Source organism: Fructobacillus evanidus (assembly GCF_963580165.1).
GTDB classification, from domain to species: domain Bacteria; phylum Bacillota; class Bacilli; order Lactobacillales; family Lactobacillaceae; genus Fructobacillus; species Fructobacillus evanidus.
The window spans coordinates 1-225,446 of sequence record NZ_CAUZLM010000001.1; the positions used below are offsets into that span (position 1 = coordinate 1).

General features: G+C 43.8%; 245 protein-coding genes, 2 tRNA genes, 1 rRNA gene, 1 riboswitch and 2 other annotated features (1 of these 251 running past the window's edge). Of the genes, 205 read left to right on the plus strand and 43 right to left on the minus strand.

Features of this window, described 5'->3' with window-relative positions; translation table 11 throughout:
• The 3 genes from rrf to AABI08_RS00015 form a co-directional block, all read left to right on the plus strand.
• Positions 1–109: ribosomal RNA gene (gene rrf / locus AABI08_RS00005) — 5S ribosomal RNA — on the plus strand; the annotation flags it as partial.
• Positions 110–251: 142 nt separating this feature from the next.
• The gene (locus AABI08_RS00010; protein WP_338343327.1) at positions 252–947 is read left to right on the plus strand and encodes an adaptor protein MecA; all 696 of its coding nucleotides are present in this window, start codon (positions 252–254) and stop codon (positions 945–947) included.
• 148 nt (positions 948–1,095) lie between these two features.
• Complete coding sequence (locus AABI08_RS00015) at positions 1,096–1,497, plus strand: rhodanese-like domain-containing protein (RefSeq protein ID WP_338343326.1); 402 nt, start codon at positions 1,096–1,098, stop codon at positions 1,495–1,497.
• A gap of 37 nt (positions 1,498–1,534) precedes the next feature.
• On the opposite strand, the gene AABI08_RS00020 is transcribed toward AABI08_RS00015, so the two are convergent.
• The gene (locus AABI08_RS00020; RefSeq protein WP_338343325.1) at positions 1,535–1,720 is read right to left on the minus strand and encodes a DUF3042 family protein; all 186 of its coding nucleotides are present in this window, start codon (positions 1,718–1,720) and stop codon (positions 1,535–1,537) included.
• 85 nt (positions 1,721–1,805) lie between these two features.
• On the opposite strand from AABI08_RS00020, the gene miaA reads away from it, so the two are divergent.
• From miaA to trxB, 24 genes are all read left to right on the plus strand, one after another.
• Positions 1,806–2,705 carry a tRNA (adenosine(37)-N6)-dimethylallyltransferase MiaA gene (gene miaA / locus AABI08_RS00025; RefSeq protein WP_338343324.1) on the plus strand — a complete coding sequence of 300 codons (900 nt, stop codon included), beginning with the start codon at positions 1,806–1,808 and terminating at the stop codon, positions 2,703–2,705.
• Between the two features lie 13 nt (positions 2,706–2,718).
• Positions 2,719–2,892 (plus strand): hypothetical protein, encoded by a 174-nt coding sequence (locus AABI08_RS00030; protein ID WP_338343323.1) that lies wholly within the window; start codon positions 2,719–2,721, stop codon positions 2,890–2,892.
• Between the two features lie 106 nt (positions 2,893–2,998).
• Entirely contained in the window at positions 2,999–4,006 is a 1,008-nt protein-coding gene (locus AABI08_RS00035; RefSeq protein WP_338343322.1) for a rod shape-determining protein, read from the plus strand.
• Between the two features lie 87 nt (positions 4,007–4,093).
• Positions 4,094–4,948: a rod shape-determining protein MreC gene (gene mreC, locus AABI08_RS00040; protein ID WP_338343321.1), complete on the plus strand. Its 855-nt coding sequence runs from the start codon at positions 4,094–4,096 to the stop codon at positions 4,946–4,948.
• A gap of 1 nt (position 4,949) precedes the next feature.
• Positions 4,950–5,477, plus strand: a complete 528-nt coding sequence (mreD, locus tag AABI08_RS00045; RefSeq protein ID WP_338343320.1) for a rod shape-determining protein MreD — start codon at positions 4,950–4,952, stop codon at positions 5,475–5,477.
• A gap of 39 nt (positions 5,478–5,516) precedes the next feature.
• Positions 5,517–5,749, plus strand: a binding site (T-box leader).
• Between the two features lie 73 nt (positions 5,750–5,822).
• Positions 5,823–6,464 carry an amino acid ABC transporter permease gene (locus AABI08_RS00050; RefSeq protein WP_338343319.1) on the plus strand — a complete coding sequence of 214 codons (642 nt, stop codon included), beginning with the start codon at positions 5,823–5,825 and terminating at the stop codon, positions 6,462–6,464.
• 4 nt (positions 6,465–6,468) lie between these two features.
• Complete coding sequence (locus AABI08_RS00055; protein WP_338343318.1) at positions 6,469–7,107, plus strand: amino acid ABC transporter ATP-binding protein; 639 nt, start codon at positions 6,469–6,471, stop codon at positions 7,105–7,107.
• The gene (locus AABI08_RS00060; protein ID WP_338343317.1) at positions 7,107–7,949 is read left to right on the plus strand and encodes an amino acid ABC transporter substrate-binding protein; all 843 of its coding nucleotides are present in this window, start codon (positions 7,107–7,109) and stop codon (positions 7,947–7,949) included. Before AABI08_RS00055 ends, AABI08_RS00060 begins: the two co-directional genes overlap by 1 nt.
• A gap of 65 nt (positions 7,950–8,014) precedes the next feature.
• Positions 8,015–9,328, plus strand: a complete 1,314-nt coding sequence (gene yfmF / locus AABI08_RS00065; protein ID WP_338343316.1) for an EF-P 5-aminopentanol modification-associated protein YfmF — start codon at positions 8,015–8,017, stop codon at positions 9,326–9,328.
• Entirely contained in the window at positions 9,321–10,583 is a 1,263-nt protein-coding gene (yfmH, locus tag AABI08_RS00070) for an EF-P 5-aminopentanol modification-associated protein YfmH (protein WP_338344034.1), read from the plus strand. The genes yfmF and yfmH overlap by 8 nt, the downstream gene beginning before the upstream one ends.
• Positions 10,584–10,591: 8 nt before the next feature.
• Positions 10,592–11,464: a helix-turn-helix domain-containing protein gene (locus AABI08_RS00075; RefSeq protein ID WP_338343314.1), complete on the plus strand. Its 873-nt coding sequence runs from the start codon at positions 10,592–10,594 to the stop codon at positions 11,462–11,464.
• 7 nt (positions 11,465–11,471) lie between these two features.
• Complete coding sequence (gene pgsA, locus AABI08_RS00080; protein ID WP_338343313.1) at positions 11,472–12,050, plus strand: CDP-diacylglycerol--glycerol-3-phosphate 3-phosphatidyltransferase; 579 nt, start codon at positions 11,472–11,474, stop codon at positions 12,048–12,050.
• 128 nt (positions 12,051–12,178) lie between these two features.
• Positions 12,179–13,297 carry a recombinase RecA gene (gene recA / locus AABI08_RS00085; protein WP_338344037.1) on the plus strand — a complete coding sequence of 373 codons (1,119 nt, stop codon included), beginning with the start codon at positions 12,179–12,181 and terminating at the stop codon, positions 13,295–13,297.
• A 177-nt stretch (positions 13,298–13,474) separates the two neighbouring features.
• A complete protein-coding gene (locus tag AABI08_RS00090; RefSeq protein WP_338343311.1) occupies positions 13,475–14,365 on the plus strand; it encodes a phosphate ABC transporter substrate-binding protein PstS family protein in 891 nt (296 codons plus the stop codon).
• A gap of 8 nt (positions 14,366–14,373) precedes the next feature.
• Positions 14,374–15,297, plus strand: a complete 924-nt coding sequence (pstC, locus tag AABI08_RS00095; protein ID WP_338343310.1) for a phosphate ABC transporter permease subunit PstC — start codon at positions 14,374–14,376, stop codon at positions 15,295–15,297.
• The gene (gene pstA / locus AABI08_RS00100; RefSeq protein WP_338343309.1) at positions 15,297–16,181 is read left to right on the plus strand and encodes a phosphate ABC transporter permease PstA; all 885 of its coding nucleotides are present in this window, start codon (positions 15,297–15,299) and stop codon (positions 16,179–16,181) included. Before pstC ends, pstA begins: the two co-directional genes overlap by 1 nt.
• Before the next feature lie 85 nt (positions 16,182–16,266).
• Positions 16,267–17,031, plus strand: coding sequence for a phosphate ABC transporter ATP-binding protein PstB (gene pstB, locus AABI08_RS00105; RefSeq protein WP_421823427.1), 765 nt, complete (start codon positions 16,267–16,269; stop codon positions 17,029–17,031).
• Positions 17,028–17,795 (plus strand): phosphate ABC transporter ATP-binding protein PstB, encoded by a 768-nt coding sequence (gene pstB, locus AABI08_RS00110; protein WP_288846454.1) that lies wholly within the window; start codon positions 17,028–17,030, stop codon positions 17,793–17,795. The genes pstB (AABI08_RS00105) and pstB (AABI08_RS00110) overlap by 4 nt, the downstream gene beginning before the upstream one ends.
• 121 nt (positions 17,796–17,916) lie before the next feature.
• Positions 17,917–18,591: a phosphate signaling complex protein PhoU gene (phoU, locus tag AABI08_RS00115; RefSeq protein WP_047974873.1), complete on the plus strand. Its 675-nt coding sequence runs from the start codon at positions 17,917–17,919 to the stop codon at positions 18,589–18,591.
• A gap of 97 nt (positions 18,592–18,688) precedes the next feature.
• Positions 18,689–19,042 (plus strand): phage holin family protein, encoded by a 354-nt coding sequence (locus AABI08_RS00120; protein WP_338343308.1) that lies wholly within the window; start codon positions 18,689–18,691, stop codon positions 19,040–19,042.
• Between the two features lie 3 nt (positions 19,043–19,045).
• The gene (gene hprK / locus AABI08_RS00125) at positions 19,046–20,011 is read left to right on the plus strand and encodes an HPr(Ser) kinase/phosphatase (RefSeq protein ID WP_047974875.1); all 966 of its coding nucleotides are present in this window, start codon (positions 19,046–19,048) and stop codon (positions 20,009–20,011) included.
• Positions 20,004–21,014, plus strand: a complete 1,011-nt coding sequence (locus AABI08_RS00130; RefSeq protein WP_338343307.1) for an NAD(P)H-dependent glycerol-3-phosphate dehydrogenase — start codon at positions 20,004–20,006, stop codon at positions 21,012–21,014. Before hprK ends, AABI08_RS00130 begins: the two co-directional genes overlap by 8 nt.
• A 69-nt stretch (positions 21,015–21,083) precedes the next feature.
• A complete protein-coding gene (galU, locus tag AABI08_RS00135; RefSeq protein WP_338343306.1) occupies positions 21,084–21,959 on the plus strand; it encodes a UTP--glucose-1-phosphate uridylyltransferase GalU in 876 nt (291 codons plus the stop codon).
• Between the two features lie 114 nt (positions 21,960–22,073).
• On the plus strand, positions 22,074–23,015 hold the full coding sequence (gene trxB, locus AABI08_RS00140) for a thioredoxin-disulfide reductase (protein ID WP_338343305.1): 942 nt from the start codon (positions 22,074–22,076) through the stop codon (positions 23,013–23,015).
• A 274-nt stretch (positions 23,016–23,289) separates the two neighbouring features.
• Here the strand turns inward: trxB and AABI08_RS00145 are convergent, their stop codons facing one another.
• Genes AABI08_RS00145 through AABI08_RS00155 form a run of 3 tightly spaced genes read right to left on the minus strand, consistent with a single transcriptional unit; the run spans position 23,290 to position 25,447 of the window.
• A complete protein-coding gene (locus AABI08_RS00145) occupies positions 23,290–23,679 on the minus strand; it encodes a VOC family protein (protein ID WP_168778565.1) in 390 nt (129 codons plus the stop codon).
• Between the two features lie 35 nt (positions 23,680–23,714).
• Positions 23,715–24,425: a DUF6198 family protein gene (locus AABI08_RS00150; RefSeq protein WP_338343304.1), complete on the minus strand. Its 711-nt coding sequence runs from the start codon at positions 24,423–24,425 to the stop codon at positions 23,715–23,717.
• Between the two features lie 5 nt (positions 24,426–24,430).
• Positions 24,431–25,447 carry a zinc-dependent alcohol dehydrogenase family protein gene (locus AABI08_RS00155; protein ID WP_338343303.1) on the minus strand — a complete coding sequence of 339 codons (1,017 nt, stop codon included), beginning with the start codon at positions 25,445–25,447 and terminating at the stop codon, positions 24,431–24,433.
• A 578-nt stretch (positions 25,448–26,025) separates the two neighbouring features.
• Here AABI08_RS00155 and AABI08_RS00160 point away from each other — a divergent pair.
• Positions 26,026–26,706, plus strand: a complete 681-nt coding sequence (locus tag AABI08_RS00160) for a DedA family protein (protein WP_338344040.1) — start codon at positions 26,026–26,028, stop codon at positions 26,704–26,706.
• Positions 26,707–26,708: 2 nt separating this feature from the next.
• Positions 26,709–28,412 carry a phospho-sugar mutase gene (locus AABI08_RS00165; protein ID WP_338343301.1) on the plus strand — a complete coding sequence of 568 codons (1,704 nt, stop codon included), beginning with the start codon at positions 26,709–26,711 and terminating at the stop codon, positions 28,410–28,412.
• A 289-nt stretch (positions 28,413–28,701) separates the two neighbouring features.
• Here AABI08_RS00165 and AABI08_RS00170 read toward each other — a convergent pair whose 3' ends face one another.
• On the minus strand, positions 28,702–29,712 hold the full coding sequence (locus AABI08_RS00170; protein WP_338344042.1) for an MFS transporter: 1,011 nt from the start codon (positions 29,710–29,712) through the stop codon (positions 28,702–28,704).
• Positions 29,713–30,106: 394 nt separating this feature from the next.
• Between AABI08_RS00170 and rplS the strand changes: the two genes are divergently transcribed.
• From rplS to AABI08_RS00190, 4 genes are all read left to right on the plus strand, one after another.
• On the plus strand, positions 30,107–30,469 hold the full coding sequence (gene rplS / locus AABI08_RS00175; protein ID WP_047974884.1) for a 50S ribosomal protein L19: 363 nt from the start codon (positions 30,107–30,109) through the stop codon (positions 30,467–30,469).
• Positions 30,470–30,547: 78 nt separating this feature from the next.
• A complete protein-coding gene (gene dinB / locus AABI08_RS00180) occupies positions 30,548–31,642 on the plus strand; it encodes a DNA polymerase IV (RefSeq protein WP_338343299.1) in 1,095 nt (364 codons plus the stop codon).
• 100 nt (positions 31,643–31,742) lie between these two features.
• Complete coding sequence (locus tag AABI08_RS00185) at positions 31,743–32,711, plus strand: DHH family phosphoesterase (RefSeq protein WP_338343298.1); 969 nt, start codon at positions 31,743–31,745, stop codon at positions 32,709–32,711.
• A 16-nt stretch (positions 32,712–32,727) separates the two neighbouring features.
• Positions 32,728–34,086 carry a DEAD/DEAH box helicase gene (locus AABI08_RS00190; RefSeq protein ID WP_338343297.1) on the plus strand — a complete coding sequence of 453 codons (1,359 nt, stop codon included), beginning with the start codon at positions 32,728–32,730 and terminating at the stop codon, positions 34,084–34,086.
• Between the two features lie 86 nt (positions 34,087–34,172).
• Here the strand turns inward: AABI08_RS00190 and AABI08_RS00195 are convergent, their stop codons facing one another.
• Positions 34,173–35,303 carry a YslB family protein gene (locus AABI08_RS00195; RefSeq protein ID WP_338343296.1) on the minus strand — a complete coding sequence of 377 codons (1,131 nt, stop codon included), beginning with the start codon at positions 35,301–35,303 and terminating at the stop codon, positions 34,173–34,175.
• A gap of 97 nt (positions 35,304–35,400) precedes the next feature.
• Here AABI08_RS00195 and murI point away from each other — a divergent pair, with 97 nt between their 5' ends.
• The 4 genes from murI to queA all read left to right on the plus strand — a co-directional run bounded on the left by murI (position 35,401) and on the right by queA (position 39,244).
• Positions 35,401–36,234: a glutamate racemase gene (murI, locus tag AABI08_RS00200; RefSeq protein WP_338343295.1), complete on the plus strand. Its 834-nt coding sequence runs from the start codon at positions 35,401–35,403 to the stop codon at positions 36,232–36,234.
• Between the two features lie 79 nt (positions 36,235–36,313).
• Entirely contained in the window at positions 36,314–36,928 is a 615-nt protein-coding gene (locus AABI08_RS00205; RefSeq protein WP_338343294.1) for an XTP/dITP diphosphatase, read from the plus strand.
• A gap of 86 nt (positions 36,929–37,014) precedes the next feature.
• Positions 37,015–38,073, plus strand: a complete 1,059-nt coding sequence (gene ruvB, locus AABI08_RS00210; protein ID WP_338343333.1) for a Holliday junction branch migration DNA helicase RuvB — start codon at positions 37,015–37,017, stop codon at positions 38,071–38,073.
• A gap of 109 nt (positions 38,074–38,182) precedes the next feature.
• Positions 38,183–39,244 carry a tRNA preQ1(34) S-adenosylmethionine ribosyltransferase-isomerase QueA gene (queA, locus tag AABI08_RS00215; protein WP_338343293.1) on the plus strand — a complete coding sequence of 354 codons (1,062 nt, stop codon included), beginning with the start codon at positions 38,183–38,185 and terminating at the stop codon, positions 39,242–39,244.
• Between the two features lie 108 nt (positions 39,245–39,352).
• Here the strand turns inward: queA and budA are convergent, their stop codons facing one another.
• Positions 39,353–40,063 (minus strand): acetolactate decarboxylase, encoded by a 711-nt coding sequence (budA, locus tag AABI08_RS00220; protein WP_338343292.1) that lies wholly within the window; start codon positions 40,061–40,063, stop codon positions 39,353–39,355.
• A gap of 142 nt (positions 40,064–40,205) precedes the next feature.
• Between budA and tsaE the strand changes: the two genes are divergently transcribed.
• The 4 genes from tsaE (at position 40,206) to AABI08_RS08400 (ending at position 42,075) form a co-directional block, all read left to right on the plus strand.
• Positions 40,206–40,664, plus strand: coding sequence for a tRNA (adenosine(37)-N6)-threonylcarbamoyltransferase complex ATPase subunit type 1 TsaE (tsaE, locus tag AABI08_RS00225; protein WP_059393287.1), 459 nt, complete (start codon positions 40,206–40,208; stop codon positions 40,662–40,664).
• Positions 40,661–41,197, plus strand: a complete 537-nt coding sequence (locus tag AABI08_RS00230; protein WP_338343291.1) for a GNAT family N-acetyltransferase — start codon at positions 40,661–40,663, stop codon at positions 41,195–41,197. Before tsaE ends, AABI08_RS00230 begins: the two co-directional genes overlap by 4 nt.
• Entirely contained in the window at positions 41,197–41,730 is a 534-nt protein-coding gene (locus AABI08_RS00235; protein WP_047975703.1) for a 3'-5' exonuclease, read from the plus strand. The genes AABI08_RS00230 and AABI08_RS00235 overlap by 1 nt, the downstream gene beginning before the upstream one ends.
• 240 nt (positions 41,731–41,970) lie before the next feature.
• Positions 41,971–42,075, plus strand: a complete 105-nt coding sequence (locus AABI08_RS08400) for a putative holin-like toxin (RefSeq protein ID WP_083994338.1) — start codon at positions 41,971–41,973, stop codon at positions 42,073–42,075.
• Positions 42,076–43,076: 1,001 nt separating this feature from the next.
• Here AABI08_RS08400 and AABI08_RS00240 read toward each other — a convergent pair.
• A complete protein-coding gene (locus tag AABI08_RS00240; protein ID WP_338343290.1) occupies positions 43,077–43,274 on the minus strand; it encodes a hypothetical protein in 198 nt (65 codons plus the stop codon).
• A 397-nt stretch (positions 43,275–43,671) separates the two neighbouring features.
• Here AABI08_RS00240 and AABI08_RS00245 point away from each other — a divergent pair, with 397 nt between their 5' ends.
• Complete coding sequence (locus AABI08_RS00245) at positions 43,672–44,421, plus strand: helix-turn-helix transcriptional regulator (RefSeq protein ID WP_338344043.1); 750 nt, start codon at positions 43,672–43,674, stop codon at positions 44,419–44,421.
• A gap of 178 nt (positions 44,422–44,599) precedes the next feature.
• Here AABI08_RS00245 and AABI08_RS00250 read toward each other — a convergent pair whose 3' ends face one another.
• Complete coding sequence (locus tag AABI08_RS00250) at positions 44,600–45,418, minus strand: exodeoxyribonuclease III (protein WP_338343288.1); 819 nt, start codon at positions 45,416–45,418, stop codon at positions 44,600–44,602.
• Between the two features lie 60 nt (positions 45,419–45,478).
• Positions 45,479–46,312 (minus strand): NAD(P)H-hydrate dehydratase, encoded by an 834-nt coding sequence (locus AABI08_RS00255; protein WP_338343287.1) that lies wholly within the window; start codon positions 46,310–46,312, stop codon positions 45,479–45,481.
• A gap of 114 nt (positions 46,313–46,426) precedes the next feature.
• Here AABI08_RS00255 and pepV point away from each other — a divergent pair, with 114 nt between their 5' ends.
• From pepV to AABI08_RS00295, 8 genes are all read left to right on the plus strand, one after another.
• Positions 46,427–47,845, plus strand: a complete 1,419-nt coding sequence (gene pepV / locus AABI08_RS00260) for a dipeptidase PepV (protein WP_338343286.1) — start codon at positions 46,427–46,429, stop codon at positions 47,843–47,845.
• A gap of 211 nt (positions 47,846–48,056) precedes the next feature.
• Positions 48,057–48,755 (plus strand): hypothetical protein, encoded by a 699-nt coding sequence (locus AABI08_RS00265; RefSeq protein WP_338343285.1) that lies wholly within the window; start codon positions 48,057–48,059, stop codon positions 48,753–48,755.
• 359 nt (positions 48,756–49,114) lie between these two features.
• Positions 49,115–50,407 (plus strand): trigger factor, encoded by a 1,293-nt coding sequence (gene tig, locus AABI08_RS00270; protein WP_338343284.1) that lies wholly within the window; start codon positions 49,115–49,117, stop codon positions 50,405–50,407.
• Between the two features lie 125 nt (positions 50,408–50,532).
• Positions 50,533–51,786: an ATP-dependent Clp protease ATP-binding subunit ClpX gene (gene clpX, locus AABI08_RS00275; protein ID WP_338343283.1), complete on the plus strand. Its 1,254-nt coding sequence runs from the start codon at positions 50,533–50,535 to the stop codon at positions 51,784–51,786.
• Between the two features lie 2 nt (positions 51,787–51,788).
• Positions 51,789–52,373: a ribosome biogenesis GTP-binding protein YihA/YsxC gene (gene yihA / locus AABI08_RS00280; protein ID WP_168778546.1), complete on the plus strand. Its 585-nt coding sequence runs from the start codon at positions 51,789–51,791 to the stop codon at positions 52,371–52,373.
• A gap of 73 nt (positions 52,374–52,446) precedes the next feature.
• The gene (gene msrA, locus AABI08_RS00285; protein ID WP_059393265.1) at positions 52,447–52,968 is read left to right on the plus strand and encodes a peptide-methionine (S)-S-oxide reductase MsrA; all 522 of its coding nucleotides are present in this window, start codon (positions 52,447–52,449) and stop codon (positions 52,966–52,968) included.
• 2 nt (positions 52,969–52,970) lie between these two features.
• Complete coding sequence (msrB, locus tag AABI08_RS00290) at positions 52,971–53,408, plus strand: peptide-methionine (R)-S-oxide reductase MsrB (protein ID WP_338343282.1); 438 nt, start codon at positions 52,971–52,973, stop codon at positions 53,406–53,408.
• A 222-nt stretch (positions 53,409–53,630) separates the two neighbouring features.
• On the plus strand, positions 53,631–54,041 hold the full coding sequence (locus AABI08_RS00295) for a helix-turn-helix transcriptional regulator (protein ID WP_338343281.1): 411 nt from the start codon (positions 53,631–53,633) through the stop codon (positions 54,039–54,041).
• 88 nt (positions 54,042–54,129) lie between these two features.
• Here AABI08_RS00295 and AABI08_RS00300 read toward each other — a convergent pair whose 3' ends face one another.
• Both AABI08_RS00300 and AABI08_RS00305 read right to left on the minus strand, forming a co-directional pair.
• Positions 54,130–54,651, minus strand: a complete 522-nt coding sequence (locus AABI08_RS00300) for a PadR family transcriptional regulator (protein WP_338343280.1) — start codon at positions 54,649–54,651, stop codon at positions 54,130–54,132.
• 51 nt (positions 54,652–54,702) lie between these two features.
• Positions 54,703–56,277 carry an MFS transporter gene (locus AABI08_RS00305; RefSeq protein ID WP_338343279.1) on the minus strand — a complete coding sequence of 525 codons (1,575 nt, stop codon included), beginning with the start codon at positions 56,275–56,277 and terminating at the stop codon, positions 54,703–54,705.
• A 347-nt stretch (positions 56,278–56,624) separates the two neighbouring features.
• On the opposite strand from AABI08_RS00305, the gene AABI08_RS00310 reads away from it, so the two are divergent.
• Positions 56,625–57,416, plus strand: coding sequence for a PhzF family phenazine biosynthesis protein (locus AABI08_RS00310; RefSeq protein ID WP_338344048.1), 792 nt, complete (start codon positions 56,625–56,627; stop codon positions 57,414–57,416).
• Between the two features lie 156 nt (positions 57,417–57,572).
• On the opposite strand, the gene AABI08_RS00315 is transcribed toward AABI08_RS00310, so the two are convergent.
• From AABI08_RS00315 to AABI08_RS00335, 5 genes are all read right to left on the minus strand, one after another.
• On the minus strand, positions 57,573–58,178 hold the full coding sequence (locus tag AABI08_RS00315) for a hypothetical protein (protein WP_338343278.1): 606 nt from the start codon (positions 58,176–58,178) through the stop codon (positions 57,573–57,575).
• A gap of 15 nt (positions 58,179–58,193) precedes the next feature.
• On the minus strand, positions 58,194–60,035 hold the full coding sequence (locus AABI08_RS00320) for a glycoside hydrolase domain-containing protein (protein WP_338344051.1): 1,842 nt from the start codon (positions 60,033–60,035) through the stop codon (positions 58,194–58,196).
• Positions 60,013–60,420, minus strand: a complete 408-nt coding sequence (locus tag AABI08_RS00325; protein ID WP_338344053.1) for a peptidoglycan-binding domain-containing protein — start codon at positions 60,418–60,420, stop codon at positions 60,013–60,015. The genes AABI08_RS00320 and AABI08_RS00325 overlap by 23 nt, the downstream gene beginning before the upstream one ends.
• Positions 60,421–60,624: 204 nt before the next feature.
• A complete protein-coding gene (locus AABI08_RS00330) occupies positions 60,625–61,032 on the minus strand; it encodes a hypothetical protein (protein ID WP_338343276.1) in 408 nt (135 codons plus the stop codon).
• On the minus strand, positions 61,029–61,640 hold the full coding sequence (locus AABI08_RS00335; RefSeq protein ID WP_338343275.1) for a hypothetical protein: 612 nt from the start codon (positions 61,638–61,640) through the stop codon (positions 61,029–61,031). Before AABI08_RS00335 ends, AABI08_RS00330 begins: the two co-directional genes overlap by 4 nt.
• Positions 61,641–61,807: 167 nt before the next feature.
• Here AABI08_RS00335 and AABI08_RS00340 point away from each other — a divergent pair, with 167 nt between their 5' ends.
• Positions 61,808–62,254 carry an ASCH domain-containing protein gene (locus tag AABI08_RS00340; RefSeq protein WP_338343274.1) on the plus strand — a complete coding sequence of 149 codons (447 nt, stop codon included), beginning with the start codon at positions 61,808–61,810 and terminating at the stop codon, positions 62,252–62,254.
• Between the two features lie 75 nt (positions 62,255–62,329).
• Here the strand turns inward: AABI08_RS00340 and AABI08_RS00345 are convergent, their stop codons facing one another.
• Positions 62,330–62,575 (minus strand): hypothetical protein, encoded by a 246-nt coding sequence (locus AABI08_RS00345; protein WP_338343273.1) that lies wholly within the window; start codon positions 62,573–62,575, stop codon positions 62,330–62,332.
• Between the two features lie 593 nt (positions 62,576–63,168).
• Positions 63,169–64,032 (minus strand): LysR family transcriptional regulator, encoded by an 864-nt coding sequence (locus AABI08_RS00350; RefSeq protein WP_338343272.1) that lies wholly within the window; start codon positions 64,030–64,032, stop codon positions 63,169–63,171.
• An 82-nt stretch (positions 64,033–64,114) separates the two neighbouring features.
• Here AABI08_RS00350 and AABI08_RS00355 point away from each other — a divergent pair, with 82 nt between their 5' ends.
• The 4 genes from AABI08_RS00355 to AABI08_RS00370 all read left to right on the plus strand — a co-directional run bounded on the left by AABI08_RS00355 (position 64,115) and on the right by AABI08_RS00370 (position 65,886).
• A complete protein-coding gene (locus AABI08_RS00355; protein WP_338343271.1) occupies positions 64,115–65,026 on the plus strand; it encodes a DMT family transporter in 912 nt (303 codons plus the stop codon).
• A 190-nt stretch (positions 65,027–65,216) separates the two neighbouring features.
• Positions 65,217–65,411 (plus strand): hypothetical protein, encoded by a 195-nt coding sequence (locus AABI08_RS00360; RefSeq protein WP_338343270.1) that lies wholly within the window; start codon positions 65,217–65,219, stop codon positions 65,409–65,411.
• A gap of 21 nt (positions 65,412–65,432) precedes the next feature.
• The gene (locus AABI08_RS00365) at positions 65,433–65,570 is read left to right on the plus strand and encodes a hypothetical protein (protein WP_158531852.1); all 138 of its coding nucleotides are present in this window, start codon (positions 65,433–65,435) and stop codon (positions 65,568–65,570) included.
• Positions 65,571–65,664: 94 nt separating this feature from the next.
• On the plus strand, positions 65,665–65,886 hold the full coding sequence (locus AABI08_RS00370; protein ID WP_338343269.1) for a hypothetical protein: 222 nt from the start codon (positions 65,665–65,667) through the stop codon (positions 65,884–65,886).
• A 42-nt stretch (positions 65,887–65,928) separates the two neighbouring features.
• On the opposite strand, the gene AABI08_RS00375 is transcribed toward AABI08_RS00370, so the two are convergent.
• The gene (locus tag AABI08_RS00375; protein ID WP_338343268.1) at positions 65,929–66,369 is read right to left on the minus strand and encodes a DUF3021 domain-containing protein; all 441 of its coding nucleotides are present in this window, start codon (positions 66,367–66,369) and stop codon (positions 65,929–65,931) included.
• Entirely contained in the window at positions 66,366–66,809 is a 444-nt protein-coding gene (locus AABI08_RS00380; protein ID WP_338343267.1) for a LytTR family DNA-binding domain-containing protein, read from the minus strand. Before AABI08_RS00380 ends, AABI08_RS00375 begins: the two co-directional genes overlap by 4 nt.
• Before the next feature lie 390 nt (positions 66,810–67,199).
• Here AABI08_RS00380 and pdxS point away from each other — a divergent pair, with 390 nt between their 5' ends.
• The 17 genes from pdxS (at position 67,200) to AABI08_RS00465 (ending at position 84,394) form a co-directional block, all read left to right on the plus strand.
• Complete coding sequence (gene pdxS / locus AABI08_RS00385; protein ID WP_059393247.1) at positions 67,200–68,084, plus strand: pyridoxal 5'-phosphate synthase lyase subunit PdxS; 885 nt, start codon at positions 67,200–67,202, stop codon at positions 68,082–68,084.
• A gap of 24 nt (positions 68,085–68,108) precedes the next feature.
• Positions 68,109–68,660: a pyridoxal 5'-phosphate synthase glutaminase subunit PdxT gene (gene pdxT / locus AABI08_RS00390; protein WP_338343266.1), complete on the plus strand. Its 552-nt coding sequence runs from the start codon at positions 68,109–68,111 to the stop codon at positions 68,658–68,660.
• Between the two features lie 148 nt (positions 68,661–68,808).
• Complete coding sequence (locus AABI08_RS00395) at positions 68,809–69,177, plus strand: TetR/AcrR family transcriptional regulator (RefSeq protein ID WP_338343265.1); 369 nt, start codon at positions 68,809–68,811, stop codon at positions 69,175–69,177.
• The gene (locus AABI08_RS00400; protein WP_338344056.1) at positions 69,177–69,524 is read left to right on the plus strand and encodes a hypothetical protein; all 348 of its coding nucleotides are present in this window, start codon (positions 69,177–69,179) and stop codon (positions 69,522–69,524) included. Before AABI08_RS00395 ends, AABI08_RS00400 begins: the two co-directional genes overlap by 1 nt.
• 285 nt (positions 69,525–69,809) lie before the next feature.
• Positions 69,810–70,925 (plus strand): AAA family ATPase, encoded by a 1,116-nt coding sequence (locus tag AABI08_RS00405; RefSeq protein WP_083994327.1) that lies wholly within the window; start codon positions 69,810–69,812, stop codon positions 70,923–70,925.
• Between the two features lie 70 nt (positions 70,926–70,995).
• Positions 70,996–73,443: a primosomal protein N' gene (priA, locus tag AABI08_RS00410; RefSeq protein ID WP_338344057.1), complete on the plus strand. Its 2,448-nt coding sequence runs from the start codon at positions 70,996–70,998 to the stop codon at positions 73,441–73,443.
• A 149-nt stretch (positions 73,444–73,592) separates the two neighbouring features.
• Entirely contained in the window at positions 73,593–74,564 is a 972-nt protein-coding gene (fmt, locus tag AABI08_RS00415; protein ID WP_338343262.1) for a methionyl-tRNA formyltransferase, read from the plus strand.
• Positions 74,557–75,903 carry a 16S rRNA (cytosine(967)-C(5))-methyltransferase RsmB gene (rsmB, locus tag AABI08_RS00420; RefSeq protein WP_338343261.1) on the plus strand — a complete coding sequence of 449 codons (1,347 nt, stop codon included), beginning with the start codon at positions 74,557–74,559 and terminating at the stop codon, positions 75,901–75,903. Before fmt ends, rsmB begins: the two co-directional genes overlap by 8 nt.
• 5 nt (positions 75,904–75,908) lie before the next feature.
• Positions 75,909–76,772, plus strand: a complete 864-nt coding sequence (locus AABI08_RS00425; RefSeq protein WP_338343260.1) for a PP2C family protein-serine/threonine phosphatase — start codon at positions 75,909–75,911, stop codon at positions 76,770–76,772.
• Positions 76,772–78,646 (plus strand): Stk1 family PASTA domain-containing Ser/Thr kinase, encoded by a 1,875-nt coding sequence (gene pknB / locus AABI08_RS00430; protein WP_338343259.1) that lies wholly within the window; start codon positions 76,772–76,774, stop codon positions 78,644–78,646. The genes AABI08_RS00425 and pknB overlap by 1 nt, the downstream gene beginning before the upstream one ends.
• Before the next feature lie 157 nt (positions 78,647–78,803).
• Positions 78,804–79,709: a ribosome small subunit-dependent GTPase A gene (gene rsgA / locus AABI08_RS00435; protein ID WP_338343258.1), complete on the plus strand. Its 906-nt coding sequence runs from the start codon at positions 78,804–78,806 to the stop codon at positions 79,707–79,709.
• A 65-nt stretch (positions 79,710–79,774) separates the two neighbouring features.
• Positions 79,775–80,431 carry a ribulose-phosphate 3-epimerase gene (gene rpe, locus AABI08_RS00440; RefSeq protein WP_338343257.1) on the plus strand — a complete coding sequence of 219 codons (657 nt, stop codon included), beginning with the start codon at positions 79,775–79,777 and terminating at the stop codon, positions 80,429–80,431.
• Positions 80,432–80,513: 82 nt separating this feature from the next.
• Positions 80,514–81,188: a thiamine diphosphokinase gene (locus AABI08_RS00445; protein ID WP_338343256.1), complete on the plus strand. Its 675-nt coding sequence runs from the start codon at positions 80,514–80,516 to the stop codon at positions 81,186–81,188.
• On the plus strand, positions 81,189–81,506 hold the full coding sequence (gene trxA / locus AABI08_RS00450) for a thioredoxin (RefSeq protein ID WP_047974340.1): 318 nt from the start codon (positions 81,189–81,191) through the stop codon (positions 81,504–81,506). It abuts the gene before it with no gap.
• Between the two features lie 405 nt (positions 81,507–81,911).
• The gene (gene rpmB / locus AABI08_RS00455) at positions 81,912–82,112 is read left to right on the plus strand and encodes a 50S ribosomal protein L28 (RefSeq protein WP_047974341.1); all 201 of its coding nucleotides are present in this window, start codon (positions 81,912–81,914) and stop codon (positions 82,110–82,112) included.
• A 207-nt stretch (positions 82,113–82,319) separates the two neighbouring features.
• On the plus strand, positions 82,320–82,679 hold the full coding sequence (locus tag AABI08_RS00460; RefSeq protein ID WP_047974342.1) for an Asp23/Gls24 family envelope stress response protein: 360 nt from the start codon (positions 82,320–82,322) through the stop codon (positions 82,677–82,679).
• An 8-nt stretch (positions 82,680–82,687) separates the two neighbouring features.
• On the plus strand, positions 82,688–84,394 hold the full coding sequence (locus tag AABI08_RS00465) for a DAK2 domain-containing protein (protein ID WP_338343255.1): 1,707 nt from the start codon (positions 82,688–82,690) through the stop codon (positions 84,392–84,394).
• A 62-nt stretch (positions 84,395–84,456) separates the two neighbouring features.
• On the opposite strand, the gene AABI08_RS00470 is transcribed toward AABI08_RS00465, so the two are convergent.
• The gene (locus AABI08_RS00470; protein ID WP_338344058.1) at positions 84,457–84,708 is read right to left on the minus strand and encodes a DUF4044 domain-containing protein; all 252 of its coding nucleotides are present in this window, start codon (positions 84,706–84,708) and stop codon (positions 84,457–84,459) included.
• 94 nt (positions 84,709–84,802) lie between these two features.
• On the opposite strand from AABI08_RS00470, the gene AABI08_RS00475 reads away from it, so the two are divergent.
• The 23 genes from AABI08_RS00475 to cls all read left to right on the plus strand — a co-directional run bounded on the left by AABI08_RS00475 (position 84,803) and on the right by cls (position 108,786).
• Positions 84,803–85,144 carry a hypothetical protein gene (locus AABI08_RS00475; protein ID WP_338343253.1) on the plus strand — a complete coding sequence of 114 codons (342 nt, stop codon included), beginning with the start codon at positions 84,803–84,805 and terminating at the stop codon, positions 85,142–85,144.
• 152 nt (positions 85,145–85,296) lie between these two features.
• The gene (gene mraZ / locus AABI08_RS00480; protein ID WP_338343252.1) at positions 85,297–85,728 is read left to right on the plus strand and encodes a division/cell wall cluster transcriptional repressor MraZ; all 432 of its coding nucleotides are present in this window, start codon (positions 85,297–85,299) and stop codon (positions 85,726–85,728) included.
• A 63-nt stretch (positions 85,729–85,791) separates the two neighbouring features.
• Positions 85,792–86,745 carry a 16S rRNA (cytosine(1402)-N(4))-methyltransferase RsmH gene (gene rsmH / locus AABI08_RS00485; protein WP_338343251.1) on the plus strand — a complete coding sequence of 318 codons (954 nt, stop codon included), beginning with the start codon at positions 85,792–85,794 and terminating at the stop codon, positions 86,743–86,745.
• Positions 86,746–86,811: 66 nt separating this feature from the next.
• Positions 86,812–87,189, plus strand: a complete 378-nt coding sequence (locus AABI08_RS00490; protein WP_338343250.1) for a cell division protein FtsL — start codon at positions 86,812–86,814, stop codon at positions 87,187–87,189.
• Between the two features lie 4 nt (positions 87,190–87,193).
• Entirely contained in the window at positions 87,194–89,338 is a 2,145-nt protein-coding gene (locus AABI08_RS00495; RefSeq protein WP_338344061.1) for a penicillin-binding transpeptidase domain-containing protein, read from the plus strand.
• The gene (gene mraY / locus AABI08_RS00500; protein WP_338343248.1) at positions 89,338–90,297 is read left to right on the plus strand and encodes a phospho-N-acetylmuramoyl-pentapeptide-transferase; all 960 of its coding nucleotides are present in this window, start codon (positions 89,338–89,340) and stop codon (positions 90,295–90,297) included. Before AABI08_RS00495 ends, mraY begins: the two co-directional genes overlap by 1 nt.
• Positions 90,298–90,373: 76 nt before the next feature.
• The gene (gene murD / locus AABI08_RS00505; protein ID WP_338343247.1) at positions 90,374–91,729 is read left to right on the plus strand and encodes a UDP-N-acetylmuramoyl-L-alanine--D-glutamate ligase; all 1,356 of its coding nucleotides are present in this window, start codon (positions 90,374–90,376) and stop codon (positions 91,727–91,729) included.
• 11 nt (positions 91,730–91,740) lie between these two features.
• Positions 91,741–92,841 carry an undecaprenyldiphospho-muramoylpentapeptide beta-N-acetylglucosaminyltransferase gene (gene murG, locus AABI08_RS00510; RefSeq protein WP_338343246.1) on the plus strand — a complete coding sequence of 367 codons (1,101 nt, stop codon included), beginning with the start codon at positions 91,741–91,743 and terminating at the stop codon, positions 92,839–92,841.
• A gap of 11 nt (positions 92,842–92,852) precedes the next feature.
• Complete coding sequence (locus AABI08_RS00515) at positions 92,853–93,557, plus strand: cell division protein FtsQ/DivIB (RefSeq protein WP_338343245.1); 705 nt, start codon at positions 92,853–92,855, stop codon at positions 93,555–93,557.
• Between the two features lie 112 nt (positions 93,558–93,669).
• Positions 93,670–95,022 (plus strand): cell division protein FtsA, encoded by a 1,353-nt coding sequence (ftsA, locus tag AABI08_RS00520; RefSeq protein ID WP_338343244.1) that lies wholly within the window; start codon positions 93,670–93,672, stop codon positions 95,020–95,022.
• Positions 95,023–95,046: 24 nt separating this feature from the next.
• Positions 95,047–96,303, plus strand: a complete 1,257-nt coding sequence (gene ftsZ / locus AABI08_RS00525) for a cell division protein FtsZ (protein ID WP_338343243.1) — start codon at positions 95,047–95,049, stop codon at positions 96,301–96,303.
• Positions 96,304–96,316: 13 nt separating this feature from the next.
• Positions 96,317–96,754, plus strand: a complete 438-nt coding sequence (locus AABI08_RS00530) for a cell division protein SepF (RefSeq protein ID WP_338343242.1) — start codon at positions 96,317–96,319, stop codon at positions 96,752–96,754.
• A gap of 5 nt (positions 96,755–96,759) precedes the next feature.
• Positions 96,760–97,014 carry a YggT family protein gene (locus tag AABI08_RS00535; RefSeq protein ID WP_338343241.1) on the plus strand — a complete coding sequence of 85 codons (255 nt, stop codon included), beginning with the start codon at positions 96,760–96,762 and terminating at the stop codon, positions 97,012–97,014.
• The gene (locus AABI08_RS00540) at positions 97,015–97,809 is read left to right on the plus strand and encodes a YlmH family RNA-binding protein (RefSeq protein WP_338343240.1); all 795 of its coding nucleotides are present in this window, start codon (positions 97,015–97,017) and stop codon (positions 97,807–97,809) included.
• A 27-nt stretch (positions 97,810–97,836) separates the two neighbouring features.
• Entirely contained in the window at positions 97,837–98,619 is a 783-nt protein-coding gene (locus AABI08_RS00545) for a DivIVA domain-containing protein (RefSeq protein ID WP_338343239.1), read from the plus strand.
• Between the two features lie 270 nt (positions 98,620–98,889).
• On the plus strand, positions 98,890–101,688 hold the full coding sequence (gene ileS, locus AABI08_RS00550) for an isoleucine--tRNA ligase (RefSeq protein ID WP_338343238.1): 2,799 nt from the start codon (positions 98,890–98,892) through the stop codon (positions 101,686–101,688).
• Positions 101,689–101,795: 107 nt separating this feature from the next.
• Entirely contained in the window at positions 101,796–102,254 is a 459-nt protein-coding gene (gene rpsP / locus AABI08_RS00555; protein WP_338343237.1) for a 30S ribosomal protein S16, read from the plus strand.
• Positions 102,255–102,354: 100 nt separating this feature from the next.
• Positions 102,355–102,882, plus strand: coding sequence for a ribosome maturation factor RimM (rimM, locus tag AABI08_RS00560; protein WP_338343236.1), 528 nt, complete (start codon positions 102,355–102,357; stop codon positions 102,880–102,882).
• Positions 102,872–103,615 (plus strand): tRNA (guanosine(37)-N1)-methyltransferase TrmD, encoded by a 744-nt coding sequence (gene trmD, locus AABI08_RS00565; protein ID WP_338343332.1) that lies wholly within the window; start codon positions 102,872–102,874, stop codon positions 103,613–103,615. The genes rimM and trmD overlap by 11 nt, the downstream gene beginning before the upstream one ends.
• 51 nt (positions 103,616–103,666) lie before the next feature.
• Positions 103,667–104,623: a ribonuclease Z gene (rnz, locus tag AABI08_RS00570; RefSeq protein WP_338343235.1), complete on the plus strand. Its 957-nt coding sequence runs from the start codon at positions 103,667–103,669 to the stop codon at positions 104,621–104,623.
• The gene (recJ, locus tag AABI08_RS00575) at positions 104,610–106,700 is read left to right on the plus strand and encodes a single-stranded-DNA-specific exonuclease RecJ (RefSeq protein WP_338343234.1); all 2,091 of its coding nucleotides are present in this window, start codon (positions 104,610–104,612) and stop codon (positions 106,698–106,700) included. The genes rnz and recJ overlap by 14 nt, the downstream gene beginning before the upstream one ends.
• Positions 106,701–106,724: 24 nt before the next feature.
• Positions 106,725–107,258 carry an adenine phosphoribosyltransferase gene (locus AABI08_RS00580; RefSeq protein WP_338343233.1) on the plus strand — a complete coding sequence of 178 codons (534 nt, stop codon included), beginning with the start codon at positions 106,725–106,727 and terminating at the stop codon, positions 107,256–107,258.
• A 55-nt stretch (positions 107,259–107,313) separates the two neighbouring features.
• Positions 107,314–108,786: a cardiolipin synthase gene (gene cls / locus AABI08_RS00585; RefSeq protein ID WP_338343232.1), complete on the plus strand. Its 1,473-nt coding sequence runs from the start codon at positions 107,314–107,316 to the stop codon at positions 108,784–108,786.
• 88 nt (positions 108,787–108,874) lie between these two features.
• On the opposite strand, the gene AABI08_RS00590 is transcribed toward cls, so the two are convergent.
• Positions 108,875–109,603 carry an SAM-dependent methyltransferase gene (locus AABI08_RS00590; protein ID WP_338343231.1) on the minus strand — a complete coding sequence of 243 codons (729 nt, stop codon included), beginning with the start codon at positions 109,601–109,603 and terminating at the stop codon, positions 108,875–108,877.
• Between the two features lie 104 nt (positions 109,604–109,707).
• Between AABI08_RS00590 and AABI08_RS00595 the strand changes: the two genes are divergently transcribed.
• From AABI08_RS00595 to asp3, 7 genes are all read left to right on the plus strand, one after another.
• Positions 109,708–110,385, plus strand: coding sequence for a uracil-DNA glycosylase (locus tag AABI08_RS00595; RefSeq protein ID WP_338343230.1), 678 nt, complete (start codon positions 109,708–109,710; stop codon positions 110,383–110,385).
• Between the two features lie 88 nt (positions 110,386–110,473).
• A complete protein-coding gene (gene pta / locus AABI08_RS00600) occupies positions 110,474–111,463 on the plus strand; it encodes a phosphate acetyltransferase (protein WP_338343229.1) in 990 nt (329 codons plus the stop codon).
• Between the two features lie 99 nt (positions 111,464–111,562).
• Positions 111,563–113,014, plus strand: a complete 1,452-nt coding sequence (locus AABI08_RS00605; RefSeq protein WP_338343228.1) for a glycosyltransferase — start codon at positions 111,563–111,565, stop codon at positions 113,012–113,014.
• Positions 113,011–113,844: a glycosyltransferase gene (locus tag AABI08_RS00610; protein ID WP_338343227.1), complete on the plus strand. Its 834-nt coding sequence runs from the start codon at positions 113,011–113,013 to the stop codon at positions 113,842–113,844. Before AABI08_RS00605 ends, AABI08_RS00610 begins: the two co-directional genes overlap by 4 nt.
• Before the next feature lie 21 nt (positions 113,845–113,865).
• Positions 113,866–115,299, plus strand: a complete 1,434-nt coding sequence (gene asp1 / locus AABI08_RS00615; RefSeq protein WP_338343226.1) for an accessory Sec system glycosyltransferase Asp1 — start codon at positions 113,866–113,868, stop codon at positions 115,297–115,299.
• A gap of 108 nt (positions 115,300–115,407) precedes the next feature.
• Positions 115,408–116,946, plus strand: coding sequence for an accessory Sec system protein Asp2 (gene asp2 / locus AABI08_RS00620; RefSeq protein WP_338343225.1), 1,539 nt, complete (start codon positions 115,408–115,410; stop codon positions 116,944–116,946).
• On the plus strand, positions 116,946–118,751 hold the full coding sequence (gene asp3 / locus AABI08_RS00625; RefSeq protein WP_338343224.1) for an accessory Sec system protein Asp3: 1,806 nt from the start codon (positions 116,946–116,948) through the stop codon (positions 118,749–118,751). Before asp2 ends, asp3 begins: the two co-directional genes overlap by 1 nt.
• Positions 118,752–118,843: 92 nt before the next feature.
• On the opposite strand, the gene AABI08_RS00630 is transcribed toward asp3, so the two are convergent.
• Positions 118,844–119,494 carry an NAD(P)-dependent oxidoreductase gene (locus tag AABI08_RS00630; protein ID WP_338343223.1) on the minus strand — a complete coding sequence of 217 codons (651 nt, stop codon included), beginning with the start codon at positions 119,492–119,494 and terminating at the stop codon, positions 118,844–118,846.
• A gap of 221 nt (positions 119,495–119,715) precedes the next feature.
• Complete coding sequence (locus AABI08_RS00635; RefSeq protein WP_338343222.1) at positions 119,716–120,516, minus strand: sulfite exporter TauE/SafE family protein; 801 nt, start codon at positions 120,514–120,516, stop codon at positions 119,716–119,718.
• A gap of 72 nt (positions 120,517–120,588) precedes the next feature.
• Between AABI08_RS00635 and AABI08_RS00640 the strand changes: the two genes are divergently transcribed.
• Positions 120,589–120,831 (plus strand): hypothetical protein, encoded by a 243-nt coding sequence (locus AABI08_RS00640; protein ID WP_338343221.1) that lies wholly within the window; start codon positions 120,589–120,591, stop codon positions 120,829–120,831.
• Between the two features lie 264 nt (positions 120,832–121,095).
• On the opposite strand, the gene AABI08_RS00645 is transcribed toward AABI08_RS00640, so the two are convergent.
• A tRNA-Leu gene (locus AABI08_RS00645) sits at positions 121,096–121,179 on the minus strand.
• Positions 121,180–121,447: 268 nt separating this feature from the next.
• Here AABI08_RS00645 and serC point away from each other — a divergent pair.
• The 4 genes from serC to AABI08_RS00665 all read left to right on the plus strand — a co-directional run bounded on the left by serC (position 121,448) and on the right by AABI08_RS00665 (position 125,014).
• Positions 121,448–122,539 carry a 3-phosphoserine/phosphohydroxythreonine transaminase gene (gene serC / locus AABI08_RS00650; RefSeq protein ID WP_338343220.1) on the plus strand — a complete coding sequence of 364 codons (1,092 nt, stop codon included), beginning with the start codon at positions 121,448–121,450 and terminating at the stop codon, positions 122,537–122,539.
• The gene (locus AABI08_RS00655) at positions 122,533–123,708 is read left to right on the plus strand and encodes a 3-phosphoglycerate dehydrogenase family protein (protein WP_338343331.1); all 1,176 of its coding nucleotides are present in this window, start codon (positions 122,533–122,535) and stop codon (positions 123,706–123,708) included. The genes serC and AABI08_RS00655 overlap by 7 nt, the downstream gene beginning before the upstream one ends.
• A 16-nt stretch (positions 123,709–123,724) precedes the next feature.
• Positions 123,725–124,213, plus strand: a complete 489-nt coding sequence (locus tag AABI08_RS00660; protein ID WP_338343219.1) for a phosphatidylglycerophosphatase A family protein — start codon at positions 123,725–123,727, stop codon at positions 124,211–124,213.
• Positions 124,214–124,288: 75 nt separating this feature from the next.
• Positions 124,289–125,014 carry a YebC/PmpR family DNA-binding transcriptional regulator gene (locus AABI08_RS00665; RefSeq protein ID WP_338343218.1) on the plus strand — a complete coding sequence of 242 codons (726 nt, stop codon included), beginning with the start codon at positions 124,289–124,291 and terminating at the stop codon, positions 125,012–125,014.
• 141 nt (positions 125,015–125,155) lie between these two features.
• Here AABI08_RS00665 and AABI08_RS00670 read toward each other — a convergent pair whose 3' ends face one another.
• Positions 125,156–125,617 (minus strand): flavodoxin domain-containing protein, encoded by a 462-nt coding sequence (locus tag AABI08_RS00670; RefSeq protein WP_059393200.1) that lies wholly within the window; start codon positions 125,615–125,617, stop codon positions 125,156–125,158.
• Between the two features lie 304 nt (positions 125,618–125,921).
• Positions 125,922–126,136, plus strand: a binding site (T-box leader).
• A 75-nt stretch (positions 126,137–126,211) separates the two neighbouring features.
• Between AABI08_RS00670 and thrS the strand changes: the two genes are divergently transcribed.
• From thrS to AABI08_RS00705, 7 genes are all read left to right on the plus strand, one after another.
• Positions 126,212–128,170, plus strand: a complete 1,959-nt coding sequence (gene thrS, locus AABI08_RS00675) for a threonine--tRNA ligase (protein ID WP_338343217.1) — start codon at positions 126,212–126,214, stop codon at positions 128,168–128,170.
• A gap of 97 nt (positions 128,171–128,267) precedes the next feature.
• Positions 128,268–129,626: an amino acid permease gene (locus tag AABI08_RS00680; RefSeq protein ID WP_338343216.1), complete on the plus strand. Its 1,359-nt coding sequence runs from the start codon at positions 128,268–128,270 to the stop codon at positions 129,624–129,626.
• A 212-nt stretch (positions 129,627–129,838) separates the two neighbouring features.
• Positions 129,839–130,498: a VTT domain-containing protein gene (locus tag AABI08_RS00685; protein WP_338343215.1), complete on the plus strand. Its 660-nt coding sequence runs from the start codon at positions 129,839–129,841 to the stop codon at positions 130,496–130,498.
• 75 nt (positions 130,499–130,573) lie between these two features.
• Positions 130,574–131,134: an XRE family transcriptional regulator gene (locus AABI08_RS00690; protein WP_338343214.1), complete on the plus strand. Its 561-nt coding sequence runs from the start codon at positions 130,574–130,576 to the stop codon at positions 131,132–131,134.
• Positions 131,131–132,522 carry a nicotinate phosphoribosyltransferase gene (locus AABI08_RS00695; protein WP_338343213.1) on the plus strand — a complete coding sequence of 464 codons (1,392 nt, stop codon included), beginning with the start codon at positions 131,131–131,133 and terminating at the stop codon, positions 132,520–132,522. The genes AABI08_RS00690 and AABI08_RS00695 overlap by 4 nt, the downstream gene beginning before the upstream one ends.
• A 233-nt stretch (positions 132,523–132,755) precedes the next feature.
• On the plus strand, positions 132,756–133,613 hold the full coding sequence (locus AABI08_RS00700) for a fructosamine kinase family protein (protein ID WP_338343212.1): 858 nt from the start codon (positions 132,756–132,758) through the stop codon (positions 133,611–133,613).
• A gap of 90 nt (positions 133,614–133,703) precedes the next feature.
• On the plus strand, positions 133,704–134,309 hold the full coding sequence (locus tag AABI08_RS00705; protein ID WP_338343211.1) for an ECF transporter S component: 606 nt from the start codon (positions 133,704–133,706) through the stop codon (positions 134,307–134,309).
• A 280-nt stretch (positions 134,310–134,589) separates the two neighbouring features.
• Here the strand turns inward: AABI08_RS00705 and AABI08_RS00710 are convergent, their stop codons facing one another.
• From AABI08_RS00710 to AABI08_RS00735, 6 genes are all read right to left on the minus strand, one after another.
• Positions 134,590–135,657: a site-specific integrase gene (locus AABI08_RS00710; protein ID WP_338343210.1), complete on the minus strand. Its 1,068-nt coding sequence runs from the start codon at positions 135,655–135,657 to the stop codon at positions 134,590–134,592.
• A 56-nt stretch (positions 135,658–135,713) separates the two neighbouring features.
• Complete coding sequence (locus AABI08_RS00715; RefSeq protein WP_338343209.1) at positions 135,714–136,259, minus strand: hypothetical protein; 546 nt, start codon at positions 136,257–136,259, stop codon at positions 135,714–135,716.
• Positions 136,260–136,341: 82 nt separating this feature from the next.
• Positions 136,342–136,905, minus strand: a complete 564-nt coding sequence (locus AABI08_RS00720; RefSeq protein ID WP_338343208.1) for an MscL family protein — start codon at positions 136,903–136,905, stop codon at positions 136,342–136,344.
• Positions 136,906–136,946: 41 nt separating this feature from the next.
• A complete protein-coding gene (locus AABI08_RS00725) occupies positions 136,947–137,426 on the minus strand; it encodes a sunset domain-containing protein (RefSeq protein WP_338343207.1) in 480 nt (159 codons plus the stop codon).
• 72 nt (positions 137,427–137,498) lie between these two features.
• The gene (locus AABI08_RS00730) at positions 137,499–138,239 is read right to left on the minus strand and encodes a PH domain-containing protein (protein ID WP_338343206.1); all 741 of its coding nucleotides are present in this window, start codon (positions 138,237–138,239) and stop codon (positions 137,499–137,501) included.
• Positions 138,240–138,358: 119 nt separating this feature from the next.
• A complete protein-coding gene (locus tag AABI08_RS00735) occupies positions 138,359–139,039 on the minus strand; it encodes a helix-turn-helix domain-containing protein (RefSeq protein WP_338343205.1) in 681 nt (226 codons plus the stop codon).
• Positions 139,040–139,178: 139 nt separating this feature from the next.
• On the opposite strand from AABI08_RS00735, the gene AABI08_RS00740 reads away from it, so the two are divergent.
• Genes AABI08_RS00740 through AABI08_RS00750 form a run of 3 tightly spaced genes read left to right on the plus strand, consistent with a single transcriptional unit; the run spans position 139,179 to position 139,933 of the window.
• A complete protein-coding gene (locus AABI08_RS00740) occupies positions 139,179–139,391 on the plus strand; it encodes a helix-turn-helix transcriptional regulator (protein WP_338343204.1) in 213 nt (70 codons plus the stop codon).
• 52 nt (positions 139,392–139,443) lie between these two features.
• A complete protein-coding gene (locus AABI08_RS00745) occupies positions 139,444–139,605 on the plus strand; it encodes a hypothetical protein (RefSeq protein ID WP_338343203.1) in 162 nt (53 codons plus the stop codon).
• Position 139,606: 1 nt separating this feature from the next.
• A complete protein-coding gene (locus AABI08_RS00750; RefSeq protein WP_338343202.1) occupies positions 139,607–139,933 on the plus strand; it encodes a hypothetical protein in 327 nt (108 codons plus the stop codon).
• Here AABI08_RS00750 and AABI08_RS00755 read toward each other — a convergent pair.
• Together AABI08_RS00755 and AABI08_RS00760 are read right to left on the minus strand one after the other, a co-directional pair.
• A complete protein-coding gene (locus AABI08_RS00755; protein ID WP_338343201.1) occupies positions 139,911–140,093 on the minus strand; it encodes a YegP family protein in 183 nt (60 codons plus the stop codon). The genes AABI08_RS00750 and AABI08_RS00755 overlap by 23 nt on opposite strands.
• Before the next feature lie 247 nt (positions 140,094–140,340).
• Complete coding sequence (locus AABI08_RS00760; protein ID WP_338343200.1) at positions 140,341–140,601, minus strand: hypothetical protein; 261 nt, start codon at positions 140,599–140,601, stop codon at positions 140,341–140,343.
• 61 nt (positions 140,602–140,662) lie between these two features.
• On the opposite strand from AABI08_RS00760, the gene AABI08_RS00765 reads away from it, so the two are divergent.
• Positions 140,663–140,845, plus strand: a complete 183-nt coding sequence (locus tag AABI08_RS00765; protein WP_338343199.1) for a hypothetical protein — start codon at positions 140,663–140,665, stop codon at positions 140,843–140,845.
• Here AABI08_RS00765 and AABI08_RS00770 read toward each other — a convergent pair.
• The gene (locus AABI08_RS00770) at positions 140,842–141,120 is read right to left on the minus strand and encodes a hypothetical protein (RefSeq protein ID WP_338343198.1); all 279 of its coding nucleotides are present in this window, start codon (positions 141,118–141,120) and stop codon (positions 140,842–140,844) included. The genes AABI08_RS00765 and AABI08_RS00770 overlap by 4 nt on opposite strands.
• A 301-nt stretch (positions 141,121–141,421) precedes the next feature.
• On the opposite strand from AABI08_RS00770, the gene AABI08_RS00775 reads away from it, so the two are divergent.
• The 44 genes from AABI08_RS00775 to AABI08_RS00985 all read left to right on the plus strand — a co-directional run bounded on the left by AABI08_RS00775 (position 141,422) and on the right by AABI08_RS00985 (position 169,372).
• Positions 141,422–141,577, plus strand: coding sequence for a hypothetical protein (locus AABI08_RS00775; RefSeq protein WP_338343197.1), 156 nt, complete (start codon positions 141,422–141,424; stop codon positions 141,575–141,577).
• 58 nt (positions 141,578–141,635) lie between these two features.
• The gene (locus AABI08_RS00780) at positions 141,636–141,815 is read left to right on the plus strand and encodes a hypothetical protein (RefSeq protein WP_338343196.1); all 180 of its coding nucleotides are present in this window, start codon (positions 141,636–141,638) and stop codon (positions 141,813–141,815) included.
• On the plus strand, positions 141,812–142,201 hold the full coding sequence (locus AABI08_RS00785) for a hypothetical protein (RefSeq protein WP_338343195.1): 390 nt from the start codon (positions 141,812–141,814) through the stop codon (positions 142,199–142,201). Before AABI08_RS00780 ends, AABI08_RS00785 begins: the two co-directional genes overlap by 4 nt.
• A 15-nt stretch (positions 142,202–142,216) precedes the next feature.
• On the plus strand, positions 142,217–142,975 hold the full coding sequence (locus tag AABI08_RS00790) for an AAA family ATPase (protein WP_338343194.1): 759 nt from the start codon (positions 142,217–142,219) through the stop codon (positions 142,973–142,975).
• Between the two features lie 4 nt (positions 142,976–142,979).
• On the plus strand, positions 142,980–143,579 hold the full coding sequence (locus tag AABI08_RS00795; RefSeq protein ID WP_338343193.1) for a DUF669 domain-containing protein: 600 nt from the start codon (positions 142,980–142,982) through the stop codon (positions 143,577–143,579).
• A gap of 18 nt (positions 143,580–143,597) precedes the next feature.
• The gene (locus AABI08_RS00800) at positions 143,598–144,539 is read left to right on the plus strand and encodes a hypothetical protein (protein WP_338343192.1); all 942 of its coding nucleotides are present in this window, start codon (positions 143,598–143,600) and stop codon (positions 144,537–144,539) included.
• Positions 144,536–144,778, plus strand: coding sequence for a helix-turn-helix domain-containing protein (locus tag AABI08_RS08405; protein ID WP_421823500.1), 243 nt, complete (start codon positions 144,536–144,538; stop codon positions 144,776–144,778). Before AABI08_RS00800 ends, AABI08_RS08405 begins: the two co-directional genes overlap by 4 nt.
• Positions 144,753–144,956, plus strand: coding sequence for a hypothetical protein (locus AABI08_RS00805; RefSeq protein ID WP_338343191.1), 204 nt, complete (start codon positions 144,753–144,755; stop codon positions 144,954–144,956). The genes AABI08_RS08405 and AABI08_RS00805 overlap by 26 nt, the downstream gene beginning before the upstream one ends.
• The gene (locus tag AABI08_RS00810; protein ID WP_338343190.1) at positions 144,949–145,092 is read left to right on the plus strand and encodes a hypothetical protein; all 144 of its coding nucleotides are present in this window, start codon (positions 144,949–144,951) and stop codon (positions 145,090–145,092) included. The genes AABI08_RS00805 and AABI08_RS00810 overlap by 8 nt, the downstream gene beginning before the upstream one ends.
• 33 nt (positions 145,093–145,125) lie before the next feature.
• The gene (locus AABI08_RS00815) at positions 145,126–145,866 is read left to right on the plus strand and encodes a phage antirepressor KilAC domain-containing protein (protein ID WP_338343189.1); all 741 of its coding nucleotides are present in this window, start codon (positions 145,126–145,128) and stop codon (positions 145,864–145,866) included.
• 10 nt (positions 145,867–145,876) lie between these two features.
• Complete coding sequence (locus AABI08_RS00820; RefSeq protein WP_338344067.1) at positions 145,877–146,569, plus strand: putative HNHc nuclease; 693 nt, start codon at positions 145,877–145,879, stop codon at positions 146,567–146,569.
• The gene (locus AABI08_RS00825) at positions 146,570–146,911 is read left to right on the plus strand and encodes a hypothetical protein (protein WP_338343187.1); all 342 of its coding nucleotides are present in this window, start codon (positions 146,570–146,572) and stop codon (positions 146,909–146,911) included.
• Positions 146,911–147,135, plus strand: a complete 225-nt coding sequence (locus AABI08_RS00830) for a hypothetical protein (RefSeq protein WP_338343186.1) — start codon at positions 146,911–146,913, stop codon at positions 147,133–147,135. The genes AABI08_RS00825 and AABI08_RS00830 overlap by 1 nt, the downstream gene beginning before the upstream one ends.
• Positions 147,132–147,428: a hypothetical protein gene (locus tag AABI08_RS00835; RefSeq protein ID WP_338343185.1), complete on the plus strand. Its 297-nt coding sequence runs from the start codon at positions 147,132–147,134 to the stop codon at positions 147,426–147,428. The genes AABI08_RS00830 and AABI08_RS00835 overlap by 4 nt, the downstream gene beginning before the upstream one ends.
• On the plus strand, positions 147,428–147,655 hold the full coding sequence (locus AABI08_RS00840) for a hypothetical protein (RefSeq protein WP_338343183.1): 228 nt from the start codon (positions 147,428–147,430) through the stop codon (positions 147,653–147,655). The genes AABI08_RS00835 and AABI08_RS00840 overlap by 1 nt, the downstream gene beginning before the upstream one ends.
• On the plus strand, positions 147,652–148,035 hold the full coding sequence (locus AABI08_RS00845) for a RusA family crossover junction endodeoxyribonuclease (RefSeq protein ID WP_338343181.1): 384 nt from the start codon (positions 147,652–147,654) through the stop codon (positions 148,033–148,035). Before AABI08_RS00840 ends, AABI08_RS00845 begins: the two co-directional genes overlap by 4 nt.
• 21 nt (positions 148,036–148,056) lie before the next feature.
• The gene (locus AABI08_RS00850; RefSeq protein ID WP_338343179.1) at positions 148,057–148,467 is read left to right on the plus strand and encodes a transcriptional regulator; all 411 of its coding nucleotides are present in this window, start codon (positions 148,057–148,059) and stop codon (positions 148,465–148,467) included.
• Positions 148,468–148,848: 381 nt separating this feature from the next.
• On the plus strand, positions 148,849–149,382 hold the full coding sequence (locus AABI08_RS00855) for an HdeD family acid-resistance protein (protein ID WP_338343177.1): 534 nt from the start codon (positions 148,849–148,851) through the stop codon (positions 149,380–149,382).
• A gap of 89 nt (positions 149,383–149,471) precedes the next feature.
• Positions 149,472–149,621: a hypothetical protein gene (locus AABI08_RS00860; protein WP_338343175.1), complete on the plus strand. Its 150-nt coding sequence runs from the start codon at positions 149,472–149,474 to the stop codon at positions 149,619–149,621.
• Positions 149,621–149,896: a hypothetical protein gene (locus AABI08_RS00865; RefSeq protein WP_338343172.1), complete on the plus strand. Its 276-nt coding sequence runs from the start codon at positions 149,621–149,623 to the stop codon at positions 149,894–149,896. The genes AABI08_RS00860 and AABI08_RS00865 overlap by 1 nt, the downstream gene beginning before the upstream one ends.
• Before the next feature lie 60 nt (positions 149,897–149,956).
• A complete protein-coding gene (locus AABI08_RS00870; protein ID WP_338343171.1) occupies positions 149,957–150,736 on the plus strand; it encodes a terminase small subunit in 780 nt (259 codons plus the stop codon).
• On the plus strand, positions 150,723–152,003 hold the full coding sequence (locus tag AABI08_RS00875) for a PBSX family phage terminase large subunit (protein ID WP_338343169.1): 1,281 nt from the start codon (positions 150,723–150,725) through the stop codon (positions 152,001–152,003). The genes AABI08_RS00870 and AABI08_RS00875 overlap by 14 nt, the downstream gene beginning before the upstream one ends.
• A gap of 9 nt (positions 152,004–152,012) precedes the next feature.
• Positions 152,013–153,587 carry a phage portal protein gene (locus AABI08_RS00880; RefSeq protein WP_338343167.1) on the plus strand — a complete coding sequence of 525 codons (1,575 nt, stop codon included), beginning with the start codon at positions 152,013–152,015 and terminating at the stop codon, positions 153,585–153,587.
• Positions 153,562–154,419, plus strand: coding sequence for a minor capsid protein (locus AABI08_RS00885; RefSeq protein ID WP_338344071.1), 858 nt, complete (start codon positions 153,562–153,564; stop codon positions 154,417–154,419). Before AABI08_RS00880 ends, AABI08_RS00885 begins: the two co-directional genes overlap by 26 nt.
• A 152-nt stretch (positions 154,420–154,571) precedes the next feature.
• On the plus strand, positions 154,572–155,105 hold the full coding sequence (locus tag AABI08_RS00890; RefSeq protein ID WP_338343164.1) for a capsid assembly scaffolding protein Gp46 family protein: 534 nt from the start codon (positions 154,572–154,574) through the stop codon (positions 155,103–155,105).
• Between the two features lie 14 nt (positions 155,106–155,119).
• Positions 155,120–156,031 (plus strand): hypothetical protein, encoded by a 912-nt coding sequence (locus AABI08_RS00895; RefSeq protein WP_338343163.1) that lies wholly within the window; start codon positions 155,120–155,122, stop codon positions 156,029–156,031.
• 22 nt (positions 156,032–156,053) lie between these two features.
• Complete coding sequence (locus AABI08_RS00900) at positions 156,054–156,389, plus strand: phage head-tail connector protein (protein WP_168778742.1); 336 nt, start codon at positions 156,054–156,056, stop codon at positions 156,387–156,389.
• Entirely contained in the window at positions 156,386–156,673 is a 288-nt protein-coding gene (locus AABI08_RS00905) for a hypothetical protein (RefSeq protein ID WP_338343161.1), read from the plus strand. The genes AABI08_RS00900 and AABI08_RS00905 overlap by 4 nt, the downstream gene beginning before the upstream one ends.
• A gap of 1 nt (position 156,674) precedes the next feature.
• Positions 156,675–157,034: a hypothetical protein gene (locus AABI08_RS00910; RefSeq protein ID WP_338343160.1), complete on the plus strand. Its 360-nt coding sequence runs from the start codon at positions 156,675–156,677 to the stop codon at positions 157,032–157,034.
• Positions 157,027–157,440 carry a hypothetical protein gene (locus AABI08_RS00915; protein WP_338343158.1) on the plus strand — a complete coding sequence of 138 codons (414 nt, stop codon included), beginning with the start codon at positions 157,027–157,029 and terminating at the stop codon, positions 157,438–157,440. Before AABI08_RS00910 ends, AABI08_RS00915 begins: the two co-directional genes overlap by 8 nt.
• 10 nt (positions 157,441–157,450) lie before the next feature.
• Entirely contained in the window at positions 157,451–157,999 is a 549-nt protein-coding gene (locus AABI08_RS00920) for a phage major tail protein, TP901-1 family (protein WP_338343156.1), read from the plus strand.
• Positions 158,000–158,070: 71 nt separating this feature from the next.
• Positions 158,071–158,454, plus strand: a complete 384-nt coding sequence (locus AABI08_RS00925; RefSeq protein WP_338343155.1) for a tail assembly chaperone — start codon at positions 158,071–158,073, stop codon at positions 158,452–158,454.
• Positions 158,455–158,516: 62 nt separating this feature from the next.
• Positions 158,517–158,837, plus strand: a complete 321-nt coding sequence (locus AABI08_RS00930) for a hypothetical protein (RefSeq protein ID WP_338344074.1) — start codon at positions 158,517–158,519, stop codon at positions 158,835–158,837.
• Positions 158,830–161,706: a phage tail tape measure protein gene (locus AABI08_RS00935; protein ID WP_338344076.1), complete on the plus strand. Its 2,877-nt coding sequence runs from the start codon at positions 158,830–158,832 to the stop codon at positions 161,704–161,706. The genes AABI08_RS00930 and AABI08_RS00935 overlap by 8 nt, the downstream gene beginning before the upstream one ends.
• Positions 161,707–161,714: 8 nt before the next feature.
• Entirely contained in the window at positions 161,715–162,506 is a 792-nt protein-coding gene (locus tag AABI08_RS00940; protein WP_338343149.1) for a distal tail protein Dit, read from the plus strand.
• Positions 162,507–162,541: 35 nt separating this feature from the next.
• Positions 162,542–164,665 (plus strand): phage tail spike protein, encoded by a 2,124-nt coding sequence (locus AABI08_RS00945; RefSeq protein ID WP_338344078.1) that lies wholly within the window; start codon positions 162,542–162,544, stop codon positions 164,663–164,665.
• Positions 164,666–164,671: 6 nt separating this feature from the next.
• Entirely contained in the window at positions 164,672–165,085 is a 414-nt protein-coding gene (locus AABI08_RS00950) for a hypothetical protein (protein ID WP_338343146.1), read from the plus strand.
• Entirely contained in the window at positions 165,069–166,451 is a 1,383-nt protein-coding gene (locus AABI08_RS00955; protein WP_338343145.1) for a BppU family phage baseplate upper protein, read from the plus strand. Before AABI08_RS00950 ends, AABI08_RS00955 begins: the two co-directional genes overlap by 17 nt.
• 12 nt (positions 166,452–166,463) lie before the next feature.
• Complete coding sequence (locus AABI08_RS00960; protein ID WP_338343143.1) at positions 166,464–166,838, plus strand: hypothetical protein; 375 nt, start codon at positions 166,464–166,466, stop codon at positions 166,836–166,838.
• The gene (locus tag AABI08_RS00965) at positions 166,838–166,969 is read left to right on the plus strand and encodes an XkdX family protein (protein ID WP_338343142.1); all 132 of its coding nucleotides are present in this window, start codon (positions 166,838–166,840) and stop codon (positions 166,967–166,969) included. The genes AABI08_RS00960 and AABI08_RS00965 overlap by 1 nt, the downstream gene beginning before the upstream one ends.
• Positions 166,970–167,013: 44 nt before the next feature.
• Entirely contained in the window at positions 167,014–167,313 is a 300-nt protein-coding gene (locus tag AABI08_RS00970; RefSeq protein ID WP_338343140.1) for a hypothetical protein, read from the plus strand.
• 27 nt (positions 167,314–167,340) lie between these two features.
• Positions 167,341–167,652, plus strand: coding sequence for a phage holin (locus AABI08_RS00975; RefSeq protein ID WP_338343139.1), 312 nt, complete (start codon positions 167,341–167,343; stop codon positions 167,650–167,652).
• Between the two features lie 40 nt (positions 167,653–167,692).
• On the plus strand, positions 167,693–168,559 hold the full coding sequence (locus AABI08_RS00980; protein WP_338343138.1) for a peptidoglycan amidohydrolase family protein: 867 nt from the start codon (positions 167,693–167,695) through the stop codon (positions 168,557–168,559).
• Positions 168,560–168,814: 255 nt separating this feature from the next.
• Positions 168,815–169,372: a PBECR4 domain-containing protein gene (locus AABI08_RS00985; RefSeq protein WP_338343136.1), complete on the plus strand. Its 558-nt coding sequence runs from the start codon at positions 168,815–168,817 to the stop codon at positions 169,370–169,372.
• 347 nt (positions 169,373–169,719) lie between these two features.
• On the opposite strand, the gene AABI08_RS00990 is transcribed toward AABI08_RS00985, so the two are convergent.
• Positions 169,720–169,792: transfer RNA gene (locus tag AABI08_RS00990), tRNA-Arg, on the minus strand.
• 159 nt (positions 169,793–169,951) lie between these two features.
• Here AABI08_RS00990 and upp point away from each other — a divergent pair.
• Positions 169,952–170,581 carry a uracil phosphoribosyltransferase gene (upp, locus tag AABI08_RS00995; RefSeq protein ID WP_338343135.1) on the plus strand — a complete coding sequence of 210 codons (630 nt, stop codon included), beginning with the start codon at positions 169,952–169,954 and terminating at the stop codon, positions 170,579–170,581.
• A 12-nt stretch (positions 170,582–170,593) separates the two neighbouring features.
• Positions 170,594–172,006: a D-alanyl-D-alanine carboxypeptidase family protein gene (locus AABI08_RS01000; RefSeq protein ID WP_338343134.1), complete on the plus strand. Its 1,413-nt coding sequence runs from the start codon at positions 170,594–170,596 to the stop codon at positions 172,004–172,006.
• Between the two features lie 40 nt (positions 172,007–172,046).
• Here AABI08_RS01000 and AABI08_RS01005 read toward each other — a convergent pair whose 3' ends face one another.
• Positions 172,047–172,367: a hypothetical protein gene (locus AABI08_RS01005; RefSeq protein ID WP_338343133.1), complete on the minus strand. Its 321-nt coding sequence runs from the start codon at positions 172,365–172,367 to the stop codon at positions 172,047–172,049.
• Between the two features lie 160 nt (positions 172,368–172,527).
• On the opposite strand from AABI08_RS01005, the gene map reads away from it, so the two are divergent.
• From map to brnQ, 9 genes are all read left to right on the plus strand, one after another.
• Entirely contained in the window at positions 172,528–173,316 is a 789-nt protein-coding gene (map, locus tag AABI08_RS01010) for a type I methionyl aminopeptidase (protein ID WP_338343131.1), read from the plus strand.
• 49 nt (positions 173,317–173,365) lie between these two features.
• The gene (locus tag AABI08_RS01015) at positions 173,366–174,739 is read left to right on the plus strand and encodes an RsmF rRNA methyltransferase first C-terminal domain-containing protein (protein WP_338343130.1); all 1,374 of its coding nucleotides are present in this window, start codon (positions 173,366–173,368) and stop codon (positions 174,737–174,739) included.
• A gap of 131 nt (positions 174,740–174,870) precedes the next feature.
• Entirely contained in the window at positions 174,871–175,212 is a 342-nt protein-coding gene (locus AABI08_RS01020; RefSeq protein ID WP_338343129.1) for a cysteine desulfurase, read from the plus strand.
• Positions 175,209–175,862 carry a histidine phosphatase family protein gene (locus tag AABI08_RS01025; RefSeq protein ID WP_338343128.1) on the plus strand — a complete coding sequence of 218 codons (654 nt, stop codon included), beginning with the start codon at positions 175,209–175,211 and terminating at the stop codon, positions 175,860–175,862. The genes AABI08_RS01020 and AABI08_RS01025 overlap by 4 nt, the downstream gene beginning before the upstream one ends.
• A gap of 82 nt (positions 175,863–175,944) precedes the next feature.
• Positions 175,945–178,611, plus strand: coding sequence for an SF1B family DNA helicase RecD2 (recD2, locus tag AABI08_RS01030; RefSeq protein ID WP_338344080.1), 2,667 nt, complete (start codon positions 175,945–175,947; stop codon positions 178,609–178,611).
• Positions 178,612–178,709: 98 nt separating this feature from the next.
• Entirely contained in the window at positions 178,710–179,678 is a 969-nt protein-coding gene (locus AABI08_RS01035; protein ID WP_338343125.1) for a ribose-phosphate diphosphokinase, read from the plus strand.
• On the plus strand, positions 179,675–180,601 hold the full coding sequence (locus tag AABI08_RS01040; protein ID WP_338343123.1) for an SGNH/GDSL hydrolase family protein: 927 nt from the start codon (positions 179,675–179,677) through the stop codon (positions 180,599–180,601). The genes AABI08_RS01035 and AABI08_RS01040 overlap by 4 nt, the downstream gene beginning before the upstream one ends.
• A 2-nt stretch (positions 180,602–180,603) precedes the next feature.
• Positions 180,604–181,596: an aldo/keto reductase gene (locus AABI08_RS01045; RefSeq protein ID WP_168778484.1), complete on the plus strand. Its 993-nt coding sequence runs from the start codon at positions 180,604–180,606 to the stop codon at positions 181,594–181,596.
• A gap of 167 nt (positions 181,597–181,763) precedes the next feature.
• The gene (gene brnQ, locus AABI08_RS01050) at positions 181,764–183,131 is read left to right on the plus strand and encodes a branched-chain amino acid transport system II carrier protein (protein ID WP_338343121.1); all 1,368 of its coding nucleotides are present in this window, start codon (positions 181,764–181,766) and stop codon (positions 183,129–183,131) included.
• Positions 183,132–183,258: 127 nt separating this feature from the next.
• Here brnQ and AABI08_RS01055 read toward each other — a convergent pair whose 3' ends face one another.
• Complete coding sequence (locus AABI08_RS01055) at positions 183,259–184,206, minus strand: sugar-binding transcriptional regulator (RefSeq protein WP_338343120.1); 948 nt, start codon at positions 184,204–184,206, stop codon at positions 183,259–183,261.
• Positions 184,207–184,503: 297 nt separating this feature from the next.
• Between AABI08_RS01055 and AABI08_RS01060 the strand changes: the two genes are divergently transcribed.
• The 19 genes from AABI08_RS01060 to aroB all read left to right on the plus strand — a co-directional run bounded on the left by AABI08_RS01060 (position 184,504) and on the right by aroB (position 207,328).
• On the plus strand, positions 184,504–185,655 hold the full coding sequence (locus AABI08_RS01060; protein ID WP_338343119.1) for an NAD(P)-dependent malic enzyme: 1,152 nt from the start codon (positions 184,504–184,506) through the stop codon (positions 185,653–185,655).
• A gap of 40 nt (positions 185,656–185,695) precedes the next feature.
• A complete protein-coding gene (citC, locus tag AABI08_RS01065; RefSeq protein ID WP_338343118.1) occupies positions 185,696–186,757 on the plus strand; it encodes a [citrate (pro-3S)-lyase] ligase in 1,062 nt (353 codons plus the stop codon).
• The gene (gene citD / locus AABI08_RS01070; RefSeq protein WP_168778479.1) at positions 186,747–187,040 is read left to right on the plus strand and encodes a citrate lyase acyl carrier protein; all 294 of its coding nucleotides are present in this window, start codon (positions 186,747–186,749) and stop codon (positions 187,038–187,040) included. Before citC ends, citD begins: the two co-directional genes overlap by 11 nt.
• On the plus strand, positions 187,040–187,951 hold the full coding sequence (gene citE, locus AABI08_RS01075) for a citrate (pro-3S)-lyase subunit beta (RefSeq protein WP_338343117.1): 912 nt from the start codon (positions 187,040–187,042) through the stop codon (positions 187,949–187,951). The genes citD and citE overlap by 1 nt, the downstream gene beginning before the upstream one ends.
• Positions 187,941–189,479 carry a citrate lyase subunit alpha gene (gene citF / locus AABI08_RS01080; RefSeq protein WP_338343116.1) on the plus strand — a complete coding sequence of 513 codons (1,539 nt, stop codon included), beginning with the start codon at positions 187,941–187,943 and terminating at the stop codon, positions 189,477–189,479. The genes citE and citF overlap by 11 nt, the downstream gene beginning before the upstream one ends.
• Positions 189,480–189,583: 104 nt before the next feature.
• Positions 189,584–191,002: a triphosphoribosyl-dephospho-CoA synthase CitG gene (gene citG, locus AABI08_RS01085; protein ID WP_338343115.1), complete on the plus strand. Its 1,419-nt coding sequence runs from the start codon at positions 189,584–189,586 to the stop codon at positions 191,000–191,002.
• Between the two features lie 30 nt (positions 191,003–191,032).
• Entirely contained in the window at positions 191,033–191,821 is a 789-nt protein-coding gene (locus tag AABI08_RS01090; RefSeq protein ID WP_338343114.1) for an alpha/beta fold hydrolase, read from the plus strand.
• Between the two features lie 68 nt (positions 191,822–191,889).
• On the plus strand, positions 191,890–193,209 hold the full coding sequence (locus AABI08_RS01095) for a 2-hydroxycarboxylate transporter family protein (RefSeq protein WP_338343112.1): 1,320 nt from the start codon (positions 191,890–191,892) through the stop codon (positions 193,207–193,209).
• Positions 193,210–193,335: 126 nt separating this feature from the next.
• Entirely contained in the window at positions 193,336–194,658 is a 1,323-nt protein-coding gene (locus tag AABI08_RS01100; protein WP_168778473.1) for a 2-hydroxycarboxylate transporter family protein, read from the plus strand.
• Positions 194,659–195,092: 434 nt separating this feature from the next.
• On the plus strand, positions 195,093–198,068 hold the full coding sequence (locus AABI08_RS01105) for a BspA family leucine-rich repeat surface protein (protein WP_338344083.1): 2,976 nt from the start codon (positions 195,093–195,095) through the stop codon (positions 198,066–198,068).
• A 164-nt stretch (positions 198,069–198,232) separates the two neighbouring features.
• Positions 198,233–200,167 (plus strand): DNA primase, encoded by a 1,935-nt coding sequence (gene dnaG / locus AABI08_RS01110; protein ID WP_338343109.1) that lies wholly within the window; start codon positions 198,233–198,235, stop codon positions 200,165–200,167.
• Positions 200,168–200,175: 8 nt separating this feature from the next.
• Positions 200,176–201,465 carry an RNA polymerase sigma factor RpoD gene (gene rpoD / locus AABI08_RS01115; protein ID WP_338343108.1) on the plus strand — a complete coding sequence of 430 codons (1,290 nt, stop codon included), beginning with the start codon at positions 200,176–200,178 and terminating at the stop codon, positions 201,463–201,465.
• A 161-nt stretch (positions 201,466–201,626) separates the two neighbouring features.
• Positions 201,627–202,184, plus strand: coding sequence for a QueT transporter family protein (locus AABI08_RS01120; RefSeq protein ID WP_338343106.1), 558 nt, complete (start codon positions 201,627–201,629; stop codon positions 202,182–202,184).
• A complete protein-coding gene (locus AABI08_RS01125; protein ID WP_338343105.1) occupies positions 202,184–202,924 on the plus strand; it encodes a 3-oxoacyl-ACP reductase in 741 nt (246 codons plus the stop codon). The genes AABI08_RS01120 and AABI08_RS01125 overlap by 1 nt, the downstream gene beginning before the upstream one ends.
• A gap of 165 nt (positions 202,925–203,089) precedes the next feature.
• Complete coding sequence (locus tag AABI08_RS08410; protein ID WP_338343104.1) at positions 203,090–203,197, plus strand: putative holin-like toxin; 108 nt, start codon at positions 203,090–203,092, stop codon at positions 203,195–203,197.
• A 363-nt stretch (positions 203,198–203,560) separates the two neighbouring features.
• Positions 203,561–204,484, plus strand: coding sequence for an aldo/keto reductase (locus AABI08_RS01135; protein ID WP_338343103.1), 924 nt, complete (start codon positions 203,561–203,563; stop codon positions 204,482–204,484).
• A gap of 24 nt (positions 204,485–204,508) precedes the next feature.
• Positions 204,509–204,766: a hypothetical protein gene (locus tag AABI08_RS01140; protein ID WP_338343102.1), complete on the plus strand. Its 258-nt coding sequence runs from the start codon at positions 204,509–204,511 to the stop codon at positions 204,764–204,766.
• Positions 204,767–205,263: 497 nt separating this feature from the next.
• On the plus strand, positions 205,264–206,250 hold the full coding sequence (aroF, locus tag AABI08_RS01145; protein ID WP_338343101.1) for a 3-deoxy-7-phosphoheptulonate synthase: 987 nt from the start codon (positions 205,264–205,266) through the stop codon (positions 206,248–206,250).
• 4 nt (positions 206,251–206,254) lie between these two features.
• The gene (aroB, locus tag AABI08_RS01150; RefSeq protein WP_338343099.1) at positions 206,255–207,328 is read left to right on the plus strand and encodes a 3-dehydroquinate synthase; all 1,074 of its coding nucleotides are present in this window, start codon (positions 206,255–206,257) and stop codon (positions 207,326–207,328) included.
• Between the two features lie 91 nt (positions 207,329–207,419).
• Here the strand turns inward: aroB and fni are convergent, their stop codons facing one another.
• The 4 genes from fni to mvk form a co-directional block, all read right to left on the minus strand.
• Positions 207,420–208,460, minus strand: coding sequence for a type 2 isopentenyl-diphosphate Delta-isomerase (gene fni, locus AABI08_RS01155; protein ID WP_338343097.1), 1,041 nt, complete (start codon positions 208,458–208,460; stop codon positions 207,420–207,422).
• A gap of 12 nt (positions 208,461–208,472) precedes the next feature.
• Complete coding sequence (locus AABI08_RS01160) at positions 208,473–209,543, minus strand: phosphomevalonate kinase (RefSeq protein WP_338343095.1); 1,071 nt, start codon at positions 209,541–209,543, stop codon at positions 208,473–208,475.
• A 12-nt stretch (positions 209,544–209,555) separates the two neighbouring features.
• Positions 209,556–210,515 carry a diphosphomevalonate decarboxylase gene (gene mvaD / locus AABI08_RS01165; protein WP_338344087.1) on the minus strand — a complete coding sequence of 320 codons (960 nt, stop codon included), beginning with the start codon at positions 210,513–210,515 and terminating at the stop codon, positions 209,556–209,558.
• Between the two features lie 127 nt (positions 210,516–210,642).
• Entirely contained in the window at positions 210,643–211,584 is a 942-nt protein-coding gene (gene mvk / locus AABI08_RS01170) for a mevalonate kinase (RefSeq protein ID WP_338343092.1), read from the minus strand.
• 145 nt (positions 211,585–211,729) lie between these two features.
• On the opposite strand from mvk, the gene AABI08_RS01175 reads away from it, so the two are divergent.
• From AABI08_RS01175 to AABI08_RS01230, 12 genes are all read left to right on the plus strand, one after another.
• Positions 211,730–214,138, plus strand: a complete 2,409-nt coding sequence (locus AABI08_RS01175) for an exonuclease domain-containing protein (RefSeq protein WP_338343091.1) — start codon at positions 211,730–211,732, stop codon at positions 214,136–214,138.
• A 109-nt stretch (positions 214,139–214,247) separates the two neighbouring features.
• Positions 214,248–214,400: riboswitch (Lysine riboswitch) on the plus strand.
• A gap of 88 nt (positions 214,401–214,488) precedes the next feature.
• Positions 214,489–215,601, plus strand: coding sequence for an alanine racemase (gene alr, locus AABI08_RS01180; RefSeq protein WP_338343089.1), 1,113 nt, complete (start codon positions 214,489–214,491; stop codon positions 215,599–215,601).
• A 52-nt stretch (positions 215,602–215,653) separates the two neighbouring features.
• Complete coding sequence (lysA, locus tag AABI08_RS01185; RefSeq protein WP_338343087.1) at positions 215,654–216,955, plus strand: diaminopimelate decarboxylase; 1,302 nt, start codon at positions 215,654–215,656, stop codon at positions 216,953–216,955.
• A gap of 109 nt (positions 216,956–217,064) precedes the next feature.
• Positions 217,065–217,775: a 2,3,4,5-tetrahydropyridine-2,6-dicarboxylate N-acetyltransferase gene (gene dapD / locus AABI08_RS01190; protein WP_047974960.1), complete on the plus strand. Its 711-nt coding sequence runs from the start codon at positions 217,065–217,067 to the stop codon at positions 217,773–217,775.
• A 92-nt stretch (positions 217,776–217,867) separates the two neighbouring features.
• Entirely contained in the window at positions 217,868–219,019 is a 1,152-nt protein-coding gene (locus AABI08_RS01195) for an N-acetyldiaminopimelate deacetylase (protein WP_338343086.1), read from the plus strand.
• Between the two features lie 99 nt (positions 219,020–219,118).
• Positions 219,119–220,000: a 4-hydroxy-tetrahydrodipicolinate synthase gene (gene dapA, locus AABI08_RS01200; protein WP_338343085.1), complete on the plus strand. Its 882-nt coding sequence runs from the start codon at positions 219,119–219,121 to the stop codon at positions 219,998–220,000.
• Entirely contained in the window at positions 219,997–220,761 is a 765-nt protein-coding gene (dapB, locus tag AABI08_RS01205) for a 4-hydroxy-tetrahydrodipicolinate reductase (protein WP_338343084.1), read from the plus strand. Before dapA ends, dapB begins: the two co-directional genes overlap by 4 nt.
• Before the next feature lie 77 nt (positions 220,762–220,838).
• Positions 220,839–222,047 carry an aminotransferase class I/II-fold pyridoxal phosphate-dependent enzyme gene (locus AABI08_RS01210; RefSeq protein ID WP_338343083.1) on the plus strand — a complete coding sequence of 403 codons (1,209 nt, stop codon included), beginning with the start codon at positions 220,839–220,841 and terminating at the stop codon, positions 222,045–222,047.
• Positions 222,048–222,143: 96 nt separating this feature from the next.
• Entirely contained in the window at positions 222,144–222,671 is a 528-nt protein-coding gene (locus AABI08_RS01215; RefSeq protein WP_338343082.1) for a hypothetical protein, read from the plus strand.
• 10 nt (positions 222,672–222,681) lie between these two features.
• On the plus strand, positions 222,682–223,869 hold the full coding sequence (locus AABI08_RS01220; RefSeq protein ID WP_338343081.1) for a pyridoxal phosphate-dependent aminotransferase: 1,188 nt from the start codon (positions 222,682–222,684) through the stop codon (positions 223,867–223,869).
• Between the two features lie 91 nt (positions 223,870–223,960).
• Positions 223,961–225,271: an asparagine--tRNA ligase gene (asnS, locus tag AABI08_RS01225; RefSeq protein ID WP_338343080.1), complete on the plus strand. Its 1,311-nt coding sequence runs from the start codon at positions 223,961–223,963 to the stop codon at positions 225,269–225,271.
• Positions 225,272–225,335: 64 nt separating this feature from the next.
• Positions 225,336–225,446, plus strand: the 5' end (the start) of a protein-coding gene (locus tag AABI08_RS01230) for a DnaD domain-containing protein (RefSeq protein WP_338343079.1). Its footprint extends 591 nt past the window's final position; only the first 111 of its 702 coding nucleotides appear in the window; it begins with the start codon at positions 225,336–225,338; the stop codon falls past the right edge of the window.

Here is a 225,446-nt window from a genome sequence, read left to right on the forward strand (position 1 = left end):
TGATGGCATAGAGGAACCACCTGTACCCATCTCGAACACAGAAGTTAAGCTCTATAGCGCCGAAAGTAGTTGCCGGAACGCTGGCTGCGAGGATAGGACGACGCGATGCCGATACGTATAAAAACAATGGGGGAATTGATGAATATCAGTTCTTCCATTGTTTTTTATTTATATACAGTTTAAAATATAGTAAATAGTAACAGGATGCTTTGGTTTGGCATTGAAGTTAATCAAAGTTGAGGTGAATACTTATGGAAATGGAACGAATTAACGATAATACTATTCGGGTCATGATTGAAAATGAGGACCTGCAAGACCGGGGAACTTCGGTTCGCGATTTGCTTAGCGATCGTAATAAAATTGAATCTTTCTTTTATAATATTCTGTCTGAAATTGATACAGAAGAGGATTTTGTCGATAATGACAAAGTTTCTTTTCAAGTTTTACCTAACCAAAATGGGCTGGAATTGTTTATTTCCCGTCTTGATGATCAGGACGCTCTAAATGATTTGTTAGCAAACATTGTTGGTGAACGTAGCGATGATGACACGGAAGTTGTTAATCAAGAAGCAATTGACGATGTTTCATTCGAACAAAAGATGGCTTTAATGGCACATGACGATGAAAAAAGTGCTGTAAAAATGAGCGTTGATGGTCATATCGACGTTGTTGAATTGGCTGATTTTGATTTGCTTTTGTCACTTTCAGACCGGTTGGAAACGTTCACAGGGGATAATAGTGCCTACTTCTATAAGGGAAACTATTACCTAGTTTTGGATTCAACCAAAATGTCGTTAACTGCAGCTGAATATAATACTTTGTCTGCGACGATTGTTGAATTTGGTCGCTATGCAAAGCTGAATGAGGCAGTTTTGTCTGAACATGGTAAAGCACTTTTTGAAAATCAAGCGGTGCAATCATTGAACCAACTATTTTTAGCTGAATAAAATACTGATGGAAAATCTGGAAAGGTTTTCCATTTTTGTTTGTTGCTTTCAATTGAATCGAAAGTCCTTTTTCTAAAATAAGATTTTGTTCCCTTGCGATTATCAGGTATAATAGCAGTATCATTATTTAGCATTGGAGTGCATTTTCATGAATATCTTGCTTGTTATTACCTGGGTCTTAGTTATTTGGTTCGTTTTTTACGTGGTCAGTGCTTTTGGAACACGAATCATGGCCAAGCAACGGGGAACCGTTTTGAAGGCAGAAGACTTTATGGCACAGCAGGCAGAAAACCATGGCCAATTGGTTGATGTCCGTGACAAGGAGCCCTACAAGCGCAATCATTTGCGGGGCGCTCGTAATATGCCAGCATTAACTTTCTCACAAGGCAAGTCTGGTTTGCGTCAAGATATGCCAGTTTATCTGTATGGTGACACATTATCTGGGGCAAGCTCTGTTGCCCGTCATCTTCGTAAGGAAGGTATGGCTAAGAACCAAATCTTTTTGATGGCTGGTGGCTATCGTCAAGCAACTGAGCAAAAGAAGGGCTAAAAAAAAGAATCGCTTAGCGATTCTTTTTTAGTAACCATTAAAAGCGTGATTGATGAGCGGCAACTGATTTACGAATGGCAGCACGAGAAACCTCTTCATAGTTTTCCTGCTCTTGTTCCTTTGGTTCTTGAACTAATTTCTTGTAGCCAAAACCAGCTGAAAGAACGGCGAGGGCTGAACCGAGTATGCCTGTTGCCAAACCGAATTTAAAGTCTTTTTTCATCTTCAATCTCCTTTCCATCTTTTCTTAATATTATCGTTGAAATAAAAGACTTTGTAAATCCCTATTTGTAAAATGGAGGTAGAACATGGCGATTCCAGTTATTGTCATTGCGGGGCCAACGGCTTCTGGTAAATCAGATTTGGCTATCCAGCTAGCCAAAAAGTATAATGGTAACATCATTTCAGCTGATTCCTTGCAGGTTTATCAGGGACTTGATATTGGTACAGCCAAGACGCCCGTTCCAGAACGGGAAGGGATTCCACATTATCTGCTTGATGTGGTAGATGAGACTGCTGATTTTTCGGTGGCCGATTTTATTTCATTGGCAGATCAGGCAATTTTAGAGACGGTCAAATCAGGAAGAGTCCCAATTGTCGTTGGTGGGACTGGTTTTTACGTCAAAGCACTTTTGGGCTTTCAGTCGCTGGACTTTGCTCAATCAAATGATGAAGAGGTCCAAGAAGATCAGAAGAAGCCTTTAGAGGAGCTCCAAGTTAAATTGAAGCAATTAGCTGATGAGAAGTTATTGAATCGGGTTGACTTACAAAATAAGGATCGGGTCATTCGAGCAATTCAAATTGCCCGCCATGGCCAAGTTGATCGACCAAAGCGGCCTGAATATACCGGACTCATTTTGGCCTTAGATTGGCCACGAGAGGTCTTATATGATCGCATCAATGGTCGTGTTCAGCTTATGGTGGATCAAGGGCTTAAGGAAGAAGCCAAGGCCCTTTATGACCGGGGCGGTTTGGCTCTGCAGGCTGGTCGTGGCATTGGCTACGCTGAATTTTATCCTTTCTTTGAAGGACAACAGACACTTTCGGAAGTTTTAGCTGCTATCCAACAAAACTCAAGACGATATGCCAAACGCCAATTAACCTATTGGCGTCATCAAATTCCGGGGTTACAATGGATTGACGGTCAAGATGCGTGGAAAATCGCTGATCAGAAAGTTGCTGATTTTTTAAAAGAATATCAGCAGTAAAAAGGAGCGGCAAATGGACTTTGTACAGGCGTTAACGGATTTAAAAGACGGGAAGATTGATCATTTTGATGTTGATCCCGAAACCTTTCCTGCATTTCAAAAGGCATGGTCTGCTTTTCCCTATCAAAATACAGTGAAGGGAATCGCTCAAAGAGCAGGAAAAGTGACATATATTCAGGCAAAATAGACTGTTGTAGTGATTAAAATATGCTACAATACTATTTAAGTAAACTATATTAAAAATGGCCGGACTCGGGTTTTTCGAGTGTCGACTTTAATTGAGAGGCAAAATCGTGGCATTATCATTTGGACAACATAACGTTGGTATTGACTTAGGAACGACAAATACTTATGTATACGTCGAAGGGAAGGGAATCGTTTTACGTGAACCTTCAGTTGTTGCGCGCAACACCGAAACGCAAGAAGTGATTGCCGTTGGCTCTGAAGCCCGCGACATGCTTGGCCGGACACCTGCAAGTATTGCAGCTATTCGCCCAATGCGTGATGGTGTGATTGCTGATTATGACACGACTGTTGCCATGATTTCTTATTATTTGAATAAGGCCTTAGGTGGCCGCGTTGGTAAGCCATACGTGACCTTAGGGGTACCTGCCCGCATTACGGCTGTTGAGCGCCGTGCAGTAATTGATGCTGCTCGTGTTGCTGGCGCACGTGATGCTTACGTCATCGAAGAACCATTTGCGGCCGCAATTGGTGCCGGCTTGCCAGTTATGGAACCAACTGGTTCAATGGTGGTTGACTTTGGTGGCGGAACAACGGATGTTGCCACGATTTCACTTGGTGGAATTGTTGCTGCTCGTTCAACTCGTTTTGCGGGTGACAAGCTTAACGAAGCAATTTCATCATTTGTCCGTAACAATAACAACTTGGCAATTGGTGAATCAACTGCTGAGCGTTTGAAGATTGAAGTTGGAACGGTTTCTTTGGAAGATGCCAAGACGATGGAACCAACAACTGCACGTGGTCGTGACTTGTTGACAGGTTTGCCAAAAACCATCGAAGTTTCAGCATACGATGTAGCGACAGCAATCCAGGACCCAATTAACGAAGTAGTGAACTCAATTCGTGAAACGTTGGAGTCAACACAACCTGAAATTTCTGCCGATGTGATTGACCACGGAATGGTCTTAACTGGTGGTGGAGCGCAGTTGCGCGGTTTGTCAACTTTGATTGAAGGCATTACAAAGGTTCCTGTTATTGTAGCGGAAGATCCTTTGGATGCTGTTGTCAAGGGTGTTGGCGAATCATTGAAGTCTTTGGATGTTTTGCAACGAAACTAATAAGACAGGTTAGGAAAACTGCCAAAAAGCGTAGCGCTTGCGCTGCGCTTTTCTTTTCAAGGCGGTTGGTGTAAAAAGGATTATTCCATGCGTAAGTTATTTTCATCCAAAACGGCTGTGATTTTAATGGTCTCAGTCATGGTTATTGTTGGCTTGATTACCGGATCAAATTGGTGGGCCAATAAAACAAATACGCCACCCTTCTTTCAGCGAGCTATTAATGATATCACTGGTGGTGTTTCACGAGCGATCGCCGTGCCAACGAATGCCATTGGGACACGGGCTAATTCGATTTCGAATTTGATGTCAACATTTGACGAAAATCAGAAATTAAAGGCTAAGTTAGACGGCTATGCGCAAAATCAGGTTAAGATGCAGACTCTGGAAGAGGAAAACAAGTCGTTGAAGAAGCAGCTTGGCTTGAAAGCAACGTTGACTGATTATGAAACGATTTCTGCCGTGACGATTGCCCGGTCACCAACAACTTGGCAGTCACAGCTTGTGATCAATAAGGGTGCTAAATCAGGATTGAAGAAGGGCATGCCCGTCCTTGGTGATTCTGGCTTGATTGGTCGTATTTCGGAAGTGAATACGGTTAATTCGAAGGTAACACTGATTTCTGATACAAGTGAAGACACAAACCGCTTTGCAATTACCGTTAAGGGTAGCCAAGGCGATGTTAACGGGATTATTACTGACTATGATGCAGATCAGAAATTGTTGATTATGGGTCAAGTTACCGAAAGTCAGACGATTAACCCTGGTGATAAAGTTGTCACTTCAGGGTTGGGTGGATCAATGCCATCCGGTATCTTGATTGGGAAGGTGGCGAAGGTTACCACCGATGATTATGGTCTGTCACGTAAGATTTATATTCAATCAAGCTCTGATTTGAGCAGTTTGAGTACTGTCTTAGTGGCCAAGACGGAGGTAGGGTCATAACATGGCAGGTTGGCAATTTATTCGATTTCGGATTGTGTATCCGCTGATTTTAATTCTTTTGTTCTTTATCGATGGGAATATTATGTCTTCGTTTGGTGTCTTTTTACTCCATCCGCCTTTTCATATTATTCCAACGTTGACGTTGATTTGGTTTTTCTATGCCATTCAATTTGAAGCAACAAGCTATATACCGTATTACTTCTATGTGGTTGTTTTTGGCTTACTTTTTGATATCTATTACACGGGGATTATTGGTACCTATACAGTGGCCTTTTTGGCAGCAACCATCTTAATGGATAAGCTGCGTCCTTACTTTGATGAACGCTTAATGTCTGGGATGCTCCTGCTTTTAGTGGGGCTATTAACCTACCTTGTGGTGACTTATTTTGCCGGTTCAATGATTAACATTGCCAATTTGTCACCCTTTGCTTTTGTCATTCAAGATGTGTTTCCAACAGCAGCTTTGAATCTGATTTTGGCTGCTTTAGGTTATTATCCAACTTGGTCTTTGTATCAAAGATTAATTTAAACTTGCATTTTTTACCGGGCCAGGGTTATAATGGCCTCAATTAAAACGTTGACTAGACGAGTAACTAGCAAATTCTTTTCAGGAAGCTTACGGCCATTGAGAGTAAGCAGGAATTGTTGGTGAACCACACCTAGGAGTGTGCTATTGAACCTTGAGTAGGTAGCATCGGTTGTGCCCGTTATCGCACTGGTTGTTAGGAAACTAACACCACGAGGTTTCTTTAGTAATAAAGAAACAACGATGAGGTGGGACCGCGTCTATTCGCCCTCTAAGTGCTTGGCACTTAGGGGGCTTTTTTATTTCCCATCGTTTTAATAGTTTGATAGTGAAAGTGGGGAAATCCTGATGAAATATTTTTTTGAAGTACTACCAAGCATTGCCTCTGGCTTGCAAATGACCCTGGGGGTCTTCTTTATTACGATTATTGGCTCGATCCCGTTGGGGATTTTAGTGTCCTTGGCAATGCGGTCACCATACTTTAGTGTGCGATGGTTGGTGAACGGCTATATTTGGCTGATGCGAGGAACACCACTCTTGTTGCAATTGATTTTTATTTACTATGGCTTAGCGATGGTTGGTGTATCCTTCTCACGATTTGATGCTGCGGCCTTTGCTTTTATTATTAACTATGCGGCTTACCTGGCAGAAATTTTCCGTGGTGGTCTTCAAGCCATTCCACAGGGGCAATTTGATGCAGCCCAGGTTTTGGGCTTGAATAAGGTTCAAACTTTTTTCAAGATTATCTTGCCGCAAGTGATTAAAATTGTGGTGCCATCATTCGGAAATGAGGTCGTTAACCTGGTCAAGGATACATCTTTGATTTATGTGATTGGCTTGGGTGATATCTTGCGAGCAGGTTCGATTGCAGCCAGCCGGGACGTTTCATTGGTACCATACTTAATTGTTGGCTTGATGTACTTGGCCATGGTAGCAGTCGTTACGATTGCCCTACGCCGTAGCGAGAAGCGCTTGAGTGCTTGGAGGTAAGACCATGATTGCGATTAAAAATTTGACAAAAGCCTACGGCGATAATGTGATTTTTAAAGATTTATCACTGACGATGGATGATGCTGAAATCCTAGTAGTTGTGGGACCATCCGGTTCCGGTAAGACAACTTTTATTAAGACATTAACCGGTTTAGAGGATGCTAGTGCTGGTGAGATTGATTTGAATGGCCAGACTTACCAAGTTGGTGATCCTGCTTTGGCAGCGAAGATTGGCCTGATTTTTCAGGACTTTAATCTATTCCCACATTTGACGGTTAAGAAGAACTTGACCTTGGCACCAATGACGGTTAAGAAAATGTCTGCGGCAGATGCGAACAAAAAGGCTGATGAGTTGTTAGCAACGCTTGGGTTGACTGACCAAGCTGACTTATATCCTTACCAGTTGTCTGGTGGCCAAAAGCAACGGGTAGGGATTGCTCGGGCACTCGCAATGGATCCACAAATTATCGCTTACGATGAACCAACCTCTGGTCTGGATGAAAAGACCACTGATCAGGTGAGCCAAGTAATGCTGGCCTTGAAGAAGGCTGGGGTTACTCAATTGGTCGTGACCCACGATTTGCCATTTGCTGATAAGGTGGCGGATACAGTCTTTGACTTTGAAAAGGAGGTCCAGCGCTAATGATTACGATGAAAAAGAAAATCATTGTCAATACCGCTGTGATTGTGGTCTTTCTTGCCGTGGTGGTTGGTTGTGTTGCCTTTCTTTCTAAACCAAAATCAGATAATGATGCCAATACCAAAGACAATTGGGCCAAGATTCAGCAGGAAAAAGTGATTACGATTGGTTTGGATGATACCTTTGTCCCAATGGGCTTCCGGGATTCATCTGGAAAATTAGAAGGATTTGATATCGATTTGGCCGATAAGGTCTTTTCTGATTTGGGTATCAAGGTTAATTGGCAACCAATTGATTGGTCTATGAAGGAAACGGAATTAAATACTGGTAATATCGATGCCATTTGGAATGGTTATACCAAGACACCTGCCCGGGCAAAGCAGGTCGCCTTTTCACAGGTTTACCACAAGGTTGCTCTTTCTGTTGTCGTTAAGAAGGGCCAGGGCATTAATAAGTTTTCTGATATGTCCGGTAAAATCTTAGGTGTTCAAACCGGGTCTTCAGGTGAATCTTCATTGAACGATCAGCCAAAGGTCTTGAAGCAGTATATTAAGGGGCAAAAGCCTGTTGAGTACGATACCTTTGACAAAGCCTTTACTGATTTAAATGCTAATCGAATTGACGGTTTGTTAGTTGATGAGGACTATGCCCGTTATTACATTAACCACCAGGCCAACCCAGCCGATTATGAAATTCTAAAGGGTGGCTTCCCAGAGACGGAAGATGTTGTTGGATTCCGTAAGGGCGATGTTGAACTCAAGGAAGCGGTCAATAAGGAGTTGACAAAGTTGACCAAGAACGGCTTTGTTGCTGCTTTGGAAAACAAGTGGTTTGCACAAAATTAATTGAGAAAGTATTAAAAACGCCTACGGGCGTTTTTTCTTTTGATAAAACCGAGTAAGATAGTTATATGATAAAAAAGACGATGGTGGCGCCTGGCGTCCAATTGGCATACCAGCCAACAAAGCAATTTAAAACAATTCATATCAATGTGACCTTTGCGACGAAGGCTAAGAAAGCCATTGCAACCAAGCGAGCGCTCTTGTCCTACTTGATGGCAGTTTCTTCGAAGGAGTATCCAGACCAACGAGCGGTTTCTTTGGCAATGATTGATGCCTTTGGGGCCAACTTTCAAACGAAGGTCGCAACGCTGGGCGATTTGGATCTTCTAACGGTTTCGATTCAATTTATTAAGCCGGGGCTTTTGCCAAATTCAAATCAGCTTTTGGAGCAAATTTTAAACTTTTTGCAAGCAATGCTCTTTGATTTTGATTGGGAAAGTGACCAAGCCCAAATAATTTTTAATCAAGAGCGGCAGAACCTGAAGCAAGCGATTTTAAGTCGCCAAGATGATAAGGTAGCGTTTGCTTTGGATCAAGCACGCGAATTGATCTTTGCTGATGCTGCTGTGCGGGAATCGATCTTAGGCTCGATTGAAGAATTGGACCAATTGACCTTACAGGATGTTCGGCAAGCACAGCGAGAGCTGTTAGCTGCCAATCAAGTGGTGATTTCAGCTGTCGGCGACTTGGATTTTGATCAATTGGAAGAACAATTGTCTGCTTGGCCTTGGGCTGATGTTGGCCGCGATGAAAAGAGTGTTGCTGACCAGGACGACCCAGCACAAATTCCTCAATTGTTAGCTGTCGGTCAAGAAAAGCTTATGAAAAAGTCAGATTGGCAACAGGCCGTCTTGGTACAAAATTATCAAGTAGAGGGCTTGTCCTTACAGGAAAATGGTCCACGCTATTATGCAACTTTGGTGTTAAACACAATTTTTGGGGCTAGCCCAGCCAGTTTGCTTTTCACTGAAGTTCGAGAAAAAAATAGTTTAGCTTATAATATTTCGTCGCGCTTTCAACCAGACTTAGCTGCCTTGACCGTTGTGGCTGGTTTTGATTTTGACCAAGTCAATTTGGTGGAAGACTTGATTCAGGTTCAATTAAAGACATTGGTAGAAGGCCAGGTGGCGGCAGAAATGCTCGAAAATGCTAAGCAAAGCTTAAAAAATGAGTATTTAATCCGTCAAGATTCACAGGCTTACTTGGCTGTGCGTCAGGCCGGTCGCTTTTTGCGTCAGGCGAAAGCAGGTGCGACTGATTTTCTAACTGCGATTGACCAAGTTTCAGTGGCAGATGTGCAGGATGTTGCTAAGGATTTAACCTTTCAGAGCAGCTTTGTTTTAGCACCTGAGAAGAAGGGGGAAGCTTTTGAAAATGAATAATCATGAAAAGCAGCCCTTTGTTTTTCAAACGAAAGAGGGCTTGACAGTTAACCTCATTAAAAAGCCTGGCTATCACCAATTTTTGGCCTCATTGACAGCCCGTTTTGGGTCGTTAACGACGACGATGATGATTAATGAAAATCAGCAAATCATCATTCCAGCCGGTACCGCGCACTTTCTGGAACATAAAATCTTTGATAAAAAAGATGGTGACGCGTTAATTCGCTTTACGGAGTTGGGGGCGGACGCCAATGCCTTTACTGGGCCCAACCAAACGACTTATTATTTCACTGCCACTAGCCGGGTTTTAGAAAACTTGGCTTGGTTAATGGATTTTGTGCAAGAACCTTATTTTACCGAAGAAAAGGTTGTTCGTGAGCGAGGCATTATCGAGGAAGAAATTAAGCTTTATCAGGATGATCCTGCTTGGCAGTTGTATCAGGGAATTATTGGGCTCTTATATCCACAATCAGCATTGAGCCAATATATTGCAGGAACCAAAAACAGCCTGCAAGAAATTACTCCTGATTTACTCTATCAAATTCACGCGGCCTTCTATCAACCCGAAAATTTGGTGTTAACGGTTGTCGGTGATTTTGATACTAGTGAATTAATGGCCTTTATTAAAAATCAACAAGGTCAAATCAGTAGTCAGAAAGAAACTGTTTTTGTACCAAAAGAGGATTTGGCAAAGCAGGTGAGTTTTGCAGCACAAAAGAAGCAAGGATTATCGCTAGAAAAAGGGGCCTATGGTCTCCGCTTACCAAGTCGTCCTGAAACTATTTCAGGAATTGAACGTGTTAAAGAAATCCTATTAGGCGAATTGGCCTTGGATTTAGTCTTTGGTGATCAAACGGCGTGGTTCCAGGATGTTTATGACCAAGGAATTTTCGGTGATGACTTTGATTATGAGTATAGTAATTTTGGTCCGTACCAGTATCTGACGTTTTTTGCGGATGGTGAAAAACAGGATCAGGTGCAAGAATCTTTGACGAAGAGGCTGGCAGAAGCAGCGGCTGTTTTAGCCGAAAGCCAGACTGATTTTAACCGGTTACAAAAAGCTTTGGCTGGGCAAACTTTGGCTAGCCAAAACCGTCCGGATCGGCTTGGTTTAGACGAGGATTTAGCCTTGTATGGTGTATCACTATTTGATAAAATGAACTTAATAACACGTTTTTGCTTAGATGATGTTGTCGAGTGTGGTAAACGGCTCTTTGAAGGTGGTCGTTTGACCCGCTTAGTATTAGAAAAGTAAGAGAAAAAATGACTGAATATTTAGCAAGTGAAATTAGTCAACAGTTACGAGAAGCTCGGTTGGAGAAGGGTTACACAATCGACCAATTAGCCGAAATGACTAAGATCCAACCTCGGTTTTTACAAGCGATTGAAGATGGTGACCAGGATGCTTTGCCTGGTCAATTTTATGCCCGGGCTTTTGCCAAGCAATTTGCTGAGGCGGTTGGTTTAAATCCTGATGATCTTTTTGATGAAGTTGAATTTGATCCACAAGTGATTAGCGACTTATCGCATGCACACCGTGACGATGACGGCGTTGTTCGCGCGGGCGTTAACAATACGGAAACCTTTAAATCACGGTTCCGTGGTTTTATTCCAAAGATTTGGTTAGCGATTATCGTTGTGGCAGTTTTGTTGGTTGCTTGGTTTGTTGTGACACGAATGAGCTCTGGTTCTAATTCATCAAATAGTGGAAACCAAGTTGAAGTGACATCATCATCTGTACCACAGTCATCATCTTCATCGTCCGCAGCCTCATCATCAAGCGCTAATGGGGGCATTAACCTTGGGACTGCAACGACAAACACGGCCCAGTTAACGACGACTTATACTGTTGCCGGCCAATTGGCTAACACGCATACCATTGTTGCCAAGGGCCAAAATGGTGGCTCAATGTTTAAGGTAACCGACGGGACGGGTAAGGTCTTGTATAACGCTTGGTTGAACCAGACCGATGAGAAGAGTGTTGAGATTCCTGCCAATACGGCCATTGTTAATATTCAAGTTTCACAGGTTAGCCACGTCAACTTGACGATTAACAACCAACATATTGATTTACCAAACTTGCCAACGAACCCAGCTCCAACGACTTGGAACGTTGTCTTGAATTTGAATAAGTGAGAACAAAATGAATTTACCAAATAAACTAACGGTCTTTCGAATCATCTTGATTCCAGTTTTCATGCTCCTTTTGATTTTTTCAAAGGGTTCAACGGTTGTGAACACTGATTTAGACCTGACCCTTTCATGGGTCCTGGCGGCCATCGTTTTTGCCGTTGCTTGTATGACTGATTTCTTAGATGGGCAAATTGCTCGTCGAAAGCACTTAGTAACCAACTTCGGTAAATTCTTTGATCCATTAGCTGATAAGCTTTTGGTCATGACTGCCTTGATTTACCTGACTGCCTTTCACCAAGTTCCTGCCTGGGTCACAGCAGTGATTGTTATCCGGGAATTAGCCGTAACTGGATTGCGGACATTGGTTGTTGAAAATAACGGGACGGTCATGGCTGCTGCCTGGCCTGGTAAGATTAAAACTTTTTCGCAGATGTTTGCGATTTTCTTCCTGTACTTAAAAGATTGGCCGTTTGCCCTTGTTGATTTTCCAATTGGCCAGGTGCTCTTGTATATTGCCGTTTTCTTTACAATTTATTCAGGAATCGAATATTTCTGGAAAAGCCGCTCGGTTTTTGCAGACGGACTATAAGCGCTTTAAGCGCTTTTTTCGTCCAATCAAATAAGGAAGAAAGCGATGCGAACAAATGTTCGTAAAAGTCCTTGCATTTTGTTAAAAAAGTCCGTACACTGTTGATAGACATTGAAGGAGTATCAAGCATGGTTGCAAAAAAGACAAGCGATGATAACAAGAAGGATGGCCGTCAGGCTGCCTTAAATGAAGCTTTAAAGAAAATTGAAAAAAACTTTGGAAAGGGTTCTATTATGACGTTGGGCGATAACGCCTTAACGCAAGTAGAAACTTCACCATCTGGGTCTGTTAAATTGGATGTGGCATTAGGTGTTGGTGGTTATCCCAAGGGACGGATTATTGAAGTTTATGGGCCTGAATCATCAGGTAAGACGACGATTGCTCTGCATGCGGTAGCTGAAATCCAAAAGAATGGTGGCACAGCTGCTTATATCGATGCTGAAAATGCCTTGGACGTTAAATACGCTGAAGCTTTAGGTGTTAAGAAGGATGAATTGCTGTTGTCACAGCCTGATACTGGTGAACAGGGACTGGAAATTGCTGACGCCTTAGTTCAATCAGGTGCTGTTGACATGGTCGTGGTTGATTCTGTGGCCGCCTTAGTTCCCCGTGTGGAAATTGAAGGTGAAATGGGGGATGCTCACGTTGGTTTGCAGGCACGGTTGATGTCTCAAGCTTTGCGTAAGTTAGCTGGAACCTTGAACCGGACAGGAACGATTGCCATCTTTATCAATCAGATTCGTGAAAAGGTTGGCGTGATGTTTGGAAATCCCGAAACAACGCCAGGTGGTCGTGCCTTGAAGTTTTATTCGACAATTCGTTTGGAAGTCCGCCGGTCAACTCAAATTAAAGATGGATCAGACGTGACTGGTAACTTGACCAAGGTCAAGGTTGTGAAGAACAAGGTTGCGCCACCATTTAAGGTCGCCGAAGTCGATATCATGTATGGAAAGGGAATCTCACAAACTGGTGAAATTCTTGATTTGGCCGTTGATCAAGATATTATTGATAAGGCTGGTGCTTGGTATGCCTATAATGGGGAGCGAATTGGCCAAGGTCGCGAAAAGGCCAAGGAATATTTGGATGACCCTGAGCACGCTGCTTTGAAGGCAGATATCTATACACAAGTGCGGAATGCTTATGGCATTGGCGATGAGCCAGTTGCTGATGCAGGTCCCGATGAAAGTGATAGCAAAAGTGCAGAAAATCACGATAACGACGGGCTTACCGACGAACCGATTATTTAGAAATAGTAATAATAAATTAATATTAAAAAGCGTTGTAAAACGCTTTTTTTTGTTATAATGTGTTTGTTCTTAACTGAAGTGAATGATTCATTTTCACACAAATTGTTCGGATTAGTTTGGAATAGATACTTGTTGTTGTAGGATAATCTTTTGCACCCAGTTGGGAGAAGAGGAATCATGCAAAGATCGCATCGCGGGTCATGGATAGTGGCCTCTGTCGTCGTTGTACTTGCCGTCATCTTAGGAATTGCCTATCAAAACCGAGACAAGCAAGCCAACACCGCACCCATTACTGCAGTTGGTTCAACTGCACTGCAACCTTTGGTTGAAGCTGCCGGAGAGGACTATCAACGTTCTCATCCTGGTGTCTCCATTACCGTTCAAGGTGGTGGAAGTGGTACGGGTCTGTCGCAAATAGCGCAAGGGGCTGTTTCCCTCGGGAACTCAGATCTCTTCGCTGAAGAAAAGAAGGGGATTGATACAAAGAATTTAGTTGATCATCGAGTCGCAGTCGTTGGAATTGCGCCAATCATTAATAAGCAAGCCGGTGTCAAGAATTTGACACTGGCACAGTTAACCGATATCTTTACCGGTAAAATTAAAAATTGGAGTGAACTGGGCGGAAAGGACATGCCAATTGTGCTTGTCAACCGTGCCGCCGGTTCCGGAACTCGGGCCGCTTTTGAAAAGTGGGCCATGGGTGGCAAAAAGAGTGCCTCTGCACAAGAGCAAGATTCATCAGGAATGGTCTTGTCAATTGTTAAGAGTACTCCGGGAGCTATCTCTTACGTTGCCTTTGCTTATAAGTCAAACGATGTTGTTCGAGCAAACATCAATGGTGTCGCACCTACCGATGCCAATGTTGAGGATGGGGCTTATCCTATCTGGTCATACGAACACATTTACACGCACGGCAAGCCAACAGGTGAAGTTGCTAAGTTCTTGGATTTCTTTAATTCAGATCGTGTACAGAAGACGTACGTACCAAAGTTGGGTTACATCTCAAATACAAATATGAAGATTGAACGTGACCTGCATGGTAACATTACCGCTAAGCAGAAGGGGTAAGGCAGACAATGGATCTTATTACCGAAAAAATTAAAAAAACTTCGTTGTCAACCAAGCAAGACCGGTTTGGAAAGTTCATCTCGGCTCTTGCCTTAATTCTAATCACTGCGGTGGTTATCTTGATTTTTGGCTTTGTTATTACTCGGGGGTTGGCCACCTTTACGACCAATAAAGTTTCAGTTAGTAAGTTTCTCTTTGGAACGAATTGGAATCCGAGTGTTGTTGACCCTAAGACGGGTCAACCAGGTATTGGAGCATTACCGCTCATTACTGGTTCTTTGGCGGTAACAATTTTGGCCGCTATTATTGCAACGCCATTTGCGATTGGAACAGCGGTCTTTATGACTGAAATCGCAGAAAAGCGTGGTGCACGCATCATGCAACCAGTCATCGAATTGTTGGTTGGAATTCCTTCCGTTGTTTACGGTGTTATCGGTTTGGCTGTTGTAGTTCCAGCCGTCCGTTCAATTTTCGGCGGAACAGGTCTTGGAATCTTGTCTGGAACAATTGTTTTGTTCGTCATGATTTTACCAACCATTACATCAATGACAGTCGATGCCTTAAAGGGTGTTCCTCGCTATTACCGTGAATCAGCCTTGGCCATTGGTGCCACGCGTTGGCAAATGATTTACAAGGTGATTTTGCGGGCAGCTACGCCAGGAATCTTGACAGCAATTGTCTTCGGAATGGCGCGTGCCTTCGGTGAAGCTTTGGCTGTTCAAATGGTAATCGGAAATGCGGCCAAGATGCCAGGTTCTCTGGTTTCACCAGCAGCAACCTTGACCTCCGTTTTGACGATGGGAATTGGAAACACGGTCATGGGTACGTTGCAAAACAACGTCTTGTGGTCATTAGCAATGATCTTACTTCTGATGTCTCTCGTCTTTAACCTCTTGATTCGCTGGATTGGTCGAAAAGGAGAACTGAAGTAATGAAAGCAAAAACTGCTGATAAAATTGCTACGGCCGTGATTTACGCAATCGCTGGTTCAGTAGCGTTGGTGCTGGCAGCAATGCTAGCCTTTATCTTGGTTCGAGGATTGCCTCACTTGTCATGGCACTTCTTAACTGCACAAGCTCGGTCATTCGAGGCTGGTGGTGGAATTGGCATTCAATTGTTTAATTCTTTCTATCTCTTGATTTTGGCCATGCTGATTTCATTCCCAATCGCTCTTGGGGCGGCTATTTACTTGAATGAATATGCCAAGCCAACGATTTGGACATCAATGGTTCGTACCGCAATTGAAGTGATGTCATCATTGCCTTCTGTTGTTGTTGGATTGTTTGGTTTCTTGATTTTCGTTGTGAAGTTGAAGCTTGGTTTCTCCATTATTTCTGGGGCCATTGCATTGACATTCTTTAACTTGCCAATTTTGACTCGTTCAATCGAGACGTCATTGAGCCAAATCCCAAACTTACAACGTGAAGCTGGGGCGGCTTTGGGCCTTTCACGATTTGAAACAGTTATTCACATCATCTTACCGGCAGCGGTACCATCCGTTGTGACAGGGGTTGTGATTTCTGCGGGACGTGTCTTCGGTGAAGCCGCTGCATTGATCTTTACAGCTGGTCAGTCAGCACCTTCATTGGACTTTGGTGACTGGAACCCATTCAACTTGGCATCGCCATTGTCACCGTTCCGACCAGCCGAAACTTTGGCCGTGCACATTTGGAAGATTAATTCGGAAGGAATCATGCCGGATTTGTCACTCGTGTCAGCGGGAGCATCAGCGGTTTTGATTATCGTGGTATTGCTCTTTAACTTTAGTGCACGTCGCTTGGGAACACTTCTCTACAAGAAGTTGACAAAATCGTGAGGTTAGCATGACAGATAAGAGTCAAGAATTAAAGCCAGTATCAGATTTTATTCCTGAAAAGGCACCGGAACGCTATATCATTCCAATGGAGGATGATAAACATGAAATTGCCCTTTCAACTGAAAATTTGCAAGTGAGTTATGGCGATAACCTTTCCCTAAGTGAAGGGGACTTGCGTTTCGAACGCTATAAGATTACCTCTTTGATTGGAGCATCTGGTTCAGGTAAGTCAACGTTTTTGCGGTCATTGAACCGAATGAACGATGGCGTTGCCAATGTTACTGGTCATATTTGGTACCGTGGATTGGACATCAACTCAAAAGACATTGATGTCTATGAAATGCGTCGCCACATTGGAATGGTTTTCCAACGACCAAACCCATTTGCTAAGTCAATTTATGACAACATTACCTTCCCATTGACTCGCCGTGGTAAGTATACTAAGGCCCAGCTCGATGAGATTGTGGAAACAACGTTAAAGCAAGCTGCTTTGTGGGACCAAGTTAAAGATGAATTGAACAAATCAGCGCTTTCATTGTCAGGTGGACAAGCCCAACGATTGGTGATTGCCCGTGCCTTGGCCTTAAAGCCTGATATCTTGTTGCTCGATGAGCCATCATCAGCCTTGGATCCAATTTCTTCTGCTAAGTTCGAAGATACTTTGCTGGAGTTGAAGAAAAATTACACGATTATTATCGTGACGCACAATATGCAGCAAGCAGCCCGGATTTCTGACTACACGGCCTTTATGCACCAAGGTAAGGTAATTGAATACGATTTGACTCGTAAAATCTTTACCCGTCCTAAGGTGGAATTGACCAACGATTATATTTCAGGTAATTTTGGATGACAAAACAAAGCGAAACAATCTTACAAACTCGTAACGTCAAGCTCTGGTATGGAGACAAGGAAGCCTTACATGGGATTGATTTGGATTTTGCCAACAAGGGCATTACTGCCTTGATTGGACCTTCTGGATCAGGTAAGACAACTTACTTGCGAGCCTTAAACCGGATGCATGATTTGGAAGAAAATGTCACTGTGACAGGTTCTTTCAACCTTCTTGGGAAGGATATTTATGCGCCAACAACGGATACCGTTGATTTGCGTAAGCGCGTTGGAATGGTTTTCCAACAGCCAAATCCGTTTCCATTCTCCATCTATGATAACGTTGCCTTTGGCCTGCGTTTAGCTGGAGTAAAGGATAAGAAGACTTTGGACCAGGCTGTAGAGGAGTCATTAAAGGCTGCCTCTATCTGGGACGAAGTGAAGGATGAATTGAATAAATCAGCTCTTGGTCTGTCAGGTGGCCAACAACAGCGTGTTTCAATTGCCCGCGTTTTGGCCACAAAGCCAGATGTATTGTTGCTCGATGAGCCAACATCGGCTTTGGATCCAGTTTCTTCACACAACATTGAAGAAACCTTGTTGTCACTGCGTGACCAATATGCCATGATTATTGTGACTCATTCCTTATCACAAGCTTCACGAATTTCTGATAAGACGGCTTTCTTCCTTAGTGGAAACTTGGTCGAATTTGGGGACACTCGTAAGATTTTCTTGGAGCCCGAGAAAAAGGAAACTGCCGATTATATTTCTGGTCGCTTTGGATAAAAACGAGTGATTGGATGATTGGTTGGTGAAGCCCATCGTTCAGGCTGTTCAAAAAATATCTTTGCTTTTAAAATGCCCTACTGTTATTAGAGAGAAACAGGTTACATGAAAGGAATTTGTCATGCGTCGATTATTTGATGAAGAATTAGCTGATTTGGATACTTCTTTTACGGAAATGGGTGAACAGGTTGCCAAGACCATTCAGGAATCTGTTCAGTCCTTTATTAAGCACGATCGCGATGGTGCCCACAAGATTATTGATCATGATTACAAGATCAATGAACGGGAAGCCGCTTTGGAAAAGAAGTCATTTGAAATGATTGCTTTGTACCAACCGGTGACTACTGATTTGCGTGAAATCGTGACGATTTTGAAGGCCGTTTCCGTTTTGGAACGAATGGGGGACCAGGCACGGAACATTGCTACGTCAACCATCCGTGTTAAGGGAACGAAGCACATGAAGGCTGTTGAAAAGCAGTTGGGTGAAATGGGCGAATTGGTCGCTTCAATGGTTTCAGAAGTCATGGGCTACTATGTGAAGAACGATGCCTTGGGTGCTGAAAACATCGCTACCAAGAACCACCAGTTGTCGAATGCAGCGGCTCAGATTCGAACTGATTCCGTCAATGGAATGAAGGAAGACTCTGAATTGGTTGATTCAGCAGCTGACTATTTGGTGATTGCCGGTTACATCAAGCGTATTGGTGACTATACAACCGACATTGCTGAATGGATTGTTTATAAGCGTACGGGTAAGATTATTGAATTGAACCCAGGTTATAACTACTTTATCTGATTTGATAAAGAAAAAGGGACCCTTCGGGTTCCTTTTTTTGTGGTAAGAAACTTTGGTATAATAGGAGGTAGGAAATAAATTTACTAAAGGAGGGCCTATGCGTTTTATCATGCAAGCGGCGATCAACATGGCTGTCTTTTTGGCCTGTGCGTTGCTGTTTCCAAACGGTTTTGTTTTAGCGAACATGACGACCGCCTTGGTGGCAGCTGTGTTACTTGCCGTATTGAATCGCTTGATCAAGCCCATCTTGGTCTTTGTTTCATTACCATTAGTCGTCATCTCGTTAGGATTCTTTTTATTAATTATTAATACAGCGCTGCTAGAATTAACAGCGCATATCATTCATGGTTTTGCCTTTGCCTCTTTTGGCTGGGCAATGCTGGTCGCAATATTGCTGACCTTTGCTAATTTTTTATTCATGGGTCAAGCGAAAATTTCGGTGCGGAGGTAAAAAATGGCACAAGCAACCGTAACAGTTAAGGACTTAGTTGATAACACTCGCTTAACAATCGTAGCGGGTCATGATTATTTGAATCGGGTGATTACTACTGCAGATATTTCTAGACCCGGCTTGGAAATGACGGGGTACTTTACTTACTATGCTCCTGAACGAGTGCAGTTGTTAGGAATCACAGAGACTTCTTTTTCAGACCGAATGAGCCATGATGAGCTATTGATGGTTTATCGTAAGATGGCTTCTAAGCAAACACCAGCCTTTGTGGTTTCGACTAACCTGCCAATTGCTGATGAATTGAAGCAAGCGGCAGAAGAGGCTCAGATTCCAATTTTAAACACTCGCCTGACTTCATCGCAAATTTTGTCCAATATGACCTACTACCTTGGGGGTGAGTTAGCACCACGGCAGTCTGTTCATGGCGTTTTGATTGATGTGCACGGATTAGGCGTTTTGATTACTGGTGATGCCGGAATTGGAAAGACCGAATCTGCTTTGGAACTGATTCAACAGGGGAAGGCGCGCTTGGTTGCCGATGACCGTGTTGATATTCACCAAGAAGATGAGCAACGCTTGATTGGCCAACCATCGGAAGTTTTGCGTAACTTGATGGAAGTTCGTGGTGTTGGGATTATTGATGTTCAGCAGGTTTATGGTGCTGTTTCTGTCCGTTCCCATGCTTCAATTATGCTTAATATTCACCTATCAAACGGTAAAATTGGCGAAGAAAATTTTGATCGCTTGGGAAATGAGGATGACACCCTCGATATTCTAGGAGTCAAGATTAAGAAGATGGTTGTACCGGTTACACCAGGACGAAATACCGCCTCTGTTATTGATGCAGCGGCTGTTAAATTCCGGACACAAAATATGGGCTATGACGCTCTAGAAACGCTTGAAAAGCGGATGAGCGCCGCAATGCAAGTCAATGAAAAAGAAGATGAAGAGGCAAAGAAGCATGACTAAAGTCGCTGTTTTAGGAGCTGGTTCCTGGGGGACCGCTCTTGCCAACACAATGGCGAAAAACAACGTAGTTGTTAACATCTGGTCACACCGTGCTGACCAAGTTGACGAAATTAACCAGCACCACAAAAATGACCATTACTTACCTGGAGCAACCTTGTCAGAGAGGCTATTGGCGGTTGCTGATATGCAGGTCGCCGTGGCGGATGCTGATGTTGTTTTAATGGTGGTCCCAACGAAGGCGATTCGCTCCGTTGGTTCCCAATTAGCAGAGGTTTTGCAAAATTTGAATCAGCAAGTGATTTTGGCTCATGCGACAAAGGGTTTGGAACAAGGAACGCATTTACGGATTTCTCAAATGATTGAGGAAGTCGTTCCTAGCGATAATTATTCATCCTTAGCTGTTATTTCTGGCCCGTCACACGCTGAAGATGTGATTAAGGGTGATTTGACTGCCGTATCGATTGGTGGGACTGACGGAGCTGCTACGGCCGTTTTGCAGGAAGCTCTTGCCAGTGAGAACTTCCGCCCTTACACTAACCATGATTTATTGGGATCAGAGTTAGGTGGAGCACTAAAGAATATTATTGCTTTGGGTTCTGGCATGCTGGTTGGCTTAGGCTACGGTGTCAATGCCCAGGCAGCCTTGTTAACACGTGGTTTGGTTGAAATGCGTGCAGTGGGGCAAAAGATGGGCGCTCAACCTGAAACCTTCCTTGGCTTAGCTGGTATTGGTGATTTGATTGTGACTGGTATGTCACCCAACTCACGTAATTATCGTGCTGGCTTTGCCATGGGGCAGGGCCAGTCGTTAAATCAGGTTCAAGAAGAAATGGGCATGGTGATTGAGGGTGTTAATACCGTGAAGGCGGTTTATGAGTACCAGCAGACTCATCAACTTGACTTGCCCATTACGACTGCCCTGTATCAGGTTTTGTATGAGGGGACAAAAATCGAAAATGAAATTAAAACATTGATGACTCGCCCATTAAAAGCTGAAGATTGACCATATATTTGTTATAATAGCAGTAGAATACTTCGGCGCCTTTGGCGTCATTAATGAAAGTAGGAAAGTATGAAACCTGTACGTAAAGCCATTATCCCGGCCGCTGGTTTGGGAACTCGTTTCTTGCCAGCCACAAAGGCTTTGGCTAAGGAAATGCTACCAATTGTTGATACACCAACGATTGAATATATCGTTCGTGAAGCAATTGCTTCTGGGATCGAAGACATCGTTGTTGTCGATGGAAAGTCAAAACGTTCAATCGAAGATCACTTCGATTCAAACCCAGAACTGGAAAACAACTTGCGCGAAAAGAACAAGTTGGAATTGTTGAAAGTTGTCGAAGAAACAACTGATATCAATATGTACTTTATTCGTCAGTCACATCCAAAGGGCTTGGGTGATGCTATCTTAACAGCCAAGGATTTCATTGGTGACGAACCATTCGTTGTGCTCTTGGGTGACGACTTAATGCAAGATGAAGTACCATTGACCAAGCAATTGATTGAACGCTACCACGAAACTGGTGAATCAACTTTGGCAGTTTTGGAAGTCCCTCATGACCAGGTATCAGAATATGGTGTCATTGATCCTGCTGCGAAGGTTAAGGAAGATGGTTTGTACCGGGTTAAGTCGTTCGTTGAAAAGCCTCAGCCTGAAGATGCACCTTCTGATTTGGCAATCATTGGTCGTTACTTGTTGACGCCTGAGATTTTTGAAGAGTTAGAGAAAACAAAGCCCGGTAAGGGTGGCGAAATTCAATTGACGGATGCTATTGATTCATTAAATAATCGTCAACACGTTTATGCTCATGAATTCAAGGGTGATCGTTATGATATCGGTTCTAAGATTGGTTTCTTGGAAACAAACATTGAATTTGGTTTGAAGCATCCACAAACTAAGGATCAGCTCCGCGCTTATATTAAAGAGCTTGCAGCTAAGTTGTAAAATTCAACAAAAACAAAAGAGGTGGTATACCTCTTTTTTGTTGGTTAAAATTAGACAAAAGGACAAATTCAAGGTACAATAGACGTCATAATAAAAAAGGAGGTTCCGTTTATCATGACAGAAGTCAAGCAATATGATGTCATCATCATTGGTGCTGGCCCAGCCGGAATGACGGCTGCTACTTATGCCTCACGGGCGGACTTAAAGACTGTAATGCTTGACCAGGGAATTTATGGTGGGCAGATGAATAATACTGCCGAAGTTGAAAATTATCCTGGTTATAATAGCATTATGGGTCCTGATTTGGCCGAAAAAATGTATGCTTCGTCAACGCAGTTTGGCGCTGAATACTCATTTGGCATGATTACCGGTGTGGAAATTTTAGCAAAAAATGAAAAATTGGTCCATACTGATATGGGCGATTTTCAAGCACCAGCTTTGATTATTGCGACTGGATCCGAACACATCCACTTGGGTGTTGATGGTGAGGAAGAATACCAAGGCAAAGGTGTCTCATACTGTGCTGTCTGCGATGGTGCCTTCTTTAAGGGTGAAAGCGTTGCCGTTGTCGGTGGCGGTGATTCCGCTGTTGAGGAAGGATTGTACTTGGCCGATGTGGTTAAGGACGTCACGGTTTACGTTCGCGATAACAAGTTAAAGGCACAGCCAATCTTGCAGCAGCGCGCAAAGAAGCAGGAAAACATGCACTTTGTTTGGAATACTGAAGTGACCGCTATTGAAGGTGATGGTGAGGCTGTTTCACAGTTGAAGCTGCATAACAACCAAACTGGTGAAGATCAGGTTGTTGATAAAAGTGGAATCTTCATCTACGTTGGCCTCAAGCCAAATACTCAGGTATTTGAAAATTTGGGAATTACTGACGACCATGGTTGGATTAAGACGGATGACAAGATGGCAACCGCCGTTCCAGGTATCTTTGCTGCTGGAGACGTTCGTGCTAAGAACTTGCGTCAAATCACAACTGCTGTTGGCGATGGTGGTTTGGCTGGCCAAGAAGCCTACCAGTATGTTGCTGAATTAAAATCAGAAGCATAAAATAAATGAGGATCTGAAGTCTGTTACCGAATGGTAGCAGGCTTTTTTCTGTTCTCTGCGTCCTGATAGGCAAAGCTAAATAAGCCCCTTTGTGCGGTTTATGGGTCTAAAAATGATTGAATGGTACTTTTTACCCGTATGAAAGAAAACGGGATGGAGGGCGCTTAAAATGTTAGTAAAAGTAATTGGTACTTCCAGATAGCGATCAATCGTAAATGGAAGATATAAAAAAGCCCCAACTACCAAATAGTAGTTGAGGCTCTCGAATCATGAATTAACCCTTGACGATTTCACAGAATTCCAAGGTTACACCATCTGGGGTGCGAACATTGAAGAACTTGATACCGTTATCCCAGAAGGGAAGGTGTTGTACTTCTGAATCAATCAAATCCAATCCTTGTTCCTTTGCTGCTACAAAGGCTGCATCAGCATCAGAAGTGTTCATTGAGATATGGTTGATTGAACCGGGCTTGCCAGTTCCTTCATCAGACAACCACGTTTCAATAACAAGGTGACCGTACTTAAAGAACTTAACTGGGCCACCTTCCTTAAAGTCACCGGTCTTTTCAAAACCGATGCTTGTCCAGAACTTTTCAGCGCGGTCCAAGTCGGTTGTTGGAATTCCAACGTGTTGAATGTCATCAAAATAATCAGTAAAGGCCATAATATAACCCGTCCTTTCAATTGAGGGAGACTATCTTAGTCGATAGCGATTCCCTGGTGCTTTAACTTGCTAAAGATACGTGTGTCTGCCCATCCAGTGATACTTCCCTGGAAGAGGAAGGCGAAGATAGTTCCGATACCATAGTTGGTAAAATCAGGAACCATAATCAAGGCGATAACACCAATAATGGTAGGTGGGATATAAGAAACCCACATGGCAATACCAGCATTACCCTTGAAGTACTTGAAACGAAGAACTTGCATCAAATCATCAGCAGGATGCAAAACGATGTTGGTCCGCTGATAAATTGAAATGGCAATGGCAATTAAGGCAACACCAAAGAAGTTCAAGAAAATGTAGAAGGCAACCATTGGCCAACTATGAGCTTCTGGCAAGAGCTTTGAAAAGGCACTTGCAAAGACTGAAATCAAGGCTGAGAAAGGAACCATGAAAGCTAAGTTTCCAAGGAAGCGCTTGATATCAATGCGGTGCTCCAGAACCATGTTCAAAACAGCGATTAACATACCAACCACAAAGAATACGATGGATAGTGTTGCACTATTACCATGCAATGAGTGGTTTAATCCGTTTTGAGCAGCTGTCCAATAGGCAGAGCCCAAAATTGACGGATGAATTTTTTGACTGGTAACAATCGTTAGCACGTTACCCATTGAGTTAATTACCAATGAGAAGGCAAAGTAACTGAGGGCAGCGGTCCAAGAAATTGTCCGCTTTGCATTATTCATAAAATTTAGGCCTCTTCACCACCGATTTTAACAACGGCCTTAGAAACAACGCCTAAGCGACCGTTAACAAAATCGTCAACTTGATCTAGGTTCAATTCGTGTGACATTAATGGCTTAACGTTTAACTTACCAGATGAAAGCAATGCCAATGAGTCTTCGAATGCGTTAGGGTTAATAAATGAACCTTGGATAGTCAACTGCTTTTGGAAGACTTCATAAGTGTTCATTTCAAACTTAGCGTCAGGTCCACCAACACCGAACATCAAAACTTGACCACCACGGGCTGAAGCTTCGATAGCTGATTCTTGAGTTTCTGGACGACCAACAGCTTCGATAACAACATCATATTCACCGGCAGGAATCTTGTCACCCTTAGCAGTGTTATATGTGTTCTTAACGTTGAACAAGTCCTTGTTCATCTTCAACTTTTCGTCAACGATTCCGGCCAAGTCAACTTGGTGGATACCGTATGCCTGCAAGATTTGAACGAACAATTCACCCATGAATCCGTCACCGATAACCAAAGCCTTTTGGTATGGTGATGGCTTCAACAACTTCATACCGTGAATAGCACATGAAATTGGTTCAACAATTGCAGCTGACTTCAAGTCAACGTTGTCAGGGATAGGGTAAACAACTGATGCAGGAGCTGCGAAGTATTCTTCAAAGCCACCATCACGAGTAACACCAACGGCATCCAAGTGTTCGCACAATTCAGGACGACCAGTGTGGCAGAACTTGCATTGTCCACAGTAGATGTTAGGGTCAACTGAAACGCGGTCGCCAACCTTAACGTTGGTAACGGCTGAACCGATTTCCTTAACGACACCTGAGTTTTCGTGTCCCAAAACGATAGGTGGGACAGCATCAGCTGATCCTGGTTCACCAGCATACAATGCGTGATCAGTTCCACAAACACCAGCAAAGGCAGTGTGAATCAAAACTTCGTCAGGCTTCAATGTTGGCTTTTCGATGTTCTGCTTTTCAAGCTTCTTTAATCCAGTTAATACTAGAGCTTCCATGTTCTGTTATCCTCCAATGAATAATTCCTTGTAACAACTTACACATACATAATAATATTTGCACAAACTTTTGTCAAGTGAAAAACAAAACTTTTTCAAAACATTGATAACAGTACCTTTTAAAGACAATTACTTACTATAAGAAGTGAGCAAAGAAAACATTTTCCAGTCGGCCGCCTGGTTTTGCTTTCTGTCACTTCTCGCCACCATTGTAGTACATCTTGTCTGAAAATTTTATGCCGATTTGGCATAAGTTCTGTTAAAAAAAGTTGTTATGATAGAAAAGGTAGGTGATTTATTGAGTGAATGTTTAAAAAATCAGCCTGATTTCATACCAATTCCTTTGGTATTTTTGCGCTTTGAAAGCAGACTTAGCAGGGGAAATAGCGTATGATAGACATAGGCTGTTTTTTATTTAGCCTTAATTTTATTGAGATAATATCAGGATTAACTTCAACTGATGATTATTTGCTGATTCATGAGTATCTTGCTAGCTAGCAGGGCGGATTCATGTACCCAAAACGTTGACTAGTAGTGATACCCAGACAGACTTTTTTCTAAAGGAGTACCCTGACTATATGGTTTTAGCTTTTGCTGCTGTGTCGGATTGGCTGACACACATTAGTTCTGCGAATGCCAATTTTTCTGTAATTGAATTGTCAATTCTGTTCTTTTTGATTTTGATTGAAACAGGGGGGATTGTCACAGGGTTTATTCCGGCTGATGCGTTGGTGATGACGGCTGCGGGGTTTGCCGGTCGCCATCACTCTTTGGTTGAATTTGCCTTGTTGGTGGTGATTTTTGCGGTTGCCTCGATGATGGGGGATTTCATTAATTATTGGTTTGGTGCGTGGGTAATTAAGCAGGTTGATAAAATCCCCTGGGTCGCCCGCCACGTAAATGGTGATTTTGCCGAAAAAATTTCGTCTAATTTAAACCCGAAACGCTGGTTGCTCTTTATTATTTTGGGCCGATTTGTTCCCTTTGTCAGAACAATTGTCCCGCTGTCTGCTCATCGTTTGAAGTTACGGTTTGCGACTTACTTTCGGATGTCTGTTCTGGCATCCTGCCTCTGGGCGTTGACCATGGTGACGATTGGTTATTATTTTGGCCACTTACAGTTACCAAGAGAAGTGACGATTACCGTAATTATTCTGGTCGTCGTCTTTGTACTGGCAGTGATTCGGTCACCCAGGTTTCGACAAATTATTATTAATTTAATTACAAAACCTAGTCGAGAAAAGGAAGAGGAACTTTAAGAATGACTTATCAAGATACCTTAGCCCGTTGGCAGCAAGCAGACTTACCTGCTGATTTGACAGCTGAATTAAAGCAATTGAGTCCAGCTGAACAAGAAGATGCTTTCTATCAAAACTTGCCATTTGGAACCGCTGGTATGCGTGGCCAAATGGGCGTTGGGACCAACCGCATTAATGTCGTGATGGTGACCTTAGTAACAGAAGCATTGGCTGCTTACATTGATCAAAGCGGGGACGCTGCTAAGAAAGCGGGGGTAGTCATCGCCTTTGACTCTCGTCACCACTCAAAAGAATTTGCTCAGGTGGCTAGTCGCGTGCTGTCAGCACATGGGATTAAGGTTTATCGTTTTTCATCATTGCGTCCGACACCCGAACTATCATTTTCAGTTCGTCATTTGAAGGCTTTTGCCGGCATTATGATTACGGCCTCACACAATCCTAAGCAGGATAACGGCTATAAGGTTTACGGTGCTGATGGTGGCCAGATGGTTCCTGAAGCCGTCCAGGCTGTTATCGATGGAATGGCAGCGGTGGAAAATGAGTTTGCTATTGCACAAGATGAAACAGAAAAAACTGTTCAAGTAGTCGATGATGACTTGGACAACGCTTATTTGGCAGAGGTCAAAACAATTTCTGTTGACCAAGATTTGATTCAAAAAGAGGGGGCAGACTTGAAGTTTGTCTACACCCCTTTGCATGGAACTGGTCAGTATATTGGTGAAAAAGCGTTGCAACAAGCAGGCTTTACTAACTATACAATCGTGAAGGAACAGGCGGAACTCGATGGGGACTTCCCAACGGTGAAGAAGCCCAACCCAGAAGATCCAGCCGCTTTATCATTGGCTATTGAATACGCCAAGAAGGAAGAAGCTGATTTGGTCGTGGCAACGGACCCTGATGCTGACCGGATGGGAGCTGCTGTGCGATTGGCCGATGGTTCATACCAAGTCTTATCCGGTAATCAAATTGCCGGTTTGATGGTCAATTACTTGTTGGCCGCTAAGAAGAAAAATCAGACATTGCCTGAAAATGGTGCCATTGTAACGTCGATTGTTTCATCGCGCTTTGCTAGCGAGATTGCTAAGAGCTATGGTGTTGCTACCTTAGACGTGTTGACTGGATTTAAGTATATTGCGGCCATGATTGACCGCTTTGAAGAGAAGAAGGATTATACGTACCTCTTCGGCTTTGAAGAATCATTTGGTTACTTAGTAAAGCCATTTGCTCATGATAAGGATGCTATCCAGGCTTTGGTTTTGTTTGCCGAAATGGCTGCTTACTACAAGGAAAAGGGCCAAAGTTTTGCTGATGGTTTGAAGGAACTGTACGAGCAACACGGTTACTTTGAGGAAAAGACCGTTGCCTTTGATTTCCCTGGTGTCAATGGTCATGAAGAAATGGCTGCCTTGATGACTAAGTTCCGTAATCAAAAGTTGGAAACGGTTGGTGATCAATTAGTTTTGGCCACTCAGGACTTTGCGAGCCAGACACAGATTGATCGAGCTGGATCAGAAAAGAAGTTGCCACAGCCAAAGGCTAATGTCTTGAAGTATTGGTTAGCTGATGGTTCATGGATTGCGCTCCGCCCATCTGGTACGGAACCAAAATTGAAGCTCTATATTGGCGTTGTTGCCGATTCGCAGGCTGAAGCGGATGCAAAGTTGCAAAGCTTTGAAGCTACGATGGAAGAAAAGATTAAGGCTTAAAATTAATTATAAAAAAAGAACTCAGTGATGAGTTCTTTTTTAGTTTTCTTTCAGTCTGGTAATATAGACACCCATTAGTATAAAGGCGAGAGTTGATGATAGTAATGGAATTGCAAAAGATGAATATTGAAATACGGCACCAAAAACAAAGAGACCAACTGGATTCATGACGTTGGTAACGATAGTAAGAGCGGAAAAAGTTCGACCTTGATATTGTTTGTTGACCTGGGTTTGCAGAAAAATCCTGCTAATAATATTGATAATGATAATCAATATATAAATAATCACTTCAGCGACCAAAATCGAAAGGATAAGAAGGCAAAAAATGATTGTTGAATGAAAGTGCCATTGTTATCACAAGTAGGGGGACAGCGATGGCACCCATATAAATACCTAGTTTTTTAATCGGTATTTCTTGATCATTAATTTTGATTCTAGAACTGAGTACAGATCCAATAATAAAACCGACTCCTGATATTGATTCATTTAAACCAATTTGGCTACTAGAAGCATGCAGATGATGAAGAAGAAGGTAAGGGAGCCCAACAGTTAAGAGAGCGAGAAAAAAGTTAAGTATCCCACCAAGAATAATAATGTTTAGGACAATTTTTTGATTTTTTAGCCAGTTGAAAAATGATGACTTTGATGGTAATTGTTTGGTTGAACTTGAGTTAGCAAAATTTTGATTATTTGAAATTAGAGCAAAATCTAGGGTTGTCATTAGTAGCAAAACTATTCCTTCAATAATGATGCTAAAGGAAAAAATAGTTGAAATCTTTATAAATGAAAACATTAATCCGGCTAGGCTGGGGCCAATAATATTTGAGGCAGAAATCGAGATTTGCTCAAGTGAGTTTAGTTTGGGAATCTGCTCCTCAACTACCATTGCTGTTGCTGAGGAACTTAGAGTGATATCGAGTAAATTCAAATGAAGGTTGATGATAATTAAAGTAGTGATAAAAACCGGAAAGGTTGGGAATGTGTGAGTAGCTAGTAGGGTGGACGCAGTGCCTAACCAAACCATCAAAATGATTTGAGAAGCCAGCATTAGTTTTTTGTGGGGAATATAATCGACTAGCTTCCCAATAATTGGCGCACAGATTGCTGTGGCGACTGGTCCAAAGATTAGTGATGTGCCGTAGCTGAGAGCTGAACCAGTATTCTTTAAAATACTGAGGCTAATGACAAAAGTCAGTGTTGAACTAACTAAGTGACCAAAAAAATCACTAGTAGTAGCCTTTTGAATTTGTCGATTAGATTGTTGTAAAAGGGAGTTCCCTTCTGTAATTTTATTTTTCATTCACAAAAGTCCAATCTATTTCTGAAGTAATTGAATTAATGTCGCCGTATTTATTAGTTAAATATTAATATATAATGAGTTTAAAATAAATATTTTTTTATTTTTATATTCAAGGTGAATGATAATATATGCTGGTACTCTAAAAGTTGTATATAGTCACGGTGACAAGATAACCATTCGATTGTAAATCGAAGTAATTTTGGAAAATATTGCCAATTATGAAACCTATAATTTTTACAAGAAGTTGATAGTGATGAACAAGAAAAATTAAAATCTCTAGACAAAGGCTACTTCTATTTGTTATACTAATCTTTGGCTATAAGCCGTAATTAACGGTAATCCGCTGTGCGTTAGTCTAAGGACGAGTGTAAGATTAGCGATTAGGAGAATGACTATGCGTCAAAATAACATTTTAGAAAAGTTGACTTCAACCCAATTGCGGACAGATATTCCTGAATTCCGCGCTGGTGATTCAGTTCGTGTCCACGCACGAATTGTTGAAGGAACTCGCGAACGTGTTCAGCTCTTTGAGGGGGTTGTTATCAAGCGTAAGGGTGCTGGTATCCAGGCTACTTATACTGTTCGTAAGATTTCTTCTGGTGTTGGTGTGGAACGTACGTTCCCATTGCACTCACCACGGGTTGACAAGATTGAAGTAACTCGTTTGGGTCGCGTGCGTCGCGCAAAGTTGTACTACTTGCGTGCATTGCAAGGAAAGGCCGCTCGTATCAAGGAACGTCGTCTCGACGTCAAGTGATTACGGCAAAAAGCTTCCACATAGTGGAGGCTTTTTCTTTTTAAAAAAATCAGTTTTGAAAAGAAGGGGGTGCCTGGCATGGCTGAATTTTTGCAAGCGGTTGATGACCGAAAAATTTTACATGTCGATTTGGATGCTTTTTATGCCCAAGTCGAAATGCGCGATAACCCTGCCTTAAAGAAGGTGCCTCTAATCATCGGTCGTGATCCTGATTTACACCACGGTCACGGCGTTGTGGCAACCGCCAACTACATTGCCAGAAAGGCCGGCGTACATTCGGCCATGGGGTCAAGTGAAGCAAAGCGACTTTGCCCGAATGCTGTTTTTGTCGCTCCTGATTTTGATAAGTACCGATCAGTGTCAGCTCAGATTCATGAAGTCTTTGCCGAATTCACCGATAAGGTTGAGCCGGTTGCCCTTGATGAGGCTTACTTAGACGTTAGTCAAAGCCCAATGGCGGGGGCAACGCTGGCAGCCGAGTTACGGCATAGAATCTGGCAGGAAACGAAACTAACTTGTTCGGTGGGGGTTTCCTATAATAAGGTGTTAGCAAAGCTTGGGTCTGAACACCACAAACCAAACGGGGTAACGGTCATCGGTGCCGACGTGGCGCTGGACTTCGTGGCGGCTTTGCCTATTAAGGACTTTCGCGGTGTTGGTAAGAAATCACAGGAAAAATTTGAAAAATTAGGGATTAAAACGGGCGCGGATTTACGAGCCTTGAGCCAAGACGAACTGCGGGTCCACTTTGGCTCTTTCGGTGACCAACTTTATTGGCAAGCGCGGGCAACGCACTTTGGCCAGGTGAAAGACCATCGTATTCGGCAATCGGTCGGAAAAGAGGGGACTTTTGAATTTCCCCTCCACGACCGCTCAGCTGTTTTGGCGACTTTCAAGGACTTGGCCACAAAGGTTGTGGCGAACATGGAGGCTAAGCACCTAGTGGGGCGGACGTTGAACATTAAGGTTCGCGATGATGACTTTAACACGCTGACCAGGTCGATTACCCAGGCCAACCCGTTTCAGCTTAATCCTGATTTTTTGGCGAGAAAGGCGCAATCAATCTTTGATGACCTGTATCCAGATGACTTCGCCATTCGCCTGCTGGGGCTAACCTTTTCCAATGTCAGCCCACAAGCCTTTCAATCGTTATCACTCTTTGATTATGATTGATTGGTCAAATCAGTGGGTTAATCTGATTTCAAATGCTCTGACAACGAATTTCGAATTTACGGTATAATAAAGAATAGTAATAAGAGTTGAAAGGGCGCATATGGCCAAAATTCACGAAGATATTTTAGAACAGATTAAACGTTACGATACCATTATTATTCACCGTCACCAACGACCTGATCCGGATGCTTACGGATCACAATTGGGCCTGCAAGCGATTTTGCAGGCATCTTTTCCCGAAAAGAAGATTTATGCCGTTGGGAAGGAAATCACCGGTTTAGCTTGGATTGGCGATGGTCAACCTTTGGCTGATGAGATTCCTGATTCGGCCTACAAGAAGGCCCTGGTCATTGTTTGCGATACAGCCAATGATCCCCGCATTGATGACCAACGCTGGCGCAACGGTTTGGAAATCGTTAAAATTGACCACCATCCCAACGTGGAACCTTACGGTGATTGGCAGTGGGTCGAGGATGAAGCCTCAGCGACTTCCGTTCTGATTTATCAGTTCTATCAAGCCTTGGCCGACAAGGGCTTGAAGATGACGGAAAAGGCCGCCCGCTACCTTTATATTGGGATTATCGGTGATACCGGTCGCTTTATGTATTCATTGGATAAAGAAACCTTTGATGTGGCCGGTGAGTTGATTACCTATGGCTTTGATTATCAAAAGATTTATAACGCGATGACGACTTTGTCGGAAAATGCCGTGAAGTTCTCGGGTTATGTGATGCAACATATTAACCTGTTGCCATCTGGCTTCGGCTATGTGATTCTCAAGCGGGATGTGATTGACAGCTTTGATCTGGGCAATGCAGGGACTTCTTTTGTCGTTTCTATTCCGTCACGGATTGACAAGGTCAAGGCCTGGGCAATCTTTGAAGAACAAGAAAATGGTGATTACCGGGTCCGTTTGCGGTCACGGTCGGTTGTCATTAACACGATTGCCCAAGACTTTGATGGTGGGGGACACCCCATGGCTTCAGGTGCCTGGGCATACAACGAAGCGGATATTCAAAAGGTGATTGACCGAGTGGATAGCGCTTTAAAGGCAAACCAAGCCGATTAAATTTAAAGGATTTTACATGAAAAACACAAACCAACAATTTGGTGAATACAATTTAAAGCCGGAAGTGCTTTCAGCTTTAAAGGCGATTGGTTTTGACCAACCAACGCCCATCCAGGCACGCTTGATTCCAACAATCTTGCGTGGTGGGGATGTTGTTGGTCAGTCACAGACGGGATCTGGAAAGACGCACACCTTCTTGGTACCAATTTTTAACGCCTTGCAGCCAGAATTGAACCAAACTCAGGTGGTGATTACGACACCATCACGGGAATTGGCTGCTCAGATTGCTAAGGCTGCCCGTGAGTTTGCGGAAAAGATGGAATTAGTGAAGGTTTCCATTGCCGAATATGTCGGTGGGACTGATAAGGCCCGCCAGATTCGTCAGTTAGAGAAGCACCAAGCACAAATCGTTGTTGGAACGCCAGGACGATTAAAGGACTTGGTTCAGAGTGGTGCCTTGGTGGTTAACCAAGTGCGGACTTTGGTCGTCGATGAAGCGGATATGACACTTGACATGGGCTTCTTGAACGAAGTTGATTTCTTGGCTGGTGCGATGCCAAAGGACCTGCAAACGTTGGTCTTTTCAGCAACGATGCCAGAAAAGTTGAAGCCGTTCTTAAAGAAGTATTTGGACAATCCTGATTTCCAGACGATTCCAACGGAAGCAACGATTGCCGATACGATCGACAACTGGTTGGTGCCGACGAAGTCCAAGGATAAGGAAGAGGTCATCGACAAGTTGTTGACGATTTTCAATCCTTATTTGGCGCTGATTTTTGCCAATACCAAGGAACGAGCTAAGGAATTGGCAGCGCATTTGCGTGGCCGTGGTCTTAAAGTTGCCGAAATTCATGGTGATATTCCACCACGTGAACGTCGTCGAACAATGAAGGGTGTCTTGCACCTGGATTACCAATACGTAGTTGCTACTGATTTAGCTGCTCGTGGTATCGATATTGAAGGAGTATCGCACGTCATTAATGATGGTGTGCCAGACGAATTAGAATTCTTCGTTCACCGTGTTGGTCGAACGGGACGGAATGGGATGGCTGGAACGGCCGTGACTCTTTACGGACCCGATGAAGAAGACCGGATTGCTGAGCTGGAAAAAATCGGTATCGAGTTTGCTCATAAGCAGATTCGTGGGGATGAAATCGTGGCGGTCAAGGATCGTAAGGCCCGGACACAGCGTCACGCAACAACTAATAAGTTGGACCCTGAAATGGTCGGGATGGTCAAGAAAAAGAAGAAGAACGTCAAGCCCGGCTATAAGCGTCAAATTAAGAATAAGATTAAGCGTAAGCGTCAAATGGATCGTCGAATTGAACTTCGTCAAGATCGCCGGAATACGCGTCGCCAAAATAAGGAAGGCTAAGCCTGTCTGACTTTTGGTTACTAAAAAAGAACAGCAACCCGCAAAATTGTGGGGCTGCTGTTCTTTTCTTTGTCTCGATTAGTGCTTTATTTGTTCAAGCTTGAATCGTCTTTTTGATCAAGCTTTTGGCGCCGTTCTTGTCCGAAGGCCAACAGTGAATTGGTAATCGATTGCTCAAGTGAAAGCGTATCGGCTATCTGGCTGTCGGTTGGCTCGCTAGTTGATTCTGTGACCACTGTCGCACTTTGACTTTCAGGTGCAGGAGCGGTTGCTTCTTGTTGTTCTTGGTCTGTTAAGGCAGGGGCAGTTGATTCTGCTTGGTTCTTCTTTGGTCGGAAGAATGAAAAGGCGCTTTTTTTGCTCTGACTTTGTTTAGTGACCGACTCAGTGTCAGCGGTGCTGGCAGATGCCACTGGTGCATCTTCAGCTGAAGATGTGGAAGATGCTGACTCAGTTTTTGTGGAAGCCGCCGATGTTGTTGGTTCTGCCTCCTCAATTGGTGCTGTAGATACTGCTGAGTTAGTTTCCACTGAAGCCGCCGATGTTGTTGGCTCCGCCTCAACTGGCGCCGCAGATTCTGCTGGCTCAACTTCGACGGGCGCTTCTGATGTGGCTTGGTCAACTTCACTGATTTGAATTGCTGGTTCATCAACCGGTACGCTTTGGCGATTAACGGTGAGTGCTTCAGGGTTATCAATGTCTTCAGTGGCGATTTCTTCACCTTGGTCTAAGAACCGGTCACGGAGGGCAACCTGTTCAGAAGAGGTCAAAGAGCTAATCTTGTGAGACATATCTGTCAAAATCGTTACTGTTACTGTCTGTTGTCGAGCAGAAACTTGGAAGGTTCCTTCCGCCACAACTTCTTCTTGCAACTCCAGCTGTTGCGCTAAGAAGCCAGTTTCCAATGAAAAATCAGCTTGGTGGTTCGTTGCCAATCGGTCTTCTACCATGGCACCAGAAAGAAGCCATTGCTGTTGGTCACCGCTTTGGTATTTGATGGTTAAATCACCAAAAGCAGCCTTTTCAAAGAAGGCTGGTAAATCAGCACTCGTTTCCACGGGGAACTGTCGGGCCAATTCTTTTCCGGCCCAGTAGGTAATGTTGGCATAATCATCCGTTAAGATATTGGCCAAAAGGGCATCACGTAAGAGCAGTGGAGCAAAGGCACTAACGGTCTGATTGGTACCGTTATTTGATTGAGAATGAGCATTTGACATAAGTAAAGATTCCTTTCTTCCGTTATTATAGCAAAAGAGAGATTAAACGGGGGCAAAGGCTTGCAATTTGTTTTGAAGGGAAGATAATAAGACTATTATGAAGAAAAATACAAAAACAATTGGCATGATGGACTCTGGCATTGGCGGCTTAACCGTCTTAAAAGCCGCTGTCCAATCCATGCCAGCAGAAGCCATCGTTTATGTTGGCGATACAGCACGAATGCCTTATGGTCCTCGTGAACCAGAGGAAGTTGCTGATTTTACCAGACAAATTGCCGACTATTTAATTGGAAATCATGACATTAAGGCGCTGGTGATTGCTTGCAATACGGCAACTGCCTGCGCTTTACCTGGCTTACAAGAAGACTTAGCTATCCCGGTCATCGGTGTGATTGATTCCGGTGTTCAGTCAGCAGTTTTGGCTAGCAAGACGAAGAAAATCGGTGTTATTGCGACCGAGGGAACCGTGGATTCGGGTCAGTATCAGGCCGAAATTCAGGAAGCGGCGCCGGGTAGTCAGGTCTTTGCACAAGCAGAACCTGACTTTGTTCAATTCGTTGAACAAAACCGCTATCAAGATGCCGAGGTGGCAGAAATCGTTAAAGACCATCTGCAGCCCCTCAAAGAGGCGGGTATCGACACGTTGGTGCTTGGCTGTACGCACTTTCCGCTATTGGCAGATGTCATTCAACAGGCCCTGCCAGAGGTAACTCTAGTTGATCCTGGTGTTGCCACGGCGCAAAAATTAGCGACTATCCTGAAGGAACAGGACTTGTTGGCTGACAGCGACACGGCCGCTCGTCCAGAAAACAAACAGTACCAACTATACACAACTGGACCGGTCTCAACTTTTTCAACGATTGCCGAGCAATGGTTGGGATCAAAACACGATTGGCATTTTACCCATCTTAATTTACCGGCAACAGATTGATTGCAGTGAGTTAGTGACCAGCAGTCAGGTGCTCACCTGGCAAGAAGAGTAACCCTGATTTCTAAAAGAAGGAGTAACGATGACGCGCTTAATTATCGCAACTGGCAACGCCCATAAAGTGCAAGAAATAAAGGAGGCATTGGCCAAGCTCGATTTGGGCTGGGATATTTTGTCTTTAAAAGACTTGGATGAGGTCCCTGAAATTATTGAAGACGGCACAACCTTTGCCGAAAATGTTCATAAAAAGACGGCTGCTCTAGCGGCCGTCTATCCAGATGACTATATCATGGCTGATGATTCCGGGTTAACGATTGCAGCCTTAAACGGCGAGCCAGGAGTTTATTCGGCTCGCTATGCAGGCGACCACGATGATGATGCCAATAATGCCAAGGTTTTGGCTAAGTTAGCTGGAAAATCAGGACAGGATCGGCAGGCACAATTCACGACCGTACTTGAACTGGTTGGTCCTGGTAAAGAACCTTTGGTTGTTAGTGGCCATGTTGACGGTCAAATTACGGAAACAGAGATTGGCGACAACAAGTTTGGTTACGACCCAATCTTTTATTACGAGCCATTGCAAAAAACATTTGCCCAATTAACGGTGGTGGAGAAGAACCTGATTTCACACCGAGGTCGGGCTTTAGACAAGTTGGTCAAGGCACTACCGGATTGGCTAAATCAGTCAGGTCTTTGATTTGACAAGACGACCAGAATTGGCCGTCTTTTATTTTGCCAAGCAAGCAGAAAGGAGGCGGGCAAATGCGCTATAATAGTAATGATATGACTGATGAAAGCCCACAATTTAATACTTGGTTTGAAGGCCAAAATGAGACGGACGCATTGCTGCGTGATGCAGCAGAGAACGCTAGGGATCAGCAAGATGAGCTTTCCCTGCGACCCAAGTACTTGCGCGAATATATTGGTCAACAGCCATTAAAAGAGGAACTAGCGGTTTACCTTCAAGCTGCTAAAATGCGTGAAGAAGCCCTTGACCACGTTCTGCTTTTCGGACCGCCAGGGTTAGGAAAGACAACGTTAGCAATGATTATTGCTAATGAACTAGGCGTGCATCTGAAGACAGCCTCTGGTCCGGCAATTGAAAAGGGTGGCGATTTAGTCGCCCTGCTTAATGGTCTGGAACCAGGGGATGTGCTTTTTATTGATGAAATTCACCGTCTACCAACGGCGATTGAGGAAATGCTGTATTCCGCCATGGAGGATTATTTTATCGATATCATGGTCGGGCAGGGGCCGACTGCCAGAGCCGTTCATTTTCCTTTGCCACCCTTTACCCTAGTGGGTGCGACGACTAGGCCGGGGATGCTGTCTAAGCCTTTGCGTGACCGCTTTGGGATTATTAACTCCCTTGAATACTATCAGCCAGCAGACTTGCAGCAGATTGTGATTCGGACGGCCGATATTTTCGAGGCACCCATCACAAAGGACGGCGCCTATGCCGTGGCCTCCCGGTCACGAGGAACACCGCGAATTGCCAACCGGTTGTTGAAGCGGGTGCGCGACTTCGCCCAAGTTGCCGGAAAAGAAGCAATTGATACGGATTTGGTGGAAACAGCCTTAGATAAGTTGCGCGTTGATCAAAAGGGCCTCGATGATACCGACCACAAGTTACTAAATGCTATGATCGATTTTTATCATGGTGGTCCGGTGGGCCTTGCGACCATTGCTGCTAATATCGGGGAAGAAGCCGATACGTTGGAATCGATGGTGGAGCCTTACCTGTTGCAATTAGGCTTTATTCGCCGGACTCCAAGAGGTCGGGTGGTGACGGAAGCGGCCTACCAACATTTGGGCCGGTCGGTTCCTGAACCAAGGGACTGATTTGATCGTCCTTAACTGGCTAAGTATCCCAACTAGGGCGATTCTTTGCTCGAAAGCATAAACACTAACAGCCTGCTGGCTGTTGAATAAAAGAATTTAAAAGAGATTTATGACAGAAGAAAAACATTACCAATTATCAGATTTTGACTATGACTTGCCCCAAGAATTAATTGCGCAAACACCCTTAAAGGAGCGCGATACTTCTCGTCTCTTAGTGCTGAATGCCGAAACTGGGGCCTATGAGGACCGGCACTTTTATGACATTTTGGACTATTTGAACCCAGGCGATGCTTTGGTGATGAATAATTCACGAGTTTTGCCAGCCCGGTTACACGGAATTCGTCCGGAGACTGGTGGCCATGCCGAAGTTCTACTATTGCGCCAAGACCATGGGGATGTTTGGGAAACGTTGGTAAAGCCAGCTAAAAAGTCACCAATTGGCTCAACAATCATTTTCGGAGATGACCCTCAAAACCCCGTGATGACGGCAACAATTGTTGGCGAATTAGAACACGGTGGTCGCTATGTTGAATTTTCTTATGATGGCATTTTTATGGAACGCTTGAACGAGTTGGGTGAAATGCCTTTGCCACCATATATTAAGGAAAAATTGGCAGACCAAGAACGGTATCAAACGGTTTATTCCAAGGTGGATGGTTCAGCCGCTGCACCAACTGCCGGACTGCACTGGACACCAGAATTGCTGCAAAAGGTTGCTGATAAGGGCGTTGAGTTGGTGGAACTGACCTTGCACGTTGGTCTGGGAACCTTCCGACCAGTGGAAGAAGAAAACATTGAAGACCACCAGATGCATTCTGAATTTTATCAATTGAGTGCAGAAGCGGCGGACACGTTGAATAAGGTCCGTGAGCAGGGTGGCCGGATTGTTGCTACTGGAACGACGTCAATTCGAACGTTGGAGACAATTGGTTCGAAATTTGATGGGCAACTTCAGGCCGATTCTGGTTGGACGGAAATCTTTATTAAGCCTGGTTACAAGTGGCGAGTTGTTGATGCCTTTATCACTAATTTTCATTTGCCAAAGTCAACCTTGGTGATGTTGGTGGCAGCCTTTACCGGCCGCGAGAACATTTTGAATGCCTATCACCATGCGGTTGAGGCCAAGTACCGGTTCTTCTCCTTTGGGGATGCGATGTTTATTCATAAGTAAAATAAAAAAGCAGCTACCATTGATGTGAGCCCCGAAATTTGTTTGTCCAAATTTTGAGAATCACTACGGCAACTGCTTTTTTGTTGATTTAAATGTCTTTCAGGAAACTTATTCAGCCGCTTCAATGGCTTTGTGAACCATTGATAAGTCGGTTAAATCAGCAGCCTTAAAATCAGGGTTTTCGGTTGGCAAGACCTGTTCGATGGTATCGAACTTTTGCACCTTAACGGTGGCTGACAAAACTTTTCCGGTCAAAACGTGGCCAGAAAGGTCATGGTCATCGGAAAGGAAGTGAGAGTGGAAGCCGGCTACGGTTACGCCCTGGTAAATAGCTGGTGCGTAATAGGAAAGAAGACGGCCCTTAACTTTTGAACCGTGAAAGACCTGTTGCTTTTCGGCGGCTTCGGTTAGGGATGGGTATGGCTTTTGGCTACCCGCAGCCGAGCGAGTGGTCATGGTTTCGAATTCGCCTTCAATCAAGAAAGCCGCAAACTGATTTTGCGCTTGTAACTTGTCGATGGTGTCTTGTAAAACGGCTTCCAAATCAGCATTTTCCGCTGTTCCAAAATCTTTGAAATCACCGTGGTGAGCGGCTGCAAATGGGGAGCTGAAATTTTCGTCCGGTACTTCAGATTCGCCAGAAACCAAGGTATGGTAGGCTTTCCCATCTAAGATAATCAGTTCGCCATCTAGACCCTGGCCTGTGCCGATTCCAAAATCACCGTGTTGCAGGAGGTCGTGGATGGACATTGTCCCGTCTAAGAGGCTGTTAGCGAGTAGCTGCATCGTGCCAACTTGGAATAAAGTTGTTTTTGACATTCGTAAAAATCCTCTCAATTCTTTTGATTATTTTCATTGTACTCCTATCGACTGGGGGACTGACAAGAAATTTTTAAAATCAGGACAAAAAACCAGCAAAGTGCCCAGTGCTCAGCCAAATGACAGTGTTATAATATGGAATATGAAAAGCTATCAGACGAACAATCCAAAAGAAACCCAGGCGTTGGCTGAGCAATTAGCCAAGCTCGTTTACCCCGGCCTGGTGGTGACCCTCCAAGGAGACCTAGGCGCCGGTAAGACGACCTTTACTCAGGGACTGGCTAAGGCCTTAGGAATTACGAGTCGGGTAAAAAGCCCGACTTTTAATATTTTGAATACCTATGAGGAAGGGCGAATTCCACTGTATCATTTCGACGCTTATCGTCTTGAAAATATGGGGGCAGCCGACCAGGGATTCGAAGATTATTTGGGCACTGATGGCGTCACTTTGATTGAGTGGCCTCAGTACATGGCGGATTTGTTACCAAATGATCGCTTAGAAATGACCTTTACCCGCATGGCGGGCGCAGACTCTGACCGTGAAATTGTGGTTCGGGGGTTGGGCCAAGCCGCTCAAATTGAGGAGGACTTACACGGATGATTGCAGCACAATTTGACCACTATGAGTACTCAATGCTTGGCTTGGACCTCCAGCAGGCTCAGGCTGCCCAAGATTTGCTGGCGCAGCTCAAACAGGAATCGGATACTTTCGAATTAGCGGAAGTTCGTGATTCATTAGCAGCGTCTGATCAATCGTCAGTTGCAGAAGCTGATTTGAAACACGATGACCTGCCCAACAAGACTTGGTTGATTTGGGCCAAGCCATTGGGCCATGAAGAAGACAGTGACGCAGTTGCCATTGGCATTGCTTCAATTGCCGATGGGGAAGTTGGCTTGGCAATTTTGGCAGCCTTTCAGGGCCACGGACTGGGTCAATCAACGCTGGCAGCAATGGTTGTTTGGGCCGAAGAAGCCGGTTATGATCGTCTTTGGCTCGATGTTGACCTGGAAAATCAGGTTGCTCGTCACTTGTATAAAAAGCTTGGTTTCACGGAAGTCGGTGAAGAACCGGAGCCAATTGAACTACGGTCCGGCCGCCAAGCAAACCTAGTAAAAATGGAGTTACTGTTCTAATGAATTTTGTCGCTTTTGATTTTGAAACAGCCAATAACCAGCGTCATTCGGCTGTTTCACTTGCCTTGGTTGTCGTGCGTGACAACCAGGTGGTGGATCAATTTTATTCCTTGATTAAGCCACCAACACCGTTTTCAGCGCGGAATTCGCAAATTCATGGCATTTATCCAAAGGACGTTGTCAATGCGCCCACATTTGCAGAAATTTGGCCAACGATTGCGCCATTATTTACTGAGGAAAAACTCGTGGTGGCGCATAACGCTAATTTTGATGCTTCAGTTTTACGGGCTTGCCTAGACTATTATGGTCTGCCGGAAGCTCATTACCAACTGTTGGATACTGTGCAAACCTCGCGCCGGCTCTTGCCTGATTTACAAAACCATAAGCTCAACACGGTTTCTGCCGCTTTGAACATTCGTTTGGATCACCACCATAATGCGCTGGAGGATTCTTTGGCCTGTGCGGAGATTCTGATTTATCAAAGTGAACTTTTTGGAAATCAGGTCCTAAAAGAGTATGTTCGTAATAAATAAAGTGTGTTGATTGTGCTTTTCAAGAGGATATTAACGGCGTAATATTGTTCTTTAAATACATTTTTCAATGAATCGTTTAACTAGTCAGTACTGCTGTAAACCGCATGGTTGAGGCGTTTATGCTATAATATCGGTATGCAAACAAGTGAAGATGGTGGCTATCCTGGCTATCCTGGAAAGGTGGTGGTGCCTATGGTTTTAAAATCATAACCCCCAGCATCCTAGGAAAGGAGAAGCCTGATGTCCGTAGTGGATGTCTTAACATTGTTGTGGGCGTTTGGAATGTTTGTTCTAACGCTCATCGGCATTGTTATTGATCTCGTTAAATTAGGTCAAAAAAAATAACCATCCCAACTTTAGCCAGTTGATGGTTATTTAATCATTTACAGGCTAGCCACCGTTTAACGGGTTTGCTAGTAAAGCGGTGTTGCTCAAACAGCACCGCTTTTCTTATGCCCTCATTATATCACTTATAGAAAAAAAGACTAATGAATTACTAACGCAGTTTGAATAATTAGAAAAAATATTGATCTCGTTAAATTAGGTCAAAAAAAATAACCATCTAATCTTTCGCGAGCCGATGGTTATTTAATGATATAAAGGCTAGCCACCGTTTAACGGGTTTGCTAGTGAAGCGGTGTTGCTCAAATAACACCGCTTTTCTTATGCCTCTATTATATCACTTGTAGAAAAAAGGCTAATGAACTATTAGTACATTCGGTGATATATAGAAAAAATGATATAAATTACGATATAGCAGTTTTTAAGTTATTCTGAAACAGCATGAAAGAATTAGGATGCTGATAAGTAAGAAGCTATACAATAAAAATTTTATCGTATTACAATAGGTTGATTAGTTAATATGTTAATGCTAATTCAATTTAAAAAAGCATGGTGTTTTAGATGCTAGATACACCGTTGAAGATAAAATGAAAGAACGTTATCTAATAATATAACCAGTTGATATAACGTGTCTTATAAAAAGTAAAAGCCCATAACCTGGTGAATATCAGGATTGTGGGCTTTTGTGAAATTGATTATTGTGAATTTAGCTAAAAAGAATTGGTATGGCTCTCGGAAATGCTTGCTAGAGCTATTATTATTTTGTGAAATTATCTTTGATGAGACTCTTTGTGAGCGTGTTTATCTAAATAATAACCCATTAATAATGAAACAAAAAAATACACTACTATCGCTAAAATACTCTTGATCAATCCAAAATTAATTATCTTAAGCACAAAAAAAGTAAGCACATAGCACACAGTTGTACTCATCAAATAAAATAAAAAGTTTTTCTTCAAATATTGTTTCAAAATTCTCTCCAGTCTACACTTTCTGAATAAAAATTATCTTTGAGAATCATCATTAGATTTTTTTCCAAAGACCGCTGAAAGTAAAAAACAGTTCGAAATGACTGCTGAAAATGGAATAACAGCACCCCAAAAACCTTCTGATACGAAATCAAAAAATAGCCAATAGAGTTCAGCAATTAATATAGGTATCATGACAATTTTACAGAACTTTAGTATTTGTTGTTCAGTCATGCTTTTTTCTCTCCATTCTTTCTGAATAAAAATTATTTCTGTGAATTTTGATGAGACTTTTTTGGATGTATTGGAATATACTTTCGGACAAGGCAAATAGGATGATAAAGAGTACGATTGATAAAATCCAATTGACGTGCCAAATGAAATTAGTAATTAAAGCATGCAAGGCGAGTGCCACAGCAGCACTCCAATTGATGTAAGATAATACTTTTTTCATACTTCCTCTTTTCTTTGATTATCACTTAATTATATCAAAAAAAGAAGTCACTATATTTGCTGACGAATATAACAGAAGGACACTAATAGCCATGGCGCAAGTATAACTTGCTTTACGAATGATAGTCTTTCTTGCTAGTCTTATAAGAGTAAATTCTCTAAATTAAAGGTGAAAGACATGAGTTTCGAGCAAGATATTAAAAGACTTCGTCAAAGTAAGAAAATGACTCAGCAAGAATTAGCTGATATTCTACACGTCAGTCGCCAAACGGTGTCGACCTGGGAAAATGGGAAAAATTATCCTAGTTTGGAAATTTTGAGAAGCATTTGTGTTTTGTTTGATGTGTCTTTCGAACAAATTATGTTTGGAGAAGAAAACACAATGAAAAATAAGCAAGATATGGCGACGACAATTGATCGGGATGTAAAGTTAAAAACACGCTATAAAAAATTGACAATTACATTGGCAACGATTTTTGTGTTCTTTTGCGCTTGGATTGGTGTACTGATTTTTGGCTATTCAAAGGGAATTGCTACTATTGATCGTTGGAATCCTTTTTTGACGTATCAAGTATCCTATACAAAAATTCCAGATTTAACATCAGAAAAAAGCTATCGTGAATGGACGGCTTGGTATTCTGATAATGAAATGGGAACCTCTTGGACAAAGTTAACGCTATCAACTGGTGAAAATCCTGGTGTTGTGAAACCTTATGTGATGGCTTATCATAAGGGCAGTTATGTCAAAATAAGCCGAATTGTTCCTGCAAGCGAAGTTAGCACGCTTGTTCGAGGAGACCTTGAGGCTTTTGAAAAATATCAACAAGAAACATCCAAAATAGGTGCGAGCGATGATTCTAATTTTCAAAAGGATTTGGAAAAGAAAGTGCACCTCACTGATACAATTCGAACAATAAATAACAATTAACATTACAAAAGGGGGGGACGTTATGCGAATAAACAGTAGCGGCCCCCTTGTTATTAAATTTTTCTAAGCGATATAGTTGTTCTTCATCAAAGTGCATCTTGTCCATTTTTAGAAGAATAACTTATTTTTGATAAAAGCCCTCACCAGTGAGTTATCTCACCGACGAGGGCTTTATTTGCTATAAGTCGATGGTCAGCTCAATTGGAGCATGATCCTGTCTGGCACCGGTATCAACAACCTTGATATCTTGAACCTGACTGGCAATCCGGTTTGAAACTAAGTAATAGTCAATCCGCCAACCAGAGTTATTAATCTTAGATGTTTTAACTCGCTGTGCCCACCATGTATAGATATCTGCTTGTCCAGGGTTCTTGGCGCGCAGGGTATCGGTGTAACCGGCATCCAGCAACAAGGTAAACTTTTCGCGTTCCTCGTCTGTAAAGCCAGCGGAATGGTGGTTGGTGCTTGGATGCTTCAGGTCAATTTCTTCGTGGGCAACGTTAAAGTCACCGGAAAAGATGACGGGCTTTTTTTCATTCAAACCATCAATATAGGCCCGATAGGCATCATCCCATGCCTGACGGTCCTCAAGCCGGTCTAATTTTGAACCGGCATTGGGGGTGTAGACCGTGGAAACAAAGAAGTCTTTGTATTCAAGGGTGACAATCCGTCCTTCTTGGTCCATTTCACCAGGGGCGCCAATCGTTGGGTAGTCAACGGCAACTGGTTCTTCTTTAGCAATCATCATGGTACCAGCGTAAGACTTTCTGGCTGTTGATGAGTTGGTGTAAAAGTGATAATCCGGGAAGAGTTCAGTCAAGGCGGCTAGGTGTTTTTTAGTTAAGCCGGAGTCCTTGAGTTTCGTTTCCTGGATGGCGAGAACGTCTGGCTTTTGCGCAGCCAAATCAGATAAAACGCCCCAGGTCATCTTGCCACGATCTGAACTGTGTTCGACAGCGGCGTTAATGGAGTCGATATTCCACGAAATAAATTTCATTATGTCTCAGTATCCTTTGCTGATTTTAGTTGAGAGTAAACCCACTTTGGTAAATGCTGGTTAGAGCGTTGGGGTTTGGTCCGCCATTTCTTTCATGAAGGCCGGGAGGGCCTTAGCAATTTCGGTTGGTAAGGTGACGTAGGCCGTGTCCGCCAAACGCTCTGCAATTGCTGAATGACTGTAGACGGCTGCCAAAACGGCTCTATTTGTGTCTTGAAATTGAGCTACAAATGCCGCAATGATGCCGGCTAGCGTATCGCCCATGCCGCCAGTTGCCTGGTAGGGGCCACCGACCGTCAGTTGGTAAAGCTCATTTTCCAAGTATACCTGAGTCTGGTCAGACTTCAAAACCAAAATTGGTTCAGGATTCATGGCAACAAGGGCCTCCCAATTATTGTCTTCTTTTGCTTGGTCAGCGATGGCGACTTGGCCAAAACGTTGCCACTCCATTTGATGGGGCGTTAAGATGATTTGGCCCTGTGGTAGGGGCAGATTTTCCTGTGCCATCATGGTCAAGGCTGACCCATCCAAAATCACCTTATGCTTGTCGGTGAGTTCTTTTAGGACCTGCTTTAAAATGGTTAATTCATTTCCTAAACCAGAACCAATGAGGACGACGTCCACGCCGGCAATTAAATCCGATAGGTCTTGATGATAGTCAACGACCATGGCCTCTGGCAAGCGGGCGTGGAGGGCGGTTTTATTAACGGGGTCGGTGGCCACCGTGACCAAACCAGCACCACCGTAAATGGCGGCTTCGGCATTCATGATGGCTGCCCCGCCTAGGTCTTGGTTACCCGCGACGATTAAAATTTTGCCGAAAGTGCCCTTATGCGATTGGCGTGGTCGAACTTGAATCACTTCTTGCACGATTTTCTCAGTTAATTTAATCATTTTTCACCTCTCTGCTAAGCATTTTACGCCTAAGATGTGTATAATGAAAATAACTTAATGAGAAAATAATGAAAAAGGTGAGAGCGACTTCGGTCCCTTCCCACAAGGAGGTCTTTGATGATTGATTGGCAGGCAAAAGCTAAGGAAGAAGAACAGCCTTACTTGGCTGATTTGAAGGAGTTTTTGAAAATTCCTTCTGTTCGTGACGATAGCAAGAAGACGGCGGATGCACCGTTGGGACCCGGTCCAAAGGATGCGTTAGTTCACATTTTGGCCTTGGCCGACCGCGATGGCTTCACGACCAAGAACATTGATAACTTGGTTGGTTACATCGAAATCGGTCCCAAGGATGCCGATGAGTACGTTGCCTTGCTTTCTCACGTAGACGTTATGCCTGCTGGTGAAGGTTGGGAAACGGATCCTTTTGATCCCGTCATTGAAGACGGTAAGGTGATTGCCCGTGGGGCTTCTGATGATAAGGGACCCGGCTTGGCTGCCTATTACGGCTTTAAGATGATTCGTGATCTGGACTTGCCATTGAAGCGTCGCGTTCGCTTGATTTTCGGTACTGATGAAGAAAACGATTGGACGGGGATGACGCGCTATTTCGAAGTTGAACCAGCACCAGCCTTTGGTTTCTCCCCTGATGCCGAATACCCAATTATTAACGGTGAAAAGGGAAACTTGCAGGTGAACATCACTTCACCAGCAACTAACGGGGATGATGCTCAGTTGCTTTCGTTTGAATCAGGAATTCGGACGAACATGGTGCCAGGTGTTGCTCGCGCTGCCGTATCAGGTCTTGCTGCTGACCAGGTTGAAGCTGATTTTGCAGCCTTCTTGACTGATAATCCTCAGGTGTCTGGAACGGTGACAACAGACGGCGACCAATTGTCCTTTGAAGTCTTTGGTAAGCAAGTCCACGGTTCTTTGCCTGAAACGGGTGAGAACGCCGGAACTTACTTGGCAAAATTCTTGAAGCAATATGACTTTGGTGGCACAGCTGCGCACTTCCTTGCTTACTTGGGTGACTTGTCACACGATGATCCAACTGGTCAAAAATTAGGTGTCAACCATGTTGACGATGTGATGGGTGCCTTGTCAATGAACGTTGGAATTCAAAAGTTCGATTTGGAAAAGGGCGTTTACATCAACTTTAACTTCCGTTATCCAAAGGGAATCGAACCAGAATTTATCGAGGAAAAGTTAGCAAAGGCAATGCCAGCCTGGGACTACTCAGCCAAGATTGGTGGCCATGCACAAGTGCCACACTACGTTTCACCTGAGGATCCAGTTGTCAAAACTTTGTTGAACATTTACCACGAGCAAACTGGCCTAGAAGCACACGATCAAGTGATTGGTGGTGGGACTTACGGTCGTTTGATGAAGCGCGGGGTTGCCTTTGGGGCTTTGTTCCCCGATTCACCAGATACGATGCACCAAGTTGGCGAATTTGCCTTGGTTGATGACCTTGTCCGTTCAATGGGAATCTATGGTCAAGCCATCGTTGACTTAGCTAATTTGCCCGAATAAAAATCAGTAAAGTGATGCATGCTCTGAAAGTTAAATATTTTTTAGGGATGATATGCATCAAAGCCAGACTGTTGTCTGGCTTTTTTATTTTGGGGAATAATAATTGTCTTTGAAATGTAACCGCTTTACATTTGAAAATTAAAAGGCATGTTTTTTGATTTTCATATAATGTACCTAATTCGATTCAGAGAGAATTAGGGGAGTTAGAGAGATGAAAGCAGAAGACTTTTTTCACGAATATAGCCATCGCCACGAGAACGATGAACTTGTTGGCGAGATTGAAGAAACCCAAGACTACTGGCAAAAAATACGCCAATCACGGCGGGGACTCATCGGTTTTGCACTAGAAGAGCTTTTACGGACTGACGGGCAAATCATGGAAGCAAACCAAGTTTATGAACACCTGCTTGAGAAAAAGGCGGAACTGATTGCTCACGGTGGGTCCTATCCGTTAATGGAAGTCGACCTGCGTGAAGCTGGCTTTAATCATAAAATTGAGACAATCGATAAAATGGAAGTCATAACTGGCGACTATATGTGGGGGCAACAGAATAATACCTTTACTGTGGTTGGGGATGACCTCATCGCTTCTAGTTATTTTGTCAAAATGGGGACGGAAGAAACTGATGATTTAAACTTTAAAAGTGAGCGATTGATGACCAAGGCTGATTTTTTCCAGGCTTTGAAAGATCTTCGAGTTGGTAGCTGGGAGAGAAAGTACGTGAATGAAAGCGTCATGGACGGGACTCAGTGGAGTGTGCGTATTTACTTCAATCGCGGACTGGAAGTCTTGACTATCGAGGGTAGTAACGATTATCCAGAAAACATGGAAGAATTCAATCGTGTCTTTAATTTGGACTTGTTTGACGACGGGGATGCGGACGATGAGGGTGAGTTCGTCGAATTATGATGGTCAGAAGGTCATTAGCTAGTCAAAAAATGAAAATAATGAAAAAGAACCGCTATGCTAAGCTGATATGAACCTCGAAATTTGTTGATCCAAATTTCGGAGTTCATATCAAACAATAGTGGTTTTTATGTAAAAAGATTTAGTAGAATCCGCCAGCGAATCGGTATTTGCTAGTTAAACGGGGATGAAAAAATATTTATGCACGATATTTTTGGTCTAGTTTTTGAGTAAAAGGTGGCGGGTGACCCATCAATCATTGTGATTACTTGCTAATCGCCGTTAGCAACTTGGCCGCTGGCCTTGATAAAATCAGTCATTTGGTCTAAAATTATATAGAACTTATTTTTGGAGGATTTAACATGTCTAAATGGACAGCTGCTGCGGACGCAAACCGCGGTACACTAGAATTTTCAATTGCTCAAGCTGATGTACAAAAGGCCTTGAAGCCAGCATTTGACAAGAACAAGAACCAAATTGCCGTACCCGGTTTCCGTAAGGGTAAGGTACCAATGTCATTGTTCATGCAAAAGTTTGGTGAAGAAGCATTGTACCAAGACGTCATGGATATCGTTTTGCCAGCCGCTTATGACGCAGCTGTTGCTGAACAAGGCATCACAGTTGTTGGTCGCCCCGACATCATTCCAGTTTCAATGGACAAGGGTGCTGACTGGCAAATGAAGGCCGAAGTAGCCGTTGCCCCTGAAATCAAGTTGGGTGATTACACTGGTTTGTCTGTTGAAAAGCAAGACGCCACTGTATCAGACGAAGAAGTTGATGCTGAAATCAAGCGCCAACAAGAAAACCAAGCTGAATTGGTTTTGCAAGAAGACGGCACAAAGGCTGAAAATGGCGACACTGTTGTCATTGACTTTGACGGTTCTGTTGACGGCGACCACTTCGATGGTGGACAAGCTAAGGATTATTCTTTGGAATTGGGCTCAGGCTCATTTATCCCAGGATTTGAAGACCAATTGGTTGGTCATGTAGCCGGTGACGATGTTGACGTTAAGGTTACTTTCCCTGAAGAATATCAAGCTAAGGACTTGGCTGGTAAGGAAGCTTTGTTTGAAGTAAAGCTTCACGAAATCAAGCGCAAGTCATTGCCTGATTTGGATGATGAATTCGCCAAGGACGTTGATGAAGACGTTGACACTTTGGCTGAATTGAAGGAAAAGACAAAGAAGAACTTGCAAGAAGCACGTGACGAAGCAGCTAAGGATGCTTTTGAAGATGCTGCTGTGCAAGCCGCAGTTGACAACGCTGAAGTTGTTGGTGGCAACTTGCCAGAAGAGATGATCCACGAAGACGTTGATCGTCAAATGCAACAATACTTGGCTCAATTGCAACAACAAGGCATTTCACCAGAAATGTTCTTCCAGATTTCTGGTCAAACTCAGGAATCATTCCACAAGCAATTTGAAGAAGGTGCTGACAACCGCGTTAAGACAAACTTGGTTTTGGAAGCGATTGTTAAGGCCGAAAAGATTGATCCAAGCGCTGATGAAGTTGCTGCCGAAGTTAAGTCATTGGCTGATCAATACAATATTTCAGAAGAACAAGTTAAGCAATCATTGTCAGATGATTTGTTGAAGCACGACATTGCTATGAAGGCAGTCGTTGACAAGATTGTTTCATCTGCCAAGGCGAAGTAAGCCAGTGAAAAAGCCCGGTCGGGCTTTTTTTCTTACATAGCCTACTGATTTAGGCAGCTGTTCTTGTTGAACAAGCCGGCAAGCGAGTGCTAATGCCGGAGAAAGACGATATAGAGGGGGATATTATGGTCCAAACACCGAATGAAACCACTCCAGTCCACTGCTCTTTTTGTGGTAAGGATGCTGATGAAGTCAAGAAGCTAGTCGCTGGTCCTGATGGATTATATATTTGTAACGAGTGTATCGCATTGGCTGATCAAATCATCCAAGAAGAGATGCGGGTTGACCAACAGTCTGAGCAGTTGACTTTGCCAACGCCAAAGGAAATCGTTGAAAATCTAAACGATTACGTGATTGGCCAAGAAGATGCCAAGAAGACCTTGGCGGTGGCGGTCTATAACCACTACAAGCGCGTGAATGAAAATGCTTTGAAGACGACGGATGTTGAATTGCAAAAGTCAAACATCGCTTTGCTTGGGCCAACTGGGTCGGGAAAGACCTATTTAGCCCAATCATTGGCAAAGATTTTGCAGGTTCCGTTTGCCATTGCGGATGCAACAACGTTGACAGAAGCTGGCTATGTCGGTGAAGACGTTGAAAACATTCTGCTGAAGCTTTTGCAGGCCGCTGATTTTGATGTGGAATCTGCTCAGCGTGGTATTATCTATGTCGATGAAATTGACAAGATTGCTAAAAAATCAGAAAACGTTTCGATAACCCGTGATGTTTCGGGTGAAGGAGTCCAACAGGCTTTGCTGAAGATGTTGGAAGGAACGATTGCTTCCGTGCCACCACAAGGTGGTCGTAAGCACCCACAACAGGAGTTAATCCAAGTTGATACCACCAACATCCTCTTTATCGTTGGTGGTGCCTTTGCTGGCCTTGATACGTTGATTAAGGAACGTTTGGGAAGTCGAGTAATCGGCTTTGGTTCAAGCACATCAGATCAGGCCAAGGCTTTGGATAAGCCAAATGTTTTGAAGAATGTTGAACCAGAAGATTTGACAAAGTTTGGTTTGATTCCAGAATTTATTGGTCGTTTGCCAATTATCACGGTCTTGGATGAGTTGACGGTGGAGGATTTGACCCACATTTTGACGCAACCAAAGAACGCCTTGGTTAAGCAGTACCAAGCATTGCTTGGCTTGGATGGCGTTGAGTTGGAATTCCAGCCTGCTGCCTTGTCTGCCATGGCTGATTTGGCCATCGAACGGGGCACTGGTGCCCGTGGTTTGCGCTCAATCATTGAAAACGTCATGAAGGATACGATGTTTGATATCCCAAGTCGTGATGATATTGAAAAGGTTGTGATCACTAAGGCGTCAGTAACGTCAGGTAAGGCGCCTAACCTGGTTTTGAAGAAAGATGAAAAGGACTAAGTATGGACGTTCATAACGTTGAAATGGTGATGTCAGCGGTTTCACCAAGCCAATATCCTACGGACGGTCGGGCGGAATTTGCCTTGGTTGGTCGGTCAAATGTCGGCAAGTCATCATTGACGAACACCCTGATTAATCGTAAAAACTTTGCTCGGACTTCCGGTCAGCCTGGAAAGACCCAAACATTGAACTTTTATGATGTGGAGGGAAAGCTCTACTTCGTTGATGTTCCTGGTTATGGCTATGCAAAGGTTTCCAAAAAGAAGCGTGAAGCCTTTGGTCAGATGATTGAGACCTACATTAGTTCTCGTAAGCAGCTTCGTGGTGTGATTTCTTTGGTTGATGCGCGCCATAAGCCAAGTGAAGAGGACATCATGATGTACAATTGGTTGGCATATTACAATATTCCGGTTCTCTTGGTCGCAACTAAGTCTGACAAGATTGCCCGTGGGAAATTAAACCAATCTGAATCAATTATCAAAAAGGCAGTTGATTTTGATGATGAAAATTCTGATTTCCAATTTTTCTCTTCCGTTACTAAATCAGGAAAAGATGAAGTTTGGCAATGGATTGAAGACCGACTTTAAACTTATAAAAATACAACTATACCATTGACTATTTTTCGTTACTGTTTACAATGTTATGTAGGAGGTAATTGCAATGTCACAAGATACAGCAATTTTTGCTGGAGGATGTTTTTGGTGCATGGTCGAGCCATTTGACTCGTTACCAGGAATCGAAAAAGTTCGTTCCGGCTACACCGGTGGCCACGTGGCAAACCCAACCTACGAGGAAGTTTGCTCCCATACTACCGGGCATACCGAAGCAGTAAAGATTTGGTTTGACCCTGATAAGTTCTCTTACAAGGACTTGGTTGAACTTTATTGGCAAGTAGCTGACCCAACTGATGCGACTGGACAATTTGCTGATCGTGGTGATTCTTACCGCCCAGTAATTTTCGTTAATTCACCTGAGCAGCGCCAAATTGCCGAGGAGTCGAAGAAAGAATTGAACGAATCAGGTCGATTCGACAAGCCAATCTTGACGTCAATCGAGGATGCCAAGCCATTTTATGAGGCCGAGGAATACCACCAAGACTTCTATAAGAAGGACCCATTGCGTGAAGCAGCAATGATGGCCCCTCGACACGATTATCAAGCAAAGTATTGGGGGGACAAGTAGTCATGGCAAAGTATGATCAAGAAGAATTAAAGCAACGTTTAACACCTGAACAGTACGATGTGACGCAAAATGCGGCCACTGAACGTGCTTTTACTGGTAAGTATGACCAGTGGTGGAACGACGGCATCTTTGTTGATGTCGTTTCCGGTGAGCCACTTTTTTCATCAACCGACAAGTATGATTCTGGTTGTGGTTGGCCATCCTTTACCAAGGGAATTGATGACGCTGATTTGAATGAATCAACTGACAATTCTTTGGGCATGACGCGGACAGAAGTTCGTTCTGGGGAAGCTGACTCACACCTTGGTCACGTCTTTAATGATGGACCAGCTGAGCAAGGCGGATTGCGCTACTGCATCAATTCTGCAGCCTTGCGCTTTGTTCCCAAGGAAGACTTGGAAAAAGAAGGCTATGGTAAGTATTCTTACCTGTTTAATTAAATCAGTTTGACAGAAAATCGCTGCCCTGAGGGGTGGCGTTTTTTTGATGAACGCGAAGAACCTTTTCGTACTCAATTGACGGTAAAAGCCTTTCATAGCAAGGATTGCGCTTGATAATTGACGAAATGCCCGTTAAAATTGCGCAAATCCTAATCGCTTTTGCTAGTGCTTTCTTGGTAAATCAGTATACTGAGGTTAATGGAAATGAAAGAGAGAAGCACAATGAAATTTACCTTTAACGAGAACTTACTATCTTTGAGAAAAGAACATAATTTATCCCAGGAAAGTTTGGCAAATGAATTGTATGTCACCAGACAAACAATTTCCAAATGGGAAACTGGCGAGGTCACACCTGATTTGGCCAAGATTCAATCAGTTGCCGATTATTTTCACGTTCCGGTTGAAGAGGTTTTATTTGGTCAGCAACAATCATCAACATTAACCGGCGCAGTGAAGGACCGTGCCAAAAAGTTTTTTGAGGAAGATGAGGCTGACAAAGACTGGCACGAAAACCACCGTTGGCGCGAGTGGCAATATCGGCCGATTAATAATGGTTGGGAGTTTTTGGCACGCTATTATTGGATTCTATTTGGCTTAATTGGGATGATTGGCTGGCTCGTAAGCAAAAAATAAGAGATATTGGCATCTATTTTTAGGTAAAATGATTTTCAAAACAAAAGCGGACCGCATATTTGATATGCGGTCCGCTTTTTGTATTGAATTATAAGCTGTTTTCTAAGGATTTTAGTTCACTATTTAATAAATCAAGTGTGCTTGTATAGTGTTTAATACCGTATTCATAGGTAAAATATTGTTCCTTGGTCATATCTTTTGACCATTCGTCTATTTGGGAAGTGAGGAACTTTAGCTTTTCATTGGTACGAATAATCTGTTCTTTAGTATTTTTAATCAGAGTATTACGGTCTAAGTATTCGCCAAAATAAAAACGAATTAAGTAGTCGGATTTCAGTTTGTCTTCGTCTGGATCAGTTTTCAAAGCTTGCAAAAACTCTTTTTTTCCTTCGGAAGTAATTGAAAAGATATTTTTATTAGGTTTTCCTTCTTGTATTATTGTTTCCTTTGAAACTAATCCATCTTTTTCTAGTTTTTTTAAGGTAGGATAAATCATACCAAATCCGCCGTCAAAAAAATGGCTTAAACGTTTTTCGATTAACTCGTTGAGTTCATAACCAGTTAAATTTTTTTTGAACAAAAGCCCTAGAACAACATCTTTTCCTTTCAAACCCTGAACTCCTTAACATATAGTATTCTTTTTCATTGTATTATAACAAGATTATCGGTATAGTTTTTCTTTTTTTCGAGGAAAAATAAAAATACTGAATGTACCAAAGACCATGAATGGTAAAGCTGATTTATAAAGATTACTAAAAGCTAAGGTAAATTCCTTTTTAGAATTTTTCTTGATTAAATCGATTTTTTCGTTAATTTGTTCATCAATTGCTTTAATGTGAGTAGGTGACTCATTTGTTTTTGACTTGTATTTTTTGGCTTTGATTGATTCAATTGATTGTTTTTTCATTGAATCGATTACATTATGTGGCAAATGCAAGCTGACTATTTCTTGGTTGGAATAATTAATTGCTTTACGTTGTGCACTAGCTAAATTAGTATATAGACCACTGACAAAGATGGCGACTGCCATAGAGATTCCAACCTGGCGTAAAACGCTGGCCACGCTTTGTGAACTACTTAACTGATCTCCTTTAAAGTCTGCGGCCGCAATAACAGTGATTGGGCCGGTGATAATACCATAGCCCATGCCGACGAATGCACCACTGATCGATGACATAGCCACATTGTTTAAAGCGTTGAAGTTTGCATATAATTCGTATCCTATTCCCATTAATAAAAAGCCGATCAATACTAGCCATCGTGGCCCAATTTTTTCAAGTAGAAAACCGGACAAGGGAGACATAATAAAAATACAAAAGGTAATTGGTGTGATCATGTAAGAGGCGTTCAGCGTACTATAGTTTTCAATATTGACAAAATAATTTGGTAAAAGCACGGTTACAGCCACTAAAAATAGGTTGCTCAAAATAATAACAATTGCGGATGCTAAGAAATTACGATTTTTAAACAAATCCAACGAGATCATTGGTTCCTGTATTTTTGATTCAATAAGAATGAATACTATTAGAGAAATTAGTGCAACTAGAATCAAAGCAATCGTCGGTGCTGAAGTCCAACCCCATTGTCTTCCCTCAATTAGTACTGAGGTAAATGACGCTAGCATTGTGATGCCTAATAACGAACCAAAAAAATCAATACTTTGAACTGTTGATTGAATAATTGTCGTCTTTCTTAATGTTGGAATACCAAGGAAAATAATAATGACGGCTAAAGGAACATTGATAAAGAAAATCCAATGCCAAGTTAAATATTGAGTGATCATACCGCCGACAGTTGGTCCCATGGCTGATGCTAATCCTTGTGTTATACCTAAAATTGCAATTGTATTTGTTCTTGTTTTTCCTTCAATCAATTCAATTCCCATTGACATTGAAAGCGGAAAAAGAATTGCAGCACCAAAACTTTGAATGATTCGACCAATGAGTAAAATGATGAAGGTGAATGAAAATCCAGAAATTAATGAGCCAGTACCAAATAGCAATGCACCTAAAAAGAAAAATTTCTTTTTGCCATAAATCTCTGCAATTCTTGTTAAGGGAATTGTAAAAGAGGCAAAAATAATGGTGTAAGCATTTAAGGCCCAGGATAACGTATTGAGATTAGTATTAGTGGTAGCACTAATGGCTGGTAAAGCTACGTTCATGACTGTTGTATCAAGCATGCAGATAAAGATGCCGAGAATGAAAATAAACGATAAAGAGTATTTTTTGAACATTTCTCTCTTCCTTCTTATTGTTTTTGTTCATATTAACTTTGTTAGTATGTTTTTTTATATTAACATGATTAATATAAAAATGAAAATAAGGTTTAGAAAAATTGTTTAAATGTTCTTAATATGGATGAAGCAAATTTTTCTTAAAAAATAAAACTAAGTAGCGTTTTCGCTTTAATATCTGCGAAAGAACTCTAATGAAATTAATTAAAAAAGGCTGGATGTCAGGAGTCCGAACACATAATTAATTGATGTCAGGAAAGCTGAGGTGATGTCTGTTAAATCAGTTTGACCGTGGTAGAATGGTGCAAATTAAAGAAATTCTAATTGTGTTTGGAAAGGAAGCAACCATGGTAAAAAGTTATGTTGTCGACGCGTTTGCAAGTGAGATTTTTAAGGGTAATACGGCGGCAGTCCTCTTCGTTGATCATTTCCCAAGTGATGAAATGATGCAAAATATTGCAATGGAAAATAAGCTTTCTGAAACAGCTTTTGCTGTTAAAAAAGATGACAACCACTATGATTTACGGTGGTTCTCACCAGCCGGTGAGATTGACCTTTGTGGTCACGCTACCTTGGCTACCGGTTTCTTAGTCTTTCAAAAGGCGGCTCCAAAAGATGGACAGTCAGTGGTTTTCAACACCATGAGTGGTGATTTGACGGTCACAAAGAAGGGTGACCTGTATGAAATGGACTTCCCAACTTACGATTTGAAGGCAATTCCTGTAACGGAAGCCATGACGGAAGCCTACGGTGCCCGACCAGATGCTGCCTATCTTGGACGTGATTTGGTCTGTGTTTTCCCACAGGGCACGGCAATTGCTGAGATGGATCCTGATATGGAAAAGCTGAAAAAATTAGATGGGATGGCCCAACACGCTACAGCCATCGTGGATGATGAATATGATTGTGTATCACGATCATTTGCACCTAAGTTAGGAATTAACGAAGACCCTGTCTGTGGTAGCGGTCACTGTCATATCGCCCCATACTGGTCAGAACGACTAGGTAAGCACCAATTGACTGCTTACCAGGCTTCACCACGGTCAGGTGTCCTTCACTGCGATTATGAGGGTAAGCGGACTAAGCTAAGCGGTGAGGCGGTGCTTTATTCTGAAAATGAAGTGAACTTAGCGATTTAAAAATAGCTCATCGAAGCCAATTTTATTAGGTGTACGGGAAAATATTCCGTGCACCTTTTTAGTGAAATACGATAATTTTGTAAAGCAAAAATCCCTCACTGATTCAATCAGAAGGGATTTTGTTGGTTTAGATTTTAGAAAAATATAAAGGCACTATTAATACTTGATGTAAAAACCAAATGATGAATACAGTTGTTTTTCAACAGGTAACCTTAATCTTTTTGCTTTTACTTTACTCTTTGAAATGATTTTTTTAACGTTATTAACTTCTGAATATTGAGCCAGTTCTTGTTTCTTAACGTTTAAAATAATTAATTGATTGTCTTTTGAAAAGTCCACGAACGTAATACGGTATTGTTTTTCTAACTCAATAATACCCCATAGGAAGTAAGGAGTTCTATTAGTAGAATAAAACAAGTTCTTGATTCTACGAAAGGAATTTTTCTTAATCCATTCATTAACCTCTGCCATATCATTCAGCTGGAGTATGTCTGTTTGAAATGATAATCTAATTGATTTTCGAATTTGAACAATGAATTTAATCCAAAATATTAATAAGATATATTCAAGAATAATCAGGGCCATATCTAAAAATACTACAATATTCATTTTATTCGAGATTATAAGTGAAAGGTCCGGAAGAAGAACCATCGTACTAAAAATAATTCCGAGTAGAAAGAACAATATTTGCCATTTTAAATTTTTTTGTGCCGTTATCTTCAGCACCTTGTTAACTTTTCTCAACTCATCCATAACGGTCATTTTACCTATAAATTTTTATACAAAATCAAAAGTACCTAACATTATTCCAAGGACTATGACAACGATACTTGCGGTACCAACTGCTTTTGTCGTTTCTTCAGGCAACTCATTTAAATTACTTAAAGTCGCGACAATCGTACTGGTTAAGCCAAATCCAATTTGATTATTTAGGCTGAAGCCACCACCTTGAATGAGAGCTAACATGCCTTGAGCAGTCTTTTGCATAGCAAGATCAGCTGGATTTTTAAGTTGCTTGACGAGTTCTTTTTGTGTGTAAGTCCAATTCACATCAATGTCAAAGACAATCACGTCCTGGTTGATAAAAGTATCGTTTTGGGGTTTTATTTTTTCATCTGAAATCGTAATGGTTAAGTGATTAATATATAATGTTTTCTTATTTAGTTCTGTATTAAGCGTTACGTAGCCCGACTCTAGTCCAGCGGTAAATTGGTTCATCATGCCAGCAATATTTGCTCCAAAAAGAAAACCGTGGCTTGAAAAATCAGCAGAAATCGCAGAATCAATTTTACCGTTTTTGATTGGATAAGTGAATGTCAGGGGAGTATCGATATTGAGTGAACTAACGTTTTTGTATGAAACCGTAACCTTTAATGATTCGCTGTTAATTAGGACGTAGGATTTACCATTTAGCTCGATATTATGATTGGCCATAAGTCGTTTCATGAGTTTCCAGTTAGAGCGTTTTACCCAACCATCAACAGCCCGAGATTCGACTAAGTTTGTTACACCTTCATCTTCATGGGAAACGGCAACCTTATCACGACCTGGAAGATTTCCTTGAGGACCGACCTCATCGAATTGATCAAATGACCAATTAAGCGGCTGCGAAAAGCCTAAATTACCGGAGTAACCGGTGGACATGTTGGACACATAAGCAAACTTAACGGAAGAGACGTCATTGGAAACCATCGTACAAGTGTTTCGGGTACCGTAAACCCCAATTTGATAATGTTTGATGGCCTTCGCGACGCCGCGGAAGTATGGGATAGCATGACGATTATTTTCATATTCCGTCATATCGGTATCAACAGCAAAATAAATGGTATGGTGATCTGGTATTCCTAAAGCGAGGGCTGCTCGAACGGCTGCGCTACCATCGTGAAGTCCGCTTTTAAATGTATAATCTGAGACATCGCCCGTATTGTCTTGGTAGATTGGAACCAGGTGCAAACCAGACTGAATAATCATTTCGGCTTCGGACCGTGTTAGATTTTTAGCGGTCTTTTTAGCACCAACGCCAACAGTTCCGGTTAGGTAGCGCCCAACGAAATTGACTTCATCACTAACTAGGGCTTGAATGTGATCGTGGGTTAGCTGGGTGGCGGTATCGATTCCAAAATAATAACGGTTAGCATTTCCGGCTGATGACATCAGTGAATTCACCGTGATATAGTCGGGTTCGCCATCAACCTTTGGGCTGAGGTGCATAAAAGACTGGAAAGCACGCAAATTTTGCTTTGTGACATTATCCAGGGCACCAGTGAATGAAACGTGAGGCAGACCTTTTTCTTGATTAAAGTCTTTCATATTGACGTAAAGTGCATATTGAACAATTTTGATTAAGTTTGTGGCAAGACCGTTAAAATATGCAGCTCGATAATTCGAGCTATTGGCAGGACCCCAATAGCCATTAGCAACTTGGCTTAACTGTAGTTCTACTTGCGCTCCATAAATCAGTGCTTGATTTGTTGCACGTTGGTAAATCCCATCCGTTGGCAAAATACCAGTGACGTCTTGGTATTTCTGATTTAATTGCTGTTGCATGCGGCGAATATTCGTATCGCCACCTGGTACTAAAGCAAAAGCTGACATATCAAGCACGAGCAAGGCGAGCATTTAGATGCCCGTCTGATGGTAAACCAGCGGCCTGTTGGAAAAGTTTGACGGCGGTCACCGTTTTTTCGGAGTATTGACCATCAAAGGCCTCGGGAGAAAAACCTTTTGCCCAAAATGCCCCTTGGATTAAGTAAACAAAGTTATTAGAGTATCCAGGAGCCAGTAGTGGAGTTACTTTATTATCAAACTGTCGGCTTGTTTGCTCACCAAAAGCAGCTTCTCGGTCGGAAGTGAGAGGAATGCCTAACTCATACTGTAGACCTTTAATGAGCGCATAAATCGTTGGCCAACCTGTCGAACCACTTTCGTTAACTTGATTGAAATTAGGAATTTTGCCATATGTCTTGTTTAACCATTTTTGCGTTGCAAGAACTTGATAATCCATTGAGTGACCTTCTTTCGAGTTGTATTTTGAATGCGGGACAGAAACATTGCTGACGAAAACGTTAAAGGCAGTGGGCTTATTCTCCGGTAATAAGATTTTGGGCTTTAAGGTGCTCGTCTTTTAGTTAGACGTAAAAATAGCGGTAGCATTGAATAGCGTTTTAGTCGTTTTTAACTACGTTATAATTTCTGATTTATCATTGGCTTACCTGGTTAACGTCCACAAATCATGAATAAGTTTAGAAGTATCGGCGAAAGCGTAGCGGTAAATGATGACCAGTAGGCCGATGAGGTTGGTAAAGAGGCCGGTAATCAGGTAACTTTGCACCTTAATGGCGACGATGTCCGCTAAAAAGATGGTAATGCCTAAAATGGCGACCGTCACTAGTGCAAAGTAGAGGCTAATGGAAATAATGAGCCAGCGTCGGATGGCGGCTTTTGATTTAAGTTCCTTCACTAACTGGCCCTGGATGGCCGAAGCGGTGTCATTGTTAATAATGTGGCTACGCAAAGATTCCGCTTGATCTTGTGCAAGCAGAGTCTGGTCGTCAAAGGGGACGGCCACTGGGGTAATAATTTGTTCCTTTAACTTGCTTTTCTTAGTTTGGGTCATTTGATTTGGGAAACCTCCTGGATTAAAGTTGTTAGACGATTGCGAGCAATTTGGTCATTGATAAAGTAGATCAATGAGAATTTTTGGATTAGTTGGGCCATGGAAAAAGTTTGCCAATCAAGGTCTTGTAGGATTGGTTGGGCTGTAGCATCAGGGACTAAGAAATATTCTGCGAATAAATCAGCTTCCGCCTCGTTTATCCTGTTTTTCTGGTGCTGATATTCGTCGTTTGCAAAGGGATAATCTAAGATAGCAATGCCGTCAATTTGGTTGTCCTCTTGACGGAGACGTTCGACCACCTGGGGATTGTCTTGGTTAACCTGGTAATCCCATCCTAAAATAAGTTGGCCGAGTTCCTTTGCTAACATATAAATCCAGTCGCGGTGGTTTAGGTCGTTTTCGACAATAAATTGTGGCTGATCTTTATCCATGTTATACAGGGTGTAAGCAGTTGTCTTGAAGTCGGATAAATCAGCATTTACAACGGCTAGGCCAACTGATTTAAAATAGGTGGCAAGATTTTCATTGTCGACGTTTTGGCCCATGATTTGCTGATGGGCTTTCTCGGCATGTTCTTTGATTTCGATTTGGCGCTTGTCACTAAGCATTGGCATCCTCCTCTAATTTTTCGTCATTATTGTAGCATTGAGAGAAGTGATGCTTTTTTGCTGGTCGCGATCACTACCTTTGGTTTGCCAATCCCAATTGGTTGGTATTTTACTGGTACAATGAAGACAAGAATGTTTAAATTTTAAAATTGGAAGAGGAAAAGAAAATGACACCAGTAGCATTTTTTCAACAAGCCAAAGACGAGGGTGTGATTCCGTTGGGTGCCCAATTGCAATCCAGCTTTCAATTTGGTGTGGCGGCTGACGAACTCGCTCAGTTAGTCCTGAAAGGCGTTAAGACCGCCACTGCGAGTGCTTACGATTTATACGAAGAAGAGGAGCCGTTACCTGCTTTCGGCGCTTATGATGTTATTTTAGATGGGCAAAATCAACCCGTTGGCATTATTAAAAATGATGCTGTCACAATTGAACAGTACCTAGATGTTAACGCCCAACATGCCTATGAAGAGGGCGAAGGGGACCGCTCGTTAGCCTATTGGCGCCAGGTGCACCATGAGTTTTTCACTGCCGCCTACCACGAAGAGGGCAAGGCGTTTCGAGAAAATCAGGCACAAATTGTCCTGGAAAAATTTCACTTAGTTTATCCACAATAAAAAGGCCGAAACAAGATTGTTTCGACCTTTTTGTCTGCTTATTAGCAGAGCTGAGATTATTCTGATTTGGAATATTTAGTAAATTGATTTTGCGTGGTTGGCAGTTGCCATGAGGGTGATGTTGCCTGCTAATAAAAGTGTGGCAAAGGCAATCCAATTATCGCTCTTGAAAACGAAGAAAAAGCAGATTACAAAAATTATGGAGTAGGCAAAGGGGATGACAAATTGCACCCAGGTATTTAGACTGAATTTGACAATAATCGCCTGGGCCAAAATCACGAGCATTGAAATAAAGATAAACGCAGATTTTTCACTTGCCATTTTTAATCCTCCCCTAATTGTCATCACGACACCATTCTAAACTTCTCTAAGGATAATTGTAGCATGGAATTTCATATTTTTCTAAGAAAAAACTAGTAAAAAGGACTCAATTTATTATTTTTTAATATTTATTGGGGAAAAATTGCTATTAAGCGAGAAAATTTTTGAATTTATCATTTCATTTCTAATTTTTTCTGGTATGCTGTCCTTAGAAAAAGTTTCACCCGAGACTTTGAGTAGGTGGGCAGGCCCCCGGGGAGAAAGCAGATGCAAACACTGGTCATGCACTATCGTCGAACTTTTGCGACCTTCTTTGTCGCAGTTTTGGAATTTTTTTTCGTGTTTATTGGGTCTTTGATTTCGCCTGGAGAACCGATATCCTACTGGGTGTCGCTCTACTTGGGACTAGCTGTTATTACCGTCCTGTCGATGCTCGTTGACTGGTTTGTCAAAAAGTGTTGGAAAAAATAAAGTTTTAGGTCATTCTAAATAAAAAATCAGTCTCGCAGTGCTATGAGCCTTAAAATTTGGGTTCATGTCAAGTTATTGCGAGGCTGATTTTTTTAATTGGTAATCATGGATGCTAGCTAAATTTACAGGGCATCCCGATGTGTTTGGACAAACTTAACGAAATTTTTAGCGCCGTTGGTGAGCAGCCCATCATTTTTTTGTAACAGGCTAATGGATCGGCTGATGGTCGGTACTGTGTCGAATGATTTAATCTGGTAGAGCGACTCGGTTTCCTCATCCATTGGCATGATGCTGTAGCCTAGGCCTTGTTCGACCATGAGGATTGTTGAAAAACTATCGTGTAGCCGCAATTTCATCTTGGGCTCAATGCCAATTTTTTGGAACTCTGAGACCGATTCACTAAAGAGACCTTCTTCGAGGAGGATGTAGTCGTAGTTTGTTAAATCAGCGAGTGGAATCGGCTGATTTTCTGGAAAATTCTGAGCAAGTTGTAACGGTAAAATCGCCTTGAGGACTTGGTGTTGGATAACTAAGCCGTTCTCGGTGACATCGCCGTTGACGAAACCAATATCTGCCTCGCCGTTTTCAATCCAGTTGGGAATGCTGGTGCCATCACCTTGGATAATGGCAAATTCAACATTCTCAAATTGCTTTTGAAAATTGGCGATTAACTTTGGCAACCACTGCTGTGAAATGCTGGGGATGGTGGCAATTTTGATAACGGTACTTTCGCCCTGAATCTCTTGCTTTTGCTCCTCGAGTGCTTGGTAATCATTGAGCAGCTGGTTGATAAATGGAAAGATGCGTTCACCTTCTGGCGTTAGGCTGATTTGCCGGTGCTTTTTGATTAATAAGGGAAAGCCCAAGTCATTTTCAAGGCTGGCAATCATTTGGGTGACAGCGGGTTGGGTATAGCCTAAAATTTTGGCCGCCTTGGTGATATTTTGTTGCTCTAAAATAATTTTTAATGCCAAAAATTTATTCATAAGTTCTCCTTATATTGAAATAAAAATTATCAATTTCAATTATAATCGATTCTATTTTATATTGGTTAAAGAGGAAGAACACATGAATAATACGAAAAAACAAGTTGGCATTCTTTTTGCTATATTGGGGGCATCGTGCTGGGGCATTAGCGGTGTCGCCAGTCAATATTTATTTCATCACACCGCAGTTCACCCCGTGAGTTTGGTCGGGCTAAGGCTCTTTGTTGGTGGCATCCTGTGCCTATTGACCGCCTTGGTTCAACCAAGTAGTCGTCAGCTCGTTTTGGGTATTTGGCAGCAGAAGCGGACCCGGAACCGGCTTTTATTATTTAGCCTATTTGGCTTTTTACCATCACAATTGTCCTATTTTTTGTCCATTAGCTACGGCAACGTTGCAACGGCCGCGGCGCTACAGTTTTTGAGCCCGACGCTTACGCTGATTTTTATGATGATTGCTTGGCACCACCGGCCAAATCGTCTGGAGACACTAGCGATTGTGATTAGCTTTTCTGGTACGGTTTTATTGATTACGAACGGTAACTTATCAACGTTTGTTGTTTCGGTCTGGGCCATCTTTTGGGGCCTGATGTCCGGTGTTGGTCAGATAGCCTATAGTTTACTGCCAAAGCCTTTGTTGAAGGAATACCCAACGAGCGTGGTTGTTGGCTGGGGGATGCTTTTGGGTAGTTTGCCATTGTTACCGGCTAGCTTCCGTGATCATTCGTTTTATCAATTAACGAATTGGCAGTGGGCAAACGTGCTTTTTATCGTTATTGTTGGCACATTTGTGGCCTGTCTGTGTTATATCAATAGTTTAAAGTTCCTATCAGCGACAATTGCACAGATTTTAGGATCGTTTGAACCGCTGACCGCAGCTTTGTTTTCGGTTCTGTTCCTCGGACAAAATCTTGGCCTGGTTGAAGTACTGGGAATTTTGTTAATCGTGAGCGTGGTTTTGCTACAAAAGCCACAGCGGAGTGCGCACGCTTCTTAAATAATGAAAAATCAGCCGTGATTTAGTGGCTGATTTTTTATTTGGGTCTTTTAAAGGTGGCGGTTTGGGCGAGGCTTATTTTCCGTGAGCCGGGCAGGAAAAACAAATACTAGAATCTTTTTAACATTTGTCTTTAAAATTTGTCATGATAGTATTATAATCGTAATATATCGAAAAGGGGGAATTAAGGATGGCAACATTACGTGATGGTTCAAAGGAGAACCGCGAATCTTTTGATGAGGCAAAGAATAAGCAGGCTCAAGAACACGCCGCTGAAGCCCACGAAGAGAAGGCAAACACCCGTGTTGAGGATGCCAAGCATAAGGATGCTCGCTACGACAACGAGGAATTCGAGAACGAAAAGAAAGAATTCGAAGGTCAATAAGCACAATCGGGGGAAATCATTATGGAAAAAAAGCATGAATTTGAAGCGGCAGATGCCCGCGAAGTTGAAGATGCTAAGCGCCAAGATGAACGCCTAGAAAAGCAATCAGAGTTCGTTAAGTCATCGCACGAAAGTCGTGAGAAGGCTGACGAAAAGTAAGCTAAAACGCCCGTTCGGGGCGTTTTTTATTGTCTTTTTGTAAAAATATTGAGGATTGGTTACAATAAATGGGAAAGAAAAGGAATAATTCGACATGAAAAATAAGATAACCGAACTGACCATTCTCTATCCACGAACAGCCGCAATCGTTTTGGTAACTGTTCTCAATATTATTTACATTTTATTAGTGAACTTGTTTTCGCCCGGTCAATCTTTTCTTGGCTGGCTGAATAGTCTGATTGTTAATGTGGCTGGTTTTGCAGTGCTAATGGTCCTCAGCTGGTTATGGACGAAATTTGTTAATCGAAAAAAATAAAGGAGTTGCTCTTGATGAGCAACTCCTTTTTGGTTAAGGGGATTACTTGAGATTTTTGTTTAGTTCACGAACTAATTTTTTCGCTTGAGCCATGGAAATGAACCAAATAAGCAAATAAATCAGTAGATAAATGAATGTATAAAATGCCAGCCATGAAAGGGAAAGAGGGAACCAGCCCGCTAAAATAGCCAAAATCGTGAATCCAACGTAAGTCACTGAAAAGTGTTCGATTGTTCGACGGGTAATACTCAGGTGATCATTTTGAAAAATTGTATCGGAAAGAGAAAAGAGGATGCCCATGAGTGCCCAAAGAACGATGGAACATACTAAAGCAGTGAGTGGTCGGTGAAAGTGATTCGTAAAGGTTGGACCGGAGGCAACTAAGTTGGGTAATTGGTAGGCATATGAGAAAGAAACAGCAAACAAAAGACCAATATTAATTCCTACACTAGCGCCCAATACAATTTTTTTTAAAATTTTCATGATAGCTTCTCCTTTTTGATGCGTCGCATGTAGCGCCTTGAAGCAAAAGTAGTTTGACCATCTCGTAAGATAACTTCATAGGCACCTGTTTTACTAAGCTCAAAGCGCTGAATGAAGTGGCGGTTAATGATTTCGGATTGAGAAATTTGAATAAATAAGTTCTCTGGTAAAAAGTCGGCTAGTTCATAAATCCGTTTTTGTGTTTTATAGCGCTGGCCGTCAACTTGGCAATAAACCGCATGCTCTTCTGTGTAAAAGCGATCGATGTTGGGTAGTTCAATTTGTTGGTAATCTTCTTGGTCTTTGACAAAGAGGCTACTGTGATTGATAACGCTTTGAATTTCGTGCTCGAGGTAGACAATTTCGGCCGTTTTTTGCTTAGCGAAAATTACGATGTTGGGTGTCTGAGTATTTTGATCAATTTTGGTGGATACTTTCATTGCTTTTTCCTTTTGACACTGTTTTGTTAAATTCACTGTAAAACAAATCAAAGGAAAAAGGGGGTGGATTTTACTATTTGGTCTTTATTGTTGAAAAATCGGTTAAAAATAGAAGGTTAATTTATAAATTTTTATATAAAAGAGAATTGTTCCAATTTAAATCAGGAGATTTAATCGGCTTTTGATTGTCGTTGTTTTATTTTTTAATCTTTTTGCCATTTTTAAGGCGCTGAATGTTTCCATATTGCTTAAATGAAAGTGTAATGAGAATAACATTAAGATTAATTTCCTTTATGGTATAATCATTCTATCCAAAAGTTCGGTTTTACTGATTTTGGAAATTTATTTTTTAATCATTTTATTAGAATAGATTGTGGAGGATGTATTGTCATGAAGGAAACTGGATCAACAACAGTCAAGCGTGGTATGGCGCAGATGCAAAAGGGCGGGGTCATCATGGATGTCGCCAACGTTGAACAGGCAAAGATTGCAGAAGAAGCCGGCGCTGTTGCTGTGATGGCCTTAGAACGAGTACCATCGGATATCCGTGCTGCTGGGGGAGTTGCGCGGATGTCAGATCCAGCGATGATTGAAGAAATCATGGCTGCTGTTTCAATCCCTGTAATGGCCAAGGCTCGTATCGGTCATATTGCCGAAGCCCACGTTTTGGAAAGTATCGGTGTGGACTATATCGATGAAAGTGAAGTGTTGACGCCTGCCGATGACAATTTCCACATTGCTAAGAATGAATTTACAGTGCCATTTGTTTGTGGTTGCCGTGACCTTGGAGAAGCATTGCGTCGAATTGGTGAAGGTGCTTCAATGTTGCGGACGAAGGGTGAACCCGGTACGGGGGATGTTGTGGAAGCTGTTCGCCACATGCAAAAGGTGAACGAACAAATTCGTCACATTCAAAACGAAAAGCCCGAACATTTGATGGCCATTGCTCGTGACTTGCGGGCACCATTGGACTTGGTTCAAGAAATTCATGAAACCGGCAAGTTGCCAGTTGTTAACTTTGCTGCCGGTGGTATTTCAACACCAGCCGATGCTGCTTTGATGATGAACCTTGGTGCCGATGGGGTCTTTGTTGGTTCTGGTATTTTCAAATCAGAAAATCCAGCTAAGTTTGCCAAGGCCATTGTGACTGCAACGGCTAATCCAACTGACTACCACTTGATTGCCGAAGTTTCAAAGAACTTGGGTGCCCCAATGAAGGGAATCGATACGGCAACTTTGCACGATGAAGACAAGATGGCTCCTCGCGGAATCTAATCAATTGAAAAAAGGAGCAAGCAAATGGTAATTGGTGTTTTAGATTTACAAGGCGCTGTTGACGAGCATATCCAAATGCTTGCCCAGTGTGGTGTGACAGGTAAAAAGGTGCTCTCAGAGGAAGACTTAAATCAGGTCGATGGTTTGATTATTCCTGGTGGCGAGAGTACGGCAATTATGAACCTGTTGCTCAAGTTTGATTTGTTAAAGCCCCTTCAGGAGAAGGTGGCAGCAGGATTGCCAATCTTTGGAACCTGCGCTGGTTTGGTACTCTTATCCCGTCCGGATGCTTTGGCTGGTATTGAAGGTGAAGTGGAACGGAACGGCTTTGGCCGACAAAAGGATAGCTTCCAAGCTGATATCGATTTAGCTGGTTTTAATCAACCGTTTCCCGGCATCTTCATCCGTGCTCCTTATTTGAAGCAGGTAGCAGATGATGTTGAAGTACTGGCAAAGATTGACGATGACCGAATTATTGCCGTTAAGCATGGCAAGATTTTGGCAACGTCATTCCACCCAGAATTGTCCGATGATACTCGGATGCACCAACTTTTCTTGGAGATGGTCAGCGCCTAAGCCTGATTGGAATAAATGAACGATAAGATGAATTTAAAAGACAGCGATGGCGTGCATGCCATTGCTGTTTTTTTAGTGTAGAAATTAAACTTTAAAAGCAGTGAATGTTTTTTGACTATTTAGTCAAAAAAAGAACTATAATACACCCATGGGACGAAATAAAAAATTTGATACGGTTGAAACAATAGGACAAATACAGCGAGTATTTATTCAAAAGGGTTATAATGCGACTTCTCTTGATGACTTAGTGCAAGCGACGGGGTTACTACGTGGTAGTTTATACAGTACCTTTGGCAGTAAGGAGGGGATGTTCATTGCAGCTCTATCAGATAGTCTTGAAAAGGAAAGTGAGGAGAGCTGGCACTTAATTTTGATTGCAATGATTGAACTTACTAATCAAAGTAAGCGAGTTTTTGAAATCATAAATCAGTGGTATCATCATCAGTCTTATCAAGCGGTCACGGAAAAACTAGGTCAAATTGTATTAAAAGAGAGTGGAATAACGGAGGTGAAATGATGGGAAATCGCGTTTATATTCAACAGAATCAGCTCGTGGTAGAGCCAGTGGGATTGAATAAGTTGACAACCCTTAAAACACATCTAATTTTTCCCATTACCCATGTCGCCGGTGCGTCATTAGACAGTGGTATTTTAGCTGATCCTAAGGGATTACGTGCGGGCGGAACGCACACTACCAATTATTGGGGTGGAAGTTTTCATCAAAATAACGAAACTACTTTTTATAATGTTAAGGCTAACGAGATACCCGTAGTTATTCAATTGCAGAATGAAAAATATGATCGTTTAGTTTTAGGCGTAAAAAATCCTGAACAGCTAGTTCAATCGATTAATAATCAACTGTAATGTTTTTAGCTAGCAGTAGGCATTTATACTAAGAATCAGGCATATCAAGTTGCTTGATTCTTTTCTTTATTAAAAAGTGGTGGTTCTTTTCTATCAAAATTTCTGAAGAGTCTTGGTTTTATGGCTATAATTTACCATTAAGATAATGTTCATGATGTGTTTATAGCGACTAAACGTAAATTGCCTTTCAACAACCCCCTTGACTATCTTTGGTATAATAGAAGCAATATGCACTGGCTGATTTTTCCAGTGAAGTGTTTGATAAGATAGATGTTAGGAAGACTGATGGTCAAGAAAAACTTAGTCAAAGCAAACTTAACAGGTGACCGAATTGGGGTCTTTTTTGGAACCTTGGCACCAATGCACATTGGGCACCAGGCCGAAATTTATAAGGCTGCAGCCCTAAATGATGGCGTCGTTGTGATTACTTCCGGTTACACGGGTGACCGTGGTGATCAAATCGGCTTGCCAGTTGAAAAGCGGTTCCGTTACTTACGGGAAGCCTTCAATGATGAAGATAACATCAAGGTTGATTACATCAATGAAGATGATATTCCTCAGATGCCGAACGGTTGGCAGGAATGGACAGACCGGTTGACGGCAACGATTCGACGAAATATTGTGAACCCTGAGGCACAGATTACGCTTTATACTGGCGAAGCCGACTACAAGGAAATGCTGGAAAAGATGTTGCCAAAAGATGGCCATTTCCGCGTTTCATTAATGGATCGGACCATTTTGAAGGTATCGGCCACAGCTGTTCGTAATGATCCCTTGGGAAACTGGGACTTTATTAACCGAGTTTTCCGGCGCCATTTTGCTAAAAAAATCTTGGTTGTTGGGGCACCGCAAACGGGTAAATCAACTTTGACCAGGCGCTTAGCGCGAACATCCAACTCGCCTTTTTCGGTGGAGTTTTCACGAACTTACCAGGAAAAGTCCAATGTCTTTGATAGTGAATTGCTCTTAAAGGATTATTCACGAATTATTCAGGGCCAGTATGATGCCAATTCGGCCGAAATCAATTCGCCGGCTAACAATGGCTTGACCTTCTTTGATACGGATGCGATGGTCACCATGGCGGAAGCAAGGGAGTGGTTGCCAAAAGATGACTTGGCTCAATTGTTACCATTATTTGATAATACAATTCAAGAAGAAGAATTAGACTTGATTTTGGTGATTCCACCAGCAGTAGCTGTTCTCAATGGTGCAGATCCAATTGAAAGTGCCGAATTTGATCGCCACCTTTGGCAGGTGATTGCCGACTATGGTTATGATGATTTGGCAGTGGCCTTGGATCGGCCGGGTGGACCCGATGACCCAGCGGGTTACTATGCCCGGTATATGCAGGCTTTGGAAATTATTGAAGATAAAGTTGGCATTAATTTAACCAAGGTTTAAGATAAGGGCCCTGAACGTTTCGGGTCTTTTTTATTCCAACTTTATCTATTGCTAGTAAGCTATTGAAAACATGACAGAAGAGGAGGTGACCAGTGTGGCACTCACGTATGCACAGGTGGTGGTGGATGTTCCCACTCAACAAACGAATCGGCCGTATACTTATTTGATTCCAGATGAGATTCAAGATGAAGTGCAACCCGGTGTCCGTGTTTTGGTCGCCTTTGGTCACCGCTCGGTTTTGGGCTATGTGTTAAAAACCGGTGTCGATTTGCCGGCTGATTTAGCCGTTGATCAGGTCAAGGATATTTTGACGGTTTTAGATGACCACCCGGTTCTCAGCCAGGAAATGCTGGACTTGTCCGAAGAATTGGCGCAAACTAATTTTTCATTCCAGGTTTCTTTTTTGGCTTTGATGTTGCCAACTGCTTTAAAGGCATCTTACAAGAAGCGCTTGCGAGCACAAGCCGACTTGCTGCCTGCTGACCGCGTGGCCTACTTAGACGGACAGGAGGAGCGTTTAGTTAAAACTAAGGACTTTTCGGCGAAGGAATGGCGGCAGGTCCGCCAGTTAGCTGCGGCAGGTCAACTGTCAATCGAAACGGTGATTGAAAATAAGGGCCGGATTAAAACGGAACTGGCCTATCAGGTAACCAGTGACCAGGACCTATTGGGCCAAGCGGAAGAAACTTTGCGTAAATCAGCTAAAAGTCAGGCGGCTTTGTTGTCCTTTTGCCAGGAACACCCTGGTGAAACCTTTACGAAGCGTGATTGGTTGGCCCAAGTTGATGTTGCCGCGGCAACGTTAACGACTGGTGTTAAAAACGGTTGGCTAGTTAAGCGCCAGGTTGAGCAAAAACGGCGTCCCGGAGCAATGGCTTCTGGCAAGGTCGAGGCAGTTAAGGTTCTAAACGAAGACCAACAAAGGGCTTATGATGCCGTGACTGCAGCCATAACGGCCAAGGAAAAGACGACCTTTTTGTTGGAGGGGATTACCGGGTCTGGGAAGACTGAGGTTTACCTCCAGGCGGCGCAAAAAGCGATTGCTCAAGGGGAACAAGTCCTCTTTTTAGTTCCTGAAATTGCGCTAACGCCACAGATGCAAAAACGAGTGGCTGACCGCTTTGGGGATGCAACTGCAGTCCTGCATTCCGGTTTGTCTGCTGGGGAACGCTATGATGAATGGCGTCGAATTCAATCCGGCCAGGTCAAGGTGGTAGTTGGTGCCCGGTCAGCGGTCTTTGCCCCGCTAGCTAAGCTAGGCTTGATTATCGTTGATGAGGAACATGAAACTTCATACAGCCAAAGTGAAAATCCGCATTATTCTGCCCGTGATGTGGCCTTGTGGCGTGGGGCTTATCATCAGGCACCCGTTGTTTTGGGTTCGGCAACTCCTTCACTGGAAAGTCGGGCACGGGCACAAAAGGGCGTTTATCAATTGCTAACGCTAACGAAACGGGCTGCGGCTGCGGCCACATTACCACCGGTTGAGATTGTTGATATGCGGCAGACGGTCGTCTTAAAGGGGGACACTAATTTTTCAACCGAGCTCTTGGAAAAGCTGAAGGACCATTTGGCCCGTGGAGAACAAGCGGTTTTGCTACTGAACCGAAGGGGTTTTTCTTCCTTTGTGATGTGCCGGGACTGTGGTTATGTTCCAAAAGATCCCAATTGTAACCTGGCCATGACCTTGCACATGGACACGAAAACCCTGAAGTGCCATTACTGTGATTTCCAGGCGCCAATCCCGCATATTTGTCCGAGTTGCGGATCTAAGCGGATTCGTTACTATGGGACTGGGACTGAAAAGGTCCAAGAAGAGTTGAGCCGTGTTCTACCGGAATATCCGGTAATCCGCTTGGACCAGGATACGACCAAGAAAAAGGGGGCCATGGCGCAAGCCTTGGCTGATTTTGGCGCTAAAAAAGCACAAATCTTGTTGGGGACGCAAATGGTCGCCAAGGGCTTGGATTTTGAGGACGTTACGCTGGTTGGCGTTTTAAATGCTGATACGGGCCTGGGCTTACCTGATTTCCGTGCTAGTGAAAAAACCTTTGAACTCCTCACCCAGGTTGCAGGTCGCGCTGGTCGAGGTGACCGGGCGGGGGAAGTGGTGATTCAAACGTTTAACCCCAAGCATTACGCCCTAACGTTCGCCCAGCACCATGATTACGAGGGCTTTTACCGGCAAGAAATGGCCATCCGCCATGCCGGTGAATTTCCACCCTACTACTATACAATCCAGATTCAGAGTTCGCACCCCAATGAAAATTTGGTGGCCGTCCAGAGTGCCAAAATTGGCCTTTGGCTGAGAAAAAAGCTACCAAAGGATGTTTTGATGCTTGGACCATCACCTCAAGCGATCGCCAAGCTAAAGGGGCGGTACTATTTCCAGATTTTGCTCAAACTGAAGAAGCCCCATGAAGCCGATGCGTTACTGCGTGATTTGGTTGACCGGTCGCAAAAGGCTGAGGCCGGCTTCCAGCTTTCGGTAAAGCGTGACCCAGTGACCTTTATGTAAGGATGCGAGTGAGCTTGATATAGCCGTTTTGGTGTCGCCTGAATGATGCTTAATCGGCACTTTTCTGGCGTCAATGAGTCTTTTGATTGAATTTGTTATAATGAATGAAAGTGCCGACTTTCTAATCGGCAGAATTAGTGAGGAAGTTAATGACCAATCGCGTTGTCTTTATGGGCACACCCCAATTTGCTGTTCCAATTTTAGAGGCCTTAGTGGCTGATCCCCAATATGATGTTTTGGCTGTTGTGACGCAGCCGGACCGACCACAAGGCCGCAAGCAAAAGTTGACACCAAGTCCGGTGAAAACGGCTGCCTTGGCTCATGATTTACCAGTCTTGCAACCAGAAAAAATCAGCGGTTCAGCCGAAATGGCTGAATTGATTGACCTGGCTCCTGATTTTATTGTGACGGCTGCTTTTGGGCAATTCTTGCCGGAGAAGTTGTTGCAGGCAGCCAAGGTAGCGGCAATCAATGCCCATGCTTCCTTGCTACCAAAGTACCGTGGTGGTGCGCCAGTCCATTATGCAATTATGAACGGCGACCAAGAAACAGGTGTTTCATTGATGTACATGGTCAAGAAAATGGATGCTGGTGATGTAATTGATGTGGTCAAGGTACCGATTGAGGCAACTGATAACGTTGGGACCATGTTTGATAAGTTGAGTGCTGTTGCTGCACCATTGGTTCTCGCTAATTTGCCAAAGTTGGCAGCCGGGACGGCTCAGTCAGAACCTCAAGATCCTGACCAGGTTAGTTTTTCACCAAATATCAGTCGTGACCAGCAGAACCTAGATTTCGCCAACGAGACTGCCGAACAGTTAAATTGGCATATTCGTGGTTTATATCCAACCCATCCGGCTCATGCCGTGGTTGGTGGCGAACGCTTTAAGCTCGTGGAAACGACACCATTGGCCGAAAAAACAGAGGCGAAGCCGGGCGTGATTACAAAAAAAGATAAGAAGCACCTGGTGATTGCGGCTGCTGATGGAACGCAATTAGCAATCCAAAGTTTGCAGCCAGCCGGCAAGAGTGTCATGGCCGTTGCCGCCTATTTGAATGGCGCCGGTCAAAAGTATACAGTGGGCGACCAGTGGGTCACCGTCGAGGAAATTAATGCCTAATCAAGTAAAAAACAGTCAAAATCCCCGTCTGCTAGCGGTTGTTACCCTAGCTAAAATCAAAAACGGTGCATACTCAAACCTGCAGTTAAACCAGGTGATTAAGAGCCATCAACTCAAAGCAGTTGATAAGGGGCTCTTGACCACACTCGTTTACGGGACAATCCAGTACCGCCTATTGTTGGAATACTGGTTGGCGCCTTTTGTGAAGGGAAAGAAATTAGAACCCTGGGTCAAGGAATTACTCTTGACGGCATTGTTCCAGTGGCATAAACTAGACAAAATTCCTAAGCATGCCATTTTCAACGAAACCATTGAAGTGGCTAAAACCCTTGGAAATGCTGGGACAGCTAAGTTTGTAACGGCCATTCTTCATAATATGGACCGCACGGGTCTTCGCGATGAAAGTAAAATCGCAGATCCAATCGAACGTTTATCGATTTCGTATTCGCTACCCGTTTGGTTGGTGAAAGCGTTATTGGGCCAAGTTGGAGAAGACAAGACCAAAAGTATTTTAGCCTCGTTGAATGAAGCACCGGCCCAAGCTGTTCGAGTCAATACGGCTAAGACAACGGTTGCTGATGCGAAGGCCAGTTTGATGGCCGAAGGACTGTCCGTTCGCGACTCCGCCGTGGCTGCCGATGCCTTGGTGGTTACTGGTGGACATGTGGCTTCTTCTAAGGCCTTTATTGACGGGCTGATTACGGTTCAAGATGAATCCGCCATGTTGCCGGTTGAAGCACTGGCCATTGATGAATCCGTTCATTCGGTCTTGGATGCCGCGGCTGCTCCTGGCGGGAAGACGACACAGATTGCCCAATATCTGTCGGGGGATGCTAAGGTTTTGGCCTTAGACATTCACGACCACAAGGTCAAGTTGATTAAGGCCAATGCGAAACGTCTTGGTTTAGCTGACCGGGTTGAAGCAAAAGCTTTGGATGCTCGGCAGGTGCCAGAAAATCTTGACCAAGACTTTGACCGAATTTTGGTCGATGCCCCTTGTTCTGGCTTAGGGCTCTTGCGCCGTAAACCAGAAATTCGCTATGAAAAGTCGCTTGAGGATGTTTTGCACCTCGCTGACTTACAGCTTTCGATTTTAAATGCGACCGCGAAGCGTTTAGCACCTGGTGGCCGTTTGGTTTATAGTACTTGTACGATTTTAAATCAGGAAAACGATGGCGTGATTGAACGCTTTTTAGCTGAAAATCCTGATTTTACCTTGTTGAAGACACCAACCGATAAGAAGTTGAAGGATGATCGGGTAGAGGATGTATTGAAAATCTATCCCGATGACTACGAGACGGACGGCTTTTTCGTAGCCACCCTTCAAAGGAAGGATTAGATACGATGGCAATTGCTTATATCAGCGAAAAAGGTCCGACACGGGCCGATAATCAAGACGCAGTGGGCGCCTTTTATAATCAATCGGGCGAAGCTTTAGTGATTGTCGCTGATGGCGTTGCCTCTAATCCAGGCTCTAAGCAGGCCAGTCAAATTGTGGTGGAGACCCTTGGCTCTGCTTGGCAAAAAAAGAATATGACGGATCCGGAAAGCGTTAAGGACTGGCTGGTTCACCAGGCAACTTTAGCTAACCGAGCGATCTTGTTAGCCGGGCAAAAGAATCCACACATTAATAATATGGCCACGACGGTGGTTTTGGCTGCCTGCTTGCCAGGACAAATTTTAGTTGCAAACGCTGGTGATTCCAGGGCATATTTGTTGCGGGGGAAAAGCGCCGAATTGTTGACCTTTGATCACACCCTCCGCAATGAAATTAAGCGTGAAAGTGGCCAAATTTATGATGAAAGTCTACCCGAAGCCAATTCATTGACCCGCTATTTGGGAGTGAATCAAAAAGTTGACCTTGAATGGACGACCTTTGTCCCCAAAAAAGATGACTGGCTCTATTTGACATCAGATGGGCTGGCCAAGGTTCTTTCAATTGACGACCAGGTTAAGCTGATTCAACCGGGACGACACCGTCCAGGCAATGAGCCACCTTTGGGTTCTGTCTTAGACCTAACCGAACGAATCCGGGCCCTGATGAAGGCAGCCAATGCCCGCCAAGCACCGGATAATATTACAGCTTTGCTGGTAACGAATTTAACCAATCCAAACCAGCAAATGGCGGCAAAGGCCTATGCCAATGTCCGCCAGGAAAAAGAAGATACTGACCAAGCAATGCCACAACGAACTGGGAGGCAAGACTAATGGAACAAGGAACGATGATTGATCACCGCTACCGAGTAGTGCGCCCTCTGGGCGGTGGTGGCATGGCCAATGTCTACCAAGCTTTTGATACTTATTTAAACCGTGATGTCACGTTGAAGATGATTCGGCTGGATATCAAAGATCAGCCTGATGCCGTTGAACGCTTTCAACGCGAGGCAAAATCAGCAACCGCTTTAATCAATGACCATATTGTACAGGTTTACGATGCCGGCGAGTTTGATGGTTCTTCTTATTTGGTGATGGAATATGTTGATGGAATGGACCTGAAGGATTATACCCAGGCGCATTTTCCAATTCCTTACCACAAAGTGGTTGATATTATGGAGCAAATCCTGGATGCGGTGGCTGCGGCTCACCGTGCCGGCATTATCCATCGTGATTTGAAGCCACAAAATATCTTGATTGATCGCCAGGGTCAAGTGAAGATTACTGATTTTGGGATTGCGACCGCCAGAAAATCGCAATCATTGACTCAGGTGCATACGGTAATTGGTTCTATTCATTACCTCGCACCGGAACTGCCAATCGGGCAGCACGCTTCCGCTCAGTCTGATATTTATGCGCTGGGTGTAATTTTGTATGAATTGCTGACAAATCAGGTGCCATATCAAGGGGATACTCCTGAGCAAGTGGCCTATAAGCATGGGAATACGCCCATGCCTTTTGTGCGCGATTTTGATAGTCAGGTGCCTCAGCCATTGGAAAATGTTATTTTGCGGGCAACTGCTAAGAATCCGGCAGACCGTTATTTTTCCGCGGAAGATATGGCTGATGATTTGAGGACTTCGTTGTCCAAACGGCGAGCGCAAGAAGCACGCTATGTCCCAGAAACCTCTGATGAAACACGTTTGGTCGATACTGATTTATCTGACCGGCCATATGTAGCTGATCCTGATACTTTAAAGGATCCTGAGGAAGGCAAATCAGTCACTGATCAAATTATTGATTACGCTAAGCAGGGGATGTCAATCAAGGATATCGCAGCGAAGGTGGATCGGACGCCAAAGTTTGTTCGTCAGGTTTTGTCGAAGAATGGGGTTAAGTACAAGTCAGCTAAAAAATGGGTCGTTTCTTTAGTGATGTTGGCGTTGTTGCTAGCTGGTATCGGTGGTGCGAGCTATTTTGAAAGTAATTACGTTACCATGCCGGATGTGACCAACATGTCGGTCAACCAAGCAGAAAGTAAGCTTTCTAATGTTGGTTTGACGGTATCAAGCCCAACTTATACGTCATCCAAGACGGTGGCTAAGGGTCAAGTTATCAAAACAAAGCCTGGGTCAGGAGCTTATCTGCAGAAGGGTGCCTCCGTTTCCTTGGTGGTTTCTTCTGGTGGTGATAAGGTCACCCTAGCGGACTATAGCGGTTGGAGCTATGGTGAGGCAGCGGCACAATTAAGTAGCCAAGGCTTCACGGTTAAGCGGAAAAATCAGGCCAGTTCAGATGTTGCCAGTGGGGAAGTCATTTCCCAGTCAGTTGCGGCCTTTACCTCGGTTGATCCAAGTTCAACGACGATTACCTTAACGGTTTCAACCGGACCAAACAAGGTTCAGGTACCAAACTTGGTTGGTAAGAGCCAAAGCGATGCTGTTAGTTGGGCAAATTCTAACCATATTCAGTTGAACTTTAACGTTACAAGTTCCAGCCAGCCAAGTGGTCAAGTGGTTGCCCAGGATACACCATCTGGGTCACAAATTACCGCTGATAAGACGGTCACGTTGACAATTTCTTCTGGTCAAGAGAGCAACTCGAATAGTAGTTCCAATAGCAGCAATAATAATTCAAATAGCAGTTCGTCGAGCTCCTCTTCTTCAAGTTCCTCATCGTCATCATCTTCTGCAACTAATAATCATTAGTTTTGATTTTTGATTGATAGCGCTGTTAAAAAGCCACTTTTTAGTGGCTTTTTTGATTGGAAATCAGGTTCTTGAAGGGGATGTTTTCTTTTCTTTTTGGTTAGAATTTTATTTTTGGTACGCACTGGAATTTTTAAAAATATGCTATACTAAGCGTATGAAAACAGGACGGATTATTCGGTCATTGGCCGGCTACTATGACATTATGATGGATGACGGGGTTGTCGAACGCACGCGAGCGCGGGGACAATTCCGGCAAAAAAACCACCGCCCCCTAGTCGGCGATTTTGCTGATTTTGAATCGGAAAATGGCGAGGGTTTTATTTGGGCACTGCATGATCGAAAAAACGATTTGGTGCGTCCGCCCATTGCCAATGTTGATTTAGCGATTGTGGTCACTTCGGTGGTTGAACCTGCTTTTTCTCAAAACTTGTTAGACCGGCAATTGGTGGCACTCGAGGCAGCCGGCGTAAAGCCCGTTCTCTATTTTTCAAAGATGGATTTGCTTGAACCGACTGCCCGGCAGGACTTCGAGACAACCTTAGCCGAATATCGCACGATTGGTTACGATGTCATTGTCTCTGACGAAGATGTTCCCTCCGCTTTTCGGCCAATTTTGAAAAATCAGGTTGTGGTCGCAATGGGCCAAACTGGAGCGGGTAAGTCAACGTTGCTCAATACTTTGGCACCAGAATTGCAACTAGAAACGGGTGCTGTCTCAAAAGCACTGTCTCGTGGGAAACATACGACCCGGCAAGTATCCTTGATTTTGGTACCAGCTTTTGAGGCTTTGATTGCTGATACACCAGGTTTCTCATCCTATGAAGTCTTTGACTTTCCGGTTGAGGAGTTGGGAAATTATTTCCCTGAAATTAAGGCAGTCAGCGGTCAGTGTCGTTTTCGGACCTGTTCGCACATTAATGAACCTGGCTGTGCGGTGAAAGAGGGGGTTGCCCTTGGCAGTATTTCACAGGCACGGTATAATAGTTACGAACTGTTTTATCAAATTATTAAAGGAAAACGGCCAGTCTATCAAAAGACGAGCCAAAAATGGCGTCAGTAAAAAGGTCAATTGTCTGTTCGACAATGACTTCGTTAAATTCTGATTGCTAAGGAAAAGAGGAAAACATGGCAGGGATTATTGCTCCATCAATTTTGAGTGCAGATGTCACCAAGTTAGGCGAAGACGTCGCTTTGGTGGAAAAGGCTGGTGCGAAGTATTTGCACGTCGACTTGATGGACGGTTCATTTGTTCCATCGATGGCTTACGGTCCAGCTTGGGTAAAGCAATTACGGCCACAAACTGATTTGTTCTTGGATGTTCATTTGATGGCTGTCCACCCAGAAAACCATGTTGAAGAATTGGCTGAAGCTGGTGCTGATTTAATCGGTGTTCACGTAGAAGCAACGCCACATATTCACCGCGTTTTGCAAATGATTAAGGCTGCCGGTGTGAAGGCAGAAGTTGTTATTAATCCTGGAACGCCAGTTTCAGCAATTGTTCCTGTATTAGGAATGGTGGATCAGGTCTTGGTCATGACGGTTAACCCTGGCTTCGGTGGCCAAGCCTTCTTGCCAGAAATGGTTGAAAAGATTAAGGAATTGACTGCTTATAAGCAAGACAACGGCTTGGACTATGACATCGAAGTTGACGGTGGTATTAACGATAAGACCATTGCTTTGACGGCCGCGGCCGGTGCTAACGTCTTTGTTGCTGGTTCATATGTTTACGACAAGAAGGATCCAGCTGCTAAGGTGGCCAAGTTGTTAGATTTAACAAAGTAAATCAGCAACTCTATTAAATAATCATTAAGAACGGGCTAAGCAAATTTTTGCTTGGCCTTTTTCGAAAAGAAAGGATGCACGGATGCGGATTAATATCTTAGCCGGAGGTCCGACTGAATTTTGGCCTGACGATATTTTTGAGCAAGAAGGCCAATGGTTGGGTGCTGATCGTGGGGCCTGGTACTTAATGCAGGCTGGGATGGATTTTCAAACGGTGGTGGGTGACTTTGATTCTTTGACAAAGAGTGAGTTTGAGGAAGTTATTAGTCATTTGGAAGCCAACCATGTCTATCGTTTTCCACCCGAAAAGGACTTTACGGATACGCAGCTAGCCATTAAGGCTGCCGCTAGCCTTGGTGCAGATGAAATCAGAGTTTACGGGGCCACCGGTGGCCGTCTCGATCATCTTTTGGCTAATTTAACCTTTCCGGCAATGGATGGCTTTGATGAATTGGCTCAAGAAATTGACTTGCCGGATTTGGCCGAACGAGTTGCACTGGTTGATAAGCAAAATGTTATTTCCTATTTGTTGCCTGGTCAAAAGGTGGTTAAGCACATTGAGGGGATGAAATATCTTGGTTTTATGCCATTGGGTATAGTTGATAATTTGAAAATCATTGATGCTAAGTATACCTTGACACAGCCTAAAAGTAGGGCTATAATGTGGTCATCAAATGAATTTATTAATGAATTGGTCCACTTGTCTTTTGACAGCGGAATCATGATTGTTACTCAGAGTAAAGATGGAGGTAAGTAAATGGCTGTAACAGCAATTACTGACGCAAATTTCGAAAAAGAAACCGCCACTGGCGTTGCCATTACAGATTTTTGGGCAACTTGGTGTGGTCCTTGCAAGATGCAATCACCCGTTTTAGACGCCTTGTCTGATGAAGATGCTACAAAGAACATCAACTTTTACAAGGTTGATGTCGATGAAAACAAGGAAACGGCCGCTAACTTTGGCATCCGTGCAATCCCAACTTTGGTCGTCACAAAGGATGGTCAGGCTGTTGAACGGATTACTGGTTTCCACAATAAAGAGCAATTAGCTCAAATTTTGCAAAAGTACGCATAATTAAAAAAAGAATTTGTTTTGATGGAGATGCCGGCAATGATTGTGTCGGCATCTCTTTTATATTTTCTGAGAATTAGTCTTTAAGTAAGATAGTAGAAAATCAGTTTTGCTGAATGGCGATTTTCGCTGGATGCCGGTTGGGCGTCGGCTGGCAAAGTTTACAATTGGCTTTGCCTTTACTGCTTGAATTGGTTATACTGGACTAGGAAAAGCTTTAGTATAAGTCGTTTTCTGGATAAATAGTGGGTAAAGGACTCGTGTAGAGCGAATTAGTTTTGAAATTAAGGTTGTACTGATAGTTAAATCTGTTTCTGCTCTTGCTAAAGGTCTTTTATTCTGGTAAAATATTGTATTGTTGATAAGAAGAGCATGAACAATACCTCGGCTCGGATAGGAGGGTCAGACATGGCAAAAGATGCAATTACTGGTGCACGCACCCGTTTTGGTAATCAACGTTCACACGCCTTGAATTCAAGTCGTCGTAGCTGGAAGCCAAACTTGCAAAAGGTTACTGTTAAGATTAACGGTTCCGCACCTAAGAAAGTTTACTTAACGGCACGTACTTTGAAGGCCGGATTGAAGAACGGCTCAATCGAACGTGTTTAAAAACCACCACTTGACGGTGGTTTTTTTATTATCAGTTGGTAATGACTGATTTGAGTCATTTGGCAACTGATTTTTACCATCAATAGAGAGTATGACAAAAGGCACGAAGCCACCGGTTGGCAAATTAGAACCTTTTCTTAGAACATGGTAAAATAGGATTATCGTAAACAGAAAGGAACGTGGAGCTTTTTGCTCCACAACAACGTGATGGCAATTAAGATTCAGACTCAAAATGGCGAGATCAAAATTGAAAACGACGTAATCGCGTCGGTTGTTGGTGGGGCCACAATTGCCAACCCTGGTGTGGTTGGAATGGCTTCACGGGCTGCTTTGCGTGATGGTGTTAACCAGATTTTGAACCGGGAAAATTATGGCCGAGGTGTTGTCGTTTCACAAACGGACGCGGGTGTCATTGTGGATGTTTATATCGTTGTGCGTTATGGCATGAAGTTAGCAGAGATTTCCACATCGGTTCAGCGCAAGGTCAAGTATTATTTGGATAGTTATTTGGGAATTCATGTACCCGAAGTTAACGTAATTGTCCAAGGAATTGAAACCAAGGATTAAAAAAGAAGATGACTGCAGAAAAAATAATGACTATCACTGCTGCCGATTACGGCAAGATGGTCAATGCTGCCGCGGCCAAGTTGACCGCCAATGCGGAGAATATTAACAAGTTAAACGTTTTTCCGGTTCCCGATGGGGATACTGGGACCAATATGGCCATGTCAATGGCTTCCGGTGCACAATACGAGCGTGATGCCCAGGAAGAAACAGTTGGCGCCTTAGCAAAGGCGACGGCAAAGGGCCTCTTGATGGGGGCTCGTGGTAATTCTGGTGTGATTTTGTCACAAATCTTCCGTGGCATGGCTGACTCTTTGGCTGATAAGGATAACCTCTCAGCGAGAGATTTAGCCGATGCTTTGATGATGGCTGCCCAAGTCGCTTATAAATCAGTGATGAAGCCAACAGAAGGAACCATCTTAACGGTGATTCGCGAATCCGCTGCGGCTGCTGACGAAGCGGCCAATGCTGGTGCTGATTTGCCAACGATGATGGACCGGGTTGCTCATGCTGCCCAGGTGGCATTGGATAAGACCCCAGACCTGTTGCCTGTTTTGAAAGAAGTTGGTGTGGTCGATTCTGGTGGTCAGGGCCTTGTTTTGGTTTTGGCAGCCTTTGCTGAAGTGATTTCGGGTACGGTTTCAGAAGAAAACCTACAAACACCTGATAACGCAGAACTTGACCAGATGGTTTCAAAGTTGCATGCGGGTGCCCAAGCAAATGAATCATTACGGCCAGAAGACATTAAGTATGGTTACTGTACGGAAGTTATGGTCGAAATTGGTAAGGGAACAACGGTTGAAAAGCCGTTTGACTACCAAACCTTTTATGATTACATTGCTGACAAGGGTGATTCACTTCTGGTTATCAATGATAAAGATGTCGTGAAGGTTCACGTTCACACGGAAGACCCCGGAGCGATTATCCACTGGGGTGGTGAATTTGGTTCATTGGTCAAGGTTAAGGTTGATAACATGCGTGACCAACAGCAGGCCGTCATTGACGAACAGAAAAAAGAAGATCAAAAGAACCAGCAGGCTGCCCAGGAACAAAAACCAGCACCTGATGTAGCCGTCTTTGCCGTAGCAGCCGGTGATGGTGTTGCCCAACTATTCGATTCTTTGGGTGTTTACCAGGTGATTACTGGTGGTCAAACAATGAACCCCTCAACGGCTGATTTTGTTGAAGCGATTGAAAAGTCACAGGCAAAAGCAGCAATTATTTTGCCAAACAACTCGAATATTTTCTTGGCGGCTGACCAGGCAAAAGATTTGGTTGACGTGCCGGTTGAAGTGGTAAAGTCGCGGACAATCCAACAAGGTCTGACGGCGATGTTGGGCTACGACCCGGCTGCTTCGGTAACGGATAACCAAGAAGCCATGACTGAACAGTTGGCGACGGTTGTTTCTGGTCAGATTACTCATTCGGTTCGTGATACGACTTTAAATGGCCAAACCATCAAAAAGGGTGATTGGCTTGGAATGGTTGATGGCGAAATCGTTGTGGTTGGCCAAAAGTTATTGGAAACAGCCAAGGATACTTTAGCCAAGATGTTAGATGATGATAGTGAAATTGTCACGATCATTACTGGTAAAGATGCCAAGAAGAAAGACATCAAAGCTTTGACGGAAGCAGTTGCCGAGCTTGATGAGGACTTGGAATGCGAAGTTCATGACGGTGGTCAGGACCTTTACCCATTTTTGCTGTCTGTTGAATAAAACAAATCAACATAATAAAAACGCCGACTATAGAAATTGGTCGGCGTTTTTTGAATTAATTTTTAGTGGCCAATGGCGGCAATGGCAGCGTAGATGACGGAACCAGCCATCACAACAACCATGAAGATTGACATAATCCAAGTCCAAATTTGGAACCTGCTCTTCTTTTTCTTTTCAACCTTTGGAATTGGTCGCTTATCTAATTGACGGATAACTTCTTCTTGAAGTTCGGTATCAACGTTTGTATTTTTCTGAACGGGTGTTTGACTTACTTTTTTCTTAGCTTTTTTTCTGGCCATGATTGCTAGCAACATTCTCCTGAGTAATTTAAATTTATCATAACATATGCGAGGGTGAAATTGAAATTCTCAACTGACCTTGGTAAAGTTGACGAAGAGGTGAATGTTTATGATGTGGTTTTATTGGCCTGCAATTTGGTTAGCCATTTTCTTTTTAATTATTCTGTGGCGTTTTTTTTATCGTCCTTTTCCAAAAATCGGTGTTTTGGATATTGCGGTCATTCCGACCTTTATTCTTGCTCATTTGACCTGGGGGGCAGCCTTTTATCGATCTGATTTGTTAGCTGTTTTGGTTGTTTGGCTGTTGTTTGGGGCAATTTGGAGTTTGATTGCTTTGTGGCATCGTCAACGGCTGGCCTTTTTTTGTCATCGGTATTGGCAGGCGACTGGATTGATTGGTATTCTTTTGATGATTACCTTGTGTGTTGCAGCTGTTATTTTAAAAAGATAGGGTAAATTCCCCACCGAGCTTAAATCCTGATTTTTCAGGGTTTAAGCTTTTTTTATTACTAGAGTTTTAAAAAAATTACGAGAAGAGTGGAGGAATGTGGGGGAATGTGGTAAATTATTGTTAAGTTATCTTTAAGAAAGGAGGGTGTGCCGATGTTCATGGGGGAATCTTCACATAATTTAGACCCCAAGGGCCGGCTCACCATCCCGGTGAAGTTTCGTAATCAATTGGGCGAATCCTTTGTGATTGTCCGTTGGATGGAACATGCCTTACGGGCCATGCCGATGTCGGTTTGGCAAAACTTAGAGGAACAATTAAATGACTTACCGCTTGGGAAAAAAGAAGCCCGGGCCTTTAAGCGTTTTGTTTTAGCCGGTGCTAAGGAAGCAGAGTTTGATAAGCAGGGACGCATCATTGTTGATGGGAATTTGCAAGATTATGCTCAGATTGACAAAGAAGTGGTCGTGACGGGCGCCGGCGATTCCTTTGAAATTTGGTCGAAGGAAAATTGGCAGGCCTATACCGAGGATACTGCTGAGAACTTCGATGAAATTGCTGAAGGATTAGTTGATTTTGATTTTTAAAGTCGTCTATTCAACGCGAATAGACTGATGGACGAGAAAAGTGTTAAACAGGAGGACAATAAAATGGCATTTGAACACGTAACGGTCCTCCAAAAAGAGGCGGTTGCATTGCTGGCAGTGAAGCCAGACGGTATTTACGTCGATGCGACTTTGGGGGGCGGGGGTCATTCTGGCGAAATTCTCAAGGAATTGACCACTGGGACCCTTTATTCCTTTGACCAAGATCAGACCGCCATCTTACATAATCAAAAGCAGTACGAGCAAGAAATTGCTGACGGTAAATTAGTTTTGGTCTTCCAGAACTTTCGCACATTGAAGCAAAGTCTAAATGACCTTGGTGTCGACCAGGTTGATGGTGTTTTGTATGATTTGGGCGTTTCATCCGTGCAGTTTGATCAAGGTGACCGAGGATTTTCTTATAACCATGATGCGCCGTTGGATATGCGCATGGACCGGCGCCAGGACCTAACGGCAAAGGTCATTGTTAATGACTGGCCGTTTTCTGATTTGGTCCGAGTTTTGACTCGTTACGGGGAAGACCGCTTTGGTAAGGCCATTGCCCGCAAGATTGAACAGGCACGGGAAGTCAAGCCAATTGAAACCACTTTTGACTTGGTTGAAATTATTAAAGAAGCGATTCCAGCACCGGCTAGGCGTCATGGAGGCCATCCGGCGAAACGGACCTTCCAGGCTCTGAGAGTGGCCGTTAATGATGAATTAGGGGCACTAGAAGACTCACTGACGCAGGCCTTAGATCTTCTGGCTGTCCAGGGACGGATTTCAGCAATTTCGTTCCAGTCGCAAGAAGACCGCCTGATTAAGCAGATGTTTCGTGAGAAGGCAGCCACACCTGATTTACCACGTGGTTTGCCACTTTTGCCCGAACAAATGCAGGCAGATTATGAATTATTAACCCGCAAGGCGATTAAGCCAAGCGAAGAAGAACAAGCAGAAAATCATCGCTCGGCTTCAGCCCAATTAAGAGGCATTGTCCGATTAAAGCGGGAAGATTCTTAACACTGAAAAACGTTCAATGTGATGCTGATTTTTGTTTGGGGAAGATAATAGTAAAGGAGTTCAAAAATGGCACAAAACGCTTATCGCTACCAAGATTTGGCGACTGCTTTACCTGAGCAGCCTGCCACACCGTCTGCTAAAAAAGTTCGGACCAAAAAACGCTACCAGGCAGCTGTCTGGACCAAGCGTGAACGCGGTTTGGTTATTTTTATGGCTAGCATTGTATTATTATTGATGATGGGTACAGTGGCAACAACTGTGACCATGCAACGAGTTGATGCCCAAAATACTCAAATCTCTCAGAAAGTGACCAACGTGAAAGAGGAAAATGACTCTTACCGTGGTGACATTCAATCAAAAACGAACCGTGACAACTTGGAAAAGGTTGCCCAATCAGCTAATATGGAACAGAGTACTAACAACGTTCGGAATGTAAACCAGTAAGCAGATGAAGCAAAAGAAAAGACGACAACTCGGGAAAAAAATAACACGAAACGGTAAGCGTTTCGGTGCCCTCCTCTTTGTGGGGGCTTTCTTTGTTATTTTAATCATGGGTGGTCGTCTTTTTCAGATTGCCGGCTTTAAGGTGGTCAACAACCATAACCTAACCGCCGCTACTCGACTAACCTTTATGCAAAAGGAAACAGTGCCAGCTACTCGCGGGCAAATTTTGGATTCAGATGGCCAAGTCCTTGCGGATAATTCAACGGTCTATGATATGTACGCCGTTTTGGATAAAAAACAAGTAACGAAGACAGGCAAGCCTGACTACGTGGTTGATAAGAAGGATACCGCGCAGAAACTCAGTGGGATTCTTGGTATCAGCTATGATGACTTATACGCTCAGCTAACTTCTAACAAGCTGCAGGTCGAATTTGGTCCTAAGGCGAAAAATTTAAGTGTCGATACTTACAATAAGATTAAGGCCTTAAATTTAACCGGGATTAAGTTTAATTCGCAGCCATCTCGCTATTATCCCAATAACCGAATGGCCTCGCATATTATTGGCTTAACGAATTCAACTCAGAATGCTGCTGGGCAACGAACCCTTGGTGGGGTTTTGGGTATCGAAGCCTTTAAAAATAGTACTTTGCGTGGCAAGGATGGAATCCAGACTTCTTTAGGAAATCAGACTGAGACTTCTAAGAAAAATCAGGTCGAAAACGGCAATAACGTAACCTTGACGTTGAACGAAAAGTTGCAAGCAACCCTTGAAAACCGGATGGACGTTCTTTTTGCAGGTACGAAGGCTAAATCAGCGGTCGCCGTTTTGATGGAGGCGAAAACTGGTAAAATTGTGGCTGCTACGCAACGGCCTAACTTTGATCCAAATACGCAAGACGGTCTTTCTTCTGCCTGGGAAAACTTAGTTAATCAGGGCTCTTTTGAACCAGGATCAACGATGAAAACCATTACTTTGGCTGCTGCTATCCAGGAGGGTAAGTGGCATCCAAATGCAACTTACCAATCTGGAACCTATGATATTAATGGCCAGAAGGTTGTGGATGCTTTTGGAAATGGTGAAGGAGTCTTAACTTACCGTCAGGCCTATGAACGGTCATCAAACGTTGGTTTTGCTCATCTTGAACAGGCTCTTGGTGCAAGTACTTGGGAATCTTATATCAATAAGTTCCGCTTCCTAAAGAAGACCGGGATGGATCTGCCAAACGAAGAATCCGGATCAATGTCTTTTGCACAGCCAATTGATCAAGCCAATACGGCCTACGGTCAAGCCATTCGGGTCACTCCTGCTCAGTTGCTTCAGGCTTATACAGCCATTGCCAATGGAGGGAAGGAAGTGAAGCCTTACTTGGTTGACCGAGTAACAAACCCAGAAACGGGTAAAGTCGTTTACAGGGGAAAGACCACGCAGGTCGCTAATCCGATTTCAGCAAACACTGCTAAGCAAGTATTGTCTTTGATGGCAGGCGTTGTCAATGCCGACGATGGGACGGCTAAGCAATATAGCTTATCAGATGTGGGTTATCAGGTTGCTGCTAAGACTGGAACCGCACAAATTTCCGAGAATGGAAAGTACCTGGATGGGTTAACAAATGATATTCATTCGGTGATGGCAATTGTGCCCGAGCAAAATCCAAAGTATATTATGTATATAGCAGTTCGCCAACCACAGGTTTTCCCAGACGCCAACATTCAAATTACCTTGAATAACGTCTTTCGACCTGTGATGCTTCAGGCCCTAAATGATGGTGACGATAGTGTCAAGTCAAAGACCAACCAGGTAACGGTACCAGACGTGAAGGGCCTGTCGATTAGCCAAGCGGAGCAGACATTGCAAAATGCGGGTCTGTCCGTGACAACCTTGGGTTCAAGTGGCACCGTTTCAGCGCAATCAATCAAGGGAAATCAGGATGCCATTAAGGGCCAGCGGGTTTTCTTGACGGCAAACGGTGCAGTCACCCTTCCTGATTTTAGCTCTTGGACGAAAAACGATGTTTTGTCTTGGGGCTACCTAGCAAAGGTTAAAATGTCTCTGACTGGGTCTGGCTATGGCGAAAAGCAAAGTGTGACGGCCGGCACAGCAGTAACCGACCAAACTAAAATTAGCGTCAACTTTAAGGAGAGAACGTAATGTCAGTTGTACTAGAATTCCTTTTGGGAATGGCTATCACAGCACTTTTGATGCCAATAGTGATCAAAAAATTGAAGCAAAGTAAGGAACAGGCCGTGATTCGGGTCTTGGGTCCAGACCACCAGCAGAAGGCCGGTACGCCTTCATTGGGGGGCGCCGTCTTCGTCTTGGTGGCGATTATTGTTGCTTTTTGTTTGCCAAGGACTTATGAAAATTCAACCGCTTTCACAACGGTTTTGACCCTTTCGGTGGCGATTGGGTCTTTTGCCTTGATTGGCGCTGTTGATGATGTCTTGAAGCTATTGAAGCATGCCGATGATGGTTTTGCTTTTAAGCCAAAATTAGCGGCACAAACATTATCGGCCGTTGTCGTGATGTTCTTACTTTGGGCCTTAAAGGTGCCAGCCGTCATTAATTTACCAGTTGTTGGCGTTGTTTATTTGGGTTATTTCTATGTTATTTTTATCTGGTTCTGGTTAGTTGGTTGGTCGAATGCTACCAACTTGACCGATGGCCTTGACGGTCTTTTGGGCGGATTAGCTGTAATTGCTTACGGTGCCTATGCCGTTATGGCTTATTGGGCCGCTAACTGGGCGATGGTTTCCTTTAACTTAGTATTGATTGGTGCCTTAGCCGGCTTTTTGATTTTCAATTTACCAAAGGCCAAAATTTTCATGGGTGACACGGGTTCTCTTGCTTTGGGAGCCGGGTTGGCAGTTGAATCCATTTTGCTGCATGCTGTTATTTCTTTGTTAATTATTGGTTTGGTCTTTGTGATTGAGACATTGTCCGTGATTATTCAGACATTTTCTTATCACTTCTTCCATAAGCGAGTCTTCCCAATGGCGCCGATTCACCATTCTTTTGAAAAGTTTGGTTGGTCAGAGTGGCAGATTGACATCGCCTTTTGGTCAGTTGGATTGGTTCTAGCCATTTTGGCAGTTTTCATTTTTTACTAGAAACTTAAAAGTGGTTGGCAACGTCAACCACTGTACATAAAAAATCAGCACTGTGTGTCAGAAAAAGGAGTAGGGTATGGCAGAGTTAGATTTTAAAAATAAAAAGGTATTAGTGTTGGGCTGGGCCAAATCAGGAAAGGCCGCTGCCGAGCGTCTGGTTGAGCTTGGCGCACAGGTTACGGTTGCCAATCGGGACAAAATTGAAGAAGATGCCGATGTCAAAGCCTTGAAAGCTGCAGGTGTTGTCTTTGCAGAAAATGACCAAGCAGAATCTTTGGCTGATGGAACTGATTTCGTCGTTAAAAATCCAGGTATCCATTACGAACAACCATTGCTGGAAAAGGCCGAACGGCTGAAGATTCCAATTTTGACGGAAGTTGCTGTTGCTCTGTCGACCTTTACTGGACGCTTGATTGTTGTGACCGGTTCAAATGGGAAGACGACAACTACGACGCTTTTGGGGAAGATGTTGCAAGCGGATCCAAAACAAGGAAAAGTCGTTGTTGCTGGCAATATTGGCACGCCAGTTTGTCAGGTTGTTGGTTCGTTGACCAAGGATGATACGCTTGTCTTAGAATTATCTTCTTTCCAACTAGTTGGAATTCCAACGATTCAGCCTGATATTGCCGTGATTACCAATGTCTTTGCAAACCATATGGACTTTCACCATACGAGGACGGCTTACTTAGCAGCTAAGATTCACGTCACTGAGGATCAACGGCCTGATCAGGTACTGATTTTAAATGGGCAGGGACCAGATACGCCATTAATTGAAAGTAAGACAGCTGCTCAGGTTCTGCTCTTTGATGACCAAGACCAAACGGCTTATGCTCATCAAAGTGGTGATGACCTGGTTTTTGCAGGACAGAAACTAATGCCTTTCAAAGACGTTAAGCTCGTTGGCCAGCCAAACCTGGAAAATGTTTTGGCGGCAACGGCGGCAGCAACGGTTGCAGGTGCTGACCCAGCCGGCATTATTGATGTCTTGAAAACTTTTTCCGGTGTTAAGCACCGGTTGGAATTTTTGTTTAAAAATCAAGACGTTCTATATTATAACGATTCAAAGGCAACTGACATTGAAGCAACACAAGCGGCTCTGTCGGCCTTTAACCAACCAGTCGTTTGGTTGGCTGGTGGATTGGACCGTGGTGATGACTTGTCCCGCTTGGCCCCAGACTTAAAGTATGTTCGTCAGGTCATTGCCTTTGGTGAAACCCACGATAAGGTGAAGGCTTTGGCCGATTCTTTGAATTTGCCGGTAACGGTTGTGAAATCAGTTGAAGAAGCGGCGCCATTGGCTGTTCAGATGGCTAAGCCTGGAGAGGTCGTTCTCTTTTCACCGGCAGCCGCTTCATGGGATCAGTATCCTAATTTTGAAATTCGTGGGGATGCCTACGAACAAGCCTTAAAAAATAGTTTGCAGATTGGGTAAGGAGAGCAAAGATGAAAGTAGTGTTATCAGGTGGTGGAACGGGTGGCCATATTTATCCGGCCTTAGCTTTGGCCAAAATCATTGAGGAAAAAGAACCAGAGGCAGAATTTTTGTACATTGGTTCTTTCCGCGGGGTTGAAAAGCAAATCGTACCAAAGACCAATCTGCCCTTTATGCAATTGGATGTCCAAGGCTTTTCGCGTTCGCTTTCATTAACCAACTTTAAGACGGTTTATCTATTTTTGAAGGCAACTGCCGCTGCCAAGAAAATTTTAAAGAATTTTCAGCCCGATGTTGTTGTCGGTACTGGTGGTTATGTTTCCGGTGCTGTTTTGTATGCCGCACAGCAGATGGGTATTCCAACAGTTATTCATGAGCAGAATTCAGTCGCTGGTGTAACCAACAAGTTTTTGGCTAAAAAGGCGACAAAAATTGGCTTAGGCTTTGAAGCAGCCAAGGACCAGTTCCCGGCCGACAAGACGGAACTGATTGGTAACCCTAGAGCACAGGAAGTGGCGAACCTCCATTCTGATTTTTCATGGACGAGCTATGGGTTAGAGGATGACAAAAAGACGTTGTTAATTTTTGGTGGGTCACAGGGTGCACCAGCCATTAATCTGGCAACTCTTGATGCCATTTCAACATTCAACGATCGCCTTTACCAGGTTGTTTTGGTGGCTGGACCAAAACGAATTGATAACTTTAACCGCTTGTTACAAGAGCGCGGCCTAACACTTGGTGATCATATTAAGGTATTACCTTATATTGATAATATGCCAGCTGTGATGAAGAAAGCGGATGTCTTGGTCTCTCGAGCAGGGGCGACATCAATTGCCGAATTAACGGCTCTTGGTCTACCAGCCATCTTAGTACCATCGCCATTTGTGACGGGTGACCATCAAACAAAGAATGCGAGTGCCTTAGTTGATGCGGGCGCCGCCTTGTCAATTAAGGAACCTGATTTTAATGGTGAATCATTGGTTAAGGCTGCTGATGCCTTGCTATTGGATGACCAACAGGCCGAAGCTATGAAGGCACAATCGGCAGCCGTTGGAATCACTGATGCTGGTGACCGGTTCTATCGTTTGATTAAATCAGTAACCAAGGACTAGGAGTAATTGCCTTGCAAAGAATTAAAATGACAATGCAAATGCACCCAAAGTGGACCAGTGCCTTCGTGACCCTGGCTTTTTTGGCAGTCATCGCAGTCATTTTAGTGATTTGGCAACCTTGGGTGAAAATTACAACGGTTAATGTTGATGCTGGCAATATCCCAACTGAAACAATTGAAAAAGAAGTCGGGATTAAGCCTGGTGATTACCGTTACCAAGTTTTCTTTCAGGAAACGTTTTTAGAACAAAAACTAAAAAGAAGTAACGATAAAATTTCGCAGGTGAAAATTTCATTGACAAAAAGTACTGTCTCTATTGAGGCTGGTGAAAAGATTAATGCCGGCTTTTTAAAAAAGGGGGATCAGTGGTACCAACTCGATTCGGCTGGCAATCAGAGTAAAATTAATCAAGTTGATGGACAGGGCCCTGTCTATACCAATTTTTCTTCTGTGACGAGGATTAAAAAGGTGGCCAAAGCAGTCTCTTCTTTGGACCAACCAATTCGACAAGACATCGGTGAGATTAAATTTGCGCCAGATGCCAATAATAGCGATAAGTTGATTTTGTCGATGAATGACGGCAATACGGTTTATGCGAGTCAAAAGACGTTGGCCGACAAAATGCAGTATTATGCAGGGATTGCGGCACAAATGTCTTCAACTGGAGTCGTTGATTTACAGTATGGGTCATACTCATATCCGTATAACGGTTCATAACGAAAAAACTTACTCATAAATTGGCTCTAAGCCCTACCAGACTAAGGTAGAATATGATAAGATTATTTTTAGGTTTAGTTTCTAAATTTTATTAAAAAGAGGGGAAATTTGCATGACCCAAGATGGCGTGATAGTTGGATTAGATATCGGGACAACCATGGTCAAAGTGGTTGTTGCCCAAAGCGAAAATGGTCGCTTCAACGTCATTGCCACGGGCAGTGCTCCGGGTGCTGGTTTACGCCGTGGCGTGATTGTTGACATCAACCAAACGGCTGAGGCCATTTCACAGGCAGTTTCACAGGCTGCTGCAAAGGCAAATATTGAAATTAACGAGGTAGTTGTTGGTTTGCCAGCCAACCATGTGGACATCCAAACGGTGACCGGACTTGTCTCGATTGAAAATCAAAATAAACAAATTACGAACCAAGATGTCGTCAATGTGACCCATCAGGCTCTCGATTCACTTTCAGTTCAAGACCAAACAGTTGTTGAGTTTTTGCCCAACGAATTTATCGTCGATGGCTTTGATGGGATTAAAGACCCAACCGATATGATTGGGGTTCGACTGGAAGTGCAAGGCTTAGCTTATTTGGCACCAAGTAAGATTGTTGACACAATGAAGACTGCCGTTAAAAAGGCCGGTCTACAAATGCAGTCGCTGGTTTTGGCACCAATCGCCTTGGCACCAGCTTTTCTAAATGATGCCGAGCAAGACTTTGGTGCAATTCTAATTGACTTAGCTGGTGGTCAGTCAACCGCTTCCGTCGTCCATGACCACAAGGTAAAGTACATGACCGTGGACTACGAGGGTGGTATCCAGGTTACTAAGGATATCTCGACGGTTCTTGGTATTAGCGTGGATGAAGCTGAATCCATTAAGAAAAAGTATGGGTCGGCTGACCCTTACCAAGCATCGGCTAAGCAGCAATTTTATGTGAATGCCGTTGGCTTGACGGAGAAAAAACCGGTTGACGAGCAGTATTTGTCTGAAATTATGGCAGCGCGCTACGACCAAATTTTTGATCGTTTGGACCAGCAATTGCAGGCGATTGGTGCCGAAGAACTTCCCGGTGGTTTTCTCATCACCGGTGGTAACGCGGCAACGCCCGGGGTACTAGCCAAAGCGCAAGAACATTTTGGTTCAAATGTCCAGGTGGCACAGCCAACACAGATTGGCTTACGCCACCCTAGTTTTGCCCGGGCCTTGGCCTATGCTTCTCATCAAGCGTTTCAAAGTAACTTAGCTTTGGAAATCAAAGCGGTCTTAATGGGCCAGCAGCTTGAAGAAGTAGCAAAGGACCAGGCTAGCCATTATCACTTAGTTGATACTGGCGAAACCGATGTGATTGAAGCACAAGGTGAGGAAGGGGTCTACCTTGACCCAGCCGAAAAGAAATCAGGAGTATTTTCACGAGTAAAGTCGACGCTCGCCTCCTTGTTTGCAGAACCAGACGACAACGAATAAAACATTCCCAAAGGAGTAACTTTCATGGATTTTACAATCGACGAAACGCAGGATCAAGCCGGCGCTATCATCAAGGTCATTGGTGTTGGTGGTGGTGGGTCTAATGCGGTTAACCATATGATTGACGAAGGCATCCAAGGGGTTGACTTTATTGTTGCCAATACTGATGTCCAAGCCTTAGAAAAGTCAAAGGCCCGTCAAAAGGTTCAAATTGGACCTAAATTAACAGGTGGACTTGGTGCCGGCTCAAACCCTGAGCGTGGTGCTAAGGCTGCCGAAGAATCAGAAGAAGAAATTAAATCAGCTTTAGAAGGCGCCGACATGGTTGTTGTGACAGCCGGAATGGGCGGTGGAACCGGAAACGGGGCTGCCCCAATCGTCGCTAAGGCTGCTAAAGAAATGGGGGCCCTAACGGTTGCCGTTGTTACTCGTCCTTTCTCATGGGAAGGACCAAAGCGGTCAAAGTATGCGGTTGAAGGTTTGCAAGCCTTGTCCGAATCTGTTGATTCTTTGATCGTGATTACCAACGAAAAACTGAAGGACCGAATCGATTTGAAGACGCCATTGTCGGAAGCCTTTAAGATTGTTGATGACGTTGTTGCTCAAGGTGTTCGTGGTATTTCAGAATTGATTACCAACCCTGGTTTCATTAACTTGGATTTTGCCGATGTGAAGACTGTTATGCAAAATGCCGGACCAGCTTTGATGGGTGTTGGGGTTGCCAATGGTGAGTCTCGCGCAAGCGATGCAACAAAGGCAGCCATTTCCTCACCATTGCTTGAAGTTGATATGTCAGGGGCTGAGGATGTCTTGTTGAACATTACCGGTGGTCCTGATTTGTCATTGTACGAAGCACAGACTGCTGCTGATGTGATTAACCAAGAGGCTGGTCGCGATGTGAACGTTATCTTTGGAACTTCTGTTGACGAAGATTTGGGTGATTCAATTCGAATTACAGTAATTGCTACTGGTTTGCAAGCTGGCGGTGTTCAACCTGTGAAGCGTTCAGCAAAGCAAGAACAGCCAGCCGCAGAGTCAGCGCAAAATGGTCTTTTCGCTCGAACTGGCCAGGACCAACCACTCAATCAAAACGTTGCTGGTAAGGATGATCCTTTTGAAAATTGGGATATCACGACTAGCAAGCGGCCAAGTAACCAAGCTGGTCAGTTCGAAGGGGTTCAGAAGAAAGCTTTTGATCCCGTTGAACCGGTCAACCAAGGAATTGATTTAGACTTGTCAAACGAGGATGATGATAAGCCACCATTCTTCAAGAAGCGATAAGGGGGATTGATTGATGGCATTTGATGGGATTAAGCGCCTGTTTTCAGGTGATGATGATTACTACGAAGAAGAGCGCTATGAAGAGGTGCAAGAACCACAGCAACCTGTTCAAAAGCAAAAGCCTGCTACCAACAATAAGCAAATGACCGCTTTTAAAAATCAGAGTCAGGCCGGGGTAGCACAGGGGCGTATTGCACTTTTCGAACCTAAGGTTTATGCAGACTCACGAGCAATTGCTAGTCAAGTGATTGAAGGTGATGCCGTGATTGTAAACTTTTCCCAATTGGAAGAGGAACAAGCCATGCGAATCTTAGACTATATTGGCGGAGCTGTTTACGCTGTTTCTGGTTCGATGGAACGAGTTGGTGAGAAAATTTTCTTGCTGACACCATCAACTTATGAAGTAGCCGGCTCTATGAGTGAAAACCTTGATAATCAAGGTCGGTATTAAAATTTATGTTTGGACTACTATTAGTCACGATTATTGCGTGGCTGCTTAAGATTTATTCTTACGCACTGATTGTCTATGTCTTGATGTCATGGTTCCCCGGTGCTTATAACACTTGGTTTGGCCGCGAATTGGGCAAGATTATCACCCCTTATTTGTCCTGCTTTTCTTTCATCAAACCAATTGGCATTTTAGACTTACGACCATTGATCGCCTTCATTGTCTTGGATTTCGCACAATATGCCTTGGCATGGTTCTTTTAAATGAATGATCAAAAGGCGATCGCTCAGCATTTTCACGAGAGTGAGAGCGATTTTGTGAAACAAGCTTTGGATTGGGTTGATCAAGCGGAAATGGACTATCGGCTGGTTCTAACGAAGTTTTTAAATCCACGCCAGCGTTATATTGTTCATACGCTTGTCAACCAGCGTTCAGGCTTAAAAATGGTCGAGGATGGTATCTTTGACCAAGCTGAATCGAAGCGGGTTGTGATTGCACCTGATTTTTATGAGATTGAGGAAAGTGATTTTCAACTAGTCTTATTAGAATTAGTCTTTCCGGTTAAATTTGTTAGCCTGCGCCATAAAGATATTTTAGGTGCACTAGTGCATACAGGACTTGAGCGATCAGGCTTTGGTGATATCGTCGTCAAAGCAAGTCAGGGCCAAGTTCAATTAGCGGTTGATCAGTTGCTGGTCGACTTTATTCGACAAGAAATTGATCGAATTGGTAAGGTGAAGACGAACTGGCGAGAAATCAGCTTTAATCACGCCTTCCAAAAGGAAGAAGACGGTGAAGAACAGTTCTTATTAGTCAATTCATTGCGTCTTGATGTTGTGGTAGCTGCAGCATTTAATCTGCCACGCGCGAAGGCGCAGGATTTAGTCGCTAATGGTTCTGTGCAAGTCAATTGGGCCGTTATTGATCGAGTAGACCGGCAAATTTCTTTAAAAGATGTGATTTCAGTGAGAAAATATGGAAGAATTTGCTTAGAAAGCTTGTCAGGGCAGAGTAAAAAGGATAAAATCAAAGCAGTTTTTAATATTATTCATCGATGAGATGAATTCGGGAGGCAGAGAGATAAGATGGCATTAACACCAGATGAGATTTTAAATCATGAATTCACCCGCAAGGGCTCAAAGGCATATGTGGCACGCGAAGTTGATTCTTTCTTGGATGAAGTTAATAATGATTACCGTACTTTATTGACTGATTTTGAGAAGTTACAACAGCAAACTCGTCAGCAACAAAATCGCATTGATGAGCTTGAAGGCGAACGTGATCAAGTGAATGAATCAATCATGTTTGCCCAAAGTGCTGCTTCACGTTTGCGCTCTGAGACGGAATCTGAAGTAAAGTCACAGTTGACCCATGCCCAAGATGAAGCCAAGCAAATTGTTGATGAGGCCCGCCAAAAGGCCGAAGCTGAATCTGCCCGTTTGGCACAAGAAAATGTTGACTTAATTGACGAGCAAAATCGCTTGCGTCAGCGAGTTGATAGTTTCCGCCAATCATTCCTGTCATTAATTGACCAACAAAAGGCGTTGCTTGAACAGGGGCAGCTGTCACAGGCAGTCAACAAATTGCCTGCCTCTGAATTATCCGAAAAGGTTTTAGGTGAAACGAACCATTGGTTGAAGCCTGCTTCAGAAGCAACAGTGCCAACTGTAGTCAACGATGACAATCAAGAAGGTACTGCTGAAAAGCCATTGCCAACTGACATTAAAGAAGTGCCAAGTTTTGCTAAGGGACCAATCGAACCTGGTGAGGGGGAAGAAAAGCCTGTTGAAAGCGAAACGGTTGAAGTGGAAGCAGAAGTTGCAGATCCAACGGTGGTCGTTTTCCCTGAAAACGGTCAACCCAAGTAAAAATTAGTTATTAACGGTGTAAGTCAGTTTAAAAAAGTTGATAGTGTTAGCGAGCCATGTCCGGTGAAAGATGGTCACTCCCTCAATTCTTTTACATCCCTTACCCTTGATCAAACTGAACTAGGAGTAAGTTTGACGGCTTGGCCCGTTATCGCCAGTTAGAGCGTTGACTATTGATCAGCGGAAGATAGGTGGTACCACGTAAAAGACGTCCTGTTGTCCCAATTTTGGGGCACAGGACGTTTTTTCGTTTATTGAAAGGAGTCTCTTATGAAGTATAAAGACACATTGAATTTAGGAAAAACAGCATTTCCGATGCGAGGCTCTTTGCCAACAACGGAGCCAGAACGGCAACAAGGCTGGTACGATGACAACCTTTATGAACAACGGCTGGCACAAAACGAACAGAAGCCACACTTTAACTTGCATGATGGCCCTCCCTATGCCAATGGAAACATTCACTTGGGTCACGCTTTAAACAAGATTACCAAGGATATTATTGTTCGCTACAAGAACATGAATGGTTACTATGCACCCTATGTTCCTGGATGGGATACACACGGTTTGCCAATCGAGCAACAGTTAACGAAGGCTGGTCATGACCGGAAGTCAATGCCAAAGAGCGAATGGCGTAACTTGGCTAAAGATTTTGCGCTGGAGCAAGTTGATAAGCAACGCAATGACTTTAAGCGCTTGGGGATTATGGCCGATTGGGAAAACCCATACATTACTTTGCAGCCTGAATTCGAGGCCGCTCAATTGCGCGTCTTTGGTACGATGGCCAAGAAGGGTTACATTTTCCAAGGTGCTAAGCCAGTGTATTGGTCATGGTCATCTGAATCAGCTTTGGCGGAAGCCGAAATTGAATACCACGACATCAAGTCAACTTCATTGTTCTATGCCAACCGTGTTAAGGATGGCAAGGGTATCTTGGATGGTGATACTTACTTGGTTGTTTGGACAACGACACCATTTACAGTTACCGCTTCACGTGGAATTACCTTAGGTCCTGATTTTGACTATGTTTTGGTAAAGCCAGCTGGTCAAGACAAGAAGTATGTCGTGGCCAAGGAATTGTTGGAAACGGTTGCGCCAAAGTTTGGTTGGGAAGATTACGAAGTATTGGACTCATATAAGGGTCAAGACTTGGATAAGATTACGGCTTACCACCCATGGGATGCTGATGCCGAAGAAGTGGTCATGAATGCGGACCACGTTACTTTGGACTCTGGAACTGGTTTGGTTCACACGGCTCCTGGCTTTGGTGAAGACGATTACAACGTTTCAAAGCAATATGGCCTAGAGGTTGTTGTGACCGTTGACGAAAAGGGAAACATGACCAAGAATGCGGGTCCTGATTTTGAAGGCCGATTCTATGATGACGTTACTGGAACAGTGATTACCAAGTTGACGGATGCCGGGTTGTTCTTGGCGAAGGAAAAGATTACCCACTCATACCCATTTGACTGGCGAACAAAGAAGCCAATTATTTGGCGGGCTGTGCCACAATGGTTTGCGTCAATTGATAACTTCCGTCAGGATATTTTGGACCAAATTGATGGGGTTAATTTCTTCCCAGCATGGGGGCAAAAGCGCTTGCACAACATGATTGCTGGTCGTGGTGACTGGGTTATCTCTCGTCAACGTGTTTGGGGCGTGCCATTGCCAATCTTCTATGCAGAAGATGGAACAGCCATTTTGGATGCTGACATTATTGAGCACGTTGCCCAATTGGTTGAAAAGCATGGTTCAAACGTTTGGTTTGAACGTGAAGCCAAGGACCTATTGCCAGAAGGTTATACGAACGAACATTCACCAAATGGTCAATTCAAGAAGGAAGAAGACATCATGGATGTCTGGTTCGATTCTGGTTCCTCTTGGAATGGGGTAATGCGTCAACGCCCTCAATTGGATTACCCTGCTGATTTGTATTTGGAAGGATCTGACCAGTACCGTGGTTGGTTTAACTCTTCATTGATTACTTCTGTGGCCGTAACGGGCCAGGCACCTTACAAGAACTTGCTATCACAAGGCTTTACTTTGGATGGTAAGGGTAACAAGATGTCCAAGTCATTGGGAAACACGATTTCACCATTGGATGTTGGTAACAAGTTTGGTGTTGAAATTTTGCGTTTGTGGACCATCTCAGTTGATACGTCCCAAGATATGCCGGTTTCAGATGAAATTTTGAAGCAAGTTGCTGATTCTTATCGTAAGATTCGTAACACCATGCGTTTCTTGTTGGCCAACACGTCTGACTTTGATTACGATACTGACAAGGTTGCCTTTGCAGACCGTGCTGCCCATGACCAATATGCAACGGTCTTGTTGAACAACTTGGTCGCTGATTTGAAGGATAGTTATGACAACTACCGCCTCAATGAAATCTACTCTCGTTTGATTAACTTTATTAACGTTGACTTGTCGGCCTTCTATTTGGATGTTGCCAAGGATGTTGTTTATGTCGAAGCACCGGATTCTGCTTTGCGTCGTTCAATGCAATCTGTCTTCTACGAGATTTTGACGGCCTTAACGAAGTTGATGTTGCCAGTCTTGCCACATACGGCTGAAGAAATCTGGTCATATATCCCACATACCAACACGAAGTACGCTTATTTGCAAGACATGCCAACTGTAGAGGACTTGCCAGAAACTGCTGACATGATGGTTAAGTGGGAAACGGTCTTTGCACTGCGTTCGGCAGCTAATAAGGCAATCGAAGCTGCTCGAACAGACGGTTTGGTTGGTAAGAATTCCGAAGCAGCGATGACTTTGTACTTGACGGCTGATCAGAAGAGCGTTTTGCCTGATTTGAACTTAGACTTGCGTTTGATTTTGATGGTCTCACAACTAGACTTGAAGGACCGCGAAGAGGCAACAGCTGCTGTGCCAAGCTTTGATGACGTTCCTGTCTTAGTTGAAAAGGCTCGCGGTGGTTTGTCACCACGTGACCGTCGCTATCACGAAGATTTGGGAGCCGATGAGGCCTTCCCAGAATTGTCAAAGGCTGAAGCTGATTTGGTTCGGAAGTATTATCCAGCCGCTTTAGCAGAAGGTTTTGAAGCTTAAAAATCAGTTATTTTGATTTTAAAAAAACGATGTCAAGTAAAAACACTTGACATCGTTTTTGATATTTGGCATAATAGACAAGTAAAGAAATACGGAGGAATTACATTATGGCAGTTAAAATTCGCTTGAAGCGGATGGGCGCTAAGAAGCGTCCATTCTACCGCGTTGTTATCGCTGACTCACGTTCACCACGTGATGGTCGTTTTATCGAAACAGTGGGAACTTATAACCCAATCGCTGTTCCAGCAGAAGTAAAGTTGGACGAAGCTAAGATCTTGGCTTGGTTGGCAAATGGTGCACAACCATCTGACACAGCTCGTAACTTGTTGTCAAAGGCTGGTATCATGGCTAAGTATGCTGAACAAAAGGCTGCTGCAGCTTCTGAAAAGCCTGCTAAGGCAAAGAAGTCAGCTGCTGCTAAGCCAGCAGCTAAGGAAGAAGCAGCTGCTTCTTCTGAAAAGCCAACGGCTAAGAACAAGGTTGCTGAAATCAAGGCATACTTGGACGCCCAAGGTATCGACTACCCAGCATCAGCTAAGAAGGCTGACTTGTTGGAATTGGTTTAAGACAAACTGGTTTATAAAGTGGAAACTACCAAAGTTCATTTGGTAGTTTTTTTCTTTTTGAACAAGCTAAGATAAGCAAAGCTTTGCTATAATAGAGAGTATGGAAACAAAAAATTACTTTAAAATTGGAACAATTGTCAATACACATGGCATTCGTGGTGAGTTAAAAATCAAAGCCATTACGGACTTTGCTGACGACCGCTTTCAAAAGGGACAAGCCATCTACCGCTTGGACCAGGGACAATACGTCAAGGAGACGATTGCAAAGGCCCGCGTTCATAAGGGCATGTGGTTGGTCACCTTTGAGGGTGTTGATAATATTAACCAAGTTGAAATTTTTAAGGGCCAGGACGTCTTCGTTGATGAAGAAGACCGGGATGACCTTGATGATGGGGAATATTACTACAACGAAATTATTGGCTGCACCGTTGTTGACTTAGACGGGCAGACCTTGGGTGAAATCAAGGAAATTATGACGACTGGTGCCAACGACGTTTGGATTATGAAGCGTCCCAAGGGCAAGGATGGCTTAATTCCGGTTATCGATGATGTCGTAAAAGAGGTCAATGTGGCTGATAAGGTGATTACCATTGATGTCTTGGAAGGGCTATTTGACGATGAAAATTGATGTTTTAAGCCTTTTTCCAGACATGTTTGCACCAATGCGTCAGTCAATTATCGGTAAAGCAATTGATCGTGGTGATCTCGACTTTGCCGTGACTGATTTTCGTGATTACACGACAAACAAACATAATAATGTTGACGACTATCCCTTCGGTGGTGGGGCTGGCATGTTGCTCACGCCCCAACCAATTTTTGATGCCTTAGAGGCCGTCAAGGAAAATAGCTCTGAAAAAAGTGCGGGGCATGTTATCTTGTTGGATCCGGCTGGTAAGAAGTTTGACCACACGGATGCAAAACGATTGGCCAACTATGATCACTTAACTTTTATTGCCGGTCATTATGAAGGTTATGATGAGCGAATCAAGACCTTGGTAGACGAAGAACTTTCACTGGGTGATTATGTTTTAACTGGTGGGGAACTGGCCTCGATGGTCATGATTGATGCAACGGTTCGCTTTTTGCCTCATGTTTTGGGCAATGCGGAATCGGCAGAAGGTGATTCCTTTGCTGATGGCTTGCTGGAATACCCACAATACACGCGACCAGCGGACTTTCGTGGCCTAACCGTACCAGAAGTCTTAACTTCTGGAAACCACGGTAAAATCGCTGAATGGCGGTTAAAAGAAGCGTTAAAAAAGACGTACCTGCGTCGACCTGATTTATTAGAAGATCGGGTATTTACAAATGAAGAACGCGACCTATTGGATGATATTAAGAGTGAATTAGCAGACGATTAATTTGTACTAGTAAACATCGGTAGATCGGATATAGGATAAAGGACAAGACCGATGGAACTGGAATTTTTAGGAACCGGCTCGGGCCAACCATCTAAATTTCGCAATGTGGCCAGCATTGCTTTGAAGCTACTTGATGAGCGGAATGCTGTGTGGCTTTTTGATGTCGGGGAAGCGACCCAGCACCAAATTTTGCAAACAACGATTCGCCCACGGAAGATTGAAAAAATTTTTATTTCCCACTTACATGGCGACCATATTTTTGGTTTGCCTGGTTTATTGTCCTCACGGTCTTTTCAGGGTGCTGATAAAAGCGAACCATTGACGATTTATGGTCCCAAGGGTCTGAAGTCCTTTGTGCAAACGGCTTTGCGGGTTTCAGATACGCACTTGTCTTACCCGGTTCACTATGTGGAAATTGAGGTTGGGACGATTTTTGAAGATGAAACCTTCCGCGTGATAGCAGCTCCCTTGAAGCACCGGATTGAAGCCTGGGGTTTTCGGGTCGAAGAAAAGCCTCACCCAGGTGAGTTGCTGATTGACAAGGTAAAGGCTGATCAAATCCCGGCCGGTCCAGTTTATGGTCGCTTAAAGGCTGGCGAAACAGTCACTTTGGATGATGGTCGTGTGATTAACGGCCAGGATTACCTTGGCCCAGCCCAGCCGGGACGGGTCGTGACCTTTATTTTGGATACACTTCCAAACGACCAGGCAAAGATTTTGGCGCAAGGCGCAGACGTTTTGGTCCACGAATCAACCTATGGTCAAAGTAAGGAAGAAAGTAAATTAGCACGGGCACATGGACATTCAACCTCCCGTGATGCGGCTAACTTAGCGCTGGACAGTCATGTTGGCAAATTAGTCTTGGTCCACATTTCTGCCCGCTATATTGGCCCATTATTAAAGAAGTTCATTAGCGATGTGAAACATTTGTTCCCAAATACCTATGTTGCCCGTGACTTCGACGTTGTTGATGTCCCATTCAAGAAGGAGCAGCATGGTACCAAGTAATTGGCGGTTGTTAGACCAACCAGATCAAATGAGTAGCCAACGGTTACAGGAACAATTACATTTAAACCCAGTTACAGCAGGTTTTTTGGTGCAAAACGGCATCAAGGATGTGAAAGAGGCACAAGCCTTTTTGCATCCTGATTTTCAAAGTATTCATGATCCAAGCGAATTTTTCGATATGGAAAAGGCGGTGGATCGGATTCAAGAAGCGGTCTTTACTGCCGAACCAATTTTGGTTTATGGTGACTATGATGTCGACGGTATCACGAGTACCGCGATTATGGTGGAAACACTGACATCGCTTGGGGCGGAAGTAACGCCTTACATTCCAAATCGTTTCAAAGACGGGTATGGACCCAATTTGACAACTTACCAACGTCTGGTTGAAGAAACCGGTGCTAGCTTGATTATCACCGTTGATAATGGCGTGAGTGGCCATGAGGCGATTGCTTGGGCGCAAGGTGCTGGCGTTGATGTGGTCGTGACTGACCATCACGCATTGCCAGAAACCCTGCCTGAAGCCTATGCCATCATCCACCCGCGTCACCCAGAAGGCAATTATCCCTTTTCTGATTTGTCAGGAGCGGGAGTCGCTTTTAAGGTTGCCCAGGCAATCTTAGCCGATGGGCAGCCGGCCGAATCATTGGAAGACTTACCAGTGGAATTTTTGGACCTAGTTGCTATGGGGGCGGTTGCCGATGTGGTTTCTTTGACTGATGAAAACCGGGCCTTTGTGACTTGGGGACTCAAGCAAATTGAGGAAAATCCTAGACCTGGTTTAGCAGCCCTGTTAAAGAGTGCGAAGCATGCCAAGGGGCAAGCGATTTTAGCCGAAACAATTGGTTTCAAAATTGCGCCACGGTTAAACGCGATTGGTCGATTGGCCAATGGTCAGCTAGGGTTGGAACTTTTGCTAACAAAGGATTTAGACCGGGCCAAGGCGATTGCTAAGGAAGTCGAACAGCTCAACGATGAGCGTCGGTCCTTAGTGGACACCGTCTTTGACCAGGCAAAAGAGCAGGCATTAGACGAAAAAAATCAGGAGACCAACATTTTGTTGATTGCGGGCCAAGATTGGCATCAAGGAATTCTTGGCATTGTCGCTGCCCGCCTAGTTGAATTAGTGAAAAAGCCCGTGGTGGTTCTTTCACTCGTTGATGGTGTCTATAAGGGCTCTGGCCGGTCCTTTGGGGACTTTGATTTGCACGCCTTCTTACAGGTCTATGCGGACCATTTCACTAGCTTTGGTGGCCATGCTGGTGCCTTAGGGGTCAGCATGATGCCAGATGAATTGCCGGTAGTCCAAAACTTGGTTCAACAAGATGGGGCTAACCTACAATTTGCCGATCAAAAATTGGCTGTTAACTTGGTTGTGCAGCCACGCATTTTGACGCCTGATTTTTACCAGCAGTTAGCGTTGCTTGAACCATTTGGCCAGGGCAACCCACAGCCGGTCATTGCCGTTGAAGATGTGCCGCTAGAATCGGTGCAGTCGATGGGGGCGTTAAATCAGCACTTAAAGCTTAATATTCGTGGCGGTCGGGGCTTTGTCGAGGCTTTGGCCTTCAACCAGCCTGATTTGGTGAAAGAAGCCCAAGAGAAGACGCAAGCGACACTGGCGGGTAAGGTTGGCGTTAATACCTTTGCCGGCAAAACTAGGTTGCAGCTGATGCTGGAAGATTTGGCCTTTGTCGAGGTTGAGCAAAATCAGCCTACGTCAATTGATCCAGTTGTGCACCAGGTTAGAAAACAAGTTACCCAAACGGCACAGACTGCACAAGCTGCGGTTAAAAATTCATCCAAAACATTGGCACAGGCAATCGGTCAAACGAGTAGCCAAGACTTTGCCAGACTATATAAATATTTGTATGGACACCAAAATTTGGACATTATCGGGCATCTAGAAGTTGTATTATCCGAACTTTCAATGCAAGAAAAGCAATTTAAATTAATGATTCAGGTCTTTTTGGACCTCGGTTTTGTTAAAATGAATGCAGGGACCATTTTGTGTTTACCAAGTACCAGTAAAAAGCCCTTGGCAAACTCTGTCACATACCAGCGGTATTTTGCCGGTTAATGAACCCGGCTCGAGGAAATAAAAATGAGTAAAATTGATTTACATGATTATGTAGCCACAGTGGAAGATTATCCAGAACCTGGTGTTTCTTTCCGTGATATCTCACCTTTGATGGGTGATGGACCAGCCTATAAGCAAGCAATTAATCAAATTGTGGACTTTGCCAAAGATTTAGATGTCGACTTGATTGCTGGGCCAGAATCACGTGGCTTCATTGTTGGTTCGCCATTGGCCTATGCCATGGGCATTGGTTTTGTACCAGCACGTAAGTCTGGTAAGTTACCACGTAAGGCAGTTTCTGCTTCTTACACATTGGAGTATGGTGGTGTCAACGAATTGGAAATCCACGAGGATGCCATTAAGCCAGGTCAAAGGGTTTTGATTGTCGATGACCTTTTGGCAACTGGCGGAACGATCAATGCCACCCGTAAGATTGTTGAAGAATTAGGTGGCGTTGTGGCTGGAGTGGCCTTTATTATTGAATTAGAGGACCTTCACGGTCGAGAGAAGATTATGGAAGCCGGCGAAGTACCTTTTGTTGCTTTGATGGAATACTAAGGACTAGCACTTGGTAAAAAACCGGACTTTCACAGGGTGAAATAAAGGGAAGCAGATGCTAACAACACTAGTAGTACTTTTAATTATTAACACGACTGTCGCCGTTATCACGGTTTTTCGTGAACCACGAGACATCGCCGCTACTTGGGCTTGGATTTTAGTCCTGATTTTAATTCCGGTCCTTGGTTTTATTATTTATTCTTTTGCGGGCCGGAAGCTATCACAGCGCCGGCTTTTTGCCTACCAAGGGCAAGATACTTCGGCGATGAATGAAAAAATCGCCGATTTGATTCAAGAAGCTGATGAGCGGGGTAAAAGAGAAGGCTTTGTGACACGTGTCAATGAAACGCAGGCCTCCTTAGTTCAAGCCCGCTCCTTGGTCACGCTGTTTCAAAATATTAATCAGACGTCCTTAGCTACGAAAAATCATGTTAAGATTTTTACTTCGGGTGTTGATTTTTTTGACCGCTTAAAAGAGGATTTAAGGCAGGCACAGGAAAGTATTAACCTCGAGTTTTATACTTTTTATAGTGATCAGTTGGGCCATGAAATCAGAGATATTTTGGTTGAACGGGCTCAAGCAGGCGTTGAGGTGCACGTCATTTACGATGCCTTGGGTTCCTTTGGAACGACCAAGCGGTTCTTTGCACCGTTGCGAGAGGCGGGCGGTCATGCTGTGCCATTCTTGAAGCGGCGACTAACGCTGATTGATTTTCAGTTGAACTTTCGTGATCACCGTAAAATCGTGGTGATTGATGGGCAAGTTGGCTATGTTGGTGGTTTTAATATTGGCGATCAGTACCTTGGCCGGGATAAAAAATTTGGTCATTGGCGTGATACGCATTTACGGATGACGGGCTCCGGAGTCTACTCACTTCAAGCTCATTTCTTGTTGGATTGGAACGCTTCTGAGCCAAAGCGGCCAATGGCGGTGATATCAGACCGTTATTTCCCACCATTGCAATTAGCGTTGCAGGGTAAATCGAATTTACAAATTGTTACTTCCGGTCCTGAAACGGATGACGAGCAGATCAAGATGGGCTATATCCGTTTGATTCAATTGGCTAAAAAACGTTGTTGGATTCAAACGCCCTATTTAATTCCGGATGATTCAACTTTTGATGCTTTGCGAATTGCTGCTAATTCGGGGGTTGATGTGCGAATTATGGTGCCCTGCATGCCAGATCATCCCTTTGTTTATCGAGCAACCCAATACTATGCCGCCCAGCTAGCTAAGTATGGAATCAAGATTTATTATTACCAAAATGGCTTTTTGCACGCTAAGACGATGGTCGTCGACAATCACTTGGCTTCGGTTGGATCAGCTAATTTGGATTATCGTTCCTTTAAACTTAATTTCGAAGTGAATGCCTTTCTATACGATTCTGATTTGGCCCATCATCTCGCCCATGTCTTTGAGCAGGACTTGGCTGTTTCTAGTGAGCAGACGGTGGAGAGTTTTGCTCAACAGGGCCGGTGGTTAGTCTTTAAGCAGTATGTTGCCAGGTTACTGGCACCAATTTTATAAAAATCAGGTCAACCGTTTTTGACTTAGGTTGATAAAAAAAGAAGGCGAAAGCCTTCTTTTTTGTTGGAATTAATAAATTTGTTGACTATCAATGCACCAGATAAACAGCATCCTGAATCATATCAAAGGCCCGATAATGCTGATTTAACATATCGTTTAATTCCAAATCAGCCTCCTGCCAGAAATGTTTGGAATTGGTGGCCCCATTTTTTTCGCCAATCACGATGAGGTGGAAGGGCTGGGGTTGGCTACGGAGATATTGCAAAATATGCCAGTCATCATCGCTGGTATCCGGCGCCCAAGCCATGACAAAGATTGGCTGTGAATTTGGATCCTTGGCCTCTTGCAAGCTTTCCTTGACCGCCGTGAGGGCATCTTGCTTGATGACTGTTGTCCAGGGCTCTGGGCGTTCATTATCTTGTCCACTCCAATCGAGGCTATCAATGGCTTTGACGGCATGCCCCTGTGCTTTTAGTGCAGCTGATAGGGCAGCATTACCGGCCATTAGTTCAATAATTGGCCTGGGACCGGCAAAGCGGGCCAAGTCTTTGACCCAATCTGCGTTTGGTAAAAACCAAAGCCCGTAGTTAACAATCAAGGTTTCTCTTAGTTCTGCTAATGCGTCATCGAGAAGGAGGCGTTCTGGGTGGCGGCTTAGGGTAGTGACATCTTCTAGGAGGTTGGAGAAGCGGTGATCCGGTAGTTGCTGCTGGTCCAGGGCAGCCAGAATCTCGATGACCGTATCAATTTTGATTAATGACTGTGAATCGTTTATGTATTGTTCTTTCAAGGTGAGTAGTTTTTCTCGATTAAGCATAAAGAGTCCTTAAGATTGGGTAAAAACGTATCTGGTGGCGTTTTCTCTTGTGTTGTTCTTTGGTACAGTGTTAGTGAAATGTCTTATTAGGAGTAGTATACACCATGGCTGATTTTTCTTTAACCAAAACTGATTGGGACCAGGCGTTGGCGCCTTTTTTGCCCGCAGGTTATCAGCAACATGCCGAATCTTTTTTAAATCAGGTTTATCAAGACCCCCAAAAACCAGTTTACCCCAAGCGTGAAAACGTTTTTTTGGCCTTTGAGAAGACTCCATTGGCAAAAACCAAAGTGGTTATTTTAGGTCAAGACCCTTATCATGGGGAAAATCAGGCCCAGGGCCTGGCCTTTTCGGTGCCTGATTTCCTAGCAGCACCGCCGTCATTGCGCAACATTTTAAAGGAGTTAGCCAGTGATATTGGCGCTGGCCGACCCAGTCATGACTTAACGACATGGGCAAGCCAGGGTGTTTTGCTATTAAATACGGTTTTTACGGTGGCAGCCGGTCAGGCCAATAGTCATCAAAAACAGGGCTGGGAAGAACTCTCGGATGCAGCAATTAGGGCAGCTAGCGCTGATCAAAGGCCAAAGGTTTTTATCCTGTGGGGGAAGCCAGCCCAGCAAAAGGCGCGGCTAATCGATGCTGAAAGACATCTGATTTTAATGGCGCCACACCCAAGCCCATTGGCCGCTTATCGAGGCTTCTTTGGTTCTAAACCATTTTCGAAGGCCAATGCCTTTTTAGAAAGGCACCAAGAAGTGCCTGTTAACTGGTTGAAATAAGTTTGAAATTTGACCGTAAAGGGCTAATAAACGAAAGAAACTTTGGTATACTTTAGAAAAGAACAACGTGTAAAAAGGGAGCGTAAATATGTCACTTTTCGATCAGTTTAAAACAGAAATTAAGGGTCAAAGAATTCGCCTTGTTTTTCCAGAAGGAACAGACGAACGGGTTTTGACGGCAGCCGTTGAGCTGGCCCAGGAGGACTTGGTCAGTCCGATTGTTTTGGGTGATAAAGAGGCGATTGTTGCCCTTTCAAAAAAGCTCCAATTGAGTTTAAATCAGGTTGAAATCGTTGATATTAAGACTGTTCCAACGGACCAGCGCGTTAAGATGATTCAAGCCTTAGTTGAACGCCGCAAGGGCAAGACTGACGAGAAGACTGCTGAAAAGTGGCTCCAAGATGAAAACTACTTTGGTACAATGCTTGTTCAAATGGGGGCAGCCGAGGGAATGGTTTCCGGAGCAGTTCATCCAACCGGTGATACGGTTCGTCCAGCTCTCCAGTTAATTAAGACAGCACCTGGTTCTCGCCGCATTTCTGGTGCTTTCATTATGCAAAAGGGCGACCAGCGTTTTGTCTTTGCGGATTGTGCGATTAACATTGATATTGATGCCGAAACGATGGCCCAGATTGCTGTTCAATCAGCGAAGACAGCTAAAATTTTTGGGATTGATCCCAAGGTGGCCATGCTTTCGTTTTCAACGAAGGGGTCTGCTAGGGGGGAACAAGTTGAAAAGGTTCAGGAAGCTACAAAATTAGCCAAGGAATTGGCGCCAGAATTGGCTGACCAAATTGATGGCGACTTGCAATTTGATGCAGCTGTTGTTGAAAAGGTGGCCAATGCCAAGGCCCCTGGTTCAGCGGTTGCTGGTCAGGCGAACGTCTTTGTCTTTCCAAGTCTGGAGGCAGGCAATATCGGCTACAAGATTGCCCAACGTTTAGGCGGCTTTGAGGCAATTGGCCCAATCTTGCAAGGATTGGCTAAGCCCGTTTCAGACCTTTCCAGAGGAGCTTCTAAAGACGATGTGGTCAAGGTGGCCATCATCACGGCTGCCCAAGCTCTGGCTCAACGTTAATCAGTCGCTTTAAAGGGGTAACCGAGTACTTGGTTAGCCCTTTCTTGCCATTATTCAAATTATTCAACAAAAATCTGAATGAAAGCGGTATAAGTGTTTATGAATTTTTTTCTTAATCAAGGTATGGGTCATGGAAATTCGGGTGTCGAACATGCTCAGTTTTATCGAGCGCAATGTTTTTTAGACCGACAACTACCATTCAAAATTATCTTTACTGATTTACTCCAAGATTTGCATGTTCATATGCGCGAATGGCATTTGCCGGAAAATCAGGTCATTGGCCTTTATGATTTTCTGTTAGCCACTAATCCTTTCGATTATCTGGATAATGGTTTGCCAGCAGAAGAAGTGCAAAAGAGCCATGAAAAAATCTTAATTGATCAAACCGATACGCAACGGATTATCACGACTCAAAGCTCTGGTAACTATCAAATCCGCCGTTTACGCGATAAGATTTTTAGTACAGAAAAAAATATTTATATCGTTGATGATGCCCACGTTTTCTTAACAAAGGGGGACCACCAGGTTGAGTGGTCGTACCGACAAGGTCCGGGCGAAAAGGTCATGCAAGATATTCACCTAACTAATTTCTTGGGGGAGGATTATTACTTCTTTACCTTTGATGAATTGGTGACCTTTTTCTTAAATCAGCTAGCAGCACACTTTGGGCAAAATACGTACTTTGTCGATCGTGGAACCTTCTACGATGAAACCTTGGTCCGGCAAAAAGCGGCTGGTTCGACGCAAAAAATCGTTGGTATGGTTCATGCGAACCATAAGGTAAGCGAAGAGAACGGGCGTATCCTCTTTAACAATTTTTATCAGTACACGTTGGACCATTTAGACCAGTATGATGCGGTGGTTGTGGCCACTAAGGCGCAGAAAGCGGCTCTTAAGGCTGATTTGCAAGGTCATACCGCAGAGAAAAACCTGGATAAGATATATGCCATTCCGGTGGGTGGGGTTACCCACCTTGGCCAAGCAAAGACCAGAAAAAATCAAAAGTTGAACCTAGTGACAGCTTCTCGTCTGCACGAAGAAAAGCATATTGACCAAATTATTGATGCAGTTCAAGTTTTGGTCGAACGTGGTCAAGATGTTAATCTAACAATCTACGGCGCCGGCGCCGAAGATCAGAAATTAGCCCAGCAGATTAAGGATTTAGGTTTAACCAACCGAGTCGTCTTAGCCGGGTTATCTCAGCATATGACAAAGGACCTACAGCGCCATGATGTTTTTGTTTCTGCATCATATTCGGAAGGATTTGGTTTGACGTATCTGGAAGCATTAGGTCAAGGGCTGCCAGTCGCTAGTTATGCGAATAATTTTGGCGCCAAGGAATTGATTCATCCTGGAGAAAATGGCTATTTGGCTGACTTTTCGACAAGCGATGCCAATCGAAAAAGTAATGTGGATCAGCTTGCTGATGCCATTTTGTCTTGCTTCCAGGATTATGACCGACTTTCGGCCGGTGCGATTGCCTCTTGCCAGCCGTTTTTAACAGAAAATGTTGCTGATCAATGGGTCAAACTGGAGGAAGAACTATCGTGAAAGTTGCCTTAATTAATAGTTTTGATGAACGCAACCAGCAAGCGGTGGCTTGGCAAATTGACCAAGTTCTTGCTGGTGAACTAGATGAATTGTGGTTAGCAACTCCGCACGAAGATGCCGTTCAAATCGCTCGGGATCTTGGTTTGGAATTGCACCAGGTCTTTGACCTTTGCAGTCAAAGTTACCTAGCAGACCAAGTTGATGGAGAAGGGCTCTGGTTTTATGACTTAAAGGTTCCTGACCAGGGACAGTTGATTGTGAACAAGGACTGGACGAAAAGCATTTCTGTGGCCGGACACTTGGTGGCGGATGTTCGCTGGTTTGCGAATTCTAACCGGCTCGTGCAGGCAGTGACTTGGCAAAATGCAGGTGGCCAAGAGGATCGTAAAGATATTTACCAACGCAACGGCCGTTTATTTGCCAAACAGTATTTCAGTAATGGGCAACTGCTCCAATCTGATTTTTATGTTGGCTTTGACGAAATGGTCTGCCAGGAGTTTTACTTCCAGGGGATGCGTAACTTTGTCCTCGATAAAAATCAGCGTCACTATGACTCTGCGGAGAATTACCTGAAGGACGTGATGGAAAAGCAAGGTCAAAACGATATCAACATTAGCACTGTTGACCGTTGTTTGGTATTGGCACCTACTGGAACAACGTTGGCCCTTCCACAGGGTGTCTTGGATGAACAGGAAAATGTCTGGCCTGATTTGGTCATGGTATTAACAAATCCAAATCATGCTGTTACTCGTGTGTTGGTGGCTAAAATGGATCAAGACAAACTAAAAGAGGCAGGGCTGCCGTTAGACAAGGTTGAACTGTTTGCTTGAGGTTGATAAAGGAGAGAAGCCTTGAACATAACCTTATTGCCGACTTGGCAAGAAAATTCGAACTCAAAAAATGAGGTTGATAGTAGCCTGGCATTGACCAAGCTCTTTTTGCGAGCAGAAGACCAGGTGACCGTTATTTTTGCCAATTACCTGCCTCGGTTAAGAACTTGGCTTGGACAGGCTCATATCGAGGGTGTTCGCTATTGGTCAGCTTATGATGAACTACAACAAGTAACGTTGAAAGACCGACAACCACTTGATTTAACAGACTTTACGTGGCCTAAAAATGCCGAATTTATTCGAATGTATGATCGAATTACGGTTTTGGTCGACTTGGTTCACTACGCGACCATTTACTTTACTTATCCAAAGGCGGATTTGATTGATCGAATTGACTTGCTCAGAGACGGTCAAGTTTACCAACAGCTCACAATTGATGATCGGGGCTTTGTTTCGCGGGTGTTGACTTACCAAGGCGATGTACTGAATACGATTGACTACCTTAGCCAAAGTGGGACGGTTGTCGCAACAGAAAATTGTCAGACTGGTCAAGTTCAGGCGCTGTTGCCAAATGGTTCTGAACAAACTTTTGCTAAAATCGATACCTTGATTGAACAGCTCGTGGTCTTACACATCCAATCGCTTTCAGATCAAACGATTCTTGTAGAACCTTCGGCCGAAAACCTAGCGATTGCCCAAAGAGTTCAGGACGATAAGCGAGTCCTAGTCCTAGACTATCCCTTCTATGGCGCTGAAATCAACCAAGAGTTAGGACCAAATGATCTCCTATCTTTTCAAACAGTGACTGGCCAAGTGCCACTTGCCTCTTCGTTCAATCAGGCTCACCAACCAATTGTATTGGGGCCCTTTGCTGTTGATTTGGCGACTAAAAACGCCGTACCGAAGGAACATTTTGTTTGCTACTGGCGCTTAGGTGCACTTTCAGCTGATTACGCCAACCATATTTTTACGACGCTTTTTGACCTGGCGATTGAGCATGAAGATTTGGTCATCATTGTTGAAAACGATATGTGGCAGGTTGGTTTTCAACAATTATTAACTGAAAAATTAGGTCAGCTGGCTCAAAATCAGATCTTAGCTTTTGAACGATTAGAGACTTTGCCAGCCCAGTTTGTCCTTCTGGATTGGCAGGGACCAAAAAAGCGGCAGGAATACCTACAGACAGCTTCGGTCGTCATTGATCTTGCTGATCAGGTTGATTTATCACTTCAAGCCCAGGCATTAGCACATGGATTACCTTCACTGACTAAGACCCAAACTGCTTACCAAGCGCCAGAAATGCAGCATATTGAAACTGTTAATGATATTGTCACTAGTCTGAATTGGCTTCTTAATCAGAACAATTGGCAGAGTGTTCAAAAGGCGTTAATACAGGTCCAAGCGGATTATGCCAGTGATGCTTTGGCTGCCAAATGGCGGTTGGAACTGCACTGATTGAAGCAATAGTTGTTCGTCAGGAAGGTTATTAAGTTTGATAAAATTGGCATCATTAAGCTACTTATAACCAACTGAATACTGAATAATTTTTGAAGGAGGACCGCGATGGCCCAAATGTCAATTTTACAAATTGGAGAAACGGATTGGACTGCCCAGGTTCAAAACGAAAATTTGGACTGGCATTATACAGCCAGCCTGGACTTGCCGTTCCTGTTGGCTCGACAACAAGATCCCAGTTTTTTAGCTTATACATACGTCCTATTGACTGATTCTGTAATCGATTCGACTGTTTTAGCCCGACAAATCAGGGAATGGCCTGCTTACCGAGTTATTTATTTAGGTGATGCGGTGGGCTTTAACTTGGAACTGAAGCAGGCTTTGGATGACCGTGGTGCTTTTTATTTTCACGAAAATGCTCCAGAAGCGGTCGCTAATCGAATTATTCGTGACCTTTATTTGGGTCAGGCGGGCTTTCCAACTCGTTTTTCTGAAACGCAGTTTTTACCGGTAAAAAATTATCGTTGGCGGCTGAAAAGGTCAGGTCGATTTTCAACTGCTATTAATGGTGACTTTGGCGCTGAGTACCAGCAAATTGGCACACTTAAGACTTTCCCGGGGGACTATCAGCCCGGCCAGGAAAACCTCGTTTACTGTGAATATGACCAAACTGGGGATGCCGAATTGGCATTGTGCTTTGTTTTTTATCATAATGGCAATTTACAGCAATTACAGATGATTCAAGGCTCGGCAATGCACCGGCTGACGGCGATTAAGGCACCATATCAGTATCAGGACTATCAAATTCTCGTGCTTGCGAAGGGGAAGGGAACCTTGGACCTGCATAATGTCCACCAACGGCGGTCTCGTCATGGCTTGGGGTACTTTTTGCCAGGCGGGAGACGTGATATGACCGAGGATGGGCAGGAAGTCCTCTCCTACTTTAACCCGGGTACTAAAAAGGGGCCACTCGTTGTCCTCTTTGTCGGCACTCGCCTTTACGTTGAGGGCTTTGAGATGATGGGGCCTTTGTCGGATTTAGGCTATCCATACTTAATTTTCACGGATCCCAGAACGCAAGGCGGGGCCTTTATGGTTGGTAATGAAGAATACGAGGATTTGGTCAAGGAAAAAATCAGGAGTGCTCAAGAAACGGTACGAGTAACGGCTGATGAACTGATTTTTGCCGGGTATTCGATGGGCTCTTATGCTGCCATGTATTATGCTGGTCAGCTTGCTGCTGACCACTTAGTCTTGGCCAAGCCAATTATTAATTTGGGGACCTTCACTGCTAAGGGGGCCTTTGCTCATAGTGGCGTTAACCATGATTGGATTTTAGATGTTCGCTACTTGTTAACTGGTCGGCTTGATCAGTCTGATACCGAACGTTTAGACCAAAAACTTTGGCATTCGTTGGACCAACTGACTTGGCGCAATGGCGAGGTTTCACTCTTTACGATGACTCAGGACGAATATGATGGCGAATCATTACCAAAACTATTGGAATACTTCCGTAATCATGATGTCGTCGTTAATCGCGAGCAAGTGCCTGGTCACCATGAAGATCAGGTAGATGCCATGGTTGAGTTTTTGAAAAAAGAGATTGGTCGACAGGCCAAAACAATTAAACAGGAGGGCTGGCGTTAATGCAATATCAAATTTATTGGCAACCACAAACAGTCCTTCATGAATTACAAGGGGCGATGGTCGACTTTATCAAAGAGGATGAGGTGCATTATACAAACCACTTTTTACCTTCTGGTCAGGTAATTGCCTCATGGACGGATGCAGCGAATTATTATCAGGATAAGTCTTTTTCTGATTTGCCCCGATTGAAGCCCGGTCGAATTTATAAGACTACCCGGCGGGTACAAAATTCCAAACGAATGCACGCCTACTTGAACTGGACTTTTTTTGATGAAAAGAATCAAATTATCAGTAGCCAGTATCAAAACAGTGACTTTTTGGACTTAAAGGTGCCAAAAGTTTATGATCATTATCAGTTAGATTTAATGTCGGCTGGAACGGGTGATTTTACCTTTTATGAGGTTACAATGGCGGAAAAAGTCGATGGCTGGCTTTTGGACCAGGATCACCAACTCACAGGACACCTTGGGGCTTATTTGGATGTACCAAATCAGGTGGTCAGTAAGACCCTGCGGGTAGTCATCGGAGAACCGGAATTTCGTCAAACCAGTTATCCAATTCAAGCGGTGAAAAAATCACCCCAGGCGGTCTTGTACCTTGCCACCGATTTGCTTCACTACCAAGATTTTTATAATGAAGAAGTTTTGAAAGTGATTAGTCAATCCAAGAAGGAAGCTCGTTCTAAGGATGTTGAGTTTGTTGGCTACGGTTTGGTTTCTTCAATGGTGGCATTGCAATACCGTCAGGCCGTGAAGGGGGCAAAGGCAATTGTTGCCAATCCTGATCAGCTCATTTTGCCATCAGGGATTAACCATTATTCGACTGATTTATCGGCTTTTTTGTTTTCGCTACCAGAAAAAATTAAGGGATTAATGAGTGCCGATGACAGCTTATTGGTCCATTACTCTTTGGCGGAAAATCCTAGTTCTGTCCGGATTACTCGCCCTCAGGCAGAACTTTTGCAACAGCTATCTTACCCTGAATGGCCAGAAAGCCGGCAGGAAAAACTTGAGCGAATTCAATCAGAGCGTGAGGCTGAAAAGCAACGTAAAAAAGAGGCACAGGCCCAAAAAAAACGGACAAAACAGCTAGTTCCTAGTAGTGAAACAAAGAACGATGCACTACCAGTTGACCAACAGAAGAATCAGCAGGATGCTGTGAATGAAAGCGATAAAAAAAGCGGACTAGCAACTGGTACCGGTACGAATCAAGGTGTTGCACCGGATCAACCCTTGCCACCGTTAGGACCAGTACTAGTGCCTCGTGACTTACCGCCATTGTCTAAGGTGAGTCAAGAAGAGGCGCTATCTCAACTAGGGATTTCTGTCAATCAAAGTCAAGTAGTGGACCAGCCTTCAGAGTCCTCAGATGGTCTCCCATTGGTAAATTTGGCTCCAGAAAAATCAGCTCAGGCGGATGAAGAAGAAACTGAAGCACCAGATAAAAATGATGTAGAAAAATTGGTGGAATTAGATTCAACCAGCGCAAAAGAATCTGTGGAGTTAGACCAAAACAATGCAAAAGAGTCTGAAGGTTCAAATCAGTCCGATGCAGAAGAACACACCGACGCAGAGCATGATAATAGCGGTCAAGAACAAAAAAGTGCTTTAGATGCTGGCGAGGCGCCACAAGCAGAGCAGTTGGCAACTGAACCAAGTCAGGTGATAGAAGATGAAGCACACTCGGCAACGAGCGAAGCACAGGAAACGAGCGAAGCACAGGAAACGAGAGAGCAACGAATCGCGAGTGCTGAAGCAAATCGCCAGAGGCAGCTCTTAGGTTTTTTCACTAGAAATCGGACTTAATCTCGACACTGATAGTCATCAACGTATTTTTAACGCTTAAAAAGCCCCGAAATTTTAGAATTTCGGGGCTTTTTTTGCTAGTAATTTATTTATTAGTGGTTAGCGACTGTAAAGCGTTGATTAAGGTGCTTTGGCTCGTGGTATTCGGCCACTAAGACGTTGGCAAGCGTATCACCTGTCACCACTGATTTTCCTTCATCGTTAGTCAAAAGATCATCTTGGCCGATTAATGGCTTTGGATCGGCCGGACCAGCGATAAATTCCATGGATGGTGAAATCCCAAACCAAGAAACGTTTTCAACGTTTTTCAAGAAATCGAGTTCGAGTACCTGGTTGGCTGGGCCGCTGACCCATGCCTCTGATCCAGGAATCTTCTTTAAATCGTCAAGTAAGAGATGGCGGTCATCTCCGGTGTGAAGTGAAGCAGCGCCAAGAATAAAGGCCAGGCGAGGCTTTTCTTGTTCACGGACGAGGTGAACGAGGTGGGCAGCCAAATCAATTTGCAAGAAAGCCTTGGTTGGAGCCGAGAAAGAATCGACAACAACGTCAAAAGCTGAAAGATCGTCCTTTGTTAAGTCAAAGGCGTCTTTTTGCAATGTGCTAATGGCTGGAAATTCCTTTTTCAAATCAGCGAGCTTTTCGGCTGACCGACCATTGGCAGTAACTTCGTCGCCAGCAGCTAATGCTGCCTTGACCGTTGCTGACCCCGCCATTCCTGTTGCGCCAATAATTAATACTTTCATGAAAACTCCTTCCGATGCTAAGACTGTGTTGGTTATTTGAATTAAAAGGTGATGCTCATTGTTGTATTTTTAAAAGATACAACAATGAAATTATACCATACTATCTGAATTCATTATAGGTCTGATAGCTGATTTTACCAATGGGCCTTGTTGGTTTTAGTGATAGAAAAAAGAGCTGATCAGCGGCTGGTCGGCTCTTTTGAATAATCATGATTTAATTTTTAGAAGTAAGCCTTCACGAAGAGGTCGACGGCCAACAAGACTGCTAAAATACTAACAATGATTTTTAATGTCTTATCTGGGATAATGCGGACGATTTTTGGACCGATATAGCCACCGATAAAGAGGCCGATTCCCATTGGAATGGCTAGTTCCCAGTAAATGTGAGAAGAAAAGGCGTAGATTAGGGTTGCAATCAAGTTTGATGCACCAAGAGAAACGTTCTTGACAGCATTGTATGAAGAAAAGTTCATCGTGGTTGTGGCAGAAAGGATGGCCAAAAGCATCACACCACCGGCCGCACCGAAGTAACCACAGTACATTCCAACCAATAAGATGGCGATGGAAATCACCGTCTTATAGACTGGTGAATGGGCATCGTTTTCCATTGATTCATCGCGAGTCAAGTTGAGCGGGTTTGACTTTGACTTATTGATTTGTGAGAAAAGGAGTAGACCGGCAAGCAAGACAAAGAAGGGAACAATCTTAGAAAAATAGGAAGCGGGCTGTGAAAGGAGTAGCCAAGCGCCAAGGATTGATCCTAAAATTGTTAATGGAAAAATTTTAATTAATTCTTTTTTGTGGCTGGTTAATTCCTTTTTGGAAGAAAACATTGAACCAAAACCGGTCATCACGAGGGCTGCGGTGTTCGTGACATCAGCAAAAACTGGTGGAATACCGACCGCTAAAAGTGCGGGATAGGAAACAAGGGAGGCCAGTCCTGCAGTGGTACTGACGATTCCGGCTAAAATCCCCATCGGGAGAAGGAAAAGGAAAGCTTGTAAATAATGGTCTGTTATCATAAAAAAAAATTGTCTCCTTTGAAATATTTTTATTTTTTTGTAAAATCACAAAAATCGTTAAGTGGGTAAAAAATGTTAGAAAAACTAACAAGAATAACAGTTATGAGTATAGAATTTTCCCGACAGAAAATCAATTCTGATGGGAAAGTGTTTTTCTTTTTAAATAAAAATCACGGGGCTGTGATTTTTTTGGCCTTATTTGTCGGTTGGGTTTCAGTGATTGGTAAAGGTATAAGAAAAAATGAGGTCAAAATGCAAAATACTAGTCAGTCAATGATTGTCTATTTTCAAAAAAGCCCCATAATTTCAAAATAGAAATTCAAGTCGGATTTTTAATTAAGAATATTTTTATTTAGGTGGAATAGCTATTTTTGAAATCAAATAACTATACCAATCTGACGCAAAACTGGCACACGAACTCGATTTCCGCAAAAGTGTCACAAAAATGTACAAATTATTGGTAAAGACGTCTAAAAATATCTAAAAAATTAAGTTTTTAGAGCAACGAAAAAGCCCGATACCATCGCATTTAAACGATGATATCGGGTTTTTCATGTGTTTGTTAAATTATGCTTAGAATGCCGATGACAGGAATCGAACCTGCACGGTGAAATCACCATACCGACCTGAACGGTACGCGTCTGCCAGTTCCGCCACATCGGCAACAAACAAGTAAAATTATACCTTGGATAGGTCTTAATTACAAGTCTTGACTTTAATTAAAATTTTCTTAAAATGGATACTAATCGAGTAGAAGTAGGCCCGCAGGTATTGGGACTTACCAACGATTGATGGACTACAATCAGCCGCTGGCGTCTGAACTTTTAAGTTTACTGTGTGTCTTTCAGTTTTTTTATTTTGACCGTATTGGGCACGGGGCGCTAGAGGGCACCTTGTGCTTTTTTTGTTGGTGATGAAGGAGGAAAAAACGTTGAGTAGTTATAACTTTTCGGCTGGACCCGGGGTCCTGCCGAGTCCGGTGATTAAGCAGATTCGAGAAGACTTAGAGAAGGAAGAAAACTCGCATTACAGTATCTTAGAGATTTCTCATCGTAGCCCTAAGTTTGATGAAATTATTCACCATGCAGAAGACCGTCTACGCCAGTTAATGGACATCCCAGACGATTACGCCGTGCTTTTCATTCAAGGTGGGGGATCTCTGCAGTTTGAGATGCTGCCCCTTAACCTGGCCAATCAGAAGAATAAGATTGCGGTCTTAGATTCTGGTAACTTTGCTAATAAGGCAGCCAAGGCGGCGCAAGCGGTTGGCAAAGAAGCCACCATTGTCGCTAGCTCGAAGCCAGACCACTATCGCTATTTGCCAGAATTACCAGCTGATTTTGATGCAGCTGACTATGACTACCTCCACATCACCACTAACAATACAATTGAAGGTAGCACCTACCATCAAGAAAACTTGCCAAAAACAGCAGGACACTTGGTGGCAGATATGTCTTCTAATATCTTAGCCGAACCCTACAATGTGTCTGATTTTTCAGCCATCTTTGCTGGGGCCCAAAAGAACCTAGGACCTGCCGGCGTCACGCTAGCCATCGTTAAAAAGGATTGGCTTGCCGAACAAGAGATTGAAGGCGTTGGCCCAATGATGCGTTACCAGTCATATATCGACAAGGACTCGATGTACAACACGCCACCCGTCTTCAGTATTTACGCCCTCAGTCTTGTTCTGGATTGGGTTTTTGACCAGGGTGGTGTCAAGCAACTTTACCTAAATAACCAAAAAAAGGCTAAGCGCCTTTATGATTATTTAGATCAGTCTGATTTTTACCAAGTGCCTGTTTCGGGTCAGGAACGGTCCTTAACAAATGTTGTCTTTACAACAGGGGACCACGAATTGGACAAGAAAATCAGCTTGCAGGCTGATCAGGAAGGGTTGCACAACCTGGCAGGTCACCGTTCGGTCGGTGGCTTCCGGGCATCCCTGTATAATGCACAGCCAATGGCAGCAGTCGAGGCGTTGATTACATTTTTGGAGAAGGCGGAGAAGGAACACAAATCATGAACATTAAAACGTATAACGCGATTAGTCACACCGGTTTGGACTATTTGAAGGACCGTGGTTACGAGATTAACGGTGACCAAGATCCCGATGGTATTTTGTTGCGCTCACAGGACTTACACAAGGAGCCTATTCCAAACTCAGTGAAGGCCGTTGTTCGTGCCGGAGCCGGTTTTAACAATATCCCGGTGGCTGATTTGTCTAAGCGGGGAATTCCGGTCTTTAATACGCCCGGTGGCAATGCCAATGCGGTTAAGGAATTAACAGTAGCCGCATTGATTATGGCGGCCCGGCCAATCGTGGGTGCGATTAACTTTTCGAACCAAGTTCGTGGTGGCGATGTTTCACTACGCACGGAAGCCAACAAGGGTGGTTACCGTGGTACGGAGCTGTATGAGAAGACACTGGGTGTGATTGGACTTGGAAACGTTGGTTCTAAAGTGGCCAACATCGCCTTGGCCTTTGGTATGAAGGTGATTGGTTACGATCCCGGACTGAATGCTAATACTGCTTGGCGCGTTGACCGGCACATTACGCATGCGAAAAGTGTTGATGAAGTCTTGCAGCAGTCTGATTTTGTTACAGTGCATATTCCTTATACGAAAGAAAACCACCACTTTATCGATGCCGATAAATTAGCAGAAATGAAGCCAAATGCGGCTTTGATTAACTTCTCCCGTGGTGGTATTGTCGATGATGAGGCCGCAGTGAAGGCTTTGAATGCTGATAAGCTCCGGATGTTTATTACTGATTTTAGTAGTGACGTCTTGTTTGATAATGACAAGGTGATTATTACGCCACACATTGGTGGCTCAACGGTTGAAGCGGAAGATACTTCTGCTTTGATGGCGGCCAAGCAATTGGACGACTATTTGACCAGCGGAAATATCGTGAATTCCGTCAACTACCCAGATATCAACGAACCATTTACGACCAAGTACCGGTTGGGCGTTTTGCATAACAACGTGCCAAATATGATTGGACAAATCACGAAGGTCGTTGGGGAACTCGACTTAAACATTGAAGAATTGTCAAACCGAGCAGTTGGCGACTATGCCTATACCCTTTTGGCGTTAAATCAGTTACCATTAGGGCAAGAGGACAATATTGTCGATAACCTAGCAGCCATCGAAAACGTTTTGAACGTTGAATTGTATCAGAACCAGGATTAAAGGGGAAAAATAAAAAATGACAGAAGCACTCCAACAAGCAGCCATCGATAAATTGATTGCCCGTGGCGTGACATTGCAGGACGTCTTTGAGGGAACTCAGACCTTTTTGATTGAAAAGTACCATGATGAAATCGATGGGGAAGCCCTCGATAAGGCGATTAACCGCGTGTTACACAAGGATGAAGTGGCCGACATTATTTTGACGGCTATTTTCTTGGATGAACAGGCTGTTTTGATGCCAGAATCAGAACCATTGAAGGCTCGGTTGAAGCGTGATGCTAATGGCCACAATGTGGATGAAATTTTGGCAATCGGGATTACCCAACAATTCTCAGCCGCAGCAACGGTTCATTATGGTCTCTTGGACGATGAGAAGCCTGGTTTGATTGGCGAAATCAATGACCGAACTGATACTGTTAACGTTTACTTGGATGATATCTTGGCGGCTTTGATTGCATCTGCTGCGATGACTTACCTGGAAGTCCTTGGTGGAAACGACTACTAATCGAATTTTCCCTGGTTAATTAGTGCAATTTTTGTTACAATAAATTGTATTTTAATTTTTTAAGGAGAAGACACAATGTCAGGACATAGTAAATGGCATAACATTCAAGGTCGTAAAAACGCCCAAGATGCTAAGCGTGGAAAAATTTTCCAAAAGCTTGCGCACGACTTATATGTTGCAGCAAAGGCTGGCGGTGCTGATCCCGAAATGAACGCTTCATTGCGTTTGGTTGTTGACAAGGCCAAGGCAGCCAACATGCCAAAGGATAACATCCAACGAGCTTTGGACAAGGCCTCAGGTGCCGGTGGCGCCAAGTTCGAAGAAGTAACTTACGAAGGTTATGGAACAGCTGGAGTAGCCGTTTTGGTTGAAGCTTCAACTGATAACATTAACCGAACAGTTTCTTCTGTTCGTAACTCATTCAAGCACTTCGGTGGCTCATTGGGAACTTCTGGTTCAGTTGCTTTCCAATTCGACCGCAAGGGTTACTTGGTCATTGACCGGTCAGAAAACCCTGATTTGGATGAAGACACAATTTTGGAAGCAGCATTGGAAGCAGGCGCTGAAGATGTGCAAACTTCTGATGAAGCATTTGAAATTTACACAGAACCAAGCGATTTCCAGACTGTTGAAGCTGCTTTGACAGAAGCTGGTTACGAATTCGCTGATGCTGAAGTTTCAATGATTGCTCAAAACCCAATGGCAATTTCTGATGAAGATCGCGAAAAGTTGGATAGTTTGGTTGACGAATTGGAAGAAAACGAAGACGTTTTGGCTGTTTATACAACTGCTGAAGACTAATTTGACTTTCAAGGCCAAACAAAAAAGGCAAGCCCGCTAGGGCTTGTCTTTTTTTGTTGATTGGGTTGACTGAATAGTGGAGTAGTGGAGCGCCACTGGTTGTTAACCTTTGTCAATCGTTTGCGCGTTGGTCATTTTTACTTATTTTTGTACCTGAGCTAATGCGGCCTGAACCAAGGCTGCTAACTTTTCCCGGTCCTGGTCACCTGGGTAGAGGTTAATTCGAGTTAGTTCACCGGCACGCTTAGCACCGGTCTTTTGAAATTGCTCATCAAAGGAGTCGAGTGCGAGGCAATAGAGGTCACCATAGAAGGTGTCGCCAGAGCCGGCTAAAGCATAGGTAAAATCAGGTAAGGCCACGTCGGCGAGGTCGTCGAAGTAATCAAGGCCTTCATCGGGGAGTGACCCTTCGTCGTATGTGTAAGGAACAACAAAACCGAGATCAAAGTCTTGTAATTCCTCGGGTTCGGTTTGGGAAATTTCGCTTTTCTTAACGGAAACTCCTTGGTTCTCTAATTCTTCGACTAAAATATCGGCGACGGCTTCGTTGTTACCAGTGATTGTGGCAAAAACGACTTGGGCTGTGAGATTTGCTGCAGGCATTGTCTGCCTCCTTTGGTTATGAGATTTAGTATCATTATACAAAATTTACCGGGGCTTCGTTTGAACAAAAGAATAACAAAGCTGATTTGAAAGACTGGTAATTTTAAAATTCTTGTCTTATAATAGTCACAAATACGAGGAGGATGTTTGATATGGCATTGAATAAAGACCAAGTTGCAGCCTTGCAAAACGTTTATGATAACGGCATTTTAGACCACGATGATAAAGCCCGCCAGGCACTGGCCCAGGTTTTGGCTGACGCGAAATAATTGATATTTTGTTTTAGTCGTGTTATATTTAATCATAGAAATTGCTGATGAGGATAACTTAGGTTAGCAAGTCCTGATAGAGAGCTTACGGTTGGTGGAAGTAAGCAGGGCCCTAATTTTTTGACTACCTCTGAATGGTTAACGAGTAGGAATTGAAAGTTAGCCCGGGTGACACCGTTAACTGTCTCAAAGACCCAGGTATTGATTTTTATCTGGAAATTGGGTGGTACCACGGTGACACGTCCCTTTGTGCAAACGCACAAAGGGATTTTTTTGTCCCTAATTTTCCAAATCAGCAATTGAAAAAAGAAAGAAGGCAATCATAATGGCAGAAATTACATTAAATTTCCCTGATGGCGCTCAGAAGTCTTACGAGGCTGGCATCAAGCCCATTGAAGTTGCAAGTTCAATTGCAAAGTCATTGGCAAAAAAGTCTGTTTCAGCAAAGTTGAATGGACACTATGTTGGGATGAATGATCCATTGACCGAGGGTGGCGATTTTCAATTAATCACCACTGCGGATGAGGAATCATTGGATATCCTGCGTCACTCGACCTCGCACTTGCTTGCTCAAGCAATGCGTCGCTTGCCAAAGTTTGCTCATGCACACTTCGGAGTTGGACCATTTATTGAAAACGGTTTCTATTACGACACTGATAACGGTGCCGGAAACCAAGTTTCTGTGGAAGATTTCCCAGAAATCGAAGCGATGATGAAGAAGATTGTTAAGGAAGACTTGCCAATCTTGTCACACGAAATTACTCGTGCCGAAGCCTTGGAAACTTTCAAGGACGACCCATACAAGGTGGAATTGATTAATGATTTGCCTGAAGACGAGCCAATTTCAGTGGCTGTTCAAGGCGAACATGTCGAATTAGACCGCGGTGGTTTGGTGCCATCAACTGGTTGGATTAAGCACTTTAAGTTGGTTTCTGTTGCTGGTTCATACTGGCGCGGTCAATCAGACAACGCCGTTTTGCAACGTGTTTATGGAACTGCCTTCTGGAATGCCGAAGATTTGGAAGCTGATTTGCAACGTCGGGCCGAAGCAAAGGAACGTGACCACCGTAACATTGGTCGCGACTTGGACTTGTTCTTCACGAGCCAAAAGGTTGGTTCAGGGTTGCCAGTTTGGTTGCCAAACGGGGCCACTATCCGTCGCCAAGTAGAACGTTATATCGTTGACAAGGAATTGGCCAACGATTACTTGCACGTTTACACACCAGTTTTGTCAAACTTGAACTTGTACAAGACTTCAGGTCACTGGGATCACTACCGTGAAGACATGTTCCCACCAATGGACATGGGGGATGGCGAATTCCTGGAATTGCGTCCAATGAACTGTCCTTCACACATTTCAGTTTACCAACACAAGCCACGCTCATACCGTGACTTGCCATTGCGAATTGCTGAATTGGGTATGATGCACCGTTATGAAAAATCAGGGGCCTTGACTGGTTTGTCACGTGTTCGTGAAATGACTTTGAATGATGGTCACACTTTTGTTGCACCAGACCAGTTGGAAGAAGAATTCAAGTCAATCTTGAAGATGACCATGGCTGTCTACGAAGACTTCAACATCACGGATTACCGTTTCCGTTTGTCATACCGTGACCCTGAAAACACTGCTAAGTACTTTGACGACGATGAAATGTGGGAAAAGTCACAGGCACAGTTGAAGCGGGCTATGGATGACATGGGCTTGGATTACTTCGAAGCTCCAGGTGAGGCAGCCTTCTACGGTCCTAAGTTGGATATTCAGACGAAGACTGCCTTGGGTGGTGAAGAAACATTGTCAACCATCCAATTAGACTTCTTGTTGCCAGAACGCTTTGATTTGACTTATGTTGGTGAAGATGGTCAAGATAACCACCGTCCAGTGATGCTCCACCGCGGTATCGTTGGAACGATGGAACGCTTTACGGCTTACTTGATTGAAATGTACAAGGGCGCCTTCCCAACATGGTTGGCACCTTTGCAAGTTCAAATTATTCCTGTTAACAATGGTGCTCACGGTGCCTATGCTAACAAGATTAAGCAAGAATTGCAGGAAGCCGGCTTGCGTGCTAACGTCGAAACTAAGGAAGCCAAAATGGGCTACTTGATTCGTGAAGCACAAACCAAGAAGGTCCCATATACGTTGGTCTTGGGTGATGATGAGCAAGATAACCAAACGGTTACTGTTCGTCGCTATGGCCAAAAAGAAACTGAGAAGATGTCGGCTGATGCCTTTAAAGACTTGGTCTTAAAGGATGTTGCCAACTATTCTCGAGTAGCAGAATAATGTAGTAACCAACAATCGATCCACTTCTTGGTGAATCGATTTGTTGTTTGTAAGAGCGTTTTTAAACGCGGAATTAAAGGATTAAAAGAGATAAATCATGTCTTCAGAAAATAACGGAGCTCTTGAGGGAGATAAAGGGCTCAGTAACCGTCACGTTCAGCTGATTGCTATTGGTGGAACGATTGGAACCGGACTTTTCATGGGTGCCGGGGATTCAATTCACTTTGCTGGACCAGCAATTTTGCTGACATATGCCGTTATTGGCTTATTAATGTTTGTTGTAATGCGTGCGATTGGGGAAATGCTTTATGCTGACCCAACGCAGCATACGTTTATTGCCTTCATGTCAAAGTACTTGGGTAAGAAAACGGGAACTTTTGCTTCCTGGTCTTATTGGTTAACCGTTGCCTTTATGGGAATGGCCGAATTAACAGCGATTGGAAAGTACGTTCAGTTCTGGTTCCCATCATGGCCAGCTTGGCTGATTCAAATTGTGATCCTGGTTGTTTTAACTTCAGTTAATTTGATTGCGGTAGCATTGTATGGTGAAGCTGAATTCTGGTTTGCGATGATTAAAATTGTGGCAATTTTGTCACTGATTGCTACTGGAATTATCATGTTGTTAACCGGCTTTAAAACTAGCCAAGGAACGGTTTCGGTTAACAATTTGGTTAGTCACTTCTCACTGATGCCAAATGGTGTCGGTAACTTTATTAACAGTTTCCAGATGGTCATGTTTGCCTTCGTTGGAATGGAATTTATTGGAATGACGGCAGCCGAAACCAAGGATGCTCGCAAGGTTTTGCCGAAGGCAATTAACCAAATTCCTTTCCGAATTTTGTTTTTCTACTTGGGTGCCTTGGCAACCATCATGGTTATCTATCCATGGCAACAAATTCCTGCTAACCAAAGTCCCTTTGTAGCGGTCTTTAAGTTAGCTGGGGTTAATTGGGCCGCAGCTTTGGTGAACTTCGTTGTTTTGACATCAGCTGCTTCTGCTTTGAACTCTGTTATTTTCTCAGCCTCACGAAATTTCTATTCATTGGCTGTAGAATCAAAGAGCAAGGTCTTGAAGCCATTTACTAAGATGTCAACGCACAATTTACCTGCCAATGCTGTTTTGATTACCGCTGCTTTGGTGGCTTGTTCAGCTATCATTGCCGTTTTGCCACAAATTTCGGATGCCTTTACTTTCGTTACTTCCGCCTCGACAGACTTGTTTATCATGATCTATGTGCTGACGCTGGTAACTTACTGGCAGTATCGTAAGTCAAACGACTATTTGAAGGACGGCTTCTTGATGATTGCACCCAAGTTCTTTGTGCCAATCGCCATTATTGGTTTTGTCCTGATTTACTTGACGTTGTTCTTTAACCAGAGCGCAATGGTGCCGGCTATCGGTGCTACCATCTGGTTAATTGTCTTTACGATTGTCCAGGCCTTTAAAAAAGCCTAATGCTTTTTGATTCAAAACGAGACTAATTTTACCTTTAATTCTGAAAATAAATCAGAAGGGGCTTAGATTTGATTGGTATCGTGTCTGAGGAGAAGGCGGTATCCTAGTAAGAAAGTAGAACCTGTCAACAACCACCACCCAACAGGCTTATGCTTGTTGAATGTCACTGGCTAGTACAGCGTGATGCTGGGCCTTACAAAACGGAGAAAAGAATGAGTAGCATAATTGATTTTACCTTGCACATTGATACCCATCTGGCAAACTTGGTTTCCCACTTTGGCATCTGGACCTATTTGATTTTATTTGTCATTGTTTTGATTGAAACTGGGGCAGTTGTTTTGCCATTTCTACCAGGTGATTCATTGCTGTTTGCTGCCGGTGCCATTTCGATGACACCAGCTGGTCAGGAAGCCGGTTTGAACCATTGGGTCTTTATGGTTGTCTTCTTTATCGCCTCCGTTGTCGGTGATTCAATGAATTATTGGATTCTTAGGACCGGCGGGCGAGAGTTGCTAAATCATCGGCCGTTTTCGATTATGATTAAGCCTAAATATATTGAAGAAGCGGAACAGTTCTTTGCCAAGCGTGGCGCGATGGCCATTATCTTAGGTCGTTATATCCCAATTGTGCGGACTTTCGTTCCTTCTGTGGCTGGTTTGTCAAAGTATAGTTTCCGTAAGTTCCTTGAATACACCATGATTGCTGCACTTTCATGGACTTTCATTGCAACCGGTGCCGGGGCTTTGTTCGGTAATATTCCTTTTGTCCGTGAACACTTCTCATTGATTATTATGGGCATTGTTTTGGTAACATTGTTACCTTCAATTATCGGCTTGGGTCGATCATTGATGAAAAAGAAAAAGCAACAGTAAAAAAATTAGTTTTCAAGCAGGTTCGACACTCGTCGACCTGCTTTTTCTTTGGTCAAAAATTGTTATAATAAGAGCATGAATAATTTTCGAATTTTACAACAATTAAGTCAACAAAGTATCGAGCAGGTTAGCTCAGCAACTGGCCTACCACTAGATGATTTAGAGTCTTTTGCCGATGGGCAAAAAGAGTTAGCGATAGCTGACTTGGAACGGCTCTGTCTTTACTTTTCATATTGCTTGGATCAATTGGGCAACGCCAATCAGGCTAACTTGTCAAAGCATCCGATTCATATTCGGCTGACAACGGATTATCTGTTAAATCTCGGGATAACTCTATCGGATTGGATTTCATTGAAGTGGGCCTTGGAGGGGGATTGGGCTGGTGACCAGTTAGCCGTGGGCTTCTTCACGGCAGACCAGACCCTGGTCAAGGTCATAGAGACTTCGGCTGATTTTACCAAGGCTTTTGCCGGTTATCTGATTTTAGCCCTTGAGGGTGAATTTACCCCCTATATTGATGAAATCCATGACAGTGTTCATTATGATTGGCGAATTTTACGATATCGATCACAAGCTGATTTTCAAGATATTACGAATGACCTTGCCAACACGCCATTAAAGGAGATTGAAGCATGACCATTAATTTGATTTTAGCAACTGACGCCTACAAGCTGACTCACCATTTGCAGTACCCACAAAACATCGATAAGTTGTATTCTTATGGGGAAGCTCGTATCGGGGGTAAGTACCCAACTGTATCCTGGTTCGGGCTCTCGATGATTCTCCATGACTACTTTCAAACACCAGTGACGGATGAGATGATTGATGAGGCGGAGCGAGTTTCAGAAGAAACTTTTGGGACCAAGGAATATTTCAACCGTGAAGTTTGGGAAAAGGTTCGCGATTTGGGTTATTTCCCTGTTAAAATTAAGGCTCTGCCAGAAGGAATGGAAGTTCCTGCGGGAAACGCCTTGTTTACGCTGGAGTCAACGCGCGATTGGTTTGCTACTTCGTTAAATGCTTTGGAATCACTATTGATGCATGTTTGGTATCCGACGACAATTGCAACCAATTCGATGTATATCAAAAAGCGCCTGTTACCACTGGTTGAAAAGACGGGGACGGCGAGTTCATTACCTTTGATGGTTAACGACTTTGGTTTCCGTGGTGCCACAAGCGTGGAAGCAGGTGCTCAAGGTGGCGCTGCTCACTTGTTGCACTTCCGTGGATCGGACAACCTTTTGGCTTCAAACTATTTTGAACACGTGTATGGTGTCGCGGGTCGGGCCCAATCCATTTGGGCAACGGAGCACTCGGTGGCAACTGCTTATGGTCCTGGTGAGGGTGAGTTAAACTACGTCAATGCTCAACTGGATCGGACACCGGATGATGCGCTAGTTTCAATTGTAATTGATTCATACGATACCTTTAATTTTGTCCGGAACGTCATTGGATCTGAACAAATGGTGGAACGGATTAAGAACCGAGCTGGTCGGGTAGTTTTGCGTCCCGATTCAGGCGACCCCGAAACAATCGATTTGGCTGTTTTGGACCTTTTGGCCGAAATTTTTGGTACAGAAGCTAACGATAAGGGTTATAGAGTCTTGAAGCACAATGTGGGCCTGATTCAGGGTGATGGCATGAAGGCCGAAACCATTATTGCGCTGTACGAGGCCTTGATTAAGCATGGTTGGTCAACGGACAACTTGGTAGTTGGTTCTGGTGGCGGCTTGCTCCAAGAAGGCTTTACCCGCGATACCGAACGTTTTGCTATCAAGGCGGCCTATGCTCATACCACTGATGGCCAGAATTTGGTGATTAAGAAGCAACCAAAGACGGATCCGTCAAAGGCTTCCAAAGCCGGTTTGCAAAAGGTTGTGGCTGATGAAAGGGGTCGAATTCATACAGTGAGTGTCGATGAACCAGGACAGGATTTGTTGCAAACGGTTTACGAGGATGGCCGATTAACAATTGAGGATGGTCAAACGATTGTTGACCGTGCTGCTGGTGCTGATTTACTATAAAATCGTTTGAATTCCAACCAGACCATTTAGGCCAAATTTGTGAAATTGATTGTTGCTACTGTAATAAATGTGGTACAGTTAAGTCACGAACAACAAAGGAGGAACCTGATGGTCGAATTTGTGTGGCAGACATTTTTACCAGTTACTTATCAGACTTTACAGGCCCCTTTTTTCTCAAAAACAGTTTTCCATTAACGGAAAACTGTTTTTTTTATTTGATTTAGGAGGATACGATGGCAGCAGCAGTTAGTAAAATCAGCATGGATTTCATCACCCGATTAAATTTGCAAAATCCCCATGACGTGAAAACGGTTAACGGTGGGGATACAAACGCGACCTATTCGCTTTATTCGGGTGAAAAGCGGTACTTTTTGAAGGTTCAACCCAATCAAGACCGCCATTATTTTGATCACGAAGTGGCTTCCTTGAAGGCTTTAAGTGAATGGGTCAGGGTTCCCAAAGTCATGAAACAAGGAGAAAAACAAGGAAGTGCCTATCTGTTAATGGACTGGATTGAAACCGGTTCAAACAATCAGTCAGCCTTAGGAGAAGCTTTGGCTCACCTTCACCATGCAAAAGGGAAGGCCTTTGGCTTTGAAGTCAACGCGGATAATGATTATTTCCCAAAGAACAATACGTGGTCAAGTTCGTGGGGAGAATTTTTTGTCCACCAACGTTTAGAACCCTTGATGGACTTAGCCAAGAAGAAGGCTCTCTGGTTAAATCAGCGCGGTGACCACTTTGAAAATCTCAAGAAAACGATTTTGGCAGATGATCATGTGCGCCAGGTAGAACCATCGCTGTTACACGGTGATTTGTGGGCTGGTAACTTTATGTTTGACACCAATGACCAACCAGTATTTATCGACCCAAATTCTTTCTACGGTGACCGTGAATATGATTTGGCCGTGTCGAAGGTCTTTCCTGGTTTTAATGAGGACTTTTATAGTTCATATGAAGCCGCTTATCCGCTAGAGGATGGCTATCAGGATCGGTTCAAGTGGTATGAATTTTATTATGTTTTGCTTCACTTTGTTCGCTTTGGTGACATCTATGCACCACGATTAAACCGCTTATTGATTAGTTTCTAAGTTGAGCATCATGACTAGACCAATTTGTTGACATCTTTTCGGGCAGTCTGTATAATTTCTTGGACGTCCAAAGCGAGGAGAAAATCAGTTATGTCAACAATGAAAACGAAGCGTTTTGTGGCGACAACAGTCTTTGTCGCCATCGTATTATTACAGAGTTTCGTGCCATTCTTAGGTTCTTTACCATTAGGAGCCTTTGTTATTGGTGCCTCGGTGACGATTGTACCGATGACCGCCGTTTTAGCGGGCATTTTACTTGGCCCACGCTCGGGGTTAGTGGTTGGCCTCTTTTGGGGGATGACTTCTTGGATTCGGAATTTGATGCACCCCGGGACCATTGGTTCACTGATTTTTTCAAATCCAGTGACGGCTTTAGTGCCACGGCTCATGGTTGGCCTTTTGGCCGGTTATGTAGCGGGCTTAGTGTTGAAAAAGACGCGGTTGCCTTGGTGGGGATTCTTCCTTCTTGGGGCTTTCGGCGCTTTATTAAATACCGCCTTAGTGATTTTGAGTACGACGGTAGCCTTTAAGCTCTTTCCGGTTAGCGGAATGGGGATTCCACACGCCCATCTTTTTGCCTGGTTAGTTGGCATTCTTGGCTTTAATTCTGGCTTTGAAATGATTGCAAATGGTTTGTTAGTTCTTTTGATTGGCCGAGTTCTTTTGGCCAAGTTGCCAAACTTGCGACCTGAATAATTCTGATTTTTGTGCAGCCATGTTAATTGGCTGCTTTTTTAAATGGTTACTAAGTAAAAAAGAACTTAATCCAGGGGGATTAAGTTCTTTTACTTGGTATTTGAATAGATGCGCTTACCCGGCATATCGCTGTTTTTAGCTGAAAAGCCGGTGCTATGCACTTCATAAAATAAAGGCGATTATGTCAACGGTTTTGGCTGCTGTTTTTGTAAAATGTTATGAATCGTTATAAAACGTTTTACAATTATTTTTTTAATCGACTGTATCAATAACTGTATCATCATAAATTGTTTAACAGATTTAATGCTTTTTTGTTTTCTGATAGACGTTTTTCATTTAAAAGGTGGGCATATATACCAAGGGTAATGTTAACGTTTGCGTGTCCTAGGCGTTCACTAACATATTGAATCGATATATCGTTAGCCAATAGAAAACTGGCATGTGTGTGCCTTAGTCCGTGCATGGTTATTACTTTCGAGTTATTTTCCACCAGAATTTTTTTCAATTCTTTATTACAACTGTCATTTTTAGGCGGAACGCCGTTTTTACCATAAAAAACAAATTTATGGTTTAAATTCCACGCTTTGATAGCCATAACAAGCTCGTCAGGGATAGTTATGATTCGATTTGAGTGAGTTGTCTTAGTTGGCTTAAATACGTTCTGAATCATGTCCCAGGACTTATTAACAGATATAGTTTTTTCTTTTAGATCTATATCTTTAGGAGTAAGTGCAGCAACTTCAGCATAACGCATGCCAGTGAAAGCTGAAGTCAATATCATTTTAGCCGTTAAGTCATCAGTTTTTTTGCATGATTCTACTAATTTCTGAAAGTCATCTTTTTCTAAAAATTTTAAATCGCTATCTTTGCTTTTCTTACCAGCAACGATGTAAATATTTTTTGTAAAGTCTTTTCGAATTAAATTTTCATCAAGTGCGTATCGAGTAAATCCAGATATAATATTTTTAATACGATAAACGGAACTCTTGACGTGGTTTTTCGAGTAATCATTTATCATGATTTGAAACTGTTCTGTTGTAACTGAGGAAAGCTTTTTGTTTGGCCAATACTCTTCAATAATTCTAATTGTTCTTCTATACCAAAGCTTAGTCTGAAATGATATTTTTGGCTCTTTAAACACGGCATACCATTGTTTAAATTGGTCAATAAACAGTTTTTCTGAAACAATCAAGGTATCATCATTTTTCTGTTGTTCAATTTCAACGGCCCACTTTTGAGCCTCAGACTTTGTTTTAAAACCTGATTTTACTTTTCGTTTATCTTTTCCATCAAGTTGATAGTAAACACTAGCACCCCAACCATTTGAACGTTTGTAAATACTTGCCATTTTGTTTCCTTTCTGAAAATTGGTACAAAGAAAAAGGCTTGCGCCCTAATTTGTTTTTATTGATTATGTTCCATTAAACTGAACGTTCCATTGAATGAGGTGACACAAACTATCACAGAATAGACAATTAAAATAATAGTGATAGATGAATCATAGAAATTGTAATTGTGTGAAACGCTGTACCCAAGGCTTAAAAATGCAAGAAGAGGAGAGATTATCATTAAGCTTTCTTTAACTTGAATCATGTAGTGTGATAAGAACTTAAAATAGTATTGATCCTCAATTGAAATCCAATTGAAGGCAATTTTATTAATAATCATATTGATAAAAATTGGTATTGGTATGGTAGTAGCCATAATAGTGATAGTTGTCCAACCTATTGTTTTTCCTGCTAAAAGATTGTGGATGATACTTAAGAAATATGCCGGTAGAAGAGCAACAAAAAAATTAATCATAACTATCAGCATGATATAGACAGTAGGCCAAATATATTTATTTATTATCTTTCTTTTTGTCGATTTATTTATTATTGCAATTTCACGTTCTAATCTATCAACTCGACTGGTTAATTGCTCATAATCTTGTGTATTTTCTTCCTTCATCGTATTTAATCCTTTGTTACTGTAATTTTATGTATGTATGCCCCAAAGGGCGTCTAAATTATTATTGAACGAATATGTGTGGTTACAATTCTTTATTGTTTAAACCATCAAGCTTTTCAATTAATTGTTTTTGTAGCTTAATATTTTCTTCTTGAAGTTTTTGGATTTTTATTGCATCTTCGTGTGCCTGGTCATATCCCCATTGCTGTTCTCTGTTTTTCTTTAAGTATTTGTTGATTGTCTTGATGAGGTAGAAAACAATATATGAAATGAAGAATAGTGTTAATGAGTTTTGAAGTAATGATAAAAATGAAGATTCTAATGTGTGGGTAGGGTGGTTACCATTAAATGCAAAAATCCATATCCAAATATACCCGATAAGATTTGCTAAAAAGCTTGTTAAACTCTTTATGACGTCACTAAAGTTGTATCCAATCACAATTGAAATGACAAAGGTTAACAGAAATGGCGCGAACATAAACTGCTTAAACTGTTCAAAGTTTGAAGACGTGTGGTCAAATAACTCCTCGGTTTTTGATTTAACATTTTCCTTAACGTCTTTGGCACTAGTTTTGATTTCTTGCACATTGTTTTTGATGTCGTTTTTCATATCAGACAAGATTGATTTATCAAATTTGTTTTTCATGTTGTGTACTCCTTTTATGTATGCCCGACAGGGCATGGTGCTTAACGCTTTGATTTTCGGAATCCGGCATTTATCGCCTCTTGTTCATTGTGAAAATAAACAGTGTTTTCGGGTTTTATATTGTAATGCTGCTGGTCTGGCATGTGGTACACATGTGTTTTTGAGTCACCAACAATAGAAGTGGATTCTTGTTGAGTAGGTTGCACACTTTGCGCTGCCTGATTGCCAGTTTGGGGTGTAGTTTGATTATTAGACTGTTCTTTCGTTGAATCGGTCGGCTGTTCATATTTTTGAATGTCGTTTGATGAAGCAGTGGATTCCTGGTGTGAAGATGAACTAGATGATTTATTAGACTCATTATTTTTCTTGGTAGAAATTGATTTTGATGATGATTCTGCACTTTTATTTGATTTATCATCATCAGATGAACCTGATCCTAAAATCATAACAACGACAAAGAACGCTAATATCCAAAACCAAACACGCTTGTAAAACGGTTTTTTAATGCCTTGGTTTTTCATTTATACTTTCTCCTGTTCACCTTTTAACGTGGTTAAGGTTTTGCACGTGTTTATACCGACAATGGGAATAAATTAAATGCCAAGCAGCTCTTTCTTTTTTAGATCAAACTCCTCTTGTGTGATAGCGCCCATATCGAGCAGCTCTTTTAATTCTTTGATTTGGCCCAAGTTGCTTGTCTGTGGCTGTGGTTGAACGGGTTGTTGTGCTTGGAAAAGTTGCTGATTGTCAGCAGTTTTATCTTGTACAGCCTTTTTGAGCTTCTCAACGAAGATAGGGGCGTTATGCTTATCAACGTTCTCAATAGCGATTGTGTTCGCACCATTGGTAATCATGATGGTTGATAGCACGAACTTTGACGAATAAGAAACAGCGTTGATGTAGTCGAAGCCAATCTCTTCATAATCGCCACCTACGAACATGTTCTTGTTGATGAACATCAATCGGTTATTAGTAATCACAATCAGATATGAACGGCCTTCACGTCCACCAGAGACAGCATAAACAATCTTTTCCTGTGGATCTAAGTATTCGTGCAAGTGATTGATTTCTTTCTTAGTACCGAAAAGATTTGAAACTCCTGCTTCTTCTAATTGGTTTTGAATGTCGTCAGTTTGACTGGGTTCATCAGGTACATCATCACGTAGATACTTTAGGCGGTCGTTTTTAGCTTTTTCAAAGTCATACTTCTCGCCATTGTTATACAGCTCTTGTAAGTATTCGTATGGTTCGTGCTTAATTTGGCCTTGCTTTTTTAGGTCTAGTTTCTTAATTCCTAGTTTAGCCATACATTTAGGATGAATAACTTTTGCCATACGTCCGTTAACACTGTTTATAGGATATGACATAAAAAAATTACACTTTTCAAAACACAAGGGGCAAGTTAATAGCTTCATTTCTGGCTGGAAATTTTGATTATCCATATTTTCTCTCCTTAAAATTTAGATGTTTGTTGTACTAGCTTCCCAATGATTTGAACTGGTGGCTCGCCATTATCAATATCTACTTTCTTGTATTCAAACGGCTTAAACTGTTCAGTTAACCAACTATCTGGTTCAAACCTTATTCTATCAGGGTAAATATAAACGTGCTTCAACGTAGCAGAATCTCCATTAATGATAACGCCACAGATGTCGCCATTAGTAATTGATGATGTATCAACATTGGCCAAAATAGAAACAGCGCCATTTGGAATAACCTTGTTCATGCTTTCGCCATCAACACGAAGTGCAAGGAGATTCTTAGATCCATAACGGTCAACAATGTCATCATCAACCTTTATGTTACCTTCAATATCCTCCTTAGCACCTTCTGGATATCCTGCTGAAATACGTCCATAGATTGGGATTTCAACAGCGTTTGTTGATTTAGATATGTTTACTTTTGAAACATCATCTACAATTCCTGCTATTTTAAGAATCTCATCATTCGTTATTCTAAGACCTTTTGCTAGCCGATATAGTGTTTCAACTTTAGGAATACTTTTGTGACCGTTTTCTAATTGTGAAAGGTATGACGGAGACATATTTGCTTGTAACGCTGCTTGTCTCACGCTAAAACGTTTATCTAATCGAATATCCTTGATTGTTTTTCCGAAGTCTTCTTTCGTTGCCATATCTAAGCACCTTTCATCTTTATAAACACAAGTATAACCAAAAGAAAAACAAATAAAAGCAAAAAGTAAATAAAAGTGTTTGACAACGTGACACAAATGTTTTACAATTAGTTTATCAGTTAAGGAAAGGAGGAAAGAAATGACTGAAACTCTTCAATTCAAGGACATTGAAGGTACACGAAAGATGATTAAAATGTCTGGCGAAAATTTTGCTTCCTTTTCTAAAAAGGTAAAAGTAGACCCGTCAATGATGAGCAACTACCTAACTGGAAAGAAATTTCCTAGCCCACCAACAGCTAAGAAAATTGCTAACGGATTAGGAAAGGATATGTACGATATTTTTTTTGCCTAGAGTGTTCACTAATGTGACACAAAATTGTTTTACAAAACAGAAAGGAGGAAGCATGAAAGATAAATTCGTTGTTGATCGTGTTGTTCAAGATGAAGATGGCTATCAAATTTTTGCAACACTAACGCTTAGCAGACGAAAACGAAAAAAGCTTCGCCAGTATAGAAAAACACTAGCAAAGCTTAAAAAAATCATGAATGAGATTGAGGAGTTTTGATTTGAAAGACCAAAAAGAATTTAAAGAAAACACATTGGAGTCAATTAGTAGATATTTTGATGATTGGAATTTAGACCAAGTAAAAGTCAAACGAGTTTTTGATGAAAAAAATAAGCCAACCAATAAGGTTGACTACATTATCTCAATGTCACGAACCGGGAAGAAGTTAGAAAGCCCTCAACAAGAACTATCTCAAGAATTAGATAACATTAAAAATCTATTTGAGAGTGTTGATGTAAATGAAAAGAGTAGTGCTGACACACTACTCACCATATCTGCAAAGATTATCCATTTAGCAAACAAAGTTACAGCTTTTCAGAGTCGATAACTAATGTATCTGGGTCAACGTTTTCTTTGATTGCTTGAATAGTCGTTTCGGCACTACTTTTCAAATGATAAGTTTCGCTTTGTGCTACTACTTGGCCATTGTCAGATTTCAATAAGAAATAATATTGGCCATCAACAGATTTTTTAATAACAAAATACATGATATTGTTCTCCTTTCAACTTACTAGGTACGTCACTACCAGTAGTTAAAGGATACCAAAAGAAAGGTTAACAACATGAAAAAAGAAGATGAAGAATTTGTAAGCTTTCCTAATTGGGTTGCTCCATTGTCGGCAAGCGTTGGATTTGTTATCGGAACTTTAGTAGCCCTAATAGCCAAGTTGTTAATAATGTAACCAACACGCCACTAGTAAATCCTGAAAGTAGGGGCATTAAAAAACCTTTTTTTCAATCATCTTTTTTGGTGATTTTCATTAAATCAAAATAAGTTTTTCCAGAGGTAGTTGGGTAGTATATCGCTTTGGCTAATCGATTCACATATCCGTTGTTTAACAATTCTGATAATGAAATTTCAGTATCTTCATCATTTTGGAGTGGTGACTTCCTGAATATTTCACCTTCTGAAATATGAACATTTGATGAATCGAAAGAATCAAACTCATTATTTATGAATTTTTTTAGTAGTAGTTCGGCGTTTTTTGTAAGCATTGTAGTCTCCATTTTGACTGTAATGAATGTCGTAATTAAGAATATCAAAAAAGGAGGAAACATGGAAAAGGAAAAGGCAAACGAAATTTCAAACGCATTGTCAGGTATCAGTTATTCAGATTGGAAAGTTGTTCAAAGCGTTGTTGAAAATAGATTCCATCAAATTAAAAAAGAGCTGACTTACGAAGAAATCAACTCTAGGATATCTGATCTTACAGCAGAGAAAATGGAAAACCCCTATTAATAAAGAATGTTTTCTTTTATAAATTCCCATTTTTCATGTGTCAAATAGCCTTGATAGTTTTTGGCAATTTCAATGATTAAATATGAATCATTTTTATCACATGCTTTGCTTAATCTATCTGACATTTCCTGTGGCGAAAGATTATTTCTAAGCATCCATGTTGATTCTAATATTTTTATATATGAACCACCAAAACTGTCGATTACCTTTTTAACATCATCGTATTTTTGACCTGGCGAATTTAAATCATAACTCAAAATATAAGGCTTACTCATAATAATTCTCCTTTCAATTTACTAGGCTTTGCAGAGCCAGTAATAAAAGGATACCAGAAAGGTGGTGATGACTTGAACGGAACGGCTTATACAAAATTCGACATTAACGAAGAGTACACACAAAAGCAGGTTATGGAGAAGTTAGGAATCAAGGCGCACGCTACCTTCAAAAAATACTTCAAAGATAATCCAAAATTTCCAAAACCAATATGGCCGAGCAAAACGCACCCAGTTTATTCGGGGTATGAGCTGTATAACTACTTCTTCAAACGAGCAAGGAAATACGCATAGGAGGCGTAAAATGAGCGAATTTAATCAATTATGGTCGATTGTAGCCACGTTGGTAACGTTGGCAGTCATCGCAGTATCAGCGTTTGAAATTGGCTACACACTCGGACGAGATGACAAAAAGAAAGCAAAAGAAAAAGCCCGCTTGAATAAGCGAGCTCAGGCATAAATAAAATTTCCTACAAAAATATTTATGCCCTAATTATAGCACAAAAGGAGGGCTAATCATGACAACAGGTAATCGAGTAGCAGACGACATTATCCATTATCACATGAATGACAGAAATTCTAATGAAATTGAACGAGTTCAAGACCAATTGGAAAAACTATACGACAAGCAATCTGAATTAAATGATGAAGTTGAAGAACTTGAAATTTACTTGCAGGAATTGGGGGTTCAACTATGAGAGATGTATCAATTGTAGATTCATACGGAGAAATCACATCAGCAGTTGATTTGGGAAATGAGGACTTTTTCAAATCATTGTCTCCGAGTCAGAAAAGTGAAGTGTACTTCAAGATTCAAGAAATGGAAGGCAACATCAAAAAGTTCAAGAAGTACGCACGAGAATACCTGATTGATGGTGGCCAAATTGACGACATTGAAATGAGCGAGGTTGGTCGACGAGTAGTCGTTAATGACCCAGAACTGATGCTCAAGTATTTGAAAGCATATGGATTAGAGGTACTTCAATTCAAGGGTGTAACAGACCTTAAGAAGATTCTTAACGAAGAAGAATTTGATGAAGTTACGGTCATCAAAAAAACTGAAAAAGTTAATTTCAAAAAGTAAGAAAGGAGACGAGCCATGATTACATTCAAAGAAGGCGAAATCAAGCCATCAGGAAACATGTACTTCATCTATGGAGATGGTGGTACAGGTAAAACGAGCCTGTCTAAGGAATTTAAAGGCAATAAAGTGTCTTTCATATTTGATGGTTCATACAATGCACTAGCAGATACAACAGATACATTTGTATTCGCTTTTGATGACACGGATGCTGAACAAATTCAGGCAATGGTTGATTACTATATCGAAAAAGTAATTGGCGGAGAAAACATTGATGTCATTGTTTTAGACAATGTGACGGCCCTACAAAATTGGGTGTTAGAAAACATTGATGGAAAGTCGAAAGACGGCCGCCAAAACTACCAGAAGTTGCAAGTATGGTTCAGAAATCTTGGCATGCGGTTGCGTAGAAGTCGAAAGACTGTATTAGTTACAGCCCACCAGATTGACAATGGTTCAAGTGGACTAGATGGCAAGGGACGGTTTGAACCAGATATGAACGCTAAGACGTTCAATGCATTGTCAGCACCATTCGACATTGTTGGTCGTATCTACAAGAACGATGGTGAACGATATATTGACCTAGATTCCGAAAATGGGAATCACGCAAAAAATAGAATTGATGACCGTACGTTGATTAAGGCAAACGAATTGGTAGAACCTGCTGAGCAGAAAGAGTTGCCAACTAAAAAGACACAGAAAGCGCCTAAAAAGGCCGACAAGACATTTGAAGAACAAGTAGCAGACGTTGCTAACGAATTAGGAAAGCGAGCATAAGACTATGGCATTTGGAGTAACAGTAGACAACAACAACGTATCAGGGCAACAAGTTGAAGAGGCTGGAAAGTACAACGTACGAGTCCTCGACAACTCAGAAGCAAAGAAGACATCAACTGGTAAGGATATGGCCGTTATGAACTATGAAGTTGTAGATGGTCCTTACGCAGGCGGACAAATCCGTTACGACAACATTGTTTGGGACGAAAAGGATGAAGATTCACGAAAGCGTTCAGAACGAAATTTCAACACCATGTTGGTTGCTGTTGGTGTTCCTGAAGGAACTAAGGTAGACAGTATTCAAAAATTTGTAAGGGGTATGGCTGGGAAGGAATTGTCAGTCACAGTTGATTGGAGCGAGTTTAACGGAAAGCTGAACCTCAACGTTAAACGACGTGAGCCAAAGCTCGCTAATGGAAGTGAACCAAATGGAGTCACTCGTGACATGTTTGAGGCCAAGAATAGCGCCCCAAATGTGCAAGCACCATCAAGCAACGCATTTGCAAGTAAGCAACCAGAGCAGACTGGTTTCAATCCATTTGCTAAGCAAGTAGCAGCAAACAGCTCTGAAATCGATATCTCAGATGATGACCTTCCATTCTAATAGGTGTAGGTGCGATACATGGGAAGTTCGAAATTATTAATTCAAGAAAGCCCAATGCAATTTCAACCAAGTTTGGCGAAATTATTAGGAAGTTCAGACAGGGCGATTGTGCTTCAACAAATACATTACTGGATGGAGCGTTCAGGAAAAGAATTTGATGGAAAAACATGGGTATTTAACACAATTGGAGATTGGGAAAATCAGTTCATTTGGATGTCAGAAAGCACTGTAAAACGTACTTTAAAATTTCTAACAGACGAAAATTTCTTGATCACTGGAAATTACAACAAACAGAAATTTGACAAAACAAAATGGTACACAATCGACTATGAGCGCCTTAACAGCGCATTAGGTCAATTTGAACAAATCGATAAAAGCAAAACGTCCAATCGAACAGGCCAATTTGACCCAATGGAAGATGTCAATTTGGAACGCTCTGAACAGGTCAATTTGACACCATCAGAACAGGTCAATTTGACCCGACCAATACCATTAGACTACCAAGAGACTAACCAAGAGACTACTCCATTAGATTATGGCGAAGTGGAATCGATAAATCCTGCAAAGGATATGCTGGAAATTTTCAACTCAGCAACAAATCGTCAGCTAAATAATTCAGGAATTTTTGGCCAACTTGTTTTTAAAAATATTTCAGTCCAAGAATTTCAGGATGTGATGAATTACATCGTGGATAGCTGGTCAGAAGATATTATCGCTAAGTTTTCTAGTACAACGCTAGTTAAGAAATTTGATCAGTATTCGGACAAGGCGATTGAGTTTGGTTATCGAGATGGCAAACGTCCAAAGAAACCTACCAAAGGCAAGCAAGAGCCAAAGATTGCCACAAATGCCGAAATTCAGCAACAGCAGGAACAACAATCACAGCCACAGACTAAACAGCCAGCAGATAGTCCAGAGGACTTGATGGCCATGTTAAACGGCAGGCATACACATCTATGATTAATCGACTGAGAGAGCTCAGGCAGGCGAATAACTTTTCACTAGCCAGCGTTAGTCGCTACTCAGAGGCCAAAGGGCTAAAGCTGAGCACAACTAGCCTAGCCAACATGGAAACGGGCGTGACGAGCGTAAGAGACGTGTATTTGGTTATGCTGTCCGAGCTGTATGGCGTGTCAGTTGATTATATTTTGAAAAACGAAAAGGAATCACTAGATGGCGGAGCAGACAAGAAAAGCTGACCGAATCTGGGCACTGTACAAGGGTGACGAGTTCATCACGTCGGGCACGATTTACGAGATAGCCGAAGCAACGGGCAAGCGGTTCGATAGTCTGATGTTCCTAACTCGCCCAGCGTATAAGAAGCGCAAGGATTTCGGTAACAGATTACAAATTTACGAGGTAGACGAAGATGAATGATTTAAACGAATGGTTATCAGGAATTGGCAATAAAGTTGTCACAAGTGCTTTTATGACGAACGAAACAAAAGTTCCAGAAAAACAGCACATTGAGATTAACGGGAAGATTTATAAAGTGACGGTGGAGAAGGTTTAAGGCGTAGGTTGTCCTACGGGTTAGGAGACGAAGATGAACAACTTAATTATTTTTGATCGAACAGACCAGACAAAAGAACCAACGGTATCAGCTCGAGAATTGTTTAAACAATTAGGATTTACAAGAAACTTCAACCGCTGGTTTGAAACTAACAGCAAATACTTGATTGAAGGTGTTGATTTTACAAGTGCACATACGGGTGCAGTTGTAAATAACGGGGCTATTAAGCCACTTCAAGATTATGAATTGTCAATCGAAGCTTCTAAGAACATTGCCATGCAATCAAACAGTGAAGAAGGCCATCAGATTCGCAAGTATTTCATTGAGGTTGAAAAACAGTGGAACGACCCGAATTTGGTTGTTGAGCGTGGTTTGATTATTGCTAACAAGTTGCTTGGAGAGCGTGACCAAAAAATTAAGTTCTTAGCAATCCAAAACGAAGCAATGAAGCCCAAGGCTGACTTTTATGACAAGGTAGCCGAGTCAAAGGATGTGTTCTACATGAAGCAACTAGCCGACCACCTTGACCAGAACGGTCATCACACAGGCCAGAACCTGTTATTCAAAGAATTGGTGCGAGATGGCTACTTGCGCAAGTTAAAGAACGGTTACGCCCCAACAAGTTACGCCAACACTCGCAAGCTGTTTAAGAGCGTGGAAACAACCTACGACCGTTCTGGCGGTCCAAGTGTTTCTATGACTGTCCGAGTGACGGCCAAGGGCATGCAATACTTCGTTAAAAAATACTGCACTAAGGCAGTAGCTGAGGCTTAAGAGAGGGCGTATGGAAGTTGCAGGCAAGTTGCTCAGCAAACGGGGCAACGTGGTCACAATTGAATTAGCTGACGAGGTTGACACCCAATTTTATACGGACTCAGTAGGGCTGGTGTTGCGTGATGATCGGTCGATTACAGCCCAGCAACGTAAGTTCGCCTACGCCATTATGGCCGACATTGCCAAATCTGACATTGGTGGCTTCTGGGCGGGCGATAACAAGGCAGTCGAAAACTACTTCAAAGCTAAGTATTGCCTGGATAACGATTTGGACTATATCAGCCTGTCGACTAGGTTAGGCAATCGAACAGATACCAACGAGTTTATCAGCATGTTATTGGACTTTAGCCTGGCACACAACGTGGCACTGTCCAGAATGCCAATAAATGAGCTAGAGGGCGACTTTGGCAGGCGGTTCGAGTATTCATGCCTAATTAATAAAAAGTGCGTTATATGCGGTACTAGCAAGGGTATCGAGTTTGCTCATTGTAAGGCGATTGGGTTTGTCAACAGCCGGCAGAAGATGAACCATCTTGGCTGGCTAGGCATGGCACTATGTCACACACACCATCAGCAACAACATTCCAAAGATTGGGGAATTGAGCGATTTATGAAGCACTACCATTTGCAGGGCGTGCCAGTTGATGAACGAATTGCCAAGATTTACCACTTGCACATTGTTAAGGAAGAGAAATTGGTATAGATGGTTTTTATAAATAAAAAATATGGTATTCATTCACTGAATGGGCCATTATCTGACGAAGCAGCAAACATTATTTACGATTTGATGGATGAGAAAGAAGAGGAAGCTATGACACAAAAGACTTTTACAGAAGAACAATACAAAGCGATTACTGATTGCTTTGACAAGTTGAGGCAAGATTACAACTACGGTCTGCTAAACAGTTTCTTGGTTGATAAATTACAGCAAGAATTAAGCGGAACAGTAAATACTAATATTTATTGGCCAGAAATTGTTGCCATTGCTAATCCACGCACTCGTGAATCGGCTCATGACCAGTTCGTTGAGAAAGAGAAGAAGTGATGAAAAAAGTAAAGGCAGTTTGGATTGGTTATCTGGTATATGACCCATTCACAGGCGGTATCTCGGTTGAAAACGATACGCTTGATAGGTCAGATTTCAAAGATGAAAAGGCGTTTGATGAATTAGTTGAGAAAGCAATGAATCCAAAAGAGGGCGATCAGATTTTTGGTAATGATTTAGATAAATGTGAGATTGAATTTATTTACGAAGAGGAGAATCAATGAAAAAAATTTCAAAAGAAGAAATTCTAGAGGCCAAAAAATGTAACGGAATTGAAAATTTAATTGCACGACTATACAGGATTGAATCAAATTTAAGTGATGAACAAATATGTAGTCTGTATTTGGAACACAAAGCAAAAGATTTTGTTAAACAAATTAGATTTATATCTGTTTTCAAAGACGAAGACACTATTGAGTTGAACAAGCTACTTAGACGAGGATATGAAATCAAGGAACGAATCAATTTCATAACTGGATATAGCTATCTTTTGGAAAAAACATTGGAGGTTCATTGATGCTACTACCAGTTATTGCACTAGTGCTAGTGTTGGGCGTTGCTATGTATTCATTACTAGTTGTTGTCTATTTTGCTTATAAGATTATTGCTACGATTATCAGTTTGATTTTCGAAGCGATTGGAAACTATCGTCATTCGAAATGGATGAAGAAGCACCCAGAAGAAGTTGAGCGAGTTAACAAGGCCATTAAGCAATTAGGGGAGTTGTTCCAGGGAAATAAATGATTGAATTTAATCTAGAGATTCTAAAACCATTCACGCTCAACAAATACATCCAGGCCGAGCGGCAGAATCGTTACATTGCTTCCAAGATGAAGAAGCGAGCGACTAACTATTGCATGCTGACTGTTCAACAGGCCATGGTTGATGGTGTGCGATTTGATTGGCCATGTAAATTAGAAATTAAGTGGTATTTACCAGATAAGCGTATAGATCCAGACAATTGGTCATTTACCAAGAAATTCATATTTGATGGCATGCAGAAGGCCAGTGTACGCAGTGATGTGTTCTTGCCAAATGATAGTTACAAATTCGTAACTGGGTTTGATGAGACGTTTGATATTGATAAGGATAACCCAAGGGTAGAGATTAGGGTCAAAAAATAATATAGACAGGGGAATGTTCAGTTGGCGGACAAAATCGACAAGTTATTCACGGAATACTTTTCAGGCGATATTGAGAAAAAAATCGCTCTTAGAAAATTTGAATTAAGAACAGCTCAATCTGCTGATGAGAACATTGGCGGAGGGCGAGTTGAAAACGTCAACAACGAAAAATCAAAGGTTGAAGGCGTTTTGATCAAAGAGTACGAAGACCAGGAATTAAATTTACTTCAATCAAGATATAACGCAGTTCATGATTTCATTGTTGATAATGATTTGGAATTAGTGAACATGCTGGACTACTACTATGATGAACGAAAGCATTATGTTTGGAAAAAGGTTGCTCGATTAGTATTTAAATCAGAGCGACAATGCCAGAATGACAGGGATAAAGCTAAATACAGATTCTTGCTAAGAAATACCTGGATTAGCTAGATGTTGCGTTTTTTAGTTAGAAAATGGCGGTAAGATTGTAGTATAGAAAATTTCATATAAATGGGATTTTAGCAGTGGCAACTTATTATTTCTCCAATAACTTTTTCTTTGTTAATGCCACTGCTTTTTGGAGCAAATGGCTAGGCCTCGTGATTATTCTTTGTGGGAATCATCACGGTTAGAAAACTCGATCGGGTGCGATTCCTGATTTGCTCGTAGCGGTATTAGTGTACTGCTGTTTTTTGAGTTTCGGAAACACATTGCTGAAAATCATTTAACTAAAATGGCAGTAATTCATATTTTGTTTTGACTTATTAAAGACTTTTTTGTTAACTATATTGTATAATTTTGTTATATTGTAGAAACAAAGGAGAAATAAGTATGGATAAGTTTATTAATAAAATGCGACGTTCATTAGGAATTAACGGCCTATTAACGGCGTTGTTTGGTGTGTTTGTTATTGTTTGGCCTGAGAAAAGCGCTTCTTTTATTTCGATGATCATTGGATTTTCACTGTTAGTGACCGGATTTGTTAGATTCCTTGCTAGTTTTAATCGAAAAAATGAGATTGATATGAATCACATTGTTAATGTTATGGTTTCAATTGTTTATTGGCTAGCAGGCATTTTTATTTTTGCTGATATTAAGTATGCAACGGTATCACTATTGATTGTTGTTGGTATTTTAGTTGGAATTGCATGGGTTTCTGAGGGGATTTCTCAATTAACATTTTTAAATGGTATTTCAAATGGACGTGCAGTATTTGTCTTTTTGGCAATTATCAATATTATCGCAGGCGTTGTGTTAATTATTAGTCCGTTTATCGGGGGATTGCTTTTATGGGAGTTCTTGGGATTCATGTTGCTATTTATTGGTGTGATGAAACTTGTACAGTATTTTGTTATTCGTAGTTGAGCATTTTCAAATAAACTAGATAGTAAAAATCGTCAGTTATTTAAATATAACGGCGATTTTTTTAATATGAAGGGAGTTATAAAATCAAGATGAAAGACAAGATTGTGAAACATTTAGGCCGCCCGTTTGAATGGATGTGTGTCGGTATACTGTACATGGTAGCAGGCGGTTTGTTTATCGGCGCAATCGGAATTATCACGCTAGCGATTAAGATTGCCTGGTTCGGAGCGACGTTCTAATGGTGTATGAAGATAAAGAAACAAGAATGAAACGGCATAAGGAACAGGCGACCGCTGTTAATAATCAATTTGCTACTGTAAACGATGAGCAACCAGACAAGCACGAATATCGACACGCTAACATGCGGGCAGGATTTCGATTCGGTGCGATCAATTACGGCAAGCATATGAGGTGGCTGAATGAGATTATTACACAATATTCATTGGCTATTTTCATCGTATCAATTCCTATTTTTATCGGGTTTTATTTTGTTTATAAGTGGATTAAAAAGTAAAGACCTTAACGGGTCTTTTTTTAGTACATATGTCAAGAAGAAAGGAGGAGTGGCGATGACATGACAAAACGTGATGAAGCTAAGCAAGATTACTTAGCTGGTATGAAGCCTAAAGACATTGCAAACAAGTATGAGGTTTCAGCAGCAACAGTTCGTTCATGGAAAGCCAGATATTGGTCAATCGAATCACCACCAAAAAACGTTGCAACAAAATCAAAAAGTGTTGCAACAAAAAATGAAAACGTTGCAACGCATCAAGAGTTGCATCCAGCTATTCAAGAACTAGATGATAGTGAACTCAATGACCGTCAAAAGCACTTTGTTATGGAGTATGTGCGCCTTTCCAATGCAACACAGGCATACATAAATGCTTACAATGTTGACTATGATTCAGCCAAAGTAGCTGCTCACAATTTATTAACAAATATTAACATTCAAACCGAAATTAAACGTCTGCACACAGCTCGTATGGCTGAACAAAGTGTGGGCGTTTTTGATTTGGTTGATGATTTGATTGTTGAAGCGAAAGCTGATGTACGTGACTTTGCGGAATGGGGTTCGAATGAATTTGAAGCAATTGACGAAGAGAGCGGTAAGCAATATACCAGGCATAAGTCATGGGTAGCTTTGAAAGACAGTAATTCTGTTGATAGTAAGGCGATTAAGAAGATAACTGTTGGTAAAGATGGCCCAATTGTTGAGTTGCATGACCGCAATAAGGCTCGTGATAGGTTGCTAGAAAAGTTACTTGGCAAAGGTGTCTTTGCTGATGGCGATGGCGAGCAGAAAATTAATATCAATATGGACAGTTTCGAGGAGAAAGATGATGGCGACAATTAATATTAATTTCCATCAATCTGTGGATCAGTCTTACTATCAACTTTTTGCCAGTCATGAGTCATTTATTGCTATCAAAGGTGCTCGTGGTTCTGGTAAATCATGGGCGCAAGCGTACAACGTTATCTATGAAATGTTGCGACTCCCATATGTTAACTGGCTGGTTATTCGGCAGTATCAGAACACCAATAAAGAGTCGACATATAACACATTGAAAAAGGTCATCACTCAATTAGGGCTGTATGACCTTTTTAAATTCACAGTTAGCCCACTTGAAATCACTATGAAATCAACAGGCCAGAAGATTTACTTTCGAGGCATGGATGACCCGTTGAAAATAACGTCTATTAGCGCTGAGAACGGCTATTTGTGTCGTGCGTGGTGGGAAGAAGCTTACGAGTTAAAAAGCCGTGAGGACTTCCAAACGGTTGTTGAATCGTTACGTGGACAGTTACCTGATGGAGGCTATTATCAGCATATCCTGACATTCAACCCTTGGTCTGAACGACATTGGCTCAAAGAAGAGTTTTTTGATGAGGAGACCAAGCGCAATGGCGTGTTGAATTTCACGACTACCTACAAGAATAACAGCCACTTGGACCAACAATTCATTGACAACATGATGGAGCTAAAGGAGCGCAATCCTAACCGTGCCAGAGTGGCCGTAGATGGCGAATGGGGTATTGCAGAAGGACTTGTGTTTGAAGACCTGTTCGAGCTTGAAAACTTTGACTCACGAGAAATTCAAGGTCGACAAATCATGGGGCTTGATTTTGGTTTCACACATGACCCAACTGCCTTTGTTAAAGCTATCGTTAAAGGAAACGATATATACGTCTATGACGGCTTTTACGAACAGGGCTTACTAAATGACCCAATGGCACGTAAACTCGCACAGAGCGGTGCTATGAAAGGAAAGGTGTATGCCGACAGTGCAGAGCCTCGAACGATTGCTGAATTGCAAAGTCGAGGGCTTCGAACAATTGTTCCTGTTGGTAAAGGTAAAGACTCCAACCAACAGCGAATGGAGTTCATGAAGAACTACCACTATCATATCCATCCAAATGTCAGTTTCTTGCTAGAAGAAATGGAAACGTTCACTTACAAGAAGGACAAGTTTGGCAAGATGACCAATGCCGTTGAAGATGGAGACGACCACGCCATTCAAGCATTGGGATATGCGCTTGAGCCAATTATCTTCACGAATAAAGAAGGCTCATATATGAATTATCAAGAACGATTAAAGGCAGTCAAGGACATTGGACTGTAAGGAGGGAATATGCCACAAGACTATAACACTGAGGCATACAACAGCCTTAGAAACGCGCTGATGGTGTACAAGGAAGATGAAAATGCACTTACACCAGAACGAATTGGCCAATTTATTGCACACCACTACAACAAGCAGCGACCACGATTGTTGATGTTGGATAGCTACTACAAAGGTATTAACACAAAGATTAATAACAAGAATAGTCGAAGAGTTGATGAGTATGGCGCTGACGTTCGCTTGGGGCATCCATTTGCCCAAGAGATTGCTGATTTCCATACAGCGTTCAGTGTTGGTAACCCAATCACGATTACTGTTGATAGTGATGGAAATGGCATTGATGATGAGCACAATTTGCTAGACAACATAAACGACTACAACGATATTGATGCACTTTACTACGACTTATTTAATGACATGTCGAAGTATGGCCGAGCATTCGCCAATATCTATCGTGACCCTGATGACAAGATGGAACGTATCACTCGATTAAGCCCAGTGGACACGTTTATCATCTATTCGAATGAGGTTGACCCAGTGCCATTGGTTGCTGTGCGCTACACGCCAGTGAATGATTTGCAGAGTGTCGATTCATCTGACTATGGCCAGTTCATTATTGAAACTTGGTCCGAACACCAGTACACAGTTAGTCAACCTACTGACATTGTTGGCGGTAGTGTTGCTAATGGTTATGATAACAGCCAGACACAAGAATTGATTTCAATGCCAGTTGTTGAGTTCTGGAACAACAGTCAGCGCTTAGGCGACTATGATGGTGTGATTAGTCTGATTGATGCCTATGATGCTAGTCAGTCCGACACAGCTAATTACATGCAGGATAGCAATGATGCCATGCTGGTTATCCAGGGCGATATTCAAGACCTGTTAGAGGGTGCTGAATTAGCAGTAGATCCAGACGACAAGGAATACTTGCAAAAGTTGGTTGATGAGAAACGCCAGTTGTTACAAGACATTCGCAAGAGTCGAACACTCTTCTTGAAATCAGGAATTAGTGCTACTGGTCAACAGACGAGTGTGTCAGCTAGCTACATTCATAAAGAGTACGACAGTGTTGGTGTTGAGGCCTACAAGACACGCCTCTATAAGAACATCCACTCATTTAGTCGTACTCCTGATGTGTCTGATGATAACTTTGCCAACAACTCTTCGGGTGTGGCCATGCAGTACAAGCAATTGGGTGTTATTCAATTAGCTAAGACCAAGCGAAGAATGTTCGAGAAAGGGCTCACATCCATTTATCGAATCATTCAAGAACTGGAGTTGGCCGTGAAGGGAAAATGGGACATTGATTACAACAACATCAACTTCATGTTCACAGACAACCTACCAACTGATGATGTCAACACCATTCAGACGTTGCAACAGGCAGGCGCAACATTCCCACGAGCTTATCTTGACCGCTTTGCACCAGGTATCTCGACTGATGAGATGAATAGCTTGCGTGAAGAGCAGGATAGCAATAATCAGGCTATGCAAAAGGAAGTTATGCACATCCAGGAACGTGACGCACTGATTAACAGCATTGGAGATGAGACTGATGACGAGCAATCGGGACAAGGTTAAACAATTCGCTAATCAGCAAGCACTGAACGATAGTCGAAATGCTCAAGCACTACAAGATATTGTTGATGACACGAGCTCGGACTATATGGACTGGTGGTCAGATTTCTTGGCGGAGTATCCAGATTTCGACCAAGGCGATTATTCAGGCGTTCCAAATCAAGACCTTGTGAACTATCTGGATAGCTATGCCAAGCAGAATGGTCAAAAGCCTGTCAAAGTTAGCAACGTTGACCAGATGATTGAATATGCAGTGATTCTATTCACGACTGTGGTGGCCTACAAAGCGATTAAGAAGATTTCGAATAATCTTAACAACGAAGCCAATAAAACGGCTCAATTCGGCTTTAAAACCTATGACGTGAAGTCAAAACCAATTGACCGCACATTAGTCAACACAAACTTTGATGGTGTTAACTGGTCTAACTCGATTTGGAAGAATCAAAGTGCTCTTCGTTCTGATCTATCGAACATCATGCGCCAGTCGTTATTACAGGGGCAAAACCCAGTGACGTACACCAAGCAGCTCAAAGAAAAGTTTGGTGTGCAAAAGTACCAAGCAGAACGTATATTACGTACAGAATCAGCAAGAGTTTCGGCCTTACAGCAGGCAAAGAACATCAAGAACGCTGGTTTTGAGTACATGGAATGGGTAACTGGTGGTGGTGCATGTCGTTACTGCATGGAAATGGATGGAAAAGTGTTCAAGGCCGTTGATTTTGGCGAGGGTCGTTACACAATTCCAAAACATCCTAATTGCCGTTGTTCGGTTACTGGATTTTACAAGCAAAACAGCAATGATGATAGCTCTTCTGATGACGAAGATGATGATTGAAGCATTCACTTAATTGTGAGTGCTTTTTTGTACATAAATCGACCTGGGATGTCGTTAAAAGCACCAGAAATCAAATAACGGAACGAAAAGGTGGACTGTGTACCAGTAATTGGCGGACAGTGTGCCTTTTGTTGTGTAAAAGGAGAATTGCAATGGCAGAAGAACCAAAAGCACCAGAAACTGATGTAACTGAACAAACCGAGGCTGAGGAAACACCTAAGACTTACACGCAAGATGAACTCGACAAGGAAATCGAGCGTGAAGCTGAACGGCGTGTGGCCAAGGCCAAGAAGGGTTGGGATGAACAACTTGATGACAAGTTGTCAGAAGCCAAGACCGAAGGCGCAAAGCTGGCCAAGATGTCTGCTCAAGAAAAAGCAGAAGCAGCGGCTAAGGAACGTGCTGATAAGTTAGCTGCTCGTGAAGCAGAACTTAACAAGCGGGAATTGACAGCTAATGTGCGTGACGTTTTGGCAGAAAAGGACTTGCCATCTGAGTTGGCCGAACCGTTAGTTGCATTGGGAGAGGCTGATTTGATTGCTCAGACTGCTGATTCAATTTCTCAATTGATTTCAGAACGAGTCAACAAGGAAGTTGACAGCAAGCTGAGTGGTGGCGGTAAGCCAAAGGGTTCAGCAGAAAATATTGATACAAAGAGTGATTTAGCAAAGTCACTAGGGCTATGAGGAGGAAATAACTAATGGCATATAACTACGTAACTAAGGATGGTGGCGTTTTTGATCAGAAGATTAACCAAGGGTTGATTACTTCTGTTTTGGGCAACCAGGCCTTGCAATTCGTGAACGGTGGCAAGTCATTTACATTGACGACCATCTCAACATCAGGCTTTAAGCCACACACTCGAGGTACTGGCTATAACTCAGGTTCTGTCACGAATGACAAGAAGGTCTATACCATGGGTCAAGACCGTGACATTGAATTCTTTGTCGATAAGGAAGATGTTGACGAAACCAACCAAGATTTGGCAGTCGGAAACATCACTAAGGTCTTTATTGAAGAACAAGCTCAACCTGAAATTGATGCTTATCGTTTCTCAACTTTGGCTGGTTTGGCAAAGACATCAACTACTGAAAAGTTGGATGAAACGAACGTTTACACACGTTTGAAAGCCGCTTTGTTACCAGTACGTAAGTACGGTGTAACGGACATCATTGGTTTCGTTTCAACTGAAACCATGGACTACTTGGAACGTTCAAAGGAATTTACTCGTTCTATCACGAACCAAAACGTTGGCCAAACTGCTTTGGAATCTCGTGTCACATCATTGGATGGTGTGCAATTGATTGAAGTTCTTGATCCAACATTGTTGAACACTAAGTTTGATTTCTCTGATGGATTTAAGCCACAGGCTGATTCACAGGCTATCAATTTCTTGTTCGTTGCTAAGTCAGTAACGATTCCTGCATTGAAGACTCAATCAGTTTACTTGTTCAATCCAGGCGAACACACAAAGGGCGATGGATACTTGTACCAAAACCGTTTGTACCACGACATCTTTGTCAAGGACCGTAAGAAGGACGGTGTGTCTGTTTCAATTAAGACAGCGACTGCAGGAACTTCAACTACTGATAGCGCAACGCCATCTAAGTAATTGACTAAGGGGGGTGTAAGTGATGAGTTCAGCAACTGATTATGCTATCTTGCTTGACCCTGGAGCAGATATTAATACCAAACTTATCTTGATTGAGAAGGGCGTTAAATCACGCCTGTCAGTCTTGTTAGGCCTGTCAAATGGAAGCGCCATTCCACCAAAGTTCAGCTACATTGTTGACGAAGTGGTGGGCGCTCGTTTCTCTCGTCTAGGAAATGAGGGGTTGAAGCAATCGAACCAAGATGGTTTGACCCTTGTATTCCAAGATGACGATTTTGCTAAGTTTAAGAAAGAAATTGACGAATATAGGTATGGCGATACGTCTAGTCCTCGGACAGGACGGGTAACATTCCTATGATTTTCGAGGTTCAGACTTATAAGAAAGTGAAGGGAAATCAAGACCCACGTAACCCAACCAAGCACCAAGATGTGTTAGTTGGCAAGTACACAGTAAACGTGACCAATTTGAGCGCTGCGACTGCTTTTCGAAAGTATGGCACAGCGACCTATGGTCAAAAAGAGCTGCGTACAAGCATACCACTAGATGATTTTGATTATTGCCTGATTGGTGGCAAGAAATACGTGGTGCAAGAACGACAGACGGTTAATTATCGTCAGTCAATATTGGTAAAGGAGGCTTGAGATGACAGTAAAGGGGGCTGATGAGTTCAGGCGTGCTATGCAGCTTAAGACGATGACAGTGCCTGCTAAAGTTAAGGCCCTAATCATGGAAACGACTGCTAGTACACAGCAACAGGCCATGCGCCTTGAACCTGTGAAGACTGGTTTCTTAAGGCGTAGCAATAAGACTGAAATTCAAGAGTCTCCACTTTGGATTATCGGGACTGTTTATGCCAATGCGTATAACAAGGACTTCAACTACGGTTATGCACAGGAAAACGGGACTCGGTTCATCAAACCAAAGCTCTTTATGTATCAGGCTTTCAATGCCCATAAAGAGGTATACAAATCTAAGTTAAAGGCGGTGCTCATGAATGGCTAGTGAGAAGCCAGATTATCAATTGTATAAGACGATTGGCGGTTATCTTTATGACAAATATGGAGACCGCTTTTTTAGTACAGTTCCCGATTTGAAAAGCGAGACATTTGAGAGCCCTTTGGTGTTCATGGGCGATTATAGCCTGCAACAGAACACGCAGACAAAGGGTGTTCTTGTGTCTCGTGCTTCGGTCACAATTCATGCCTACAACAAGGCAGAAGACCAGTATGACATGGATCAGTTAGAAAAGGTCATGGCTGATTTATATGACTACGTGATGAAGCTCAAAAAGACGGACAACTACTTAGTTGAATTCGACCCTCGATACACGATTAACAGTCGTTCATTCGAGCAAGAAGACAATATTCGGTTGGTCCATGGAACATTAGATGTCACATTTCGAATTTAGGAGGTAGCAAATGGCTGACCAATTAGTTAAGCAATCGGGTGGTAAGGCAATCGTCTTTGCCCGTTTGCGTTCCAATCAAGCAACACAAGAAGGGACTCGTGTCGCTTATCAGACGACTTATTCATACAAGTTGTCTCGTGATAGTAAGACGGAAGATACAAAGGATGGCAAGGTAACCAAGGGCGGTGCTTTGGAAGGAACTTTGTCTTTGGAATTGTTGTCATCCAACCAAGCAATCGTGCGTGATTTGGAAAGCGCACAGGTTAACGCTTATCCGCTTGATTTCTGGATTGTCTTCACGGACACACCAGGAACTAAGTCAGGTACTTATGCAGGCCGTTACATGATTGCTGACTTGACTTCTTTTGAAGAGACAGGCGATTCAGACAACTCCGTATCGGTTAAGATTGAAGCCTCAATTCAAGACGGTTACGCACGACTAGGAGATGTTACCTTGTCAGTTGACCAACAAGACAACGGTTACGATTTCAAAGACCTTGGTAAGGTTTCAACGTCTGAAACCACAAGCACTAACACTGCTCCAACGCCTACTAAGTAATTGCGCTAGCGACAACGGCTTAAACGTTCGAATGGGGTGTGAGGCCCACTAAATTTAAGGAGATTATTTACATGTTGAAGTTTGAAATTGATGGTCAAGAACAAGAATTTAGCTTCGGAATGAAGTTTATTCGTGAGTTGGATAAGGCTAAGGAAGGCCAAAACAACGGCTTGAAGTTCGGGGTTGGTTTGCAATACTACTTGGCTTCCTTTATCCAAGACCAAAACCCGTTGGCTGTGGCAGAGATTCTGTTGGCTTCCAACCATGCAGCGGGTGGTAAGTTGACTACTTCAAAGCTCGACAAGTTCTTTGATGAAGAAGCCGATTACGAAAAGGTCACATCTGATGTGATGGATCAGCTCGAAAAGGGAAAATTTACGAGCCAAAAGGTAGCCGTTTTGACCGCTCAAATGGCAGCAGCAAAGGCAAAGGCTCAAGCGGAAGCGAACAACTAAAAAACCTCAATAGCGCAGCTCAATACCATGAAATTTTGGTAAATGGACTGCGCTATTTTAATGTGTCGGATGTTGAAACTATTGAGCAGATGACTCCATTTGAGTATGAATTGCAGATGGAAGCGGCCGAACTCCGAGAGTTGGACCGCAAACACACGACACATGAGATGGCATGGGCCTACATGGCTGTACAGCAAACGAACGGCAAGGGCGACAAGCTCAAGTACAATACGTTCGATAAGTTCTTTGAGAACTCGTACAAGAAGGCCTTTAACGAGGTCAAAGAGCGAACTAACCCTGGTGTTCGTATGTCCGTTAAAAATGTTGAAAAAGAATACAATCTCGACTTGCTGGACAAGTTGGAAAGGAGGGTAAATGGCTGAAACATATGGCGTTAGTGCCGTTTTTGAAGCGAATATGAGTAGTTTCATGGCAGGAATTGCGACTGCTATGAGCGGTATGAGCCAGTTTGAGACCAAAGCTAACCAATCATCGAGCAACGCCTCTAATTCAATGAAATCAGTTGGTAAGGCCATGACAATTACTGGCGCTGCAACGACTGCTCTGGGTGTATCTGCGCTGAAGTCTTACGGGACGTTCTCGCAGACCATGAACCAAGCTGCCGTTGTTGCTGGTGGAACGTCTAAAGACATTGGTGGCCTGACAAAGGTTGCCGAAGAGATGGGGAACAAGTTGCCTGTCAGTTCGCAAGAAGCGGCTAACGCTATGCTGTCCATGGCACGAGATGGTGCTAACTTAAGTACGATTAAGAAAGAGTTCCCTGCGATTGCTGAAGCGGCTACTGCTTCTGGTGCTGATTTGCAGACGACCGCTGGTGTTGTTCAACAAGCAATGAACGTTTGGGGTGATTCGTTTGAAAGCCCTGCACAGGCGGCTTCCATTCTGACTCAGACAGCCAACCTTTCAAACGCTTCGATTGATTCTATGCAGCAAGCATTAGCAACGATTGGTGGTACAGCTAAGAACGCTGGTGTCTCTATGCAGGATGCTTCGACAGCGATTGGTCTGTTGACCAACAAGGGATTTAGTTCTGCCCAAGCTTCACAAGATTTGAACCATGCCTTGATTCAAATGCAAGCCCCAAGCAAGCAGGCTAAGGCAACCATGGATCAGTTGGGTATCTCATTCACGGATGCGCAAGGGAACATGAAGTCATTACCATCTATCTTGCAAGAGATTTCAACCAACATGGATGGCATGTCGTCATCTCAAAAGGCCGAGGCTTTGAAGAAGATGTTCGGAACGGCTGGAATGGGTGCTATCTTGCCTTTGCTTGACTCGATTAAGGATAAGTCAGGTAACACCACGACTTCATGGCAGGCTTTTAGTGACCAGATTCAAAAGACTTCCAAGGATGGTGCAACCGCCACTAAGTCACTGGAAGACCAGTCAGCTGAAATGCAACAGAATATTGGTTCAAAGTTGAAGCGGTTGAATGATAACTGGGGTTCTTATCAAAACGCTGCAGCAAGCTCTCAAAGTGGGGTAACTGGCAGTCTGATTGACTCCACCAACCAAATTGTACGTTGGGGAACGACTAGCAACGACTGGTTGGCCAAAGTCAGCCGTTCGTTCGTTGGGCTTGCACCAGTTGTTGGTCCAGGAGTTACAGCAACTGGACAATTCTTGAACAACATGAACCATATTACGAATGCAGCAAGTACAGTAACTAGTAAAATTGGTAGTTTTTCAAGCAATTTAATGAATACTGCCAGAGCTGCTAGTGCCGCTTCAAAGGGAAGTGAATCAGCAAAGTCTGCATTGTCTATGATGGCTAAAGAAAGTAAGTTAGCGGCTGTAGCTAATTGGGCATTGAACAGTTCACTTCTTGCTAATCCATTAACGTGGATAGTTGTTGCAATTGTAGCTGTTGTTGCAGCACTGGCTTTGTTCTTTACCAAAACAAAACTAGGAAAAGACATCTGGAAGGGCTTTGTCGATTGGCTAGGTCAGGCATGGAATGGACTAGTCGGTGTAGCCAAAATAGTTTGGTCGTCTATATCGGATGCCTTTACAACCGTTGTTGACGTTGTGAAGGCCATTTGGCAACCAATCGGAGCTTTCTTAACTGGTATTTGGAACGGCTTTGTTGAAAGTTTGAAGACAATTATCGAAGCGCTTAAAAATGCTTGGGAACCATTGTCAGAATTCTTTGGAATGCTATTCCAGGCTATCGTAGTTATTGTTGGCATTGCGCTTGCACCATTGATTGGTACGATTACTGCTATTGTTGGTGCTATCAAGGTAGCCTTTGCATTCCTTGGACCGTATATTAGTGGTATTTGGCACGCAATTGTCATTATTATCACTGGTGTATGGAACGTGATTGTTGCTGCGGTTACTATGTACATCAATATCGTTAAAGATGTCGTTGTTGGCGTGTTCAATGTTGTTAAGGACGTTATCCAGACGGTTTGGAATGTTATTTCAGCAATTATCGGTGGTGTCTGGAACATCATTGTGACAATTATTAGTACCGAAATTAACATTGTTGCTGGCATTATCAAGGCTATTATGGCTGTTATTCATGGCGACTGGTCGGGTGCATGGGATGCCATTAAGGGTGTCGCAAGTTCTATCTGGAATGGTATTTCATCCATTATCGGAACAGTTATTCACACAATTGCTTCTGTTATTGGTTCAGTTGTTCATGGAATTGCTAGTGTCATGAGTGATGTCTGGAATTACCTGACAAGCATTACCAGTAGTGTCTGGAATGGCATTAAGAACATCATTAAGAATGCGATGCACATTGACTTGTTCGGAGCAGGTAAGGCGATTATTGATGGTTTTGTCAAAGGTCTTACATCAGCTTGGGAGGCTGGCAAGAAATTTGTCGGAGGAATTGCCAACTGGATTAAGGACCACAAGGGCCCAATCAGCTATGATGCTCGCTTGCTTGTTCCTGCAGGTAACGCCATCATGTCAGGTTTGAATGGTGGACTGAACAGCGGATTCAAGGACGTGCAAAGCAACGTTGCTGGCATGGCCTCTAAGATTAGTGATTCATTTGGCACAGCTAACCTAGCATACGAAATGACTCCAATCACATCAGGGTTTGATTTGAATTCTGATGGAACGGTATCCATGTCATTGGATAACCAGAAGCAACCAGCAAACATCAACATCGGCATGGGGCAGAACACTTACTCAACGTTTGTTGACGATATTAGCAACGAACAGGGTAAGGCATACGACTTGCAGAAGAACAACGCTTTGAACGTCTTTTAGGAGGGACTATGAATTACGATTTCAAAGATCTAAATAAAACGACCTCAGCGCCCTTGGAAAAGTCGATTGAGTCTTTGACATTCAATGGGGTCAACATCGAGAGTGAAATACCTGAATTCTTGACGGTCAACGTTGATGGTCGTGACGGTTACACTCGGAAATTGAACACGGTTGATAGTCGAAGCGATGGCGACTACTTTTTGAGTTCAAAGCTCGATAAGAACACTATTACAGTGAAATATTTCTTGCTCGCTAACGACACAGAGGACTTTAACCGAGCGTTTACTCGCTTGAAGTATCTTTTGCAAGGAGAAGAGAAAGAATTTTATTTTGCTGACGAGCCAGAATTTTCAAGAATTGGCACAGTAACAAAGTTAGAGAACGCCGACCCAGGTTCATTGTCTGTTCAAGGAACGATTGAGATTACGTGCAGTGATCCATACCGCCATGGACAAACAAAAGTTGTGAGCGGTTCAAACGTTGTGTATATCAATGACCCACAGTTGTTGTATGACCAAAACGTGGACACTATCACGGCTCAGATTGGTTCAACGACTAATCAGGTTGTGATGACTATTGGCAACGATTGGAACATGACCCTGAATGGTTCATTCCAAGTTGGTTCAACATTGGTTTTAGACATCAATAATCGAACGCTGACTAGCAATGGTAATAGTGTTCTGAACACGATTGATATTACCAAGACCAATATCTTTGAAGCCAAAATTGTGAAAGGAGTACAAGTACGTTGCTCGCAGGCAACGGAAATCACGGTTAAATACCGTGTCAAACTGTTATGATCTATCTCTTTGATAAACGGCAAGAAGTCGTTCAAATGATTGAAAAGTCTGATTTAACAGAAGGTACTCTGGACTTAAAAATCAATCAGGCTGCTAAGTTGAACATCTCCTTGCCACCCGAAAAGTCACTTGATAAAAAGGTACGCTATCTGGGGTTAGAACATCCACTGAAAGATGGCCAGTTCTTGTTATTGCGATTAATGACTATTAAGGACAACGAGAACAGTGTTGACTATTCTTTCTATGAATTGGCTTACCAAGAATTAGGTACGTACACTTATATCAAAGATAGGCGCTTTCCTAACGGAGCAAGTGCTAATGACTTGATGAGCGTTGCGCTCAGCGGTTCACCATGGCAATTAGGACAAGTCAACGTTCCAGGCAATCTCCAGACTAATTTCTACTACATCAGCAATCTCGAAGCCATTAACACGGTCACACAAGGCCTAGGCGGAGAGGTTGTTTTTTATGCGTCGATTACTGGAAACAAGATTACTGGTCGCTATATGGACTACCTGTATCAGCAGGGAAAGGATACTTCCAAAGTATTTGTTCATGGCGATAACCTGTTAAACGTTGACCGCACGGGCGACAATTCAAGTGTTTACACAGCAATTTTGCCACGAGGAAAGGGCGAACAGGTCAGCGAGGGACAAGGCGATAGTCCTGATGGTTATGGTCGACGTATCAACATCCAAGATATTGTTTGGTCGAAGGCCAAGGGAGATCCATTGGATAAGCCTAGTGGTGATGTGATTCTGGTTGACCCTGTCGCAACAGAAGAATATGGCCACATTGATGGCAACGAACGCCTCTTGATTAAGACCTATGACAACATTGATGACACAAATGAGCTGATTAACACAGCTTATCGTGAATTGATGGCCAGCAACCATCCATCTGTGCAGTATTCAGCCACAGTAGCTGAGACTGGTGGACTTGGATTAGGCGATACAGTCTTGATTATGCACAATGACCGCAACTTGTCGTATAAGACACGGGTATTTGAAGTGTCAGTAGATCTGGTTCGGCCGGAAAATTCGAGCTTGAAACTCGGAGATGATTTGAGCTCAAACAGCCTCACTAGTACCATCTCTTCTATTTCAAGTAACGCCTCAGCGGTCTCAAATGGCCTTGCCTGGACGTTTACCCACGGTGGACACAATGACACCACTTACAGCCCAGTAGCGCCTAACAACCCCAGACAGGGTAATGTTTGGTACAAGTCACTTCCTAATGGCGATACTGAGCTGTACTACTATGATGGCAACGCTTGGGTTTTAAGTGCTCAAACTGATTCACAATGGAAGAAGAATAGCGCTGAATTAAATGGCGACCATACGGTCTATCGTGGGCCCGACACGCCTACTAACCCGCAACAGGGCGATACCTGGTATAAGGATGATGTCAACGAGAAGAATGGCGTGGCTATGTATTCATATTCTGGTTCAACTTGGGTTAAGTTCAATGGCATTACTGATGCTAATCGGTTGCAACAGGGAATTATTGATGCCGACCGTGTCAACGTGCTGAATCTTGATGCCAATAATATTAGCACTGGCCATTTGTCGGCTAATTTCATTAAAGGTGGCCAAATTGATGCCAGCCAGATTAACGTTATCAATTTGAATGTTAACAGCCTTATCGGCAACGTATCACAGTTTATCCAGTCGAATTGGAATGGTAATTATCAGTCAGTTTCAATTAACAATGACGGTATGCAAATTAGTTCTACTAATTTAAAGACTGTTTTTGATAATTACGGTATGGGGTTCAATTGGAACAATCGTAGTCTTGGCTTTATCGGTCGAAACAATTTGGTTTCTGATTCCAATAAATTAGGGCTGACAATTAACCTTAATTCAGATGCAGATTATTTTGGCCTAGCTGCTAAAAATAAAGATGACCCAAATGGAAATTATCCAGTTAAATTCGGTTGGTATCGGCAAGGATTATCGAATCAAGATCCTGGGTTCTTTTTTCAAGATGTGACTACTTTTAATGCGAACGCTTATTTTCACAGTGGAATGTACTTTGGAGATAATGATGTTTCATCATTTTTATTTGCCATTGGTGTTTATAAATCAGAAGGTAAGCAGATTAAAATACCGACTGAAATAAGTAATGATGGCTCTGTTAGCGATTATGTAATTATATAGGTGCTTATGATCAAAATTGAAAACTCAAAATTGAATGATATTGCTAATTTCTTAGATCGGGCTGAATTGTCTGGCCGAGTGTCACGACATCGGACCAAGTTATTGGGTTCGATTGGAGAAGTCATGGTTGAATTGGCCAAAGATGAGAAGAAAATCATTGCTGATAATGGAGCAACCATTGATGAGAAGGGCAACGTTGTAGGCTTTCCAAATAATGAAGCACAGTTAACAGTTCAAAAAGAGTTGGCTGATGTGAAAGTTGAAAAGTCTATCTTTAGTGAGCGTGTTGAAGGCCAATTTAGTGGCCTATATCATGCTCTTGATAATTACGATAAGGCACTAGCAGGAACAGAGGCGAATGCCTATGACAACTTGCTAGAGGCCTTAGAGGAAGGAGGATATAGTGAGCAAAACGATTAACTTAAATTTAGACACATCAAAGTCTGACATTCAAAATCCTAAAATCTTGTTACGACAAGGAGACGGGAATTATCAGACGTTACGAGTAACAATCACTAGTAATGGCGAGCCAACTGATTTGACGAATGCTGACGTTGTTTATTTAGGAACGACATCAGCGGACCATAAAATTATCGACTCTAACATCACAAAAGTTGATGCACTTAATGGTGTGATTGATTATCGACCACCTAAGCAGTGGGGACAAGATATGGGTAATTTCAAGAACTCATATTTTGAAATCACGACAGGCGATTCAACTGGTTCAACAGCTTCATTTAAAGTGTCGGTGCTTGAAGCAGTAGATTTAAATGCTGAACAAGCAGGCGACTATATCACTGTTGTTGATGGGATCGTGGCCGTTGTTCGCAAAGAGTTATCTGATCAATTGGCGGATGTTCAAGTGAAAACAGACAATGCTACTGGACTAGTTAAGCAGGCCTCAGACAATTTGGTCGCTATGGCCCAGAATTACAACACTGACATTACAAATAAGTACAACGATGCAAACGCTAAAGCTAGCAACATCAATCAGTTGTTGAATACCGGTGTTATCCATGCTAAGGCCGACACGGCTGGAACAGCAGATATTGCAAATTCTCTTCCACCTAGTTTTGCACAGTTGATTAAAGGGCTAGAAGTCACTGATTATCTAACAGCAAAAAAGATGTTATACGTTGACCAAGACGCCACTATTAATCGAATGGAAATGACAGGGCAGGCAGTATTAGCAGGTAAGACTTATACAAGTGATTTACAGGTTAACGGCCCCCTGGAAATTAACAGTACTACTACTGCAAATAAAAATTTTGTTGTTCAAGGCCATGCTTGGCTAAATGGCTCTGTTGATTTGTATAACACTTTAAATTGGGGCAGTTTAACTGTAAAAGGATCTACAAATCTAGGCGGAGACACGGTAACAAATAAACTTGATGTGAATGGCCCGCTTTTCGCTCATCAGGATGTTACTATTTTTGGCCAATTAAAGACGACGGGTGGCCAAAATATCTATACGACTTCTGGGAGCTTGCCACAATATAACATTACTTATGAGGCTAATCGGGTTAATAACTTAGTAATTGTTACTTTGAATGGCCATTTGGCTCATTGGCCATCTTGGAATGGCGTTGGGCCAACATTGCCAAACGGGTTTAGGCCAATCCGCAATTCAACGCTTTGGCTGAGAATTGATTATGACATCTTGGATATTATTGTCGGAACGGATGGTAGCTTTTACAATCGTTCAAGTAATCGAGATGCTGGTATAAGCCCATCTGATGCTCTTGGAACAGTACTTTTTGCAACGAATGATAGTTTTCCATGGTAAAGGAGGTAAAAAATGGCAGATGAATCACAAACGGCAACACAGGAAGCTCAACCAACGGCAACAACAGAGCATCAAACAGTTGATTATAGTAAGTGGTACTTCAAATACGACCCACAGACCTATGCTTTCATTCCTGGGGCCGTTCATGAGAAGGTTGAGAACTCAACAGATGTTGAGCCATCAGGATTAATTGACCCCATATGGAGTCCAAACACGAATTCTTGGACTGGTAAAACCTATGATGAATTTTTAAAAGAACAAAAGGCTAATCAGTCAACGGTTGTTGATTCCAATCAACAGCAACTAAACACGATTGCTAATCAGCTGTTGAAACAAAACATTGCATTGTCACAACGAGTATCGGCTCTTGAAAAGGAGGCTAAGTGATGTTCGACATTTTAAAAAATTGGTATGAAATGGGCATTGAGAACAACGATAGCCTTAAGAATTGGGTAGTCGGAGAGATTATCACAGCGGACCAATATCAGCAAATCACTGGTGTTATTTACTCATACTAAAGAACATATATGCATGAATATAATTAAGTTATAAAGGAGGCGCAATGTTCGGACTAAGTGCAGGCGACTGGACAGGAATTATCCAGACATCAATAATTGTCGGTGGTACGTGTTATAGCTGTTACCAGGCAATTAAACGCAATCTATCTTCTAGCTTAAAGCGAGAGCTTGAAAAGCTGGTTGATAGCACTAATTACCACAACGAACGGCTGACAAAGAGTATCGATAGCCTAGATGAAACTATCAAGGGAATTCGAGTAGATGTCGAAACATTAGAGACACGAGTATCTAAGCATGATACTCAAATTGCAGTTCTACAAGAAATCACACACACAGCCGACTGATGTTGGCTTTTTTATTTGGAGGAAATTATGGACACAAATTTGCTAACAGCACTCGCAACGATTCTCACGCCATTCTTGGGTTACTTGGCTCATAGCGCTGTGACATTGCTTAAGACTAAGACCAAGAACGGCAACTTGCAAATGTTGCTGACATGGGCTGACCAAGCGGTCTCAATGGCCGAGGCAAGTCAAGCGACTGGACCTGATAAGAAGCAACAGGCAATGGCTTTGGTTGCACAGCGTATCCAGGCTAACAAGATGTCTAAGAATTTCTCAGCCGAGCAGGTTTCGGCCGTGGTCGAACAGGCGGTTGCTAAGTTGAACGCCTTGGGCAAGTAACAAGCACTCATTTGAGTGCTTTTTTTAATGGAGGAAAATAATGGCATATAACGAAAATACAGCACTAGCTGAGGCACGCAGTTACATTGGACGGGCGACCTACTCAATGGACTGGGATAAGCGAGATGGCAAGCAAGCAGACGGGACAACCTATTTCGATTGTTCTGGATTCGTTTATCATCTATTAAATGTAGCTGGTGCGATTGATGATTCATACTTGTCTCGCTCGCACTACACAGGTACATTGCCAACCGACTTGGCCAACGCAGGCTTTGTCGAAGTTGATGGCGACCACGTGCAAGCAGGGGACATCTATATCTGGGGTGCTAACTATGGTTCGGGTGCGGGAGGCAACTCTCACACTGGTATCTTTACCTCAGCAGACAACCAGATTAGTGCCTGCTACTACACATTAGGCGCTAAGAATGGCGCTGTGGTCGAATTGGGGCACGATTACTACTGGGCTCTTGATGGTAAGCCTGAGTATCATTTTTACCACTATAATGGAGGACAAGGTGCAAGCACTCCAACTGCTCAACCAGCACAAACAACATCAACTTCTAAGACTTCAATCCAGAAGTTTAAAGATGGAAAAGATAAGTACGTGCTAGATGGCTGGTTTACGATTCAAGATGTTCAGCAGATTAATAAAATCTGGCAAGTTCGGGTTGATGAATTGGCCAAATTGCCATTCGATTGGACAGATAATGGTATCCCATGTCGTGTCCTTGAGAATGCTAATGGCAATGTTAACTTCCAACCTGGCGACACAGCTCGATTCAAAGCACCATACAGCTCAGGCGCGATTGATGAGTATGACGAAGCAGAGAACGCTGTTGGAATTGACTACATTTCTGGTTACGGACGTATCTGGTACGATGCCGATAAGTTCTGGGCCCACTATTGATCAAATGCCCTTCGGGGCGTACATATAAAAAATTGAAAATAGTAAATAGTGTGATATAATTTAGTCACGAACAAGACTTAATTCCTGATTTCCGTCTTGTTTGAACCCACCATTTTTAGACTGGCAAAAATGGAAGCCTGATGATTGGGCCATATACATCATCGTATGTCCCTACCGTGACGCCTGACGGTACGCCAGCGTACATATTGTTGCTCGGGTATTAAATCCCGAGCATTTTTTTTGGGGAATAAGTAAGTGTATAAATCCTTTGATTACTTAGAATTGAATACATTAAAAGAAATTGTTGATGACTATGAACGTGATTATCACGGCCACACAGTAGAAATTACAACTAATTTTAAACCACTCCAAAATGTAATAATTAACTTTGATATTTTAGATGTCCCGCATCTTATTGGTTTTCAGTATTTATCGAAAAGGCGGTCGGCTAGTCAATTTATTGAATTAATCAAATCTGGTGACTTAACACTAGACGATATTAAAAAAGATCCATCTTTTGGAGACAAAATTAAGGATAGGCTGAAGTATCATTGTTTTTTAAATGAAGTATTCAAAAGTAATTCATCACAATTAATGGTTATAACTAGGGATATTCGTCCACCACGTCTTGGAAATGTTGAATTTCTTATTTATGATTATTTAGATGAACGAAAGAAAAAGATGGTGTTAATAGGATTTTCTCCAAATAATAAGGGGTATTATGTTCCCGCTACTCTTCATGTTCGAAGAACACCTAATGTTTTTACAGAACGAAGATTAACAGAAATAAAATCAATGAAATGGATTCGTTAGAATTTTCTTTTTGCTAATTTTAAGGATTTTTATATGCTATAATTTAGAAGAGAGCGGTACAAACCTTACGAGGTCTATCGCGGAAATTGACAGGGAAAACGCAGAAGTGCACCCGTCTTTTTTTATGATATAATTAATCCAGTAAATAACTAAAATCGTCCAAGAGATAGCCGAGCAGATAGCTTGGCTATTTTTTGTTATAATGAGCATGTGGGCACTGTTGTGTCGGCTTCCATATGACAACAAAAAACACCTAATTTAACTTAATACATTAGGCGTTTTTTTTGTTCACTGTATCAAAAGTGTATCATAATAGCTGTAAATGCTGATATATAAGTGTTCGTGTATGCGCCTACCCAGACTCGAACTGGGAGCAAAGACTTAGGAGGTCCCCGTTTTATCCCGTTAAACTATAAGCGCGAACTCTATTATTATACAAAAAAAGAGGGGGGCTTTCAATTTAAATCAGAATGGAATAGGCGTGAGAATCCAATTTTAAAAAGATTTAAGTGGGTGCCTGGTTTTTGCTATAATGAATATGAATTAAATTCAAAGTTATTTGGAAAGCGAGTTACAATCATGGGACAAGTCGTTGAAGTAAACCATCCATTGATTCAACACAAGTTGACAATCATTCGTGATGAAAAGGTGGGGACAAAGGACTTCCGGGCATTGGTCGATGAATTGGCAATGTTGTTGACCTATGAAGCCAGTCGCGATTTGCCACTGGAAGAAGTTCGGGTGAAAACACCAATTCAAGAAACAACTAAGAAACAATTAGCTGGTAAGAAATTGGCCGTTGTGCCAATTTTGCGGGCTGGTTTGGGAATGGTCGATGGTATCTTGCAATTGATTCCAGCTGCCAAGGTTGGCCATATTGGGATGTACCGCGATGAAAAGACATTGGAACCAGTGGAATACTTCATTAAGTTACCAGAAGATATTGATCAACGTGAAGTTTTGTTGGTCGACCCAATGTTAGCAACTGGTGGCTCAGCTAAGGATGCTATTTCTGCCTTAAAGAAGCGGGGCGCTGAACAGATTAAGTTGATTACCCTTGTTTCATCACCAGAAGGCATTCAAGCCGTTACCTCTGCCCACCCTGATGTTGATGTCTACACGGCTTCGATTGATGAAGGGCTGAATGGGGATGGCTATATTGTTCCTGGTCTGGGGGACGCAGGAGACCGTCTCTTCGGTACGCACTAAAAAATTAATGACATGATGTGGAAACGAAAGCAAAAACATGATGAAGATGATGCCCTTGTTCGACCGTCTTCCCGCTTGGCCCTTTTTCAAAATCAGACCCTAGGTAATTTGGCGACTCAGAAAAAGGTCGCGATGGTTGGCGCTGTTTTGGTGCTGATTTTATCAATTATTTTGACGGTTGCTGCCCTAGAAAATAATGTGCAAACGCAATCGGTTGGCCCAACACAGACAGCCTTACCAATGACGCTGCAGGTCGCTGCCAGAAATGCCATTGTGATTGATGCGAAAACAGGGCAGGTCCTTGGCGAAAAGGGAGCGGACAAGCAAATCGGGATTGCCTCGCAAAGTAAGATGCTAACTGCTTATGGCATTTTGCAAGGAATCAAAAAGAAACGCTTTACCTGGGATAGTCTGGTGACGATTACTCAGCAGTCTGATTGGTCTAAAAAGGATAATGCTACTTTTTCCCACCTAGAAATTTCGGTTGGACAGAAGTTGGCCGTAAAGGAACTTTTTGCGGCGATGTTTACTTCAAGTGCTAATGATGCAGCCTTGGCGTTAGCTGATTTTGCCAAAGAACAAAATCAGACGCAGCAACAGGCTCTTGAAGGCTGGGCGAAGGATCTGAAGTTAACTGGATCAAAGTGGTATAACGCCGCGGGTCAGGTTAACAAGGATGCCTCTGATTATCAGGTTAAAGATGCTAATCCTGATGCAGAGAACACTGCTTCTATTCGACAACTCGCTATTTTGGCCTATCAAGTGATTCGAGAAGATCCGACTATTCGGTCATACTATGAAAAACGGGGCTTAGTGTACCATCCATCGGCAAATGAAACTAAGATAAAGCTGACTGAAGGGGCCAAATTTGACCAGGAAATCAAGGCAAAACTTTCAAATCCTAAAAACTTGACCTTTGAAGGATTGAAGACTGGATCAACACCGGCATCAGGTGGTGCTTTGACTGGTTTAATCAAAGATCAAAATGGTCATGAATTTATTACGGTGGTTTCTGGTGCCGGTCGCTATACGGACCAGGTGCAACGCTACCAAAATACGGTTGATGTGGTCAACCAAGTGCTTGACCACTACACGCCCGTTACCTATCAAAAGGGGCAGGCGGTGACAGAGAGCCAGTTCAAGAATAAAAATTTGGCTGGTGGTCACCAGAGCCTAGTCGTTGGGCAAAGCAGGACTTTCTGGTTAACAAAGGGGCGAACTGCAGTTGGGTACCAACGGCCAAGTCGTCTGCAGTCGATCGTTACCAAGAAGGGTGCAACAGTTTTGACGGTTCAGCCAACCTTGAAGGCCAAGTTCTTGCCGGAAGTGAATTCAAAAGAACAAAAACTTCAATTAGTTAATCAACAAACTTATCATCTTGGACACTGGTGGCAAAGGATTTATCACTGGTTGAAGTTCTGGTAAGCATAAAAAAGGGAGCCTTTTCGGGCTCCTTTTTTACTGCTTAATTTGCTTGGTCAATACCGGCACGTTGCTTTAACTTGGCCAATTGTTCATCCAAAGAATCATCGGCAGCAGTCTTTGCTTCTTCTGCTTTTTCTTTGCCGGTTTCTGAAAGTTCATTGGCCTTTTGCTTACCAGCTTCTGAAAGTTCGCTGGCCTTTTGCTTGCCAAGGGCAACGAGTTCTTCACCCTTTTCCTTACCGGCTTCAGTTAATTCGTTGGCTTTCTTTTTCAAATCAGCCATTCGATCGTCATCCTTCAACAAAAGGTAAGCGAGGGCGGCGTTACCAAAGAGGGAAGCGCCCAATAAAAAGTTTTTCATAACGGTATCTCCTTTATTTGTCATTCTTAGCTCCATTATCGACAAGTGACTAAGGATTGTCAACCAATATTACAAAAAAATGTCAAAAGCGACAGGGACTCAAAAGGGCCCGGAAAATGATATAATGATAATAGTTTAACATTGGAAAAAGGGGTAACTGATGATTAGTTTGAAGTCACCGCGAGAAATTGCGGCCATGAAGAAATCCGGTGCAATTATTGCCGGAATGCACTTGATGTTGCGCGACTTTATTAAGCCGGGCGTGGATACTTGGGACATTGAGTTAAAATGTAAAGCTTACATTGAGGACCATGGTGGTGTGCCATTGCAAATTGGTTTTGAAGGCTTTAAGTATGCAACGACGATTTCGGTCAATAGCGAAGTCGCCCATGGTCTGCCTCGTAAAGGCTTGAAATTAAAAGACGGTGATTTGGTCAAGGTTGATACGGTTGTCGGCTTAGATGGGGCTGTTTCAGACTCAGCATGGACATACGCCGTTGGCAACGTGTCACCCGAAGTTAAAAAATTGATGGAAGTTGCGAAGAAGTCGCTGTACTTGGGCATTGACCAGGCAGTGGTTGGTAACCGAATTGGTGATATCGGTTGGGCAATTCAGGACTACACTGAAAATCAGAATGGCTATGGCGATGTTCGCCAGTACATTGGTCATGGTGTTGGTCCAACAATGCATGAAGATCCACAGGTTCCTCATTATGGTAAGCCAGGACATGGATTGCGTCTCAAGGAAGGAATGGTCATTACCATTGAACCAATGATCAACTTGGGTGGCTGGGAAGTCGAAACCGATGATACACCAGAAGATGGTTGGACGGTTCGCACTTTGGACGGCTCATGGTCAGCTCAATATGAGCATACCTTGGCGATTACCAAGGACGGTCCAAAGATTTTGACTAGCCAAGATGAAGTAGAGGATGCCAAGTATTTGTAATTACTTTGGTTGATCCGTGCAAATCACATGTAAAAAGAAAGAGAGCCCAATGGACTTACCGCAAGCCTTTATTGATAAATACCAAGACCTGCTCGGGAGTGCCAGTGGGCCTTTTTTGCAGGCACTCCAAGAACCCGGTCAGAAGGGTTTTCGGCTTAACCCATTGAAGGCCCAGCAGACACCAAGAGACTTGTCGCTTAACAAAAAAGTTCCCTATGGGCAGTGGGGATACTTTGGCCAAGTAGCTGGCAAGGGGATCGATCATTTAACCGGTCTTGTTTATTCACAGGAGCCATCGGCCCAATTTGTTGGTGAGGTGGTTAACGCCAAACCGGGTGAAAAAATTTTAGATTTGGCGGCCGCACCTGGCGGGAAGTCAACCCATATTGCTAGTCAACTGAACGGCCGGGGATTGTTATGGACGAATGAAATATTCTTCGCTCGAGCCAAAATTCTATCCGAAAATATTGAACGTTTTGGCGTCAAAAATGCCGTGGTTTCTTCGATGGATGCTAGTGACCTAGCGAAAGCTTTACCAGCATACTTCGATAAGGTCTTGCTTGATGCTCCTTGCTCGGGTGAAGGGATGTTTCGTAAGGACCATGACGCCATCCAATATTGGTCGACTTATTATCCGACCGAATGTGCTATTCGTTCGCATGAAATTTTGGAATCAGCGGTGAAGCTGGTCCGACCTGGTGGTGAGCTGATTTATTCAACTTGTACCTTTGCACCAGAAGAGGACGAGCAGACCATCGCTTGGTTGGTCAAGCATTATCCAGAATTTACCATCGAAGCCATTGACCGGCCAGTAGGGTCTGGCATTCAGGCCGGACGACCCGAATGGGCTGATGGCAACCCCGATTTAGCGAAAACTGCCCGTCTATGGCCACAAGATTTGCCTGGTGAAGGTCACTTTGTGGCTCGGTTGAAGAAGGCCGAACTGGCGGAGGATGAAAGTCCTGTCAAGGCACCCAAGGCACAAAAGCCAAGTAAGATGTCTCAAGCCGATGTGACGTTGATGGAACATTTCTTTCAGGAATCATTGCCCGGTTTTGACCTTGATGAAAGTCGGTTAAGAACGTTTGGTGATCGGGTATTCTTGTTGCCGGTGGACTGTCCTGATTTGAGCAAAACAAAGGTTTTGCGAGCAGGTTTGTGCCTCGGTACTCTCAAGAAAAATCGGTTTGAGCCGGACCATGCTTTGGCTTTGGCGGTTGATCCGAGCCAAGCGGGCAAGCAGGTGTATGACCTTGATGCCCATGATGATTTGGCCACCTACATCCATGGCGACGTGATCAATACAAAAGAAGACCTGCAAAAGGGCTTTGTGTTGATGACGGCCAATGGTAACGGACTTGGCTGGGCTAAGTTTGTCAATGGCCAGTTGAAGAACTTTTTCCCTAAGGGATTGCGCTACTGATTTTTTTGGGGCAGAGGGGGAGACGTTCAAGAACTGTCGATATTGGTTGGCAGCCTGATGCGCCTACCCAGATTCGAACTCGACAATGAAGAAATTAGCTAAATAAATAGAAGTTTGTAAAGGAGAAAACGATGGCTTTTGCAAAGTCTGTGACCATCCCTAACGATGGCACTTATGAAATTGATCCACAAATTAAAAAATTTGCCTTACTGGACCTTGGTTTTTTGACGAACAATGCCGGTGCATTTGTTCTTCAACGGCCGCTGCAACCAGACCTACCAGTCGACCAATCAATTAAGTTGAAGGTCACGGTTAGTAAAGATTTGACCGGCTTTAAGATGGTTGTGGTTTCAGCCGGCAATGTCGCCCCAGTCGACATTTTTGCTCGTGCTGATAAGGACGAATTAGTGAAGATTTATCGCTATTACTTACAAGAATTAGAAGACCGGCAGGTATTAAAAAAGCAATCATGACAACTTTTTATTTCGTCCGTCACGGACAAACTGAATGGAATTTGGAACGGCGCTTTCAAGGGGCACAGGGGGATTCTCCACTTTTGCCTGGTTCTTATGAGGATATGAAGAAGGTTGCCGGTTTCTTAAAAGACAAGCACATTGACCGAGTTTATGCTTCACCGTTACCAAGAGCAAAGGTGACTGCCGAACGCATCCAGGCTGATTTGCCAAACGATCCCCGGCTTTCTTTGCATTCCAACATCGTTGAGGTTGGCTTGGGCGAATGGGAAGGCCAGGCAATGGCCGACGTGCAGAAAAACTATCCGGAAGCTTATGATGTCTATAAGAACCATCTGGAGCGTTTTGAAGGCCAGGGCTTTAATGGTGAGGGCTACACGAAGGCGGTTGCCCGTTTTCAAAAGATGATTCAAGAGATTGTCGCCAACCATCCGGATGATGCTGTTTTGGTGGTTGCTCATGGACTGATTTTAACCTTTGGAATGACGAGTTTGCTGGGCATCCCTCGTGACCAAATCAGGTCATTGGGCGGCTTGTCGAATACGTCAACGACAATTATTGAAACAAAGAATGGCCAAGATTTTGACTTGGTAAAATGGAATGAAACCAGTTATTTGAACAAAGATCAGGATGCCGGTACAACAATTTAAGTTGGTGAACCGGACTAAAATTTGGTCAATTAAAACTGGTCCCGCTCTAGTAAGAGCGGATACATAAGATGGTGAAGGTACGATGGCAAGGACAATTCGAGAGGACAATCAAATAACGGGCACGCTGCAAAACGTGATTTTTTCGGCAAATGATTCGTACTTTAAGATTCTGTCTGTCACGGTTAACGAGACCGATTTGGAGGATTGGGACGAAGAAGAAATTATTGTTACCGGGACCTTTGCCTCGGTTAAGCCTGGTTCGACTTATGCTTTTTATGGGCAACTGGTCACGCACCCCAAATATGGCCAACAGTTCCAGGCCGCTCGCTATGAAAATCAGATGCCAGCGGATGAGAAGGGGCTTGTGGCCTTTTTTGCGTACGGCGATTTTCCAGGCGTGGGGAAGAAGACCGCGGAAAAAATTGTCGACCACCTTGGTCAGGATGCCATTGATTTGATTTTGGCCGATTCGAGCGTTTTAACCGGCATAGTTAAGCCAAAGGTCGCGGCTGATTTGGCCGAAAAGCTCCAAGAAAATTTGGGACTGGAGAAGCTTTTTTTGCTTGGCCACCAAATTGGCCTCTCAGCAGATGTCGCGGGACGACTCTTTGACCACTATGGGGAGGAGGCGCAGGAAGTTCTGCAGAAGACCCCCTATCGCTTAGTCTATGAATTTGATAGTTTGCCCTTTAAAAAGGTGGATGCCATTGCCAAGCAGGCCGGTTTTTCTGACGACCATCCGGACCGAATCCAAGCCGGGGTCTATGCTGGAATTTTAAATGCCTGTTACTCGGCTGGTCACACCTATTTAACGGTTGACCAGGCACTTTCGGCTGCTCAGTCAACCCTGCAGAGCAATAGTTCAAGCATGCAAACGGCCATTGACCAGGCCCTCGGTGCTTTGGTAAGCCAAGAGCGGTTGGTCTATGAAGACGGTAACTATAGCCCGACTGATTTAAAAGGGGCGGAAGCTCTTGTCAGCTCAAAGGTTAACAGCTTGTTAAAGGCTAAATCAGCTGTCCAGACGACCCCGGACTTGGTGGATACCACCTTTGTGGTCCCAGAAAACCTGGACTTAGATGAAGTCCAACGGGCGGCGGTTGAAGCAGCCTTGACGAACCAGGTCTTTGTTCTAACTGGTGGACCAGGAACTGGGAAAACAACAGTCACGAAAACGCTGGTTGCGACCTGGGAAGCGTTGGTCCGCCACCAGGCCCAAAGTCAAGGGCGCGACAAAGAGTGGGTTAAGCAAAATCGTGTTCGGCTGGCCTCACCGACTGGTCGGGCAGCCAAGCGGATGACCGAGATTACGGGTTATGAAGCAACCACCATTCACCGTTTGCTCGGTATTACAGACGGTGATGACGCCGAATTTGATGCCGATAATCCGATTTCCGGTGGTCTGTTAATTATTGATGAGGCCTCCATGCTCGACATCTCCTTGGCGGAAAGCCTCTTTGCTGCCTTGCCCAAGGATATGCATATCGTCTTAGTTGGGGATGCCGACCAATTGCCATCTGTTGGTCCCGGCAACGTCTTGTATGATTTGATTCAAAGTCAGGTCGTGCCGCACGTTGCCTTAGAACGGATTTACCGCCAGGGTAAGGGATCCAGCATTTCAGCCTTGGCTCAGTCGATTAATGCGGGAATCTTGCCGAAGGATTTCCAGGAAAATCAGTCGGATCGCTCAACCTTTTTAACCACTGCTGACCAAGTCCCAAGAGCCGTTAGCCAGGTGCTGCAGGCAGCAGTTAAAAAGGGCTTTACGGCCAATCAAGTCCAAGTTTTGGCACCAATGTATAAGACACCGGCTGGTGTCTTGGCTTTGAATCAAATTGCCCAGGACCTCTTTAATCCGGTTAAACCCGGTCAAAAGACTTTGCAACAGGGGGAGACCGTCTTTCGCTTGGGTGATAAGGTTCTTCAGTTGGAAAATGATTCCGAACGGGACATTTATAATGGCGACATGGGTCAGGTGATTGCCATCCACTATAAGAAGGAGCCTGGTGTGGCTGCGGATTCATTGGTCGTTGACTTTGATGGCCAGGAGGTCTGGTATACGAGTAAGACTTTAAATCAGCTGACCCTGGCTTACGCCACAACGATTCACAAGGCGCAAGGAAACGAGTTTAAGCTGGTGATTTTGGTCTTAACAGGACAATTTAAAATCATGTTGAATCAAAACTTGGTCTATACCGCCATTACCCGGGCCAAGGAATCCTTGGTGATGGTGGGTGATTACAGCGCGTATGATTACGCAGCGACACATCCGGTACCGGTTCGGCAAACCTTCTTGCAGGAGCTGCTGGTCGGCCAGCAGGATGAGCGAAAGGCTCAGGGTCCCCGTGCATCGCAGGCAGGTAGCCAGGACGGAAGTCATGACGGACGGGTAGCTAAGAATCAGAGACAGACGGTTGACCGTGACGAGCGGGTAGCTAAGCATCAGGGGCAGACGATTGACCGTGACGAGCGGCCAGTGAACCATCAACCTCAAAAAGATCTAGCCAAGCAGGAAACATCCCAGCAGGCTCAAGCAACAGGTTCAGATTTTGCGGATTTCAATCACTCTGACCAGCGGTCACTAACGTCTTCATCACAGCAAGACCCAGTAGTGCAGATGCCAGCGGCTGCCGACCAAGTGGTTGGCGAAAGTGGTCTGACGGTGGCAACTTTGACACAAGCCATGGCCGACCCAATGGTTGGCATGGCTGATTTAAAGCCAGCTGATTTTATGCCCGAATCGCGGTAAATTTTTGTATAATAGTAGCAGATTAAGTCTTAGACCAGATTGCTTTTTGCAGTGGTCCCAGTCAATAAAATAACAAACTTGAATTTTTTGGAGTATTTATGACCGCCAATCCGAAATACCGTCTCTTTGATTTGGGTACAAACCCAGATTTGACTGAGGCGATTGCGAAACAATTACACACGCCCGTTGCCCCGGTAGAGATTCAGACTTTTGCCGACAACGAGATTTATGAACGAATCGTTGATTCTGTCCGGGGGATTGACGTTTACGTTGTCCAACCCATCAGTGAACCGGTCAATGATAACTTTATCAAGTTGATGATTTTTATCGATGCCGCAAAGCGGACATCAGCCAAGTCCATCAACGTGATTATTCCTTATCTTGGCTACGCTCGGTCAGACCGCAAGACGCGGTCGCGGGAACCGATTGTTGCCCGCCTGATTGCCAATATGTTGGAAAGTCAGGGCGTTAAGCGCGTCATGACGATGGACTTGCATACGAGTCAGGTGCAGGGATTCTTCGACATTCCTGTTGACCACCTGATTGCCATGCCCGTTCAAGCGAAATTCTACGAGGACCAGGGCCTGGTCGGACCGGATGTGGTCGTGGTTGCCTCTGGTTCTTCAACTTTGAAATTAGTCCAGCGATTGGCTGAAGTCTTGCACGCCCAATGGGCGATTGTTGATCAAGACCGGGATCCCCGGGTGAAGGCAGCGGTAACTGGAAACGTCGCCGGTAAGCATGCCATCATCTTGTCGGATATGATTGATACTGGTGAGGCAACGGTCAAAGCGGCCATCGCCGTTCAAAAAGCGGGTGCAAAGACGATTGATGCCTTGGCAACCCACGCCGTCTTGTCAGGGGATGCTTCTAAGAAGCTTCAGGAGTCAGTGATCGACCGTGTAATTGTCACTGATACGGTACCAATTCCGGCTGAAAAGCACTTTGATAAATTGACGGTCATTACAGTGGCGAATCTCTTCGCCGAAGCGATTGGTCAAGTGATTGCCCACAAATCGATGGCCAAGGTCTTGTTGAGTCCAGACCAACGTGAGGACCAGAAATGATGACAACTGATTTATTACAGTTTGCTTCACCGGAATGGTCGGCACTTGAAGAGGGCGGGGTATTGACCTCACAGTATGGTGCCTATTTGTCCCTGAAAACGCAAGACGCTGGCACGTTGACATTGACTTTTGCCAAGCATTATCCAAACCTGGTTTGGACGGTGACGATTGACGGGGAAAAATCAGAAGATCTGTTGGTCATTGCAGACCATGTCAGCGTTCATCTGCAGGCTGGCCACTACTACCAGTTCACTTTGGATCAGTGGGAGACGGGACAGGTTGACTTTTGGCGGACGGGACTTGTACTTGCGGACCTCACTTGGTCAGGGGATGAAGAACTTTTGTCTGTCTTGCCCAAGGACGGTGAGGCAGCAACGCCTTATCTGACCTTTGTTGGCGATTCGATTGTTGCCGGTGAGGCAATGGCCGGTTCAAATCATGACCGCCACCAACCGGCTTTATCCTTTCCAGCCTTAGTGGCCAAGAACTTTGGCCGCCCGTTAAACCGAATCGCCTATGGCGGAACGGGCTTGACCGCTCGGGCGCCATTCCAGGAGCCAAAGGCCATTGATGCCCTTTGGCAAGTCGGGGAAGGGATTAGTCGCCGGCGAGTGGCAACGGATCGAGTGATTGTAGCCTACGGACTAAACGATGCCAACTATGGGGCGAGTGACCAAGAATTCGCTTTTGGTTTGCGCGTCTATTTGTTAGAATTGGTGAAACGGTTCCACGGTGCTGATTTTTATTTATTAACCCCTTGGAATGGTGCCTTTGTAGACATCGTTTTGGCTGAAGTTGCTCGCTTTAGCAACTTTACCGTTGTTCGGGCGGACCAGTGGGGGATTCAGACACGACCGTACCACCCTGACGTGTTGGCCCATCAGAAAATTGCAGAACAGTTAGTAGCAGTATTGGAGGAATAGACATGGTTTACCAAGCAGCAGAAGATCGTTATGAAAAGTTGCCCTATCGTCGAGTCGCTGATTCGGGCTTGATTGTCCCCGCCGTTTCCTTTGGCCTTTGGCGCAACCTTGGCGATACCAAGCCACTGGAAAACTCTCGTAAAGTGATTTTGAAGGCCTTTGATGAAGGAATTTTCTCTTTTGATAATGCCTTTAATTACGGTCCAAACAATGGAACCGCCGAAGAAACCTTTGGTCAGGTATACAAGTCTGATTTGAAGCCTTACCGAAACGAATTGGTGATTACAACGAAGGCCGGTTACCACATGTGGCCTGGGCCAATGGGCGAATTTTCTGGTCGCAAGACTTTGATTAACGCCTTGGATACTTCACTGCAAAAGATGAATTTGGACTACGTGGACATCTTTTATGCTCACCGTTTTGATCCAAATACAAACTTGGAAGAAACTGCTCTTGCCTTAGATACTTTGGTTCGCCAGGGCAAGGCCCTTTATGTTGGGGTTTCAAACTATACGGCCGAACAAACACAAGCCATTGCTGAAATCTTCAAGGAATTGAAGACGCCATTTATCGGTAACCAGGTTTCTTATAACATGCTAAATCAGGAACAGAAGAATTCAGGCTTGTTGGACATCTTGGACCAACACCACGCAGGACTCTTTGCCTACGGACCATTGGCCGAAGGCTTGTTAACGGACCGCTATCTAAACGGCGTACCGGAAGACTTCCCAATCCACAAGACCAACGGTTTCTTGTTTGAAAACGGTCGCGATGCTTTGGCAGCTAAGTTGCGTGCGCTGAATGAGTTGGCCCAAGGTCGTCAACAGACACTGAGCCAAATGTCTTTGGCCTGGTTGCTCCAAGACAAGCGGGTTGCTTCTGTTGTCATTGGAACATCATCAGTTGATCATTTGATGGACAACCTTGAATTTACGAAGAACTTGGACTTTTCTGCCGATGAATTGGCACAAATTGACCAAATTATTAACCAATAATCATGTAAAAACAAAAGACCAATTTTTGGTCTTTTTTTAGTGCCTTGAAGTGGCATAAAGTTTTTTTGACCTAGCCAGAGCGGCCTTTTTCCTGTAAAATTGTTAGGTATTTCGCTATCTAAAAAATGCTGGTTGGTTTAGATAGCCATGAATGGAGTTTAACATTAATGGAAAAGAAGCTTAGTTGGAAACAGGCCTTACTCCTGTTTTCATTGATTTTTGGAATGTTCTTTGGATCCGGGAACCTGATTTTCCCGGTTCACTTGGGACAAATTGCGGGTGCACAATGGGGCCCTGCTACGGTTGGTTTTTTGCTGAGTGCGGTTATCTTGCCGCTATTATCTTTGGTTGCTTTAGCCGTTACCCGGTCCGAATCCGTCTTTGATTTGATTCGACCATTAGGACACAGACCGGCCACGATTTTTTTGGTGGCCTTACAGCTTTGCTTGGGACCAATCATCGTGGCTCCTCGAACGGCAACGGTTGCTTATTCGTTCTCCTTTGCTAATTGGTTACCAAAGGGTCAGCAACAAATTGGTCTGATTGTCTTTGCCTTGGTTTATTTTATCCTCGTTTATTGGTCATCAACTCAGTCAACGAAATTGCTGGATATTATTGGACGCTACTTAAACCCAATTTTCTTGGTTATGTTAGCATTCATTTTTATTTTGGCGATTCTTTCACCAATGGGTTCCACTCACCAAGCGGTGACAGCGGCCTACCAGGGAAATGCAATTGCGCCGGCCTTTATTGAGGGGTACAACACGGTTGATGCGATGGCCGGACTGATTTTTGGGGTGACGATTGTGCATTCCATTCAAAAATTAGGTTATAAAAAGCCTGGCGAAATCGCGACGGTCATTGTGAAGACAGGGACCTTGTCGATGGTTGTTTTGGCTGTGGTCTATGTGGGCTTGATTTTGCTGGGAACGACTTCCTTAGCCCATATGCCAATTTCTAGTAACGGTGCCGTTGCTTTGACCAATGTGATGCTGTATTATTTCGGCCGTTTTGGTCAAATCTTTATTGCTGTCATGGGCACTTTGGCCGTCTTTACCACGGCCATGGGGCTGACGGCATCCTTTGCCCGCGATTTGAACCGCGTTTGGCCAAAGGTTTCTTATAAAGGTTGGTTGGCTTTTGCCTCACTTTTGGCCTTTATCGTTGCCACACTAGGGCTTGATAAGATTATTGTTTGGGCTGCGCCTATTTTGATGTTCTTATATCCCATTGCGATTGTTTTGATCCTACTGAGCTTGCTGTCACCATGGCTTGGCCAAGGCCGCTTCCTCTATGGCTGGGCACTGGGCTTGACATTGATTGCAGCTGTTTTTGATGGCTTGTCGAACGCACCTTTTGCCAAGGACCTTGGTGGATTAGTTTCTTATAGTGTCGGAACAACCACTCACGTCGGTTGGTACCAGGCCCATATTTTTGGTGCTAGTGCCGGCTTTGGCTGGATTGGTTTTGCCTTCTTTGGCATTGTGATTGGTCTGATTTGCCAAAAGTTGTTTGGAACAAAGACACAGTCATAAAAAATCAGGAGTGAAAACGATTTCGTTTTCACTCCTTTTTTTGTATGCTGAAATAATTGCCCAACAAAAAAAGCCTACCGAGTGATCTGGAACCCGAAATTTTGGGGTGGGTAGACTTTTCATTAATTTAGTCGACTTCTTCGTTAATAATTCGGTATGCCAATGATTCTGACATCACCAAGTCGGTGACAAAACCACCACGAAGGGCGCCAAGAGCTGCTTTTGACTTGGCCTTAGAACGGACAACCCCAATTCGCTTTGGCGTAGCGAGAATGGAATTCATGTCCAAACCAACAACTTTATCGGAACCAACATTTAGGATGTTACCGTTGATGTCGTATGGTCGACCGTAAATCATACCAGCAACTTCGCCCAATTTAACATTTGGGAAGAGGCGGTTGATGTTTTGGTTCCAAATGGCGATTGATTCAAGCGAGGCAATGGTGCCCATACCAGTCAAAACCGTATCCATCTGCTTGGCCAAGTCGATGGTCTGCTTGATTGAAACGGCCTCGTAAAGGCCATTGCGGACAGCATCATCGGCTAGGTAGAGGGGAGCGGGGAGCGTTAAGAACTCACCAGCAACCTTCTTGGCCGCACGTTCAACGATGCGAACGGACCCGGCCGTAGAATTGTATTTCATGTTTTCCCCAACAAATTGGGTGAATTTAATCTGATCCAATGGATTTGACGTGATGGCATCGATCAGTGAGTACATCGTGTCACCCCATGTCATACCAACAATATGGGGGCCGTTTTCTAAGTGTTTGACCACTAAATTGGCTGCATAGTTTGAAATCAAATCTTCAGTGGCACTCGTTGTGGTGTCATCTTGGATGATGTAGCAATTTGTGTTTGGAAATTTTTCTTTAAAAACTTGCTCTAACTGTGAATTACGGTTAGCAGAGGTGGCAATTTCAATCTTTACTACGCCGGTTTTCACGGCTTCCGTCAAGTACTTGTTAATGAGGTACCGGGAAACGTCGTACTTAGTCGAAATTTCACCAAAGGACAACTTGTTTAAATAGTAGTCTTCAGAAATCTGTGCCAGTAAGTTTGGATCCGTTGTGGACATATTGTCATCCTTTTCCTTCTATTATTGATTTTCTTCAATTTAACCCGCTTTTTTTGGGCTAAACAAGAAATCATTAAATTGATTCTACTACAAAATTCAAGATATTTACAATCAAAGTGTAAAATGTTTTAAAAGTAAGACGAATTCAAAGATGGTAAAAAACTTTAAATATTGAAAAATGATTAATTATACATTTTAATTGTAAAAATATTAAATATTTTTCTTTACATTCGTCAATGCACAATTTAAAATGAATTTAGGATTTAATTCAAGTCTTCAAAAACAGAGGAGGCCAATATGGTAGATATGAATGAAGTCTTTGCACTTCATGAGCACCACCAAGGAGCCCTGACGATTCAGGGGACCTTTGCAATCAAGGACGCAGCTGATTTAGCCAAGGCATACACGCCGGGCGTGGCAGCCTTAGCCAAACAAATCGAGCGTCAACCGGAGGATCAAAAGAAGTACACCATTTCTGGTAAATTAGTACCGGTCATTACCGACGGTTCGGCTGTCTTGGGCTTAGGGAATATCGGCCCCGGGGCTGGCTTACCAATTGTTGAAGGTAAGGCGCTGATTTATAAAGAGTTTGCCGGAGTCGATGCACTGCCGATGGCGTTGAATCAGGTACCAGTCGAGGAATTTGTGGCAACGATTAAGACAATGGCGCCATCCTTTGCGGGCATTCATTTGGAAGATATTGCTGCGCCACGCGTTTTTGAAATCGAGCAGCAACTACAAGAAGCCCTTGATATTCCGGTTTATCACGATGATCAAACTGGTACAGCCATCGTTGTGCTGGCGGCTTTGATCAACGCTGCTAAGTTCGTTGGCAAGCCCTTGACGGATTTGAAAATTGTGATTAATGGTGTCGGTGCTGCTGGGGTGGCAACGGCGAAGCTACTATTAGCCGCAGGAATTAAAAAGCAAACGCTTGTCGACATCCATGGTGTCATTCGACCAGATGATGAGGACTATAACCGTTTCCAACGTGATTTAGCAAAGCAAGTTGATCAAAGTCAGGGGCAAAGCTTGGATGATGTCATTGACCAGCAAGACGTCTTTATTGGCTTGTCAGATGAACACCTTTTGTCAACGGAACAAGTTCGTCGAATGGCCGATAAGGCGATTGTTTTGGCTTTAGCTAATCCGGTACCCGAAATTTTGCCGGATGAAGCCAAAGCGGGTGGGGCTGTTGTGGTTGCGACTGGTTCTTCTCAGTGGGCCAACCAGGTGAATAACATTTTGGCCTTTCCAGGTCTGTTTAAGGGCCTGTTGGCTACTGATTTAAAATCAGTTTCCATCGCACTGCAGCTCCATGTGGCGACAGCTCTGGCTAACCTAGTTGAGCAGCCAAGTGCAGAAAAAGTGGTGCCCGCTGTCTTTGATGATGGTGTGGTGGCGGCAGTGGAAAATGCGGTCTTGGCTTTTGCCAAAGAAGAAAATTAAAGTAGTGGATTGAAGCAAGAAGGTGGGGCGTCCGTCGGTAATGGAAACGATTCAAGAAATTTATTTGACTAACCCAACTACGAAAAAGGATTGGCAACAGTTTTTGACCAGACAGGGCCTTGCTGATTTTTCTGATCAAGAACTGGCTGGACTCGATCAAACCTTTGCAATTTATGATGACCGAGAGCAAATGGTTGGGACCGGGTCAATTGCCGGTCAAACGCTGAAGTATTTGGCCGTTTCTGCAATTGGTGCTTCCAGGGGGACCAGGTTTAACCGTCTGGTGTCAACGCTGGAAACGACGCTGGCCCAAGAAGGCATCTTTCATTTATTTGTTTTTACCAAAGTGCAATATGAACAGAGCTTTGTCCATGTTGGCTTTGCGACTTTGGCGAAGACTAATGCGGGTCTGATTTTAGAAAAGGGCTTGCCAAATGTGGCTAGCTTTCGGGCGGCATTGCCTAAAAAGCCAGATTCAGCAAAGCGAGTAGCAGCGGTTGTTTTGAATGCCAATCCTTTTACCAAGGGCCACCGGTACTTGGTGGAGACGGCAGCGCGGAAAAATGACTTTGTTTATGTATTTGTCGTGGAGGAAGACCAATCGTTGTTTACGACTGAAGAACGATTGCGTTTAGTTCAGGAAGGGACGAGCGACTTGGCAAATGTCAAAGTGGCAACTGGCGGACCTTATATGGTCTCCAGCCTGTCTTTCCCGGCTTATTTTCTCAAAGATGACAGTCAACGGGTTTCTTATCAAACGCGGCTCGATGCGACGTTGTTTAAAGAACAAATTGCCAAACCATTGGGCATCACAAGTCGGTATGTTGGCACGGAGCCACTGTCACAAACAACGAATCAGTATAATCAGGCGCTACAAGAAGTGCTACCGCCAGAAGTTCAGGTTGAGCTGGTACCAAGAATGACGGAGCCAGCAGGCAGTCAGCAGGTTATTAGTGCTCGTACGGTCCGGAAAGCCATTCAAACTGGTCGGGTTCAGGATGTGGCTGACATGTTGCCAGCGCCGAGTGCATCCTTTATCGAAAAACACCTCACCGACTTACAAGCAAGAATCAAGAAAGGACAAAAAATCGATGGAAATTAAGAAAACCGCCTTGGCGGGGACCCTCGAATCTTCGGATGTTCAAATCATGGTCAGTCAAGGCACGAATGGCCTGGAATTTGACTTGGTTTCGGATGTAGCCAAGCAGTTTGGCGACCAGATTCAAGCAACGATCGAAGGAGTTTTTGCTGCCTATGACATTCAAAATGCTGTCATTAAGGTAGTTGACCAGGGGGCCTTGGATCCTGTTATCAAAGCACGGGCCATCACGGTTTGCCAACGGGCTTTGGATCAAGTTGACCAGCCACAGTGGGAGGTGCTCTAATGGTTGCAAGTGAACGTCTACGACGGACCATGATGTTTGTTCCAGGTAATAATCCGGGGTTAATCAAGGATGCCGGAATTTTTGGGGCTGATTCGATTATGTTTGATTTAGAGGACGCGGTTTCACTCACCGAGAAAGATGCCGCCCGTTACCTCGTTTATGAGGCATTGTCCCGTTTTGATTATGGGGATGCTGAACTAGTTGTTCGAATTAATGGTTTGGATACACCCTTTTACCAAAACGATATTAAAGCGATGGTGAAGGCTGGTATTGATGTGATTCGTCTGCCAAAAACGGAATCGGCTGAGATGGTCCAGGAGCTCGAGAACTTGGTCGCTTCAGCAGAACAGGAATTTGGCAAAGAAGTTGGCTCGACTCACTTGATGGCCGCCATTGAATCGGCCAAGGGTGTTGTCAATGCCAATGAAATCGCAGCTGCTTCTGACCGAATGATTGGCATTGCGCTATCTGCCGAAGATTATACAACCGATATGAAGACCCATCGTTATCCGGATGGTCAAGAACTGTTGTATGCCCGCAATGTCATTTTGCATGCCGCTCGAGCAGCAGGAATTGCAGCTTTTGATACCGTCTTTACTAATTTGGATGACGAGGAAGGCTTTATCCGGGAAACCAAATTGATTCATCAACTTGGTTTTGATGGCAAATCAGTGATTAATCCGCGGCAGATTCCTTTGGTTAACCAAGTTTATCAACCAAGTCAAAAGGAGATTACCAACGCTCAAAACGTGATTATGGCCCTTAAGGCCGCCCAACAAAAGGGATCAGGTGTGATTGCCATTAACGGTCAGATGGTTGACCGACCAGTTGTGTTACGGGCAGAACGAGTAATGGCTTTGGCCAAGGCGAACCACCTTGTTGATCAGGAGGGAAATAACATTGAAGAATAAAGTTCAGCGCGAAATTCCAGATGAAATTTTGAACCAATACCATGATGGCGGTTTCGAATCAGTCGACTTTGGTCATCCAACAATTCAAAGGGTGGCACCAAAGGTGCTGGCGCAAACCGGTCCTAGTAAAGTTGTTGAGTCGATTCAACAGGTTGTCCATGATACTGTTTTCGATGGCATGACGATTTCTTTCCATCACCATTTTCGTGAAGGTGATTTTGTCTTTAACATGGTAATGCGAGAAATCATTGATGCCGGGTATCAAAATCTTTCGTTAGCCCCTTCATCATTGACGAACGTGATGAATGATATTGTGGTTGAAGCGATTGAAAAGGGCGTTGTCACCAATATTACCTCTTCTGGGATGCGGGGAACGCTGGGGGATGCAATCTCTCATGGCGCTCTCAAAAATCCTGTGATCTTCCGTTCACACGGAAATCGGGCACGGGCAATTGAGTCCGGTGAAATTCAAATTGATGTTGCCTTTTTAGGTGTGCCGAATGCTGATGAGATGGGAAATGCCAATGGAATGGACGGCGAAACTGCCTTTGGCTCTTTGGGTTATGCTTTGATGGATGCCCGCTATGCTGACAAATTAGTCCTGATTACGGACGATTTAAAGCCTTATCCAAACACCCCCGCTTCCATTCAGCAAACTGAGGTTGACTATGTGGTTAAGGTGGACAAGGTTGGTGACCCTGACAAAATTGGCTCCGGGGCAACTCGCTTCACCAAGGATCTAAAGGAGCTGCAAATTGCTAAGATGGTGAACCAAGTCATTACGCACTCACCATACTTTAAAGACGGCTTTTCTTTTCAGACTGGTTCCGGTGGGGCAGCGCTAGCCGTGACCCGCTTCTTGCGCCAATCAATGATTGAAAAGCAGATTAAGGCATCCTTTGCTTTGGGTGGCATTACGAAGCCAACGGTTGACCTCTTGAAAGAGGGCCTAGTTGCCAAAATTATGGACGTCCAGGACTTCGACAAGGGGGCGGCCTTCTCGATGCGAGAGAGCCCAAATCAGCAAGAAATCGATGCGTCATGGTATGCTGATCCGGCTAACAAGGGTGCCATGGTTGATAAGTTGGATGTTGCCATTCTTTCAGCCCTGGAAATCGATACTGATTTTAACGTGAATGTGATGTCGGGTTCCGATGGTGTGATTCGGGGTGCAATCGGGGGTCACCAGGATGCGGCAACGGCCAAGTTGACGATTATTTCCGCTCCTTTGGTTCGTGGTCGGATTGCTACAGTGGTTCCAGCAGTTACAACGGTGATTACGCCAGGTGATTCGATTGATGTATTGGTAACCGAAATCGGCATTGCGATTAATCCAAAGCGTCAGGATTTAAAGGATGCTCTGGCCAAGGTGCCAGGTTTGCCAATCTATTCGATTGAAGAACTGCAACAACGCGCAGAGAAATTGGTTGGTCGACCTAAGCCGTTGGCCTTTAAAGACCGAGTGGTGGCCTTGGCCGAATATCGTGATGGCACTCTCATTGATGTCATCAAGGAAGTACAAGATTAACAGTTAGTTTGGAGGGCAGGGAAACCGGCCCTCTTTTCTATCACAGTAGTCGATAGCCGATTTTGTTAGAATAGACAGTAGAAATCAGTTTGAAAGGAAAGAAGATGCTTGAATTGTTTGCCGGTGGTCAGGCGGTTACCTTAGACCAAGTTTTAACTAATCGCGAGTGGCGGTCAGCCGTTCAGCAACAATTGGAAGCTGATTTTCCTGACCAGGTCGTGGTGGCGGTGAAGTTGAATATTGCTGGCCCAATTAAAAATAGCCCCAAGATTCAGCAGGTCTTTTCGGCTGGCTGGCAAGTCATTAAACGGGCTGTTGTTAGTGACAGTGTTGCTATCAAAAAGGTGCATGTGGATGACCAACGCATAACCGGCCCCGAGGCCTTTTTGGTTTTGGACGGGCAGCTGAAGAAATGGAAGCAAGAATTGTTGCGCTTTGAGGAAGAATTTGTCCTTGGCCGTTTGTTTGACTGCGATGTGATGGCTGATTGGGCGGAGGGCTATCAGTTTTCACGACGAGACTTGGGCCTGCCTCCTCGACGTTGTTTGGTTTGTGATGGCGATGCGAAGGTTTGTGCTAAGGAAGGGCGCCATCCGCTTGCTACGGTTCAGGCGGCTAGCAACCAGTTGTACAGAGACTATTTTGTGACTGATTTAACCTTGTCGGCATGGTCGCAAGATTTCGTGGTTGATGCAGCCGTTGCCGCTTGCCTGCAAGAAGTGGTCTTAGCGCCCAAGCCAGGGTTGGTTGACCCAATTTCAGCAGGTGCCCACCATGATATGACGGTGATGACCTTTGTTGATTCGGCTGTAGTGCTCCGACCTTACTTTGAGAAGGCCTTTGAACTGGGTCAAAAATTTAGTCAGGCGGAGGCAACGAAACTGCTAGCGGCCTTGCGACCAGAAGGGGTCAAGGCGGAGCAGGCCATGTATCTGGCGACAGATGGGGTGAATACGCATAAGGGGGCGATTTTTACGTTAGGGATTCTCATTGCCGCCTATGGTTTAGCAATCCAGGATAAACGGTCGACAACCCTCCAAACAGTTTTAAACCTCGTCCAAAAAATCAGTGCCAATGTCTTAGATGATGACTTGGTGAGCCCGACTCGTACTGACCAGCAAGAAGAAACGGCTGGCCATTATCAATACCGGACCTACCAGTTGACAGGCGTTCGGGGCGAGGTTGCCGCCGGTTTACCGTCGTTAGCGCAGGTTGGCCTGCCAACTTTCCGTGACCGGCCGGGCTCCGTGACAAATCGCTTTTTGGATACGCTAATGGCACTAGCGGGGGCGATTCAGGATTCAACGCTGATTAAGCGCGCGCAAACGCCGGCAATCGTTCAGCAAATGCAGGATTGGGTGGCTGAATTTTTCGCCCTTGGTGGTGCTGAGACAGTGGCCGGTCAAGAGTATTTAACGGCGTTGAACCAAACGATGATTGAACAAAATTTGAGTATTGGTGGGGCGGCGGATTACCTGATTTTGACTATTTTTATTAGTCGCCTATCAGGTTTGTTATCATGATAGTAATCAACAAAGAAGAGGAACATGGGAATGGCTTTTTTTACAACGAGTGATGGTGTTCGAATTAACTATACAGATCGAGCGGGGGATGGTCCCGTTGCCGTTTTACTGTCGGGATTTTCAGGTATTCAAGCAGAATGGTCTTATCAAATTCCGGGACTAGAAGCCCGCGGTTACCGGGTCGTGACGATGGATTGGCGGTCACACGGGCAGTCAGAACGGACGACTAAGAACTTGCGGGTTTCTCGCCTAGCGGCTGACTTACATGAACTTGTTGAACTATTGAAAATTGATGAAATTACGCTAGTCGGGCACTCGATGGGTGGGTCGGTTATTTGGGCCTATCTATCGTTATTTGGCCAAGAAAAGTTGAAACAGTTGGTCATCGTTGATGAGAGCCCCAAGCTTCTTAATGAGGGGACATGGACGGCCGGCATTCGCAATCTGACTTGGTCAACTTTTGGTACCGTGTCTAAAACCTTTATTAAGCAACACCTGACCGCTGTGCCGGTTGCATCGGAATTTAAGGCATTGTTGAAAGAGGATAAGGTGAAAAATCCCTTCGATTTTGATTTAGCTTATCCCTTGATGAAGAATCACTTGCTGGAAGATTGGCGCCAGGACCTAGCAGATTGTACGTTGAAAACGCTGTTTGTTGCCGGCGGAGCTTCACCTTTATGTAAAATCGGCTATTATCATGATTTCGAAGATTTATTGAACCAACACTCTTCTTTAAAAGTTATACAAAAAGCTGGCCATTTGCCTCATTTAGAAATTCCAGAAGAATTTAATCAAGTATTTTTTGAATTTATTGATTAATTTTATAAAATTTGTGATAAGATACCCCTAGATACGATAACAGATGTAATTGATGCAGGAGAATGTAGATGAAGAAAGATAGACAACCGTCAGGTGCTATCAGCTTCTTTTCGAATTTCGAAGCCAAGCTGAAAATTGTTGGTTTAGGGGGAACGGCCTTCCTTTTGATGACCCTTTTATTGTTTGTGGTCCTCTGGATGGATATCTTACCCGATAACATGGGTGGGGCGTTATTCACACTCGTTATTTTCGGCGGGGCCCTGTATTATCTTGGTAGCCATTTGCCAATTTTTAAGTCCTATTTGGGCGGTGGATCGGTTTTTGCCACTGTGGGCGCAGCCATTATTGCTGGGCTAGGTCTTGTACCGAGTAGCGCAATCAGTACGGTACGCAACTTTATTTCAACTTCCAATTTTTTGGAATTTTATATTGTGTCGCTGATTATTTCGGCCATTTTAAAGATGGACCGACAATTATTATTAAAATCAGCGGTGCGGTTTTTACCAGTTGCTTTCTTGGCCATGGTCGCTAATTTCTTTGTTGTTGGCCTGGTCGGGCAGTTGTTGGGATTGGGCTTTGTGCATACGTCGCTCTATATTTCCTTCCCGGTCATGGCCGGTGGTGTGGGGGCTGGCATCGTGCCACTGTCGACCATTTATGGTTCGGCTCTCGGGTTGCCAGCAGGGCCAATCCTATCACAGCTTTTCCCAGCCCTCGTGCTGTCCAACTTACTGGCAATTATTGGTGCGGGTCTCTTGGTTAAAAATACGGAGCAATCGCCCTGGAACGGCCACGGGGACTTATTAAAGGCAACGGGTGAGATGCGAGGAACAAAAGCAAAGCCTGTGAAAATTGAATTTGAGCGGCTGCTGGTGGGGATGATGGTCGCTATGGCTTTTTATCTGCTTGGCCTGATGCTCCATCATTTGTTGCCAAGCATTAATGCCTTTGCCTTTCTGATTTTAGTGGCGATAGCTGCTAAGGCCAGCAATTTGGTGCCGACTTATTACGAACAGTCCGCGGTCCTCTTTGGTCAATTGATCGTGCAAACGATGACCAAAGCTTTGCTAGCTGGGGTTGGATTGGCCTTACTTGATTTATCCGCCTTATTAGAGACGGTGACTTGGCAGTTGGCTATCTGTGTGATAGTTTCCGTTGTGACAATTGCTTTGGTGGCGGGCTATTTGGGCAAAATCTTTGGTCTTTACCCGGTCGAGTCGGCTGTCACTGCTGGTTTAGTTAACAATTCGATGGGTGGAACCGGAAACGTCGCAGTTCTCTCTGCTGCTAACCGGATGAATTTGATTGCCTTTGCGCAGATGGGCAATCGAATTGGTGGTGCCATCGTTTTGGTAATTGCTGGTTTCTTTGTCACAGTTTTTGCCTGACAATTTAAAATAAATCTAAGCAAACCCTGTGTTTGCTTTTTTTTGTGAAAGAAACTTGCATTTTTTATTTAAATCTGAATTGAAGAGTGGTATTATTAAAAAGTTGCTTTGCTAAAGGAGATTATAATGTCTGAAGAATCACAGGCGTCGCAAGGCACCGGAATCTTTTCAAAAATCGAAAGCAAGTTTCAAGTAGCGGGTATTGGCGGTGTTGCCTTTATCCTGATGGCCATTTTGTTGGTGGCTGTCTTGAGCCTACGTTTGTTGCCAAATAACATCGCTGGTGCGATGTTTGCCTTAGTTATGCTTGGTGGTGTTTTCTTCTATGTTGGAAATAACCTACCAATCATGCGCTCATACCTTGGTGGAGGGTCAGCCTTCGCCGTTGTTGCCGGCTCGATCTTAGCCGGTACAGGGATTGTGCCTAAGGAAGCCGTAACAAGTATTCATACCTTTGTTTCTGATGTCAACTTCTTGGAGTTCTATATCGTGGCTTTGATTACCTCAGCCATTTTGAAGATGGATCGTAAGTTGTTGTTGAAATCAGCTGTGCGTTTCTTACCAGTAGCCTTTGGGGCAATGATTATTTCATTCTTTGTGGTTAGTTTTGTTGGGCAATTGCTTGGCCTTGGCTTTAATCACACTGCATTGTACGTTGCTTTCCCAATGATGGCCGGTGGAATTGGAGCCGGTATTGTGCCATTGTCAAACATTTACGGGTCAGCCCTTCATGTTTCAGCAGGTACAATCTTGAACCAATTGTTCCCAGCCGTTGTTTTGGCAAACTTGATGGCCATTATCGGTTCATCATTGTTGGTTAAGTTTACTGCCAAGTCAAAGATGAATGGTCAAGGTCAATTGTTGAAATCAGCAGATGACATGGCCGCTGACAAGAAGGATGATGCCCCAGCCCTCAACTACTCACAGATGTTAGTTGGAATGATGGTGGCTTTGTCGTTCTACATGGTTGGTACTTTGTTGCACGCTTTGGTACCAAGTATCAACGCTTTCGCATTTTTGATCTTAGCAGTTATTGTAGCCAAGGCCTTGAACTTAGTTCCTAAGTTCTATGAAGATTCAGCCGTGATGTTTGGAAATCTGATCGTTTCTACAACAACACAAGCTTTGTTGGCTGGTATTGGATTAGCTTTGGTTGACATGAACAAGTTGCTCGCCACTTTGTCATGGCAGTTGGTTGTTTGTGCTTTAGTTTCAGTCGTAACGATTGGAATTGCAGGTGGTCTTTTGGGTAAGCTCTTTGGTTTGTACCCAGTTGAATCAGCAATTTCAGCCGGTATGATTAACAACTCAATGGGTGGAACTGGAAACGTTGCTGTGTTGTCAGCTTCTGACCGGATGGGCTTGATTGCCTTCGCTCAAATGGGTAACCGAATCGGTGGTGCTATCATCTTGATCTTAGGTGGCCTCTTGATTACGGTTTTGCATTAATTTGCAAAAACGCTTTGTTAACCGTCTTCACATTTAATGTGAGGACGGTTTTTTGTTGTGCTCATTCTCAGTTTGATAGTAAAAACTGAGAATGACGTGGTCACGCAAATTACCATGGTGTCGAAAACTAATTTTAATAAAACAAGTAAAGGTAGTTCGTTTAGAGACTGATTGGAGTGAAATTACTATATTCTTTTCAACATTTTTGTGGTCATGGTCATTACAGCTATGCTTATTTAATCAATCATCGTATTGAAGGCGTTTTCAGGTTTAAATATTTATTTTTTAGAAAAGGGCTCTTTCTGTTAAAGTAATCATTTGAATTTATTTTCGACATTTCTATTACAAATTAATTGAATTTATTACAAAGGAGTCATAAAATGAAGAGTGAAAGATTGAACCAGCTTTGAGCTGGATTTGAGGGGTGAAAATAAATGAAGAAAATCAGTAAAAACAGTTGGCGGTCGTTACTTATTGAAACGGCGGTTTTCGGTACGATAACGTTTATGGCACCGGTAGTTTTAACAGACCATGCTAGTGCTGATAGTGCCAATGACAGTACTCAACAAGGAAAGATGTCCGATACGATTGAACAATCAAAAACGAACGCCACTACACCGTCAATTAATACATCAACGGGCACAGCAGATTCAGCGAAGTCAACGACAGCAGTCCAATCGATTAATGACCAGTCTGATTCTGGGACAGCGACGGAGCTGGTATCACCTGAGTCGACTACTGATAGCAAAAGTACTGCAGCTTCGGCTGTGACCAATCAAAAAAATCAGGTTGTTAGCTCGCCAACAGCGACGTCACAAACTGCACAGCAAAGTCAACAATCAAGTGCGTCAACGACATCGTCACAGAATAGCCAGCAAGGGAGTGCCCTCGGAGATGCGACACCAGCTGGAACTACTGCCAGTGGTACCTGGGGAACTGTTCCCTGGGCCTTTAATCAAACGAGTGGTGTGGTTACCTTAGGTTCTGGAACGGTGAGCGCTCAGAATCAAATTTTGGAGAAGGTTGTGCCAAATGCTCTCCAATCTGTTAAGCAGATTCAAGTGACGGGGAATGTCCAAATTGTTGGTGATGCAACGGGACTGTTTAATATGCTGACAGCTTTGACCAGTTTTACTATTATGCCCGGTGGACACTTGGACACCAGTCAAACAACCAACATGTCGAACATGTTTGCTTTGGATTTTGCTTTGCCTTCAATTGATTTGAGTACTTGGGACATGAGTCACACTCAAGATATAGAAGGAATGTTTTCAAATGATAAAGTTTTGACCAATGTCACTGGTCTAGAAACGCGTGATTTGAGTGCAGTGACAAATGCGGGTGACGTCTTTTTGTCAACGCCATTGGCTAATCAAGGGACACTGAGTTGGAACAGTTGGCAATGGCTAACGGGCAATCATCCAGTAAAGGGATTGGCACGAAACGCGGATGTTCATTGGGGAACTGCAAAGGCTCATTATGATGCCCAAACACTTACTTTGACGGTCGGTTCTGCTGATGATGGCTCAGAAGGCGTTATTCCTTCCTCAAGTTTGACTAGTATCGGTCAGTTAAATCAGGAACAAATTCTTAAGATCGTTTTTACGAAACCAGTCAAGGTAGCTGGTCCGGGAACGTCAACTTTTGCTGACTTTCCATATTTGAAAAGCATTGAAGGGGTGAATTTAGTTGATACCTCGCAGGTAACTGATTTTAGTAATTTCTTTGCAGGTAATCCTTTATTAACAACCCTTGATTTGAGTAATTTGGATACACATAATGCAACGCAGATGTACGATATGTTTAATGCGGACAAGTCGTTAACCACACTTGATGTTTCACATTTCGATACCAGTAATGTGACGGATATGTGGGCGATGTTTGCTAACTTATATCGGTTACAGTCGATTACGGGGATTAATGGTCTCAATGTTAGCAAAGTGACGAACATGCATAATCTTTTCTATAATGATATGTCGCTTCAGAGCCTTGATTTGAGTTCCTGGAATGCCAAGGTGCAGTTAGCTCCCGGTGCAAAAAAGGACTTGAATGACGGGACTGGTGGCATGTTTGTTAATACGGTCAGCTTGAAGAGCCTTAATATTCGCAATTTAGATAATACTGCCGATAGCGCCCAAGAAAATATGTTCACCATGAATGCTAGTTTGGTCGATAGTGCTACTTCGCCATTAAGTGCTAACCAATTTACTTCTCATCTGACAGAATTAACTACTGGCCCTAAGTTCATCATGAACAGCGAAAATGATTTGAATACAACGGTACCAAATACTATTTGGAACCGCTATGATAGTAATGGTCATTTGACGATTTTCGTGGGTAGTGCCATTAATACGGGGATGGCTAATCCAGGTGATTGGCAAGCTGGTCAGGCATATCGATTGGTTGATCAAGTAACGGGTCAACAAATTGGCGGCAACCATATTATTCAGGGATTACCGGGCTCTCAAGTAACAGTTACTATTCCAGATAGTTACCGTTTAGTCAATACAAACTTGTATTATACTGACCAACCGGTTCAACATACAAAGGTTGCTCAATTTATTTTGGCGAAGAATTTGGATATCAATAAACCCGTTATTCTTTATTTGATTAAAGAAGTACCGGTAACCGTCAACTTCGTTGATCATAACCAAACAATTGCTAGTTATCAAAAGACTGTTGATGAAGGAACTGATATGGATGTTTCCTCACAGTTGCCAAAGGGATATCAAGCTGCCGACAAGGCTGATTTAACTTTCCAGGTCGGAAATCAAGATTTGGTGTTGAATATTCCTGTCCTTACTGGATCGGAAATTCCTATGCCAAGTACAACGCCGACGTCAGGAACAGCAACGACACCAAGTTCGAGTTCAGCAACGCCGTCAAGCACGACACCAAGTTCGAGTTCGGTAACGCCGTCAAGCACGACACCAAGTTCGAGTTCAGCAACGTCGTCAAGCACGACACCAAGTTCGAATTCGGTCACGCCGTCAAGTACGACACCAAGTTCAAGTTCGGTAACGCCGTCAAGTACGACACCAAGTTCAAGTTCGGTAACGCCGTCAAGCACGACGCCAAGTTCGAGTTCGGTAACGCCGTCAAGTACGACACCAAGTTCAAGTTCGGTAACGCCGTCAAGCACGACACCAAGTTCAAGTTCGGTAACGCCGTCAAGCACGACACCAAGTTCAAGTTCGGTAACGCCGTCAAGCACGACACCAAGTTCAAGTTCGGTAACGTCGTCAAGTACAACGGCAAGTTCGTCCATCACTGAAAGCAGAATGACAAAGTTTCAGTCAGTTTTGCCTGCAACTGGTAAGAAGCAAGGCTCTCAATCAGTATTCTTAAATCTGCTAGCATTGATTGGTAGTGGTTTCGCAGCTCTGAAAATTTTTGGACGTAAACACTGATTTATAAAGTAAATCGCGTGTCATAGATAGGAAGACCGGTGGCTAGACCGGTCTTTTTTTGAACAAAAAACTTTGACAAATACTTGAAATCTTTTTATAATAGTAGACAACATTGTATTGGGTAGAAGTACGGACTGGCGTAGTTACCAGTTTGAAGGAGGCTTATGGCAGAACGGATTCCACAAAGTGTAATCGATGAAGTTCGGTCGCAAACCAACATCGTCGATGTGATTCAAAATTATACCCAGTTAGTGAAACGCGGTCGTGAATGGAACGGGTCTTGTCCGTTCCATGAGGACCGTCGTCCTTCACTCTTTGTTGATGATAAAAAGCAGGTTTTCCATTGTTTCTCCTGTGGGCGTTCAGGAACTGTTTTTTCATTTTTAATGGAAAAAGAGGGTTATACCTACCCAGAGGCTGTCTTATCCTTGGCTAAGGATCTTAATTTATCTGGTTTAGATAAGTATCAGGGACAGCCTTCCGCTCGCCAGGAACAGTTCGCCGCAATTTTTGATTTATATCAAAATGCTGAACGGTTGTATACGCATATTTTGTTAAATACAACGGCGGGTGAACAGGCTTTGGCCTACCTGCATGATGATCGTAAACTCGATGACGAGACCATCAAACGTTATGGTTTGGGTTTTGTCCCATCGAACAATGTGTTGCTGGCCTATGCCAAGGAACATAATTTGGCCGATAAGCTCCTCCTAGAGAGTCAACTGTTTATTGACCAGGATGGTGAAATCAGTCGTGACCGCTTTAACAACCGGATCGTTTGGCCAATTAAGGATGTCAGGGGTCAGGTTCGGGGCTTTTCCGGTCGATCACTCGATCCAAATAATCCAGCTAAGTATATGAACTCACCAGAGTCGCCCTTCTTTAATAAAGGAAACTTGCTGTATAACTTTGATCAAGCAAAACCGGCTATTCGGGCTGGTCAACCGGCCATGATCTTTGAAGGTTTTATGGATGTGATTTCGGCCGCTCTGGCAGGAGCGACCGGTGCCGTTGCCACAATGGGGACGGCATTGACTGAACATCATGTGACTGATTTAAGTAAAATCACGGATAAAATCCTCTTGGTCTATGATGGCGATGCGGCTGGGCAAAAAGCAGCTAAGCGTTCGATACCGTTAATTCGTCAGGTTGCCCCCCAAATTGAAATTGGGGTTGTTTCCTTACCGGATGGCCGTGATCCCGATGAGGTTCGGCGTGAACAGGGGTTAGAGGTTTTAAAGCAAGACCTTGACCACGGTGTTTTGACACCGACTGAATTTTTGATTCAAGCGGCTAAAAACGGTAAAAATCTTGAAAATCAGGTCCAGTACCTCGACTTTTTAAAGGAAGCATGGCCGATTTTGGCTGCGGCAAGTCCGGTTGAGCAGGATTATTTTTTACGGCAGTTTAGTGAAGAGTATGGCTCTGATTTTACGGCTCTTCAGCGAGAGTTCCAGGAATTTCTTGCTCATCGACCGGCACAGGCGGTTCAAAAATCGCCAGCAAAGAAGCAGTGGCGCAAGTCCCAGACCGACCAGAATAGTTGGTCGGATGACTCATGGCAACCGGATTATTCGGATGGCTTTGAATCATTAGCTGCTCTTGGTGAACCTACCAGTCCAACGGCTTCTGCCGATGATTTAGCCGGACATTTAAATGCCGGTTTAACACGGACTGAGCGGGCCGAGCAGGGGCTCTTAATGGCAATGATTAAGTCGCCGGCGGCCATGAATGTGGTCAAGGGATTGCCTGACTTTGCCTTCGTCCATCCAGAATACCAACTGTTAATGATGCTTTATGAAGCATATACCAAACAGGGACAGCAAAGTTTTGATTTGGCCGGCTTTTTGGACTTTGTTCAAAAGCCTGATTTAAACCAAAAAATGATGGCAATCGACCGAGAATTTGGTACACTAGAAGTTCAACGGGATGCGGTTAATGACTACCTTCGCGTGATTATGAAAGAGGCTCCTTATGAAAGCCAAGTTGAGGCTTTGAATAAGAAGATTGCCTTGGCTAAAAATCAGCACGATGAGATGGCCCTAATACAACTAGGGACAGAGTTAATTAACTTAAGAAGAAAGTATTCCCAGCAATAGGAGATATAATGGCAAAAATTTCAAGTTCAAGTAAAATTTCCGAAATTAAAGCTTACCTTGATGAGCAGCATATTGCTTACCATGGTCGGGCTCGTAAAGCGGAACTGTTGGCCTTAGCTGAAGGTAAGACGCCTGAAGAGGCGGCTGAAATTGCCAAGCAACCTGTTAAAAAGCCAGCCAAGAAGTCTGGCCCAATTAAGTCGGCTGCCTATGATAAGGCTGTTCGTGAATTGTTGAAGGAATACAAGCCGGCTAAGCAAATTCAATACCGTGAATTGTCTGAAAAGATTGCGGAACCTTTCCATCTGGATACTGAAAACATTGAACGTTTGATGGAAAAGGTTGAAGATGCCGGTATCGCCATTGTTGACGAAAAGGGTGAGCCTGCACCGGAGGTTCTTCAAGCAAAGCAAAACAAGCCATCGAAGGATGAATTGGATAACGCTGAGGATACTTCTGGTATTAAGATTAATGACCCCGTCCGGATGTATTTGAAGGAAATCGGTCGTGTCAACCTGTTGCAAGGTGACGAAGAAATCGAGATATCAAAGCGAATTGAAGCTGGGGATGAAGAAGCGAAGCAGGAATTAGCGGAAGCGAACTTGCGTTTGGTTGTCTCAATCGCTAAGCGTTACGTTGGCCGTGGTATGCAATTCTTGGATTTGATTCAAGAAGGTAACATGGGCTTGATGAAGGCCGTTGATAAGTTCGATTACAAAAAAGGATTTAAGTTCTCGACTTATGCAACCTGGTGGATTCGTCAGGCCATTACACGTGCCATTGCTGACCAGGCCCGGACAATCCGAGTGCCAGTTCACATGGTTGAAACTATTAACAAGTTAATCCGAATTCAGCGTCAATTGCTGCAAGATTTGGGTCGTGAACCACTTCCTGAAGAAATTGGAGCTGAAATGGACTTGACGGCTGACAAGATTCGTGAAATCTTGAAGATTGCTCAAGAACCCGTTTCATTGGAAACACCAATTGGTGAAGAGGATGACTCGCACTTGGGTGACTTCATCGAAGATAACGAAGCCGTTTCACCAGCGGATTCTGCTGCTTATGAGATGCTTCGTGACCAATTGGAGTCTGTCTTGGATACGCTGACTGACCGTGAAGAAAACGTTTTGCGTTTGCGTTTCGGTTTGGAAGACGGTCGGACACGGACTTTGGAAGAAGTTGGCCGCGTCTTCGGGGTTACCCGCGAACGGATTCGCCAGATTGAGGCCAAGGCGTTGCGCAAGTTGCGCCACCCATCACGCTCAAAGCACTTAAAGGATTTCATGGACGAAAACTAAGTTTTTAGTATCATAAATCAGTTAGAATACTTTTTATTAGATTCGGTATTTTACCGAATCTTTTTCATGTCAAGCACCAGCTAACCGGCTGGTAAGTTGGCACCAATTAAACAAGTAGCGGTTCATCAACCATCCCGCTTGAACAAAACTAGGAGTACAATATGAACGATTTTAACCAAAAAACAACTTCCAAGGCGTTGGGCCTCACGTTAACAGCCGTTGTGGCTGCCCTTTATGCGGCAATCACGATGCTGGTGGCACCCATCGGCTTTGGTCCTGTCCAATTACGTTTATCCGAAGGGTTGAACCATTTAGCTGCTTGGAATAAGCGCTATATTGTTGCCCTTGGTTTAGGGGTTTTGATTGCCAACATGGTTTCACCCTTGGGCTGGATTGATTGGGTCTTTGGAACATTGGGAACAGTGATTATGACTGGTTTGACTTACCTGCTGACTCGTAAGGTCGAAAAGCCATTGATCAAGATTATCATCTCAACGGTGGTTGTTTTGACGATTGGAATGGCGATTTTGGCGGCAGAATTTACTTTTGCCTTTGCCATTCACGCCCATGGGGCTTTCGCTCCTGACCACTCATCAGCCTCATTACTGGCTAACTGGCTTTCTTACTATGTTTCATTAGTTCCGGGCGAATTGGTTTCCTTGGTCGTTGGTGGAATTGTCATCTACGCCTTGTCAAAGATCGTTAATTTAAAGAAATAATGATTGAACAAAATTATCACAATCAAAAAGTATTATTAACCGGTGCCGCTTCTGGCATCGGTTTTTGCCAAATGAAGACCTATTTAGCTGCCGGTGCCGAAGTCGTGGCGGTCGATGTGCAAGAAATTGACTACGAGGACGTCCGCTTAACTAAAATTCAGGCTGATTTGGGCCAAAAAGAGGAACTTGATGCATTGGTAGAACAGTTTGCGTCAGAGGCAGAGGGCTTTGATATCTTCTTGAACACTGCTGGGATTTTGGATGGCTTTCAACCACTGCTAAATCAGGACCAAGCCACCATTGATCGCGTTCTTTCAATCAACCTGCAGCCGGCCATTGCCCTGACACAAGCCGTCTTACCAAAGATGATTCGTCAGGGACATGGTACCTTGGTTTACATGGCATCCATCGCCGGTCTGCAGGCTGGAGGCGGCGGTGCGGCTTACACCATGTCTAAACACGCTCTGATCGGTCTAACGAAGCAGGTGGCCTTTGATTACGCCAAAGATGGCATCAGGGCAAACGCGATTGCCCCAGGCGCGATTAAAACGCCGATGAATGCAGCTGATTTTGCGGGCGAGGGCAAGATGGCACAAGAAGTTGCCAAACAGACGCCAGCACAACGTTGGGCGGAACCACAAGAAGTTGCTGATTTGACCTTATACTTAACCAGTCCACAAGCGAGTTACGTGAACGGAACGGTTGTGACCTTCGATGGTGGTTGGACACTTGGCCATTAAAATAATGAACATTTTTTAATAAAAAATCTATAAATACTATTAAATAAGGGTTTATGATATAATTTTTGTATAGCAAACTAGTGAAGATGGTGGCTACTCTGATAAAGGGGGTGGTGCTTATGGTGGAATAACTGTAGACGCACATTCTTGGAAAGGAGAAGCCAGATGCCCGTTACGGACATCATCATGATACTATTGGCCTTTGGAATGTTCATTCTAAAGTTGATTAGTATTGTGATTGAGCTAATCGAAAAAATTGGCAATAAAAAATAACTGTCTTCGCTTAGGCTAGCCTGACAGTTATTTTTCAAATAATAAATTAGGTAGCTACCGTTTTACGGGTTTGCTAGGGAAACGGTTGTTGAAGCAACCGTTTCTTTTTATATTCTTATTATAGCATGGGGAAATTAAAAATAAAATGAATCAAATATTGATAGCGACCGTTTTACGGGTTTGTTAGGGAAGCGGTGTTGAAGTAACCGCTTCTTTTTCATTGATTATAACAGCTGAATTTGGTTGAAAATATTCTATATGAGCATAATGAGGTAATGATTGCTGACTTCGGTTTGAAACTGGAGGGGCTTTTGATTTACACTAGAAGTAGTCACAAAAGTAAACAAAGAGGGGATTTGTTCAATGGAAAAGTCAATTTTGCAAGAAACAACGAAGCTCGCCAACGGCGTTGAGATGCCGGTTTTCGGTCTCGGTGTTTGGAAGTCTTCCAACAAGGAGGCCGCCGATTCCGTCCAGGTAGCCATTAAAAATGGTTACCGGTTGATCGATACAGCTAAGCAGTATGGAAACCAGCCCGGTGTTGGTTATGGGATTCAACAAGCCTTGAAGGACAACCGCTTGAACCGGAAGGACTTGTTTATTACGACCAAGGTCTTTAACGGTGACCAAGGTTATGAAACTACTTTGAAAGCCTTTGAAGAGCAATTGAAGCAATTGCGTTTGACTTACTTGGACTTATTGTTGATTCACTGGCCAGTTGATGGCAAGTATGTTGATACTTGGCACGCTGTTGAAAAGCTTTACCGTGAAGGCAAAGTCCGTGCCATTGGGATTTCAAACTTTAACGAAGAAAAGATCCAGGAATTGCTGGAAGCTGGTACCATGATGCCACAGGTTAACCAAATGGAATTTAACCCATTGGTCCAAGAAGAATCACTTTTCACCTATATGAACGGGATTGGGATGGCAATGGAAGCCTGGGGACCATTGGGCGGTGGCGAAGCGCTTTCAAACCCAGCCGTTGAAAAGATTGCGCAAGCCCATGACAAATCAGTTGCTCAGGTGATTTTGCGTTTCGATTACCAAATGGGGGCTATCACGATTCCAAAGTCAGCCCACGAAGAGCGCATTATTGCCAACAGTCAAATTGATGACTTTGTTTTGTCACCTGATGAAGTAGCTGAAATTAAGGCACTTAACCAAGAAAAGCACAGTATCTGGTACCCAAGCTTTGCTTGGCATAAGGGCAGCGAAGCAACTGGGGTGAAGGACGAAGTTTCTCATTGGGACGATGTCGAAGAATATCTGAATAAGCCCGTTCAATAAGCATAACGGCTGAAGGGAGGTTCAATGGAAGTTTTAAAGTATCTGGAGGCCTTGCAATACGAATCAGCCGATACCGTGATGGGATCGATTATGAGCGCAGCTGATTTCCCAGCGCTGGCCGGGATTGAGGACGCCTGTGATGTGCAACACAGCACGACCAACCAACACGATTTACAGCAAATCGCGCGTTATCAACCAATGTTTTATAATGTGGCCGAACACCGCCTGGTGAACCAAGCGGATGTTTTGCGCTTGCTGGACTTAGTGACACAAAAACAATAATCGAGTAGCTCCGCCGTGAATGGTGGAGCTTTTTTGATCGAATTGAATAAGTGATGCGATATATGGGTTCAACTCATGAATAAAGTGACCGTCAATCATATCGTGTTCACGGTGAGCAACCGGGCGCTAATGCTCAGAAAAAGAACATTTACTGGTTTATGTGTATAAAATGATAAAAAGATGAGTGATTAATTTGATTTTTCTTTGATATCGTGCTTTAATAAAGGCATAAATTAATTTACGGAGGACAAAAACATGTTGAAAGTACGAACGACGGTTCGATTTTATAGCTATTGGTAAAGCTTCTGCTTGATTCGCACAGAATGGAGCAGATACTCCATTTTGTGTGGCCAATAGCTTCAACATGTTCCTCGGTCACGCACACGGTTACTTACCATGGCGGACCGAGACTAGGATTCGGTACAAACTCTCGTGGTGGTAAGGGACCAGCACGAGAGTTTTTTGTTGGCTTTTTGTAATGGTTAAAGGAGAATAGGATGATTATCGAATTTGCATCAAGTACCGACCCCAAGATTCAAGCTTTAAAGGAGCGTTTTGCTGAAAAGACGGATGTCTTTGTCCATGGCAAACGAATTGCTTTGACAGGCTTAACAACAGCTGATTTAACAGAAGCTGAACAGGCAGCAGCCACAGACATTATTCTCGACCATCCAAAGGCCGTCCAAAGTAGTCGGGCGTTGCATCCCGAGGACATCGTCGTCAAGACCGCCCATAGTCAAATTGACCACCAGAGCCTAACATTAATGGCCGGACCTTGTTCAGTTGAATCAAGGGAGCACGTCTTTTTAATGGCAGAGGCGGCTAAGAAGGCCGGTGCGACTGTTCTACGTGGTGGCGCTTTTAAGCCACGAACATCACCATACTCTTTCCAAGGACTTGGTGAAGAGGGATTGAAATACCTTCGCGAAGCGGCGGATGCCTTTGATCTGGATGTGGTTACCGAAGTGATGGACGAAAGCCATGTTGACTTAGTGGGCCAGTATACCGATATTTTCCAAATTGGAGCACGTAATATGCAGAACTTTTCACTGCTAAAGGCGGTGGGGCAGACACGGATTCCCGTGATGTTGAAGCGCGGTATGTCCGCCACGATTGATGATATTCTAAACGCTGCAGAATATATTGCGGCCGGTGGCAACCAGCAAATTATTTTAGTTGAGCGTGGCATCCGAACTTTTGATAATAAATACACTCGTAACACGCTCGATGTTGGCGCAGTTCCGGTTTTGCGGTCGTTATCGCCATACCCAGTCATGGTTGATCCAAGCCATGCGGCTGGTTACGAGAGCTTAGTTGGTCCTGAAGCCTTGGCCGGGGTTGCAGCCGGAGCGGCTGGCTTGATTATTGAAATTCACGACCATCCAGACCAAGCTTTTTCCGACGGCCCTCAGGCATTGTTGCCAAAGCAATTAGAAGACCTGGCAAATCAGGCCCGCGCCATTCACAGCATTATTCGGGGGTAAAGCCATGAGTACAATTCCGGTTAAAATGCCAAATCAGTCTTACGATGTCGTGATTGAAGATGGCTTGCTAAAGACACTTGGTGGGCGCGTTCGACAGGTTTGGTCACCGCGCAAGGTCGCCATTATCACGGATGATAATGTGGGCCCTTTGTACCTCGACCAGGTTGCCAATGAATTGACGGCAGCCGGCTTTACGGTGATCACCGCCGTGATTCCTCACGGGGAACATTCGAAGTCGTTGGCCCAGCTAGAAGACTTGGCACAGCAGTTGGCAGAAGCTTCCTTTAATCGGACCGATAGTCTGTTAGCTCTCGGTGGTGGGGTGGTTGGCGACCTGACCGGTTTGTTGGCCTCGGTTTATATGCGTGGCATTGATTTTATTCAGGTGCCCACCTCCTTGCTCGCCCAGGTAGATAGTTCGGTAGGTGGCAAGACTGCAGTCGACGTGGCCCAGGTGAAAAATTTATTGGGAACCTTTTACCAGCCAGACTTAGTTTTGATTGACCCCCAAACGTTAAAAACGTTGCCACAGCGGGACTTGGTCGAGGGCTATGGTGAGGTGGTTAAGGCTGGGGCCTTAGTTGGGGGCGACTTTTGGTCCCTGATTTTACAAATCAATTCTCCGGCAACCATTTTACAAGAAGCCGCTAAGTTGATTCACTTTGCACTTGACTTCAAAGTACAAGTGACTAGCCAGGACGAGCGCGAAGGTGGCCAACGGCAATTGCTGAATTTTGGCCACACGATTGGTCATGGGGTTGAATCGCTGGCAAATGGTGATCTCCGCCATGGGGAGGCGGTTAGCTTAGGACTGATTGCGATTAGTACGATTTTTGCTGATCAGGATGAAACTCATGAGGTCTTAGAGAAATTGCGAGACCGTTTAGCAGTGGTCAGTTTACCGGTGACATCATCCTTATTAACTGATGATGGTTTAATGGACAAAATTAAAAACGACAAGAAAAACCGTCATGGTTATTTGAATGTCGTTTATTTAACGGCTATCGGCCAACCTAAAATAGAAAAAATCAGCTTAGCTGATTTGGCAGCTAAGATTAATCATGCAGACTTTTCATAATGGTTGTTGAAATTAAAAAGAAGTTAGTCGAAAAATATTTTTCGGCTAACTTCTTTTGTTTGTTGATTGAGAATAAGAAAGACTGGCATTGTTAAAGCTGGTCAGAAGAATTTTGGAGGTCTGCGCGATACAGCCTTGGGACTTGGCTAAGGTCGGCAATGGTCTTGGCGCCCAAAAGGGTCATTAATTCAGGCAGAGCCTGTTGCCAGTTCTCGATTTCTTGTTGTAGGGCTGAGGGGTTCTTTGTCATTAAGATTTGCAGAAAGTGACCAGCGGATGAGGTTGTTTTCGCTCCTAAAATCAGGGCAGTCACAACATCGTTGATGGATTGAATTCCGCCCGTCGCAATTAACGGTGAATCAATAGCCGCCTTTTGCCCTGCCAAGAGCGACTCAACCGTGCTGAGCCCAAAGGGGCTCAAGTCCAAGGGGTTCTCATTTTGACGGTCACGGCGTTGCTCAATTTGAGCAAAACTGGTTCCATTACCACCACCAACGTTGATGGCCGCTGGTTTGAGGGCAGAGAGCTGCTTCAGCAAATCGGGGCCCATGCCAAAACCAACTTCCTTGATGATGACCGGTACGGGTGATTTAGCAATGACGGTAGCTAGGTTATCAAGCCAGTAAAAGCGTCGATCGCCTTCCGCCATGGCTAGTTCCTGGCCTAAATTGACATGGAGTTCGATGGCATTGGCGTCAATCATATCGATGGCTGCCTGGACATTTTGGATGGGGTGGTCGGCGCCAAGATTGGCGATTAAAAAGCCTTCAGGGTGATTTTGCCGAACAACACGGTAAGATTCGACCTGACTACTATCCTTTAAGGCAACGGACTGCGAGCCAACCGCCATCGCTAAGCCCATTTTTTGAGCCACGGTGGCCAAATCAGCATTAACCTTGGTACTAGCAACGGAGCCACCAGTCATGGCCTCAATGTAAAAGGGCCAGGCAAAGTCCGCACCAAGGATGTGGGTGGTCGGTTGAACGTCAGTAACTGCCATGTCTTTCAGTGGTCCCGGGACCCAACGGACAGCATCAAATCCTGGCCCAATTACTGGGTTTTCCTGGTCGCGCCAAAATTTGGTTGCAAGCGAAAGGTGTTCGTTTTTACGGTTTGAATGAGTAGTGGCCATCTTAAAATTCTTTCACAGTAACACGGAATCTTGCCAGAGTGCTGGTAAGAGAAGGTGGAGGGCGGTTCCTTGGCTAGCTTGATGAAAGCCATGCCCTTGGGTTTGGTTCTCAAAAACAACAAAGCCGTTGTCGCCATAGCCGGCACCAGAAACCTTACCGGCGAGGCCTCTTTGCCCTAAGAGCGTCAAAAATTGACTGAGGGCGGGGGTCAAGTAGCCAGTTGGCAGGGCCTTTCTCAAAAGGTCCTGATTGTTCTTGAGTCCTTGCATCAAGCCATGGTAGTCATGGTTCTCAATCGCGAGGGCCGCTTTCGTCACAGCTTCTTTTGATTGGCGGGCAAAATCAGTCTGCCAGAAGCCCTTGGCAAGCGCCTTTTTGGTTGAGGCGGGTTGGAAGGTGGCGACAATTCCGATTTGCCAATTTTTTGGCCAAGGAAGGGGTTTAATAGCAAGATTCGACCAGTCGAGCTTTGAAAAATCAGCGAGGGTGAGGGTCTTTGAATCTACTTGGTTCAGCCAGTTGGGTGCTTGATAGAAGATCACACCGGTAAAAGTAGCCGAGGCTAAATCACCAAGGGAACCCGAACCTTGAATAAAGTAGTGGGCGAAAGCCGCTTGGCGGAAAATAGCTGGCAGACGGTCTTCTAGATTAAAGTAAGCAACCAAGCCCTTGATAATGGCGACCGAAACGGCCGCTGATGAACCCAAACCAAGCTTATTGTGGTCAACGGCCATTTGCGAGGAAATCGTTAATGATAAGCCGGGTTGTTGTGTAAGCTGAAGGTTTAGGTGTTCTTGGTAAAAGAGGACCAAAGCAGCCTTGACAAAGGACCAAGACCCCAAGAAGGAGTCACTTGTTTCTTGGGTCAGGTCGGCTAAGGCCGACCAGGTCAAAACAAGTGGTTCTGGCATGGCGTCTGATTTAACAACCAAAGAGCCCGGCATGAGGCGGTCGGTTTCTTCGACACGAATGGTTAAACCACGGTCAACAGCAGCCAAAAGAGCCGGTTGCCCGGGTTTGGTGACAGCGTATTCGCCGGCTAAAAAGAGTTTGCCGGGGATTTTGACGGTGGTTGTTTTCATAGCGAACGTCCTTTAGTCTTCAAAGCTAATGCCAGGTCCTGGTGTTGCGATTTGGAGGCGCAACTTACGGAACTTTTCTTGAAGTTTGTTTTTGATTGTTTCTGCCTGATCTTGGCTGGTAATAATCTTAACGTTTGGACCAGCATCAATCGTGGCGTAGGCCAGGAAGCCTTCAGTACGGAGTTTCTTGACAAAGGCCAAAATATCGAGAGTCATTTGGTTAAAGTAGGTGAAGCGCCGATCAGTAGCCGTAATATTTAATTCGTGCATGGCTAAGGCGTTTTCTTCGGCTAGTTCGCCAATTTTTTGCAAGTCTTGGTCGGCAATGGCTTCCTGCATGGCCGTAAATTGATCATGTGACTGTTCAACCCATTCTGAGTACTTGGGTGAGGTCATTGCTCGCAGCATGCCGTCAGAAGATGAAACTTTTTTGGCAGTTCCAGCGATTTCGCAAACTACAAGGGCAATTGGCAAATCAGTTGCCGGCAATGCTTCGGCAAAAGAGGATTGATCATCGGTTCCTTCGTGCCAGACGGCAAAACCAGGGAAAAATGACCGGGTTGCTGATCCAGAACCCCGACGCGCTAGGCGAGAAAGGTCGGTTAAGGACAAATCCCAGTTTTGATGACGAGCCACGGCGGCTGTCAAAGCTGCAAAGGATGAGGCCGAAGAAGCGAGACCCGCAGCGGTTGGAACGGTATTCTTGGAAACAATCGTTAGTGGACCAAAGTCTTCAATTTCCTCACGCAAAAAGTCGAGGAAGTTGTGAACCCGGGTGGGATCCTGCATCATGTTGTTAATCAACAAGGTATCTTCCTTACCGGCCGTTACCATCGTCTCGGTATAAAATTCGTTTAGTGTCAAAGACAATGACGAAGTGGTTGGGAGGTTGAGTGTTTTATCTTTTTTGCCCCAGTATTTGATAAGGGCAATATTAGTGTGCGCTTTGGCAGTTGTTGTTTTATCAGTCACAGTGCTTTCCTCGGTGAAAGTATTTTAAATTTTTTGGTGATTTATTAGCAGTTCGGATTCGGTCCACCGTGTTGGCTTGTTTTGAGAAGACAAAGCCTGGCAGCAAGGCAAGACCCCAAGCTGATTTTTAATTTGCTGCTGAGAGCGGTTGAATCCAAGTTTCCTTGGCACCCGCTTGCTTGAGAGCGGTCGCAATCTTTTGCGCCTGGTTGTTATTTTGTGCCAGAGCAAACATCGCACCGCCAATGCCAGATCCCGTTAGTTTGGCGCCCAGTGCACCTGCTGCTAAAGCAGCATTGACGAGGGTGTCTAGCTTGGGGTGTGAAACTTGAAGGATTTGCAGGTCCTTGTGGGCGTCGGTAAAGAGTTGACCCAGTGTTTTGGGATCATTATTGGCTAGGGCTTCCTTGACTAAAAAGGCTAGCTGGCCGAGGTGATTAATGGCTCCCCAAGTTGGTTCATAATTTTTCTTGAGCTGATCCTTGACGATATTAACGGCTCGAACGGTTTGACCGCGAACACCGGTATCCGCCAGGACGAGGGTCGCTTCCAAATTGGTTTGAAAGGTATCGATTCGTTGTTGGTGGAACCAGACGGGTTCGACGGCCGAAACCGTGGCGGCATCGATGCCAGAAGGGGAACCATGGGAGATGCTTTCGGCTAAATTTGTATAAAAATTCAGTTGGTCCTGACCTAAGTCTTGTCCGGTCCAATCAAAGAAGGCCCGGGTGATAGCAGTTGCTAGGGCCGCTGAAGCACCAAAGCCTCGTTCTTGGGGGATGAGCGATTGCACCTCTAATAAGAAGGACTGGTTAGGTTCGACTAGGTTTTCTAGTAGGGCGATAATTAACTGGCGTAAGCCTTCCAAATCAGCGCCGAGGTTAGCCAGGTCAAAGGCCTGGTCACCTAAAATAATCGTTTGGCCACTAGCAATTGCTTGAACGCTTGCCGTGACTTTGAGATTCAAAAGGGGGATGGCCACGGCCGGCTGTTGATAAACAACGGCGTGGTCACCGATGAGAATGGCTTTGGCGTGCGAATGGCCAAAGCCGGCATGATTTTTTTCCATATAAAAGACTCCAATTACTGCTAATATTGTACCGCACTGGGCTAAGTAGTGTAAAATAACTACGAGAGCAAAATGAAATTTAGGTCTAAAAAAGACCATTTTTGGCCTAAATACGTCTTGGTCTTGAGATGAGAAAGGAGTCCTGATGAAAAAATCAGCCGCCTTTGTGATTGTCGATTTGGAAACCACTAACCCCTCCGTTGAAAAGGGAGGGCGGATTATTCAAATCGGGATGACCTTTGTAAAAAATAAAAAGATTGTGGAGCACTTCGATTCATTCGTGAATCCTGGTCAAACAATCGATAAAAAAATTCAACAATTAACCCATATTAGCCAAAAAGATGTGCGGGATGCGCCGTTTTTTGAAGAACTGGCCCCTTCGTTGCGAGGGTTGTTAAAGGACCAAGTTTTTGTTGCCCATAACGTGAACTTTGATTACCCTTATTTGAATGCTGAGTTTGCCCGGGTTGGTTTGCCGGAGTTGGACCTGTTGGCAATCGATACCGTTCAGCTGGCGCAAATTCTTTATCCAACGGCGCCGGGTTACCGCTTGTCTGATTTGACAAAGTACCTCGACTTACCCCTGGTTCAGGCCCACCGAGCCAACGCTGATGCGGAGGCTACTGCCTACCTGATGTTGTCGCTTTGGCACAAGGCCCAGGGCTTACCCGAAAAGACGAAGAAGGAACTCTTGAGCGTGGATTGGGGGCTGTTGCGTCAAAGCCAGGATTTCTTGGCGATGGCGATGAAAGACCGGTCCCCGGCTCCGGCATTTTTGGCCGAACGTGAAGAGACGTTAAGTCGTCAGTCCAACCGAAGCAAAGATTCAAACCGGAACAAAAAAGGCGACGACGTGCCTTATCCGAAGACGTTAGCTGATAAAGATACCGCCCTGGGTCCCGGTTTTTCGGTTGAAGAAGACCAAGGCCAGGTGATGGACCAGGTGCAGCGTTTTTTGCAGCAGCGGAAACGAGCGGTTTGGCAGTTAACAACACCACCGGAAGTTCGGAAAACGTTGTCGTATCTATTGCCACTTTTTTACCAAAACCGCCAACAGGCGGCATACCTGCTGGCCCATGACATTACGCTCTTGAACCACCAGGGGGCCATCCTAGCGGAATTGCAGGAGCGACTGCCTGGGGCCAACTTGTCGGTGGCAAAACTCTACGCACCGCGAGATTACCTGGATGAAAAGAAGTTCCAAAAAGTGCTGACTGCAGCGAAAAGTCAGGGTGGCGTCTTCTGGCAGGCGCGCGTCCTCGTTTGGCTAGCAGAAAGTCCAGATTTAGCGCTTGTTGACTTGCCAAAGGGCGTGCAAAATCAGCCTGGCCTGGCAGCTGTCCGTTCTGATGAAACGGGGCCAGCCTTTGTCAAAGCCTTTGACAAGGCGGCCCAGGCGGATGTGGTTCTTTTGACCTTTGCGGCCTTCTTTGCCATTTCAGAGAATTTGGAAAAGGCAAGCAAGTATCAGGATCGGCCCGTGGCCATTTTGGAAAAGCCGATTGCGCTGTTGACTGCCATTCAAGAGGGCTTTGGTCTGACGTTGCCTTTGAGCTTTTACCAAGATCAAGTAGCCCGTTTGGCTGATTTGGCAGCTAGCTTGCCGAAGAAGACACAGGGACAGTGGAAGGTGGCGCTCCACAACTGGGAAGAGGCCAGCAATAAGATTGATGGTCAGGCTGAAGATATCGGTCTGGTGAAGACAGGTAAGGCGGTCTTGAATCGCTTGTTGGACTTGGTTGATTTGGCAGCCAAGGCTGATTTTAACCATAAATTGACGCAAGCGGATTTAACGGCTAAATTAGCCAAGCTTTCGTGGCTATCAGCACACCAAGAATACTTGGCCAACATCTCGTGGCACATTCAAAAGGAACCGGCCGTTCAAAACCTGATTTTTGAGGTCAAGGCCGACTTGCTTTACCAAAAGTATTTCTTAAAGCAGGTGGATAAAGTTCTTGTCGTTTCGTCCTATTTACCAGATGATTTAGCAACCTTCTTGGCTCAGACGCCGGGGGCTCTGTTGCCTGAAAAAAGCGAATTCGAGGGAACAACGGATAACCAGTTGACGACGGTGTTGACCACGAGTCGCAACGAAGACCAGCAGATTGAACAGCTGATTTTAGCCAAGGTGCAACACTTTGTTCTGATTGTGGAGGACCATGCCGCTTTGAAGCATTGGTACTACAAGTTATCGGACCGCTATGGTGATGACTATGTTGTCTATGCGCAGGATATTTCAGCGCCCCTAATCAAGGCTGCCCGCCAGAGCAGCCAAGAGGACCAGTCAATTTTGATTGTCCTACCAGAATATTTGTCGGCGATTTGGCAACAAAGTCTGCAGGTGCCGGCTGTGGCCGTCATCTCACAGGCCCATCGCTGGGTTGATGTGACGACGCTCACACCGCTATTAATTGCCCTTCAAAAACAAGAAAAGTCCGTTTTACTTGCTTCCTTTAACCAGGGACAGGTCAAGGCGCTTTCGAATCGATTGGCAACCGTAAATAGTCGGTACAAACGGGTAAAAGCGAACTTTTACCAAAAAAAGCTTTCATAAAATTAAGAAAAGACAGCCAATTGAGGCTGTCTTTTTTGTTAAAAAGATAATTTATTTTGTCAGGAGTGTTGACATGAGAAAAAATCTCATGTATATTAATGGCAACTTAATAAGTAATAGAGGTCGCAACCAACAAGAGTACCGAACATTGTTCGCGAAAGGGGCGGTTGCCGAAGCTGATGGGGTCAGAGCCATTTTGCTGGGCCAATAGTTAAGAGCTATTGGACTGTCGCTGCAAATGCAGCGGGGAGCTATTCAACTGTTTTTTTGTGACTATTTTTAGACAATAATCCAAACGACAGGGATAAACCCCCGTTGTTTGGATTTTTTTATTGCCTAAGGAGGCTCACATGGTTGTCGCTAATCACCGTCCAAGTCGTTTATTGATTTCAAAGGCAGCGGTGGCCAAAAATTTGCAAGTTATGCGTGAGAGTAGCCACGCCAACTTTATTTTCATGACGGTGAAGGCCAATGCCTACGGCTTTGGTTTGTTGGAAATGAGTCAGGCTGCTGTTGAAGGTGGTGCCGATGGCTTAGCCGTTGCCGTGATGGATGAGGCGATTGCCTTACGCAAGGCCGGTTTTTGCCAGCCAATCTTGGTTTTGGGCCTTACGTCCCCTGAGTTTGCTCAGCTAATGGCTGATTACCAAATCATTGCCACGGTTGCTGATCGTGAAACCTTGAAACAGGCTGAAGCCAATTTGCGTCTTGGCGGTCCTAAGCTCCAGGTTAACTTGGCGGTCGACACGGGCATGGGCCGAATCGGCTTTCGTAACCGAGAAGAGTTGAGTGCGGCGATTGACGATGTTCAAGATGCTGATTTCTTACTTTACCAAGGTATTATGACTCACTTCGCCACGGCCGATGATGTTGACACGACATACTTTGAAGGTCAGCTGGCAACTTGGCATGAACTTACCGATGGGTTACCAATGCCACCGATGGTTCACTTGGCTAACTCGGCCGCAGCTCTGTACCGTGTTGACCAGATGCCAATGGATGTCATTCGAGCAGGGACTTCGGTCTATGGTATCGAGCCATCCGAAGGGGTATTAAAGTCTGACGACTATCTGGAACCGGTGTTGACGCTGGAATCCGAGGTGGTTATGATCAAGCAATTGCCAACTGGTGCCTCTGTTTCCTATGGTGCCACTTACCAAACCACCAAGCCCCAATGGATTGCGACTTTGCCAATCGGCTACGGGGATGGCCTACCAAGAGAAACGGTTGGGTATGAGGTTTTGGTTAACGGCCAGAAAGCCCCAATTGTTGGTAAGTTAGCCATGGACCAACTAATGATTGCTTTGGAAGAACCTGTTCCGGTTGGAACCAAGGTGACTTTCATCGGTAAAAATCAGGGCCAGGAAAACACGCTGATTGATTTTTCCCACTATTGCGAAATTGATCCATGGGAAATCACGATTCGATTCCAAGATCGCTTAGCACGGTACTTGGTTGATTAAGCCCCACTTAATCATATTTTGATTGAAAAAGAGAGAAGAAGGAAAGATTCTTATGTCAAACCACTTGCAAGTAAACGACCAGGACCAGCTCATGATTGGTGGCGTGTTAGCCACTGATTTGGCCAAGGAATATCAAACGCCATTGTACGTTTATGACGTTTTGACCATGCGCAAGCAGATGCGCGCCTTCAAGAAGGCCTTTGAACAAGCCGGTCAAAAAGGGGCCGTTGCCTACGCTTCAAAAGCATTTGCTTGCCAGGCAATGTACCAGGTAGTTGCTGAAGAAGGCTTGCACTTGGACCTTGTTTCCGCCGGTGAAATCTACACGGCGGTGGCTGCGGACTTCCCGATGGCCAATGTTTCTTATAACGGAAACAACAAGTCACTGGCTGATTTGACCTTTGCCGTTGAATCCGGGGTTGGCACGATTATTGTTGATAATTTCTTGGAGCTCGACCTCTTGCACCAGGTCATGGCGGATCGAGAGGGCCAGCAAAACGTCATCTTGCGTGTGGTTCCAGGAGTATCAGCCCACACCCATGATTACATTCAGACCGGTCAAGTCGATTCTAAGTTTGGTTTCGATTTGGAATCTGGTCAAGCTAAGCGAGCTTATGAAATCGCTGAAGGCGATGAAAGCTTGCACCTGCTTGGTTTGTCAGCTCACATCGGTTCTCAGATTTTTGAGGAAGATGGCTTTGAATTGGCCGGCCAGAAATTAGTTGATTTGTGTGCTTCTTGGGATTACCAGCCAGAAGTCTTGGACCTTGGCGGTGGCTTTGGAATTGCCTACACGGATGCTGATAAGCCACGCCTACCAGAAAACCTCGTTTTGGCCTTACTGAAGAGCGTCCAGGAACAAACGGCTAAAAAGGGCATGGCTCAACCAGATATCTGGATTGAGCCAGGTCGTTCAATCGCAGGACCAGCTGGTTACAGCTTGTACACCGTTGGTTCTCGCAAGGATATCCCTGGTGTGCGGACTTACTTGGCCGTTGATGGGGGAATGGGTGATAACATTCGTCCAGCCCTTTACCAGGCCGATTACCAAGCGGTCTTGGCCAACAACGTTCACGGGGCGCCGGCAGAGCATGTTCGCCTAGTCGGTAAGTATTGTGAATCAGGGGATGTTTTGATTCAAGACCAGGAATTGCCAGCAACAGAGCCAGGCGACTTGGTCGCCGTTTTGAATACCGGTGCTTACGGGTACTCAATGGCCTCCCGCTACAACCGCAACCCCGTGCCAGCCGTGGTCTTCGTTGAAAACGGCCTCTCACAACTGGTGGTCGAAGGTGAAAGCTTGGCTGATTTGACCAGCCACGACCGTGCTTACCAATTACCTGGTAAGTGGTAAAATCAGCTTTGGCGAGACTGGCTTGATTTCATTAGCCTGTCTTGTTGAACTGAAAGAAGCAATCGAACTTAAATAAGAAGAAAACAACGCGAAAAGGAAAACTAAAAACATGACTGAAATGGATACAGCGGCGATCATTAATTACTTGGCAACTTCTAAAAAGAAGACACCGGCAAAGGTGACCTTAGCTGGTGATTTGGCTCAAATTACTTGGCCAAATGATGTGCAAGCTTTTATTGAAGAAAAAACTGGGACCGTATTTGGTGATATGCAAGTTATCCAACCAATTTTGGATGACAACCAGGCAGCCATTACCGACTACCACGTTGAATTAATTGCCCGTAACTCCGGGGTGCCATTGTTGAACACCCAGCACTTGAATGCCCGGATTGAACCAGGGGCTTTGATTCGTGACCGAGTTCAAATCGATGACCAGGTCGTGGTTATGATGGGGGCCGTGATTAACATTGGTGCCAAAATTGGTGCCGGCTCGATGATTGATATGGGCGCTGTCTTGGGCGGCCGAGCTGAAGTTGGTAAGAACTGCCACATTGGTGCTGGTGCTGTTTTGGCGGGTGTGATTGAACCTGCCTCAGCAGAACCTGTCCGTGTTGGCGATGGTGCCTTGGTTGGTGCCAACGCCGTTGTCATCGAAGGGGTTCAAGTTGGTGCTGGAGCGGTTGTTGCCGCAGGTGCCATTGTGACAGAAGACGTTCCTGAAAGAACGGTTGTGGCTGGGGTACCGGCTAAGGTCATTAAGCAAATCGATGCTCAAACGGAGCAAAAGACGGCCTTGGTTGCTGCCTTACGCGATTTGTAAACAAGAGAGTTTGCTAGCAAACGACTGGAAGATGGCCGCGCGACCTAGCTGATTAGAGAGAAGTTTTCATGGTCCATGAAAGGGAGGCTTTGATGTCCGATCCAACCATTAATTTAGCGCAGGTTCGGCGTGATTTACACGCCATTCCAGAGTTGGCTTTGCATGAAGTGCAAACAAAACAATATTTGAAAAATACAATTGCCGCCTTTGCGAGCGATTTCTTAACCATCAAAGAGGTGCCGGAAGTTGAAACGGCCTTACTGGTCCGCTTGGCCGGGACGAACCCGGAGAAAACAATTGGCTATCGGGCTGACATTGACGCCTTACCAATTGAGGAGGAAACAGGCCTGCCCTTTGCTTCCAAACATCCAGGTGTGATGCATGCCTGTGGCCACGATGTTCATATGACGGTTGCCCTGGGTATTTTGGCTCACTTTGCGAAAAATCAGCCTAAAGATAATCTGATTTTTATCTTTCAACCGGCAGAAGAATCCGAGGCTGGGGGTAAACGTTTGTATGAGGCCGGCGCACTCACGGGTGATTTTAAACCGGATGAACTTTACGCCTTGCATGACCAGCCAGCCTTGCCGGCCGGTCAGATTGCAACCAAAATGGGCACACTCTTTGCCGGGACAACGGAGATTCATCTTCAGGTTGTTGGCCAGGGTGGTCACGCGGCTTATCCCCACCAGGCTAAGGATGCTTTGGTTGCCGCTTCTGCCTTTGTCAGCCAGGTGCAAACCGTGGTTTCCCGCAATGTTGACCCCATTCATGGTGGGGTCGTGACGATTGGTTCCTTTCATGCTGGCACAATCGGTAACGTGATTGCCGGTGAAGCCAAGTTGGCCGGGACAATTCGGGCCTTTACCCAAACGGACTTGGAGATGATGCAAAAACGGGTCCGCGCCATTGCGGATGGGATTGCCGTCGCCTTTGATGTTCAAATGAACTTGGAGCTCATTCAGGGTGGTTACTATCCGGTTGAAAATGATCCAAAAACTACGGCAGCCTTTATGGCTTTTATGGAAGAAGATCCGGAAGTTGACTTTGTAGAAGCACAGCCGGCAATGACTGGCGAAGACTTCGGCTTCCTACTCAATAAGTTCCCAGGCACGATGTTTTGGCTTGGGGTTGGTGACCCCAAACATAGCCTTCATGATGCCCGGTTGAACCCCGATGAGCGAGCTTTAAACGCCGGTGTTCAGGCGATGGTCGCTTACTTTAAACAACGAATGGCCCAATAAGCAGCACCCAGGGAAACTGATTTTTCAGCTTGCCAGTTAATAATTATTTGAAAGATACAAGAAATCGCTATAGCTAGAGATGAGAGAGGATGGCTTTTGATGATGACAGCAAATTTGATTACCGCATTAATTACCCCATTTACCAGTCAGGATGAAATTGACTATGAGGCCTTAGACCGTTTAACGGATAAGTTACTAAATGAAGGAACGGAGGGCTTTGTCATCGGTGGTACAACCGGTGAGTCACCTACGTTGACGGAGGAAGAACGTCTTTCCTTGTACCGCCACTTTGCCCAATACGTGAACGGCCGGGGACCCATTATTGCCAATGTTGGCACAAATAACACGGCAGAATCCGTGGCTTTGGCTGAGACTGCCAGTCAAATCGAGGGTGTGACTGGTATTTTGGCTGTCACGCCTTACTACAATAAGCCAGATCAGGATGGTATGATTGCCCACTTCACAGCAATCGCTAATGCCAGTCAAGTGCCATTGATGTTGTATAACATTCCTGGTCGGTCAAGTGTTTCGTTGACCAATGATTCTGTTTTGTTCTTATCTCACCACCCAAATATTAATGCGGTTAAGCAGGTGACTTCGATTGATGATTTGGCCGTTTTGGTTGATCAAGCGCCAGAAGGCTTTGCCGTTTATACAGGTGAGGATAGCCAAACATTGGCGGCAAAGGCCGTTGGTTGTGCCGGTACGATTTCAGTTGCCTCACACCTCTATAGCCGTGAGATGCAAGCGCTCTTTGCCGCTCTTGACGCCGGTGATGTGGCCTTGGCAGGTCAGTACCAACGCTTTTTGACGCCGCGGATGAACGTTTTGTTCTCTCATCCATCACCAAGTCCCGTAAAGGCCATCTTAGCTAAGCAGGGCTTGATTGAAAATCAGTTACGTTTACCATTGCTGCCTTTGACTGAGCAGCAAACAGCAGAAGTAGAGGCCGTATTAGGCCGGCAAGGAGTTGTTGCATGAAAACCGTCTTTCTCGCAGGCGCCCAGGGGAAAATGGGGCAGTCGATTGAAGAATTGATCGAAAGCCAAGCTGATTTTTCATTGGCAGGACGCTTAACGACTAAAAGAGCGCTCGACCAACAGTCAGATGGCCAAGAAAGTACTGCGCCAACCTTTACTGACCTATCAGCCATTGACGTCAGTGCTGATGTTTGGGTTGATGTGACCAATCCAGCCGTTGCCTTTGAAAATGGCCAATACGCCTTGACTCATGGTTTTGACTTGGTAATGGGGACGTCTGGCTTACAGGCAGACGACTTTGAAAAGTTGCGAGCTTTGGCTTTGGAAAACGATCAATCAGCATTGGTTGTCCCTAACTTTTCAATTACGGCGGTTTTGTTGATGCAGTTTGCCGGTCAAGCGGCTAAGTACTTGCCCGCAGCCGAAATCATTGAGGCCCACCATGAGGATAAGGTCGATGCGCCCTCTGGGACGGCAAAGGCCACCGCTGATTTGATCGTCGCTGCCCGTCAAGAAGAACCTGCAATTCCACATTCGGACGCTTCGGCCCGTGGTGACCAAAGCCAGGGGGTGCCGGTGCATGCCATGCGTTTGCCAGGCATCTTAGCCGAGGAGACAGTTGTCTTTGGTTCTGCTGGAGAAACATTAACAATTAAACAATCAACAAATAATCGTTCGTCTTTCATGACAGGAGTTGCTCGTTCAATTCGGAAAGTCGATGAAATTGATGGATTAGAAATCGGATTAGATAAAATTCTCTAATTTATTTTTAATAATATGGTAGAATGGTGCAAAGCAATGTAAAAGGATTTGTTTAGAATAGAATAGGAGTGGTTTTCATGGTTCAAGTCAAAGAAAGTTTGTCGAAGCAGTATAACCAATTGTTTGAAATCGTGCCGCCAGCGGCCATTCGAGCAGTTGACATCAAGTTGTCCGCCGTGCCGGACATCATCAAGCTCACCCTTGGTGAACCTGATTTTGCGGTTCCGGATGTAGTCAAAGCGGCTGTTAAAAAAGCAGTTGATGATAATGACTCACATTATGCGCCTTCACAGGGAACTTTGGCCTTGCGTCAAGCCATTTCCGATTATATTCATGAACGCTTGTCTGGTCCGGTTTATGATCCTGAAAGTGAAATTTCGGTGACAATCGGAGCCTCTGAAGCCATCTATGATTCACTGTCAGCACTCTTTAACCGCGGTGAAACAATTTTGGTACCAACACCAACATTTTGTTTTTATCAGGCCGAAGCTTTGCGGCTTGGCTTGAAGGTGGTTGAAATTAACACAGCACCATCTTATTTGTTTACGGCAGAAATGTTTGAAAAGGCAATTCAAGAGCACCCAGAAGCAAAGGGCTTGGTTTTGAACTTCCCTGGTAACCCAACTGGCGTTACCTACGATGAACAAGAGCTCAAAGATTTGGCTGCAGCCATTAAAAAGACGGATGTTTTGGTTTTGTCGGATGAAATTTATGCTGAATTGACTTATGGCCAAACACATAAGTCAATTACACATTACATCCCAGAACAAACCATCTTGATTAGTGGCTTGTCAAAGTCACACGCGATGACTGGTTACCGGGTTGGCTTTATTGCCGGTCCCAAGGCCTTGATGAAGATGGTTGGCCTGGCTCACTCTGGTGTCGTGACAACGGCACCAGGACCAATGATGGCCGGTGCTTTGGCAGCCCTGACAGAAGCTAGGGATGCGCCAAAGGCAATGCGCGACATTTACCAAAAGCGTCGCGACATTGTGTTGGCTGGCTTGAAAGAAGCAGGCTTTACGGCACCAACACCAAAGGGCGCCTTTTATATCTTCGCTAAGATTCCTGATTTCTTGCCACAAGACGATGAAGCCTTTGTCTATGAATTAGGTGAGAAGGCTAAGGTAGGAACGATTCCTGGTTCTGTCTTTGGAACCGGGGGCGAAGGCCACATTCGCATTTCTTACGCCACTTCGACTGAAAAATTAGAAGAGGCCATGAAGCGAGTGATTGCCTACGCCAAGGCTGCTAAGGAAGCAACTGAACTTTCAACTGCAGAATAACGATTAAATAGCCATGAGCTTGGAGATTATCCAATTTCTTGGCTATTTTTTTGCTATAATGAACAATAGTTATGACAAATCGGAGAAAGAATTTTTATGGAAGTTCACGACAACTTACGAGTCAGAATGGCCCGGCCCAAGCGTTTTTCTTGGGTTAAATTTTTTATCATCTTGGTGGCGATTTTCCTGATTGTAGCCGGCGCTATTTACGCTTATGCCTACGTGGCATTACAGCCGATGGCTAGGGCTGAATCAAACGTGCAAAAAACGGTTAGCCAAAAAACTTCTTTGACGAACTTGCACAATGTCACAGAAGATGATCGCAATGGGACTATTTACGCTGTGCTTGGTAAAGATAGTGATGGCCAGCAAAAAGTAGCCTTGGTCAAGGGACAGCACGGGGCTGTGACGACCTTTGACTTTGGCAATGGCCTGTCTCGGGCTGATTTATTAAAGCAGGTTAAGGCCAAGTACAATCCAAAGAAGGTCTATTCGGCCAATTTGTCGCTCTACCAAAAAACTTTGGTCTGGGAAATCAGCTACGAGAGCCAAAATGGCGACATGAACTATTTGACAATGGACTATAAGACCGGTACCGTCTATCGATCAATTAATGGAATTTAGGGAGAAGATGATGTTGCAAGCAAGTGATTTTTCAAAGCGGGCCCAAGCCGTTCAACCTTCAGCCACATTGGCCGTTTCTAAAAAGGCAAAGCAGATGGCGGCCGAAGGAATCGACGTGATTAACCTTGGCGTTGGGGAACCTGATTTTACGACACCAAAGGCCATTAGTGAAGCGGCCATTGAAGCTATCGAAGGTGGCCAAACTTCTTTTTACACGCCTGTTGGTGGGATTTTGCCATTACGAGAGGCGATTGCTGAGCAAACGACCAAGAAAACGGGTCAGGCTTTGTCGGCTAACCAGGTGACGGTGACTTCTGGTGCCAAGTTGTCTTTGTACACGATTATGCAGGTACTCTTAAACCCTGGTGACCAAGTTGTAATGCCCGAGCCCTATTGGGTTTCATACGTTGAACAGGTTCGATTGGCGGGTGGGGTTGCCACAACCGTTAAGCCCAAGACGGCAGCGATGAAGTTGACACCAGCAGACCTCGATGAAGTCGCCGGACCCGTGAAGTTGATTATTCTTAATAATCCTTCCAATCCAACTGGCCAGGTCTATAGCCGTGCCGAAGTGCAGGCGCTTTTGGATTGGGCCGATGCCCATGATAGTTTCCTTTTGTCTGATGAAATTTATGGCCAATTGGTTTATAACGGGCAAACGTTTACGTCAGCTTTGTCTTTGCAAGCAATCAAGGATTCCCGCTTGATTATTGTTAATGGGGTTTCAAAGTCCTATTCGATGACCGGTTGGCGTCTTGGTTGGACGATTGCTGATGAAAAAATCATTGCCGAAATGAATAAGCTTTTGGGCCACATGACTTCAAATCCGGCTGCCGTTAGCCAGTATGCCGCCTTGGCCGCCTTAACGGTTGACCAACAGATGGTCGAAGATATGCGAACTACCTTTGAGAGTCGGTTGAATGCAACTTACGATAAGTTGACAGCCATTCCGGGCCTGTCTGTTGCGCAAAAGCCAGAAGGGGCCTTTTACCTCTTTTTCAAGGTTGACCAAGATCTTTTGGACAAGCTGGGCCTGAAGTCAACGATTGACTTTGCCACCGCACTCTTGGAGCAGGCCCACGTTGCCATTCCAGCTGGCGAAGGCTTTGGAATGCCAGGGTACTTGCGCCTGTCCTATGCCAAGGATCAAGAGACCATTAATGAGGCCCTTGACCGCATTTTGGCTTTTGTTCAGTAAGTTTTTGTCCTAGTTGACGACTGCCAAAATTTTTATCATAATAAAGTTAATAAGTAAAATGTGAGGAGTAGGGCATTAGCCCGAATAATTTATGAGTGAAACAACGATTCCAACAATCCAAATTGTCGATGCACCGAAGTACGTCGGCCAAACGGTAAAAATTGGTGCCTGGTTACGGCAAAAGCGTGGGTCAGGAAAGATGGCCTTCTTGCAATTGCGTGACGGAACCGCTTTTTTCCAGGGCGTGGTCGCCAAGGCTGACGTTTCAGAGGAATTGTTTAATTTGGCCAAGGATTTGAAGCAGGAAACATCATTGTATGTGACCGGTGAAATCCATGCAGATGATCGGTCATCATTTGGTTACGAAATCAGCATTACTGGATTAGAAGTCATTGGTGAAAGCCATGATTACCCAATCACACCCAAGGAACATGGTACGGAATTTTTGTTTGATGAGCGCCACCTCTACTTGCGCCACATCAAGCCATTTGCCACATTAAAGATCCGCAATACCTTGATTGCAGCAACTTATGAATTCTTCAACCAGGAAGGTTTCATCAAGTTGGATGCACCTTTGTTGACTGGTTCTGCGCCCGAAGGGACAACCGACTTGTTTGAGACCGATTACTTTGGTCAATCAGCTTACCTATCACAAACGGGACAGTTGTACGCCGAAGCAGGTGCCATGGCCTTCTCAAGGGTCTTTACTTTTGGACCGGCCTTCCGTGCTGAAAAGTCAAAGACACGTCGCCATCTAACAGAATTCTGGATGATTGAGCCTGAAATGGCCTTTATGCACCAGGAGCAATCCTTGGAATTGCAGGAACGCTATGTGGCTTTCTTGATTGAAAAGGTTTTGGAAAGAAATGACCAGGAATTGGACTTGTTAAACCGTGACAAGGATTTGTTGCGTTCTTATACACAGTTACCATTCCCACGCGTTTCTTATGATGATGCCATTAAGTTGTTGCAAGAAAACGATTTTGATGTGGAATGGGGCGTGGACTTTGGTTCACCTGAGGAAACTTTCTTGGCCAACCACTTCCAAAAGCCCGTCTTTATTGTCAACTTTCCCAAGGCAATCAAGGCCTTCTATATGAAGCGCCATCCAGACCGTGATGACGTGGTGATTTCTGCTGATTTGTTGGCACCGGAAGGTTACGGTGAAATCATCGGTGGATCCGAACGTGATACGGATTACGATTATTTGAAAGCTCAGATTGAAAAAGAAGGTTTGGACATGGACGAGTACGGTTGGTACTTGGACTTGCGAAAGTATGGTTCTGTGCCACACTCAGGCTTTGGTCTTGGTTTGGAACGAATGGTGACTTTCGTGACTGGCGAAGAACATATTCGCGAAGCAATTCCATTCCCACGGATGACGCACCGCTTGCGTCCATAAAGCAGACAAAAAAGCGCCCAAGGGTATCTTGGGCGCTTTTGTAACGATTGATGAGGAGGGTTTGATGGACGATAAATTACAGGCCTTCTTGCAGGCTGGGAGCACTAGCCTAGAAAATGCTTTACTAGTGCATTACCAAGATTTGGGTTTTGATAATGATGATTTGGTTCTTTTT

Bases quoted from the DNA above. Each gene is read 5' to 3' on its own strand.
- AABI08_RS00010 (WP_338343327.1), top strand. From the start codon at position 252: ATGGAAATGGAACGAATTAACGATAATACTATTCGGGTCATGATTGAA.
- AABI08_RS00015 (WP_338343326.1), top strand. From the start codon at position 1,096: ATGAATATCTTGCTTGTTATTACCTGGGTCTTAGTTATTTGGTTCGTT.
- AABI08_RS00020 (WP_338343325.1), bottom strand. From the start codon at position 1,720: ATGAAAAAAGACTTTAAATTCGGTTTGGCAACAGGCATACTCGGTTCA.
- miaA (WP_338343324.1), top strand. From the start codon at position 1,806: ATGGCGATTCCAGTTATTGTCATTGCGGGGCCAACGGCTTCTGGTAAA.
- AABI08_RS00030 (WP_338343323.1), top strand. From the start codon at position 2,719: ATGGACTTTGTACAGGCGTTAACGGATTTAAAAGACGGGAAGATTGAT.
- mreC (WP_338343321.1), top strand. From the start codon at position 4,094: ATGCGTAAGTTATTTTCATCCAAAACGGCTGTGATTTTAATGGTCTCA.
- mreD (WP_338343320.1), top strand. From the start codon at position 4,950: ATGGCAGGTTGGCAATTTATTCGATTTCGGATTGTGTATCCGCTGATT.
- AABI08_RS00050 (WP_338343319.1), top strand. From the start codon at position 5,823: ATGAAATATTTTTTTGAAGTACTACCAAGCATTGCCTCTGGCTTGCAA.
- AABI08_RS00055 (WP_338343318.1), top strand. From the start codon at position 6,469: ATGATTGCGATTAAAAATTTGACAAAAGCCTACGGCGATAATGTGATT.
- AABI08_RS00060 (WP_338343317.1), top strand. From the start codon at position 7,107: ATGATTACGATGAAAAAGAAAATCATTGTCAATACCGCTGTGATTGTG.
- yfmF (WP_338343316.1), top strand. From the start codon at position 8,015: ATGATAAAAAAGACGATGGTGGCGCCTGGCGTCCAATTGGCATACCAG.
- yfmH (WP_338344034.1), top strand. From the start codon at position 9,321: ATGAATAATCATGAAAAGCAGCCCTTTGTTTTTCAAACGAAAGAGGGC.
- AABI08_RS00075 (WP_338343314.1), top strand. From the start codon at position 10,592: ATGACTGAATATTTAGCAAGTGAAATTAGTCAACAGTTACGAGAAGCT.
- pgsA (WP_338343313.1), top strand. From the start codon at position 11,472: ATGAATTTACCAAATAAACTAACGGTCTTTCGAATCATCTTGATTCCA.
- recA (WP_338344037.1), top strand. From the start codon at position 12,179: ATGGTTGCAAAAAAGACAAGCGATGATAACAAGAAGGATGGCCGTCAG.
- AABI08_RS00090 (WP_338343311.1), top strand. From the start codon at position 13,475: ATGCAAAGATCGCATCGCGGGTCATGGATAGTGGCCTCTGTCGTCGTT.
- pstC (WP_338343310.1), top strand. From the start codon at position 14,374: ATGGATCTTATTACCGAAAAAATTAAAAAAACTTCGTTGTCAACCAAG.
- pstA (WP_338343309.1), top strand. From the start codon at position 15,297: ATGAAAGCAAAAACTGCTGATAAAATTGCTACGGCCGTGATTTACGCA.
- pstB (WP_421823427.1), top strand. From the start codon at position 16,267: ATGGAGGATGATAAACATGAAATTGCCCTTTCAACTGAAAATTTGCAA.
- pstB (WP_288846454.1), top strand. From the start codon at position 17,028: ATGACAAAACAAAGCGAAACAATCTTACAAACTCGTAACGTCAAGCTC.
- phoU (WP_047974873.1), top strand. From the start codon at position 17,917: ATGCGTCGATTATTTGATGAAGAATTAGCTGATTTGGATACTTCTTTT.
- AABI08_RS00120 (WP_338343308.1), top strand. From the start codon at position 18,689: ATGCGTTTTATCATGCAAGCGGCGATCAACATGGCTGTCTTTTTGGCC.
- hprK (WP_047974875.1), top strand. From the start codon at position 19,046: ATGGCACAAGCAACCGTAACAGTTAAGGACTTAGTTGATAACACTCGC.
- AABI08_RS00130 (WP_338343307.1), top strand. From the start codon at position 20,004: ATGACTAAAGTCGCTGTTTTAGGAGCTGGTTCCTGGGGGACCGCTCTT.
- galU (WP_338343306.1), top strand. From the start codon at position 21,084: ATGAAACCTGTACGTAAAGCCATTATCCCGGCCGCTGGTTTGGGAACT.
- trxB (WP_338343305.1), top strand. From the start codon at position 22,074: ATGACAGAAGTCAAGCAATATGATGTCATCATCATTGGTGCTGGCCCA.
- AABI08_RS00145 (WP_168778565.1), bottom strand. From the start codon at position 23,679: ATGGCCTTTACTGATTATTTTGATGACATTCAACACGTTGGAATTCCA.
- AABI08_RS00150 (WP_338343304.1), bottom strand. From the start codon at position 24,425: ATGAATAATGCAAAGCGGACAATTTCTTGGACCGCTGCCCTCAGTTAC.
- AABI08_RS00155 (WP_338343303.1), bottom strand. From the start codon at position 25,447: ATGGAAGCTCTAGTATTAACTGGATTAAAGAAGCTTGAAAAGCAGAAC.
- AABI08_RS00160 (WP_338344040.1), top strand. From the start codon at position 26,026: ATGGTTTTAGCTTTTGCTGCTGTGTCGGATTGGCTGACACACATTAGT.
- AABI08_RS00165 (WP_338343301.1), top strand. From the start codon at position 26,709: ATGACTTATCAAGATACCTTAGCCCGTTGGCAGCAAGCAGACTTACCT.
- AABI08_RS00170 (WP_338344042.1), bottom strand. From the start codon at position 29,712: ATGAAAAATAAAATTACAGAAGGGAACTCCCTTTTACAACAATCTAAT.
- rplS (WP_047974884.1), top strand. From the start codon at position 30,107: ATGCGTCAAAATAACATTTTAGAAAAGTTGACTTCAACCCAATTGCGG.
- dinB (WP_338343299.1), top strand. From the start codon at position 30,548: ATGGCTGAATTTTTGCAAGCGGTTGATGACCGAAAAATTTTACATGTC.
- AABI08_RS00185 (WP_338343298.1), top strand. From the start codon at position 31,743: ATGGCCAAAATTCACGAAGATATTTTAGAACAGATTAAACGTTACGAT.
- AABI08_RS00190 (WP_338343297.1), top strand. From the start codon at position 32,728: ATGAAAAACACAAACCAACAATTTGGTGAATACAATTTAAAGCCGGAA.
- AABI08_RS00195 (WP_338343296.1), bottom strand. From the start codon at position 35,303: ATGTCAAATGCTCATTCTCAATCAAATAACGGTACCAATCAGACCGTT.
- murI (WP_338343295.1), top strand. From the start codon at position 35,401: ATGAAGAAAAATACAAAAACAATTGGCATGATGGACTCTGGCATTGGC.
- AABI08_RS00205 (WP_338343294.1), top strand. From the start codon at position 36,314: ATGACGCGCTTAATTATCGCAACTGGCAACGCCCATAAAGTGCAAGAA.
- ruvB (WP_338343333.1), top strand. From the start codon at position 37,015: ATGACTGATGAAAGCCCACAATTTAATACTTGGTTTGAAGGCCAAAAT.
- queA (WP_338343293.1), top strand. From the start codon at position 38,183: ATGACAGAAGAAAAACATTACCAATTATCAGATTTTGACTATGACTTG.
- budA (WP_338343292.1), bottom strand. From the start codon at position 40,063: ATGTCAAAAACAACTTTATTCCAAGTTGGCACGATGCAGCTACTCGCT.
- tsaE (WP_059393287.1), top strand. From the start codon at position 40,206: ATGAAAAGCTATCAGACGAACAATCCAAAAGAAACCCAGGCGTTGGCT.
- AABI08_RS00230 (WP_338343291.1), top strand. From the start codon at position 40,661: ATGATTGCAGCACAATTTGACCACTATGAGTACTCAATGCTTGGCTTG.
- AABI08_RS00235 (WP_047975703.1), top strand. From the start codon at position 41,197: ATGAATTTTGTCGCTTTTGATTTTGAAACAGCCAATAACCAGCGTCAT.
- AABI08_RS08400 (WP_083994338.1), top strand. From the start codon at position 41,971: ATGTCCGTAGTGGATGTCTTAACATTGTTGTGGGCGTTTGGAATGTTT.
- AABI08_RS00240 (WP_338343290.1), bottom strand. From the start codon at position 43,274: ATGACTGAACAACAAATACTAAAGTTCTGTAAAATTGTCATGATACCT.
- AABI08_RS00245 (WP_338344043.1), top strand. From the start codon at position 43,672: ATGAGTTTCGAGCAAGATATTAAAAGACTTCGTCAAAGTAAGAAAATG.
- AABI08_RS00250 (WP_338343288.1), bottom strand. From the start codon at position 45,418: ATGAAATTTATTTCGTGGAATATCGACTCCATTAACGCCGCTGTCGAA.
- AABI08_RS00255 (WP_338343287.1), bottom strand. From the start codon at position 46,312: ATGATTAAATTAACTGAGAAAATCGTGCAAGAAGTGATTCAAGTTCGA.
- AABI08_RS00265 (WP_338343285.1), top strand. From the start codon at position 48,057: ATGAAAGCAGAAGACTTTTTTCACGAATATAGCCATCGCCACGAGAAC.
- tig (WP_338343284.1), top strand. From the start codon at position 49,115: ATGTCTAAATGGACAGCTGCTGCGGACGCAAACCGCGGTACACTAGAA.
- clpX (WP_338343283.1), top strand. From the start codon at position 50,533: ATGGTCCAAACACCGAATGAAACCACTCCAGTCCACTGCTCTTTTTGT.
- yihA (WP_168778546.1), top strand. From the start codon at position 51,789: ATGGACGTTCATAACGTTGAAATGGTGATGTCAGCGGTTTCACCAAGC.
- msrA (WP_059393265.1), top strand. From the start codon at position 52,447: ATGTCACAAGATACAGCAATTTTTGCTGGAGGATGTTTTTGGTGCATG.
- msrB (WP_338343282.1), top strand. From the start codon at position 52,971: ATGGCAAAGTATGATCAAGAAGAATTAAAGCAACGTTTAACACCTGAA.
- AABI08_RS00295 (WP_338343281.1), top strand. From the start codon at position 53,631: ATGAAATTTACCTTTAACGAGAACTTACTATCTTTGAGAAAAGAACAT.
- AABI08_RS00305 (WP_338343279.1), bottom strand. From the start codon at position 56,277: ATGTTCAAAAAATACTCTTTATCGTTTATTTTCATTCTCGGCATCTTT.
- AABI08_RS00310 (WP_338344048.1), top strand. From the start codon at position 56,625: ATGGTAAAAAGTTATGTTGTCGACGCGTTTGCAAGTGAGATTTTTAAG.
- AABI08_RS00315 (WP_338343278.1), bottom strand. From the start codon at position 58,178: ATGACCGTTATGGATGAGTTGAGAAAAGTTAACAAGGTGCTGAAGATA.
- AABI08_RS00320 (WP_338344051.1), bottom strand. From the start codon at position 60,035: ATGCTCGCCTTGCTCGTGCTTGATATGTCAGCTTTTGCTTTAGTACCA.
- AABI08_RS00325 (WP_338344053.1), bottom strand. From the start codon at position 60,420: ATGGATTATCAAGTTCTTGCAACGCAAAAATGGTTAAACAAGACATAT.
- AABI08_RS00330 (WP_338343276.1), bottom strand. From the start codon at position 61,032: ATGACCCAAACTAAGAAAAGCAAGTTAAAGGAACAAATTATTACCCCA.
- AABI08_RS00335 (WP_338343275.1), bottom strand. From the start codon at position 61,640: ATGCTTAGTGACAAGCGCCAAATCGAAATCAAAGAACATGCCGAGAAA.
- AABI08_RS00340 (WP_338343274.1), top strand. From the start codon at position 61,808: ATGACACCAGTAGCATTTTTTCAACAAGCCAAAGACGAGGGTGTGATT.
- AABI08_RS00345 (WP_338343273.1), bottom strand. From the start codon at position 62,575: ATGGCAAGTGAAAAATCTGCGTTTATCTTTATTTCAATGCTCGTGATT.
- AABI08_RS00350 (WP_338343272.1), bottom strand. From the start codon at position 64,032: ATGAATAAATTTTTGGCATTAAAAATTATTTTAGAGCAACAAAATATC.
- AABI08_RS00355 (WP_338343271.1), top strand. From the start codon at position 64,115: ATGAATAATACGAAAAAACAAGTTGGCATTCTTTTTGCTATATTGGGG.
- AABI08_RS00360 (WP_338343270.1), top strand. From the start codon at position 65,217: ATGGCAACATTACGTGATGGTTCAAAGGAGAACCGCGAATCTTTTGAT.
- AABI08_RS00365 (WP_158531852.1), top strand. From the start codon at position 65,433: ATGGAAAAAAAGCATGAATTTGAAGCGGCAGATGCCCGCGAAGTTGAA.
- AABI08_RS00370 (WP_338343269.1), top strand. From the start codon at position 65,665: ATGAAAAATAAGATAACCGAACTGACCATTCTCTATCCACGAACAGCC.
- AABI08_RS00375 (WP_338343268.1), bottom strand. From the start codon at position 66,369: ATGAAAATTTTAAAAAAAATTGTATTGGGCGCTAGTGTAGGAATTAAT.
- AABI08_RS00380 (WP_338343267.1), bottom strand. From the start codon at position 66,809: ATGAAAGTATCCACCAAAATTGATCAAAATACTCAGACACCCAACATC.
- pdxS (WP_059393247.1), top strand. From the start codon at position 67,200: ATGAAGGAAACTGGATCAACAACAGTCAAGCGTGGTATGGCGCAGATG.
- pdxT (WP_338343266.1), top strand. From the start codon at position 68,109: ATGGTAATTGGTGTTTTAGATTTACAAGGCGCTGTTGACGAGCATATC.
- AABI08_RS00395 (WP_338343265.1), top strand. From the start codon at position 68,809: ATGGGACGAAATAAAAAATTTGATACGGTTGAAACAATAGGACAAATA.
- AABI08_RS00400 (WP_338344056.1), top strand. From the start codon at position 69,177: ATGGGAAATCGCGTTTATATTCAACAGAATCAGCTCGTGGTAGAGCCA.
- AABI08_RS00405 (WP_083994327.1), top strand. From the start codon at position 69,810: ATGGTCAAGAAAAACTTAGTCAAAGCAAACTTAACAGGTGACCGAATT.
- priA (WP_338344057.1), top strand. From the start codon at position 70,996: ATGACAGAAGAGGAGGTGACCAGTGTGGCACTCACGTATGCACAGGTG.
- fmt (WP_338343262.1), top strand. From the start codon at position 73,593: ATGACCAATCGCGTTGTCTTTATGGGCACACCCCAATTTGCTGTTCCA.
- rsmB (WP_338343261.1), top strand. From the start codon at position 74,557: ATGCCTAATCAAGTAAAAAACAGTCAAAATCCCCGTCTGCTAGCGGTT.
- AABI08_RS00425 (WP_338343260.1), top strand. From the start codon at position 75,909: ATGGCAATTGCTTATATCAGCGAAAAAGGTCCGACACGGGCCGATAAT.
- pknB (WP_338343259.1), top strand. From the start codon at position 76,772: ATGGAACAAGGAACGATGATTGATCACCGCTACCGAGTAGTGCGCCCT.
- rsgA (WP_338343258.1), top strand. From the start codon at position 78,804: ATGAAAACAGGACGGATTATTCGGTCATTGGCCGGCTACTATGACATT.
- rpe (WP_338343257.1), top strand. From the start codon at position 79,775: ATGGCAGGGATTATTGCTCCATCAATTTTGAGTGCAGATGTCACCAAG.
- AABI08_RS00445 (WP_338343256.1), top strand. From the start codon at position 80,514: ATGCGGATTAATATCTTAGCCGGAGGTCCGACTGAATTTTGGCCTGAC.
- trxA (WP_047974340.1), top strand. From the start codon at position 81,189: ATGGCTGTAACAGCAATTACTGACGCAAATTTCGAAAAAGAAACCGCC.
- rpmB (WP_047974341.1), top strand. From the start codon at position 81,912: ATGGCAAAAGATGCAATTACTGGTGCACGCACCCGTTTTGGTAATCAA.
- AABI08_RS00460 (WP_047974342.1), top strand. From the start codon at position 82,320: ATGGCAATTAAGATTCAGACTCAAAATGGCGAGATCAAAATTGAAAAC.
- AABI08_RS00465 (WP_338343255.1), top strand. From the start codon at position 82,688: ATGACTGCAGAAAAAATAATGACTATCACTGCTGCCGATTACGGCAAG.
- AABI08_RS00470 (WP_338344058.1), bottom strand. From the start codon at position 84,708: ATGTTGCTAGCAATCATGGCCAGAAAAAAAGCTAAGAAAAAAGTAAGT.
- AABI08_RS00475 (WP_338343253.1), top strand. From the start codon at position 84,803: ATGATGTGGTTTTATTGGCCTGCAATTTGGTTAGCCATTTTCTTTTTA.
- mraZ (WP_338343252.1), top strand. From the start codon at position 85,297: ATGTTCATGGGGGAATCTTCACATAATTTAGACCCCAAGGGCCGGCTC.
- rsmH (WP_338343251.1), top strand. From the start codon at position 85,792: ATGGCATTTGAACACGTAACGGTCCTCCAAAAAGAGGCGGTTGCATTG.
- AABI08_RS00490 (WP_338343250.1), top strand. From the start codon at position 86,812: ATGGCACAAAACGCTTATCGCTACCAAGATTTGGCGACTGCTTTACCT.
- AABI08_RS00495 (WP_338344061.1), top strand. From the start codon at position 87,194: ATGAAGCAAAAGAAAAGACGACAACTCGGGAAAAAAATAACACGAAAC.
- mraY (WP_338343248.1), top strand. From the start codon at position 89,338: ATGTCAGTTGTACTAGAATTCCTTTTGGGAATGGCTATCACAGCACTT.
- murD (WP_338343247.1), top strand. From the start codon at position 90,374: ATGGCAGAGTTAGATTTTAAAAATAAAAAGGTATTAGTGTTGGGCTGG.
- murG (WP_338343246.1), top strand. From the start codon at position 91,741: ATGAAAGTAGTGTTATCAGGTGGTGGAACGGGTGGCCATATTTATCCG.
- ftsA (WP_338343244.1), top strand. From the start codon at position 93,670: ATGACCCAAGATGGCGTGATAGTTGGATTAGATATCGGGACAACCATG.
- ftsZ (WP_338343243.1), top strand. From the start codon at position 95,047: ATGGATTTTACAATCGACGAAACGCAGGATCAAGCCGGCGCTATCATC.
- AABI08_RS00530 (WP_338343242.1), top strand. From the start codon at position 96,317: ATGGCATTTGATGGGATTAAGCGCCTGTTTTCAGGTGATGATGATTAC.
- AABI08_RS00535 (WP_338343241.1), top strand. From the start codon at position 96,760: ATGTTTGGACTACTATTAGTCACGATTATTGCGTGGCTGCTTAAGATT.
- AABI08_RS00540 (WP_338343240.1), top strand. From the start codon at position 97,015: ATGAATGATCAAAAGGCGATCGCTCAGCATTTTCACGAGAGTGAGAGC.
- AABI08_RS00545 (WP_338343239.1), top strand. From the start codon at position 97,837: ATGGCATTAACACCAGATGAGATTTTAAATCATGAATTCACCCGCAAG.
- ileS (WP_338343238.1), top strand. From the start codon at position 98,890: ATGAAGTATAAAGACACATTGAATTTAGGAAAAACAGCATTTCCGATG.
- rpsP (WP_338343237.1), top strand. From the start codon at position 101,796: ATGGCAGTTAAAATTCGCTTGAAGCGGATGGGCGCTAAGAAGCGTCCA.
- rimM (WP_338343236.1), top strand. From the start codon at position 102,355: ATGGAAACAAAAAATTACTTTAAAATTGGAACAATTGTCAATACACAT.
- trmD (WP_338343332.1), top strand. From the start codon at position 102,872: ATGAAAATTGATGTTTTAAGCCTTTTTCCAGACATGTTTGCACCAATG.
- rnz (WP_338343235.1), top strand. From the start codon at position 103,667: ATGGAACTGGAATTTTTAGGAACCGGCTCGGGCCAACCATCTAAATTT.
- recJ (WP_338343234.1), top strand. From the start codon at position 104,610: ATGGTACCAAGTAATTGGCGGTTGTTAGACCAACCAGATCAAATGAGT.
- AABI08_RS00580 (WP_338343233.1), top strand. From the start codon at position 106,725: ATGAGTAAAATTGATTTACATGATTATGTAGCCACAGTGGAAGATTAT.
- cls (WP_338343232.1), top strand. From the start codon at position 107,314: ATGCTAACAACACTAGTAGTACTTTTAATTATTAACACGACTGTCGCC.
- AABI08_RS00590 (WP_338343231.1), bottom strand. From the start codon at position 109,603: ATGCTTAATCGAGAAAAACTACTCACCTTGAAAGAACAATACATAAAC.
- AABI08_RS00595 (WP_338343230.1), top strand. From the start codon at position 109,708: ATGGCTGATTTTTCTTTAACCAAAACTGATTGGGACCAGGCGTTGGCG.
- pta (WP_338343229.1), top strand. From the start codon at position 110,474: ATGTCACTTTTCGATCAGTTTAAAACAGAAATTAAGGGTCAAAGAATT.
- AABI08_RS00605 (WP_338343228.1), top strand. From the start codon at position 111,563: ATGAATTTTTTTCTTAATCAAGGTATGGGTCATGGAAATTCGGGTGTC.
- asp2 (WP_338343225.1), top strand. From the start codon at position 115,408: ATGGCCCAAATGTCAATTTTACAAATTGGAGAAACGGATTGGACTGCC.
- asp3 (WP_338343224.1), top strand. From the start codon at position 116,946: ATGCAATATCAAATTTATTGGCAACCACAAACAGTCCTTCATGAATTA.
- AABI08_RS00630 (WP_338343223.1), bottom strand. From the start codon at position 119,494: ATGAAAGTATTAATTATTGGCGCAACAGGAATGGCGGGGTCAGCAACG.
- AABI08_RS00635 (WP_338343222.1), bottom strand. From the start codon at position 120,516: ATGATAACAGACCATTATTTACAAGCTTTCCTTTTCCTTCTCCCGATG.
- AABI08_RS00640 (WP_338343221.1), top strand. From the start codon at position 120,589: ATGTTAGAAAAACTAACAAGAATAACAGTTATGAGTATAGAATTTTCC.
- AABI08_RS00660 (WP_338343219.1), top strand. From the start codon at position 123,725: ATGACAGAAGCACTCCAACAAGCAGCCATCGATAAATTGATTGCCCGT.
- AABI08_RS00665 (WP_338343218.1), top strand. From the start codon at position 124,289: ATGTCAGGACATAGTAAATGGCATAACATTCAAGGTCGTAAAAACGCC.
- AABI08_RS00670 (WP_059393200.1), bottom strand. From the start codon at position 125,617: ATGCCTGCAGCAAATCTCACAGCCCAAGTCGTTTTTGCCACAATCACT.
- thrS (WP_338343217.1), top strand. From the start codon at position 126,212: ATGGCAGAAATTACATTAAATTTCCCTGATGGCGCTCAGAAGTCTTAC.
- AABI08_RS00680 (WP_338343216.1), top strand. From the start codon at position 128,268: ATGTCTTCAGAAAATAACGGAGCTCTTGAGGGAGATAAAGGGCTCAGT.
- AABI08_RS00685 (WP_338343215.1), top strand. From the start codon at position 129,839: ATGAGTAGCATAATTGATTTTACCTTGCACATTGATACCCATCTGGCA.
- AABI08_RS00690 (WP_338343214.1), top strand. From the start codon at position 130,574: ATGAATAATTTTCGAATTTTACAACAATTAAGTCAACAAAGTATCGAG.
- AABI08_RS00695 (WP_338343213.1), top strand. From the start codon at position 131,131: ATGACCATTAATTTGATTTTAGCAACTGACGCCTACAAGCTGACTCAC.
- AABI08_RS00700 (WP_338343212.1), top strand. From the start codon at position 132,756: ATGGCAGCAGCAGTTAGTAAAATCAGCATGGATTTCATCACCCGATTA.
- AABI08_RS00705 (WP_338343211.1), top strand. From the start codon at position 133,704: ATGTCAACAATGAAAACGAAGCGTTTTGTGGCGACAACAGTCTTTGTC.
- AABI08_RS00710 (WP_338343210.1), bottom strand. From the start codon at position 135,657: ATGGCAAGTATTTACAAACGTTCAAATGGTTGGGGTGCTAGTGTTTAC.
- AABI08_RS00715 (WP_338343209.1), bottom strand. From the start codon at position 136,259: ATGAAGGAAGAAAATACACAAGATTATGAGCAATTAACCAGTCGAGTT.
- AABI08_RS00720 (WP_338343208.1), bottom strand. From the start codon at position 136,905: ATGAAAAACAAATTTGATAAATCAATCTTGTCTGATATGAAAAACGAC.
- AABI08_RS00725 (WP_338343207.1), bottom strand. From the start codon at position 137,426: ATGAAAAACCAAGGCATTAAAAAACCGTTTTACAAGCGTGTTTGGTTT.
- AABI08_RS00730 (WP_338343206.1), bottom strand. From the start codon at position 138,239: ATGGCAAAAGTTATTCATCCTAAATGTATGGCTAAACTAGGAATTAAG.
- AABI08_RS00735 (WP_338343205.1), bottom strand. From the start codon at position 139,039: ATGGCAACGAAAGAAGACTTCGGAAAAACAATCAAGGATATTCGATTA.
- AABI08_RS00740 (WP_338343204.1), top strand. From the start codon at position 139,179: ATGACTGAAACTCTTCAATTCAAGGACATTGAAGGTACACGAAAGATG.
- AABI08_RS00745 (WP_338343203.1), top strand. From the start codon at position 139,444: ATGAAAGATAAATTCGTTGTTGATCGTGTTGTTCAAGATGAAGATGGC.
- AABI08_RS00755 (WP_338343201.1), bottom strand. From the start codon at position 140,093: ATGTATTTTGTTATTAAAAAATCTGTTGATGGCCAATATTATTTCTTA.
- AABI08_RS00760 (WP_338343200.1), bottom strand. From the start codon at position 140,601: ATGCTTACAAAAAACGCCGAACTACTACTAAAAAAATTCATAAATAAT.
- AABI08_RS00765 (WP_338343199.1), top strand. From the start codon at position 140,663: ATGGAAAAGGAAAAGGCAAACGAAATTTCAAACGCATTGTCAGGTATC.
- AABI08_RS00770 (WP_338343198.1), bottom strand. From the start codon at position 141,120: ATGAGTAAGCCTTATATTTTGAGTTATGATTTAAATTCGCCAGGTCAA.
- AABI08_RS00775 (WP_338343197.1), top strand. From the start codon at position 141,422: ATGAGCGAATTTAATCAATTATGGTCGATTGTAGCCACGTTGGTAACG.
- AABI08_RS00780 (WP_338343196.1), top strand. From the start codon at position 141,636: ATGACAACAGGTAATCGAGTAGCAGACGACATTATCCATTATCACATG.
- AABI08_RS00785 (WP_338343195.1), top strand. From the start codon at position 141,812: ATGAGAGATGTATCAATTGTAGATTCATACGGAGAAATCACATCAGCA.
- AABI08_RS00790 (WP_338343194.1), top strand. From the start codon at position 142,217: ATGATTACATTCAAAGAAGGCGAAATCAAGCCATCAGGAAACATGTAC.
- AABI08_RS00795 (WP_338343193.1), top strand. From the start codon at position 142,980: ATGGCATTTGGAGTAACAGTAGACAACAACAACGTATCAGGGCAACAA.
- AABI08_RS00800 (WP_338343192.1), top strand. From the start codon at position 143,598: ATGGGAAGTTCGAAATTATTAATTCAAGAAAGCCCAATGCAATTTCAA.
- AABI08_RS08405 (WP_421823500.1), top strand. From the start codon at position 144,536: ATGATTAATCGACTGAGAGAGCTCAGGCAGGCGAATAACTTTTCACTA.
- AABI08_RS00805 (WP_338343191.1), top strand. From the start codon at position 144,753: ATGGCGGAGCAGACAAGAAAAGCTGACCGAATCTGGGCACTGTACAAG.
- AABI08_RS00810 (WP_338343190.1), top strand. From the start codon at position 144,949: ATGAATGATTTAAACGAATGGTTATCAGGAATTGGCAATAAAGTTGTC.
- AABI08_RS00815 (WP_338343189.1), top strand. From the start codon at position 145,126: ATGAACAACTTAATTATTTTTGATCGAACAGACCAGACAAAAGAACCA.
- AABI08_RS00820 (WP_338344067.1), top strand. From the start codon at position 145,877: ATGGAAGTTGCAGGCAAGTTGCTCAGCAAACGGGGCAACGTGGTCACA.
- AABI08_RS00825 (WP_338343187.1), top strand. From the start codon at position 146,570: ATGGTTTTTATAAATAAAAAATATGGTATTCATTCACTGAATGGGCCA.
- AABI08_RS00830 (WP_338343186.1), top strand. From the start codon at position 146,911: ATGAAAAAAGTAAAGGCAGTTTGGATTGGTTATCTGGTATATGACCCA.
- AABI08_RS00835 (WP_338343185.1), top strand. From the start codon at position 147,132: ATGAAAAAAATTTCAAAAGAAGAAATTCTAGAGGCCAAAAAATGTAAC.
- AABI08_RS00840 (WP_338343183.1), top strand. From the start codon at position 147,428: ATGCTACTACCAGTTATTGCACTAGTGCTAGTGTTGGGCGTTGCTATG.
- AABI08_RS00845 (WP_338343181.1), top strand. From the start codon at position 147,652: ATGATTGAATTTAATCTAGAGATTCTAAAACCATTCACGCTCAACAAA.
- AABI08_RS00855 (WP_338343177.1), top strand. From the start codon at position 148,849: ATGGATAAGTTTATTAATAAAATGCGACGTTCATTAGGAATTAACGGC.
- AABI08_RS00860 (WP_338343175.1), top strand. From the start codon at position 149,472: ATGAAAGACAAGATTGTGAAACATTTAGGCCGCCCGTTTGAATGGATG.
- AABI08_RS00865 (WP_338343172.1), top strand. From the start codon at position 149,621: ATGGTGTATGAAGATAAAGAAACAAGAATGAAACGGCATAAGGAACAG.
- AABI08_RS00870 (WP_338343171.1), top strand. From the start codon at position 149,957: ATGACAAAACGTGATGAAGCTAAGCAAGATTACTTAGCTGGTATGAAG.
- AABI08_RS00875 (WP_338343169.1), top strand. From the start codon at position 150,723: ATGGCGACAATTAATATTAATTTCCATCAATCTGTGGATCAGTCTTAC.
- AABI08_RS00880 (WP_338343167.1), top strand. From the start codon at position 152,013: ATGCCACAAGACTATAACACTGAGGCATACAACAGCCTTAGAAACGCG.
- AABI08_RS00885 (WP_338344071.1), top strand. From the start codon at position 153,562: ATGACGAGCAATCGGGACAAGGTTAAACAATTCGCTAATCAGCAAGCA.
- AABI08_RS00890 (WP_338343164.1), top strand. From the start codon at position 154,572: ATGGCAGAAGAACCAAAAGCACCAGAAACTGATGTAACTGAACAAACC.
- AABI08_RS00895 (WP_338343163.1), top strand. From the start codon at position 155,120: ATGGCATATAACTACGTAACTAAGGATGGTGGCGTTTTTGATCAGAAG.
- AABI08_RS00900 (WP_168778742.1), top strand. From the start codon at position 156,054: ATGAGTTCAGCAACTGATTATGCTATCTTGCTTGACCCTGGAGCAGAT.
- AABI08_RS00905 (WP_338343161.1), top strand. From the start codon at position 156,386: ATGATTTTCGAGGTTCAGACTTATAAGAAAGTGAAGGGAAATCAAGAC.
- AABI08_RS00910 (WP_338343160.1), top strand. From the start codon at position 156,675: ATGACAGTAAAGGGGGCTGATGAGTTCAGGCGTGCTATGCAGCTTAAG.
- AABI08_RS00915 (WP_338343158.1), top strand. From the start codon at position 157,027: ATGGCTAGTGAGAAGCCAGATTATCAATTGTATAAGACGATTGGCGGT.
- AABI08_RS00920 (WP_338343156.1), top strand. From the start codon at position 157,451: ATGGCTGACCAATTAGTTAAGCAATCGGGTGGTAAGGCAATCGTCTTT.
- AABI08_RS00925 (WP_338343155.1), top strand. From the start codon at position 158,071: ATGTTGAAGTTTGAAATTGATGGTCAAGAACAAGAATTTAGCTTCGGA.
- AABI08_RS00935 (WP_338344076.1), top strand. From the start codon at position 158,830: ATGGCTGAAACATATGGCGTTAGTGCCGTTTTTGAAGCGAATATGAGT.
- AABI08_RS00940 (WP_338343149.1), top strand. From the start codon at position 161,715: ATGAATTACGATTTCAAAGATCTAAATAAAACGACCTCAGCGCCCTTG.
- AABI08_RS00945 (WP_338344078.1), top strand. From the start codon at position 162,542: ATGATTGAAAAGTCTGATTTAACAGAAGGTACTCTGGACTTAAAAATC.
- AABI08_RS00950 (WP_338343146.1), top strand. From the start codon at position 164,672: ATGATCAAAATTGAAAACTCAAAATTGAATGATATTGCTAATTTCTTA.
- AABI08_RS00960 (WP_338343143.1), top strand. From the start codon at position 166,464: ATGGCAGATGAATCACAAACGGCAACACAGGAAGCTCAACCAACGGCA.
- AABI08_RS00965 (WP_338343142.1), top strand. From the start codon at position 166,838: ATGTTCGACATTTTAAAAAATTGGTATGAAATGGGCATTGAGAACAAC.
- AABI08_RS00970 (WP_338343140.1), top strand. From the start codon at position 167,014: ATGTTCGGACTAAGTGCAGGCGACTGGACAGGAATTATCCAGACATCA.
- AABI08_RS00975 (WP_338343139.1), top strand. From the start codon at position 167,341: ATGGACACAAATTTGCTAACAGCACTCGCAACGATTCTCACGCCATTC.
- AABI08_RS00980 (WP_338343138.1), top strand. From the start codon at position 167,693: ATGGCATATAACGAAAATACAGCACTAGCTGAGGCACGCAGTTACATT.
- upp (WP_338343135.1), top strand. From the start codon at position 169,952: ATGGGACAAGTCGTTGAAGTAAACCATCCATTGATTCAACACAAGTTG.
- AABI08_RS01000 (WP_338343134.1), top strand. From the start codon at position 170,594: ATGATGTGGAAACGAAAGCAAAAACATGATGAAGATGATGCCCTTGTT.
- AABI08_RS01005 (WP_338343133.1), bottom strand. From the start codon at position 172,367: ATGAAAAACTTTTTATTGGGCGCTTCCCTCTTTGGTAACGCCGCCCTC.
- map (WP_338343131.1), top strand. From the start codon at position 172,528: ATGATTAGTTTGAAGTCACCGCGAGAAATTGCGGCCATGAAGAAATCC.
- AABI08_RS01015 (WP_338343130.1), top strand. From the start codon at position 173,366: ATGGACTTACCGCAAGCCTTTATTGATAAATACCAAGACCTGCTCGGG.
- AABI08_RS01020 (WP_338343129.1), top strand. From the start codon at position 174,871: ATGGCTTTTGCAAAGTCTGTGACCATCCCTAACGATGGCACTTATGAA.
- AABI08_RS01025 (WP_338343128.1), top strand. From the start codon at position 175,209: ATGACAACTTTTTATTTCGTCCGTCACGGACAAACTGAATGGAATTTG.
- recD2 (WP_338344080.1), top strand. From the start codon at position 175,945: ATGGCAAGGACAATTCGAGAGGACAATCAAATAACGGGCACGCTGCAA.
- AABI08_RS01035 (WP_338343125.1), top strand. From the start codon at position 178,710: ATGACCGCCAATCCGAAATACCGTCTCTTTGATTTGGGTACAAACCCA.
- AABI08_RS01040 (WP_338343123.1), top strand. From the start codon at position 179,675: ATGATGACAACTGATTTATTACAGTTTGCTTCACCGGAATGGTCGGCA.
- AABI08_RS01045 (WP_168778484.1), top strand. From the start codon at position 180,604: ATGGTTTACCAAGCAGCAGAAGATCGTTATGAAAAGTTGCCCTATCGT.
- brnQ (WP_338343121.1), top strand. From the start codon at position 181,764: ATGGAAAAGAAGCTTAGTTGGAAACAGGCCTTACTCCTGTTTTCATTG.
- AABI08_RS01055 (WP_338343120.1), bottom strand. From the start codon at position 184,206: ATGTCCACAACGGATCCAAACTTACTGGCACAGATTTCTGAAGACTAC.
- AABI08_RS01060 (WP_338343119.1), top strand. From the start codon at position 184,504: ATGGTAGATATGAATGAAGTCTTTGCACTTCATGAGCACCACCAAGGA.
- citC (WP_338343118.1), top strand. From the start codon at position 185,696: ATGGAAACGATTCAAGAAATTTATTTGACTAACCCAACTACGAAAAAG.
- citD (WP_168778479.1), top strand. From the start codon at position 186,747: ATGGAAATTAAGAAAACCGCCTTGGCGGGGACCCTCGAATCTTCGGAT.
- citE (WP_338343117.1), top strand. From the start codon at position 187,040: ATGGTTGCAAGTGAACGTCTACGACGGACCATGATGTTTGTTCCAGGT.
- citG (WP_338343115.1), top strand. From the start codon at position 189,584: ATGCTTGAATTGTTTGCCGGTGGTCAGGCGGTTACCTTAGACCAAGTT.
- AABI08_RS01090 (WP_338343114.1), top strand. From the start codon at position 191,033: ATGGCTTTTTTTACAACGAGTGATGGTGTTCGAATTAACTATACAGAT.
- AABI08_RS01095 (WP_338343112.1), top strand. From the start codon at position 191,890: ATGAAGAAAGATAGACAACCGTCAGGTGCTATCAGCTTCTTTTCGAAT.
- AABI08_RS01100 (WP_168778473.1), top strand. From the start codon at position 193,336: ATGTCTGAAGAATCACAGGCGTCGCAAGGCACCGGAATCTTTTCAAAA.
- AABI08_RS01105 (WP_338344083.1), top strand. From the start codon at position 195,093: ATGAAGAAAATCAGTAAAAACAGTTGGCGGTCGTTACTTATTGAAACG.
- dnaG (WP_338343109.1), top strand. From the start codon at position 198,233: ATGGCAGAACGGATTCCACAAAGTGTAATCGATGAAGTTCGGTCGCAA.
- rpoD (WP_338343108.1), top strand. From the start codon at position 200,176: ATGGCAAAAATTTCAAGTTCAAGTAAAATTTCCGAAATTAAAGCTTAC.
- AABI08_RS01120 (WP_338343106.1), top strand. From the start codon at position 201,627: ATGAACGATTTTAACCAAAAAACAACTTCCAAGGCGTTGGGCCTCACG.
- AABI08_RS01125 (WP_338343105.1), top strand. From the start codon at position 202,184: ATGATTGAACAAAATTATCACAATCAAAAAGTATTATTAACCGGTGCC.
- AABI08_RS08410 (WP_338343104.1), top strand. From the start codon at position 203,090: ATGCCCGTTACGGACATCATCATGATACTATTGGCCTTTGGAATGTTC.
- AABI08_RS01135 (WP_338343103.1), top strand. From the start codon at position 203,561: ATGGAAAAGTCAATTTTGCAAGAAACAACGAAGCTCGCCAACGGCGTT.
- AABI08_RS01140 (WP_338343102.1), top strand. From the start codon at position 204,509: ATGGAAGTTTTAAAGTATCTGGAGGCCTTGCAATACGAATCAGCCGAT.
- aroF (WP_338343101.1), top strand. From the start codon at position 205,264: ATGATTATCGAATTTGCATCAAGTACCGACCCCAAGATTCAAGCTTTA.
- aroB (WP_338343099.1), top strand. From the start codon at position 206,255: ATGAGTACAATTCCGGTTAAAATGCCAAATCAGTCTTACGATGTCGTG.
- fni (WP_338343097.1), bottom strand. From the start codon at position 208,460: ATGGCCACTACTCATTCAAACCGTAAAAACGAACACCTTTCGCTTGCA.
- AABI08_RS01160 (WP_338343095.1), bottom strand. From the start codon at position 209,543: ATGAAAACAACCACCGTCAAAATCCCCGGCAAACTCTTTTTAGCCGGC.
- mvk (WP_338343092.1), bottom strand. From the start codon at position 211,584: ATGGAAAAAAATCATGCCGGCTTTGGCCATTCGCACGCCAAAGCCATT.
- AABI08_RS01175 (WP_338343091.1), top strand. From the start codon at position 211,730: ATGAAAAAATCAGCCGCCTTTGTGATTGTCGATTTGGAAACCACTAAC.
- alr (WP_338343089.1), top strand. From the start codon at position 214,489: ATGGTTGTCGCTAATCACCGTCCAAGTCGTTTATTGATTTCAAAGGCA.
- lysA (WP_338343087.1), top strand. From the start codon at position 215,654: ATGTCAAACCACTTGCAAGTAAACGACCAGGACCAGCTCATGATTGGT.
- dapD (WP_047974960.1), top strand. From the start codon at position 217,065: ATGACTGAAATGGATACAGCGGCGATCATTAATTACTTGGCAACTTCT.
- AABI08_RS01195 (WP_338343086.1), top strand. From the start codon at position 217,868: ATGTCCGATCCAACCATTAATTTAGCGCAGGTTCGGCGTGATTTACAC.
- dapA (WP_338343085.1), top strand. From the start codon at position 219,119: ATGATGACAGCAAATTTGATTACCGCATTAATTACCCCATTTACCAGT.
- dapB (WP_338343084.1), top strand. From the start codon at position 219,997: ATGAAAACCGTCTTTCTCGCAGGCGCCCAGGGGAAAATGGGGCAGTCG.
- AABI08_RS01210 (WP_338343083.1), top strand. From the start codon at position 220,839: ATGGTTCAAGTCAAAGAAAGTTTGTCGAAGCAGTATAACCAATTGTTT.
- AABI08_RS01215 (WP_338343082.1), top strand. From the start codon at position 222,144: ATGGAAGTTCACGACAACTTACGAGTCAGAATGGCCCGGCCCAAGCGT.
- AABI08_RS01220 (WP_338343081.1), top strand. From the start codon at position 222,682: ATGTTGCAAGCAAGTGATTTTTCAAAGCGGGCCCAAGCCGTTCAACCT.
- asnS (WP_338343080.1), top strand. From the start codon at position 223,961: ATGAGTGAAACAACGATTCCAACAATCCAAATTGTCGATGCACCGAAG.